We start from the raw sequence: 230686 nt of genomic DNA on the forward strand, positions 1-230686 counted from the left end.
GCACTCCACCCGGTGGTCACGAACCCGTATTGCGCCACAGCCGCCCGCACGACGCGCTTGACCTCAACCAAACTTCAGGTCGCACGGTGGTGCACATGATGACAACGAAGACCACCCCCGCACCCGGATTCGGCGATCTGAACCGGCTCATGGCCCTGATGACCGGCGACGAGAAGCACGACCCCGCCGCGACCTCCACACTCGACGCCCTGTGGGTCCTGTACGACCGCGTGCTCCGGGTCGCGCCCGAGACCGCCGACGACGCCGGCCGCGACCGCTTCCTGCTCTCGAAGGGGCACGGCCCCATGGCGTACTACGCCGTCCTCGCGGCCAAGGGCTTCTTCCCCGAGGAATGGCTGCCGGACTTCGGCTCGTACGACTCCCCGCTCGGGCACCACCCCGACCGCGTGCTCGTCCCGGGCGCCGAGATCGGCAGCGGCTCGCTCGGCCATGGACTCCCGCTCGCCGTCGGCACCGCGCTCGGCCTGCGGGCGCAGGGCCTGACCGACCCGCGGGTGTGGGTGCTGATCGGCGACGCCGAACTCGACGAGGGCAGCAACCACGAGGCGATCGCCTACGCGGGACCTGCCGGCCTGGAGCAGCTGCACACGCTGGTGATCGACAACTCGTCCGCGACCCACGGCTGGCCCGGCGGCATCGCCTCCCGCTTCGAGGCGGCCGGCTGGTCGGCCGAGACGGTCGACGGCCGCGACCACGAGGCGCTGCACGCGGCGTTCACCGCGCCGCACCCCGGACGCCCGCGGGCGGTCGTCGCCCGGGTCGAGTCCAAGCACGCCTGAGTCCCGCGCATCTGCGGCGACCCGCACTTCTTCCACCACTGCCACGAGGGGAACCACGAACGATGGACACCATGCGCGACCGCTTCATCTCCACCACGACGCGGCTGCTGGACGAGGACCCACGGCTCGCGCTCGTCCTCGCGGAGATCAGCCGGGACGGTTTCGACGCCGCCCAGCGCCGCCACCCGGACCGTGTGATCAACGTCGGCATCCGCGAGCAGCTCCTCATCGGCGCCGGCGGGGGCATCGCGCTCACCGGGATGCGGCCGATCATGCACACGTTCGCGAGCTTTCTCGTCGAGCGGCCCTTCGAGCAGGTGAAGCTGGACCTCGGCCACCAGGTGACGGGCGGTGTGCTGGTCAGTGCCGGCGCCTCGTACGACTGGCCGGCCGGCGGCTTCACGCACATGTCGCCCGGCGACGTCGCCCTCCTGGACACCCTGGACGGCTGGACGGTGCATGTCCCCGGTCACCCCGACGAGGCGGAGGGCCTGCTGCGCAAGGCCGTAAAGGGGGACGACCGGGTGTACGTCCGCCTGTCGAACCAGTCGAACGCAACGCCGCATCCGGTGACCGGTGCGGGCTTCCAGACCGTACGGGAGGGCCACGGCGGTGTCGTGATCGCGGTGGGTCCGATGCTCGACAACGTCCTGGCGGCGACCGAGGGCCTCGACGTGACGGTGCTCTACGCCACGACCGTGCGCCCCTTCGACGCGGCGGCACTGCGGGCGGCGACCGACGGGCAGCGGGACGCCTCCGTCGTGATCGTCGAGCCGTATCTCGCGGGCACGTCCACGACGCCGGCGACCGAGGCCCTGGCCGAGGTGCCCCACCGCGTGCTGGGCCTCGGCGTCTCGCGGCGCGAGCTGCGCAGGTACGGAACGATCGAGGAGCACCTGACGGCCCACGGGCTGGACGCCGCGGCACTGCGGAAGCAGATCGCCGCCTTCTTCCGGCAGTGACGCCACTGAGGGCGGTCCCGTACGGCCTCGCGGGAAGCCCTGTGGCGGTTTCCCGCAGGTCAGCGGCTCGGCCCGGCTCGGTGCCAGGGCGCGTCGGGCCGGGTGACGCGCGCGTCGGCGACCAGCCGCAGGGCGTAGACCGGACGGCCGGCGTCGTCGGGGACCGGCCCCAGGTAGGCGTGGCCGGTCATGTGGCACCAGGCGGGCAGGTCGAGCGGGGCGGCCGGGTCGGTGGCGACGACGTGCACCACCGTTCCGGGTGCGGCGCCGGCGATCCGGTCGCGCAGCCGGAGCAGGAGGGTGACGCACAGCAGCCCGGTCCCGTCGATCAGCAGCGGTTCGGCGCCGACTCGGTCGGTCATGCGGCGCCCGCCTCGACGGGGAGGGCGGCCAGGCGCCATTCGAGCATGCCGTCGACCAGCCGCTCGGCGGCGCGGCCGCGGGCGGTGAGCAGGCGGACCGCGTCATGGGCGAGCACGCAGTTGGTGCCGCGGCAGTAGGCCACGACGGCGGCCCCGGCGGGGAGTTCGTCGAGGCGGGCTTCGAGCTCGTCCAGCGGGAGGGAGAGGGCGCCGGGGATGTGACCGGCGGCGTACTCCTCGGCCGGGCGGACGTCGATGACGACAGCGGACCCGTCTTTGACGCGCCGGAGCAGTTCTTCGCGGGTGAGGTGGTCGGTGTCGTCGGGACCGAGGTAGGCGGCGCGGGCGGCGTCGGCTGCGGCCTGGTGGGTGCGGGCGACCTGCTGAAGCAGCGCGTACAGCGCGGCGACGTCGTCCCCGGCGAGACGGTAGTGGATGCGGGTGCCCTCACGGCGGGTGGCGACCAGACCTGCCTGCTTGAGCGTCTGCAGATGGGCCGAGGCGGTCGTGAGCCCCAGCCCGGCGGCCCTGGCGAGCGCGTCGACACTGCGCTCGCCCTGGGCCAGCAGGTCGAGCAGTTCCAGGCGCTTGCCGTTGGACAGCGCCTTGCCGGTGCGGGCGAGCGAGTCGAACAGCGCGGTCTTGCGGACGGGGTCTCCCATCACTGACACTTCTTTCTCTAGTAATCCATGGAATAGTGTAACCGTGAGTGCGGCGTCCCGTCACCACGCCGTCGGATCACGCCTGGAGGACAGCCATGGGTTTCACCGAGGACCATCTGACACCGCTGGTGGACGCCGGTCTGGGCAACAGCTCCTACCTGGTCGACCTCGGCGACGGCCGCGCGCTCGCCGTGGACGCGAGCCGTGACCTGCGCGCCCTGCGGGCCGCCGCGGCCCGGCGCGGACTGCGCGTGGCCTACGCGGCGGACACCCACCTGCATGCCGACTTCCTCACCGGCGCCGTGCAGCTCGCCCACGACGACGGCGCCACGATCCTGGCCTCCGCCGCCGGCCGCCGCGCCTTCGCGCACACCCCGCTCGCCGACGGCGACGAGACGGACCTGGGCGGGCTGACCCTGCGGGCGCTGGCCACGCCCGGACACACCGACGAACACCTGTCGTTCCTGCTGCTGGACGGCTCCCGCGAGCTCGGTGTGTTCACCGGCGGCTCCCTGATCGTCGGATCCGCCGCGCGCACCGACCTGCTCGGGCCCGACCGCGCGGAAGAGCTGGCCCGCGCCCAGTACCGCTCCCTGCACCGCCTGGCCGCGCTGCCGGACGCCACCGCGGTGTGGCCCACGCACGGGGCCGGGTCGTTCTGCTCCGCGCCGTCGGGCGCCGAGCGCACCACCACCATCGGCGCGCAGAAGAAGACCAACGCCCTGCTCGGGGCGGCGGACCAGGACGCGTTCACGGCCGCGCTGCTGGGCGGCCTGGGTTCGTACCCCGCGTACTTCGACCGGCTCGCGGAGGTCAACCGGCGCGGTCCCGCCCTGCTGCCGGGCGCTCCCGGGCTCACCCCGCTGACCACGGCCGCCGTACGGGACCTGATCGGCTCCGGCGCGCAGGTGGTCGACGTCCGGCCCGTGGCCCGGTTCGCCGCCGGGCACATCCCCGGAGCCGTGTCGATCCCGCTGCGCGACCAGTTCGCCACATGGCTGGGCTGGCTGCTGCCCGAGGACGTGCCGCTGGTGTTCCTCCTCGGCCCCGGCCAGGACGCCGCCGAGGTGGCCTGGCAGGCGGCCAAGATCGGCTACGACCGCCTGGCCGGGCAGCTGGCCGGCGGCATGGACGCCTGGCGGGCCGACGCGGGACCCGAACAGGCCGTCCAGCTGGTCACCGCCGACCGCATCGACGACCGCCCCGTCATCGACGTGCGACAGGAGGCCGAGTACGCCTCCGGGCACATCCCTGGGGCCGTCCACGCCGAACTCGGCGGTCTGCGCGAGCAGACGGTCACGGCACCGGAAGGCACGGTCGTGATGTGCGGCCACGGGGAACGGGCCATGACCGCCGCCAGCCTCCTCGCCCGCGCAGGCGCCCGCCGGCTCGCGGTGCTCACCGGCGGGGCCGGCGACTGGGCGAAGGCCACCGGTCGCGCGCTGGAGGAAGGCGCGTGACCGCCGCGCCTGCCGGCGGCACCCACGCGCGGGACAGTGACCTGCGGCTGGGGCTGCGCGCGAACCTCGCCCAGTTCGTCCTCCTGGTCGTGGTCAACGCCCTGGTCGGCGGCATGCTCGGACAGGAACGCACCGTGCTGCCCCTGCTGGCCGACGACGTCTTCCACCTGTCCGCGTACACCTCGGCCCTGACCTACATCGTCGCCTTCGGCGCCACCAAGGCCGTCACCAACTTCTTCGCCGGCACGTTCTCCGACCGCTACGGCCGCAAGCCCGTCCTGGTCGGCGGGTGGCTGATCGCCCTGCCCGTCCCGGCGATGCTGGCCTGGGGGCCCTCGTGGGGCTGGATCATCGCCGCGAACGTCCTGCTCGGTGTCAACCAGGGCCTGACCTGGTCCACCACCGTCATCATGAAGATCGACCTGGTCGGCCCCGAACGCCGCGGGCTGGCCATGGGCTTCAACGAGGCCGCCGGTTACGTCGCGGTGGCCGCCACCGCCATGGCCACCGGCGCCGTCGCCGACCACTACGGGCTGCGGCCCGAGCCCTTCCTGCTCGGTGCGGCGTACGCCGTCCTCGCGCTCGGCCTGTGCACGCTGGCCGTGCGCGAGACCCGCGAGCACGCGCGCCTGGAAGCCGCCCGCCACCCCCTCCCCCACGACGGGCACGACCACAGCACGCTGACCACGGGTCAGGTCGCCCGCCGCGTCAGCCTCGGCGACAAGGCGCTGTCGGCGGCCAGCTGGGCCGGGATGGTCAACAACCTCAACGACGCCCTCGCCTGGGGCGTCTTCCCCCTGCTGTTCGCCGCCCACGGCCTCGGCGTGACCCGGATCGGCATCCTGGCCGCGCTGTACCCGGCCGTGTGGGGAGCCGGGCAGATGCTCACCGGCTGGTGGTCCGACCACGCCGGCCGCAAGCACCTCATCACCGCCGGAATGCTCCTGCAGGCCGTCGCGATCGCGCTGGTCGCCGCCGGCACCACGTTCGGTGTCTGGGCCGCCGCACAGGTACTGCTCGGCCTGGGGACCGCGCTGGTCTATCCCACCCTGCTGGCCTCGATCGGCGACGTCGCCCACCCCGCGTGGCGCGCCCGCGCGGTCGGCGTCTACCGCCTGTGGCGCGACGGCGGCTTCGCCGTCGGCGCCCTCCTCGCCGGAGCCCTCGCCGACGCCTACGGCCTGACCACCGCGATCTGGGCCGTCGCCGCGCTCACGGCGGCGTCGGGCCTGACGGTCGCGGTACGGATGTACGAAACCCACCCTCGACCCGACAGCTCGGTCGCGGCCAGCGCGGCGCGCTAGTTGCTGCGTCCGCCCCGCCGCCACGGTGGCCGCCGAGTGCGCGCCCGAACGCGATGGCGGGGCCGCGCCCCCGTCGCCCGCGGCACGGCTCGCTTCGGCGGCAGGCCACCGGGCCCGAGCGGGCCGCGCCGACGGTAACCGCGAGGGCCGGTCAGCCCGGGCACGCCGGCTGGACGCGTTCGCGGTCGGCACTGCCATCAGCCGCGAGCCGCGCTCCCCGCAGCCCTGCAACGGGGCACGCAGGCCCGGAGGCCATCGCGAGCCGCGCTTCCCTCAACTGCGCGCCACCCCTTGGTGGCAGGCCGCCAGGCATTGCCGCGGCGGCGCCGCGCCCCGTCGTAGTGCCGCGGCACGCGGCTGCGACGCCACCGTGGGGCCCGCGACAGGGACGCGATGGCGGGGCCACGCCCCCTCGGCGGCAGGCCGCCAGGCACCGCAGCCGCGGCGCCGCGCCCCCGTCGTAGTGCGGCGGCACGCGGCCGGGCACCCGGCCCGCACGCCATCCTGGGGCCGCGCCCCCGTGCCGCACGGACCCGGACGCGCCCACGTCCCCATCAGCCGCGCCCCGGCCAGCGCCGGGCACCCGGCCCGCACGCCATCCTGGGGCCGCGCCCCCGCGCCGCACGGACCCGGACGCGTCCGCGCCCCCGCGCGCCGCGCACCCCCGCGTCACCGCGTCGGCGGTGACGCCAAGTCCGGGTGCGCCTCCAGGAGTTTGCGTGGGGCCGCCTGACGCCAGGAGTCCAGGAGGATCGCCCGCAGCTCCTCCTCGTCCTCCAGCGCCCCCAGCCGCACCCGCAGCCACGCGTAGTTGTCGTCGTGGCCCGCGCGCAGGAAGAACTTCTGCGGCTCCGCCGCGATCAGCTCCTCCCGCTCGTCCTTGGGGCACTTGACGCCCATCACCCGGTCGTCGTCGTCCAGTGAGGCGAAGATCCGACCGCCCGCCTCCAGCCGGAAGGTGGGCATGCCCCAGGCAAGCTTCTCCGTCGCGCCCGGCAGCGCCAGCGCGATCCTGCGTACGTCGTCAGCAGTGGCCATGCAGCGACCGTACGACGCACCACTGACATGTGCGTGCAACCGCACGACGCACCACGGGCACGCGCCCCCGACCGCCACGCGCGTACCGCGCACACGGCTCCGGCCGCCCCGCGCGTACCCGCTCGCACAGCCCGAGGCCGCCCAACTGCCCGGGCACAGTGGGCGCTTCCGACCCATTGACCCCCCGTGAGCGCGGAACCTACGCTGTCCGGCGTATTCAGAAAGCGCTTTCTACCCCCGCCGGACACCACACCTGCACCCGGGAGCGCCATGAGTAGTCATCCACCAGGGGTACGCCGCAGAGCGCCCCTCCCCGTCATCACGGCCCTGCTGGCGCTGCTCGCCGGACTCGGGGTGACCCTGTCGCCCCCCGCCGAGGCGGCGCCGTATCGCGTTCTGGTCTTCTCCAAGGTCACGAACTTCCACCACGACTCCATCCCCGCCGGCATCGAGGCCATAAAGAAGCTCGGCAGCGAGAACGGCTTCGAGGTCGAGGCCACCGACGACGCCGCGGCCTTCACCGACGCCAACCTCGCCCGCTTCCGGGCGATCGTCTTCAACAACACCAACTCCACCCCGGAGAGCGGCGATCTGCTCGACGCCGCCCAGCGCGCGGCGCTGCAGAAGTACGTGCGGGGCGGCGGCGGCTGGGTGGGCCTGCACGCCGCCTCGGCCAGCGAACGCGACTGGGCCTGGTACGAGGGACTCGTCGGCGCGATCTTCGACAAGCACCCGGCCGTCCAGACCGGCCGCGTCAAGGTGCTCGACCGGACGCACCCCTCCACGGAGGGCCTTCCCGAACTCTGGGAACGCACCGAGGAGTGGTACAACTGGCGCACCAACCCGACCGGCAAGGTGCACACGCTCGCGCAGATCAAGGTGCGCGACGGCATCACCGGCCTCGACGAGGGCGTCGACCATCCCTGGTCGTGGTGTCAGAACTACGACGGCGGACGCTCCTGGTTCACCGCGGGCGGGCACGCGAAATCGGCCTTCCAGGAGGAGGGTTTCCTGCGGCACCTGCTGGGCGGCATCCAGTGGGCCGCCGGGAACAAGCCCGGCGACTGCACCGCGACGAAGGCCGGCTCCTTCCAGCGCACCCCGCTCGTCACGCACGACCTCGCCGACCCGTTCGAGCTGGCCGTCGCGCCCGACCGCCGGGTCTTCTTCATCCAGCGGACCGGCAAGGTCAAGGTGATCGACCAGCAGACGCTGAAGGTCACGACCGCTCTCGACTTCGCGTACACGCCGGAGATGACGAGTCAGTCCGACGGCCTCCTCGGTCTCGCGCTGGACCCCGACTTCGCCGAGAACCACTGGCTCTATCTGCTGCACTCCGACAAGACCGAGAAGCAGCTCAACCTCTCCCGTTTCACGGTCGGCGGCAACACCATCGATCCTGCGTCCGAGAAGCGGCTGCTGACGATCCCGACGCTGCGCGGCGAGGGGCGGGCCAACTCGCACATGGCCGGTTCGCTGGCGTTCGACAAGGACGGTGACCTGTACGTCGCGACCGGCGACAACACCGACCCGTTCGCCTCCGACGGCTTCACCCCCATCGACGAGCGCGAGGGCCGCCGGGCCTGGGACGCGCAGGGCACCTCCGGCAACACCAACGACCTGCGCGGCAAGATCCTGCGGATCACGCCGAAGGACGACGGCACGTACGCGGTGCCCCAGGGCAACCTCTTCGCGCCCGGCACCGGGAAGACCCGTCCCGAGATCTACGCGATGGGCATGCGCAACCCCTTCCGGATCACCACGGACCCCGTCAGCGGGGCGCTGATGGTGGCCGACTACGGTCCCGACGCGCGCGCCGCCAAGGCCGACCGGGGACCCGAGGGCACGGTCGAGTACACCCGCGTCACCCAGGCGGGCAACTACGGCTGGCCGTACTGCATCGGCAACAACACCCCGTTCAACGACTACGACTTCGCCACCAGGACCTCCGGTGCGAAGTTCGACTGCGCCCGCCTCGTCAACGACTCCCCCAACAACACCGGACTGGCCGAGCTGCCCCCCGCGAAGCCCGCGACCGTCTGGTACGCGTACTCCGCCTCGGCCGAGTTCCCCGAGGTCGGCACCGGTGGCGGCGGTCCGATGAGCGGGCCCGTCTACGACCACGACCCCGCGAACACCTACCAGGGCAGGTTCCCGGCGTACTTCGAGGGGAAGTGGTTCACCTACGAGCTGACCCGCCGGTGGTTCAAGTCCTTCTCGTTCCAGCAGCACGACCAGACGTTCACCGACCCGCGGTTCGCGCCGGCCAAGGCCGGTGATCTGCACTCCATCAACCCGGTGTTCGCGGACATGAGCTGGAACCAGCCGTTCGACGCCGACTTCGGCCCGGACGGCGCGATGTACGTGATCGACTTCGGCCTCGGCAGCGGTACCGGACGCGGCGGCAGCAACGAGGGCTCGGGGATCTACCGCATCGACTACGTCGGTGACGAGCGGCTGCCCGCGGCGAAGGTCACGGCGGCTCCCGACAGCGGCAGCGCGCCGCTGACGGTCGCGTTCTCCAGCGAGGGCTCGGGCCTGCCGGACGGCAAACCCGTCACGTACGCCTGGGACTTCGACGGGAACGGGACGACAGACTCGACCGAGGCGAACCCGACCCATGTCTACCGGGAGAAGGGGCGGTTCACCGCCCGCCTCACGGTCACCGGACCGGGCGGCCTGACCGGTCTGGCCGTCCATGACATCACCGTCGGCAACACCCGGCCGGTGGTGACGATCCAACAGCCGCCGAGCGGAGGGATGTTCGCCTTCGGCGACACCATCCCCTTCACCGTGAAGGTCAAGGACAAGGAGGACGGCACGATCGACTGCTCGCGCGTCGTCGTCCAGTCCCAGCTCGGGCACGACTCCCACCTGCACCCGCTGGACAACTACACCGGCTGCGCCGGTGAGATCGTGACCGACGCCGGTGACAGCCACGGTCCGGGGCAGAACCTCTACTACGGCATCACCGCACAGTACGAGGACAAGGGCGCCCCGGACGCGCCCGCGCTCACCGGTTCCGCCGCGCTGACCCTGCGCACGGCGTTCCGCGAGGCCGAGCACATGACCTCCACGGGCGGGGCGCAGCAGGGCGCGGTGGTGGCCTCGCGCGCGGACGCGTCCGGCGGCAAGCGGCTGACGGAGATCGAGCACGGCGACTGGGTCCGTTTCGACCCGGTCCACCTGAAGGGCATCGACTCGGTGACGGTCGGCGCGGCGTCGGGCGGCATCGGCGGAACGGTCGAGTTCCGCGCCGGTTCGCCGACCGGTCCGCTGCTCGGCGCGGTCGACGTGCCGCCCACCGGTGGCTGGGGCAATGTCGTCTCGCCGACGACACCCCTGGCGGACCCCGGCTCCACGGTCGCGTTGTACGCGGTCTTCACCAACCCCGCGTGGTCGGCGGCCGGGCCCGACCTGTTCGCGGTGGACTGGCTGCACTTCAACGGGGCCGGCGTGGAGAAGCACCAGGGCGCCAGGGTCACGGTGACGGCCGAGCCCGATGCCGGGCGGACCGTGCGGCTCGCGGGCAAGGTCGCGCTGCCGGAGGGCCGGACGGCCGCCTCGTACCACTGGGACTTCGGCGACAACACCAGGCCCGCGGGCGAGGAGGGCGCCACCGCGACCCACACGTACGCCCGCGCGGGCACCTACACGGCACACCTGACGGTCACGGACGACAAGGGCGACACCACCACCGGCCACGTACGCGTCACGGTCGGCTGAGGAAGGAGCACCACATGAACGACAGCAGACGCGCGTTCCTCGGCAGGGCGCTCGGCGCGGCAGCGGCCGCGGTCGCGGCATCCGGCCCGCTCGCCCACGCGGCGGAGCCCTCGGAAGCTGCGACCGACGCGGCCCTCCGCTGGCGGCGCATCCCGCCGTCGGGCATCGGCATGCATCTGTACACGATGCGCACCGCGCTGGCGGCCGACTTCAAGGGGACCCTGGCCCGGCTCGCGGAGATCGGCTACATGACGGTGGGGGTGAGCGGCCGGCACGGCAACAGCGCCGCCGCCATCCGTTCGATGCTCGACGAGGCGGGGCTCCGGGCGGTGCTGGAGCACGTCGGCTACGACACCGTCCGGGGCAGCGGGCTGCCGCGGGCGCTGGAGGACATCCGCACGCTGGGTGCCCGCTGGATCGTGGTGCCGAGCCTGCCGGGGGCGATGCACACGCCGGCCGGATTCCGGGAGGCGGCCCGCGAGTTCAACAGGGCGGGTCTCGCGGCCCGCGAGGCGGGCCTGGGCCCGCTGCTCTTCCACAACCACGGCCTCGACCACCAGACGGTCGAGGGCGAGGTCCTGTACGACATCCTGCTGAACGAGACCGACCCGGAGCTGGTCGGGTTCGAGCTGGACGTCTACTGGGCGGCGAAGGGCGGCGGCAGCGATCCGCAGGACCTGTTCGTGCGGCACCCGCGGCGTTTCCCGGCGCTGCATGTGAAGGACATGGCGCCGGACGGCGGCTTCGCGGACGTCGGTTCCGGGGTCCTGGACTTCGCCGCGATGTTCGACACCGCCCGCAGCGGCGGGGTGAAGCAGTGGCTGGTGGAACACGACGCGCCGGCCGACCCGTTCGCCACCGCGCGCAACAGCTACACGTACCTGGCGAACCTGCGCTACTGACGCGGTGAACCAAGGAGCCCTGTACCACTCCCCCGGTGAGTGGTACAGGGCTCCTGCCATGGTGCGGGCCTTGGGGGTGTCCGGCGGATCAGGGCCGGACAGGACGCGGCGTCTGGCGCCATGGGGTCTCCCCAGGCCCGGCTGGTCAGTCCTGGGCCGAGGCAGCGCCCAGCAGACCGCGGATACGGGTGGTCGCCTCGCGGAACTCGGGGCGGCCCATCGTCTCGGTGTAGTCCCGTTCGGCGGGCAGGCCGACATCGATGATCTCGGTGACGGTACCCGGCCGGGGACTCATGACCACCACCCGGTCGGCGAGGTAGCACGCCTCCGATATGGAGTGCGTGACCAGCAGCACGGTGGTGCCGGTCTCCCGCCAGATGCGGTGGAGCTCGGTGTTCATCTGCTCCCGGGTGAGGGCGTCGAGCGCGCCGAACGGCTCGTCCATCAGCAGCACGGGCGGCTCGTGGAGCAGCGCCCGGCACAGGGCGACGCGCTGCTGCATGCCGCCCGACAACTCGTGCGGCAGGGCGTCCTCGAAGCCGCTCAGGCCGGTCATGGCGATGAGTTCGTCGGCGCGCCGGCGCCCGGCCTGCGCGGGCATCCTGCGCATCTCGGCCTGGAGCAGGATGTTGCGGCGGGCCGAGCGCCACTCCAGGAGGGCGGCGCGCTGGAAGACGTAGCCGATGTCGTGGCGCGGGCCGCGCACGCGTTCGCCGCCCAGCAGCACCTCGCCGGAGGAGGGCGCGAGAAGCCCGGCGACCAGCTTCAGGAGCGTGGACTTGCCGCATCCCGAGGGGCCGACGATGGCGACGAACTGGCCCATCGGGACTTCGAGATCGATGTCCTTCAGCGCGGTGACGTCCCGGTTCTTCGTGCGGAAGCGGACGGCGACGTCCTTGAGCGAGACCGCGGCGCCGCTCTGTCCGCCCTTGTCCGTCACGGCCGGTTCCCGGAGGGTGGTGTCCCTGGCCATCGTCATCCCTTCATCGCACTGGCGCTGTCCCAGTACTCCGCGACGGCCTTGGGGCTGCTCACCAGTCCGGCCTCGGCGAAGACGTCGATGGTCTGCTGCCAGTCGGCCTCGGTGTTCACGCCGGGGGCCTTGCCCCGGGTCGCGTCGGTGTGGAGGAGGGTGAGCGTCGTCGCGAACTGCTCGGACAGGACGTTCTTCGGCGGCAGTTGCTCGCTCGCGCCCGTCATCGACGCGACGGCCGGCTCGGGTGCCTTCTCGGCGGCGGTGAACGACTCGCTGACGGCCCGGGCCATGCGCTGGGCGAGGTCCCCCCGGGTCTGGAGGACCTTGCTGCCGGCGATCAGGCCGTTGGAGTAGAAGTTCAGCCCGTTCTCGGAGAAACGCAGGTACGCGACGGGCTTCTTGGCCTTGTCCTGCATGGTGGGGCCCTGGTCGCTGGCGTAGCCGAGCAGTCCGTCGGTCTTGCCGGAGATGACGGCGGCGATCTTCCCTGCCGGGTCGGTGTTCTGCACCTTGACGTCCGACTCCTGGAGGTTGTTCTTCTTCAGGAAGATCGGGAACGTCTTGGAGAGCGCGTCGCCCGCGGTCCCCGCGATGGTCCGGCCCTTGAGGTCCGCCGGGGACGTGATGCCCTGTGAGGCGAAGAACTGCACCGAGGACGGGGTGGTCTGCAGGAAGACACCGAGGCTCTTGACCTTCACTCCGGCGTCGACCCCGGAGAGCACGGCGGGCGTGTCGGCCCAGCCGAAGTCGGTCTGCGCGGCGCCGGTCGCCTGCACGGTCTTCTGGGAGCCCTGGCCGGCCCGGATGTCGAGGTCGATGCCGTGCTTCTCGAAGATCTTCTGCTGCTTGCCGTAGTAGAACGGCGCGTGTTCGCCGTACGGGTACCAGTTGAGCGTCAGCGTCACCTTGTCCAGCTTCTTGCCCGACGAGCTGGTCGATGTGCCGGAACCGTCCTCGCCGCAGGCCGTGGCGACCAGGAGCAGCGGTACGAGGCCGGTCAGAAGTCGTCTGCGCGCAGTCATGGCTGGTCCTTCTCGTCAGCGGGGTCAGAACGTGGTGGTGGCACCGGTCTCCCGGCGGCTGGCGTGCCACGGCAGGAGGAGCTTCTCGGCGATCTCGACGAGGACGAAGAGGACGACGCCGATGAGGGACATGACGAGGAGCCCGGCGAAGAGCATCGGGGTGTCGAGGTTTCCGTTGGCCTGGAGGATCACGTAGCCGAGGCCCTCGTTGGCGCCGACGAACTCACCGACGACCGCGCCGGTCACGGCGAGGGTGACGGCGACCTTGAGGCCGGAGAAGAGGTGGGGCAGGGAAGCGGGCAGACGGATCTTCACAAAGGTCTGCCAGGGGCTCGCCCCCATGGTCGAGGAGAGCTGCAGCATCTCGGGGTCGACCGCCTTGAGCCCGGTGACCATGGAGATGACGACGGGGAAGAAGGCGATCAGTACGGCGATGAGGATCTTGGGTGCGATGCCGAAGCCGAGCCAGACGACGAACAGCGGCGCGATGGCGATCTTCGGCACGACCTGGGCGAACAGCAGGATGGGGTAGAGGGTCTTCTCGACGGTGCCCGAGTAGACCATGACCACGGCGGAGAGCACGCCGACGGCCACGGCGATGACGAAGCCGAGCAGGGTCTCGTAGGTGGTCACCCAGCTGTGCTGCCAGATGTAGTCGGCCTTCGAGGTCAGCACGTCCAGCGTCGCGCCGGGCGAGGGCACGAGATAGGGCTCGACCAGTTCGGCGGCGGCGACGGCCCACCAGCCGGCGAAGCAGGTCAGGAGCAGCGCCAGCGGCCGCCAGCTCTGCTCGATCAGCCGGCCGGCCCGCTCGCCGGCCGTCGGCGCGTTCCGCCGGTCCACGCCGGCGATCTGGGTGGGCGGTGCCTTGATGGCGGTCTGACTCACGGTCAACTCCTCCGCGCTCCGGCCTCTTGCTCGAGAAAACGCTTTCAGAAAGCGCTTTCTGGTAAGGTGCCGCCACGCTAATGAGCACACGTCCGCACGGTCAATAGGTCGTCCCGAAGTTTCGGGGGGTCACGTGAATGCACGGGAACCGCAGGCTCATGTCACGCTGGACGCCGTCGCCCGCCGGGCGGGCGTCTCTCTCGCCACGGCGTCCAGAGCTCTGAACGGCACCGCCAGGGTCGGCGACGAGCTGCGCAGCCGGGTGCGCGCGGCGGCCGATCAGCTGGGTTACATACCCAACGCCCATGCGCAGGCGCTCGCCAGCGCCTCCAGCAACACCGTCGGCCTGATCTGCCACGACGTCGGCGACCCGTACTTCGCCGCCATCGCCGGCGGGGTCATGCGGGCGGCCGCCGAGCACGACCTGATGGTCATGCTCGCCAGCACCTTCCGCGAACCGGCCCGCGAGATCGCCTACGTCTCCGCCCTGCGCGCCCAGCGGGCCCGCGCCATTCTGCTGATCGGCTCCGGCTTCCAGGACCGGGCCTGGGAGCGTGCGCTCGCCGCCGAACTCGATCCGTACGTACGGGCGGGCGGGCGTGTCGCCGTCGTCAGCCGCCACCGGGGCCTGCGGGCCGATGCCGTGCTGCCCGAGAACCGGGGCGGCGCAGCGGCCCTCGCCCGGGCCCTGCTCGGCCTGGGGCACCGGGAGTTCGCCGTGCTCTGCGGGCCGCCCGCGCTCACCACCGTGTCGGACCGGCTGACCGGCTTCCGCCAGGAACTCGCGCGCGCCGGGGTCGCCCTGCCCCCGGAGCGCGTCGTGCGGGGGCCGTTCACCCGCGAGGGCGGTTATGCGGCCGCCCGTACGCTGCTGGCCCGCGGGTCTCTGCCGACCTGCGTGTTCGCGGTGACCGACGTGATGGCCGTGGGGGCGCTCGCGGCCTTCCGGGAGGAGGGGGTCCGGGTTCCCGAGGACGTCTCCCTCGCGGGCTTCGACGACATCCCGCTCGTGCGGGAGCTGTCGCCGCCGCTCGCCACGGTGGCCCTTCCGCTCACCGAGATGGGGCAGGCGGTGATGGCGCTCGCGCTGCGCGAGACCGGCGGGCCGCGTTCCCGTGTGCTGCGGGTCGGCGGGGAGGTCGTCCTGCGGGCGAGCGTGGCCGCTCCGCCGGCCGCCGCTCCCACTGCGGGGCCGCGTGCATGACGCGCAGGAGTGTCCGGTTCCCGTACGCGCGGGGGGCGTGCGCCTGCGATGGGTCTTCAGGTGCCGTGCGCCGTGTGCCGCCTCCATGCGCCGGCTCGCCTCGTACGATGCCGGTCGCGAACGGTTGTTTTCGGTCCAGTTGGACGCTGTATCGATCCTGCAGATGTTCTCCGATGGCACTCCTGTGCACATCTGAGGCGCCCCCCGACCGCTCTCCGTCCTACACCCCCGCATCTTTTGCCGTTGGCATGTGGCAGGAAAAGATCCACGGGGAATGGTCCCGAGCAGCGAGGGAGAGGAGCTGTACCCACCGGGCTCATATCTCCAATCAAACGTCAATGCTCTTTATTTCGGCCAAAGTTGGCATCGGCCTTGTTACGGTCGGGAAGGGTCAACAGGCTGAAGTGGTCGGCCTGTTCGGGACGCGGCCACTGCCGATGCACCACCTGCTCGCACAACTGCGCGAACAGGCGTTACGCGGAGGGGAGCTCGCGATGGACGGTTACTTCGCCAGTCGACTGCATCACCAGCTGCGCGCTCATGTGAGGGATTTCGCCGAGCGGGAGGTGCGGCCGCGCATTCCGGCCATGGAGGCGACCCGCGCGGTCGACCGGGACCTCTCCCTGCTGATCGCCCGGCAAGGCTGGCTCGGTGTCACGATCGGCGCCGACTTCGGCGGTCTGGCCCTCGGCCACCTCGCCAAGACCATCATCATCGAGGAGCTGTCCCGGGTCAGCGGGGCGATGGGCGCCATGGTCCAGGCGTCGCAGCTCGGTGTCGCCAAGATTGTCCATTTCGGCAGCGACGAGCAGAAGAAGACCTGGCTTCCCGCGATAGCAGCCGGCGTATGCCTGCCGACCATCGCTGTCACCGAGCCCGAGTCCGGCGGGCATGTGCTCGGCATGAGCGCCACTGCCGTGCGCGACGGTGACGACTACCTCCTCAATGGCCGAAAAGTGTATGTGGGCAACAGCCATGTCGGCGATCTGCACGGTGTCGTGGTCCGCACCGGTCCGGGCTCGGGCGGACTGACCGCCTTCCTCGTCGAATCCGGCCGGCCTGGCTTCCGCATCGGCGAGCAGAAGCCGACGATGGGGCTGCACGGCTTCAGCTTCGGCGAGCTGTTCTTCGACAACTGCCGCGTCCCGGCAGCGAACCGCCTCGGCGACGAGGGCGACGGGCTGTCCGTCGCCTACTCCTCCAGCGTCCTGTACGGGCGGGCCAATCTCACCGCCGTCTCCCTGGGGATCCACCAGGCGATCCTGGAGGAGACCACCCGCTTCTGCGAGCAGCGCCACCGCTACGGCAAGCCCCTGCACGAACTGCCCTCGGTCAAATTGAAGTTGGGCACCATGCAGTCGCGGCTGATGACCTCACGGCTCGCCGCCTACCACGCGGTCCATCTGCTCGACGCGGGCATGCCCTGCGACGCGGAGCTGATGAACGCCAAGCTGGTCAATGTGGAGTCGGCGATCGACTCGGCCCGCAGCGCCATGGAGATCCACGCCGCGGCCGGGCTGTTCACGGACCGGCCCATCGAGCGCTACATGAGGGACGCGCTGCACATGTTCGCGCCCGCCGGCACCTCCGACGTACAACTGCTCCGCCTGGCCGAGGTCGCGCTCGGCACGGCGAAGGGCCAGTGGTCGGAGCGGCTCTCGGACGCCGTACGGATGGCGCCCACGGGCTGAGGACGTGCGCGGCGGGCGGGGGGTGTGCCGCACGTGAGCGGCAGCGGAGGAGGGGGCGGGCGCGAGGTGTGCCGCATGTGACCGGCAGCCAGGGGACGGCGGGCGCGAGCGCGTGAAGGGCCGTTCCTCCGGTGGTGCTTCGCCCCGGGGCGCCCGTACGCGCGCCCCGGGGCCCGGCGTCAGACGCCCCCGTCCTCCCGCCGGTGGATCTGCTCGATCAGTTCCGCCGCCAGGGACTTGATCGTCTCGAGCCCCGGCCTCCCCCACGGGCGCGGCTCGGTGTCCACCACGCAGATCGTGCCCAGGGCGATCCCTGTACGGTCGATCAGCGGCGCGCCCAGGTAGGAGCGGATGCCGATCTCGTCGACGACCGGATTGCCTGCGAAGCGCGGGTAGTCGCAGACGTCCTCCAGCACGAGCGCCTTGCGCCGTACGACCACATGGGGGCAGTAGCCGTGGTCGCGCGCCATGAACCGGCTGACCTCGCCGCCGGCCACGGCGGCGCCCGCGGTGCCGCTGTGCATGCCGCCCGGTGTGTGCAGCCCAGCGAAGAACTGCCGGTTCTCGTCGATGAAGTTGACCATCGAGTACGGGGCGCCGGTCACGTCCGCGAGCTTGTGCGCGAAGTCGTCGAAGGCGGGGTCGGGCCGTTCCCCGAAGCCGAGCTGGCGCAGCCGCTGCACCCGGGCGGGTGCCTCGCGGTCGACCGGGGTCAGCAGCAGATGGCCGGTGGGGTCGTACGTCATGTGGGTGCTCCATAGCTCGGTGCCGGGGCGGGCTGGGCGGTGGTGTTGATCAGGTGCTGGACGAGAGTGACCAGGGCCGCGATCCCCGAGCTGGCGATCCGCGCGTCGCACAGCACGACCGGCACCTCCGGCTTGAGGTCGATGGCCGCCCGCACCTCGTCGGGGTCGTAGCGGTAGGCGCCGTCGAACTCGTTCACGGCGACGACGAACCCGATGCCGCGCCGCTCGAAGAAGTCCACCGCGGAGAAGGACTCCTCCAGGCGGCGGGTGTCCGCGAGGACAACCGCTCCGAGCGCGCCCTCGGAGAGCTCGTCCCACATGAACCAGAAGCGCTCCTGGCCCGGTGTGCCGAAGAGGTAGAGCACATGACGGGCGTCCAGCGTGATCCGGCCGAAGTCCATGGCGACCGTGGTCGTCGTCTTGGCCTCGATGCCGTCCAGACTGTCCGTGGCGGCGCTGACCTGAGTGAGCAGCTCCTCCGTGCTGAGCGGGTCGATCTCGCTGACCGCTCCGACGAACGTCGTCTTACCCACGCCGAAGCCGCCCGCGACAAGGATCTTCAGCGCGGTCGGAAACAGGTCAGCGGCTTCAGAGCCGTCGTCGTAGGCCATCGAGCACCGCCTCCAGCAGTGAACGGTCCGTAGGTGTGTCATGGGGGCGCGGCGCCCGCGCGGTGACGGCGCCGCAGTCCACGAGGTCGGACAGGAGCACCTTGGTGACGACGGCCGGGAGTCTCAGGTGCGCGGAGATCTCGGCGACCGAGGTCGGGCCGTGGCACAGTCCGAGCGCCATGGTGTGTTCGGGACCGAGGTGCCCCTGCGGCGCCGATCCGGTGGCCATCACCAGGCTGAGCAGATCCAGCGCCGCCGTCGGACGGGTGCGGCCGCCGCTGACCGTGTACGGGCGGATCAGCCGGCCGGCCGCGTCGTCCAGCAACGGCCCGTCCTTGGGCGCGGGCATGTCACTGCCCCGCGGCGCTCGGCGCCCCCGCGGCCGCTCTGGCCGGAGTGGCCAGGTAGGGCCGTACGCTCTTGACCAGCATCGCCATCTCGTATCCGAGCACGGCGGCGTCGGCCTCGCGTCCGGCGAGCACGGCCAGGCAGGTGCCGGAGCCGGCCGTGGAGACGAACAGCAGGGTGGAGTCGAGCTCCACGACCACCTGGCGGACCTCTCCGCCGTCTCCGAAGCGGGCGCCCGCGCTGCGGCCGAGGGAGTAGAGACCGGAGGCGAGGGCGGCCATGTGGTCGGCGCTGTCGTTGTCCAGGCCGTGCACGGATTTGACCAGTCCGTCGGAGGAGAGCAGTACAGCGTTGCGGGTGTACGGCACTCGCTGTACGAGGCCGCTGAGCAGCCAGTCGAGGTCCGAGACGTGGCCGGACGGCACATCGCTCGCCATGGTGCATCTACTCCTTGGTGGTGGTCGTGTCGTGGGAGTACAGGTCGTGTCGTGCGGGGGTCGGTTCGGCCGGCGGCTGCGACGCGGCGAGTCCGATGCCGCGCTGGAAGGCGGCCATCAGTCCCGGGTCGTGGAGGGCCTGGTCGTCGTCCTTGCGCGGCGCGGGGGCGTCGCGCAGCTGCGGGACCAGGTGCTCCTGGCTGCGGCGCTTGGGGAGTTGGGGCCGGCCCATGGTGTCGCGCACGGCGTGCGGGCGCAGCGGGTCGACGTCGGTCCGGGTGTCCTGGTGGGACGGGACGCGGCCGTGGCCCGGCTGGGGCCGCTCGCCGTGTTCACCGCGTGCGGGCAGGGGTTCGAGCCGGTCCGAGACGCGGACGGGATCGCGTGGCGCGGGCACCGACTGCGGCTGCGCCTCGCGGCGGGGATTCGGCTCGGAGTCCGCCCCGGCCAACCCTGGCCGGGGGGCGGCCGAGGACTGCGGCAGCTGGGGCGGTGCGGTGGCCGCGATTCGTGGCCCGGTGGGTGTCGCCTGTTCGCCGTCGTTCCGGGCGGCTCCGCCAGGCTCGGCGCCGAGCAGGCCCTGCGGCAGGACGAGGACCGCCTGCACCCCGCCGTAGATATTGGACTGGAGCCTTACGGCGATGCCGTGCCGGCGGGCCAGCGCGGAGACCACGAACAGGCCGATCCGCCCGTCCTGCAGCAGGTGCGCGACATTGACCTGGTCGGGGTCGGTGAGCAGGGCGTTCATCTTGTCCTGTTCACCCAGCGGCATGCCGAGGCCGCGGTCCTCCACCTCGACGGCGAGCCCGGCCGTGACGTGCTGGGCGCGCAGCAGGACCTGGGTGTGCGGCGCGGAGAACAGGGTGGCGTTCTCGACGAGTTCGGCGAGGAGGTGGATCACGTCGGCGACCGCGTGCCCGCGCAGTGTGCCGTCGATCGGCGGCACCAGCTTGACCCGCGGGTACTGCTCGACCTCGGCGATCGCGGACCGGAGCACCTCGGTCATGGTGACCGGGTTCGACCACTGGCGGCGGGAGATGGCGCCGCCGAGGACGGCGAGGTTCTCGGCGTGCCGGCGGATGCGGGTCGCGAGGTGGTCGACGTGGAACAGGCCCTTGAGCAGCTCGGGGTCCTCGACCTCGTTCTCCAGCTCGTCGAGGAGTTGGATCTCGCGGTGGACGAGCGACTGGAGCCGTCGGGCGAGGTTGACGAAGACCTCGACCTTCTGCTCGTTGCCGACGCTGCTGGAGAGCCGGGACGCCTGGACGACCGCCGCGACGGCGGCATCGTGCGACCGGTTCAACTCCTGTGCCAGCAGGTCGAATTCGTCGGCACCGGGCGGCGGGGGCGCGGGGTTGCGGCGGGGCGGGGGGCCTTCGCCGCGGCGGAGTCCGTCGACGACGGTGCGCAGCTCCGCCTGTCCGCGCACGGTGGTGCGGCGCAGCACGGCGGCGCGGTCGAGCAGGGACTTGGCCTGGCGGTCGGCCCCCACGGCGGCCGCTGCCACGGCCGTCACGGCGAGTGCGGCCATGCCCAGGAGCACGACCCACAGGGCGAGGGTCGGCTCGGGGGACGCGGCACGCAGGGTGAACAGCACCGCTGCCGCGCCACTGAGCGCGGCGACCACGGTGGGCAGGACTGCGGTGCGCAGGAGTTGGGGTCGTATGCGGGCTTCCGGCGGCGCCGGTGAGGTCTGCGACCGCACCGTTGACGACAGGGTGCGGGCGCCTGGCCGGCCATGACGCCCGCCCTCTCGGCGGTCGGACCGCGCGGCGGGTGCGCGTAGTTGAGACATCAGCGTCCTTGGTACGTGGGGCCCCAGGAATCGGCGTACTGCGGTTGGGCGGCATCGGTGCACGGCGGGCCGAGGGCACATGAAAGTAAGCCCACCGTGGATCACCGGCCACACACGGTAGTCGCCGCGCGGACGCGTACGGCGGGCAGTTGAGAAACTTCCCCACCGTTCGTCCCGCTCTGGTATGAGGGCTCGTACGTCAGCCCGAAATCACGCCCTGTGGGCCCGGACCACACCGCCTCGGCCACGGCAGCCTCACCGGCGCGCGGTCGCGGGCCGCGTTCCGTCGGCCGTGTCGCGGTGTTCGTGGTCACTCGCTGGGAAGGCGCCCTGGACAAGGCGACGGCCGAAGAGGTGCTTTCGGGCGAGGCCGCGGCCGTGACCAGCCAGTCAGAGGGAGCTCCGGAGGACATACAGGCAGATCGAGTCGACAAGAGCGGGCAGGCACAGGGGGCGACCCGGGAGCGCATCTGACCGGACGGGACGCGGCCGTGGCGTCTCAGCCCGTGGAGGCCACCTCCGTGCCCGTGTCCTGGTCGCCCGCCGGCGGCGGCGCCTGCGGGGCCGTGACGACCATGGCCGCGGCCGCGGCCGTCGCCGCCGTCCAGCCGCCGGCCGGCATGGTCGCCACCGCTCGCCACCACAGCGCCGACGGCACCGTCTCGGCGGTCGGCTGGCCTGCCTCGTCCGGCTGTACAGCGCCCACGGCTACGATCAGCGCTGACAGGTGCCGACAGCCAGTTCCTTGCCCTCGACCGCACGATGCACGGTGTCACCGGTAGGCCTGCCGTGCAGGGTGAGCGGCTCGGACAGGGCGTACAGGCGGAGGAAGTAGCGGTGTCGGGTCGTGTCCCGGCGGCGGCAGGCCCACCCCAGCCCACGCGCCCGAAGTCATTGGGCCACGGCAGTCCGCCTGGAGGTCTGGTCACCGGCATCGCCCCAGGGGCCACTCTCCGCGGGGTGCCCCGTCCAGGGGCTCGCAGCACACCGTCGCGCCCTTCGGGCGGGACACTCTCCAGCATCCGGGCGACCTCGGCAAGGTCGTCCCCGATCGACGTCACCGCTCGCCCGCGAGGTCGAGATCGCCGCTGCGCGGCTCGGCAACGACCTCGGCGGACCGGGTACGGCGCCACGGATGCGCGATCGGATGGGACACGGTCCGCCACCACGGCTCCCCCGGCAGCTTGCCCGCAGCCTCGAACGGCTCGCCGGGACGAGGGAACGCCGCCACCTTCCTCGGCCGCGTCCTTCGTCCACTCCCCCGGCTCCGCCCGCGGGGGCCTCCCTCTTACGGAACGTCACGCTCCGTGTCAGCGGGAGGGCGCCACCTCCGTGCCCGAGTCCTGGTCGCCCGCCGGCGGCGGCGTCTGCGGGGCCGTGACGACCGTGGCCGTGGCCGCGGCTGCGTCCGTCGCCGCCGTCCAGCCGCCGGCCGGCATGGTCGCCACCGCGCGCCACCACAGCGCCGACGGCACGGTCTCGGCGGTCGGCTCGAAGGGCTCGCCCGGGCGGGGCAGCGCGACGGCCGCACCGGCACCCGCCGCTGCCGCGACGGTGCCCTCCGCGGGCTCGGCCCACGGGTGCGGCGCCAGGTTGAACGTGCCCCAGTGGATCGGGAGCATCACGCCGGACCGCGTACCGCCCTGGAGGTCCAGGTGGGCCCGCATGCCCTCGGCCGGTGTCATGTGGATGTCGGGCCAGTACTCGGAGTAGGCACCGATCTGGATCATGGTCGCGTCGAACGGCCCGTGCTCCGCCCCGATGTCCTTGAAGCCGGGGAAGTATCCCGTGTCGCCGCTGTGGTAGATCCGGTGCTCGGGGCCCGCCACCGCCCAGGAGGCCCAGAGGGTGTGCTGCTGGTTGCGCAGCCCGCGCCCGCAGAAGTGGCGGGCGGGCGTGGCGGTCAGCCGGATGCCGTGGACCTCGGTCGACTCGTTCCAGTCCAGCTCGCGTAGCCGGTCCGGGGCCACGCCCCAGCGCTCCAGGTGGGCGCCCACACCGAGCGGGACCGCGAAGACGGTTCCGGTGCCGGCGAGGGCCCTGATGGTGGGAAGGTCGAGATGGTCGTAGTGGTCGTGGGAGATCACGACGACGTCCACCGTGCCGAGGGCCGCCAGCGGTGCGGGCACCGGGTGCAGCCGCTTGGGACCGGCGAAGGTGAAGGGGGAGCAGCGCTCGCCCCAGACGGGGTCGAACAGGACGCGGCGGCCGTCGATCTCCGCCAGAACGCTGGAGTGGCCCATCCAGGTCAGCCGCAGCCCGGAGGCGGGCGGTGCGGCCAGGTCCGCGACGGTGGTGGGGTGCACGGGCACGTGACCGACCGGGGTCCGGCGGGCCCGCGCCTCCTTCTGGAAGTAGATCTTGGCGAATTCGACCATGGAACCGCCGGAGGGCCTGGTGCGCGCGTCCGCCGGGTTGCGGAAGACGCCTTCGGCGAAGTTCGGGGAGCGGCGGATTCGCGCCATCCGCTCTCCTGCCGGGTCGGCTCCGAAGGCGGCCGGTCTGAGCGCACGCAGCCGGGATCGCAGCGAGTGGGGGGAACCAGCGCCGGTCACGACACCTCCAGATGATCGGGGCATTTCTCATTATGTGCGGGCGCGCACGGCACGCGGGGTCTCCTGCGCTGCGTCCGATCCGTCACGACCGGGCAACGCGCACCCCGGCGCCGGTGTTCCTGGCCCCTCTCCCCCAAGGGCCCGCCCGGCGTGATGTCACATCCGGCGACGGCCGTCCGTCGTACCGGTGAAAGGACACCGCAGAGGCCCGTACGACATGTGCGACGCCTCGTACGACCCGCCCCAGGAGGCCCGTCATGCCCCGCATCTCCCTCGCACCGCGCCGCTCCCTGTTCCTGCGGGTCACCGAGTGGTACACCCGGCGCACGTACGGCAAGGCCCTCGACCCGGTGCGGGCGCTGGGACACAACCGGCGGGTGCTGTTCACCGACCTCCGGCTGGAGATGTCGGTCGCCAAGTGGAAGGCCCTCGACGCGGACCTCAAGGCACTGGCCACGATGGCGTCGGCGGCGTCGATCGGCTGCAGCTGGTGCCTGGACTTCGGTCACTGGGCGAACCGAACGCGCGGGATGGAGGCGGGCAAGCTGCGCGACGTCCCCGTCTGGCGCGAGAGCGAGCTCTACTCCCCGCTGGAGCGGGACGTCATGGAGTACGCCGAGGCGATGACCGCCAATCCGCCCGAGGTCACCGACGAGCTCGCGGGGCGGCTGCTGACGGCGCTGGGCGAGGAGGCGTTCGTGGAGCTGACGGCGATGGTGGCGGTGGAGAACCTGCGCTCCCGCCTGAACTCGGCGCTCGGCCTGACCAGCCAGGGCTTCAAGGACCACTGCGAGATCCCGGCCGCGGCCGGGTCGGCCGGAGCCGCAGGGTCTGCCGCCGGCACGGTGGCCTGAGCCGCGGGGCCCCCGGCCCCCGGCGCCGCCCCGCGGAGACTCCCTCCGGCGGAGGCGGGGTGCCAGTCAAGATCCGCTGTGTAGGGTGACGCCGTGGCCAGGATTCGGTTGAGCGTGTCGGAGCGGCGTGAGGAACTCCTGAACGCGGCTGTCGAGCAGATCGAGCAACGCGGTGTGGCGGCCGTGCGGATCGCCGATGTCGCCTCGTCCCTCGGAGTCTCCAGCGCCCTGGTGCTCTACCACTTCTCGTCCAAGGAACAGCTCGTCGCGGCGGCGTTCACGCACGCCGCCGACGCCGATCTCGCGCATCTGCGCAAGCTCCTCGGCCGGCGCACCTCCGCGGTGCGCCGGCTGCGGGCGGCCGTGCGCTGGTACGCGCCGACCGGGCAGGCCAAGGGCTGGCGGCTGTGGATCGACGCCTGGGCCGCTTCGCTGCGCGATCCGGCCCTGCGCGAGGTCGCCCGCGCCCTGGACCAGCAGTGGAAGGCGGCGCTGACCGAGGTGATCGCGGAGGGCGCGGCGGCCGGGGAGTTCTCGTGCGAGGACCCGGCGGCGGCGGCCTGGCGTCTGACGGCGTTCCTCGACGGGCTCGCCGTTCAGATGACCTCGTACGCGGGCTCGTTGACGCGCGCGGCGATGCTGCAGTGGACGGACGAGGCGCTGGCCCGCGAGCTGGGCGTGGACCGCGAGGCTCTCACGGCCACCGCCCGCTGAGTCTCGGACAAGGACGAACAAGGACGAACCCTGTGCGCGACACGACGCCCGGGGCTCGGCTCCGGGCGTCGTGTCGCCTCGTGTCACAGCGGCAGCAGGTCCGGCCGCTTGGCCGCCACGTGGTCGCCGGAGCTCTCGCCCCGCAGCCGCCTCCCGATCCACGGCACCAGGTACTCGCGTGCCCAGTGGATGTCGTCGCGCCGCACCTCCAAGGCGCCGCGCGGCGGGAGCGGCGGCCAGGGCTGGTCCGGGTCGGCGGGCACGTCGAGGCCGAGCACCTGGGCGGCGCGCAGGGCGACTCGGGTGTGGCCCTCGGGTGACAGGTGCAGCCGGTCCGCGTCCCAGGCCCGGCGGTCCTGCACGGACTTGAGCGACCACAGGTCGAGGACGGGGCAGTCGTAGCGGTCCGCGATGGCCCGCACATGCGCGGTATACGTGGCGATCTTGCCGCGCAGATGGCGCAGGACCGGCACGTCCCGGGTGTCGAATCCGGTGGTCACCATGACGGTGCCGACCGCGCTCTTGAGGTCGGCGACGGCCCGCTCGAACCGCTCGGCCACGTCGTCCGGGTCGCTGCCCGGCCGGATGATGTCGTTGCCTCCCGCGCAGAACGTCACCAGGTCGGGGGCGAGTTGCCTGGCCCTCGGGACCTGCTCGTCGACGATCTGGTCGAGGAGGCGGCCGCGAACGGCGAGGTTGGCGTACCGGAAGGTGTGTTCCGGCGTCAGGTCGGCGAGCAGCACCGCGAACCGGTCCGCCCAGCCGACGTACGTCCCGTCGGGACCGGGGTCTCCCACGCCCTCGGTGAAGCTGTCACCGATCGCTGCGTACGACCCGAATGCGCCCTTGTTCTCTGTTCTCGAATCGTCTGCCACGGGAGCACATCTTTCCTTTACGGATGTGACCTACGCGACCGTAAGGAGGGGTTGACGGGAGGTGATCTTTGCCACCGGTCAAGTTTCCGCCAAGCCGGAATACGCGGAATCCCCCGCTCCGCCGCCGGACGGAACGAGGGATGCGCGATTGACTGTGCGTCAGAGAGAGACGCCGTGCTGACGCAGGTAGGCCAGCGGGTCGATGTCCGAGCCGTACGAGGGGCTGGTACGGATCTCGAAGTGCAGGTGCGGACCGGTGGAGTTGCCGGTGGAACCGGACAGACCGATCTGCTCGCCGCCGGAGACGCTCTGACCGCTGGAGACGCCGAGCGAGGAGAGGTGGGCGTACTGCGAGTAGGTGCCGTCGGAGTGCTGGATGACGACCTCGTTGCCGTACGAGCCGCTCCAGCCGGCCGAGACGACCGTGCCCGGACCGACGGACTTCACGCTGGTACCGCTTCCGGCGATGAAGTCGACGCCGGTGTGGTAACCGCTGGACCACATCGCACCGGACGCGCGGTACGGCGTGGAGATCCCGCCGTCGACCGGGGCGGACCAGCCGGAGGAGGCCGGGGGGGTGGCGGCCTTCTCGGCGGGGGCCTCCTCGGCGGGCGCCTTGGCGGCGGGGGCCTCGGCGCGCGAGGCGTCGCGCGAGGAGCGGGTCTTGGACTCGGAGCGCGGCTCCGGGTCGTTCTTCGCCGTGGACTTCGCGCCGATCGTCAGCTCGAGACCCGGGTGGATCAGCGCGGGGTCCGCACCGATGGCGCGGCGGTTGTCGTTGTAGAGCTTCTTCCAGCCGCCCCGCACGTTCTGCTCGTCGGCGATCTTGGCGAGGTAGTCGCCGGCGACGACGGTGTACGTCTTCGGGGCCTTCTTGGCGGCCGGAGCGGCGGCGACGGAGACCGGGGCCGAGACGGCCTTCTCGGGAGCGGCGGCGGGAGTCGCGGCGTTGGCGCCGGTCGCGCCGAGCAGCGGCATGGCTATGGCGGCGCTGCCCGTACCGGCGACGACGAAGCCGCGGGTGATGGGGTTGGCCTTGGGACGGCGGTGCTTACCTTTTCCGGGCATGGCGCATTCCTCTCCGGCGCCTGCGAGGTGAGCTGTCGGGTTCGGGCTGGAGATGCCCGTTCGCGCTGGTTGCACGAATTAACCCCGAGCCGTCCGAATTTTCCGGATACGGCGTACTACCTGGGTCCCCCGCTCCTGCCACACGTGGGTGAGTTCGAGCTCCGGTCGGCGGCAGGATTAGGCGGTCCGTCCGGATTGAGCGTGACCGTAGGCGAGTACACCGGACGGGAACAAGCCGCGATTTCCCCCGATCTTTCGCGGCCGCGACATGCGGGACGCTTTCCTCGTCACCCTCCGTGGACCAGAGCGGGTCAATTCCCTTTCCGGCAAGCGAATTGACGCGGGAAAACCGGGCACGTTCCGTCACGGATATGATCCTGCTCACGGGCCGCGACCCATCTCCCCCGTAGTCGGGGCACGTTAGCCGCAAAGGCTCAATTCGGACAGAAGATGCAAATGATCGCCTAAGCGTCTACTTGTGCATCAACCACGGTGCACAACGCCCGATTTCGCCCTCTGTGGCCGTACGGCGAACGGCGAGGCCCTTGGCCGCCCGCTTCCGGTCACCCTGAATTCATCCGGCCGGCTTCGGCGGAATCGCGCTCCGAAAGACCGCATTTCCCTTTCCCGCAAAGGGAATCCGCCCCGGCGGCCATACGCATCGGAACGTGATCGCGGCACCCCGATTTCACCCGGGGCCGACGTGGGCGGCCGGCAGACGAACTCCGGCCCGGGCGCCCAGCCTCGGTCACCACCGCGTGGCCGACCGCTCCGCCGCCTCCCCCGCGGCCCCGCAACCGCACACCGACTGAGATGATTGGCCGATGAACGTGTGCCGTATCGTCGGATCGCGCCCTCGTCGGCGACCGGCGCCGACGGCCGTCACCTGAAGGAGACCACGTGACGCAGCAGCTGCCGCAGGCCCCGTCGACCGAACCCCGGCTGGCCGGAGTGCGAAACTTCCGGGACGTGGGCGGGCTGCCGACCGTGGACGGCGGGCGCGTGCGGCACGGCAGGCTCTATCGCAGCGGACACCTCGCGCACGCGACCGCGAGCGACGCCACCTTTCTCGCGTCCCTCGGGCTGCACACGATCTTCGACTTCCGCAATGCGGCGGACCAGCGGCTGGAGGGCCCGGACGTCGAGCTTCCGGGCGTGCGCAATGTCAACCTGCCGCTGAGCGACCCGGCCGACGGTGCCGAGTTCTGGAAGATGGTCCGGGACGGCAACCTCGACGAGCTGAAGTCGATCCTGGCCGACGGCAAGGGTGCCGCCCGCATGATCGCCTCCTACCGGCTGATCATCAAGGAGCGCACCGCCGAGCACAGCCGCGTCCTGCACGCACTGGCCGAGGACAGCGTCCCGGCGCTGATGCACTGCGCGGCAGGCAAGGACCGCGCCGGTCTGTCGATCGCGGTGACCCTGCTGGCCGTCGGCGTGGAGCGCGAGGCGATCGAGGCGGACTACCTGAAGTCCAACGACCCGCACCGCCGCTACAAGGTCAAGCGCGGCGACGACTCTCCCGAGGCCATGTCCGACGAGGTCATGGAGCTGCTGAGCCCGCTCTTCGACGCGCGCGCCACGTACCTGTCCGCCGCGTTCGAGACGATCGAGGAGACCTGGGGCGGCACCGATCAGTACCTGGTGAAGGGTCTCGGGCTCTCCGACCGGACCCGTGAGCTGCTGCGCGAACGGCTCGTCGAGAACGGCTGAGCCCTTGCCGGCAGGGCGCCTACTGGTTCTGGCCGCCCACCAGGAACAGCAGGTAGAGGAATGCGGCGACGAGGTGCCCCGCCACGAGGTAGGCGAACAGCCGGATGACCAGGCCGCGCGGGAAGCGGTCCTCGCGCCTGTTCTCGGGTGTGTCCGGCAGGGGCTTGTCCAGGGGGTCCCACATGGGCGTGATCACAACCTTCGGGGTCAGGCGTGCGGGTGCGGATCGGGGCTCTGCAGCAGGGTGTGCACGAAGAGCAGCTCCGCGCCCTCGGGCGTGGCGGCCGCGATGCGGTGCGGTGTGAGCGAGTCGAAGTGCGCGCTGTCGCCGGGCGCCAGCTCGTGGACGGCGTCGCCGAGGCCGAGGCGCAGTCGTCCGTCGACGACGTACAGCCATTCCTCGCCCGGGTGCACCCGGACCAGATCGCCCTGGGCCCCGTAAGGGACGACCACCCGCAGGGCCTGCATGGCCCGGCCCGGCGCGCCGACCTGGTGGTACGTCCAGCCGTCGGCGGTCGCGGGCTCGCGGCGGCCGGCCCGGATGACGGGCTCGCGCTCGGGCGGGAGCTCGCCGAGGACCTCGGCGACCGTCGTACCGTAGATCCTGGCGAGGGCGAGGAGCATCGGCAGCGAGGGCTGGCGGTTCCCCGTCTCCAGCCGGGAGAGATGGGCCGGGGAGAGCCCGGCGCGCTGGGCGGCGGCCTCAAGGGTCAGCCCGCGGCGGCGGCGCAGATCGCGCAGCCGGGGCGCGACGTGGTGCAGCCCCTCGCCCGACGGTGCGGCGGAAGTGGTCATGCGTCCATTGCGCCAGGCCCTTGCCCGAGAGGCAAATTTCTTGCCTCACAGGCAAACCGGCGCAGGGCGGTGCGGCGGCTCAGCGGTTGACCATGGCCTGCTTCACCAGCGTCTTGCCGAAGTCCCACATCAATGTGCCGCCGTTGTGGGCGTCGTCCATCACCGCCGTGAACGCCTCCACGAACCGGTCGACCTCGCGCTCGCCGATGATCAGCGGCGGGATCAGCTTGATCACTTCCATGTGGTCGCCGGAGACCTGGGTCAGGATCCGGTGCCTCTGGAGCAGCGGTGCGACGACCATCTGCGCGAACAGACCCTTCCGGGCAGCCTGCAGCATGGCCCACCGGCTGCGCAGCCGCATCGATTCCGGGCGCCCGAATTCGATGCCGATCATCAGGCCCCGGCCGCGGACCTCCCGCAGCATCTCGTAGCGGTCCACGAGCGCGGCGAGCCGCGCCCGCAGCAGCTCGCCCGTCACCCGGGCGTTCGCCACGACCTGCTCGTCCTCCAGCACCGACAGGACGGCGAGGCCGGCGACCATCGCCTGGGCGTTGGCACCGAAGCTGGCGGAGTGCACCAGCACCCGGTCGAGGGACGAGTAGACCTTCTTGAAGATCCAGTCCTTGCCGAGCGTCGCCCCGACCGGGACGTAGCCGCCGGACAGGGCCTTGGCCACGCAGATCATGTCGGGCTCGACGCCCGCCTCGTACTGGAAGGCGTAGAAGTCGCCGGTGCGCCCGAGGCCGGTCTGCACCTCGTCGGCGATCAGGAGCGCCTTGTGCCGGTGCAGAAGCTCCTGGGCGGCCCGCAGGAATCCCGGCGGGCTCGGCAACACCCCCTTGCCCTGGACGGGCTCGACGATCAGAGCCGCGACGTCGCCGCTCTGCAACTCGCGCTCCAGGGCGTCCAGGTCACCGAGTTCGATCGACGTGTCGGGCAGCAGCGGGTCGAAGCCCTGCCGGAACCCGGCCTCGCCGTTGACGGACAGGGAGCCCGTCGTCAGACCGTGGAAGGCGTGCGTGCAGTACAGCATCCTCGACCGGCCGGTGGCGTAGCGGGCGAACTTCAGAGCCGTCTCCACCGCCTCCGTCCCGCTGTTGCCGAAGAACACGCGGTCCAGGTGCGGGGTGTGGGCGAGCAGCTTCTCCGCGAGCAGACCGGGCAGCGGAGGGCAGTCGAAGCGGGTGAGGTCCGGGAGGGAGGCGTCGAGCACGTCGTGCAGCGCCTTGCGGACGACCGGGTGGTGGCGGCCCAGGCCCATGACGCCGAACCCGGCGAGCATGTCCAGGTAGTCGTTGCCGTCGGCGTCCCAGAAGTACGCGCCCTCGGCCCGCTCGTAGATCTTGTCGAAGCCGATGGTGTGCAGCATGCGCGGAAGCTGGTGGTTGAGGTGGCGGCCGTGCAGTTCGTAGCGTTCGGCCCCGCGCCGGGCCAGCAGTGTCGCCAGGTCGAAGCCCTTGGATGCCTCGGTCATCGCTCAGTTCTCCTTGCCTGGGTCCTCGGCGGGCCGGTCCTCGGCTGCCATGGCGGCACTGATCGCTCCCGCGATCTCCACCGGTGTGAGGCCGATGTCGGCCAGTACCTCGCCGCGCTTGCCGTGCGCGAGGAACTGCTCGGGGATGCCGAAGGTCCGCAGCGGCACGTCGGCTCCCGCGTCGCGCAGCGCCTGGCCGATCGCCCAGCCGACGCCGCCGCTGCGGCTGTTGTCCTCCACGACGGCGACCAGCCGGTGGCGGGCGGCGAGGGGCGGCAGCTGTGCGTCGACGGGCTTGACCCAGCGGGGATCGACGACGGTGCAGCGGATTCCGCGATCGCGCAGCAGTTCGGCCGTGCCCAGGCACACTCCCGCGAGCGCTCCCACGGACACCAGGAGCACGTCGGCGTCCTCGTCGCGGTGCAGGACGTCCATCCCGCCGATACGGCCCGTCGCCTCGATCGCCTCGCCCGCCGACTCCTTGGGGAAGCGGACCACGGTCGGGGCGTCGTCGACCTCGACGGCCTCCCGCAGTTCCTCGCGCAGCCGGTCGGCGTCGCGCGGGGCGGCGATCCGCAGGCCGGGCACGACCTGGAGGACCGACATGTCCCACATGCCGTTGTGGGAGGCGCCGTCGGTGCCGGTGACGCCGGCCCGGTCGAGGACGAAGGTCACACCGCACTTGTGCAGAGCCACGTCCATGAGGACCTGGTCGAAGGCGCGGTTCAGGAACGTCGCGTACACCGCGACGACCGGGTGCAGACCACCGGTGGCGAGGCCCGCCGCGGACACCGCGGCGTGCTGCTCGGCGATGCCCACGTCCCACACCCGGTCGGGGAAGCGCTCGGCGAAGGCGGTCAGACCGACGGGGTGGAGCATCGCCGCCGTGACGGCCACGACGTCCGGCCGTTCGGCCCCGATCGCGGCGATCTCCTCCCCGAAGACGGAGGTCCACGACGGCCCCGGGGCGGCCGCGAGGGGCGTGCAGGTCGACGCGTCCATGGTGCCGACGCTGTGGAAGCGGTCGGCCTCGTCGTCGAGTGCCGGCTGGTAGCCGCGGCCCTTCTCGGTGAGGCAGTGCACGATGACGGGGCCGTGGAAGCACTTGGCACGGGCGAGTGCCGACTCGACGGCGGCGCTGTCGTGGCCGTCGATCGGGCCGACGTACTTCAGCCCGAGGTCCTCGAACATGCCCTGCGGGGCGACGAAGTCCTTGAACCCCTTCTTCGCGCCGTGGAGCGATCCGTAGAGGGCCCGGCCGATGACCGGGGTGCTCTGCAGGATGTCCTTGCCGCGGGCGAGGAAGCGTTCGTAGCCGTCGGTGGTGCGCAGGGTTGCCAGGTGGTTGGCGAGGCCGCCGATGGTGGGGGCGTAGGAGCGCTCGTTGTCGTTGACGACGATGACGAGCGGGCGGTCCTTGGCCGCGGCGATGTTGTTGAGCGCCTCCCAGGCCATGCCGCCGGTGAGCGCGCCGTCGCCGATGACGGCCACGACGTGGTCGTCCTTCTTCAGGACCTGGTTGGCCTTGGCGAGACCGTCGGCCCAGCCGAGGACGGTGGAGGCGTGCGAGTTCTCGATGACGTCGTGGTCCGACTCCTCACGGGACGGGTAGCCCGACAGGCCCCCCTTGCCGCGCAGTTTCGAGAAGTCCTGGCGCCCGGTCAGCAGCTTGTGCACGTAGCTCTGGTGGCCGGTGTCCCACAGGATCCGGTCTCTCGGGGAGTCGAAGACACGGTGGAGCGCGATCGTCAGCTCGACCACTCCGAGGTTCGGGCCGAGGTGGCCCCCGGTCCGTGCCACCGCCTGGATCAGGAACTCGCGGATATCGGTGGCCAGTTGGTCGAGTTCGCGCCTGGTCAGGGCCGAAAGGTCCCGCGGCCCTCGGATGTGTTCGAGAATCGTCATGTCTGCCCCCTTCGTATGCTGGACGACTCCGGGCCGCGGCGGCGGCCGGTCCCAGGGACCGGCGCTCGCCGCCGCCGTCGGATCACCGGCTGCCGCTGACCGTCTCGCGGGCCGCGCGCAGGGACTCCTTGAGCGACCCCATGGTGGCGAGCACGGCGGTCGGTTCGTAGCCGCAGTGCGCCATGCAGTTGGCGCAGCGCGGGTCCTTGCCGCGGCCGTACTTGTCCCAGTCGGTGTCCTCGATGAGCTCGCGGTAGGTGGGGACGTAGCCGTCGCTCATCAGGTAGCAGGGGCGCTGCCAGCCGAAGAGCGAGTAGTTGGGGATGGCCCAGGCCGTGCAGGGGAAGTCGGCCTTGCCTTCGAGGAAGTCGAGGAAGAGCGGCGAGTGGTTGAGCCGCCAGCGCCGGCGGTTGCCGCCCGCGAACGCCTTCCTGAACAGCTCGCGCGTCTGCTCCACACCGAGGAAGTGCTCCTGGTCGGGCGCCTTCTCGTAGGCGTACGCGGGCGAGATCATCATCTCGTCGACCTCGAGGTCGTCGTTGAGGTAGTCCAGGACCTCGATGACGGTCTGGGCCGTGTCGGTGTTGAAGAAGGTCGAGTTGGTGGTGACGCGGAAGCCGCGGCGCTTGGCCTCCTTGATCGCCTCCACGGCCTCGTCGAACACTCCTTCCTTGGCAACCGACTCGTCGTGCCGCTCGCGCAGCCCGTCGATGTGCACGGCGAAGGCGAAGTACGGTGACGGGCTGAACTTCTCGATCTTCTTGCGCAGCAGCAGCGCGTTGGTGCACAGGAAGACGTACTTCTTGCGCGCCACCAACTGGCGGACGATCTCGTCGATCTGCGGGTGCATCAGGGGCTCGCCGCCTGCGATGGACACCATCGGAGCCCCGGACTCCAGCACCGCCCCGACCGCCTGGGCCACCGGCATCCGCTGCTTGAGCACACCGGCGGGATGCTGGATCTTTCCGCACCCTTCGCACGCGAGGTTGCAGGCGTACAACGGTTCGAGCTCGACGATGAGCGGGAACTTCTCGCGCCTGCGGAGCTTCTGTTCGAAGAGATAGGTCCCGACCCTGATGGTCTGGCGGAGCGGCATGGCCATCTGGCTCACCTCCTGGGGAGCAGCAAAGAACGGTGCCATTCGTAAAAAGCGGGAAGTACGGCACGAAGAACATGGAAAGCCGATATTCCACCGCGTACCGTGCCAATTCGGACCAGCTCGTGCTCCGGAGCATCCACGACCACCCGGACGGCCGCAACCGGGCGGGGACCGGCGCGCAGCGCGCTGCTCAGCGTGGCGGCGGACTCCATGTCGACGGCGATGGCCCCGGTGGCCTCCAGCCGGGCGCGCTCGGGCCCCCGCACCACGTGGTCGGCACCCGTCAGCAGGCCGCCGTGCACGGTGCGTCCCGGTACGGCCCTGGTCACCGCCTCGCGCAGCAGTCCGGCGGCCGTGCACGCGGTGGTGACCCCGTCGACGCGGGTCTCGTCCGCGACGACGAGGTCACCGGGGTGCATGCCCGGGGCGAGTCCCGCGCAGAAGCCGGAGGCGACGACGGCGGCTTCGCGCAGCGGGTCGCTCGCGCACGCGGCGAGCACGGCCCGTTCCGCGTTGACCGGCCCCATCCCGGTGCGCAGCACCGTGACGTCGCCGGCCCGGCCGTCCGTGTCCAGGGCCCGGACGCCGCTGCGCAGGGCAATCTTCTCGATGCCGAGCGCGCAGGCGATCAGCAGCCGTACGGCGGAACCGGCCGGCTCCGGGGGACGGCCCATCAGCCCCCCTTGCGGCTGTTCGCCCGGGCGGCGAGCGGTTCGCCCTGCACGAAGCGACCGAGCGCGGTGAGCGGGAAGACCTGCCGGTACAGGTGGTAGTTGATGGAGAAGTCCCACGGGAAACCGGTGCCGGTGAACTGCGGCTCGTCCCAGGAGCCGTCCGCGCGCTGAGTGGCGGCGAGCCAGGCGACGCCCCGCTGCGCGGCCTTGCCGTCCTGCTCCCCCGCGGCGAGCAGCGCGAGCAGCGCCCAGGCCGTCTGGGAGGCGGTGGAGGGCCCGTGCCCGATCCACTTCTTCTCCCGGTAGGAGCGCAGGTCCTCGCCCCAGCCGCCGTCCTCGTTCTGCACGGACCCCAGCCAGGAGACCGCGCGTCGGACCGCCGGGTGGGACGCAGGCAGCCCGGCGGCGATGAGCGCGGGGACCACGGACCCTGTGCCGTACAGGTAGTTGACGCCCCAGCGGCCGAACCAGGCCCCGTTCGGCTCCTGTTCGGCGAGCAGCCACTCGATCGCCCGGCGGGTCCGCGGGTGGCCCGCCTTCCCTTCGTACGCCAGCATCTCCACGACGTGCGCGGTGACGTCCGCGGACGGCGGGTCGATCACCTCACCGAAGTCGCAGAACGGCAGCCGGTTGGGGAACGGGCTGGTGTTGTCGGCGTCGAACGCGCCCCAGGCGCCGTTCCTCGACTGCATGCCGAGGCTCCAGCGGGCGCCGCGCTCGATCGCCGCATCCAGACGCTCCGGGTCGGGGTGCCTGACCCTGCGCAGGGCGAGAATGACCTCGGCGGTGTCGTCGATGTCGGGGTAGTTGTCGTTGTGGAACTCGAACGCCCAGCCGCCTGGCGTCAGCCCGGGCCTGCGCACGGACCAGTCCCCCGGCCGAACGATCTGCTCGCTGAGCATCCAGTCGGCGGCCCTGACCAGCGCCGGGTGGTCGGCGGGCAGACCCGCGTCGGCCAGCGCGACGGTGGCGAGGCAGGTGTCCCAGACCGGTGACTGGCACGCCTCGATCATGCGGACGGGCAGACCGTCCTGCTCGTACCAGACGGCGAACCGGTCCAGCGACTCCAGCCCGGCCCGCATCACGGGGTGTTCGAGGTCGTAGCCGAGCAGGTACAGCGCGATCACGGAGTACACGGCGGGGGGCTGGATGCCGCCCCAGCAGCCGTCGTTCTCCTGGCGCTCGATGATCCAGCGGGCTGCGCTGTTCATGGCGGTACGGCGGAGACGGCGGGGAGCGACCTTGTGGTACAGGTGCAGCGCCTTGTCGGCGCGCTGGAAGAATCCGTCCCAACTGGCCGCTGGTGCCAGATCCTTGACCGGGTTCGGGTTGTCCGGGTCGGTGTGCAGTTCGTCCAGCGGGAAGGGCGCCGGGCGCACGGGCCGCTTGGCGGACACGACGGTGAGCGGGACGATCGTCTGCCGCGCCCACTGGCCGAAGTCGTAGATGTTCAGCGGGAACCACTTCGGCAGGAAGATCAGTTCCGGCGGCAGCTCGGGCAGGTCCTCCCACTTCCACCAGCCGAAGAGGGCGAGCCAGATCCGGGTGAAGACGCGGCTCGCGGCAATGCCGCCCCGGCCGCGGATCCATGCCGCCGCGCGCAGCATGTGCGGGTCGTCGGGCCGGTCTCCGGCGAGCCGCAGGGCGACGTACGCCTCGACGGTGGTGGACAGTTCGCCGGGGCCGCCGTAGAACGTCGCCCAGGTGCCGTCCTCGCGCTGCTGTCCGCGCACGAAACGGGCGGACGCCTCGGTGGTCCGCTCGTCCTGGATGCCGAGGAACTGCCGCAGCAGCAGGTCCTCCGCGTCCATCGTCACATTGGTCTCGAGGTCGCCCTTCCACCAGCCCTGGTCGTCCTGGCGTTCGAGCAGATGGCCGACCGCCCGTTCCACCGCTTTCCCGGCGGCTTCGCGGATGTCCGCGGGGGCCTTCGCCCCGGTGGCCGTGGTCGCTGTGCCGTTTGCGGGGGCGGTCGAGTTGCCGGCAGCGGCAGTCGAGGCCCGCACGGGCCCGCTGCCTCCGTCGGTCGTCGCTGTCATGGCTTCCCCTTCGTTGCAGTGGTTCTCTGCTGAGCTGGGGTCTCCGTCGGCCGGTGACGCTCGGTGTCACCGGCCGGCGACGCGATTCATATGGTGCGGCTGAGGCTCCGCCTGGTGCTGCGTGCGATGGTGATCATCTCTTCCGTACGACGACGAAGTCCGCGAGCGCCACGAGCTGCGCCCGGATCCGTTCCGGCATGTCGACACCGTCGAGGGCGTCGATCGCGATCGCGTGCTGGCGGCGGGCCTCCTGAGAGGTCCACTCGCGGCCGCCCGCCTCCTCGATCAGGGCCGCCCTGGTGGCGAACTCCTCCTCGGAGAAGCTGTCGAAGTCGTTGCTTTTGGCATCGGCCGCGAGCAGCTCGCCGAGGCGCTGCGAGGCCGGGCCGCCCGCGGCGAGCGCGGCGACGACCGGCAGGGACTTCTTGCGCTGGCGCAGGTCGCTCCAGGTCTGCTTGCCGGTGGAGACCGGGTCGCCCCAGATGCCGAGCAGGTCGTCGACGGCCTGGAAGGCCAGGCCGAGGTGGTAGCCGTACGCCTCCAGGGTGTCGGCGGTACGGTCGTCGGCGCCGCCGAGGACGGCGCCGATCGAGACGGCGCAGGCCAGCAGCGCGCCGGTCTTGTTGCCCTCCATCTCCAGGCACTCCTCGACGGTGACCCGCTCGCGGTGCTCGTAGGAGATGTCCTGGGCCTGGCCGTCGATGAGCTTGCGCGTCGCGGTGGTCAGGCGGCGGGTGGCGCGGCCCGCCTCCACCGTGCCCATCTCCAGGAGGAGTTCGTTGGCGAGCGCGAAGAGGGCGTCGCCGACGAGGATGGCCTGCGCGGGGCCGTGCACCTTCCACACCGTGTCGCGGTGCCTGCGCTGCTCGTCGCCGTCCATAAGGTCGTCGTGCAGGAGCGAGAAGTTGTGCACGAGCTCGACCGCGACCGCGCCGGGGATGCCGACCTCGGGCGCCGCACCTGCCGCCTCGGCCGACAGCAGAGCGAGCGCGGGCCGCACCGCCTTGCCGCCGTCGCCGTCCGAGGGGCGGCCCGCGGCGTCGATCCAGCCGAAGTGGTAGGCGGCCACTGTGTCCATGGGCGGGGCGAGCCGGTCGACGGCGGCGCGCAGCACCGGGGTGGACAGGGTGCGGCCGCGCTCCAGCAGCGCGGCGATGTCCGTGGCCTTCACGGCCTGGGCGGTCTGTGCGGTGTCTTCAGCCGGGTTCGCCGAGGGCACTGTCGGCACGCTTACTCCTCTGGTTCCAGTACTGGTGCTCACGCCGCCTCCTTGAGCGGATGTTCATGGCGACGGCCGAGCGCGGAGAGCGCAGCGCCGGCGGCACTGAACCCGCTGCGCACGGCACCCTCCATGGTCGCGGGCCAGCCAGTGGCAGTCCACGCGCCAGCAAGGTACAGGCCGGGGGCACGCGTGCGCGCGCCCGGCCGCAGACGACCGACGCCGGGGGCGGGCGCGAACGTCGCCGTACGCTCCCGGGTGACGAAGAAATCACGGACGTGTGCGCCGCGCGCGGCGGGCAACAGCCGTTCCAGTTCGGGCAGATACCGTGCGCGCAGGACGGCGACGGGGTCGTCGATCTCGTCCTCCGCGGCCGACTGCGACAGCGCCAGGTACTGGCCCTCGGTGCACCCGGACGCGTCGGTGCGGTCGAAGACCCACTGCACAGGCGTGCCGAGCGCGGCGAAGAACGGGCGGCGCAGCACCTTGCGGTCGTACAGGACATGGACGTTGAGGATCGGCGCGGTGCCGATGTCCAGCAGCCGGTCGGGGTCCTCCATGGCCCCTTCGGGCAGCAGGACGTGGGCCTCGCGCTGCGCCACGGCGAGGACGACCGCGTCGGCGTAGAGCGTCTCGGCGCCGGCCGCCACCTGCCAGCGGCCGCCGTCGGCGCGGGTGATGCCCCGCACGCGGGTGGAGAGTTCGGTGCGGACACCGGCCGTGTCGAGGGCTTTTCGGGCGAGGGTGTCGTGGAGTTCGCCGAGGGGTACGCGGGCCCAGCCGATGTCGGCGGCGCCGGGCTCGGAGAGCAGCCCGGTCTTGAAGACCATCGCGGCGAGTCCCATGGAGGCGTGCCGCGCGCGGGCGTTGAGGGTCGCCACGCCGACGAGGTCCCACAGGGCGGCGACGGCGCGTGGGGACTGGCCGTGCCGGCCGAGCCAGGTGGCGAAGTCGATGCCGTCGAGCGCGGGGTCGGCGGGGTCGAGCCTGTTCAGTGCCAGCGCGGCGCGTGCGACGCCGGCGCGCTCCGCGAGCGAGAGGTGCGGGTAGGCGGCGAGCCCGCCCGCGAGGTGCAGCGGTACGGGCAGCGCGGTGCGCCGCAGCCGGCCGAGCCGCGGCCCCCGGGGAGCCGCCACGTCCAGCACGGGGACGTCCAGCCGGTCCTGTACGGGTGCGAGCCGGGTGGCGTCGATCCGGTCGAGGAACCAGCGGTAGGCGGTGCAGCAGCGCAGGTACACGTGCTGGCCGTTGTCGACGGTGAGGTCGCCGCGCCGGAAGGAGAAGGCGAGTCCACCGAGGCGGGGCCGCCCCTCCAGGAGGGTGACCTCCAGTCCGGCGTCGGCGAGTTCCAGCGCGGCGGTGACTCCGGCGATGCCGCCGCCGACGACCACGGCGTGCGGGGCCGGGGTTTCGTCGCCCGTCATCGGCTCTCCCTCCTCGGGGCCGTCACGAACATGCTCCTCGCGTCCGCCACTGCGGGGGACGCAAGGGCGGCAGTGCGGGTCGACCGCACACCGGTCCCCCGCACGCCGGGGCGCGACGCGGGAGCTGCCGCCGGACGCAGCCTGCCCGGCACGGTCGCGCGGGGGCACGCGACACGCGGGCGCGGCGCGCGGAGACAGGGGCCGGGCGGGCCCGATGCGAGTCGGGTCACGCGCGGCCCCCCTGGGTGCGGCGGCCGATGTGGCGGGCGTCGAGGCCCGAGAGGCCGCGGACCGCCACGTACGCCTTCTCACGGCCCGGCAGGGAGACCCGGCCGCGCAGCACCGCCTCGGGGTCGCGTTCGATGCGGTCGAGCAGGCGGCGGTAGATGCCGGCCATGGCGGCGACGCAGGCGCCGCTGCGGCGGTCGAGCATGGGCAGCAGCCGGTAGCCCTCGGCGAACAGCGAGCGGGCGCGGCGCACTTCGAAGTGGACCAGGCCCGCGAAGTCGGCCCCGGGCGGCGGAGTCGTGCTGTGGAAGCCCGCGGAGCAGCCGAACTTCGCGAGGTCGTCGGCCGGCAGATAGCTGCGCCCGGTCGCGGCGTCCTCACGAACGTCGCGCAGGATGTTGGTCAGTTGCAGCGCGAGGCCGAGCGTATCGGCGTACTCGACGGCGCGCTCGGTGCCGCGTGCGCCGGGCTGAGTGCCGAACACGCCGAGCGAGAGCCTGCCGATCGCGCCCGCGACGCAGCGGCAGTAGACCTTGAGGTCGTCCCAGGTCTCGTACGTCTCGCCGCGCACGTCCATCAGTACGCCGTCGATGAGCTCGTCGAGCCCGCCGAGCGGCAGGCAGAAGCGCTGCGCCGCGTCGGCGAGCGCGACCGCGACGGGATCGGTGTCGTCGTCGTCGACGCCGCCCTTCCGGATGCGGTCGAGCACCGCCCGGGTGTCCTCCAGCCGGGCGTGCTTGGCCTCCGGGGTCAGCGCACCGTCACCGATGTCGTCGACCCGACGGGAGAACGCGTAGAGCGCGGACATGGCCTGCCGCTTGTCGGCCGGCAGCAGCCGGATCCCGTAGGCGAAGTTGCGGGCCTGCTGCCCGGTCACGGCCTCGCAGTAGCGGTACGCGGCCTGCACCGCGGCGGGCATCTGGGGCGATCCCTCCATCGTCCGGCTCATCCCTTCCTACGCGCTCTTCGCAAGACCAGTCCCGTTTCGCGCAGCACGTGGGCCTTTGCGGCTTTGGGTGGTCCGGGCAGCACATCATGTCCGGCCGCGGCGATCGCGGCGAGGGCGGCGCGCCCACCGCCGACGAAACCCGCGAGGAGCAGCCGCAGCCTGCCGTGGACGCTGCCCACGAGCGCCGTGCCCTCGTCGAGGAGGTCATGGGCCCGCCGGGACTCGTAGGCGATCAGTGCCCGCACCGAGGCGTTCGCCGTGGGGGCGGCGAGGTCCGCCTCGGTGACGCGGAAGAGCTTCAGGTCCTCGGCGGGCAGGTAGACGCGGTCGCGGGCGAGGTCCTCGGCGACGTCCTGGAGGTGCTCGACGATCTGGAGTGCGGTGCACACGGCGTCGGAGCGGCGGATGCGCTCGGGACTCGACGTGCCGGTGATCTGGAGGACCATCCGGCCGACGGTGTCGGCCGACAGCTCGCAGTAGGCGACCAGGTCGTCCCAGGTCTCGTAGCGGCGGACGAGCTGGTCCTGCCGGTTGGCGGCGATGAGGCCGAGGAAGGGCTCGGGGCTGAGCGAGCGGCGGCGGACGGTGGGCCGCAGGGCACGCAGCAGCGGGTGCCGCGGGACGGCGCCGGCCGGGTCGAAGACCCGGTTCAGGTCGGCCTCGAAGGCGTCGAGGAGGACGAGCGGGTCATCGGCGTGCTCGGGGGCGACACCGAGGCTGCGGGCGTCGGCGCCGCCGGGGGCGAGGTCGCCGTCACCGATGTCGTCGACGAGCCGGGCGAATCCGTAGACGGCCATGAGATCGTCGCGCCAGGCGCGCGGGAGGAAGAAGGGGGCGACGGGGAAGTTCTCGCCGGCGGCCTTGTCGAGGGTCGTGCGGGCGGTCTCCCGGGGCGCCTCGGGGGCGGCCGTCACTGCGCGCTGCCCAGTACGACGCCGCCCGGTACGACGGAGACGGCGCAGGACTCGCGGAGCTGGAGAGATTCCGTCATGGCCGTCACATCTCCCGTTCTACACCGCCGACCCAATACATCCTATTTCGGACACGCCGCCGTCTTGCCCTGCCGTCGACGGCCGTCCGGCACCCGGGCCAGGAAGGAGAAATCCCCCCACTTGCCGCGATTCAGCACTGCTACAGCTTACGTTGTACAACGCGCGACGCGGCTCCGGGGTGTTGCCCGCCCATGTGACAACGCCCCGATTCGCCCCGACCTTCCCCGCATACACAGGACTTGACCTCGTTCGACGGTCCGTGCGAATCCGGCGGGTACAGGGCCGGACGCACCGGGGCCCCCGCCGCTCGGCCGAGCGGCGGGGGCCCCGGGCGTGAGAGGCGCGGGCGACGGCTACTTGCCGGTCTCCTTCTCGTACGCCTTGATGACCTCGTCGGTCGGGCCGTCCATCAGCAGCTCGCCCTTCTCCAGCCACAGGACCCGGTCGCAGGTGTCCCTGATCGACTTGTTGCTGTGGCTGACCAGGAAGACCGTGCCGGCCTCCTTGCGGAGCTCGCGGATACGTTCCTCGGAGCGAATCTGGAAGCGGCGGTCACCGGTGGCGAGCGCCTCGTCGATCATCAGGACGTCGTGGTTCTTGGCGGCGGCGATGGAGAAGCGGAGCCTGGCCGCCATACCGGAGGAGTACGTGCGCATGGGCAGGGTGATGAAGTCGCCCTTCTCGTTGATGCCCGAGAAGTCGACGATGCCATGATAGCGCTCGCGGATCTCCTCGCGCGACATGCCCATGGCCAGGCCGCCGAGTATGACGTTGCGTTCACCCGTCAGGTCGTTCATCAGCGCCGCGTTGACGCCGAGCAGCGAGGGCTGACCGTCCGTGTAGACCTTGCCGCTCTCGGCGGGCAGCAGGCCGGCGATGGCCCGCAGCAGGGTCGACTTGCCGGAGCCGTTGGTGCCGATCAGTCCGATGGCCTCGCCGCGGTAGGCGGTGAAGGACACACCGCGGACGGCGTGCACCTTGCGCACCCCGCGGGACTCGCCCTTGTCGCGGCGCAGGATCCGGCTCAGGGCCGCGGTGGCGCTCCCCTTGCCTCCGCTGCCCGCGTTGACGCGGTAGACGATGTGGACGTCGTCGGCGATGACGGTCGGCACGCGTGCGGCGGACCCGTTGTCGTTCTTGTCGTCAGCCACGGCCGTAGCGCTCCTCAGCCTTCCAGAAGTACACGAAGCCCGCGAAGCCGATCACGACGGCCCAGCCGAGGGCCGACGCCCACACGTGCGAGGGCAGGTTCTCGGAGCCGTAGCCGTCGATCAGTGCGAAGCGGACGAGGTCCATATAGACGGCCGCCGGGTTGTACATCAGGACGTCGGCGATCCAGGCGGGCCTGTCCGCGAGCATGACCGGGATGGAGAACATCACACCGGAGGCGTACAGCCAGGTCCGCATGACGAACGGCATCAGCTGGGCGAGGTCGGGGGTCTTCGCGCCGAGCCTCGCCACGATCAGGGCCAGGCCGGTGTTGAACACGAACTGCAGGGCGAGCGCCGGGACCACCAGCAGCCACGACCAGGTCGGGAAGCTGCCGAACGCCACCACGATCGCGACCAGCACGATCATGGAGAACAGCAGCTGCTGGAGCTGCTGGAGCGCGAAGGAGATCGGCAGCGAGGCCCGCGGGAAGTGCAGGGCGCGCACCAGGCCCAGGTTGCCCGCGATCGCCCGGACGCCGGCCATCACCGAGCTCTGGGTGAAGGTGAACACGAACACACCGGTCACCAGGAACGGTACGTAGACCTCGACCGGCATGCCCCGGCTGGCCTTGAGGATCAGGCCGAAGATCAGGAAGTAGATCAGGGCGTTGAGCAGCGGGGTCGCCACCTGCCACAGCTGGCCGAGCTTCGCCTGGCTGTACTGGGCCGTGAGCTTGGCCTGCGAGAAGGCCAGGATGAAGTGGCGCCGCCCCCACAGCTGCCTGACGTACTCGGCCAGGCCGGGTCGGGCGCCGCTGACCGACAGTCCGTACTTGGCGGCGAGCTGTGCCGGCGAGAGGCCGTCGTCGGGTGACGGCGTGGGGCTCATCGCGATGGCACCGTCATGGGTTGTGTCACTCACAAGTTGAAACTTTCGTGTTCAAGATGCGCGGCGGTTCGGGGCTCCGTGTGTCCATCGGGGACCTCGGCCCAGATGCTCTCAGAACCGAGCTTGTCAGACGACAGGAGGTCGGCCCAGCCGTGTGAGCCGCCACACAGTACGCCACTTCATGGGGCGGCGCGGCCCGCAGGGCGTCCGCCATCCCTCCGCGAACCCCGCGAACCACGCCTTCAGCGCGGGCACCGTGGGCCGGCGCAGCAGCGTGAGCAGCACCCAGACGCCCAGGTAGACGGGGATCAGCGGCGCGGGCAGATTGCGGCGGGCCACCCACACGCGGTTGCGGGCCACCATGCGGTGGTAGACCGCGTGCCGCGAGGGCGGCAGGGTCGGGTGGAGCAGGACGATGTCCGCGCGGTAGTCGATGGCCCAGCCCGCGTCGAGGGCGCGCCAGGCGAGGTCGGTCTCCTCGTGGGCGTAGAAGAACTCGTCGGGCAGGCCGCCGACCTCCTCGATGACCTCGGTCCGCACGGCATTGGCGCCGCCCAGGAAGGTCGTCACGCGCGAGGAGCGCATCGGGTCCGAGGCGCGCAGCCGCGGGACGTGGCGGCGCTGGGTGAGCCCGGTGTCCGGGTCGGCGATGCGGAAGCTGATGATGCCGAGCCGGGGGTCGGCGTCGAAGGCCTGGCGGACCAGCTCGCCGGTGTCGGCGCCCGCCAGCATGCCGTCGTCGTCGAGGAAGAGCAGGACGTCGACGTCCCGCCCGGACGGGCCGAACGCTTCGATGCCCACGTTGCGTCCGCCCGGGATGCCCAGGTTCTCGGGCAGCTCCACGGTCCGTACGCCCTCGGGGACGTCGAGCACCGGGGCACCGTTGCCGACGACGACGACCTCGATCCGGTCGCCGTTCTGCTTGGCGACCGAATCGAGGAGTGCGCGCAGTTCGTCGGGGCGGTTGCCCATGGTGATGACGACCGCGCCCAGCTTGAGCGGAGCCGTCATTTCAGCCTGCTCGACGCCAGGATCGAGACCAGGTGCAGCAGGGTCTGCAGCAGGGCGATGCCGGCGAGGACGGCGACACCGAGGCGCGAGAAGAACAGGTCGTCCCTGACCGTGTCCAGGATCGCCAGGACCAGGATCAGGAGCGATGCCTCGATCCCGAGGACGAGCCGGTGGAACTTCAGCGCCCCGGCGGCCCTGCGGGCCAGCGCCATGCCGGCCGAGCGCGGCTCGGACGCCGCCTCCTTGACCGGCGGCAGCCCGCCCTGGTGACGGGCGACGCCTACGAGGTCGGTCTCGGCCTTGATGAGGATGGCGCCGAGGGCGGCCAGGGTGCCGAGGAAGGCCCACAGCCAGTCGACCCGGCCGGGTCCCCACAGGTCGGCGGCGCGCAGGCCGAAGCCGACGAGGACGGCGGCGTCGCACAGATACGCCCCGACGCGGTCCAGGTAGACCCCGCCGAGCGAGAACTGCTTCTTCCAGCGGGCGACCTCGCCGTCGACGCAGTCGAGGAGCAGGTAGAGCTGGACCGCGACCACGCCGAGTACGGCACCCCAGATGCCCGGCACCAGCAGGGCCGGGGCGGCGAGGACGCCGCAGAGGGTCATCACATAGGTCAGCTGGTTCGGCGTGACCTTGGTGGTGACCAGGAGGCGGGTGATGCGCAGGGAGACCTCGCGCATGTACAGGCGGCCGCCCCAGTGCTCTCCGCTGCGCCGGTCCTTCACGCCCGCCGGGTGAACGACCGGACGCAGTTCAGCTACTGATGGTCTTGGCATAGTCGGCGTACGCGTCCCTGATCTGATCGGTGGTGAGGGCGAGGTGCTCGAGGACGGTGAACCGTCCCGGGCGGGTCTGCGGTGCGTACTCCACGGCGCGGACGAACTCCTCCGCGGAGAACCCGATCTCCTCCGGCAGCACCGGCAGCCCGTGCCGGCGCAGGACCTCGGCGAACAGGGCCGCGTCCTCGCGCGCACCGCGCAGGTGCATCGCGAACGCGGCGCCGAGGCCGACCTGCTCGCCGTGGCTGGCGGCCCGCTTGGGGTAGAGGAGGTCGAAGGCGTGGCTGATCTCGTGGCAGGCGCCCGACGAGGGGCGGGAGTCGCCGCTGATAGACATGGCGATGCCGGAGAGCACCAGGGCCTCGGCGAGGACGGTCAGGAACTCGTCGTCGCCGACGCCGCCGGGGTGGCGCAGCACGGACTGGCCCGCGGTGCGGGCCATGGCGGCGGCGAGGCCGTCCACCGGCTCTCCGTTGACGCGGTGGGCGAGCTCCCAGTCGGCGATGGCCGAGATGTTGGAGATCGCGTCGCCGATGCCGGAGCGGACGAAGCGCACGGGGGCGTCGCGCACCACGTCGAGGTCGATGACCATGGCGATGGGCGAGGGGACGCCGTAGGAGCCGCGGCCGTTGTCGTTGTCGAGGATGGAGATCGGCGAGCACAGGCCGTCGTGCGCGAGGTTGGTCGCGACGGCGGCGAGCGGGAGTCCGACCCGGGCCGCGGCGTACTTGGCCACGTCGATGATCTTGCCGCCGCCGAGGCCGACGACCGCGTCGTACCGGCTGCCCTTGATGTCGTCGGCGAGCTTGACCGCGGAGTCGATGGTCCCGTCGCAGACCTCGTACCAGTCGGCGCCCGGCAGTGCGGGTGCAAGGCGCTCGCGCAGGGCCTGGCCGGAGCCGCCGCTGACGGCGAAGGCGAGCTTGCCGGAGGCGGAGATGCGCTGGTCTGCGAGGAGCGAGGCCAGATCGTCCAGGGCTCCCGCGCGGATGTCGACGACGACCGGGGAAGGGATCAGCCGGGTCAGTACAGGCACGCGATTTCACGGCCCTTCGCGAGGTCGTCGTGGTTGTCGATCTCGACCCACCTGACGTCCCCGATCGGGGCCACGTCGATGGTGAAACCGCGGTTGACGAGCTCCTGGTAGCCGTCCTCGTAGTAGAGGTCCGGGTCCCGCTCGAAGGTGGCCTTCAGCGCGTCGGCGAGGTCGGCGGCCGCGTCGGGCTCGATGAGGGTGACGCCGATGTACTCGCCGGTGGCGGTCTCGGGGTCCATCAGCTTGGTGATCCGCTGGACGCCCTTGCCGTCGGCGGTGATGACCTTCATCTCCTCGTCGGCGAGGTGCTTCACCGTGTCGAGGGCGAGGATGATCCGCTGTCCGTTGCCGCGGGCGGCGAGCAGCGTCTGCTCCACCGAGACGGGGTGCACGGTGTCGCCGTTGGCGAGGATGACGCCCTCGGCCAGGACGTCACGGGCGCACCACAGGGAGTAGGCGTTGTTCCACTCCTCGGCCTTGTCGTTGTCGACGAGGGTGAGCTTCAGGCCGTACTTCGCCTCGAGCGCCGCCTTGCGCTCGTAGACGGCCTCCTTGCGGTAGCCGACGACGATCGCGGCCTCGGTGAGGCCGATCTCGGCGAAGTTGCCGAGGGTGAGGTCGAGGACGGTGGTGTCGCCGTCCACAGGCACGAGGGCCTTCGGGAGCGTGTCGGTGTAGGGGCGAAGACGCCGTCCGGCACCGGCTGCCAGAACAAGGCCGATCATGCGGGTTCTCCTTCGTCATGTACTGCGGGTGCGCCTGAGGACACCCAGAAGCGGATGCTCTCGGTCAGCACCACGAGCGCGACCGCCACGGCGATGACCGCCAGCGCGATGGTGAAGTCCGTGCTGTTCAGCAGGAGGGCCGACAGCGCGACCGACAGGACCCGCCCCTCGTGCCCGCCGATCACCCGCACCAGCCAGTGCGGGGGCGCGCCCGTGCCACCGCGGATGCGGTACACCGTGTCGTAGTGATGGTAGGCGACCGCCGCCACCAGCCCGAAAGCTGCCGGTAGCGCACCGTTCACCTCTGCGTGAGCGGCGAGGACGAGGACGGTGCCGTATTCGGCGGCCCGGAACACCGGGGGGACCAGCCAGTCGAGGGCGCCCTTCAGCGGCCGCGCGACCGCGATGCCGGAAGTGACCGCGTATCCGGCAGCCGCGGCGACGGTCCACACGGAGCCGAAGCCGGTGAACGCGGCGGTGGCCACGACGGCGGCCGCGCCGGTGACGGCGGCCGCGAGCGGGACGAGACCGGGAAGCCTCCGTGCCCGCTGCGCGAAGGCGCGCGCCACCGCCTGGGCGAGGGGGCCCGAGTCGGCGAGGTCGGCGAGGGCCCGGGTGGCGCGGTCCGTGCGGTGCGCCTTGCGGGTCAGGGAGCGCAGCACCCGGCCGGCGGTGGTGTAGCAGGCGGCGAGCGAGCAGCCGACGAGCAGGGCCCAGAAGACGATCCGGGGGGTGGTGACGGCCGTGAGCACCGCGATCATGGCCCAGCGCTCGCCGATCGGCAGGACTATCATCCGGCGCACCCACACCGTCCAGCCGACGCTGTCGAGCCTGCTCGACAGGGCGGCCGTGGGACTCGTGTTCGCGGTGGCGTCGTGGTTGGCCTCGTTGAAGGAGAAGTCGACGACGTGCCGGCAGGTCTGCAGGACCATCGCGCCGAGCGCGAGCGCCCATACGTCGTCGCCTCCCCCACTGCCGCTCGCGGCCGATGCACCGAGGGCGAGACCCGCGTAGTACGCGTACTCCTTGGCACGGTCGAACGTCGCGTCCAGCCAGGCGCCCAGCGTCGAGTACTGCAGCGAGTAGCGGGCGAGCTGACCGTCGGTGCAGTCCAGGACGAAGGAGAGGAGCAGCAGCAGACCGGCAGCGACGAAGCCCGCGCGGGTGCCGGTCGCCGCGCATCCGGCGGCGATCAGCGCGGTGAGCAGCGAGGCGGTGGTGACCTGGTTCGGGGTCAGACCTCGGCGCGCGCACCAGCGGGCGATGTAGCGGGAGTAGGGGCTGATGCAGAAGGTCGTGAAGAAGCCGTCGCGCGCCTTGACGGCGGAGCGCAGGCGGACGGCCTCGTCGTCGACGGCCTCGACCGCGGCGCGGACCCGGTGCCTGTCCTGCGCCCCGGTGGGCACGTCGGCGACCAGGGAGCCCAGCTCGGGACGGTGGACGGCGGCGCCGCCCGCTTCGAGGGCGGTGGCGACGCTGTCGACGAGCCCGTCACCGTCCGCGGCGACGGCACCGGCGGGCACGGTCGCCGTGACACCGCGCACGGCCGCGGTCAGCGCGGCGCGGGCGGCCGGCTGCGCGGTCAGCGCTCCGGGGACGGCGGCGGCCGGGAAGCGGGGGTCGGTCAGCGCGAGCCGCAGGGCGTGCACATGTCCCACGAAGCGGGGGTCGACGAGCGCGACGCGCTCGGCGCCCGGCACGGCCGCGACCAGTGCGGCGGTCCGCTCGGGGCCGTCCGCGATCTGCACGTCGAAACCCAGCGACCGCAGATCGCCTTCGAGCGACGATCCGGGTACCGGCGGACCGGTGAGGATGGCGGTCGACAGACGAACTCACTCCTTGGAGCTGGCGGTGCACGGGCAGGGCGGCTCGGCCCGGTACCCGGGCGGCGGCACGTCGGCCGAGGCTATCGGATGAAGGGGAGCGGGAATTCATCGGCCGTTCACGCCCGGGAGGCCCGCCGGGATCATCATGGTCGATCACCGCCTCACCGGACAAACCGCGGACGGCCCCCACCGGGCACGGGCCGCCGGCGGTGAGCACGGGGCGCCTACAGGGAGCGCGCAGGGCGACGCTCACCCCGCCCCGAGGGAGACGAAACTCACCGGCCGGCGGCCCGTACGGATGCCGTCCCACGGGCGTCTCCGGCATCCGATCTTCGCCACAGACTGATCGCACAAGCGTCTGACCTGCAAGCATTTCCGCAGGTCAGAGCACATGACAACGGTGTTCAGTGCCGTGTTGACCATACCCCCCACCCGTAGTTCACTGAGGACCTGGAAGGCAGGTCCGACGTTCACGGGAGGCATTCGCATGGGGGCAGGTCACGACCACGGGCACACGCACGGCGGGCCGCCGCCGACGGGGACCGCGGCCGCGGCCTACAAGGGACGGCTTCGGATCGCGCTCTCCATCACGCTGGGCGTGATGGTGCTGGAGATCGTCGGTGGTGTGCTGTCCGGCTCGCTCGCGCTGATCGCGGACGCCGCCCACATGGCGACGGACGCCGTCGGACTGGCCATGGCCCTGCTCGCCATCCACTTCGCCAACCGGCCGGCCGGACTGAACCGCACCTTCGGCTTCGCGAGGGCGGAGATCCTCGCCGCGCTCGCCAACTGCCTGCTGCTGCTCGGCGTCGGCGGCTACCTTCTGTTCGAGGCGGTCGAGCGGTTCATCACACCGGCCGAGACCCGCGGCGGCCTGACGATCACCTTCGCCCTCGTCGGTCTGGTCGCCAACATGGTCTCGCTCTCCCTCCTGGTACGCGGTCAGAAGGAGAGCCTGAACGTCCGCGGCGCCTACCTTGAGGTGCTCGCCGACGCGCTCGGCTCGGTCACCGTGCTGGTGTCGGCGGGCGTCATCCTGGCCACGGGCTGGCAGTACGCCGACCCGATCGCGTCCCTCGTCATCGGCCTGATGATCGTCCCGCGCACGCTGCGGCTGCTGCGCGAGACCCTGAACGTGCTGCTGGAGGCGGCGCCGAAGGGTGTCGACATGGGCGAGGTCCGCGCGCACATACTGGCGCTGCCGGGTGTGGAGGACGTGCACGACCTGCACGCCTGGACGATCACCTCGGGCATGCCGGTGCTCTCGGCCCATGTGGTGGTGGCCCAGGACGTGCTGGACGCGGTGGGGCACGAGAAGCTCCTCCACGAACTGCAGGGCTGCATCGGCGACCACTTCGACGTCGAGCACTGCACGTTCCAGCTGGAGCCCGTCGGGCACGCGGAGCACGAGGCGAAACTCTGTCACTGAGCGGCGGCATCGTTGTTAGGGTTCGGCCGGGGCGAGCACGCCCCGGCCGAATTCTTTGAGAGGAGCTGAGGTTGATGACTGCGGCGATGGAGGCTGCCGTGAGCAGCGCCCGGTCCGTCATCCGCTTCCGGGCTCCCGGCCAACACTGATCCGATCAGGTCCGGTCCACCGGACCCGGTCGTGCCGTCGGCCGGAGCCCATTCACACACAAGGGTTTCCCCGTTGTCCGACAACGCATTGCACGACGCCTTCTCCCTGCACCACGGTCTTCCGCGGCAGGGCCCCGGTTCCGACGCCACCTCGCTGCGGCTGCTCGCCGCCGCGGGCCCGCTGCCCGCGCGTCCGCGGGTGCTGGACCTCGGCTGCGGCGCGGGCCGTTCCGCGCTGCTGCTGGCCGCCGAGGCCGGCGCGCAGGTGACCGCGGTCGACCTGCACCAGCCGTTCCTCGACGAGCTGCGGCACTCCGCCGACGCCCGCGGGCTCGGGGAGGCGATCCGTACCGTCCGCGCCGACATGGGCGACCTCCCCTTCCCCGACGGGTCGTTCGATCTCGTCTGGGCGGAGAGCTCCGCCTACTCCATCGGCTTCGACACCGCCCTCGCCGCATGGCGGCGGCTGCTCGCCCCGGGCGGCGCTCTCGTGCTGACCGAGTGCGAGTGGACGGCCGAGCCTCCCCCACAGCCTTCGGCGTGGGAGGTACCCCCAGCCGCACGCGCCTTGTGGGACCGCCACTACCGGCTGCGTACGACCGCCGAGAACTGCGCGGCGGCCTCCGCCGCCGGTTACACGATCCTCTCGGTGTACCGGCAGCCCGAGAGCGACTGGGACGAGTACTACGGTCCGCTGGCCGCGCGGGCCGACGCCGCGGCTCCCGCGGCGCCGGGCATGGCCGAGGTTCCCCCACAGCCCGCGGCGTCGGAGGCACCCCCAGCCGGCACCCGCGAGGAGATCGTCATGCGCCGTGAGCACGGCGTGGAGTACGGCTGCACCGGTTATGTGCTGCGTCCCGCGGACCCGCGCTGGCACACCCGCCCGGAGACGGCGGCCGATGCCGCGGTCGTCCGGGAGCTGAACGCCGCCGCCTTCCCCACGCCGGAGGAGGCGGACCTCGTGGACGCGCTTCGCCGGGACGGCGAGGCGTGGCTGCCGGGTCTGTCGTACGTCGCCGAGGCGGCTGGGGGTACCTCCCACGCCGACGGCTGTGGGGGAGGCTCACCCGCGGCGTACGCGCTGCTCACGCGGTGCCGGGTGGGTGACACACCCGCGCTCGCGCTGGCCCCGGTGGCGACCGCGCCCCGGTACCAGCGCCAGGGCGCGGGACAGGCGGTGGTCCGGGCCGTGCTGGACGCGGCGCGGGCGCGCGGCGAGCGCCTGGTGGTGGTCCTCGGGCACCCGGAGTACTACCCGCGGTTCGGTTTCGAACGGGCCTCCGGATACGGAATCAGGCCAGGATTCGAGGCCCCCGACGAGGCCGTGATGGCGCTGGTGCTGGACGGATCGGCCGCCACCGCACACGGTGAGATCCGTTATCCGGCGGCCTTCGGAGTCTGACCGTCCGTCCGCCCCGCCCGCGTGCACCGCGCGGCGGGGCGGACATGCCAGGCCGCCGAAGTGCGGACAAGCATCGTTTTTACGGCAGACTGGGCAGGCTCCCCGAGGGCCGAGGAACGATGCGAAGGATGGTCATGCCGATCACACCAGCCACCGCGGCGAACAGTTCGTCGAACGGCACATCACCAGCGATCCTGCTCGAACTGGTCGACGAACAGGGCCATACCATCGGCACCGCGGAGAAGCTCTCCGCCCATCAGGCGCCCGGCCGGCTGCACCGCGCGTTCTCGGTGTTCCTCTTCGACGAGCAGGGCCGGCTGCTGCTCCAGCGCCGGGCGCTGAGCAAGTACCACTCCCCCGGTGTCTGGTCGAACAGCTGCTGCGGCCACCCCTACCCCGGCGAGGCCCCGTTCGCGGCCGCCGCCCGGCGTACGTACGAGGAGCTGGGGGTCTCGCCGTCGTTGCTCGCGGAGGCGGGCACGGTGCGCTACAACCACCCCGACCCGGCGTCGGGGCTGGTGGAGCAGGAGTACAACCACCTCTTCGTCGGCATGGTGCAGTCCGCGCTGCGGCCCGACCCGGAGGAGGTCGGCGAGACGGCGTTCGTGACGCCCGACGAGCTGACGGAGCTGCACGGCCGGGCCACGTTCTCGGCGTGGTTCATGACGGTGCTGGACGCCGCGCGCCCGGCGGTCAGGGAGCTGACGGGCCCGTCAGGCGGCTGGTGAGCCCGCGGGTGGTGCGGTCCGGTCGCGGGCCGCACCCGCGGGTTCCGGGGCCGGGGGCTGTCCGGCCGATCAGGGCCTAGATCGGGGCCTAGATCGGGGCCGCGTCGCCGTTCAGGACCGGAACCAGTGGCAGCTCGGCCCAGATGATCTTGCCTCCGCTCGCGGTGTGCTCGACGTCGCACAGGCCGCCGGCCTCGCGCGTGATCTCCCGTACGAGCAGCAGGCCGCGGCCACCGGTCTGCGCGGAGTCGGTCTCCAGCGCCTTGGGCCGGTAGGGGTGGTTGTCCTCCACGGACACGCGGACCCACTGGGCGCCGATGGCGACCTCGACGGCGACCTCGGGCGATAGTAGGGCCGCGTGCCGCACGGCGTTGGTGACCAGCTCGGAGACGATCAGCAGGAGTCCCTGCACCACCTCGTCGGCGACCGGCACACCCTGGCGGTCCAGCAGGTCCCGTACGGCACGACGGGCCTGGGGCACGGAGACGTCGACCGCCGGAGCGGTGAAGCGCCAGACCCCCTCGTACGACAGCGGCCGGGCAGGCACGCTCCCGCGGCTCTCCATAGTTTCACCCTCGGCTCGTTTGCCACTGACCTTGAGTAACAAGTGTTGACAGTCAGTTGGTTCGGGCCGAGCAGCTGAACAGAACTGATCGCCTTTGAGCGCCTTTTGAACGATTGCGTATGACAGCGTCAGTTGTGCGACTGGTCGGGATCCCATTCTGTCCGATTCGTCCGGCCGATCGTTTCAGCAGCCTTTCCCGCTGACCTTCATGCTCGACGACCCCGCCCGGACGGATAGCATCCCGCGCATGGAGCCGCCCGAGTCCCCGCAGCCGCAGCTGACGCACACCGTCGAGGACGGTGTCGCCACCGTCGTCATCAGCAACCCCGCCAAGCGCAACGCGATGACCGCCGGGATGTGGCGCGCCCTGCCCGAGCTGCTCGCCGAACTCGCCGGCGACCGTGCCGTGCGCACGCTGGTGCTGACCGGAGAGGGCAAGACCTTCTGCGCGGGCGCGGACATCTCGTCGCTGCGCGAGCCCGGCGAGGATCCGCAGGCGCTCGCGGTCCGCGCGGAGGAAGCGCTCGCCGCCTTCCCCAAGCCGACGCTCGCCGTGGTGCGCGGGTACTGCGTGGGCGGCGGCTGTCAGCTCGCCGCCGCCTGCGACCTGCGGTTCGCCGCCGATGACGCGCTCTTCGGCGTGACGCCCGCGAAGCTCGGCATCGTCTACCCGGCGGCGTCGACCCGGCGGCTGGCCGCCCTGGTGGGTCCGGCGGCGGCCAAGTACCTGCTGTTCTCGGCCGAGTTGATCGACACGGACCGGGCGCTGCGCAGCGGGCTCGTGGACGAGGTGCTGCCGGAGAGCGAACTGGGCCGGCGCGCCGCCGAGTTCACCCGGATCCTCGCCTCCCGTTCGCAGCTCACCCAGTGCGCCGCCAAGGAGTTCGCCGCGGGCCGCACCGACCGGGACGCGTTCTGGGCGGAGCAGGCGCGCGCAAGCGGCGACACCGCCGAGGGTGTCGCCGCCTTCCTGGAGCGCAGGACGCCGCGCTTCGGCTGGACGCCGGGGCCTACCGGAGGATGAAGCGGCTCTTGGCGCGGAACTCCTCCACGAGGTGGGCGGGCGCCTTGGCCGGCGAGCCGGCGTCGTAGGGCGGCTGCGGGTCGTACTCGGTCAGCAGTTGCACGGCCTGGGCGTGCTCGTCCCCGGCGAGCCTGCCGACCAGGGTGAGGCCCATGTCGATGCCCGAGGAGACCCCGGCGGCGGTGAGGTACTTGCCGTCGGTCACGACGCGGCGGCCGGTGGGCTTCGCGCCGAACGTCCCGAGCACGTCGAGCGCGAGCCAGTGCGACGTCGCCTCGCGCCCCTTCAGCAGTCCGGCCGCGGCCAGCAGCAGCGAGCCCGTGCACACGGACGTGGTCCACGTGGAGGTCGCGTCGGCGGTGCGCAGCCAGCCGAGCAGTGCCTCGTTCTCCATCTGGTCGCTCTGCCCCGGCCCGCCGGGTACGACGACGATGTCGGGCGCGGGCACCTCGTCGAAGCTCTTGGTGGCGACGAGGGACAGCTGCCCCTTGTCGTTCGTCACGGGTCCGGGGCGCTCGGCGACGAAGACGACCTCCGCGTCCGGGAGGCGGCAGAGCATCTCGTAGGGGCCGACGGCGTCCAGGGTGGTGAAGCGGTCGAAGAGCAGGACGGCGATCTGCATGACAGGTCCCTTCGGTGGGGTGGTCGGTCCGGGGCGTTCGCGGGCGGGCGCGGTGGTGCGCGGGTAGCGCCGGTGGCTGTTCAGCCGGTGGGCGCGGCCGTGGCGCGGAAGCGGCGTCGGTACTCGGCGGGCGCGACGCCGAGCGCCTTGACGAAGGCCCGGCGCATGGCTTCGGGGGTGCCGTATCCGCAGGCGCGCGAGACGAGCGCGACCCCGTCCCCGGTGTCCTCCAGCAGGCGCCGGGCGTGTTCGAGGCGTACGCGTTCGACGTAGCGGCCCGGCGTCGTGCCGGTCTCGGCATGGAAGGCGCGGGCGAAGTGGCGCGGTGACAGGCGGGCCCGGTCCGCGAGCGCCTCCACGGACAGGTCGGCCGCGGGGTGCTCGGTGACCCAGTGCTGGACCTCGCGCAGCGGGTCGCGCCGGGCGGTCTGCGCGGCGAGCTGGGCGCTGAACTGCGCCTGGTTGCCCGGCCGGCGCAGGAACACGACGAGATGGCGGGCCACGGTGAGCGCCACGTCCCGCCCGAGGTCCTCCTCCACGAGCGCGAGCGCCAGGTCGATGCCCGCCGTGACACCGGCGGAGGTCGACACCCGGCCGTCCCGGACGAAGATCGGGTCGGGGTCGACGTCCACCGCCGGGTGGGCGCGGGCGAAGTGGTCGCAGGCCGCCCAGTGCGTGGTGGCGCGCCGCCCGTCGAGCAGTCCGGCCTCGGCGATGAGCAGGGCGCCGGTGCACACGGAGACCAGGCGTTCGGCGTGCGGGCCGTGTTCGCGGAGCCAGTCGATCACCCGTGCGTCGGGGCGCCGGGTGCCCTGGCCGCCGGGGACGAGGAGAGTGTGCGGGCGCGGGGCGTCGGCGAGAGCGAGGTCGGGGACGAGGGTCAGGCCGCTGGAGGTGCGGACGGGGGCGCCGTCCGGCGACGCGGTACGGATCGGGTACGCCGCCGGGTCGCCCGTCGCCTTGCCCGCGCCGGTGAAGACTTCCACCGGTCCGGTCACATCGAGGCTCTGCACGTCGTCGAAGAGGACGACGAGAACGGATCGCTCTGGCATGGCCCCATCCTTGGTGGCGGCGGGGGTGGCCGCAATGACGAATGTCCCACCTTTCCTGCCATGCGGGGTGAGGGGGGTGCCGCCACCCTGTACCGACGTACCGACCAGTCGGTAACGTATTGCCATGAGCTCTCTTCCCTCGCGTGCGGGACGCCGCTGCCACAACGCGCTGAACCCGCTGCACTCCACGGTCTACTTCTCGCCCGACCTGGGCACGGAAATGGCCGCCGTCGGCGTCGAGGACCCCAACGCGGCCTATTTCGCGGCGCGCTCCGCGGCAATGGGCGCTGTCGGGCCGGGCGCGGTCGCCGCCACGTTCTACAACTTCAACCCCGCGCTGATCGCCCGGCACCTGCCCGCCGTGTGGGACACCGCGACCCCCGAGGCGGTGCTGGCGGCCCGGCTGCGCGCCGCGGACGCGACGCTGCGGCGGCTGCTCGGCGAGGACGTCGTCGCGTCGAAGGAGCTGGCCGAGGCAGCGGAACTCGCCCTGCGGGCCACGGAGGCGTGCACGCGGCACGCCCGGCCTCTGTACGCCGCGCACGCGGATCTGCCGGTACCCGTCGAGCCGCACCTCGCGTACTGGCACGCGGCGACCCTGCTGCGCGAACACCGCGGGGACGCGCATCTGGCCGCGCTGCTGCTCGCGGACCTCGATCCGCTGGAGGCGCTGGTGAGCCACACGGCGACGGGCAAGGGCATGGCACCGCGCTGGATCCTCGCGACGCGCGGCTGGGGCCGCACGGACTGGGAGGCGGCGCAGGACCGCCTGCGCGAACGCGGACTGCTGGACGCGGAGGGCTCGTTGACGGAAGCGGGCACGGCACTGCGCAACGAGGTCGAGGCCCACACGGACCGCATGGACCTCGCACCGTACGAGCACCTGGGCGCGCCGGCGGTCGAGCGCCTGACCGAACTGGGCCGCGGCTTCCTGCTGACGGCGTTCGCGGCGGGCGCGTTCCCGTCCTCGGCGACGGGCCGCCCGGCCTGAGCCGGGTGGGCGGCGGGGACGTGGATTCGCTGCGCCGCGCGGGCCGGGCCGGCCGGGCGGGGGCGCCGCACCCGGGACGCCGGGCACGGGTGCCGGGCACAGGGCGCCTTCGGGGGGCGTGCCGCCACTGGGAGGTGCCCTCGCCGGCAGGGCCGGCCATGCGGGACCCTGAGTGAGGGGCGGCGTCCGGAGCGCACCGCCACTGATCGTGCGATCGCCGCCTGGCCGGCCGCCGCAGGCCGGCCGGCGTGCCACGGCGCGAGCGCCGGGACAAGCCCGGCGGGCCTCCCTCCGACATGCCGTCACGGACCGGCCGGCCGTGCGGCGCGGCCGGGCAGCGGCGCCGCGGGCCGGCCGGGATGCACCGCCGACGAGTCACGCAACCCGCCGCAGCCAGGGCGCGGGCCGCCGGCCAAGACGGGCGGTGTCGTGCGGGGGCGTGCGGCAGCAGCCGCAGCGCACCCCCCATGGGCGTCGCTCAGTCCGTCGGGGACGGCTCCGGGGCCGGGAGGCTGCCCGTGCACGTCGCGCGGCCGAATTCGCCGAAGGCCGTTGCGCGCTGGACGTGTTCGCCGCGGATCGCGAGCGTGCAGCCCGCCTCGCCACCCTTCTCGTCCAGCACGATGCTCACGGACGGGTCCTTGCCGAGCGGCACCCGAACCGTCTTTTTCCAGGGCAGTTCGACACCGCTCTCGACGGTCGCCGTCCCGTCCTCGCTGCGGGCCTGGTACGAGATCTCGACGGTGCCCTTGCCCTGGACCTCGTAGGTGACCTCGGCGGTGGGGACGGGCTTGGCCGCCGGCTTGTCCTCCGAGCCGAGCATGCCGTAGCCGACGAGTCCGCCGCAGACCAGGAGCAGGACCGCGGCGATGACGAGCGCGGTGCGGTCGGGCTTGGCAGCGCTTCCCTCCGTCGCGGAGGCGTTCTCGGCCTCGTCCGCCGCGGAGGCCTCCTTGGGGCCTTCAGCGGTGTGCGTCGATGACATGGCAGTCCGGCTTTCTGGTCGGCGCGCATTTCCTGAGCGAATGCACTCGGTACGGAACTGCTCGGGTATACACCATCCGATTGACGCAGGTCGAGTGCGCGGAAATTTCGGACGAAACGCCACGCAAATCACCGCTCGACTGTCCGAAATATCCTGCGAGTTGACACGTGCAAATGATTCCGCTTATGAATCGCTCCACCATGGTCGACCCCACATGGGTGCGGGGGATGCCTCTCGGTATACCCCCTGACCAGTGGGTCTTCTGAGCACGCGTCCCTCTTTTCGATCATGACACAGGCTGCGCCGCATCGCTGAAAGCCCCCACCTTTCTTCGACTCAACCCGCCTGTGTACATGCGCAATTGAATCCGAAAGGGCGGACGCGTGAAAGTTCCGTACGGGAGACATATCTCCTGTCTCATCGTGTCGGCAGTGGCGGGCACGCTGCTGCCGCAGGTGGCCCATGCGGCCCCCTTGTCGTCGTCGAGGGACGACGACAAGGGCGTGGTGGACACCATCGCCGGATGGTTCTCCGACGACGGGGACGACAACAAGCCGCCTACGGGCGGCTCATTGGAGATACCCAGCCGGGAGAAGCTGCCGAAGGGCAAGCGGCTGCCGGAGGCGAAGCGGGTCGAGGAACTGACCGAGCGGCGTACGCCGCAGGCACGGTTCTGGCGGTTGTCGGACGGGCGGGTGGAGGCCGAACTGTCGGCGGTCCCGCTGTCCTACAAGGCCGGCACGGCATGGAAGCCGATCGACACTTCGGTGGTGGCGACCCGGTCGCAGGGGTTCGACTTCGCGAACACCGCCAATGCCGGGCGCAGTTGGTTCGGATCGGACCCGAAGAAGCTCATGCGCTTCGCGGCACCGGACGGCCGCTCGGTCACCCTGGGGCTGGAGGGCGCGGCCAAGGGGCTCAAGCCCGTGGCCAAGGGCGACACGATCACGTACGAGGACGCGGCGGGCGGCGCCGATCTCCAGTACGTGGTCGGCCGCGGCCACGTCAAGGAGAACATCGTCCTCGACGCGGCGCCGTCCGGGCCGGTGTCGTACACCTTCACCCTCGACACCGAGGGGCTGACGCCGAAGGCGCGCGAGGACGGCTCGATCGCGCTCTTCGGCGAGTTGCCGGGCACACCGGTGATGGTCATCCCCGCTCCGTACATGACGGACGCGAAGAAGGACCCGCTGTCGCCGACCGGAGGCACGTACTCCACCAAGGTCGCGCAGAAGCTCGCCCGCGACGGAAAGAGCTGGAGGCTCACCGTCACGCCGGACGCCGAATGGCTCGCGGCGAAGGAGCGGCAGTACCCGGTCGTCATCGACCCCACGATCACCGTCACACCGGGCCCGTCCCAGTCTCAGGACACCATGGTCCTGTCCGACCAGTCCGCGGTGAACTTCAACACCAGCTGGAAGCTGTCGGCGGGCAAGACCGGCACGGGCATCGCCCGCTCGCTGATCAAGTTCCCGCTGGACGAGATCCCTTCGGGCACCAAGGTCGACACCGCGCGCCTGGAGATGTACTTCGACCAGGCGCACACCACCAACGGCAACGACGTCACCATCGGCGCCTACCGGGCGACCGGTGCGTGGGACGAGTCGACGGCCACCTGGTCCAACACCAGTGCGCTGGTGGGCGAGCTCTCGGGCACGACCGTCCAGCAGGACGACGGGGACCCGGGCACCGCCGCGGTCGGCGAGTGGCCGAAGGGCGCCACGACCGGCGGCGCGGCCACCAACGACGACTACGCGTACAACAAGAACACCGCCACCGGTGAGACGTACACCTGGCAGCCGCAGGTCCCGGAGACTGCCAGCTACCGGGTCGACGTCCACTACCCGGCGGCGTCCGACGCGGCCACGGCCGCGCCGTACACCGTCACGCACCGGGACGGCACAAACAACTACACGGTCAACCAGACCGGTACGGGCGGCGTGTGGAAGACGCTGGACACCACCCAGCGCTACTTCTCCAAGGGCAACACCGGCAAGATCGTCCTCGGCGACACCGGCAGCTCCACCTCCCGTACGCTCGCCGACTCGATCCGCCTCGTGAACCCGGGCTCGATCGTGAAGAACACGGGCGAGTACAACCAGTGGCACAAGTTCGCGGTCACCGACACCGTCCAGAAGTGGGTCTCGGGCACCGCGGCCAACCACGGTTTCGTGCTCAAGGCGACCGACGAGTCGTCCACCGCGCTGACCGGCGGCCCGCGCTACGAGGCGGCCGACGGCAACACGTACGGCGGTGAGACCTCCTCCTACCCGCGGCTGACGGTGACCTACGGCAAGGTGGGCGCGGCTCTCGACTCGCCGACCGTGGTGCACTCGACGGGCCCGGAGCTGTCCTGGTCGAAGTACTCCAACAGCACGGGCGACAGCGATCTCGACATCGTCGAGTACCAGCTGCACCGCTCCACGCAGCAGGTCTTCACCCCGTCGGCCGCGACGCTGATCGCGCCGATCCCGGCCGCGGCGACGACGTACACGGACACCACGGCCGTGCCGACCCCGGACTCCAGCTCCTCGGAGATCGGCAAGTCGTACTTCTACCAGCTGGCGGTCAAGACCAAGGGCGGTGAGCTGCTCGGTTCGCCGACACGTGTGGTGGGCATCCCGAAGGCCGGCCGGACGATGAAGATCATCCAGGGCAGCCAGGGCGGCGTCACCGACACCACGCTCTCCTCCGCCCAGCCGACCACCAACCAGGACACCATCCAGTCCTGGGGCGTCGGGCAGAAGTGGCTGAGCGTCGGCAACAACTCCTCCACCTACGGCAAGACCCGTGCGGTGCTGAAGTTCCCCACCACGTCGATCCCGACCACCGCCACGGTGCTCGACAACAAGATGTACATGTGGGGTGCCGAGACCACCACGGAGACGAACGGTGCGATCTATGAACTCCATGCACTGACGCGGGACTTCACCGAGACCCAGGCCACGTGGAACAACGCGAACTCGACCACCGCGTGGACCACGGCCGGCGGTGACATGTCCGCCACCGTCTCCGACACCGTGGCGAGCATGTCCGAGGTCGGACGCCACTGGTGGGACGCCACGAGCCTGATGAACGGCTGGGTGAAGACGCCCACCAGCAACAAGGGCGTCGCGGTCAAGCTGAAGGACGAGTCCACCACCGGCCCGCAGGAACGCACCCTGTTCCTGAACGCGGAGGCCGCGGACCCGCAGCTGCGCCCGTACATGCAGGTCATCTACGTCGACTCGACCACCGAGGACACGTACTACGCGCCGACCACCCCGTCCCGGATGACCCCGAACACCACGTACACGGTGGAGTTCACGGTCACCAACACCACCGCTTCGGCGTGGGCCGCGGGTGAGCGGGAGCTCTCCTACACCTGGAAGCTGCCCGACGGCACGGACGTGACGACCGGCGGCAACCAGCTGGAGACGGCGATCCCGGCGCTGCTGCCGGGCAAGTCGGCCACGATCCAGGCCAAGGTCGCCACCCCGATCAACTCGGACTCCGGCAACAAGCGGGGCGAGTACGTGCTGGGCTGGGACGTCCGCAAGATCTCGGACGGCACCTGGCTGTCGGGCGGGACCGGCGGCATTCCGTCGCTGAAGCAGAACGTGGCGGTGGAGGACCCCACCTCCAACAGCCTCGGCCTGGAGAAGTTCTACAGCTACACCGGCAAGAACACCGGCGCCGGCTCGACGGTCATGAACAACCTGGGCTCGGGCAACAGCGTCTGGTCGTACAACGCGATCAACAACCCCGGCCGTGGTCTGAACACGTTCGCACGGTTCGCGTACAACTCGCTCGACACCTCGGACACCGTCCTCGGTGCGGGCTGGTCCGCCCAGGTCTCCGGCCCGATCCGGCTCGGCGCCCCGCTGGACTTCCACCCCAACCCGAACCCGACGGAGATCCGTCTCCCGGACGGGGACGGCACCACGCACGTCTTCCGCAAGCAGCCGGACGGCTCGTGGAAGGCACCCGCGGGTGTCCACTACAAGGTCACGATGAAGTCGGGCCTGGACTGCAAGCCGACCAAGGACCCGGTCCCGGACGCCTGGACGCTGACCCGCCCCGACGGCACCCGCTTCCTCTTCGGCTGCGACGGCTACATGACGTCCACGGTCGACAAGAACGGCAACACGCAGACGTTCACCTACGAGGAGCGCAAGTCCAACAACAAGCCGACCAAGTTCCTGACCTACATCACGGACCCGGCCGGCCGTCAGACGCTCACCCTCGACTACTACAAGAAGGGTGACGCGAGCTACGAGTACATCGACGCCACAGGCGCGAAGGTCACCGGCTCGAACCTGACCAACTCCAAGATCTACGACCACGTGAAGTCCATGACGGACATCTCCGGCCGCAAGATCACCTTCTACTACACCGACAAGGGCCTGCTCGGTCAGTTCACCGACGGTGCCGGCTCGTCCCAGCCGAAGGACTTCAAGTTCACCTACGACGCCACGCAGGGGAACAAGAACGTCAAGCTGGTCAAGGCCACCGACCCGCGCGGCAACGCGACAGGCATGGCGTACTACGCCCCGCAGACGGGCGACGACCCGAAGTACCACTGGTGGACCAAGACGGTCACCGACCGGATGAACGGCGCCACCGGCTTCACGTATGCCGTGAACGCCGGGAACACCAAGTTCACCGACACCAAAGTCACCGACGCCGAGAACCACACCACCGACTACGTGACGGACGACTTCCTCCGTCCGGTGCAGACGACCAACGCCAAGGCGCAGACCACGAAGATGTCGTGGGACGCGGACAACAACGTCACCTACATGGAGGAGGCCAACGGCGCGAAGACCGCGTACTGCTACGACCAGAAGTCGGGCTACCCGCTCTGGCAGCGTGACGCCGAGAACAACAAGGCGGGTGTGCCGCCGCAGTCGGACTGCGCACCCGGTGTGTACCCGGCGAACGCCCAGAAGTTCGAGTACCAGACCCGTCTGGACGGTTACTCGGCCGACCTGTTCAAGAAGACGTCTCCCGAGGGCCGCACCTGGCAGTTCGGTTACGACTCCTTCGGCAATCTGAAGACCGTCACCGACCCCAAGGGCGTCGCCACGACCGGCACGGCCGGCGACTACACCACGTCGTACGACTACGACGTCCACGGGCAGCTGACGAAGACGACCGACGCCAACGGCAACGTCAACACCAACAGTGACTTCGACCCGGTCGGTTACCCGAAGCGGCTGACCGACGCGAACAACGACTCGGCCACGTTCGTCTACGACGTGCGCGGTCAGGTCACCGAGGTCACCGACGCCCTGGGGACGAAGACCACGCAGACGTACGACACGTTCGGGCGTCCACTGGTCAACACCGTGCCCAAGGAGCAGTCCGCGGGCGTGTACATCACCAAGCCCGCCCCGCTCTACGACGCCAACGACAACGTGGTGCGCACGACGGCTCCGAACGGCGCCGTCACGACCGCGGTGTACGACCTGGCCGACCAGATCACCGCGAGCACCGCCGCGCCCAACAACAACACGGCGCCGCGGAAGTCGACCTACACGTACGACAAGGTCGGCAACGTCACGAAGACCACGGAGCCCAAGGGCAACGAGGCCAGCGCCACGGCGGGGTCGTACACGACGACCAATGTCTTCGACACGATCTACCAGCTCACGAGCGTGGTGAGCGCGCAGGGCGACAAGCTGTCGTACGAGTACGACAACGTCGGCAACCTGGTGACGGTCGTCGACCCGAAGAAGAACCTCACCGCCGACACCACGGACTTCGTGGCGAAGACCGAGTACGACCTGAACCACCGTGCGGTCAAGAGCATCGACGCGGCGGGGAAGTACACCACCCAGTCCTACGACAAGGACTCGCTGGTCGTCGCCACGACGGACAAGGAGGGCAACACGACGACCGTCACGTACGACGAGCGCGGCAAGGTCGTCGAGCAGAAGGTGCCGTACGAGGGCACCACGGTCCGGTCGACGAAGTTCGAGTACGACCAGGCCGGCAACCGGACCAAGGTGATCTCCCCGCGGGGTACCGCGACGGCCGCCACCGAGGACTTCGCCACCAGGACCGAGTACGACAAGCTGAACCGCCCGGTCAAGGAGTTCAAGCCGTACGACCCGGCGGACTCCCGGTACACCAGCCCGAACGTCTACACGCAGACGTTCTACGACCGCGTCGGCCGCGTCACGAAGGTGTCGGCCCCGCCGTCCGAGGGACAGACGACCCGAAACGACACGTCGTACGCGTACTTCGACAACGGCTGGATCAAGACGGCCACCGACCCGTGGGACATCGTCACGTCCTACCAGTACAACGACCTGGGCCAGCAGACCTCGCGGACGCTGACCTCGGCCGGCGGCTCCTCGTCGCGGACGATGGGCTGGACGTACCACCCGGACGGCAGCCTCAAGGCGCGTACCGACGAGGGCGTTCCGGTCGGTCAGCAGGTGGTGCTGGTCGACGACTCCGACAGCCAGAACACCTCGGCGACGGGCACCTGGACCACCGGTGACACGACCGGTCAGCAGGGCTACGGCCACCGCACCCACGCCGCCGGCGCGGGCACGGACGCCTTCACGTGGACGCTGAACGTGCCGCAGGACGGCACCTACACCGCCTACGCGAAGTTCCCGCAAGTCACCGGCGCAGCCACGACCGCGAAGTACACCGTCACCCACGACGGCACGCCGACCGACACGACCGTGAACCAGAACACGGCGGCCGGCACCTGGGTGAGCCTCGGTTCGTACGCCTTCAAGAAGGGCAACACGGACAAGATCACGCTGGCGCAGAACAGCGGCGGCAAGGCCGTCGCCGACGCCGTCAAGCTGGTACGTGACACGACGCTCGACATCGACACCGAGAAGCTCGACTTCACCTACGGCTACGACCTCAACGGCAACCTGACCTCGATCGGCGACACCTCCACGGGTGCGAAGGTCGACAGCTATGCCGTGACCTACAACGGCCTCAACCAGGTCCAGAAGGTCACCGAGTCGCTGGCCGGCCTGGAGAAGAAGGCGACCTCTCTCACCTACGACCCCAACGGTCAGCCGGAGACGGTCACCCACCCCAGCCAGTTCTCCCGGTACACCTACGACGTGCGCGGTCTCGTCGCCTCGGTGTCGGTGGGCAAGAACGCGAGCGACACCTCGCCCGAGGTCACCTCGTACACCTACACCGCCCGTGGTCAGACGCTGAAGGAGACCAAGGCCAACGGCAACACGGCCGACCACACCTACTACCTGAACAGCCTGCTGAAGAGCCAGACGGAGAAGAAGCCGAACGGCACGCTGGTCTCGTCGCACACCTACGCCTACGACGCCAACGGCAACAAGGCGCAGGACGTGGCGAAGAAGATGAACGCCGACAACCACGCGGCGTACCTCGACTCCACCACGGCCTACACCTACGACCCGGTCGACCGGCTCGCCAAGGCGGTCAAGACGGGCAACGGTGCGGGCACCGAGACCTACGTCCACGACGACAACGCCAATGTGATCAGCCAGACGGTCAAGGGGGTCTCCTCGACCTTCGCCTACGACCGCAACCGGCTGCTCAGCTCCACGGCGAACGGCGTCACGGCCGGCTACTCGTACGACCCGTTCGGCCGTCTGGTGAGCGTCTCCGCCGCGGGCAAGGTCATCGAGAGCAAGAAGTACGACGGCTTCGACCACGTCGTGGAGAACACCAAGCTCGACGACAACGGGACGAGCAGCACGACCACCCGGTACGCGTTCGACCCGCTGGACCGCACCACGTCCAAGACGGCGAACGGCAAGACCACCGACTTCTTCTACCTCGGCCTGTCGACCGAGGTGCTCAGCGAGGAAGTCGCGGGCGCGCTGACCAAGTCGTACCAGTACAACCCGTGGGGTGAGCGGCTGTCGCAGATCACGCACGGCACCGGCGGCACCGAGGAACTGGGCGTCTACGGCTACAACAGCCACACCGACGTCGAGACCCTCACCGGCACCACGGGCGATACCACGTCCACCTACGGCTACACCGCCTACGGCAAGGACGACGACTCCGAGTTCACCGGCATCGACAAGCCCGACGCCGCCGACCCGACGAAGGAGGCGTACAACGCCTACCGCTACAACTCCAAGCGCTGGGACGCCCAGTCGGGCACGTACGACATGGGCTTCCGGGACTACAACCCGGGGCTGAACCGCTTCACCAGCCGCGACATGTACAACGGGGCACTTGCCGACATGAGCCTCGGCAGCGACCCCTACACCGGCAACCGGTACGCGTTCACCGGCGGCAACCCCACCACGAACGTCGAGATCGACGGCCACGACTGGTGCATCCCGTACATGGAGTGCATCGGGCCCAAGATCGTGTTCTCGGCCGTGTACGTGACCGGGGTCAACTACGCGATGCATGACGTCGCGAAGGGCCTGCACCTGGTCGAGCCGCTCGTCCCCGAGTCGGTGAAGGGCACGGAGAGCGATCCGACCGCGATCGGGCTCGGCTTTGAATGGGCGACGGACTCTGGGCCGCGTCACCGGTACCTGAACGGTGACAACCAGTTCACCAAGACGCTCATGGACAGCCGGCACGTCAACGAAACGCGGCAGTACGTCGCGGACCAGCTCACCAGCGGCGGCATCGGTGTGGGCGAGGAGAAGAAATACCCCTACCAGCTCGCCGCCGGCGGGGACGCGGTCGCCAGCGCCAAGATGCTCTTCGACGACTTCACCTCGAACCAGTCCGCCGCGTTCCTGGGGTCGTACACCCTCAACTTCGAGGTCCAGTCCGTGAACAAGAAGAAAGGAACGATGACGGTCAGGTTCAGCATCGACAATTCCAGCACCATCAATTCGGCCACCCGGCCCCCGCCGCCGGTGGGTTACAGCGATGCCTGGGACGACCTCGTCGCCGGACCGCTCAACGACATCTACTTCGCCACCGGCGACATGTCCGAGCGGACGCAATACATCTCCTGGACCGAGGAGATATCCATCAGTGACACCTCGGACCACGAATCGGTGGAGCCGATTCCGGAGACCACGCAATGGGAGCCCGCCCCCGGTGGCGGCGGGTGGATCTGAGGAAAAGACACCGCGGACCGGTGCATCGAGCGGGTGATAGGTTGATGCGATCCCGCAGCCCGCGATGACACCGATGACGCACCGAGACGGACGGCTCCGGGAAACCGGGGCCGTCCGGCTCGCCATATTCCCCCCGGAAAGGCACGACGTGAACTTCCCTTCCCTCAGGGCGCGCGTTGCGGGCGCGGCAGTCCTGGTATCGCTCACGGCCGCATGCGGTCGGATACCCCCCGCCTATCCCGATCCCGCACCCGCGGTCACCGAGGCCGAAGTGATCGGCGTCTGGAAGGGCGACTGCGGCGCGACGTTCACCGTCGAGGAGGGCGGCGCCGCCGAAATCACCGACTTTCCTGTGGAATACGACAGGGACAGCGGTGTGCAAAAGGCATCGGGACCGGCGCAGTGGCGCCTCCTGAAGGCGACGAAGAACATTCCGCAGCAGCTCGATCTCGTGCGCGACCAGAAGGCCCACACCCTGAGCTTCGGGCTGCAGGAGGGCCGGATGTTCCTTCAGCTGCTCCTCGTCGACCCCGCCGACTTCTCCTACGACTGCGATTTCCGCCGCGTCTAGGGGGTCCGCCGCGGCGCATGGGGCGGGCACGCGACACGGCAGGGCGGCACCCGGCACAATGCAGGCTCAAGCACAGCCAGCACGAGAAGGCGAGTCGGGAAACCGTGACCACGTCCATCGAAGGCAGGATCGCCGAGGAGCTCGGCGTACGCGAGCGGCAGGTGAAGGCGGCCGTCGAGCTGCTCGACGGCGGGTCGACCGTGCCGTTCATCGCGCGCTACCGCAAGGAAGCGACCGAGATGCTCGACGACGCGCAGCTGCGCACGCTCGAGGAGCGGCTGCGGTATCTGCGAGAGCTGGAGGAGCGGCGGACCGCGATTCTGGAGTCCGTCCGCGAGCAGGGCAAGCTGACCGACGAGGTCGAGGCGCAGATCCGGGCCGCCGACACGAAGGCGCGGCTGGAGGACATCTACCTGCCCTTCAAGCCCAAGCGGCGCACCAAGGCGCAGATCGCCCGCGAGGCCGGGCTCGAACCGCTGGCGGAGGGGCTGCTCGGCGACCCGTCCGTGGAGCCGCTCGCGGCGGCCGCCGCGTTCGTCGACGCGGAGAAGGGCGTCGCGGACCCGGCCGCGGCACTGGAGGGCGCGCGGGCGATCCTGACCGAACGTTTCTCCGAGGACGCCGACCTGATCGGTGAACTGCGCGAGCGGATGTGGAAGCGGGGCCGGCTCGCGGCGAAGGTCCGCGAGGGCAAGGAGGAGGCGGGCGCGAAGTTCGCCGACTACTTCGACTTCGCCGAGGCGTACACCGAGCTCCCCTCGCACCGCATCCTCGCGATGTTCCGCGGCGAGAAGGAGGAGGTCCTCGACCTCGTCCTGGAGCCCGAGGAGCCGGTGGAGGGTCCCTCGTCGTACGAGGGGATCGTCGCGGCCCGCTTCGGCATCGCGCAGCAGGGTCGGCCCGGTGACAAGTGGCTGGCCGACACCGTGCGCTGGGCCTGGCGGACGCGGATCCTCGTCCACCTCGGCATCGACCTGCGGCTGCGGCTGCGTACGGCCGCCGAGGACGAGGCGGTGCGGGTCTTCGCCGCGAACCTGCGGGACCTGCTGCTGGCGGCGCCCGCCGGCACACGCGCCACGCTCGGACTCGACCCCGGCTTCCGTACCGGCGTGAAGGTCGCGGTCGTGGACGCGACAGGCAAGGTCGTCGCCACCGACACGATCTACCCGCACGTCCCGGCCAACAAGTGGGACGAGTCGCTGGCCAAGCTGGCCCGCCTGGCGAAGCAGCACGCGGTCGAGCTGGTCGCGATCGGCAACGGCACGGCGTCCCGCGAGACCGACAAGCTCGCCGGTGACCTCATCGCCCGGCACCCGGAGCTCGGCCTGACCAAGGTCATGGTGTCGGAGGCCGGGGCCTCGGTGTACTCCGCGTCCGCGTTCGCCTCCCAGGAACTGCCCGGCCTCGACGTGTCGCTGCGCGGGGCCGTGTCGATCGCGCGGCGGCTGCAGGACCCGCTCGCCGAGCTGGTGAAGATCGACCCCAAGTCGATCGGTGTCGGCCAGTACCAGCACGACCTGTCCGAGGTGAAGCTGTCGCGCTCCCTCGACGCGGTGGTCGAGGACTGTGTGAACGGTGTCGGCGTCGACGTCAACACCGCGTCCGCGCCGCTGCTGTCGCGTGTGTCGGGCATCGGCGCGGGCCTCGCCGAGAACATCGTGGCCCACCGGGACTCCCACGGCCCCTTCCGCTCCCGCAAGGCGCTCAAGGACGTGGCGCGGCTCGGCCCGAAGGCGTACGAGCAGTGCGCGGGCTTCCTGCGGATCCGCGGCGGTGACGACCCGCTGGACGCCTCCAGCGTGCACCCGGAGGCGTATCCGGTGGTGCGGCGCATGGTCAAAACGACCGGTGGCGAGGTCGCCTCGCTGATCGGGAACACGTCGGTGCTGCGTTCGCTGAAGCCGTCCGAGTTCGTGGACGACACCTTCGGTCTGCCGACGGTGACGGACATCCTGCGCGAGCTGGAGAAGCCGGGGCGCGACCCGCGTCCCGCCTTCAGGACGGCGACGTTCAAGGAGGGCGTGGAGAAGATCGGCGACCTGGCCTCCGGAATGGTGCTGGAGGGCGTGGTCACGAACGTCGCCGCGTTCGGGGCGTTCGTGGATGTCGGTGTCCACCAGGACGGTCTGGTCCACGTGTCGGCGATGTCGAAGACGTTCGTCAAGGACCCGCGCGACGTGGTGAAGCCCGGCGACGTGGTCAAGGTGAAGGTGCTCGACGTCGACATCCCGCGCAAGCGGATCTCGCTGACCCTGCGGCTGGACGACGAGGCGGCGGCACCGTCGGGCGGGGCCGGCGCGCCGCGGCGTGAGCGCGGCGGGCGTCCGCCTCAGCAGCGCCAGGGCGGCGGGCGCGAGCGCCGCGGCGCGGGCACCGGCGGCGGTGGCGGGGGCGCGCGTCAGGCCCCGGCACCGGCGAACAGCGCGATGGCGGACGCCTTGCGCAAGGCGGGGCTGCTGGACCCGAAGGGCGGCGGCCGGCGCGGCTGAGCGCGGCGCGGGCCCGGGGCGGGGTGGGGGAGGTCTCCCCCACCCCGCTCCGGCTTCCCACTGGGCTCCGAATGGTTGCGGGTCGCAAGCACTTTGCTTCGGGCGGGGTGCGCACGCACTCGGCCGTCCGCAGCCCGTCCGCCACGACAGGAAAACGTGCTGACATACCGTCCGGCCTGAACCACCTACAGGATGCGCGGGGGCCGGGGGCAGGGGAGCCGGCCACGCGGCTGATGGCCGGCCGCCGGTGTCACTGCTCGGTCACCTTCCCGTCGGCCACCTCGACGCGCCGCGTGGTGCGGACGGCGTCCAGCATCCGGCGGTCGTGGGTGACGAGCAGCAGCGTGCCCGTGTACGCCTCGAGCGCCGACTCCAGCTGCTCGATGGCCGGCAGGTCGAGATGGTTGGTCGGCTCGTCGAGGACCAGCAGGTTGACCCCGCGGCCCTGGAGCAGGGCCAGGGCCGCGCGGGTGCGCTCGCCCGGGGAGAGGGAGGTCGCCGGGCGGAGCACGTGTCCGGCCTTGAGCCCGAACTTGGCCAGCAGCGTGCGGACGTCGGCCGGTTCCGTGTCGGGGACGGCCGCGCAGAACGCGTCCAGCAGCGACTGCGTCCCGTGGAACAGCTTCCGCGCCTGGTCGACCTCGCCGACGACGACACCCGAGCCGAGCGAGGCGTGCCCGGCGTCGAGGCCGAGGCGGCCGAGGAGCGCGCCCAGCAGCGTCGACTTGCCCGCGCCGTTCGCGCCCGTGATCGCGACGCGGTCGGCCCAGTCGATCTGCAGCGACGCCGGACCGAAGCGGAAGTCGCCGCGCTGGATCTCGGCCTCGCGCAGGGTCGCCACGACGGAGCCGGAGCGGGGCGCGGCGGCGATCTCCATCCGCAGCTCCCACTCCTTGCGGGGCTCGTCCACCACGTCGAGCCGTTCGATCATGCGCTGGGTCTGGCGTGCCTTCGCCGCCTGCTTCTCGCTCGCCTCGCTGCGCAGCTTGCGGCCGATCTTGTCGTTGTCGGTCGCCTTGCGGCGGGCGTTCTTCACGCCCTTGTCCATCCAGGAGCGCTGCATATTGGCGCGGCTCTCGAGGGCGGCCTTCTTGTCGGCGTACTCCTCGAACTCCTCGCGCGCGTGCCGACGGGCCGTCTCGCGCTCTTCCAGGTAGGCCGCGTAACCGCCCCCGTAGAGGGTGATCTGCTGTTGGGCAAGGTCCAGTTCGAGGACCTTGGTGACCGTGCGGGTCAGGAACTCGCGGTCGTGGCTCACGACGACCGTGCCCGCGCGCAGGCCCTGGACGAAGCTCTCCAGCCGCTCCAGGCCGTCCAGGTCGAGGTCGTTGGTGGGCTCGTCGAGCAGGAAGACGTCGTAGCGGGACAGCAGGAGGGACGCCAGTCCGGCGCGCGCGGCCTGACCGCCGGAGAGCGAGGTCATGGGCTGGTCGAGGCCGACGGCGAGCCCGAGCGAGTCGGCGACCTCCTCGGCGCGCTCGTCGAGGTCGGCGCCGCCGAGGTCAAGCCAGCGCTCCAGGCTCACCGCGTAGGCGTCGTCCGCGCCGGGCGTACCGTCGACGAGCCCCTGGGTGGCCTCGTCCATGGCGGCCTGCGCGGCGGCCACGCCGGTGCGCCGGGCGAGGAAGTCCCGCACGGACTCGCCCTCGCGGCGCTCGGGCTCCTGCGGGAGGTGGCCGACGGTCGCGGTGGGCGGCGATAGCCGCAGCTCGCCGTGCTCGGGGCGGTCGAGTCCGGCGAGCAGGCGCAGGAGGGTGGACTTCCCCGCACCGTTGGCACCGACGAGGCCGATGACGTCGCCGGGCGCGACGACGAGATCGAGGGCCGAGAACAGCGAACGGTCGCCGTGGCCGGCGGCGAGGTCCTTCGCGACGAGAGTGGCAGTCATCAGGACGCCGATCCTAGGCCAGCGCGGAAGGACGGCCGTACCCGTCCTCGACAGGGCCGCGCCGCCTTCCCGGGCCATGGGCTACGGTCCCGGCATGAACGGTGACGTACTGGTGCTGGGCGGCGGCGTCATAGGGCTGACGACGGCCGTGGTGCTCGCGGAGAGCGGCAGGCGCGTGCGGGTCTGGTCCCGGGAGCCGGGCGACGCCACCACCTCCGCGGTGGCCGGCGCGCTGTGGTGGCCGTACCGCATCGAGCCGGAGGCCCTCGCGGGCACGTGGGCGCTCGACTCGCTGCGGGTCTACGAGGAGCTGGCGGCCCGCGCGGAGGAGACCGGGGTACGGATCGTGCCCGGCGTCCACGCGGACCTGCGGCTCGCGGGGCTCGGGGCGTGGGCGGCGAAGGTCGAGGGGCTGCGCGCCGCAGGCCCCGGCGAGCTGCCTGCCGGGTACGCGGCGGGGCTACGGGCCAGTATTCCCTTGATCGACATGCCCGTTCACCTGCGCTGGCTGGAGAAGCGGCTGGTCGAGGCGGGCGGCACGGTCGAACGCCGCCTGGTGACCTCCTTCGGACAGGCACAGGCGGAGAGCGGGGCGCGGGTGCTCGTGAACTGCACGGGTCTGGGCGCCCGTGAGCTGGTGCCCGACCCCTCTCTGCGGCCGGTGCGGGGGCAGCTGGTCCTGGTGGAGAACCCGGGCGTGACGGAGTGGTTCACCGCCGCAGACGCCGCGTCGGCGGAGACCACGTACTTCTTCCCGCAGCCGGGGCGGCTCGTCCTCGGCGGGACGGCCGACGAGGATGTGTGGTCGCTGGAGCCGGACGCCGCGGCGGCCGCGGCGATCGTGGCGCGCTGCGCCCGTGTCCACCCGGCCATCGGGGACGCCCGGGTGCTCGGCCACCGGGTGGGACTGCGACCGGCCCGCAGCGGCGGTGTCCGCCTCACCTCCGAACGCCTGCCGGGCGGCGCCCTGCTGATCCACAACTACGGCCACGGCGGCGCGGGCGTGACGGTGGCCTGGGGCTGCGCCCGCGCGGCGGCGTCGCGGGCGGGCTGAGGCCCGGTCGCGCAATGAGGCCGGCGCCGACGGCTTGAGCGGACCGCGCCACGAGGCCGGCGCCGACGGCTTGAGCGGACGCGCGTCGCCATGAGGCCGGCGCCGGTGGCCTGAGCGCGGTCGCGCCGTGAGGCGCGGGGTCCCCCGGCTCCGGACGCCCCGGTCGCCGGACCAGGCGGGGGGCCGGCGGGGCTCGGGCGGGGCTGGTCGGACGTCGGCGCGGCCGGTGGGCCGGTGGGGTCGGTGGGCCGGTGGGCCGGTCCCGGTGGGGTCGGTGGGCCGGTGGGGTCGGTGGGCCGGTGGGCCGTCGGTGGGCCGGTGGGCCGTCGGTTGGCCGGTCCGGTGGGCCGGTGGGGCCGGTGGGCTGGAGGGGTCGGCGCGCCCGGCAGGGGCAGCGGGCGATGGGGCCCAGCAGGGGGCGTGTGGGCTGGTCGCGCCAGGAGGGCGCGAGGCCCAGGCCGGGCCGGGGCTGCGGCGGGGGTAGGGGTCCAGCGGCGGGGGCTCCGGCAGGGGCAGTGCGGCCGGTCGCGCCGGGGTGCCAGGCCAAGCCGGGCCAGTCCGCGGCGGGCCTGCGGGGCCCAGCAGGGTCGGGTCCGCCCAGCGGAGTCGGCGGAGTCGGCGGAGCCGGTCGCGCCGGGCCGGCGGGACCCAGGCCGCGCGCCCGGTCGTCCCGGGGCCCCGACCGGCTACGCCGACGCCGTGGTGAGGCGGGCGCGGGCGTGGGTTGCGGCTGAGGGGTCCCAGCCCTGGTGGGGGACGGACGCGAGCAGCAGTTGGGTGTACGCGTGCTGGGGCGCGCTCAGCACCTGGGTCGTCGGGCCCTGCTCGACCACCGTGCCGTGGCGCATCACGACCGTCTCGTCCGTGATGTGCTGCACCACCGCCAGGTCGTGGCTGACGAACACCAGCGCCACTCCTGTCCCCTGCCGGATCTCTTCGAGGAGTTCGAGGATCTGGGCCTGGATCGACACGTCGAGTGCCGCGACGGCCTCGTCCAGGACGAGGATCCGCGGATCGACCGCGAGTGCGCGGGCGATCGCGAGGCGCTGGCACTGTCCGCCGGACAGCTCGTGCGGCTTGGCGTCCGCCTCGCGGGTCCCCAGACCGACCTGGTCCAGCAGCGACCGTATGCGGGAGTCCGCCGCGTCGTGGCCGTGCAGGCGCAGGGCGGTGCGCAGGCACTGGCGGGAGGTCAGCCGGGGATCGAGGGAGACGTAGGGGTCCTGGAAGACCATCTGGATCTCCCGGGCGCGGGCCAGGCGGTCGCGGCGTGAGCGCCGGCCACGGGCCGCCGCCGCGCGGTCGCTGCCGTCGACCGTGATCGTGCCGGCATCGGGCCGTACCAGTCCGGCGAGCATGCGGGCCACGGTGCTCTTGCCCGAACCGGACTCGCCCACGATGCCGACGGATCCCCCGGCGGCCACGGTGAAGGAAACCTGGTCCGCGGCGGTCAGCCTGCCGCCTCCGGGCAGTCGGTAGGTCTTGCGGAGTCCGTCTGCCACGAGCAGGGGCGCGGGCTCCGGGGGGCGTGTGCCGTTCACGATGTGCTCCTGAGGGCCGGTGCGGACGGTCGTACGGGATCGGCGGGCTCGCCCGCGGGCAGCTCCGGAAGACGGCGGCAGGCCGCGCTGCCGCCGCCGGGGACGGGGAGGGGCTCCGGCGCCCACGTCTCGCACTCAGGCTCGGCATGAGGGCAGCGAGCGGCGAACGGGCAGCCGGTGAAGCCGTCCGCGAGGGACGGCGGGCGGCCGGGGATGGGGTGCAGGGCGCGCGAGTCGCCCAGCTCCGGTGAACAGTTCAGCAGTCCGCGGGTGTACGGGTGGCGGGCGTCCGTGAAGAGCCGCCGCGCCTCCTGCTGCTCGACGACGCGGCCCGCGTACATCACGTACACGCGGTCGCAGTAGGCGGCGGCCAGGTGCAGGTCGTGGGTGATGAACAGCATGCCGAGGTCCCGTCGGCGGCCGAGCTCCCGCAGCAGGGCGAGGATCTCGGCCTGGGTGGTGACGTCCAGGGCGCTGGTCGCCTCGTCGGCGAGCAGCAGATCGGGCTGCGCGGCGAGCGCTCCGGCGATGACGACGCGTTGGAGCATGCCGCCGGACAGCTCGTGGGGGTGCTGGCGGACGCGCCGCTCGGGGTCGGACAGGCCGACGGTGTCGAGCAGTTCGACGGCGCGGGCGCGGGCGGCCCGCTTGTCCGTGTCGCCCGTGCGCACGAGCCGTTCGACGAGGAAGTCGCCGATCCGGCGCACGGGGTTGAGCGCCGAGCGGGGGTCCTGGTGGACCATGGCCACCGTCCGCGCCCGGTGTTCGCGGAGCCGGGCGTCGGTCATGGTCAGCACGTCCGTGCCGTCGATCACGACCCGTCCCCGGGCCGTCGCGCCGTCGGGCAGGATCCGCAGCACGGCCTTGGCGGTGGTGGACTTGCCGGAGCCGGATTCGCCGACGAGGCCGACGACCTCGCCCGCTCCGACCCGGAGGGACACATCGGCGAGCAAGGGGCGGGCCGTGCCCGGGAGTTGCAGGGCCAGGTTCTCGATGTCGAGCAGCATGGTGCGGCTACCTCCTGGCGCCGAGCCGGTCGGCGGCGCGGACGCCGACGACGTTGAAGGCCACCACGACGGCGGCGATGGCGGTGCCCGGGACGAGCGCGGGGAGCAGGGCGCCCTGGACGATGGCGGCCTGCCCTTCCTGGACCATCAGCCCCCAGTCGGAGCTGGGGGGCTGGGCGCCGAAGCCGAGGTAGCTGAGGGTGGCGAGGCTCATCAGGGCCTCACCGAACAGCACCACGAGATAGCCGGTGATGGAGCGGGCGAGGTTGGGCACGAGGTGGCGTACGCAGATCCGCGCGCCGCCCATGCCCTGGACCCGGTAGGCGTCGATGTACGGCTTCGACCGCTCGCTGAGCGCCACGCTGCGGGTGTACTTGGCGATCGTCGGGGCGAAGGCCAGCCCGAGACCGATGACGGACGTGGTCATCCCGGTGCCGAACACGGCGATGATCAGCACGACGAACAGCAGGCCCGGGAAGGCGTACATGACGTCGGTGGCGCGGGACACCAGGGCGTCCACCCAGCCGCCGCGCCACGCCGCGAGCGTGCCGAGCGTGACGCCGAGGACGGCGGCGAGTGCGAGCAGCAGGACGGGGGCGATCAGGCTCGTCCGCGCTCCGTGGAGCACGCGGGACAACAGGTCCTGACCGGAGGCGTCGGTACCGAGGAGGTGGTCGCCGCTGGTGCCGGCGAGGGACGACGAGAGGTCGACGGCATCGGGGGCGTACGGCGCGAGCAGCGGGGCGAACACCGCGGCCAGGACGACGAGTCCGAGGAATCCCGCTGCGGCGGCCGCGCCGAGGGGGCGTCGGGTGTGCCGGCCCGCGGGGAGCAGGGTGCCGGCGGGTACGGCGGTCATGCGGGGCTCCTCACGTCCTTGAGGCGTGGATCGAGCAGGGGGTGCACGAGGTCCACGAGGGTGGTGACCACGACGTAGCAGGTGACCATGAGCAGCAGGACCGCTTGGGCGACCGGGAAGTCGTGGCTGTTGATGGCGCCGACGAGCAGGGAGCCGATGCCGCTCAGCCCGAAGACGGTCTCGATGGCGACCGTCCCGGCGAGCATGCCGGCGGTGACCAGTCCGCACATGGTGACGATGGGGCCCAGCGCGTTGCGCAGGACGTGCCGGCGGACGATGTCCCGCTCGGGCAGGCCGGAGGCGCGGGCCACGGCCACATGGTCGGCGGCGTCCGCGTCGGCCATGGCCTGGCGGGTGACCCTGCTGATCACGGCGAGCGCTCCGAGCGCCATGGCTGTGGCGGGCAGGGTGAGGTGGTGGATCGTGCCGGCGAATCCTTCGCCGCTGCCGGTGACCGGGAACCAGCCCAGCTGGACTCCGAAGAGCGCGACGAGAGCGATGCCGCCGACGAAGGACGGGACGGACGCGGACAGGGTGGTCGCGCCGACCACAGTGGAGTCGACCCAGGTGCCGCGGCGGACCGCGGCGAGCACTCCGGCGCCGACGCCCAGCACCACGAACAGCACGGTCGCGTATCCGACGAGGGCCAGCGTCGTGGGGAACCGGGTGGCCAGCAGGTCGGAGACCTGATCGCTGTACTGGAAGGAACGGCCGAGGTCGAAGTGGAGGCAGTCCCAGAGCCAGCGGCCGTACTGGACGACGAGCGGTTCGTCGAGGTGGTACTGCTCGCGGACCGCGGCCAGGCGCTCGGGGGTGAGCTTGTCGCGGCCGCCCGCCAGGAAGACGGCGGGGTCGCCGGGGGCTGCGTACACGGCGGCGAAGATCACGAAGGACGCGGCCAGCAGGGTGGCGAGCAGTCCGGCGAACTTGCGGCCGATGCGGACGATCATGACGGCTCAGCCCCTCTTCGCACCGAGCTCTGCGGCCCAGGGGTAGTAGAGGTACGCCATGGAGGCGGGCGGGCCGGTCAGCTTGTCGTCGATGACGAGAGCGGTGGGCATCTGGGCGATGGGGATCCACACGGCGGCGTCGCTGAACTGCCGCTGGACGTCGGTCACCAGCGCGGCGCGCTTCTTGTCGTCCAGCGTGCGCAGCGCCTCCTCGACCTTGCTGTCGTAGGCGGGGCTGCGGAATCCGACCCAGTTGTTGGAGCTGTCGGAGACGCCGTTGTCGTAGAAGCCGATGGGGTCGCTCTTGGAGATGTACCAGTCGGCGACGAGGACGTCGATGTCGGCCCGTGCCTGCTTGTCGCCGTAGAACTCGCCGTACTCCGCGGACGGGACCGTCTTGATCTGGCCCTTGAGCCCTATCTGCTGGAGGGCGGCGCGGACGGCGTTGGCGATGACCAGGCGGCCCTGGCTGCTGTCCGTGCCGATCACGATCGGCCCGTCGGGGGCGGCGTCGGCCTTCGCGACGAGCTCCTTGGCCCGGGCGATGTCGGCGGCGTCCGGGTGGGCGGGGGCGCCGGTGAGCTGCTTCTGCGCGGCGGCGAAGGCGGCCTTCTCGTAGCCCCAGGCGCCGGAGCCGACGGGGGTGGCCCAGGGCTCGACGAGGCCGCCGTAACCGGACTTGGCGATGCCCGCGCGGTCCAGGGCGAGGGAGAGCGCCTTGCGGACGTCCGGGTCGGAGAGGCCGCCGCGCTCGGTGGGGATCAGGGCGAGGGCGGCGGTGCTCGGGCCGTAGTGCTGGTCGAGGCCGGGCTTGCCACGCAGTGCAGCCGCGGTGCCGATGGAGTCGGCATAGGTGCCGTCGGCCGCGCCGGTGCGCAGCGCGTTGACCATGGCGCTGTCGTCGGCCCAGCGGAAGACGACCTTCTGCGTCAGGGGCTTCTTGCCCCAGTAGCCGTCGTGCCGGGTGAGGGTGATCGACTCGCCGGACTTCCAGTCGGTCAGCCGGTACGGTCCGGAGCAGGCGTCGGGCCGGCCCGGGGTGCCGAAGTCCTTTCCGGCCTGCTCCACCTGCTCGCGGTTGTAGACGAGCCCGGCGTCGCCGGCGAGGGCCTTGGTGAACAGGGCGTCGGGCTGCTTGAACGCGATGGTGATCTCACGGTCGCCGGTCTTCGTCATCCGGGCGACGTTCTCGAACTCGTCCGACTGCTCCATCTCCGGGTCCGCGTGGCGCTTCAGGCTGTAGAGGACGTCGTCGGCGGTCATGGCGGAGCCGTCGTGGAAGGTGACGCCGTCGCGCAGGGACAGGACGAGGGTGGTCGGGTCGGGTCTGGCGGCCTTGCCGACCAGGGAGGGCCGGACCGTCATGTCGGGCTGCAGCTGGTAGAGGCGCTCGCACACATTGGTGAGGACGGTGCGGCCGGCACTGCCGCCCTGGGTGTCGAGGTCGAGCGAGTCCGGTTCGTCCTCCAGCAGCCAGTTCACCGTGGGGACGGCGCCGGCGGCATCGGCCGTGGTGGGGGTGAGTTCGAGCCGGGCGGCGTCACCGGGGGTGCCGGTGCCCGCCGGCGTGGTGTCGGCGCCGCTGCACGCGGCGGTGAGGGCCATCGCGCCGGCGAGCGAGACGGCGGCGAAGGATGTCGTGAGCTTCATGGCAGGGCTCCTGGGCGGGGGACGGGAGGGCGGAGACGGCGTCAGTTCGGGCGTGGGGCCGTCAGTTCGGGGCGTGGGGGCCGTCGTAGAGGTTCCACGGGAGATGCTCGTAGTCGTGGTCGCAGGGGGTGCCGGGGGTGACGTGGTAGTCGCCGGCGGTGAGGTCCACGCAGGAGGACACGAGCGTCTTCCACTGCTTGATCCGGGGCTTGCGCGGGTCGCTGTGGGTGCACAGCGACTCCGGGAAGCCGAGGTGGTCCGACATGGCGTGCTTGATGAGCTTGCGGGACTCGTCCGCGCCGGTGGATTCGCGCAGCCGGCGCAGACCCTCTTCGGCGCGGGGAACGCGCACGAGCGAGTCGGCGGCCAGGGGCCGGTAGTGGCCGGCCAGGGCGGCGGGGACACCCGCCTGGTAGTGGTTGCCGTGCACGAGCAGGCCGTCGGACGGATACATCCAGCCGTGGCCCTGCGGGGTGGTCTCGAGGTCGATGGCGAAGCCTTCCCGGCAGGTCAGCAGCGCGTTACTCGCGATGTGGGCGCGGGTGCGGCAGAGCTCGTCGAGCGCGTCGGTGACGGTGGACTGGTCGAGGACGGTGCGGCGGACGACGGTCTGGGGCAGTCCGACGGTGTCGTCGAAGCGTCCGCCGAGGCCGTTCGCATTGAGGGCGATGCCCGCGGAGTTGGCGCCCTGGCGGCCGATCTGTCCGGCCTCGACCTGCATGATCAGGGTGGGCCGTGGCGGCTGGACGATGCGGAGCATGACGACGGTGTCGGCGACGCCCGCGCGCCAGTCCCAGTTCTGCCCGGCCCAGACGTGGCCGTCGCCGCTGGCGGGGCCGTAGGCGGCGAAGGAGGTGCAGCCCTCGGCGGGCTCCTCGTCCTCCCGCATCTGCGCGAACGAGTCGTCGTAGATCACCTCTCCCCTGGCATTGAGCGCCAGGATGTCGAGGAGGTCGAGTCCGGCGCCGTCGGCGATGCCCCGCATCTCGTCGAGCAGGTGCGGTGCGTAGTCCCGGACGGGCTCCTGCCAGCGGGCGGCCCGGGCCGTGACCTGCTGCCAGGTGAGGCCGGCGGACGAGCCGAAGGCCTCGGAGTAGTAACCGACGGCGGTCTCCAGCTGGGCGCGGACTGCTTCGCCGTACTGCCGGCCGCGCTGGAGCGGGGTCCCCGAGACTTCGACGAGGGGGATGCTGTGGGTCATCGGGCGCTCCTGGGGACGGACGGAGAGGGGTGCTGTAATGTTCATTTCGAGAACGCGGATTCCTGGAACGGAATGCTCACGATCGTAACGACGGTGACGTAGGAGTCAAGACCTGTAATGAAGAATCCAGAATCGGGCAGCGCCGCGCCGGGCGGGCTCACCCGCCTGCGTGCCACGGTCCGCGACCTCTGGGACGAGCTGTCCGCCTCCGAGCGGACGGTCGCCCAGTACCTCGCGAGCGCCCCGGCGGAGAAGATGATGTTCGCCAGCGCCCAGGAGCTCGGGACCGCGAGCGGCACCAGCAACGCGACCGTCGTGCGGGCCCTCCAGCGCCTCGGTTACGCCGGCCTGCCCGCGCTCAAGCGCGAGCTCGCGGCCGACTTCACCTCGGCCGTCGCGCCCGAGGTCCGTCTCCAGCAGCGCATCGCGCACGTCGGCCGCGACCTGGAGAACATCTGGAACGACGTCTTCGACGAGACCCAGGACCGCATCGACCAGTGCCGCCGGCTCACCGGCACGGAGGCCCTCCAGCGGGCGGTCGAGGCGCTCGCCGACGCCCGTGAGGTGTTCTGTTACGGCGTCGCGGCCTGCGAGCTGGCGGCGCGCCACCTCGCGCTGGCGCTCGGGCGCATCGGCCGGCGCGCGCGGTTCGTGGGGGCGACGGGGTTCGCGCTCGCCGATCCGCTGCTCTCCCTGGCGCAGGGCGACACCGTCGTCATCTTCCAGCCCGGACGTCCGCTGGCCGAGCTGACCGTCCTGGTGGAACGGGCGCGGTCGGTCGGCGCCAAGGTCGTCTTCGTCACGGACGAGTTGGGCGAGGCCTTCGAGGACCGCGTCGACGCGATCCTGACTGCGCCGCACACCCCGACCGGGATCACGAACGAGGCGCTCACCGGACTCGTCGTGGCCGACGCACTGCTACTGGCGCTCACCACGCTGGACGAGACACGCGCGGTCGAGCACTCGCACCAGCTCACGGCCCTGCGCGAGCAGCTGCTCTCCTCGCCCCGGGACCAGCGCACCCGCCGCGCCTGACGAGCCCGCGGGGCGGGTCCGGGCGCCGGGCCCGGTCGGCTCGGCCCGGCCCGGCCGGGAACGTCCGCAGTTCCACTCCGGCCCCGGCCAGATCGTCAGGCGAACGCGGCGCGGCCCCGTGGAGCAGGGGCCGCGCTCGCCAGAACCCGGCAGCGCCGGGCCGGTGGCGCCCCCGCGGCGTGGCCGCCCGCCCCGTTCCGGCCCGTTCCTCGGCTGGGCCCGTCCAACGGCCGCCCCCGGCCCCTACTCGGCTCCGCCAGTCCGTTCCGGACGGGCCAGGCCCTTCGGCCACGGCCGCCGCGGCCGGTCTCCGCCCGCTCCCGACGTGCCCGGTCAAGTCCGCCACCCGGCCGGTCGTCCCCGCTCCCGGGCCGCCGGGGCCCAGCCGCCCCGACCTGCTCCGGTCAAGTCCGCGGCCGGACGATTGACCCTCCCCCGCCCGGCCCCGCCCTCGGCTCGGCTCGGCCCGCCCAACGGCCGCCGCCGGCCCGGGGCCCGCCACCACCCGCCCCGACCCACCCCCTCAGTCCTCCCCCGGGCGGTCCTTCCCAGGGGACGGAGGCGTGTCCGGGGGCGGCGGGGCGGTGTCGTTCTCCGTCTCCTCCGGGGGGATCCGGCCCGCCTCCGGGCCCGTGCCCGGGCCGATGCGGATCTCGAACGCGCCCGCGTACCTCTCGTGGCCCGCGATCACCGCCGACTCCACCGCCTCCTCGGCGATCTCGCCGCGGACGATCAGCGGGTCCTGGCGCAGGTCTCGCATGAGGGCCACGCACATGCCGATCATCACCAGCACGAACGGGGCCGCGACGAGGATCGTCAGGTGCTGCAGGCCCGCGAGCGCGTCGCCCTTGCCCTCGCCGACGAGCAGCATCACCGCCGCCACCGCTCCGGTCACGACGCCCCAGAAGACGACGACGAGCCGGGCCGGTTCGAAGGTGCCCTTCTGGGACAGCGTGCCCATCACGATCGAGGCGGCGTCCGCGCCCGAGACGAAGAAGATGCCGACGAGGATCATCACCAGCAGGCTCATCGTGCCCGCGATGGGGAACTCCTGGAGCACGCCGAAGAGCTGGCCCTCCGGCGTCGTCTCCTCGCCCAGCCGTCCCGTCTCCTGGAGCTTCATCGCCGTGCCGCCGAAGACGGCGAACCAGACCAGGCTGACCGTGCTCGGCACCAGGATGACGCCGCCGACGAACTGACGGATCGTACGGCCGCGGCTGATGCGCGCGATGAACATGCCGACGAACGGCGTCCACGAGATCCACCAGGCCCAGTAGAAGACCGTCCAGCTGCTGAGCCAGTCCGCGACGTCACCGCCGCCGGTCGCCGCCTCCGTACGGCCCGCCAGTTGCGGCAGGTCGCCGACGTAGGAGGCCAGCGACGTGGGCACGAGGTCGAGGACGAGGATGGTGGGCCCGGCGATGAAGACGAACAGGGCGAGGACCACCGCGAGCACCATGTTCGTGTTGGACAGCCACTGGATACCCCGTTCGACGCCGGAGACGGCCGAGAACACGAAACACACCGTCAGCACCGCGATGATGGAGATGAGCAGTCCGGTCCCGGCCGCCTCCATCCAGCCCAGTTCCCTGAATCCGCTGCCGATCTGCAGCGCACCGAGGCCCAGGGACGTCGCGGAGCCGAAGAGCGTGGCGAAGATCGCGAGGATGTCGATCACGCGGCCCGGCGCGCCGTCGGCGTTCTTCTTGCCCATCAGCGGCTCGAAGACGGCGCTGATGTTCTGCCGCCTGCGCCGCCGGAACGTGCTGTACGCGATGGCGAGGCCGACCACCGCGTAGATCGCCCACGGGTGCAGGGTCCAGTGGAAGAGGGTGGTGGCCAGGGCGGTCTGCATGGCGTCCGCCGAGTCGACGGGATCGGTGCCCGGCGGCGGTGTCGTGTAGTGCGCGAGCGGTTCGCTGACGCCGTAGAACATCAGGCCGATGCCCATGCCCGCGCTGAACATCATCGCCACCCACGACACGGTCCGGAACTCGGGCCCCTCGTGTTCCTGTCCGAGCGGAATCCTGCCGTAGCGGCTGATCGCGAGCCACAGCCCGAAGACGACGAAGCCTGAGGCGGCCAGGACGAAGGCCCAGCCGCCGTTGTGCATCAGGCCGTTCAGCAGGGTGTCGGAGGCGCTCTCCAGCGTTTCGGTGAACGCCGATCCCCAGACCACGAACGCGAGCGTGAGGACGGCCGTCACCCCGAAGACCACCCGGTCCGTGACGGCCGGGCGGTCCTCGTGCGGGTGGCGGCCGGGCAGCGCCGCCCTGACCGGATACCACAGCCGTTTGCGCGGCTTCTGTTCCTCGTGCGACACGGGGGCACCTTTCACGAGTTCACGGAGTCCGATTGCACTCCCCGCTACCCCCTACCACACCAGCCATTCAGCTCCTGGGATCAACAGGCGTCAACAGGTGTCCCCTCGGTCAGGTGATAGGCCGCGCGGGTGTCGAGCAGCAGCGGGACCAGTGCGCGCTGGGACTGCCGCAGGGGCACCACGGCGCCTTGTCCGTCGGGCCTGGCCGCGACGCCGTGCAGGGCCAGTTCGTCCTTCACCTCCGCGTACTGGGCGGCATCGAGGCGGTAGGCGCAGGGCGGGTCCTGGAGGGTCTCCTCGGGTGCGGCCGGGTCGTTGTCGGCGCCCCCCAGGTAGACGGGCCCGCGGTCCGCGAGGCCGGCCAGCCGTGCCGTGGCGGTGGCCGCCTCGATCCGCCCCCGACGCTCGTCGCTGAAGGCGAACAGCCCGTCCAGAGCGGCGAGTTGGCTGTTCACGCGCCGCCGGTTGTTCACCGCCGCGTCCGCCTGCTCCTCGGGCGTCAGCGCGTCGACGCGGCTCTCGATCAGCAGTCCGACCGCGTTCTTGATGCCGGTCGCGTTGCGCAGGATGCGTTCCTGGCCGTCCCCCGCGGTCTGCTTGACCGGTTCGCCGGTGACCGGGTCGGTCCAGATGCCGTACGTGCCGGTCGAGTAGCCCTCGTGTCCGGCGGCCGGGCGGACGTAGTGGGCGGACAGCGTCCGGGCCTCCCGGTGGACGGCGTCGTGGGTGTTGAGGTTGCGGGGCCAGAGGTCGAACAGATCCTTGTCGTAGTAGGGAGGTGTGGCTCCGTACTCGTGCAGGTCGTAGACGACGTCCGGGCTCCGGTCGCGGATCACGGCGGCGATGGCGCGCCCCTCGGCGGTCCTCAGGGCGATGTGGTCGCGGTTGATGTCGACGCCGTCGGAGTTGCCGCGCGTGTCGGCGGCCCGGCCGTCGGGGTTGGCGGTGGGCAGCACGAGGAGGTGGGTGCGGGACAGCAGGTGGCGGGTCGCCTCGTCCCTGGCGTACGCGAGGTCGCGGACGGTGGTCAGACATGCCTCGCGGCCGGAGGGTTCGTCGCCGTGCTGACTGCAGATCAGCAGCACGGTGTGGGGGGCCTCGCGGTTGCCGAGGTGGACAAGCTGGAGCGGACGGCCCTGCTTGGTGGCGCCGATCCGTTCGACGGACACGTCGGGGCTGTGCCGGTCGACGGCGGCGAGCAGCGTCTGCTCCTCGGGCTGGGTGGTCCAGCGGGCTCCGTTGCTCGTCTCGAAGCCGGTGCGGGGAGGGCCGGACGCGGCCTGGGCGGGCGCGGTGACCAGTGGTGCGGCGAACGCCGCGGCCGCGCCGGTCAGCAGGAGGGCGCGCAGGCCGGGGATGCGGAGCACGGTTCGGGTGCGGGGCGTCATCGGGTGCTTCCTCCGGGGATCGGACGGATGGGGCGCGGGCCGGCGACGCCTTCGGAGCTGTGGCCTCGCGCGCCGGGACGGTCGGCGGACGGAGCGGTGGCGCGGGCGAAGGCGGCGGCTCCGCCGACAAGGGGCAGGTCCGCCGTGGTGCGGGCGAGATCGAGGGTGAGCCGCGGGGTGGTGGCGGGCGGGTCGATCAGGTTCCGGTCGGTGCCGGCGACGATCAGGGCGAGCCGGTGCCCGGCCGGGACGACGTGGTCGCTCGCGTGCAGATCGAGGGTGACGGTGTACGGCTTGCCGGGGGTCAGCGGCCGTCCCTCGGCGTCGGAGGCGTGGTTGCCGAGGTCGGCCCAGCCGCGGCTGAAGATCGTGTGGCCGACGTCGGTGGTGTCCGCCTTCGTCTCCTTGAAGCAGGAGCTGTCGCCGGCGGTGCTCGCGCCCCAGCAGGTGCGTGCGGCAAGGGTGGTGATGCCTTCGCCGGATGCCGCGTAGTTCCGGATGGTGGCGGGCCCGAGGTCGACGAGCACGGCGGTCAGGTGTGCGCTCGTGGTCGAGGGCGTGGCGGTGACGGTGACCTTGCCGGAGCCGGACAGGCGCAGGTCGCGGGCGAGCGGGCCGGTGACGAACCCGGCCTTGGCCGAGGTCGTGGTGTCGACGGCCGCGGCCCAGTCGGTCTCGTCCTGCGCGGGGTCGTCGGTGAACGTCTCGGTCGCGCCGGGGCGGGCGGGGTGCAGCGACAGCGTGCCCACGCCGGGAGCGGTGCCGTTGCCCGGGCGCAGCGAGGTCGTTGCGGTGCCTCGCGGGGGCCAGACCCGGTCGGTGGACCACTGGTCGGGTGCGTGCTCGATGTCGGCCATCGGTTCGCGGTCGATGCCGTTGTCGACGCCGAGCAGGTAGTGGTCGAACCAGCGGTGCAGGGTGGAGACCCAGGCGCCGCGCCGGAAGTCGAACGGGTCGACGTGGCCGGTCTGCGAGAGCCAGATCCTGCGCTCGACGCCGTTCGTGGCGAGCGCGTCCCACCACTGGCCGACGTGCTTGGCCCGGACGTTGAGGTCCTGCATCCCGTGGACGGCGAAGACGCTGGCCCGCACCTTCCCCGCGTCCGGGACGTAGTCGCGCTCGGCCCACAGCGGGGTCAGGTCGCCGCTGCGCGGGGCGCCGTCGACGAGGCGCTGCTGGACGGCCTGGCAGCGCGCCCGGGCCTCGGGCGTCTCGACGTATCCGGAGAGCCAGTCCGGGCCGGAGTCGTACAGCGGGGCGCCCTTGGCGAAGTAGTAGTCGTACCAGGAGGAGATGGCGCCGATCGGGACGATGGTCCTCAGCCCCTTGACTCCGGTGGCGGCGACGCCGTTGGCGATGGTGCCGTCGTAGCTCTTGCCGATCATTCCGGTGGCGCCCGTGGTCCAGTCGGCCCGGGCGCGCTCGCCGCCCGTACGGGCGGTCCAGCCGTGGGCGCGGCCGTTCAGCCAGTCGACGACCGCCTTGGCGGACTGGATGTCCGAGCGGCCCCCGACGTCGACGCAGCCGTCCGACCGATTGGTTCCGGCCAGGTCGACGGCGACGAAGGCGTAGCCGCGCGGGACGAAGTAGTTGTCGTAGTACAGCGGGAACTGGACGGGGTCGCCGTTCTCGTCGTAGGTCTTGCGCTGGCTCTCGTTGCCGCGCCCGCAGCAGGAGTAGTACGGGCTGGCATCCATGATCACGGGGATCTTCCGGCCCTGACGGGCCGTCTCGCGGGGGCGGACGATGTCGACGGCGACGCGGTCGGTGCGTCCGTCGCCGTCTCCGTCGAGCCGGGTGTCGACCCAGACCGACTCGCGGATCGCGTTCTCGTAGGAGTAGACGGGTCTGCTCTCGCGCGGTGGCGGCGCGCCCTGCGCGCCCGCGGGGATGCCCACGGCCAGCAGGGCGGCGGAGGCCGCGAGGACCAGCGATCTGTACGTCAGGCGGGTGGCCCGCACAGGTATCGGCATGGGCCGGAAGGTACTCCCGTCAACTGCCGTGCAACAGGGGGCAGTCGGCGGGACGCTCGCCGCCGGCGCAGCGACGCGCCGGGCACGCCCGGCCGTTCGCCCAGGACCGTGCATGCCGGGCGTATGGCCATCACGTGAAAGGCCGAGCTTCGCTCCTGACCGGCGGCACCGGCCGTGCGTAGAGTCCAAGCGATCGTTGGTCCCTACGACTTGGAGCTTTCGTGCACCGCAGACTCATCGTCCCGAGCGCGCTCGCGGCCACCCTTCTGCTGGCGATCCCGGCATCGGCCGCACACACGTCGATCGGGGCCCCGGGCATCGGCGACCCCTACTACCCGGCAGCCGGGAACGGCGGCTACGACGTCTCCCACTACGACCTGAGGCTCAGGTACGAGCCGGGGACCGACCTGCTGGAGGGGACGGCGACGATCCTCGCCACCACCACGCAGCGCCTGAGCCGCTTCAACCTCGACTTCGGACTGTCCGTGGGCGAGGTGCGGGTGAACGGCAGGAAGGCGGCGTTCGCGAAGAGCGGCGACCACGAGCTGGAGATCACTCCGGTGACACCGCTGGAGAAGGGCCGGCCGGTCTCCGTCGTCGTCCGGTACGCGGGCAAGCCGTCCGAGCTCAGCATCGGCGGCTACACCGCCTGGCACCGCACCCCGGACGGCGGGGTCGCCGCGCAGGAGCCCGAATCGGCGGTCTGGTGGTTCCCGAGCAACGACCATCCGCTGGACAAGGCGACGTACGACGTCTCGGTCGCGGTCCCCGACGGCACGCAGGCCATCAGCAACGGCGTTCTCGTCTCGCAGAGTTCGCGGCTGGGCTGGACGCGGTTCAACTGGCGCTCGAACAAGCCGCAGGCGTCGTACCTGGCGACGCTCGCCGTCGGCAAATTCGACATCACGACCGACAAGACCGCGGACGGGCTGCCGGTCCTCAACGCGTACAGCAAGGACCTCGGCGACAACGCGGGCGCGGCACGCGCCAGCATCGAGCGGACCGCCGAGGTCACCGAGTGGCTGACCGAGATCTTCGGCCCATACCCGTTCAACGCGATCGGCGGCTACGTGCCGAATGTGAAGAGCGGCTACGCGCTGGAGACGCAGACCCGCCCGTTCTACAGCCCGCGCCAGTTCGCGAACGGCGCCAACGTCTCCGTGGTCGTGCACGAGATGGCGCACCAGTGGTACGGCGACAGCGTCTCGGTGGACGGCTGGAAGGACATCTGGGTCAACGAGGGCTTCGCCCGCTACAGCCAGTGGCTGTGGTCCGAGAAGGAGGGCGAGGGCACGGCGCAGGAGCTGGCCGACTATGTGTACGCGACCCGTGCGGCCGACGACCCGTTCTGGACGGTGAAGCCGGGCGACCCGGGTCCGGACGACCAGTTCCACATCGCCGTCTACGACCGGGGCGCGCTGGCGTTGCAGGCGCTGCGGAACGAGATCGGTGACGAGGACTTCTTCGCGATCCTCAAGGGCTGGCCGGCGGAGCGCGCGTACGGGAACGCCACGGTGGGCGACTTCGTCGCGTACGCGGAGCGGATCTCGGGCACGCCGCTGGTCGCCCTGTTCGACACGTGGCTGTACGAGCCCGCGAAGCCGGCCGCGCCCGCGGCCGCCGGGGCGCGGATCGCGCAGAGCGACGCGGCCGAGCCGGTGCAGCCGAAGTCCTGGAAGAAGATCGCGGAGACGAACACGATCCACGACCACGGCGACGAGCACGAGCACGAGCACGCTCACTGACGGTGGTGGTACGGAGCCCCGCGGCCGAAGCGGCTGCGGGGCTCCGTTGCGGGATGCCCGCTCCGGCACGGACCGCACCACGAGGCCCGCGGGCGCAGTCCCCGGCGGAGCCTGCCGAGTCCGCCCGGCGCGACCGCACCGCGCCGGGCCGTCCACACTGTGGGAGCGCTCTCAGCACGGCAGGCCAGGAGGTTATCCTGAGCGGCGTCAGGGCTCGCAGCCGACGGAGCAGACACGAGGAGCGCCCGCCTTGCCCGAGCAGACCGCAGGGTCCCGTCCCACGCTCGAAGCCGTCGCCGCGCGCGCCGGGGTCTCACGGGCCACGGCCTCCCGGGTCGTCAACGGCGGTGCCGGAGTGCGGGCTCCCCTGGTCGACAAGGTGCGGCAGGCGGTCGAGGAACTGGGGTACGTGCCCAACCACGCGGCCCGCACCCTGGTGACGCGGCGCAACGGCGCGGTGGCCGTGATCATCGCCGAGCCGGAGTTCCGGATCTTCTCCGACCCGTTCTTCGAGCAGCAGGTGCGCGGGATCAGCCGCGAGCTGACCGCGCACGACGCGCAGCTCGTGCTGCTGTGGGTGGAAGGTCCCGGCGACCACGACCGCATCGCCCGCTACCTCGGCGGCGGCCACGTCGACGGCGCGCTCGCCTTCTCGCTGCACAACGACGACCAGCTGCCCGCCGTGATCGGCCGCGCCAGGATCCCCACCGTCTTCGGCGGCCGTCCCGCCACCGGCTCCGGTTCCCAGGTGCCGTACGTCGACTGCGACAACCGCGGCGGGGCCCGCGAGGCCGTGCGCCATCTGGTCTCGCTCGGGCGCACGCACATCGCCCACATCGCGGGGCCCCGCGACCAGACGTCCGCGATGGACCGCGTGGACGGATACCGCGACGTGCTGGTGGACGCCGATCCCGGGCTGCTGTGCCAGGGCGACTTCACCGAGGAGAGCGGTGCCCGCGCGATGGCCGAGCTGCTGGAGCGGCGCCCGGACGTGGACGGTGTGTTCGTGGCCAACGACCTGATGGCGTCGGGCGCTCTGCGGACGCTGCGTGAGCGGGGCGTGCGGGTGCCCGAGGACGTGGCGGTCGTTGGCTTCGACGACATGGCGTCCGTCGTCGCGACGACCCGGCCGGCGCTGACCACCGTGCGCCAGGACATCGAGGGCATGGGCCGGTTGATGGTCCGGCTCCTGATGCGGCAGTTGAACGAGGGCGGGAGCGACACCCCCGCGTCCGTCATCACCCCGACCACGCTGGTGCGGCGGGCGTCGGCCTGACCTCCGGCACCCGCCGCGTCCCTCCGCCCTGTCAGCCGAAGGGGATCACCAGCACGGACTTGTCCGTTCCGGTCTGGAGCCGGGACGTGCCGTTGCCGATCGCGCTCCACACCTCCAGCCGTACGGTGCCGCCGGCCATGTTGCCGAGAGTGCCGGTCGCCGACTTGAGCCCGCGCGACTGTGCGTACTCCTCCCAGCCCGCCACGGGGTCGGTGGCGAAGTAGTGGTAGGTCTCGGTCCGCTCGAAGGTGCCGTCGCCCGTGAGGTCGTAGCTGACCCGGGCCTGCTGGCCGAGGCCGACCGTGGTGCCCGCGTCCACCGGGAGCCGGAAGGCGGTCGAGGCGCCGGACGTGAGCGTGCCGGTCACGCCGCGGACCTCGTAGACCAGCGGCCGGTACGGGGTGCCGTCGTGGTTGGCGCCGTCGGCGGACGGGATCGTGTCGCTGCCCGCCGTGCCGCCGGTCGCCGTGGTCAGGGTGCCTCCGCTGCGCAGCTGGTACGTGTTGCCCGCCGGCGGCTGGGGGTCCGGGTCGCCCCCGCTGCCGGTGCCGGTCGCGGTCGACCGGGCCGGTACGGTCAGCGTCCTGCCGTCGGAGAATGTCACGGTGCGGGCGGTCGCGCCATGGTTGTGCGCCGCGTACGTCCGTACCGTGCCCTTGGTGAAGACGGCCGAGGTCGGGATGTCCCCGGTCACGGTCGGGTCCGGGGCGCCGAGTGTGTCCAGCGTGGCGATCCAGTGGTACGTGTGGGCCTTGGACTCGCCCTGCTCTGGGGTGTAGCCGGCGTGGCCCGCGTCCCACTTCGACTTGGCGGCCGCCGGGTCGGCGAGCGACTGGAACTCCCAGAGGATGTCGCGCCATTCGACGGCCGGGCCGCCGTTCTCCCGCTCCATCTCGGCGATGTTGCGCCGGATCGCCGCCTTCTCGCCGCCGAGGTGGAGTGAACCGCCGGTCACGGGGAGCACGTTGATGCCGTGGATCTCCTCGGGGTTGGCGGTCCACCAGGTGGCGTACGCGGCGCCGCTGCCCCACACCATGCCGGCCGTGTCATGGCCGAAGGAGCCGGGGAAGACCTGCTCGTCGGCGTCGAACCAGTACTGCGCGATCGACTCCGCCTCCGTGGTCAGCAGGTAGGAGCCGAGGTCGCGCAGCGCGGTGTCGCCGGTCGCCGAGCCCCACAGGACCAGTGCGGCACTGAGATTGGTGGACTCCGACGACGACTCCTGGTTGTTGCCCGCCGCGAAGCCCTGGTGGCCCGACGCCCAGCTGTGGCCCGCGTACACGTCGAAGCCGCGCAGGAAGGGGAAGGCGGTGTCGGTGCGGCTGGGGTTGGCGGTGTCCCTGACCAGGGTCTTCACCATGCCGCCCCACGCGGAGTCGGCGGCCCACGCCTGGTCGTACTGGGCGACGACGGCCGCCGCGTAGACGTAGTAGCCGTAGTGGAAGTGGTGGTCGTTGAGCTCGGTGTCGCTGCCGTAGGAGGCCGGGTAGCCGGTCAGCGTCCGCCAGTTCTTGTCGTACGAGAACTCGGCCGCGCCGCCCGTGGTGAACCACTCCTGGAGCCTGCCCTTGATCAGGCCGATGAGCCGGTCGCGGACGGCGCTCTCGCCGATCTGGTCGGCGACGGGCACGAGCTGGGCGAGGCGGCCGAGCGCCTTGCCGGTCCAGTAGGTGTCGGTGGCGCCGGAAAACGGATCGGAGGCGTTCACCACCTCGTTCAGGTACCCGCGCAGCCGCGCCGTGTCCACGCCGCTCGACCTCGGCAGGGCGGGGAGCACGCCGGACGCCTTCTGCGAGGTGGTGAACGAGGCACCGTCGCGGACCTTCATGGTGCCGCGCGGCGAGACGTACGTGTACGGGGTGAGCGGGTCGGTGGTGTGCAGCCACTGGTGGCGGTACAGGGCCTGGAGCGTGCCGCGCTCGGTGCCCTCCTTGGCCTCGGTGGTGAGCGAGTACGTGGCCTTCACCGTGCCGCCGGTGCTGCTCCAGGCGACTTTGGACCCGGTGACGAAGCTGTAGGCGTACTTCTTGTACGTCGCGAGCGCGTCGGTGGAGGGCAGGACGGCGAGGGAGAAGTAGTCCTTGCCGCCCAGACCCGCGCTGATCGTGGACCCGGAGACGTTCCAGTCGCTGCCGGTGGGGGCGAACAGGGCGTAGTGGTGGCCCGCGACAGTGATGCCGAGGACGTTGCCCTGGTCCGCGAAGACGGTCGGGGCGGCGGCCGTGGTGATCTGCGCGTTGGCGCCGGTGCCCTTGGCGTACACGAAGGGCAGGCCGTGCCCGATGGTGGTGCGCAGCGTGCGGGTGCCGTCGGACCAGTAGGGGGTCACGGTCCAGTCGGACCAGTCGTCGGCCTTGGTGTCACGGGAGTTGAGGCCGGCGAGGCCGATGGTCAGATCCCGCTTGTGGGCGAACTCGTACTGGCGGCCGTCGCCGACGATCGCGGCGCTGGTGGGGTACCCGACGTCGAGGCCGCCGGCGGTGGCCTGGTAGGTGAGCGGGTGGCCGTACATGGGGGTGGAGTACGGGTTGTCGCCGTAGCGCTGGAAGGCGAGGGAGGACCACCAGTCGTTGGTGGGCACCGGCCGGGACGAGGCGGCGGCGGTGACCTTGGGGGTGACCGGTGTGCCGGTGTCGGTGGTGGGGCCGGACGTGCCGGCGGGGCGGGTGTCGGAGTAACTGCCGGAGCCTACGGGGACGGTGGCGGCGGCCGCGGGTGCGGCGGCGGGGCCTAGTCCGACGGCGGCCAGGGTGGTGGCCAGGACCAGCGCGGCAGCTGGTCCGGTGCGGGGGGCTGGCATGGACGGCACCTCACGTCATCATGGATTGGGGGGCCGAGAGCGCTCTCAGATGGGCGCAACGTAAAACTCCTGAAACACACGTGTCAATAGAGGGGACAGGAAAGGGACTTGGGCGTGAGTCCAAGCCGTTATGTCTTCGACTATTGACGGGGCGCGCACGGAGGGGGCACGCTCCAGTCGCCACATCTGAGAGCGCTCTCACGCAGGACCGACCATCCGCGCTCTCGCTCCACCCCGAAGCCAAGGGAGGCTTCCATGCCCATAGCCCGAGCCGCCAGGAGGGCCGCCGTCCGACTGGGAGCGGTCGCACTCGCCGGGGCACTGCTCGCCGCCTGCGGAGGGTCGTCCGACGGCGCCGCCGACAGCGCGGGCGGAAAGGTCACGCTCACCGTCGACCTGTTCGGCTCCTTCGGCTACAAGGAGGCCGGGCTCTACGCGGAGTACGAGAAGCTCCACCCGGACGTCACGATCAAGCAGACGGACACCGAGGACGAGGCCGACTACTGGAAGTCCCTGCAGACCCGGCTCGCCGGCGGCGGCGGTCTCGCCGACGTCCAGGGCATCGAGGTCGGACGGATCGCGTCGGTCACCCAGCAGCAGGCCGACAAGTTCGAGGACCTGAGGACGTACGGCGCCGACAAGCTCCAGAGCCGGTTCGCCGAGGCCAAATGGGCGGCCGCGACCGGCAAGGACGGCCAGGTCCTCGGGCTCGGCACGGACGTCGGCCCGGAGGCCATGTGCTACCGCACGGACCTGCTGAAGCAGGCCGGACTCCCCACGGACCGCGAGGAGCTCGCGAAGAAGTGGTCGACGTGGGAGGGCTACCTGGAGCTGGGCCGGCAGTACAAGGCGAAGGCACCCGCCAAGAGCGCCTGGCTGGACAGTGTCGGCAGCCTGTTCTCCATCATGATCGGCCAGGAGAAGGAGCGTTACTACGACGCCTCCGGAAAGCTGATCTGGGAGACCAACCCCGCCCTGAAGACCGCGTGGAGCACCTCCGTCAAGGCCGCGGAGGACGGACTGAGCGCCGAGCTCGACCAGTGGTCCCCGCAGTGGAACCAGGCCTTCGCCGCCGGTTCCTTCGCCACCATCCCGTGCCCCGCCTGGATGCTCGGTTACATCAAGGGCCAGGCCGGCGACGGCGGCCAGGGCAAGTGGGACATCGCGAAACTGCCCGGCGGCGCCGGCAACTGGGGCGGCTCCTACCTGTCGATCCCGCGCGCCGCGAAGCACAAGAAGGAGGCGTACGAGCTGATCGCGTGGCTCACCGCCCCCGAACAGCAGGCCAAGCTCTTCCAGAAGCAGGGCAACTTCCCCTCGGCGACGGGCGCGATCGACAAGGTCGCCGACGCGAAGGACCCGTACTTCTCGAACGCCCCCATCGGGCAGATCTTCGGTGACGCGGCGAAGGCCGCACCGGTCCAGGTGCTCGGCGTCCACGACCAGAACGTGAACCAGCAGATCACCAACGCGCTGAGCGAGGTCGAGCGCAAGGGCATCTCACCCGACAAGGCGTGGTCGAACGCGAAGAAGGGCGTCGACAACACCGTCGGCTGACACCCAGGTCCTCTCTTTCGGTCAGGCCGGATCAGTGAGCGGGGATCCCCCCACGCCCGCAGGACGCAGGGGGAGGAGGCATGGCGGAGCCATGCCGACCGACGACAACGCGGCGGGCTCGCGTGCCAGGGCACGCGAGCCCGGCGAGATCCGAAAGAGAGGGCCCAAAGCCTCCGGACCCGGTCCCTGACCTCCCCCCGCCCCGGACCGGGCCCTGAGGCCCCCGCCCTGTACCGACTCCCTCCGAAGGGCCGCACCGTGACCCTCACCGCTCCCGCGAAGCCGTACGCGCCGCCGAGGCCGCCGGCCGTACGGCGCACCTGGCGCAAAGTCTCGCCGTACGCCTACATCGCCCCGTTCTTCACGCTCTTCGCCGCCTTCGGCCTCTTCCCGCTCCTCTACACGGCGTTCGTTTCGCTCTACCGGGTGGAGCTCCAGACGCCCGGCGAGATGGAGTGGCGCGGGTTCGGCAACTACACGGCACTGCTGGGTGACGAGTTCTTCTGGACCGCGCTGCGCAATACGTTCACCATCGGGGTGCTGTCGACGGTGCCGCAGCTGGTGATGGCGCTGGGCCTGGCGCACCTGCTCAATTACCGGCTGCGCGGCCGCACGTTCCTGCGCACGGCGATGCTGCTGCCGTACGCCACCTCGGTGGCCGCGGCCACGCTCGTCTTCGCCCAGCTCTTCGGCCGCGACTTCGGGCTCGTCAACTACGTCCTGGGGCTGGTCGGCATCTCCCCGGTCGACTGGCAGACCGGGACGCTCGCCTCGCAGATCGCCGTCTCCACCATCGTCATCTGGCGCTGGACGGGCTACAACGCGCTGATCTACCTGGCGGGCATGCAGTCCATCCCGGCCGAGCTGTACGAGGCGGCCGAGATGGACGGGGCCTCGCGGTGGCGGCAGTTCTTCCATGTGACGCTGCCGGGTCTGCGGCCCACCATCGTCTTCACCGTCGTCGTCTCCACCATCGGCGCCACCCAGCTCTTCGGCGAGCCGCTGCTGTTCGAGGGCTCCGTCTCCGGTGGCATCTCGCACCAGTACCAGACGCTCGGCCTGTACATGTACGAGCAGGGCTGGGGCTTCTTCCACCTGGGCCGGGCCGCCGCCATCGCCTGGGTGATGTTCCTGCTGATCCTGGTGCTGGTCGGGGTCAACGCCCTGGTCGCGCGCCGCCGTTCGCGCAAGGAGGCCGGCCGATGACCGCGCTCGCCGACCCGCCGGTCAAGCAGCCGGCCACCGAGACGCGCAGGGAGCCCGGGCGCCGCCGGGCCCGGTCGGGCGCCGGCCGCACGATGCACGGCGGGAAGCTCGCCTACGCGATCCTGATCCTCGCGGTCCTCGTCTCCGCCTTCCCGTTCTACTGGACGATCGTCGCGGCCAGCCGGTCCAACGCCGACCTGGCCAAGGTGCCGCCGACGCTGCTGCCCGGCTCCCGCCTGATCCACAACTTCGAGGCGGTGATGGAGGAGGCCGACATCGGCAAGGCGCTGCTCAACTCCTTCGTCGTGTCCGCCTCGATCACCGTCGGCACCGTCCTGTGCTGCACGCTCGCCGGGTTCGCCTTCGCCAAGCTGCGCTTCCGGGGCCGGGGCGCGCTGCTCGCCGTCACGGTCGGCACGATGATGATCCCGCCGCAGCTCGGCGTCATCCCGCTGTTCATGCTGATCGCCGAACTGCAGTGGGTGAACCAGCTGCAGGCCGTGATCCTGCCCGGACTCGTCTCCGCCTTCGGCGTGTTCTTCATGCGGCAGTACCTGGTCCAGTCCCTGCCCGACGAGCTGATCGAGGCCGCCCGTGTGGACGGCGCCTCCACGGCCAGGATCTTCTGGTCGATCGTGGTGCCCGTCGCCCGGCCCGGGATGGCCGTGCTCGGCATGCTGACCTTCATGGCCGCCTGGAACGACTTCTTCTGGCCGATCGTCGCCCTCTCCTCGCAGGAGCCGACCGTCCAGGTCGCGCTGCGCCAGCTCGGCGGCGGCTATGTCCACGACCAGTCCGTGATCATGGCGGGCACCCTGCTCGGCACGCTTCCGGTGCTGCTGGTCTTCGGCCTGCTCGGCCGGCAGATCGTCGGCGGCATCATGCAGGGCGCGGTCAAGGGCTGACCCCGGCGCCTTCTCTCCTCGTACGACGTCTCACTCCTGGGAGTTCCATCCTCATGACCGCGCTCGACGCACGCCCCGACACGACGGCGACGCTCCGGTTCCCGGCGGCTTTCCGCTGGGGCACCGCCACAGCGGCGTACCAGATCGAGGGTGCGGCAGCCGAGGACGGGCGCACCCCGTCCATCTGGGACACGTTCAGCCGCATCCCGGGCAAGGTCCGCAACGGCGACACCGGCGACATCGCCGCCGACCACTACCACCGCATGAGCGAGGACATCGCGCTCATGAAACGGCTCGGCGTCACGGACTACCGCTTCTCGGTCGCCTGGCCGCGGGTGCAGCCCACCGGCCGGGGCCCGGCCGTGCAGAAGGGGCTGGACTTCTATCGCAGGCTCGTCGACGAGCTGCTCGACGCCGGCATCCGGCCGGTGGCCACGCTCTACCACTGGGACCTCCCGCAGGAACTGGAGGACGCGGGCGGCTGGCCGCAGCGCGAGACGGCGCAGCGGTTCGGCGAGTACGCGGGGATCACGGCCGGGGCGCTCGGTGACCGGGTGTCGACCTGGACGACGCTCAACGAGCCGTGGTGCGCCGCCTTCCTCGGGTACGGCAACGGGGTGCACGCCCCGGGCCGCACCAGCCCGCTCGCCTCGCTGCGGGCCGCCCACCACTTCAACCTGGCGCACGGCTGGGCGGTGCGGGAGCTGCGCTCCCGGCTGCCCGCGCAGTGCGAGGTGTCGCTCACGCTCAACCTCCATGCGGTGCGGCCCCTTTCGGGCTCCGCCTCCGACGTCGACGCGGCGCGCCGGATCGACGCGGTGGGCAACCGGATCTTCCTCGACCCGGTGTTCCACGGCCGGCTGCCGGAGGACCTGGTCCGCGACACCGTGTCCGTGACGGACTGGTCGTTCGTGCGGGAGGGCGATCTGGAGGCGGCGTCGGAGCCGATCGACTCGCTCGGCATCAACTACTACTCCCCCACCGTCGTCGCCGCCGGTTCGTCGCCGGCGCCGTCGCCCTGGGCGGGCGCCGAGGAGCATGTGCGCTTCCTGCCGGCGCCGGGCCCGCGCACCGCGATGGACTGGCCCGTGGACGCGGAGGGGCTGTACGAGCTGCTGACCCGGCTGCGCGACGACCTGCCGGGTGTGCCGCTGGTGATCACCGAGAACGGGGCCGCGTACGACGACTACGCCGACCCGTCCGGCGCGGTCAAGGACCCGGAGCGGGTGGCCTACCTGCGCGCGCACCTCGCGGCGGTGCACCGGGCGATCGAGGCCGGTGCCGACGTGCGGGGCTACTTCCTGTGGTCGCTGCTGGACAACTTCGAGTGGGCGTACGGGTACAGCAAGCGGTTCGGCATCGTGCACGTGGACTTCGCGACCCAGCGGCGTACGTTCAAGGACAGCGCGCACTGGTACGCGGACGTCATCGCGCGCGGCGGGCTGGACTCCTGAGCCGGCCGGTCCGGCGTGCCTCGCGCCGGGCCCGCCGGGCGAGCGGGAGGTAGCGCAGCCGTTCGGGGAGCAGGGGCACGACGATCCGGACGACGCGGCCGAACCGGCGCAGTGCGCGCTCCTGTTCGTCCGTCCAGTCGAGGCCGATGGCCTCGCGGGCGTCGGGCGGCATCAGCCCGATGGTCATGAAGCGGCGGAAGCGGGCGAGCGGGGGCAGCATCAGGGGCCACAGGATCCGCAGGACGAGACGCAGGGGCAGGGGGCCCCGGTCGGGCGGCGGCACCGGCTGGTGGACGTCGACGAGTTCGCGTACGACGGCGGTCGGTTCGATCTCGTCGGCGAGCATCGCGCGGAAGTAGGGCCAGAATTCCTCGACGGTCTGCGGCATGTCCCGGTCGTGGATGCCGAGGACGCGGCCGACCTGGAGCCACTCGGCGTACAGCTGCCGTTCCTCGGCCTCGGTGAGTTCGCGCACCAGGTAGCGGGCGGCGTGCCGGTAGACGGGGAAGCCGGTGGCGTGGACCCAGGAGTAGTGGGCGGGGTCGAGGGCGTGGTACCGGCGGCCGTGGGCGTCGGTGCCCTGGATGGTGCGGTGCAGCGCGCGCAGCCGCCGGCCCTCGGCGGCCGCTTCCTCGCCGCCGTAGATCCACAGTTGGAGCGAGCGCAGGGAGCGTTCGCCGCGGCCCCAGGGGTCGGTTCGGAAGACGGAGTGCTCGTCGACGCCGGCGCCCACCGCGGGGTGGGCCACCTGCATGGTGAGCGCCGCGGGCAGCATCAGCAGGGCGCGGACGTCACCGGCGAGTCCCCAGAGCACGCCGCCGGGCGGGGGCGGAAGGGGGTCTTCGGCGGCTGCCCTGCTCATCGGCTATCTCCCCTGGGTGCGGCCCGGTCGGTCACCTCCCAGTATGCGACCCGGAGCACATGCGCCCGGCCGGACGAGACCGGGCAGCCGACGTCGCCCATGACCTGTACGGCGCACCATGCTCGTCCTCCCGAGCGGCCCCGGTGGCGCGAGCTGCCGAATCGCTGCTGTCTGTACGAAAGGGGTACAGAAAGCGAGAGGGCATGGGGTCGAAGCACGAGCACCTCGGCACACCACGGGCTGCCGGGATCGCCGGGGTGGTGTTCGCCGTCCTGATGGCCGCGGCGATCGTCCTGATGCGCCTTGCCCTGCCCGGCGGTGCCGAGGGGGACGACATCACCGTCGACGCCGGGCAGCGGGACGCCGTGCAGGCGGCGCTGGCGCTGCTCCCGTTCGCCGGGATCGCGTTCCTGTGGTTCATGGGCGCCCTGCGCGAACAGGCCGGTGAGGCGGAGGACCGGTTCGTCTCCACCGTGTTCCTGGGGAGCGGGCTGGTCTTCGTCGCAACCCTGTTCGGCAGCGCCGCGGCGGCCGGGACCGTACTCGACGAGAGTCAGCAGCACCCGCCTTTCGGCCGCCACTTCGCCTACACCCTGCTGACCACGTACACGATGCGGATGGCGGCGGTGTTCATCTTCACAACCTCGGCCATCGGCCGCCGACTCGGCGTCTTCCCGCGCCCGCTCGTCGTCCTCGGCTATCTGGCGGGCCTGACACTGCTCGTGGTGGGAGCGGACCTGCCGTGGTCCGAACTGGTCTTTCCCGCCTGGGCTCTGGTCGTCGGCCTGCAGATCCTGCGGGGCCGGCGTCACCCAGGGTCACCGCCCGCTGCCCCGGTCTGAGCCGGGGCAGCGCTCACTCCAACGGTCTCCTCCTCGTCGCCACATCTCCTCCGACCCCGGAGGGTTGTCCAGGGGGACCCGAGCCCATAGGAGAGGACCGATCCCTTGGTAAGGCTTGTCGTCGACCTGAACCGCTGTCAGGGGTACGCGCAGTGTGCCTTCCTCGCCCCCGACGTCTTCACCATGCACGGCGAGGAGGGGCTGCTGTACCACCCGGAGGCCGATGAGGCACAGCGCGAGAAGCTGGCACAGGCCTCCGCGGCCTGCCCCGTCCAGGCCATCCTCGTCGATGCGACGGACGCACCGGCCGAGGCGGTGTCCGGTGAACGGTGACGGATCCCTGGAACGGCTCAGACGTGAGGGCCGCATCGTCGTCGTCGGCGCCTCGCTGGCGGGCCTGCGGGCTGCGGAGACCCTGCGCGACAAGGGCTTCGCGGGTTCCCTGACGATGATCGGCGACGAGCCCCACGAGCCGTACGACCGACCCCCGCTGTCCAAGCAGGTGCTGCTGGGCATGGCGCCCGCCGACGGCACCGCGCTGCCCAGGCGCCGGGCCCTCGACGCGACGTGGCGGCTCGGCGTACCGGCCACCGGCCTGGACATGGCCGCCAGGCGGGTGAGGCTGGCCGACGGCGACGAGGTGCCGTACGACCGGCTTCTGATCGCCACCGGGGTGCGGGCCCGCCCGTGGCCGCGTGAGGCCGAGGCGGAACTCGACGGCGTCTTCGTGCTGCGGACCCGTCAGGACGGCGCCGGGCTCGCGCGGCGGCTCGCCGAGGGACCCAAGCGGGTCTTCGTCATCGGGGCCGGATTCACCGGCTCGGAGATCGCCTCCGCCTGCCGCGAACGCGGCCTGCCCGTCACCGTCGCAGAGCGCGCCGCGGCACCCCTGGTCGGGGCGCTCGGCGGGGTGGTCGGCGCCGTCGCCGCCGACCTCCAGCGCGAGCACGGCGTGGATCTGCGGTGCGGGGTCATGGTCACCGCTCTGGAAGGAGACTCCTCGGGACGGGTCCGCGCGGCGCACCTGTCCGACGGCTCCACCGTGGAGACCGACGTGGTGGTCGTCTCGCTCGGCGCCACCCGCAACACCGAATGGCTCGCCGGGTCCGGACTCGGGGCCGGCCCCCGCGGCATCGCCTGCGACGCCGGCTGCCGCGCCTTCGACATCCGCGGAATCGTGACCGACGACATCTTTGTGGCAGGCGACGTCGCCCGCTCCCCGCACGCCTTGTTCGGCTACCAGTTCCTGTCCCTGGAGCACTGGGGCAATGCCGTCGCCCAGGCCGGGATCGCAGCGCACAACATGCTCAGTGAGAGCGCCGACCGTCTCCCCCACATGTGGGTGCCGGCCTTCTGGTCCTCGCAGTTCGGCGTGAACATCAAATCGGTCGGGGTGCCGTCGCTGGGGACGGAGATCATCGTCTCGCAGGGCACGCTCGGCAGTCGCAGGTTCGTCGGCGTCTACGGGTACCAGGGGCGTGTCATCGGCGCGGTCGCCTTCGACCAGGCCCGGTGGCTGCCGTTCTACCAGGAGCTGATCGAGACCACCGCGCCGTTCCCGCCGACGTTCGCCACGGTCGACCGGCACCCGGACGGACAGCGGCCGGTGGACGCGGACTTCCCCGACCCGTCGGTCCCGACCCACGGCCCCACTGTGACCCTCAGCGGATATTCGCCGGCCGACCGCCGGATGACGTTCACTCCCGCGCACTGACCGCACGGCCACGAGGACCCGCCATGACACAATCCCTGCTCCACCAGATCCTGGACTACGCCAACCGCGCCGATCCGTACCCGATTTACGAAGAGCTGCGGAAGACACCGGTCCACCACGAGGAGGACGGGCCGTACGTCGTCAGCACCTACTACGAGATCCGCAGCCTCCTCCACGACCCCCGGATCAGTTCCGACGCGCGCAATCTGGCGTCGACCGCCCGCGACCCGCTGGCTGAGTCGGCCCAGGAGGAGGAGAGCGCCCTGCCACCGGGCTTCCTGCGGCTCGACCCGCCGGAGCACGACCGGCTGCGACGCATGACGAACCGGACCTTCGGCCCGCCGCACTCCCCCCACCGGGTCGACGGGATGCGTGGAGAGCTCCACGAAATCGTCTCCGGTCTCATCGACGGCATCGGCGACACCGGCCGGATCGATCTGGTGGAGCAGTTCTCGTACCCCTTCCCGGTGACCGTGATCTGCCGGCTGCTCGGGGTGCCGCGCGCGGATGAGGCGCGCTTCCACACCTGGGCGGACACCATCGCCGCGAGCCTGGACCCCGACCCGGACGCGGATCCCGCCGAACGGGGCAAGGAGTCGCACGAGGCCCGTATGCAACTGGGCATGTACCTGGCCGGCCTGATCGAGGAACGCCGCAAGAAGCCCGGAGACGACATGCTCTCCGAGCTGGCGACGGCCAAGGGCCCGGACGGCGCGATGACCACAATGGAACTGCTGAGCACCGCGGCGCTGCTGCTGATCGCGGGGCACGAGACCACCGTCAACCTCATCACCAACGGAATGCTGACCCTGCTGCGCAACCCCGGCGTCCTCCAGCGGCTGCGTGCGGATCCGCGGCTGGCCGTGCCCATCGTCGAGGAACTGCTGCGCTTCGAGCCGCCGGTGCAACTGGTGCCGCAGCGCACCACCCTCGCCGACATCGAGATCCGCGGCGTCTCCATCCCCAAGGGCGCCTCCCTCTGGTTGGTTCTGGCGTCCGGCAACCGCGATCCCCAGCGCTTCGACGACCCGGACCGCTTCGACCCGGACCGCAGGGACATCCAGCACCTCGGCCTGGGCAGCGGCATCCACAGTTGTTTCGGCGCACCACTCGCCCGGCTGGAGGCCCAACTCGCCCTGTCGGAACTGGCCCGCAGGCTGGAGAACCCACGTCTACTGGAGGACCCGCCTCCGTACCGGCAGAACGCCGTGCTGCGCGGGCCGCGGCATCTGCCCATCGCCTGCGACGGGATCCGCCCTTGATCTTGGGGCGGCGTAAAGAAGGCGGGCACCTACCCATTACCAGAAGGTAACTAAGACTGCTTTGATGTGCGGCGCCGGTCCACAGGCCGACAGCAACCCCCCACTACGAATGGGAGATTCAGTGCCGCACGCAGAGCTCCGCCGTTTTTCCGGCGTCGCCGTGTCCGTCGCCCTGTCCGCCGCGCTTGCCGCCACCACCTTGGCGGGCACGGCTCCGACGGCGGCCGCGGCCCCGGCCGCTGGTACGCCGAACCTGAAGGTCCTGACCTACAACGCGTTCCTGTTCAGCAAGTCGCTCTACCCCAACTGGGGCCAGGACCACCGGGCGTCCGCCATTCCCGCGGCCCCGTTCTTCCAGGGGCACGACGTGGTCGTGCTCCAGGAGGCGTTCGACAACTCCTCGTCGGACGCGCTCAAGAGCAGGGCGGCGGACCGGTATCCGCACCAGACGCCCGTGATGGGCCGCAGCAGGGACGGCTGGGACGCGACGAGCGGCGCGTACTCGGCGACGACGCCCGAGGACGGCGGTGTCACGGTCCTCAGCAGATGGCCGATCGTGCGCAAGGAGCAGTACGTCTACAAGGACGCCTGCGGTGCGGACTGGTACTCCAACAAGGGGTTCGTCTACGCGGTCCTGGACGTGAACGGCACGAGGGTCCACGTCGTGGGTACGCACGCGCAGTCGACGGATCCCGGGTGCGACGCGGGCGAGGCGGCGGAGATGCGCAGCCGTCAGTTCCGTGCGATGGACGCGTTCCTGGACGCCAAGAACATCCCGGCGGCCGAGCAGGTGATCGTGGCCGGAGACCTCAACGTCGATTCCCGCACGCCCGAGTACAGCCGGATGCTGGCCGACGGCGGCTTCGCGGGGGCCGACGCGCGGACCGGGCACCCGTACTCCTTCGACACCCAGGAGAACCCGATCGCCGCCGAGCGCTACCCCGACGACCCGCGCGAGGATCTGGACTACGTGCTGCACCGGGCGGGACACGCGCGGCCCGCGGGCTGGACCAATGAGGTGATCAAGGAGCAGAGTGCGCCCTGGTCGGTGTCCAGCTGGGGCACCACGTACACGTACACCAACCTGTCCGACCACTATCCGGTGATTGCCTCCGGCCAGTAGGCGCAAGCGCGCGGCGGCACCCTTGTATCGATGTCAGGGTCATGCCACATTGAGTCCGCACTCCGGACTGGTCCAGTCCACATTGCCGTTCCCCACGGCAATCCCCCCACGGACTCGTAGAAGGAGAAGCCCTGATGAGACGCACGCTCCGCGCGCGCATCTGCCTTCCCGCCCTTCTGGCCCTGACCGCCGTCGGACTCGGCTCCACCACGGCCGGGGCCGCTTCCGCCGCCGACGATCCAGCACCGGCAGCCGGCCCGGCCCCGGGCGTCGCGGCGACCGCCGCCCAGTACGCCCAGCACAGCGCGATCGCACGCGACCTCGGCGACCGCACCGCCGGCTCCTACCTCGACCCCGCGAGCGGGGAACTGGTGGTCACGGTGACGGACGCCGAGGCCGCCGAACAGGTACGGGCGACCGGCGCCCGCGCCGAGCTCGTCTCGCGCAGCAGGGCACAGCTGCGGTCCGCGATGGACACACTGCAGGCGAAGGCCCGGATCACCGGCACGTCGTGGGGCATCGACCCCCGGGCGAACCAGGTCGCGGTGGAGGCCGACTCGTCGGTCTCCACCCGGGACATGGCCCGGCTGAAGAGGGTCGCCGCGACACTCGGCGACAGCGTGCGGATCACGCGCGTACCCGGCGTCTTCACCGAGGAGGTGGCGGGCGGGGACGCGATCTACGGCGGCGGCTACCGCTGCTCGGCGGCCTTCAACGTCTCGAAGGGGACGACCCGTTACTTCCTGACCGCCGGGCACTGCACCAACTCGGCGAGCAGCTGGTCGGCCACCTCCGGCGGACCGTCCATCGGCACCCGTGAGGGCACCAGCTTCCCGACCAACGACTACGGCATCGTCCGCTACACGAACGGCTCGGTGCCCGCCGGCAACGTCAACCTGTACAACGGCAGCTACCAGGACATCGGCTCCGCGGCCGACGCGATCGTGGGCCAGTCCCTGCGCAAGTCCGGCTCCACGACGAAGGTGACCAGCGGCACGGTGACCGCCGTGAACGTCACCGTGAACTACAGCGACGGTCCGGTCTACAACCTGGTCCGCACGACGGCCTGTTCGGCGGGCGGCGACAGCGGTGGCGCCCACTTCGCGGGATCGACGGCACTGGGCATCCACTCGGGCAGCTCCGGCTGCACCGGGACCAACGGCTCCGCCCTGCACCAGCCGGTGCGCGAGGCGCTGAGCGCATACGGGGTCGCGGTCTACTGACACTGGTTCCGTCTCAGCGGGGCGGTGCCCACGGCCGTGGGCACCGCCCCGCTTCGCGTCCGGGCCGGTTCGGGCCGTACCGGCCGAGCCCGGCGGTCAGCCTTGGCGTACCAGTCGGTGTCGTCGCTCGCCGGAGGTGTACGTCTGGTGGATGCCCACCAGGGCCGCCACCAGCCGGGGGTCCCAGACGCGGGCCGCCGCCGCCCCGGTACTCGTCGAGCATGCCCCGGTACACCAGCGGCGCCCGCCCCGATCCGCCCCGCAGGGTCAGCCGGCGCGGGCAGGTCACCGGGTCCTCGGTGAGGCCCGTGAAGGCACCGGTGATCACGATCGCCACCCGGAGGCCGCACCCACGGGTCAGTCGTGGTCGTACACCGTGACGTCGATGCCCCGTGCCGTGAGCCGCTCGGCTATCAGCGGCTCGATCCGCGACCACTTGCCGCCCGCCAGTCCGCAGCCGATGCGCGGCAGATGTACCGAGGCACCCAGCTCCAGCGCCTTGCCTGCGACGGCGGCGAGCGCCGAGTCGATGGCCTCGTAGCGCACGGGGACGCCCTTGCTGCCGGTGCGTATGCCCCGCTGGCCCACCATGTTGGCCACCCAGACATACGGGCCGACCTGGACGAACTGGGCCGCGCCCAGATCGAAGTCGTTCTTCGCGCGCTCCCGGTGCCAGCGGCGGTAGGCCGCCTCGGGCTCCGGCCAGCGGCGGGACAGCGCGAGCACGAAGCCCTTGCCCCAGCCCCCGATGTCATTGCACACATGGCCGATCAGCTTGACGCCTTTGCCCTGCGGCGCGGTGGCGTCCCCCCGGACGTATCTGATCTCGGACATGGCACAACCGTACGATGCACCACTGACAATGCCCGGCCCGGCCCCGGCTTTCACAACGATGGTGAGACAGCAATACTGTTGCACCGGTGCGGTTCAGCAGAAGGAGGGTCATGGCGACAGAGACCGAGGAGCCGAGGCTCACCGTCGACGAACTGGCCGCGCGTGCCGGGGTCACCGTGCGCACCATCCGGTTCTACAGCACACGCGGCCTGCTGCCGCCGCCCGTGATCGGACCCCGCCGGGTCGGGCACTACGGCTCCGACCACCTGTCCCGGCTGGCCCTCATCGAGGAGCTGCAGCACCAGGGCATGACGCTGGCGGCGATCGAGCGTTACCTGGAGCAGCTGCCCGCGGACCTGAGTGCCCAGGACCTGGCGATCCACCGGGCCCTGGTCGCCTCGTGGGCGCCCGAGTCGGCCGAGGAGGTGAGCCGGCAGGAGCTGGAGCGCCGGGCCGGCCGGGCGCTGTCGGAGCAGGACGTGGACCGGCTCGCGGCGATGGGCGTGCTGGACCGTACCGCCGGGAAGGCGTACCGGCTGGACGGCTCGCTGCTGCGTCTCGGGGTGGAGCTGCTGGACGTGCCCATCGCGCACGAGACGATCCTCGCGTCCCGCACGGTCCTGCTGGAGCACGCCCGGGCCGCGGCGCAGGACCTGACGCGCCTGTTCCGCGACGAGGTCTGGGGTCCCTACCGCGAGCGCGCGTCGGACGCGGACCATGTGGCGGCGATGAAGTCGCTGTCGGCGCACATGCAGCCGATGGTGATCCAGGCGCTGGTGACGGCGTTCCAGCGCTCGCTGCGCGAGGAACTGCGCGAGGCGTTCGGCACGGGCGGGCCCGCGGACGCGGCCGAGCGCGACGCGTGAACGCCGTGTCCTGGGACAAGGACGGCGGCAGCCACCGGCGGGGCCGGTGGCTGCCGCACAGCCGCGTCACGCGTCACGCGTCGGTGAAGACCTCGCCCCGCTCCGCCTTCTCCAGCAGCAGCGCGGGCGGCTGGAAGCGCTCGCCGTAGCGGTCGGCCAGCTCGCGGGCGCGGGCCACGAAGCCGGTCGGGCCGCCCTCGTAGCCGTTGATGTACTGCAGCACACCGCCCGTCCAGGCCGGGAAGCCGATGCCCATGATGGAGCCGATGTTGGCGTCGGCGACCGAGGTGAGGACGTTCTCCTCCAGGCAGCGGACGGTGTCCAGCGCCTCGGAGAAGAGCATGCGCTCCTGCATGTCGCGGAACGGGATACCGGCGCCCTCGCGGGTGAAGTGCTCGCGCAGGCCCGGCCACAGCGCGGCGCGCTTGCCGTCCTCGTCGTAGTCGTAGAAACCGGCGCCACCGCTGCGGCCGGTGCGGCCGAACTCGTCGACCATCCGGTCGATCACCGCTTCCGCCGGGTGCTCCGCCCAGGTGCCGCCCGCCTCCTCGATCGCGCGCCTGGTCTCGTTGCGGATCTTGCGCGGCAGGGTGAGGGTCAGCTCGTCCATCAGGGAGAGCACCTTGGCGGGGTAGCCGGCCTGGGCCGCGGCCTGCTCGACGGAGACCGGGTCGACGCCCTCTCCGACCATCGCCACGCCCTCGTTGATGAACTGGCCGATGACCCGCGAGGTGAAGAAGCCGCGGGAGTCGTTGACGACGATCGGTGTCTTGTTGATCTGGCGGACCAGGTCGAAGGCGCGGGCCAGCGCCTCGTCGCCGGTGCGCTCGCCCTTGATGATCTCCACGAGCGGCATCTTGTCGACGGGCGAGAAGAAGTGCAGACCGATGAAGTCGGCCGGCCGGGAGACGCCCTCGGCGAGCACGGTGATGGGCAGCGTGGATGTGTTGGAGCACAGCAGGGCATCGGGCTCGATGACGTCCTGGATCTCCTGGAAGACCTTGTGCTTGAGCGCGGTGTCCTCGAACACCGCCTCGATCACGGCGTCGCAGCCCGCGAGGTCGGCCGCCTCCGAGGTCGGCGTGATGCGTGCGAGCAGCGCGTCCGCCTTCTCCTGGGTGGTGCGGCCCCTGCCCACCGCCTTGGCGCACAGCTTCTCGGAGTAGCCCTTGCCCTTCGCGGCGGCCTCGGCGGACACGTCCTTGAGGACGACCTCGATACCGGCGCGTGCGCAGGAGTACGCGATGCCCGCGCCCATCATCCCGGCGCCGAGGACGGCGACCTTGCGGACGGTGCGCGGCTCGATGCCGGAGGGGCGGTTGGCACCGGAGTTGACGGCCTGGAGGTCGAAGAAGAACGCCTGCATCATGTTCTTGGCGATCTGCCCGGTGACCAGCTCGGTGAAGTACCGGGCCTCGATGACCTGCGCCGTCTCGAAGTCGACCTGGGAGCCCTCGACGGCGGCCGCGAGGATGTTGCGCGGCGCCGGATAGGGCGCGCCCGCGGTCTGCTTCTTCAGGTTCGCGGGGAAGGCGGGCAGGTTGGCGGCGAACTTCGGGTTCGACGGGGTGCCGCCGGGGATCTTGTAGCCCTTGACGTCCCACGGCTGCTGGGAGGTGGGGTTCGCGTCGATGAAGGCACGGGCCTTGGCCAGCATCTCGTCGGTGGTCTCGGCCACTTCGTGGACGAGGCCGTTCTCGAGCGCGCGCCGCGGGCTGTACTGGGTGCCCTGGAGCAGCAGCTTGAGCAGGGCGTCGGTGATGCCCATGAGCCGTACGGTGCGGGTGACGCCGCCGCCCGCGGGCAGCAGGCCGAGGGTGACCTCGGGCAGGCCGAGCTTGGAGCCGGGCGCGTCGAGGGCGATCCGGTGGTGGCAGGCGAGGGCGATCTCGTAACCGCCGCCGAGGGCCGCGCCGTTGATGGCGGCGACGACGGGCTTGCCGATGCTCTCGATCCGGCGCAGGGCGCGCTTGATGCCCATGCCGGCCTCGAAGACGAACTGCGCGTCGTCCGGACCCGCCTGGATCATCTCCTTGAGGTCGCCGCCCGCGAAGAACGTCTTCTTGGCGGAGGTGACGATGATGCCGCGGATGGACTCCTGTTCGGCCTCCACGCGGTCGGCGATCGCCGTGATCGATGCCTTGAAGGCCTGGTTCATCGTGTTGGCGGACTGGTTCGGGTCGTCGAGGACGAGCGTGACGATGCCGGTCTCGTCCTGTTCCCAGCGGATGGTGGTGGACTCACTCATGGTGGTGACTACTTTCGCAGGCAAGGGAAGAGGACGGGGGTCAGAGGCGCTCGACGACGGTGGCGATGCCCATGCCGCCGCCCACGCACAGGGTGGCGAGGCCGTACCGCTTGTCCTGGCGCTCCAGTTCGTCGACGAGGGTGCCGAGGATCATCGCGCCGGTCGCGCCGAGCGGGTGGCCCATGGCGATCGCGCCGCCATTGACGTTGACCTTGTCGAGCGAGAGGCCCATGTCCTGGGCGAAGCGCAGGACGACGCCGGCGAACGCCTCGTTGATCTCGACGAGGTCGATGTCCTCGATGGTCAGCCCGGCCCGCTTCAGCGCCTTGCGGGTGGCGGGGGCGGGGCCGGTGAGCATGATGGTCGGCTCGGAGCCGGAGACGGCGGCGGAGACGATCCGGGCGCGCGGGGTGAGGCCGTAGCGCTCGCCGACCTGCTTGCTGCCGATGGCGACGAGGGCGGCGCCGTCGACGATGCCCGAGGAGTTGCCCGCGTGGTGGACGTGGTCGATCTTCTCGACCCAGTGGTACTTCTGGAGGGCGACGGCGTCGAAGCCGCCGAGGTCGCCGATGTCGGCGAAGGACGGCTTGAGCGCGGCGAGGGAGTCGGCGGTGGTGCCGGGGCGCATGTGCTCGTCGTGGTCGAGGACGACGAGGCCGTTGCGGTCGCGGACCGGGACGACCGAGCGCGCGAAGCGGTCGTCCTTCCAGGCGGCGGCGGCCCGCTCCTGCGACAGCGCCGCGTACTCGTCGACGTCGCGGCGCGACCAGCCGCCGAGGGTGGCGATCAGGTCGGCGCCGATGCCCTGGGGGACGAAGCCGGTGTCGTAGTTGGTCATCGGGTCGGCGAACCAGGCGCCGCCGTCGGAGGCCATGGGCACGCGCGACATGGACTCGACGCCGCCGGCGAGGACGAGGTCCTCCCAGCCGGAACGGACCTTCATCGCGGCCATGTTGACGGCCTCCAGGCCGGAGGCGCAGAAGCGGTTCTCCTGGACGCCCGCGACCGTGTCGGGCAGTCCCGCGGCGATCGCGGCGATGCGGGCGATGTCGGAGCCCTGGTCGCCGACCGGGCCGACGACGCCGAGCACGATGTCGTCGATCGCGGCCGGGTCGAGGCCGGGGAAGCGGCGCTCGATCTCGTGGATCAGTCCGACGACGAGGTCGATGGGCTTGGTGCCGTGCAGGGCGCCGTTGGCCTTTCCGCGCCCGCGCGGGGTGCGGATCGCGTCGTACACATACGCTTCGGTGCTCACTGTCGGGAGCCTTTCGATGAGGGTGGGCCGGGTGCGGAGGTGGTGTCAGCTGAGCAGCGAGCGGCCGATGATCTCCTTCATGATCTCGGTCGTCCCGCCGTAGATGGTCTGGATGCGGCCGTCCGTGAACGCCCTCGCGACGGCGTACTCGTTCATGTAGCCGTACCCGCCATGGAGCTGGAGGCACCGGTCCGCGGCGCGCTTCTGCAGCTCGGTCGCCCACCACTTGGCCATGGAGGCGTGGACGGCGTCCAGTTCGCCGGCCGCGTGGTCGGCGATGCAGCGGTCGAGGAAGGCGCGGGTGACAGCGCACTCGGTGGCGAGCTCGGCGATCTCGAAGCGGATGTGCTGGAGCTTGGCGAGCGGCCGTCCGAACGCCTCGCGCTCCTTCACGTACGCCGTCGTGATCTCCAGCAGGCGCTCGGCGGCGGCGATCCCGGCGACGGCTATCGCCATCCGCTCCTGCGCCAGATTGGTCATCAGGTGGACGAAGGCGCCGTTCAGCTCGCCGAGGAGGTTCTCCTTGGGGACGCGTACGTCGTTGAAGAACAGCTCCGCGGTGTCCTGGGACTTCTGGCCGATCTTGTCGAGGTTCCGGCCGCGCTCGAAGCCCTCCGTGCCGCGCTCCACGACGAGCAGCGACAGGCCGTGCGCGCCGCCCTCCGGGGTGGTCTTCGCGACGACGACGACCAGGTCGGCGAGGATGCCGTTGGAGATGAAGGTCTTGGAGCCGTTGAGCACCCAGTGGTCGCCGCGGTCCTCGGCCGTGGTGCGGATGCCCTGGAGGTCGGAGCCCGCGCCCGGTTCGGTCATGGCGATGGCCGTGATGATCTCGCCGGTGCAGAAGCCGGGCAGCCAGCGGCGCTTCTGCTCGTCGGTGGCCAGGGACGTCAGGTAGGGGCCGATGATGTCGTTGTGCAGCCCGATGGCCAGTCCGGGCGCGCCGGCGCGGGTGAACTCCTCGTGCAGCACGGCGGCGTAGCGGAAGTCGTCGTTGCCGCCGCCTCCGTACTCCTGCGGCACGGCGAGGCCGAGGAGGCCCTGCCGGCCCGCCGCGAGCCAGGCGTCCCGGCTGACGATGCCGTCCTTCTCCCACTGCTCGTAGTGCGGCAGCACCTCCTTGGCGAGGAAGGTGCGGACGGTCTCGCGGAAGGCCTCGTGCTCGGCGGTGAAGATCTGGCGCTTCAACGGTCCTCCTGGGGATCGGTCAGGGGCACGTCCCAGTCGCGGGCGACCTCCGCCGTGTGCGCGCCGGGCATCGCCGGCGGCCGGGTCACGGCCCCGGGCGTGGCGGAGAACCGCGGGGCGGGTGCGGGCTGGGTGATGCCTCCGTGGTCGGTGAACGTGGCGCGGGCGGCGATATGGGGGTGCGCGGGTGCCTCGCGCAGCGAGAGGACGGGCGCGACGCAGGCGTCCGAGCCCTCGAAGACCGCGGTCCACTCGGCGCGGGTACGGGTCCTGAAGCGGGCGGCGATCGCCTCGCGCAGGTCGCCCCAGCGGTCGAAGTCCTTGCGGGCCGGGATCTGGTCGCCGATGCCGAGCAGCTCGACGAACTCGTCGTAGAACCGCTGCTCCAGCGCGCCGACCGCCATGTATCCGCCGTCGGCCGTCTCGTAGGTGCCGTAGAAGGGGCATCCGCCGTCGAGCAGGTTCGCGCCGCGGCGGTCCTGCCAGCCGCCGGCCGCCATCATGCCGTGGATCATCGTGGCGAGATGGGCGGCGCCGTCGACGATGGCCGCGTCCACGACCTGGCCCGTGCCGCCCTCGGTGCGCGCATGCTGAAGGGCGGCGAGCACGCCGATGACGAGGTAGAGCGAGCCGCCGGCGTAGTCGCCGACCAGGTTGGCGGGGACGACGGGCGGCTCGCCGTCCTTGCCGATCATGGAGAGCGTGCCAGTCAGGGCGATGTAGCCGATGTCGTGGCCGGCCCGGTCGGCGAGCGGGCCGTCCTGCCCCCAGCCGGTCATCCGCCCGTAGACCAGCCGCGGATTGCGGGCCAGGCACACGTCCGGGCCGACGCCGAGCCGCTCGGCGACGCCGGGGCGGTAGCCCTCGATCAGGATGTCGGCCCGCTCGACCAGGTCGAGGACCCGGCGGGGCCCGTCCTCGGACTTGAGGTCGATCAGCACCGAGCGCTTGTTGCGGTTGGTGAGGTCGTAGGCCGGATCGATACCGAGTCCCGCGCCGCCGGGGCGGTCGATCCGTACGACGTCGGCCCCGAGGTCGGCCAGGAGCATGGCGGCGAACGGGCCGGGCCCGATGCCCGCCAGCTCCACCACACGCACCCCGGCCAGCGGGCCGTTCATTGACGCTGTCATCCAGCCCCCAGCACTGTGACACAACTGATGTAACACCAGTGATGGTAAGAACGTGTTCCACTCCGCACAAGGGTTTCGGGAGAGCAAGCGCTTAGAAGTACGGACAACGCCAGGTTACCGATGGGAAACGGATCTTCTGCGGGGCCGCGCGGCGCGCTAGCCTCAGCCACCGACATCGGCGTTCTGGCCCCCGGCCCTGATCCGCCGGACAGCCCCGACGGCGGAGGAACCCTTGGACAGCCAGAACGGGACCGGTCGCGCGCAGCGCCCGTACGACATCGTGCTCTTCGGGGCAACCGGGTTCGTCGGGCAGCTCACCGCCGAGTATCTGGCGCGGTACGCGCCGGGCGACTGCCGCTGGGCGATAGCGGGCCGCAGCCTGGCGAAGCTGGAGCGGCTGCGGGAACGCCTCGCCGCGATCGATCCCTCGTGCGTGGACCTGCCCCTGATCGAGGCGGACGCGGACGACGCCCGCGCGCTGCGGGAACTCGCGGAGTCGACGCGGGTCGTCGCCACGACGGTCGGTCCCTATGTCCTGTACGGCGAGACCCTGGTCGCCGCGTGCGCCGAGGCCGGGACGGACTACGCGGACCTGACGGGCGAGCCGGAGTTCGTGGACGCGACGTTCGTACGCCACGACGCGCGCGCCCGCGAGACCGGCGCGCGCCTGGTCCACGCGTGCGGCTTCGACTCGGTCCCGCACGATCTGGGTGTCTGGTACACGGTGCGGCAGCTGCCCGAAGGGGTGCCGCTGACGGTCGACGGGTTCGTCAGCTCCAACGCCATGTTCTCCGGCGGCACCATGGCCTCGGCCCTCACCGCGATGGCGCGCGGCCGCGAGACGCTGCGCGCCGCGCACGAACGCCGGCTGCACGAGCCGCGCCTCGTCGGGCGGCGCGCCCGCGCACCGCTGGGCGCGCCGCACTTCAACCGGGAGACGGGAGCGTGGGCGCTGCCGCTGCCGACGATCGACAAGCAGATCGTGGCGCGTTCGGCCCGCGCGCTGGAGCGTTACGGCCCCGACTTCCGCTACCGCCACTACGCGGCGGTCGCCTCCCTGCCGGTGGCGCTCGGCGCCCCGGCGGCGGTCGGCGCGGGTTTCGCCCTCGCCCAGATCCCGGCGGCGCGCCGGTGGCTGATGTCCCGCTACGCACCGGGCGACGGCCCGAGCCCCGGGCGCCGTGCGAAGAGCTGGTTCTCGGTGCGCTTCGTGGGCGAGGGCGGCGGCCGCCGGGTGTTCACGGAGGTGTCGGGCGGGGACCCCGGCTACGACGAGACGGCGAAGATGCTGGCGGAGTCGGCGCTGTGCCTGGCGTTCGACGAAGTGGCGCCGGGCGGGGGTCAGTTGACGACGGCGGTGGCGATGGGCGACGCGCTGCTGGAGCGGCTGCGGGTGCGGGGGGTGCGGTTCCGCGTGGCGGCGGTGCGGTAGGGGGCGCTGCGGGTTGGGCGGCGCGGCGGGGGCCGCGGCGCGGGGCCGTTTCCCACCCCCTCCCCCTACGGCCTGGCGGCCTTAGGGGGAGATTCAGGCACGGGGCAGCGCCGCGCACAGGCAGCCCGCCGGCCGTCGAGTGAAGAAACACGACACAAGGTGTCGGGTTCTGGGTCGGAGATGATGCTCGACGGCTTCGGCGCCACCGAGGACAACTGGCGCGACGCGCTGGCCACGGTGCCGCACTTCAGCATTTCGGAGACCCCGTCGGACGCGCGGTCGCGGCGCCGGCCGACGACGCTGACGTCGCGCGATGGAACGGCCAGTCGCTGTCCAGCGGACAACTCGCACAGGAATACGGCTTCACCGACCTCGACGGCTCGCGCCCGGACTGATGGCGCTACCTGGTCGAGGTCGACGACGCCGGCAGCCCGCGGACGCAACCGGGTACCGGTGACGGGCACCGCTCACGCGCCGGGGCGTCAACAGCGGCAGCCGCACAACTCCTGGCCCGTCAGCGGGTCGTCGTTCGGTCCTAGCGGCCCGGCGCGGTGTCACGACTCGTCGGCGTCCGGGTCGCGCAGCGGACGCAGCCCGCTCGGCACATCAGAGCGGCCCGGTAAGCATCCGCCGCTCGTCTACTTCATGAGGCGGGAACGCCTGATCAAAATCGGTGGTCGACGAACGTGAGGAGCCGGCCGTCGGCGCTCGCGCCGTAGGACGCGGTGGTCCGGGTGTGTTGGGAAGATGCCGCCGGACGGATGAACCGGGCACTTTTGATGAGTTTGAGAATTGACGCTCCATCGCACTGTGAGAATTCTTGGGCGCACTCAAAGAGCCCGCGTTCATCAGGCGAGGAAGAATGCAATCCATTTCGAAGTGGAGCGTGGTGGCAGCAACGGCGTTGTCGCTCGCGACTCTCGCCGGTTCCGCCTCTGCGTCCCGTGAGCCGCACCCCCTGGACTGGGGCATGGACGTCAAGCGCAAAGAAGTCATCAGCCTGACGTCTACGGGCACAGGAACCACGGTGGTCGACAACGGGACACCTGGACGCGGGGTCGGTGATCAGATCATCATCACCGCGAACCTCTTTCGCGGAGGTGTCAGCTATGGCACCGAGGGAGCAGTGTGCACCCGAGTGGCAGCGCAAACCACTCACTGCACAGGCACTTTCAGCCTTCCCCGGGGGCAGGTGACGTGGCAGCACCTGCAGACCACCCCTGGCGGCACCCCGCCCAGCGACTTCGCTGTCGCCATCACCGGCGGCACCGGCGCGTACGCCACTGCCCGTGGCCGTGCTCACGTCGCCAGGATCGCTGAGTCAGGCGGAGCCCTCACCCTCTATCTCGTGCACTGACCTGGGGTGTTGCCCGGGTCAAGGCAGGGACTTGGTACTGCTGACGGTACCGGGACCTGCCTGCCGGGAGCGCGGATTCAGTCACGGTGGCGCCTGGCTGGGCTTCGCAGGCGCCTTGGGACGGTGGCTCCTGCCACAAGCGCCGCCAGCGGGGACGACGACGTTCGTCCAAGGGGCGCGGATCGGCGGCCCGGCGGCCGACACATCGGGCGCCGGGCCGGCTGCGCGGGCGTCAGCGCACCGGGCACTTCTTCCAGGCGAAGTGGTACTTGGTGGTGAAGCTGCCGTCTGTTGAGTCCATCGCCATGAAGCTGGTGGTGTTGGTCGTGTCGGAGCGTCCGCCGTCCACGAGCAGCTCGGTGTTGATGTTGAAGTTCCGCTCCTCACCGCAGGCCTTGTGGACGAGGGCGTGGACGGCAGTTGCGTCGGAGACCTGCCAGTTGTCCTGGAGCGGGCCGTGGAACCGGTGGCTGCGGTACGACGTCTGGGACATGCCCTGGAAGTAGTAGCTGGCCCGCTGCGTGGCGCTCGCACCGTTCTGCAGGCTGGCGAAGCCGCGATAGTCGGCCTTGGCGACGGCATAGGTGAAGCCCTGCGGGGCGTGCACGTTCAAACCGAGCTGGCAGTTCTTGCGGAAGTCGGTCGGCTTGGCGCCCTTGCCGACCTGAGCGAGGTACTCGCTGTAGGTGATGGTGAAGGCCGTGTTGTCCGGCGCGACGGCCACGGTTGCGCTGCCGGGTCGGCAGCCCGAGCCGTTGACGGAGACGAGGTCGATCGTAACCTTGTCGGGCGGGGCGGGGGATTTCATGACCGCCGTGGTCCCCGAGGACGGGGTGAAGGCGGCGACAAGTGCCGCCGTGGCGCCACCGATGAACATTGTTCTCAACATGGGGTCCCTTCTGACCGCTCGGTGCGCCCGCTCGAACCACTTCGATGAGGCCGTCACCCATAGCGTCACAAATTCGACCATGATGTGACTCCGAGCCGCAGGACCCACGCCGAACACCTGCCATGTGGGCTAGGAGTTGCCGTCACAGTGTCACGCCCACATCAGGAGCGATGCGGGGGTGACTGCTCAGCGCTCTCGCCCTGCGCCGGGCCACCCGCCCGCGCCAGGCATGGGCCCCTGCCCCTCAGGCCGCTGGTCACGGCCGGCGGGCGGCGTTGGCCACGCGGCGCAGGGCAGGCACCGTCGCCGAGAGGGGAGGCCAAGCCGTTTGTCCCTGTCGAGTCGGAAGGTGCCGGGACAAGAACGCCCCGCGCATGCGGAGCCGACGGGGTGCAGCGCAGCCCATCGGCTCCCGTCCCGAAGACTTACGTCGTCGCCTCGCGCAGTGCCTCGCGGCACAGCGCGTCCGCGTGGCGGGTCGTTTCCGGGACGCGGAAGCGCGGCGACAGACGCAGCACGTGCGCGCAGGCCACATCCAGCGTCACCCGGTGGCCGACCGAGACGTACACCGGCTTCACACCGGACTGCGTCCGCAGCGCCCGCCCCACCTCCTCGCCGTCCTCGGCGCGCAGCGGCGCGAAGTCCCCGCGGCGGTCGCCCAGTTCGGGGTGCGAGAAGACGAACGGGTTCTTCGCGACCCCGATCACCGGCAGGCCCGTCACCACCCCGAGGTGGCTCGCGAGCCCGAAGCGCCGGGGATGCGCGCGGCCGTAGCCGTCGCAGACGACCAGGCCGGGAGGCACCGGCAGGGACTCCAGCGCGGCCACCACCGTCGGGATCTCGCGGAAGGCGAGCAGCCCCGGGACGTAGGGGAAGGAGACGCGGCCGACCGCCGTGGACCGCGCCACGACGTCCAGGGTCGCGGCGTCGAGCACGACGGCCGCCGCGGCGACGATGTCGCGCTCGTCGTCGTACGCGACGTCCACACCGGTCACCGATCCCGTGCCGGGCGGCGGTCCGGCCTCGTCGAGGACGACGCGCGTGCGCAGCTCGTCCTGGACGGCCAGGGCCGCCTCCTCGGTCTCGGGCCAGCCCGCGGGAATGTCGACGATCTTCATGGTGCGATCAACCCTATGCCGCCCCCGGTAACCTGGCGATCATGTTCGTACTGGAATTGACCTACACCGCTCCTGTCGACCGTGTCGACGAGCTCCTCGCCGCGCACGTCGAATGGCTGGACGCGCTGTACGAGGAGGGCGTGTTCATCGCCTCCGGACGCAAGAACCCGCGCGACGGCGGCGTGATCCTCGCCGTCGGGGACGACCGCGCGCGGATCGAGCAGATCGCGGCGGCCGACCCCTTCGTCGTCGGCGAGGTGTGCACGTACCGGATCACGGAGTTCATCGCGACCAAGACCGCTCCGGAACTCGCCGCCTTCCGGCAGCAGTTGCCCTCGTAGCCCCGCCCGGTCAGAACTCCAGGCGCGCCACCCGGCCCTTCTCTCCCGACGCCCAGCACCCGAAGTCGGGCGTGCAGTCGACCGTGTCGAAGGACCCGGTGTCCACGGTGCGCCAGGTGCGCCCGCCGTCGACCGTCAGGTCCGTACCGGTCGGGCCGACGGCAAGCGCGGCGGATCGCAGATGCGGCAGCCAGGCGACGCCCGAGCGGTACGCGGGCGGCGGTGACGCAGCCTGGCGCCAGGTGCGTCCGCCGTCGCCCGTGACCGCCGCCGCCTTGGGCGATGCCTCGCCGGAGCGGTAGTCGCCGCCGACCGCGATGCCGTGCTCGCGGTCGCGGAAGGCGAGGGCGAAGACTCCGCGTGCCGGGTCCCCGGCCGGCACGGTCGACTCAGCGACGCTCCAGTGCAGTCCGCGGTCGGCGGAGTGCAGCACCCGGGCCGTGGCACCTCCGCCGGTGGCCAGCCAGACGTCCTTCGGGCCGGCGGAGACGAGGCACTGACCGCCGGCGGCGAAGCCCGCCTCGCCCGGAAGGGCGGCCGGCATGCCGTCGCTCGGCAGCACCTTCCAGGACCGGCCCCCGTCACGGGTGGACAGGATCCGGTACTTGCCGTCGACCGGGTCGCTCATGGCGAGGCCGTGCCGGCTGTCGAAGAAGGTGAGGCAGTCGTAGAAGGCTCGCGGGTCGGTGTTGCGGAACGACTCGGTCCAGGTCTCTCCGCCGTCGTCGGTGCGCAAGACGCGGGACGCCTCCCCCTCCCCGATCGCGAGCACGACCGCCCGGCGGGCGTCGAACGCCTCGACGTCCCGGAACTCCAGCTCCCCCGCTCCCGGCGGCGAGACGTTCAGCCAGCTGCGGCCGCCGTCGCCGGTACGCAGCACCGTCCCCTTGGATCCCGCCACCCACGCCACCGTGCGGCTGACCGGCGCTAGGCCGCGGAAGCGCACGGCGGTCCCGGTGTCCTTCAGCTTCCAGGCGGGCATCGCCGCGGCCGCGCGCCCCTCGACCCCCGCGGTGCCCGCCGCCGCGCCCGGGCGGGCAGCCTGTGCCGGTACTGCGAGCGCTGCGGAAACCGCAGCCGCGCACAGTCCCACCGACACCAATCGTCTCGTCTTCCCCTTGGACGTCATGGCGCTGGAAGCTAGCCCACGGGCCCAGTGGCGTCCAGAGTGCGAGACGGCGCCCTCCGCGGCGCACTCCGCGGGCCGGGCGCGGGCCGGGCGCGGGCCGGCGCGGTGACGCAGCTCACTGCGTCGGCGGATGCACGGATTCCGTTGTTCCACCGTCTTCCGTGGTGCCTGGCAGCCCCGGGCCGGACGATCCCACCGAGCCGCACACGAAGGAGCGGGCCTTGTCCACCGTCATCGAGCAGGCCGTTCAGGCCCGCCTCGTCGCCTCCGCGCCCCGTATGGAGTCGGTTCCGGCGACGCTGCACTACGACCGCAGGGACCCCTTCGCGGTGCGGATCGACTTCCCCGGACCGGCGACGCTGGAGGGCACGGACACCTCGTGGGCGTTCTCCCGCGAGCTGCTGACCGAGGGCGTCCACGCGGCGACCGGCGTCGGCGACGTCCGCGTGCGGCCGTACGGCTACGACCGTACGGTGCTGGAGTTCCACGCCCCCGAGGGCATCGCCATGGTGCACATCCGCACCGGTGAGCTGCGCCGCTTCCTCGACCGGGCGCAGACGCTGGTGCCGGCGGGCACCGAGCATCTGCACCTGGACCTCGACCACGATCTCGCCGAACTGCTGGGCGACTGCTGCTGACTGCCTGCGCCGCTCAGCCGTCGCTGCGGCGCTCCCCCATCAGGGCGTTGAGCCGCCCGTAGTCCTCGCCGCCGGCCAAGGCCGTGTACGTGCCCGTCTCCAGCATCTCGGCGGCCGCCCGGCGTACCACGGCATGAGCGGCCTGCGCGATCCCCGACCCGAGGCTGACCCGCGCCGCCCCGAGCCGAACCGGCACAGCAGCATCCGGCGCGCCCGGGCCCGCCATCACGTTCAGCCGGGCGTCGATCATCGAGGGCGGCTACGCGGCCGACGGCGTCTCCGAGACTTCAACGCCGGGCGGGCCGGGTGGCCCGCCGAGCCCGTAATTGCTTTGACAGTCCGCGGCGCCGGTACCTACCGTGCTTGACGGTTCTGTTGTCGTCGATCGGAGTAGGACGTTGCTCGTCTGAGGTCCCCCGACACCGTGCGGTCCGGCTTGCGCCGACCGCGCACGTGTGCGACCTCGACGCCCTGCCGTCCTCCTTTCCGCCCGACCGGGACCTCTTCTCGATCCCGTACGGCTCCGTCGCCGCGTGTCCCGGTGTCTCCGCCCGTTGCCCCGCCCCTTCCACGCGACCGGGAGACCCGTATGCCACTCACCCCGACTTTCGTCACCTGCTCGTCCCTCTGCTTCGCCTGGCCCGACGGCACGGAGGTGTTCGACGACTTCCAGCTCGCCGTCGGCCCCGGCCGTACGGGCCTGATCGGCCTCAACGGCTCCGGGAAGTCCACCCTGTTGAAGCTGATCGCCGGCGACCTCACCCCCGCGTCGGGCACCGTCCGCGTCGCGGGCGAGATCGGGTACCTGCCGCAGAACCTGGTCCTCACCACGGGCCTGCGCGTCGACGAGGTGCTCGGCATCGCCGCCACTCGCGCGGCGCTGCACGCCATCGAGGGCGGCGATCCGAGCGAGGAGCACTTCGCCGCCGTCGGAGACGACTGGGACGTGGAGGAGCGCGCACGCGCCGCACTCGACCAGCTCGGCCTCGGACACATCGGCCTGGACCGCACGATCGGCGAACTCTCCGGCGGCGAGGGCGTCCTGCTGCGGCTGGCGTCCCTGCTGCTGGCCCGGCCGGACGTGCTGCTGCTCGACGAGCCGACCAACAACCTGGATCTGTACGCCCGCCGCAGGCTCTACGACGCGGTCACCGCCTGGTCCGGGGTCATGGTGGTGGTCAGCCACGACCGCGAACTGCTCGAACGCGTCGATCAGATCGCCGATCTGCGCGACGGCGAGGTGAGCTGGTACGGCGGCAACTTCACGGCGTACGAGCAGACGCTCGCCGTGGAACAGGAGGCGGCCGAGCGCATGGTGCGCGTGGCGGAGGCCGACGTACAGCGCCAGAAGCGCGAACTGGCCGAGGCGCAGATGAAGTTGGCGCGCCGCAAGAGGTACGGCCAGAAGATGTGGGACAGCAAGCGTGAGCCCAAGATCGTGATGGGCGCCCGCAAGCGCGCCGCGCAGGAGTCCGCCGGCAAGCACCGCATCATGCACACGGAGCGGCTCGCGGAGGCCAGGGAACGCCTCGACGAGGCCGTGGAGGCGGTACGTGACGACGACGAGATCCGGATCGAGCTGCCGTACACCACCGTCCACCCCGGGCGCGAAGTGCTGCGGCTCAGCGGACTGCGACTGCGTCACGGCGGCGAGATCCCCGGCGAGCTGGAGGTGCGCGGGCCCGAGCGCATCGCCCTGGTCGGGCGCAACGGCGCGGGCAAGACGACGCTGCTGCGCACCATCGCCGGAGAGCTCGCGCCGGTTGCCGGCGAGGCGGTCGCCCAGGTGCCGCTGCGCTTCCTGCCGCAGCGTCTCGATCTGCTCGACGACGACCTGAGCGTGGTCGAGAACGTGGCCCGCTTCGCGCCGGGAGCGACGAACAACGCGATCCGGGCGAAGCTCGCGCGCTTCCTGTTCCGCGGGGCGCTCGCCGACCAGCCGGCGGGCACGCTGTCGGGCGGCGAACGCTTCCGGGCGGCCCTCGCCGCCCTGCTGCTGGCCGAGCCCGCACCGCAGCTCCTCATGCTGGACGAGCCGACGAACAACCTCGACATGGCGAGCGTGCGGCGGCTGACGGCGGCCCTGGAGTCCTACGAGGGCGCACTGATCGTGGCGGGCCACGACGTGTCGTTCCTGGAGTCGATCGGCGCGACGCGCCGGTTGCTGCTCGACCGCGAGGGACTGCGGGACATCTCGGCCGAGGAGCTGCGGGCGGAGGCGTTCCCGGCGGGCTGACCAGGGCGGGGGCTGTGGCGGGGCGGGTGGCCGGGCCCGGGCGGGCCGATCCGGGCGGGGCGGGTGGCCGGGGCCGACGGGAGGTGAGCTGCCTCTCCCTTCGGCTCCGCCACCTGCCCACATAACCGAGCGTAAGAGGACATTGCGGATCCGGGCTTGGCCGAGGCCTTATCGCGCGCTTAACCTACGGTCTCGTAACCTACGAACCCGTAGGTATTACTCCCGTCCCCAGGAGCACTCGTGACGATCACCTCTCCCCACCTCGGCAGTTCGGACGCGTGGTCCGACGCCCGACTGCTGTACGCGCTCGAAGAGGTGGTGGAGAAGGAGCTCAACCGCCATCTCAAGGTCGCCAAGGACTGGATGCCGCACGAGTACGTGCCGTTCGGTGACGGCCGGAACTTCCCCGGCCTCTTCGAGGACGGCGAGGCCTGGGAGCCCAGCCAGTCCAAGGTCACCGACCTCGGCCGGATCGCCCTCGTGGTGAACCTGCTCACCGAGGACAACCTCCCCAGCTACCACCACGAGATCGCCACGCTCTTCGGCCGCGACGGCGCCTGGGGCACCTGGGTGCACCGCTGGACCGCCGAGGAGGGCCGGCACGGCATCGTCATGCGCGACTACCTGCTGACCTCGCGCGCGGTCGACCCGGACAAGCTGGAGCAGTTCCGCATGGCACACATGTCGGAGGGCTTCGAGTCGGACAACCGCCACTCGATGCTGCACTCCGTCGCGTACGTCGCCTTCCAGGAGCTCGCGACCCGCGTCTCGCACCGCAACACCGGACACCACTCGGGCGACCCCGTCTGCGACCGGATGCTGGCGCGCATCGCGACCGACGAGAACCTGCACATGGTCTTCTACCGCAATCTGCTGAGCTCCGCCTTCGAGCTCGCCCCCGACCTGACCATGCAGGCCGTCCGCGACGTCGTGGTCAACTTCCGGATGCCCGGGCACGGCATGCCCGGCTTCGAGCGCGCGGCCGCGCAGATGGCGATCGGCGAGATCTACAACCTGCGCATCCACCACGACGACGTGCTCCAGCCGGTGCTCCGCTTCCTGAAGATCATGGAGATCGACGGCCTGGGCCCCGAGGGCCTCAAGGCCCAGGAGGAGCTCGGCCTGTACATGGGCGGGCTGGACGCGGAGGCGTCGAAGTTCGACGAGAAGCTCGCGGCCCGCAAGGCCCGCATGGCGGCGCGCGCGGCGGGCTGACGCCCGGCGCGGCAGAGGCTGAGGCCCGGCGAGGCGGCGCGGAACGGCGCGCCCGCCGGGCTTCGGCCTGGGCGGATCCTCGCGGCAGCCCGTCAATCGGAGCATCCGGATATCCCACCACTCGTGCGGGGTACGGCAGCTGTCCCGTACGGCGGCAGGTCTGCCAGGGTGATCGGCCATGGATCCCGATCTTGAGGTGAACGGCCGCCAGCTGTCCCGGTTCTGCCGGGCCCTGGACCAGTCCCTGACGTCGCTGGCCGAGGCGCGACGGGCGCTGGAGCACGTACGGGCGGACCAGCTGGGCACCGCCGCGCTCGACGAGGCGTGCGACGGCTTCCAGAAGCGCTGGAAGTACGGCGCCGAGCAGCTGGACGGCCGCATCGGCTCGGTCCGCGACGGCGTGAAGGCCACGCAGGCCGGGTTCGCGGAGGTGGAGCGGGCCATCGAGGCGGCGTTCAAGGCGGTGGCGTCGCGGCATGGCTGAGTACCCGTTCCTGGGCTGGGACCCGGCGCCGGGCAGCCCCTCGGAGATCGCGGCGCTCCAGAAGAAACTCCACGCCTCGGCGACGGCCCTGGGCACGGCACACGCACTGGTGAACCGGCTCCTCGGGGAGAGCGCGCACTGGCGGGGCGAAGCGGCGCAGGCGTTCCGGGGAGCGCTGGACGGTGACCTGCCCCGCTACCTGAGGAACGCGCACCGCTCGGTGTCGAAGGCGTCGGCGCGGCTGCTGTCGTGGCACGAGGACCTGGTGAGCTACCAGGCGACGGCGCGGAAGTACGAGACGAGGGCGCGGCTGGACGCGGCCGAACTGAAGCGCGCGGAGACCCACCACGACGCCCTCCGCGCGACCCCGGACGCACCGCCACCGGACCTCCGCACGGCGGCGTCCGCGGTGACGCACGCACGCGCGGCACTGGAGTCGGTCCGTGCGCTGGCCCGCGAACTGGAGGCGACGCACGAGGCGGAGGCGGCGCGGATCGCCAAGTCCCTGAACGAGGCAACGGACAGGCTGGCACCGCGGGAGCCGGGGGCGTTGGACAAGGTGCTGAAGTGGATCGACGAGGATCTCGGCGACCTGTTGTCGGACATCTCTGCGGTCGCAAGCTTCTTCGCTCTGGCCATCGGGCCGTTCTTCCCGCCCGCCGGTATGGTCCTCATGCTCGTTGCTGCCGGCGCGAGCATCGGAGCCCTGACGTTGCACCTGGCCGATTCCAAGGTTCGCCAATCGCTCAAGGACGGCTTCACCAAGGGCGAATTCGACGCCGACTTCTGGGGTAGCGCCGTAACCGTGACCGGCGATGCGCTGGGAGCCGTACCGGGGGTTGCCGCCATCGCTCACGGAGCCAAGTCGGCGTCGGCGGCCGCCCATGGGGTGTCCGCACTGGCTGATCCCGGAGCCCTGGCCATGGCCCGTGCGGGCTCTCAAGGATTCGGGCGAGGTGCCTGGGAAGCCATGGACGGCATGCGGCAAGTGGAGAACCCGCTCACCTCATGGGCGTTGCGCAGCACACCCCAGCTCGTCCAGGAGGGAACGAAGTACACCTTCGCGGGCGCGGGAGCCGCCACAGCCGTCTCGCATTACACCCCCTACAACAAGAACGAAACCGTCTCGAACACGGCGACAGCCGTGGACGGCACGCGCGCAGCGCTCGACGACGGACCCAGCGCCGCCGCCAAGGCAGCCCATGCCTGGGCCGCGCTGGCAGGCCGGTAACGACGACCCGGAGGCGAACACCATGTCCACCACCGTCCCCCCGCTGTGGTTCCGTCTACCGCCCGGCTACCACGAATATGACGATTCCAGCCTGGCAGACCACGAGGAGATCGCGTCAGCACTCCTGCCGGCAGTCCTGGGCGACGCGGCAGATGTCGACAACGCCCGCCGCCAGTTGGCGGCCGCGAGCAATCTGCTCCACGCCATGCGTCACGAGGCAACCGTCCACCTCTCCCTTGGGGCCCACCCTGACGAGGACCAAGGAGCCACGTTCTCCGTCTTCTGCATCTCGGTGACTGAGATGCAGTGGCGGGCCGCGGCCGTGGCAGTCGCCCAGAGCGCACTCGCGCTCGCCGGCTCTCCCCGGTGGAGCAGCAATTCCGGAAGGATTCTCGACCTGCCCTCCGGGCAGCCCGCAGCACTGGTGTCCGGCACCTTAGCGGCCCCGCATCCGCAACTGCTTCGGAGCGCTGGGATCCTCGCCGAGCCGTGCGAGACGTTTCAGGCGCGGCTCACCGTGCCGTTCCCGACGGGTACGCACGTCGCCGTCGCGGACATCACCAGCGCGGCGATCCGTCACGCGGCCGCGTACACGGACATCCTGGAAGGCATTGCCGGAACCATCTCGTTCACCCCGCCTTCCCCGCCGTCCAGCCCGCCCCAGCGCCCTTCTCGCCTTCTGGAGCTGTTCTGATGGCCCCTCAGCAGCCTGCGGTCCCCCAGCTCAAGGCAGCGTTCGACCATCCCCCGACGGCACGGGGGCACCGCAGACTCGTCGTCAAACGACGCATCTGGCTCGCCCTGATCGTCGCCACCGGGGTGGGGTGGACCTGGATGGGTGTGGCGCATCCTCCCAGGAACGTCATCGGCATGATCGTGATCAGCGTCCTCTTCTATCCGCTGCTGCTCACGGTCACCTACCTCGCCCTGCGCCGCACCCGCCGCAACGCCGCCATTCTGCGGACTTATCCCTGGCGGGCCTTCCCCTGCGAGTACCCCCGCCGCTCGCTGGAGAGTCCCAAGGTGGTCGTCATCAACTTCACCGACGATCACGCCCCCGTCCTGCGCTTCACTCCCTTCTCCGTGAACCTCAGGGAGAAGCAGAACCCTCAGCCGGACATGATCTGGTTCGCCGGTGACATCCGGTACGGCGGCGTCGTCTCGCCCGTCGGTGGGCACTTTCCCGTGCGGGTGGTGCCCGACGCCCCCGCCGCGCCCGTGCCCGCTGGCACCGCCGGCGAGGACGAGCTCGCCCGTGTGGCCGAGCTCGTCAAGGACGGCAAGGTGCGGACCACCTAGCCGCGGCCCACACCCTCGCGGCCCTGCTTCAACCTGTGCCGCTCCTTCTCCGACAGCCCGCCCCACACCCCGAATCTCTCGTCGTGCCTCAGCGCGTACTCCAGGCACGCCACCCGCCCCTCGCACGCTCCGCACAGCTGCTTCGCCTCGCGGGTGGAGGATCCGGGGGCCGGGAAGAAGAACTCCGGGCCCGCCTGGGCGCACAGCGCTGTCTCCTGCCAGGCCAGTTCCGGGTCGGTGATGGTGTTGATCGCCATGCGCACCACCCTGCCCCGTGGCGATAAACAGCCGATCAATGACGCGTCAACGACTCCCGCTAGCGCTGTTCCACTCCCCGCAGGACCGCGAACCGCGCTCCCGCCGGGTCCGCGAGGCGGGCGAAGCGGCCCACGCCCTCCATCGTGGTGGGGGGCATCCTGATCTCACCGCCGAGTTCCTGGGCCGTCGTCACGGCCGCGTCGCAGTCGGTGACCTCGAAGTACGGCAGCCAGAACGGGCCTTGGGCCTTCTCCCCCGGCTCCGCCGTCAGCGGGACGGCTCCGGCGAACGCCGACTCGGCGTCCGTGCCGCCCGGGCGGATCAGTGTGTAGGCGCCGCTGCCGTCCGGGAGCGGCATCGTGGACGTCTCCCAGCCGAGGACGGTGGAGTAGAAGGCGAGCGCGGAGTCCGGCTCGGGGGTGTACAGCTCGAGCCAGCACAGCGTGCCGGGGTCGTTCACGACGTCGAGCCCCTTGTTCCGCCGCGGCTGCCAGGCGGAGAAGCCCGCGCCGGAGGGGTCCAGGAAGACCGCCATGCGGCCCTGGTCGAAGACGTCCATCGGCTCGTACGCCACCGTGCCGCCGTTCCTCTCGACCGCCGCGGCCGTCGCGTCGAGGTCCGGTGTCTGGAAGTAGACGCTCCAGCCGGCCGGCGCCCGGTCCGCGGGGACGGTCATGCCGGCGGCGACGGTCCTTCCGTCGAGGCGGAACATCCCGTAACCGCCCGCGTCCGGCCCGGCGGACTCGAACTCCCAGCCGAACAGCCTGCCGTAGAAGAACCTGGCGGCATCGAGGTCGGGGGTGCCGAGGTCGAGCCAGTTCGGCGAGCCGGTGACGTAGGCGGTGCTGAGCATGTTCCCTCCTCCAATGGCCCCCCGGGCGACGGTCGTGCGACCGCGGTCCGTGCCGAGTCTGCTACCGAACCGCGCCGGACGCACGGAGTACCGGGTCCCCGGCGATTCGCGCCGGAAGCGAGGCAAGTGCGTTGCGCGTGCAGCCGGTGCCGGGGCAGGATCGCCGCCATGACCGCCGATAAGGCCCGTGGCGCGTAGCCGCCCGCCGCCCGCCTCCTCCGGCCGACACCCTTGCGAACGTCCCCTGCCGAGGAGCCCCCGTGGAATCCGTGTCCCTCCGTCCCTACGCCCGGCTGCCGCGCGCCCACGCCGGGCGCGAGATCCTGCACAGCACCGTCGACGCCTTCGGGCGCGCCCACTGGCTGCTCGCGGAGCCGGGGCGTGCGGAGGTGTACGACGCGCTGGTCGTCTCCGTCGACGACGGGCAGGCGCAGGAGACGCACCTGAGTGCCGTGACCGCGCGGTTCCCGTTGCTGGACGCGCTGCCGGAAGGCGGTTTCGTCGTCGCGGACGCCCGCCGTCGCGGGGATGCCGATCACGTTCAGGTCTTCGACGCCCTGGGGCGGGTCTCCTGGTCGTTCGCCGTGGGCGACGCGATCGAGCATCTGCTCGCGGACGAGTCCGGGGATCTGTGGGTCGGCTACTTCGACGAGGGCGTGTTCGGCGACGATCCGCTCAGCGTCCCGGGGCTGCGCAAGTGGTCGGTCACCGGTGAGCCGCTGTGGGAGCTGCCGCTGTCGACGGCCGGCGGGTGCATGGCCGACTGCTACGCCCTCAACGCGGATCGCTCCACGGCCTGGGCGTACTACTACACCGACTTCCCCCTGGTGCGTATCGGCGGGGACGGCACGGCCAGGGTCTGGGAGTCGCCCGTCGGCGGCGCGAAGGCGATCGCCGTGTCGGACGGCGGTGCGGCCTTCTTCGGCGGGTACGGACGGGACGGCGACCGCCTCGTCGTGTGCACCCTGGCCGAGCGGACCGCCGCGCCGTACCTGCACACCACGCTCGTCCGGCCGGACGGGTCCCCCATCGGCCCCCGCCGGGTGGTCGGCCGCGGCCCGCGCATCCACGTGCAGGCCGCGCCGTACACCGCGTGGGAGGTGTGGGACCTGGGCGAGTCCGGCTAGGGGCTGTCCGGCGGATCAGGGTCGGACAGGACGCGGCGTCTGGCGCATGGGGTGTCCCCAGGCCCGCAGGGGCCGAGGGCGTGGGGTCTCCCCAGGCCCGCAGGGCCTAGGGGAAGCATCGCAAGGCGCCGGAGTGCCCTGATGGCGGAGCTGTTCGGGCATTTCGGCAACGCTGGGGGCACCTCCCGTGCCCGAAGGGCTACGGGGGAGAGGTGCCGTCGCCTGGGGGTACCCCCAGGCGACGCCCTGGGGGAGCGTCGTGGCCCCGGCCGAGATCCGCCGGACAGCCCCTAGTGGGCGTGGCCGCCGTCGGAGGCGGCGTGGTGCGGGTCGTGTCCGGGGATCGTGCCGTCCTCCTTCGCGACGAGGAAGAGCCCGGCCATGCCCATGTCCGAGTGGCTCTGGACGTGGCAGTGGTACATCCAGGCGCCCGCGCCCACGTGTTCGCCCGCGATCACCTGGAAGCCGAACGAGTCCGCCGGGCCGGTGATCTTGTTGTCGATGACCTGGCTGACGTCCTCGGGGCCGGACAGCAGGCCCGTCCTGTTGTCCGCCCAGCGGTGACCGTGCATGTGGAACGTGTGGTAGAACTCGCCGTGCGTGATCATGATGATCTCGACGCGGTCGCCCAACGTGGCAAGGAAGTTGGGCGGATCGGCGGCGGGCCGGTTGTTGATCGTCATGTCGTTGAAGACGATCGTGAACTGCTTGTCGGGCAGGATGTCGCCCTTCCTGCGCACCACCAGCGGCCCGTAGAGCCCCTTGCGGATGCCGCCCGTGCCGTGGTCGGTGCCCACGACGTGGTCGTGGTAGTGCCAGTAGCCCGCGCTGCCCGGGCGCCAGGTGCCGTCGGCGCGCCGGCCCGGGGCGTGGGTGCGCCAGGTGTAGGTGCGGGTGGCACCCGGCTCGACATGGCTTCTGCTCATCCTCGTGCCGTCGTTGTTGATGTCGTAGTCGACGCCGTGCGGGTGCAGGCTGACGGGCACGTCCATCAGGTTCTCGAACTCGATGTGGAGCGTGTCGCCCTCGTTCAGTTCGATCAGCGGGCCGGGGATGGTCGCCTTGCCCTTCTCCAAGCCGTATCCCATCTGACCGTCCGCCAGTTTCTCGGCGTACAGCTTGAGGTGGCGTACCACGCCTCCTGCCGGGGCAGTCCTCGGTGACGTCGAGGCGGTGGGGGCCGCGCTGGAGGCCGGGGCGAGGGACAACGATGTCATTCCCGTGGCCGCGACCGCCCCGCCCGCGAGCAGGCGCCGGTTGAAGCTGCGTCTGTCCATGCCGAACTCTCCAGTCGTTGGCGGAGATTGACGGGGCGCGCACCGGCGCTCCCGGGGACGAGCCATACCGTAGCCGGGCAGCCACTGTTTATCCACGGTCAGGACAAAGTTGGTTCTTCTGCGGTCATACCTCTTGGCGAACCGTCAAAAGAGGTCTAGCTTCAACGGCTGTTGTTGTGACCACAGAGGGGTGGGTGACCCATGCAGCGCGCACCACATCACCGGTCGAGATCCCGAAGAGGGCTTTTGACGGCGGCACTTGGCGTCGGAGCCCTGACCGTTTCGCTCCTCGGCGGCAATGCCGCCTCGGCCAGGCCGTACCCGGAGCCGCCGCCGACAACGTTGTCGCTCCCGTCGCCGCCGGGCGGCGCGAACGTACGGGTGCTCGTCTTCCACGCCTCGGCGACCCAGGAGTCGCCCGCCGTGAACGCGGGCATCGCCGCGATCGAGACGATCGGGCAGACCGGCCCCACGGAGGGCCGGTTCAGGACCGAGGCGACCGACGACGCCTCGGTGTTCACCGACGCCAGGCGGCTCGGCCGGTTCAACGCCGTCGTGTTCCTGACCGGCGGCGGCGATGTGCTGGACCCGGAGCAGGAGGCCGGGCTCGAGTCGTACCTGGAGGCGGGCGGCGGGTTCGTCGGGATCCACGACGCCGCGCGCACCGAGCCGTACTCGGACTGGTTCACCGGGCTGATCGGCGCCCGGCCCGCGGGCGCGGCGAGCAGCATCCAGCGGGCGGTCGTCGAGGTCGGCGACCGTCAGCATCCGGCCACCCGGTCGCTTCCCCTCAACTGGAAGCGGCCCGACCGGTGGTTCAACTGGGCGCAGAACCCGTCGGGCACGGTCCACACCGTGGCCCGCCTGAAGGAGAGCTCGTACACCCCGGCCGACAAGCCCAACGGCTGGGACCACCCGATCTCGTGGTGCCGTGACTACGACGGCGGCCGGTCCTTCTACACCGGCATGGGCGGTACGGTCGACAGTTTCGCGGAGACCGACTTCCGCGACCACTTGCGCGGCGCGCTCGCGTGGACGACGCGGCTCTCGCAAGCCGACTGCAAGGCCACCATCGACGCCCACTACACCGCCGAGCGCGTCACCAAGCCCAACCAGCCCGGCCAGAACGACCAGATCGGCGAGCCGCACGGCCTGGTCGTCGCCCCCGACGGCCGGGTGCTCTACATCGGCCGCGGCGGGGCCGATTCGAGCGTGCCGGTGGTCCGGGACTGGAACAACCCCGACATCGGCAAGGGCAACGGCGAGATCCACGTCTACGACCCCGCCACCGGCAACGTCACCAAGGCGGGCGCGCTGACGGTCTTCGGCAACAAGGGCGGCGGCGACGAGCTGATCAAGAACGAGGAAGGGCTGCTCGGCATCGAGCTCGACCCCGACTTCATGACCAACGGCTGGGTGTACCTGCACTACACGCCGCACTCGCGGATCAACCGCGACACGCACATGGGCGAACGGCGCGTCTCCCGCTTCACCCTGGACCTCGCGACCAACAAGCTCGACCTGGGGAGCGAGAAGGTGCTGCTGCACTGGCCGGTGCAGATCCACAGCTGCTGCCACGCGGGCGGCGGGATGTCCTGGGACTCCAAGGGCAACCTCTACATCGCCACTGGTGACACCAACTCCTCGGGCTTCAGCGGCGGTTACTCGGGCAACAACCCCGAGCCGAACTTCAAGGGAGTCTCCTTCGCGGACGCGCGCCGCACCGCCGGCAACACCAACAACCTCAACGGCAAGATCCTGCGGATCCACCCCGAGGACGACGGCACCTACACCCTCCCCGAGGGCAACCTGTTCACGGGCAGGGAGACGGCCGAGGGCGGCGGCAAGACGCGCGGCGAGATCTATGTGATGGGTGTCCGCAACCCGGCGCGGATCTTCGTCGACAAGACGACGGACATCCTCTACGCGGGCTGGGTGGGCCCGGACGCGGGGGCGCCGTCGACGACGTGGGGGCCGGCCAAGTACGACACGTTCGCCGCCATCACCAAGGCGGGCAACCACGGCTGGCCGTACTGCATGGGCAACAAGCAGCCCTACCGCGACCGGAACCTGCCGGACCCGAGCGTGCCGCTCGGCTGGTACGACTGCGACGCCCCGAAGAACGAGTCGCCGAACAACGACGGACTGGTGAACCTGCCGCCCGTCACGGCCAACACCATCTGGTACTCGCCGCAGGGCGGCGGCGTGGACTACCCGCGCGACGCGAACGGCGTCCCGAGCTACAAGCAGGAGGAGCAGAAGCTCCTCATGCCCTGGCTCAAGGGCGGCGGCCAGGCGACGATGAACGGCCCGGTCTATCGCTACGACGCGGCGAGCGATTCGGGCGTCAAGTGGCCCTCGTACTGGGACGGCAAGTGGTTCGTCGGCGACTTCTACGACGGCGACCAGCCGCGGCACGCGGTACTGACCGATCCGCGGACCGTGGGCCAGGGCGGCATCCCGGTGCACGCCGAGTCACTGAAGAAGATCGTCCCGGTCGGCCCGGGCGGCATCCGCAACCTCATGGACTGGAAGTTCGCCCCGGACGGGTCCCTGTACGTGCTCGACTACGGGCGCGGCTTCTTCACCTCCGACTCCAACTCCGCGCTGTGGCGCGTGACCTACAAGGGCGGCGGGGCGACCCCGGCCGCGGACCAGCTGGCGAGGAAGGCGGCGCAGTGAGAACACGGCGCAGAACGGCGAGCCTGTGGACGGCCCTGCTGGCCGCGGTGGCCATGGTGCTGGGCCTGACGTCGGCGGTGGCCTACGGCAGGACCGACGACGACAGGGTGACCGCGGCGGCCCAGGTGCTGACCTGGACGGCCGGCGACCCCATCGACCGTTATCTCTCCTTCCCCACCACGGCGGTGGCGGGGGCGGCCACGATCGTCTTCGAGAACAGCACGGCTACCGGCAACACGTCCGGCATGCCGCACACTCTGACGTTCGACGTATCCGACCCCGAGTACAACAACGACGTGCCGCTGAACATCCTGGCGAACCCGAACGACGACATGGGCGGCAGGCACACGGCCGAGGTGACGCTGACGCCGGGCCGCTACCTCTACAAGTGCACGATCCCCGGCCACGGCCAGATGCAGGGCATCCTCACCGTGACCGAGGGCAGCGGTGAGGACACCACCGCTCCCGAGACCACGGTGAAGGTCGACGGCGACAGGAACGCCGACGGCGCCTACATCGGCCAGGCCACGGTGACGGTGGGCGCGACCGACGCCGGCTCCGGCGTGGAGCGGATCGAGTACGCCATGGGCGCCGACGGCCCCTGGCAGCCGTACACGGCCCCGGTGGTCGTCGACCAGGTCGGCACCCACAAGGTGCGCTACCGGGCGACCGACAAGGCCGGGAACACGGCCGCCGAGAAGGCGGTCGACTTCACGGTCGCCGCGCCGCCGACCGACGACACCACCGCGCCGGAGACCTCGGCCACCGTCAGCGGCGACAAGGACGACCAGGGCCGCTACCTGGGCATGGCCACGGTCACCGTGACCGCGTCCGACGCCGGCTCCGGCGTCAACACGATCGAGTACGCGCTCGGTGCCGACGGCGCCTGGCAGCCGTACACCGCCCCCGTGATGGTCCACGAGACGGGCACCCACACGGTCCGCTACCGGGCGACCGACAAGGCGGGCAACGCGGCCGCCGAGAAGAAGGTCGAGTTCACGGTCGTCGCCCCGCCGACCGACGACAAGGCACCGCCGGAGACGTCGGCGACCGTCAGCGGCGACAAGAACTCCGACGGGGCGTACATCGGCCGCGCCGAGGTGGCGCTGTCGGCGACGGACTCCGGTTCGGGGGTGGAGCGGATCGAGTACTCGCTCGACAGCGGCCCCTACCTCGCGTACTCCACCCCCGTGATCGTCGACCGGGTCGGCTACCACACGGTGCTGTACCGGGCGACGGACCGGGCGGGCAACACCTCCGAGGCGAAGAGCGTCGCGTTCTCGGTGGCCGAGGGCGGCGGTGTGCCGGCGCCCAACTGCCCCGAGCACGACGAGCGGCTGACGGTGATCGTCGGCACGGTGGACACCGGCATCCCCAACCGGATGACGGGCAGCCGCTGCACGATCAACGAGCTGATCGAGGACGAGAAGGACTGGTCCTCGCACGCCCTGTTCCTCAAGCACGTGGACGGCGTGATCGACCGGCTGCTCGCCGACGGCGTCATCGACGAGCGCGAGCACCGGACGATCTACCGGGCGGCCAAGGAGTCGGGCATCGGCAAGCCGGGCCAGACGGCCGGCTACCGCGACCTCTTCGACGGCACCGAGGAGACGTTCTCGAAGTGGGAGCACGTCGGCGGCGGCAGGTTCGGCCTGAGCGGCGACGGCGCCATGACCAGCAGCACCACCGTCCCGGGCATGGGCATGCTGTGGTTCCCGCAGCGGCAGTACGGCGACTTCTCGCTGAAGCTCCAGTGGCGGGACGACGCCCCGGGCTCGGGCAACGCCAACGCCGGTGTCTTCGTCCGCTTCCCGTACGTCCACGACAACCCGGAGGAGTCGCGTCCGGAGTGGGTCGCCATCAAGTACGGCCATGAGGTGCAGATCCTGGACCGGCCGGACGGCGACATGTACAAGTCGGGGTCGATCTACGGATTCGACCGCGTGGGCCTCGGCGGCGCCGGGGTCACTCCGAAGGGCACCTGGAACGACTACGAGATCAGGGTCGAGGGCCAGCACTACTCGGTCTTCCGCAACGGCAGGCTGATCAACGAGTTCGACAACACCGGCGGCCAGGTCTTCGAGCCGCCGCGCTCCGACGACCCGGGCACCGACGGCCGGCGCTACGCCTCCGGGTACGTCGGCCTCCAGGTCCACGGCACGACGGACGTCATCTCCTACCGCAACATCCGCATCAGGGAGCTGTGACCTCCTGACCCGGTCGTCGTACGGGCCCCTCCCCCGCCGTGGAGGGGCCCGTACCGTCACCGGCCGGCGTCAGCCGGAGTCCCTCTTCGCCCTGCTGGGCTGCACCCGCTTGGGCTCGCCCGGCATCTTCGGGTACTCCGGCGGGTAGGGCAGATCGCCGAGTCCGTGGTCGGCCTCGTCCTTGCGGGCGACTTCGAGGAGGGTCTCCAGGCTGAACCGGTGGTCGTCCATGTCCGCGTGGACGTCGCCGACCTCGGCGTAGCGGCCGGGCATCGTCTTGATGTCGAAGTCCTCGGGGCGCGCGATGTCGAGCTCGTCCCAGCGCAGCGGGGCGGAGACGGGGGCGTTCGGGCGGGGCCGCACCGAGTAGGCGGAGGCGATGGTGCGGTCGCGGGCCGTCTGGTTGTAGTCGACGAAGATGCGCCGGCCGCGTTCCTCCTTCCACCACTTGATCGTGACCCGGTCCGGCATGCGGCGTTCCAGCTGCCGGCCGCAGGCGATCGCGGCGCGGCGGACCTGGGTGAAGGTCCAGCGGGGCTCGATCGGCACGAAGACGTGCACGCCGCGTCCGCCGGAGGTCTTGGGCCAGCCCCGCAGGCCGGCCTCGTCGAGCACGGCGCGCAGCTCGTGCGCGGCCCGTACGGCGTCGTCGTAGTCGGTACCGGGCTGCGGATCGAGGTCGATGCGCAGCTCGTCGGGGTGATCGGTGTCGTCGCGGCGCACGGGCCAGGGATGGAAGGTGACGGCGCCGAGGTTGGCGGCCCAGATGACGGCGGCCGGTTCGTCGGGGCACATCTCGTCCGCCGAGCGGCCGGACGGGAAGGTGATGTGGGCGGTGGGGATCCAGTCGGGCAGGTACTTGGGGACACGCTTCTGGAAGAACGACTCGCCGGTCACTCCGTCGGGGTAGCGCTCCAGCGTCGTGGGACGGCCACGCAGGGCCCGGGTGATGCCCTCGCCGACGGCGAGGTAGTAGGTGACCATGTCCAGCTTGGTCCAGCCGCGCTCGGGGAAGTACACCTTGTCGGGGTTGGAGACCCGGACGGTGCGCTCCCCCACTTCGAGTTCCACCGCTCCAGCCATGCCCGCCAGCGTAGGCCGTGCCGAGTGGGGCTGCATGCCGGAGAATCGGGCCATGGACCTGCCCGTGATGCCGCCCGTGAAGCCGATGCTGGCCAAGTCCGTGAAGAAGATCCCGCCCGGGATGCAGTACGAGGCCAAGTGGGACGGCTTCCGGGCGATCGTCCACCGTGACGGCGACGAGATCGTCATCGGCTCGCGCACCGGCAAACCGCTGACGCGGTACTTCCCCGAGCTGGCCGCCCGGTTCCTCGACCAGCTCCCGGAGCGCTGCGTCGTCGACGGGGAGATCGTCATCGCGCACGAGGGGCGGCTCGACTTCGACCGGCTCACCGAGCGCATCCATCCGGCCGACTCCCGGGTCCGCATGCTCGCCGAGCGCACGCCGGCGAGCTTCGTCGTCTTCGACGTGCTCGCCCTCGGCGACGAGTCGCTGCTCGACGCACCGCTCAAGGCGCGGCGCGAGAAGCTGGAGGAGGCTCTCGCGGGGGCCCGGCCTCCGGTGTACATGGCGCCGTCCACGACCGACGTGACGGTGGCGCAGGAGTGGTTCGAGCAGTACGAGGGCGCGGGGCTCGACGGGGTCGTCGCCAAGCCGCTGGATCTGCCGTACCGGCCCGACACCCGGCTGATGTACAAGATCAAGCACGAGCGGACGGCGGACGTGGTGGTGGCCGGTTACCGCTTCCACAAGAGCGGCCCGGTCGTGGGCTCGCTCCTGCTCGGTCTGTACGACGGCTCAGGGTCGCTCCAGCACGTCGGGGTGTGCGCCGCGTTCTCCATGAAGAAGCGCGAGGAGCTGGTCGAGGAGCTGGAGCCGCTGCGGATGGCGGACGTCTCGGAGCACCCGTGGGCGCGCTGGGCGGAGGAGGAGGCGCACGAGAGCGCGCGGCTGCCCGGCGCGCCGAGCCGCTGGTCGGGCAAGAAGGACCTGTCCTGGGTGGCGCTGCGGCCCGAGCGGGTGGTGGAGGTGGCGTACGACCACATGGAGGGCGACCGCTTCCGGCACACGGCGCAGTTCCGGCGGTGGCGGCCCGACCGGGAGCCCTCCAGCTGCACGTACGAACAGCTGGAGGAGCCGGTGCGGTACGACCTGGACGAGGTGCTGTCGGCTCCCGGACGGTGAGCCGGGCACGCCGTCCACGGCTGGTCGTCAGGTGTAGAGCGACGCGATCTCCGTCGCGTACGCCGCCGTGATCGCGTGGCGTTTGATCTTCAGGGACGGCGTCAGCAGGCCGTTCTCCTCCGTGAACTCGGCCGCGATCAGGCGGAAGCGGCGGATCGACTCCGCTCGGGACACCGCCGCGTTGGCGTGATCCACGGCCCGCTGGACGTCCGTGATCAGTTCCGGGTCCTCGCACAGGCGCGCGAGCGGCGTGTCCTTCGGGCGTCTGCGTACGGCGAGCCAGTGCTCCATCGCCTCGGGATCCAGGGTGATCAGGGCCGCGACGTAGGGCCGGTTGTCGCCGACGACGATGCACTGGCCGACCGGCGGGCGGCTGCGCAGGCGGTCCTCGAGGACGGCGGGCGAGACGTTCTTGCCGCCGGAGGTGACGAGGATGTCCTTCTTCCGGCCGGTGATCGTCAGGTAACCGTCGTCGTCGAGCGATCCGAGGTCGCCCGTGGCGAACCAGCCGTCGTCGAGGGCCTCGCCGGTCGCCGCCGTGTTGTTCCAGTAGGCGCCGAAGACGATGCCGCCCTTGATCAGCACCTCGCCGTCGTCGGCGATACGGATCGCCGTGCCGGGCACGGGCTGCCCGACCGTGCCCGGGCGCGGGCTGAGCGGCGGGATGATCGTGGCGGCGGCTGTGGTCTCGGTCAGGCCGTATCCCTCGTAGATCACGATGCCGGCCGCGCAGAAGAAGAGGTTGAGCTCGCGGTCGAGCGGGGAGCCGCCGCTGATCGCGTAGCGCAGTCTTCCGCCGAGTTCCTTGCGGATGCGCCGGTAGACCAGCACGTCGTACAGGGCCCAGGCCAGGGTGAGGCCGATGCCGGGCCCTTGGCCGGCGCCGAGGAATTTCGCGAGATACGCCTCGGCGAACCGTACGCCGATGCGGTGGGCGCGGTCGAAGGAGGCGCCGCGGCCGATCTTCTCGGCCGTGGCCCGGCCGGTGTCGTGGATCTTCTCGAAGAGATAGGGGACGCCCACGAGGAACGTGGGCCGAAAGCTCCGCAGCTCCGGCCTGAGCTCGTCGGGTGTGATGCTCGGGCAGTGACCGAGCTCGATACGGGCCATCATGCAGGCGATCTGGATGGTGCGGCCGAGGATGTGGGCGAGCGGCAGGAAGAGGAGCGTGGAGGCCGTCTGCCCCGTGACCGCCTGGAAGACGGGGTGCAGCAGCTCGACGGTGTTGGCGGCCTCGGCATGCAGGTTCGCATGGGTCAGGACGCAGCCCTTGGGCTTTCCGGTGGTGCCGGAGGTGTAGCAGAGGGTGGCGATGGTGTCGGGCGTCAGAGCGGCCCGCCTCTTGGTGATCTCCTCGTCGGGGACGTCCCGGCCGAGTGTGGCGAGTATCTCCATGGCGCCGTCGTCGATGGTCCACACCCGGGGGTCCGCGCCGAGCGCGAGGGCCGCGGTGGCCACGGTCCGGGCGTGTTCGGCGGACTCGGTGACGACGTGGCGTGCGCCACTGTCCTGCAGGATCCAGGCGACCTGTTCGGCGGAAGACGTGGCATATACAGGCACGCTCTGGCCGCCGGCCGCCCAGATCGCGAAGTCGATCACGGTCCACTCGTAGCGGGTGCGGGACATCACGGCCACCCGTCCTCCCGCTTCGAGCCCGGCGGCGATCAATCCTTTGGCCGTCTCCGTGACTTGGCGGGCGAAGCCGGCGGCGGTCACGGGACGCCACCGGCCGTCGTCGTCCTTGCGCCGCAGGACCACCGATGCGGGTGACTCCGCCGCGTTCGCGTAAGGTATGTCGGCGGTGCTGCCGGAGACGGACGGCCGGGCGAGAGGTGCGGTACGGGCTTCTCGTACGACGCCGTCCTCCCTGACCAGTTCGACCGGGACGCGATCGGCGAGATCGCTGCGCTTTTTCGCCCTCTTCAGATCCTTGTGTACGCCCATGGTCGGCTCCTGTTCGCGGTTCGCGCGTTTCGCGGGCGGGGAGTTGACGGGACCTCGGCACTTACTCGGGGGTCAACTTACTCCCGCGTATCCAGAAAGCAACGGGGCGATCAACCATCGTTGCCGCACAAAGACACCCCCGCCACGGAACCCCGAAGGCACTCCGGTAGTCATGGAGGGGTGGGAGGCCGACCGACCGACGGCCTTCCGACGGAAAAAGCAGACAAGGACTTGACGTGACCGCCTCCAACCTCGTGCCGGTACCGATTCCCGACCGCGTGGCCGTGATGATCGGCTCCTGCATGCCGACCCATGTCCTGCACGCCGAGATCGAGGCCGAGTGCGCCGCGCGCGAGGTGTACCGGTTCCGCGGCCCGCTGTGCGCCGACGACCGGGCGGACCGCGAGCACGCCCTGTCCGTGCTGGCACGGGCGAACAAGATCCTCGCCGCGTACGACCCCCGGCTCACCGTCATGCCGCGCCGCGCCCACTGACGCGCCCCGCTCCGCGCCGAGGCCGTCCCCCTTGCCGGGGGGACGGCCTCGGTGCGGAGAGCGACGAGATCGTCGAGCACCTGCCGGCGGAGGAACCGGCGCACGGGAGCCCCCGGCTCGGCGGCTGCGTCGCCCGCCCGACGGCCGTGCCGCGACTCACTCGATGAAGGTGCCGTCCACGTACACCCACGCGCCGTTCTGCCGGGTGAAGTTGCTGCGCTCGTGCAGTTCGCCACGCTTGCCGTGGTGGCGGAAGCGGGCCCGGAAGGTGACCGTCCCCTCGGTGTGGAAGGCGCTGCCGTCGGTGACGTCGGTGATCTCCAGACTGGACCACTGCGTGCCGGGGTCGAGTTCCAGGTGCCGGGGCCTGGTCGAGGAGTGCCAGGTACGCAGCAGGTACTTCGCGTCGTGTGCGGCGAAGGCGCTGTAGCGCGAGCGCATCAGCAGCTCGGCGGTGGGCGGGATGTCCTCGCCGCTGTGGAAGCGGCCGCAGCACTCCGCGTAGGTGGCGGGCAGACCGCAGGGACAGGGCGATGCGGCGGTGAGGGCGGGCTGTGCGGTACGCCCGGGGCGTTTGATGCGTCGTGCCATGGCTCCATTTTCCAGCCATTGAAGGAATGGGCCCACGCGTGGCTTCCGGGTCACGTGTGCTGTCCGTATGCTCCTGCGCCGGACGCGGTAGTTACCGTCGGTAAGGGGTATCGGATGGATCGTTCGGGCACCTCACGAGGCACCTCACGAGGCACGTTACGCGGCACGTTACGCGGCACCTCACGACGCACTTTCATGGCAGGGGCCGCCGCGGTCGGCGGCACCGCGGCACTCGCCTCGGCCGTCGGCGTCACCGCGGCGGCCGCGGCACCGGCGGCGCCCGGGTCGGTCGCCGTGCTCGGCGGCGGCGTCGCGGGGCTGACCGCCGCGCACGAACTCGCCGAGCGCGGCTTCCGCGTCACCGTCTACGAGCGCCGGGCGCTCGGCGGCAAGGCCCGCAGCATGGACGTGCCCGGCAGCGCCCGGGGCGGACGCAGACCGTTACCCGCGGAGCACGGCTTCCGCTTCATTCCCGGCATCTACCACAACCTTCCCGACACCATGCGCCGCATTCCCTTCCCCGGGAACGCGAACGGCGTGTGGGACAACCTGGTCGCACCGCCGGAGATGTCCTTCGCCCGCACCGGCCGCGAGGACCTGCGCATCCCGCTCCCCTGGCCGGGCCACCGGCCCGCCGAGCTGACGCTCGACGAGATCCGCCGCGCGCTCACGGCGATGCTGGACACGGCGCTCGGCATCCCCGCCCACGAGACGGCCTACTTCGTGAACCGCGGGCTCGTCTTCCTCACCAGCTGCGACGAGCGGCGCGACGAGGTCTGGGAGCGCACGCCCTGGTGGGAGTTCATCAGGGCCGAGCGGATGAGCTACGACTACCAGCGCATCCTCGCGATCGGGCTGACCCGCAACATCGTGGCCACCAAGGCCGAGGAGGCGAGCACCCGCACCGTCGCCACACTGCTGGAGGCGTTCGTCTTCAACGCGCTGGGCCGCGGCGCCGACGGCCCCCTCGACCGCATCCTCGACGCGCCCACCAACGAGGCGTGGATCGACCCCTGGGTGGCGCACCTGACCGCGCTCGGCGTCCGGTTCCAGGTGGGCTGGACCGTACGGGAGATGGCGTACGGCGATGGAAGGATCACGGCCGCGGTCGTCGAGGACCCGCAGGGGACGCGCCGTTCGGTGACCGCCGACCACTACGTCTCCGCGATGCCCGTCGAGCACGCCCGGCGCACCTGGGGCCCCGCCCTGCGGGCCGCCGACCCGCAGCTCGCCCGCTGCGACAAGCTGCACACCGACTGGATGACCGGCATCCAGTTCTATCTGACCGAGCGGGCACCCCTGCTCCACGGCCATCTCAACTGCATCGACTCGCCCTGGTCGCTGACGGCCATTCAGCAGGCCGGGCACTGGCCGGACCGCGACTTCCCCGCCGACTACGGCGACGGGACGGTGGTGGACTGCCTGTCCGTCGACATCTCCGAATGGGACCGGCCCGGCATCCTGTACGGCAGGACCGCCAAGCAGTGCACCCGGGCCGAGGTCGCCAAGGAGGTGTGGGCGCAGCTGAAGGCCGCGCTCAACGACACGGGAAGGACGGTCCTCAAGGACAGCGCCCTGCACTCGTGGTTCCTCGATCCCGGCGTCGACGGCCTCGGCACCCCACACCCGACCAACGAGGACGAACTCCTCATCCACCCCGTCGGCACCTTCCACCACCGCCCCACGGCCGCCACCGCGGTCCCCAACTTCTACCTCGCCGGCGACTACGTCAGCGTCGACATCGACCTGGCCACGATGGAGGGCGCCAACGCCTCGGCCCGCCAGGCCGTCAACGCCCTGCTGGACCGCACCGGTTCGGACGCCCCCCGGTGCACCGTGACCCCGCTGTTCCGCGCGCCCGAGTTCGAGGCGCTCAAACGGCACGACGGGGCACGCTACCGGTGGGGGCTGCCGAACGCCTTCGACCTCGGGTAACACCGATCCGAGGCCGGGTGCGACGTACCGTACGGGCATGAAGCTCACGATTCTCGGCGGCGGCGGATTCCGGGTGCCTCTCGTCCACGGAGCGCTCCTCGGCGATCACGCCGAGGGGCGGGTCACCGACGTCACCCTGTACGACGTGGACGGCGACCGGCTGGACGCCGTCGCCCGCGTGCTCGCGGAGCAGGCCGCGGGGCAGCCGGACGCCCCGCGCGTCGCGGTGACCCGGGACCTCGACGAGGCCGTGCGCGGCGCGGACTTCGTGTTCTCCGCGATCCGCGTCGGCGGCCTCGAAGGGCGCGCGGCCGACGAGCGGATCGCCCTGGCCGAGGGGGTGCTCGGCCAGGAGACGGTGGGCGCTGGCGGCATCGCGTACGGGCTGCGTACGGTTCCGGTGGCGACGGACATCGCACGCCGGATCGCAGAACGGGCACCCGACGCCTGGGTCATCAACTTCACCAATCCGGCCGGCCTGGTCACCGAGGCCATGAGCCGGATCCTCGGCGACCGGGTCATCGGCATCTGCGACTCCCCCGTCGGACTCGGCCGCCGGGTCGCCAAGGTCCTCGGCGCCGACCCGGCGACCGCGTGGACCGACTACGTCGGGCTCAACCACCTCGGCTGGCTGCGCGGGCTGCGCGTCGGGGGACGCGACCGGCTGCCGGAGCTGCTCGCCGACGGCGAGGCGCTGGGCTCCTTCGAGGAGGGCAGGCTCTTCGGCCCCGACTGGCTCCGCTCACTGGGCGCGATCCCGAACGAGTACCTGCACTACTACTACTTCAACCGGGAGACCGTCCGCGCCTACCAGGAGGCGAAGCAGACGCGCGGCGCCTTCCTGCGAGCCCAACAGGCCGGTTTCTACGAGGAGATGAAGCGGCCCGGTACGCCGGCGCTGACCACCTGGCGGCGCACCCTCGCCGAGCGCGAGGCCACCTACATGGCGGCCAACCGGGAAGCCGCCGGGGCCGGTGAGCGGGACGCAAAGGACGCTGAGGACGCGGAACCCGGCGGCTACGAGCAGGTGGCCCTCGCGCTGATGCGGGCGGTCGCGCGCGACGAGCGGACCACGCTGATCCTCAACGTGCGCAACCGCGGCACCCTCTCCGTCCTCGACGCGGACGCCGTGATCGAGGTGCCCTGTTTCGTGGACGCCAACGGGGCGCATCCGGTCGCCGTCGACCCGCTGCCCGGGCACGCCACCGGCCTGGTGACCGCCGTGAAGGCGGTCGAGCGCGAGGTGCTGGCCACGGCGGCGAGCGGATCGCGGGCGGACGCGGTCAGGGCGTTCGCCCTGCATCCGCTCGTCGACTCGGTGAGCGTCGCCCGCCGCCTCGTCGACGGCTACCGCGCCGCACACGCCGGGCTCGCGTACCTGCGCCTCCCCTGAGGCCCCCGCCCGAGGGGCACCACTCCTTACGGACCTGTGACGCACCGGCGCGGACCGGCGCTCTCGGCGGGCCCGGACCGTAGCGTCGAGCGTATGCGTGTACTCGTCACAGGAGGCGCGGGCTTCATCGGCTCGCAGATCGTCGCGGCCCTGGCGGCGCGCGGCCACGATCCGGTCGTGCTCGACGCCCTGCTGCCCGCCGCCCACCCGGTGCCCGCCCCGCCCCCGGCCGCCGAGTGGGTCCACGGGGACGTGCGCGACCGGGACGTGGTGGACCGCGCACTGCGCGGCGTGCACGCCGTGTGCCACCAGGCGGCGATGGTCGGCCTCGGCACGGACTTCGCCGACGCCCCCGACTACGTCGGCTGCAACGACCTCGGGACCGCCGTCCTGCTGACCGCGATGGCACAGGCGGGCGTCGGGGACCTCGTCCTCGCGGGCTCGATGGTCGTCTACGGCGAGGGCCGCTACGACTGCGCCCGGCACGGGACGGTCCGGCCGGGGCCGCGGGCCGCCGCGGACCTCGCCGCCGGGCGGTTCGAACCGAGGTGTCCCGCGTGCGGCGCGGAACTGACGCCGGGCCTGGTCGGCGAGGACGCGCCCTGCGACCCGCGCAACGTGTACGCCACGACGAAGCTCGCGCAGGAGCACCTGGCCGCGGCCTGGGCCCGCGCCACGGGCGGCCGGGCGGTGTCCCTGCGCTACCACAACGTGTACGGGCCGGGGATGCCGCGCGACACCCCGTACGCGGGCGTCGCCTCCTTCTTCCGGTCGGCCCTGGAGCGCGGCGAGGCGCCGCGGGTGTTCGAGGACGGGCGCCAGCGGCGGGACTTCGTGCACGTACGGGACGTGGCGGAGGCGAACGCGATCGCGCTCGAGGCCGTGCACGGGCGGGAGCCGGGGGTCCTGCGCGCGTTCAACACCGGCAGCGGCACCCCGCACACGGTCGGGGAGATGGCGGCCGCGCTGGCCGCGGCACGCGGCGGGCCGGCCCCGGTCGTGACGGGCGGGTACCGGCTCGGCGACGTCCGGCACATCACCGCCGACTCGGGGCGCCTGATGCGCGAGTTCGGCTGGAAGCCGAGGATCCCGTTCACCGAGGGGATGGCCTCCTTCGCGTCGTGCGGGATGCGGGGTGCGCGGTCGTGACCGTCGATGTCGTACTCCCCTGCCTCGACGAGGCCGAGGCGCTGCCGTGGGTGCTCGCGAGAATTCCGGCGGGATGGCGGGCGATCGTCGTGGACAACGGTTCGACGGACGGATCGGACCGGATCGCCCGCGAACTCGGTGCGCACGTGGTCCATGAAGCGCGGCGCGGGTTCGGTGCCGCGTGCCATGCCGGGCTGCTGGCCGCCGATGCGGAGTACGTGTGCTTCTGCGACTGCGACGCGTCTCTCGACCCCGGCCTGCTGACCGGCCTCGTGCGCCGGGTGGCCGACGGGGAGTGCGACCTGGCACTGGGGCGGCGCAGGCCCCACACGCGCGGTGCCTGGCCGCTGCACGCCCGTGCGGGGAACGCGGCGCTGTCGCGGATGCTGCGGGGCCGCACCGGACTGCGACTGCGCGACCTCGGCCCGATGCGGGCGGCCCGGCGGGCGGACCTTCTGGCCCTGGACCTGACCGACCGGCGCAGCGGCTACCCGCTGCAGATGGTCGTCCGCGCCGCCGACGCGGGCCTGCGCGTGGGCGAGGTGGACGTCCCGTATCTCCCCCGAACGGGGAAGTCGAAGGTCACCGGCACCTGGCGGGGCACCTGGCACGCGGTGCGGGACATGCGGGCGGTCCTCGCGGAGAAGCCCCGCGCGACGGCCGGTGGTCACCGGTGAACGGGACGCTGCTGGTCGTGGCCAAGGCACCCGTGCCGGGCCGGGTCAAGACCCGCCTCACACCCGCCTTCTCGCCGCGTCAGGCCGCGCTGCTGGCCGAGGCCGCGCTGCGGGACACGCTCGACGCCGTACGGGCGGCCCCGGCGCGGCGCCGGGTGCTCGTCCTGGAGGGGACGCCCGGCGCGTGGCTCCCGCCCGGATTCGAGGTCGAACCGCAGTGCGGGGGCGGCCTCGACGAACGGCTGGCCTACGCGTTCGGGCTGTGCGAGGGCCCCGCGCTGCTCGTGGGCATGGACACCCCGCAGATCACGCCCGCGCTGCTGGCGGCGGGACTGGACATGGCGGCGGACGAGGCCTCGTTCGGAGCGGCGGAGGACGGCGGGTTCTGGGCGCTCGGCCTCGGCGCACCGCGGCCCGCGCTGGTGCGCGGCGTGCCGATGTCCACGCCGTCGACCGGGGCGGTGCAGCGGGCGCGGCTGGTGGACGCGGGGCTGACGGTCCGTGAACTGCCGCCGCTGCGGGACGTGGACACCCCGGACGACGCCCGCGCGGTGGCGGCGCTCGCGCCCTGGTCCCGGTTCGCCGCGGTCCTGTCCGCGCTCGCCGGGGCCGGGGCGCGATGACGGCCCCGGCCTGGCAGGCGGACCCGTACACCGACGCGCTGCGCACCGAGCGCGGACCGCTCTTCCTGCGCCGCCCCGACGGCTGGCTGCTGCCGCTGGACGTCGAACGCTGGTGCGCGGAACCGGACGAGGCGGATCTGACCGTGCTGGACCGCTGCCGGGGCGCGGTGCTCGACATCGGCTGCGGGCCGGGACGGCTCGTCGCCGCGCTCGCCGCGCGCGGTCGGCCGGCGCTGGGCATCGACGTCAGCCCGGCGGCCGTGGCGCGCACGATACGCATCGGGGGCAGCGCGCTGCGGCGCTCGGTCTTCGACCGCCTGCCGCGGGAGGGGGCCTGGGACACGGCCCTGCTGATCGACGGCAACGTCGGGATCGGCGGCGATCCGGCCGCCCTGCTGGCGCGGGCCGCCGAACTGGTCGCGCGGGAGGGTGTGCTGATCGTGGAGACGGCACCGGTGGAGGTGGACGAACGGTCGGATGTCCGCGTGTTCGCGGGCGGGGGCGGGGGCGTGTTCGCGGGCGCGGAGGGTTCGCTGTTCCCGTGGGCGCGGGTGGGGGCGGGGGCGCTGCGGCGGTATGCGGGGGCGGTGGGATGGGGGGTGCGGGAGTCGTGGGCGGGGGGCGGACGCCGCTTTGTGACGCTGCGCCGGGCTTCTCCCCCACCCCGCCCCATCCCGTAACCGGGGGCTCCGCCCCCGGGACCCCGTACCGCGCTCCGCGCGGTGTCCTCAATCGCCGGACGGGCTTCTTTGGAGCCCCGCCGGCGATTGAGGCGCGGGGTTCGGGGCAGCGCCCCGACAACAGCGTTACGCGCCTGTCGGGAGCGCTCGGAGGGCGCCCGGGTGGCGGCCGGTCAGGGTGTCGAGGGCGCGCGTCGTCGCCTCGTCCGCCGGCAGGTGGACCAGCAGGCGCTGGTCGTCGTCCGCGGGCAGTTCCAGCGTCTCGTAGGACAGCCGCAGCGCACCCGCCTCGGGGTGGGCCAGGCGCGCGATGCCGTTCGCGCGCGGCAGGCCCGGCACGGATCCGAGCCGGTCCGCGAACACCGGCCCCGCCGTCACCGTCAACTCGTCGACGAGGCCCGCCACATGGGGGTCCGCCCGGAACGGCCCCTGCTTCAGCGCCGCCACCTGCTCGTCGGCCACGTGGTCCCAGTCCGGGTACGCCTCCTTCGCGCGCGGGTCGGTGAACACCCACTGCGCCAGGTTCGGCGGGTCGCCGTCCAGCAGACCGAGCGGGCGGGCCAGCCGCTCGTAGCCCTCGGTCCAGGCGAGCAGTTCGCTCAGGCGGTTGAGCACGACGGCCGGTGCCGGTTCGAGGCGGTCGAGGAGCGCGCGGACCGGTGGGCGCACCACCCGGTTGGGCAGGGCGCCGCCCATGCAGGTGAAGTTCCCGTCCGCGCCCTTGGAGAGCCGGTGGAGATGGATCCGTTCGGCGGGGGCGAGGCGCAGCGCGTCGGCCAGCGCGGACAGCACCGCCGGGGACGGCCTGCGGTCGCGGCCCTGCTCCAGTCGGGTCACGTACTCGACGCTGACCCCGGCGAGGGTCGCCAGCTCCGAGCGGCGCAGACCCGGGGTGCGGCGGCGGGGGCCCGCGGGGAGGCCGGCGTCGGCCGGCGCCAGGGCCTCGCGGCGGTTGCGCAGGAACAGTCCCAGCTCGTTGTCGCTCACCCCCCGAACGTAACAGCAGCGCGCCCGCGGATCGTGGCCCTGTCACTACCAGCCTCGGCCCGGCCTTCCTGCTCCCCCGTCGGCCCGGCAGCGTGGTGTCCGCGCCGCTTCCGGCGCCGATACCGATCCGTACGAGGAGCTCCCCATGTCCGAGAACAACCTCCGTCTCGCCGTGCTCATCGGCAGCGTCCGCGAGGGCCGCTTCGGCCCGGTCGTCGCCCGGTGGTTCGCCGAACAGGCCGCCCAGCACGGCAGGTTCACCGTCGATGTGGTGGACCTGGCGGACATCACCCCACTGCCGTTGGAGCTGCCGGCCGTGCCGCCCGCCCTCCAGCCCGCGATGGACCGGCCCGCCGGAATGGCGGAGCTGACGCAGCGGCTCGAGGCGGCCGACGCGATCGTCGTCGTGACGCCGGACTACAACCGGAGCTTCCCCGCTTCCCTGAAGGCGGCCATCGACTGGCACTACACCGAGTGGCAGGCCAAGGCGATCGGCTTCGTCGGGTACAGCGGCGCGAGCGGCGGGCTGCTGGCCATCGAGCAGCTGCGGCAGGTGTTCAACGAGCTGCACGCGCACACGGTCCGCGACTACGTCAGCTTCCCGCGCTACTACGAGCTCTTCGCCCCCGACGGCACGCTGCGGGACCCCGAGGGCCCGAGCGGTGCGGCGAAGGTGCTGCTGGACCAGCTGGAGTGGTGGGCGACGGCCCTCGGCGAGGCGCGGCGGGCGCGGCCCCTGCTCACCGCCTGAGCCGGCGCCGGTGCCACCGGGGGCGGAGCCGGGCACGGCGGCGCCACAGCCACCGGCCGCCTCCGACAGCGGCCGTGAGCACGGCGACGGCCGCCAGGGTGAGCAGCCAGTTGCGCGGATAGTCCAGCGGCAGCGCCGACGGGTTGGTCGGCGCGCCGGGCCGCAGCAGCACCGGGAGGGCGACGAAGGTGAGGCACCCCGCCGTGATCAGCGCCCCGCGCAGCATCCCCCGTGCGGGCAGGCCCGCCAGGAGGAGGCCGATGCCGAGCACCACGGGGGCGATGATCCCGTCGTGGAGGACGATCGCTCCGGCCAGCCACAGGGCGACGTCGCGGAGTTGTCCGCCGCTCACCAGGAGCGACGCGCCGACGCCCATCAGGGTGAGGCCCACCGCTCCCGTCACCAGGCGCGCGCGCATCACAGCACCTCGATCCGGGTGACCCATTTGGTCTGGAGCACGCCGGGACGGTTGGGGGCGATGATGCGGGCGGGGTGGCCGTGGTCGAGGGAGAGGACCTGGCCGTTCAGGCGCAGGGCGAGCAGGGTGAGCGGGTCGTCGGCGTAGGACGCGCCCATCTCCATCACGCGCCAGGCGCCGCGGCGTTCCAGCGAGGTGACGCGCAGCGCCGCGCCGGGCGGGGCGCCGGCCCGCTCCAGCAGGTCCCGGACGCACACGCCGGTCCAGCGGGCGTCCTTGCTCCAGCCCTCGACACAGGCGATGGGCAGGGTGACGGTGTGCTGCGGCAGGGCGGCCAGCTCGTCGAGGGTCAGGGCGTAGGGGCGGGGGCCGGTCACGGTGAGCCGCCACTGCGCCACGGCGGGCCCCGTCACTCCGGCAGCGGCGGCGGTGCGGTTGACCGGCAGGCCCTGGGGCCCGTGGTCCGGGTGGCGCGGCGCGAGCAGGTCGAGGCGGCGCAGCGGCGTGAGCGACTGGCCGACAGTCGTCACGGTCACCGCGCCGACGGCCGCGGCCAGGCCGAGCATGAGCGAGCGCCGGTCGGGCCCCTCGGCCGGTGGCAGTTGGAGCGTGCCGGGTGAGCGCCGGGACCAGTGCGCCTTGATCTCGGGGTGTTTCACGGCGATGTGCAGGACGAGCGCGCCGGTCAGCAGCCAGGCGACGGCGAAGTGCACGGGCACGAAGGAGAACGGCCACGGATACCACTGGACGGTGTTGAGGAGCCCGGTCGTGAGCTGGAAGACGGACGCGGCGACCAGTACGGCCACCGACAGGCGCTCCAGTCCGTGACGTACGGACTTCAGGGGCGGCCACACGAACAGCCTCGGGTACACGGCCCACAGCTTCGCCAGCAGCAGCGGGATCGCGGCGGTCCCGCTCGCCACGTGCAGTCCCTGGGTGAGGCGGTAGCCCCAGGTGGGTCTGGTGGGCAGCACGTCGGCGAGCCATCCGGGCGGGTGCTGGAGGTAGTGGCTGATCAGGCCGGTCACGAAGCACACGGCGAAGGCGGCGCCCAGCCACCGGCCGATCGCGGTCGCCGTGCGGGCGTCGTGCAGGCGGCCGGAGAACGTCGGCAGCGGGGGCCGGGGCAGGCCCGGCCGGGGCAGTCGTCGGGGCAGGCCCCGGAGCCGTCCGGCGGCTGCTGCGACCGTGCGGATTCTCATGTCTCCATGAGACCGCCGCGAGGCCCTCGGCGGTGTGGTCCGACACCTTACGGAATGCGGACGTCGCGCCCCGCGTCCCGCTGTGGGCGCGCTCCGGCTGCCACGCTGAGCGGGTGATCACCAAGCGTGCCCTCCTCGCCGCCGCCCTGCTGGCGGCCCTGACCACGGCACTGGCCGTGACCGTGCTCCGGGGTGGTTTCGTGACCGATCCGGCCGGTCTGGCGTGGTGGTACGCCGGATGCTGGGTGCTGTTCGCCGCGGCGGTGGCCGCGGTGCGGCGGGCACCCGTGCGGCACGCGGTCGTGCTGGTCATGGTGGGCGGTGCCGCCGTCGCCGCGACCGGGCTGCTCGCCGAGCCGCGTACCAGCACCGACGCGTACCGCTACGCCTGGGACGGCAGGGTGCAGGCGGCCGGCGTCGCGCCGTACGACCACCCGCCGGCCGATCCGGCGCTCGCGCACCTGCGGGACGACTGGCTGTTCCCGTCGGGCGAGGCGTGCGGACTGCCCGAGCGGCGTCGTGTTCCGGGCCCCGAGGGCGAGAGGCACTGCACGCGGATCAACCGGCCGCAGGTGCACACGATCTATCCGCCGGTCGCGGAGGGCTGGTTCCTGCTGGTGCACGCGGTGTCGCCGGACGGGGCGCGGCACAAGGCGCTGCAGACCGGGGGCGCGCTCCTCGCGGTCGGCACGACGGCGGTGCTGGTGGCCGTCCTGCGCAGACGCGGTGGCGACCCGCGTCGGGCCGCGTACTGGGCGTGGTGTCCCGCGGTGCCGATGGAGGCGGTGAACAACGCCCATGTCGATGTCCTCGGTGTGCTGCTCGCGGTCGCCGGGCTCGGGGCCGTGGTCCGCCACCGGGTGGGCGGCGGTGTGCTGCTCGGCGCGGCGGTGGCCGTGAAGCTGCTGCCCGCGGTGGTGCTGCCGGGTGCGCTGTCGGGGGTGCGGCGGGTGCGGGACGCGGCGGCCGTGCTGCTGCCGGCCGCCGCGGTGGTGGCGGTGGCCTACCTGCCGTACGTCCTGTGGTCGCAAGGGTCGGTGCTGGGCTACCTGGGCGGCTACGCCGAGGAGGAGGGGTACGACGATCCCGGCTCCAACGGCCGGTACGCGCTGCTGCGGCTGGTGCTGCCGGACGCGTGGGCGCAGCCCGCCGTGGCGGTGGTCATGGCCGCGGTGGTCGCGTACGTGCTGTGGCGCGGTGATCCCGGACGTCCCTGGAGCGGGGCGCTGTTGGTGACGGGGACGGCGTTCCTGCTGACGACGCCGGGCTATTCGTGGTACGCCCTGCTACTGGTCGCGCTGGTGGCATTGGACGGGCGGTGGGAGTGGCTGGCGGTGGCGGCCGCGGGCGGGGCGCGCTATGTCGCGGGGCCGGCGGTGGGGGACGGGGACCTGGTGGGCAGCATCGCGTACGGGGCGGCGGCGCTGGTGGTGCTCGGCGGTGCGGCAATCCGCCGTGCGACGCACCGTCCCGGCTCTCCCGGATCGGACCGGGGCGGCGACGCGTTCGGGCGGGTCGCGGCGGGAAAAAAAAGGGAATGACGACCTCCGCCGAGCAGACCGTCCCGCCCGTCCGTTCCCGCCGCGCGCTGCTGGCCGGTTCGGTCGGCAACTTCGTGGAGTGGTACGAGTTCGGGGTCTACGGCTACTTCGCCACGATCATCGCCGCGAACTTCTTCACGCCCGAGGGTGGCAGCGACATCGAGGCCCTGGTGAAGACCTACGCGTCGTTCGCCCTGGCGTTCTTCTTCCGGCCGGTCGGCGCCGCGCTGTTCGGGCGGGTCGGCGACCGGATCGGACGCCGTCCGACCCTGATCCTGGTCATCGCGCTGATGACGCTGGCGACAACGGCGATCGGCCTGCTGCCCACGTATGCGACGGCCGGAGCCCTGGCTCCCTGGCTGCTGACGCTGCTGCGGGTCCTGCAAGGGCTGTCCGCGGGCGGCGAGTTCGGGGGCGCGGTGTCGCTGATGACCGAGTTCGCACCCGCGGGCAGGCGCGGCCTGTACGGGTCGTGGCAGTCGTTCACGGTGGCGCTGGGGCTGCTGGGCGGCGCGGGGGCCGCGGCGGTCCTGGCGACGGTGTTGTCCGAAGGTCAGTTGAACGACTGGGGCTGGCGGCTTCCGTTCCTGCTGACGCTGCCGCTCGGGGCGGTCGCGCTGTGGCTGCGGCTGCGCCTGGAGGAGACGCCGGTCTTCCGGCGGGTGGACGCGGAGCCGGTGCCGGCGCCGCCCGCCGCCGAGGTGGTCCGGGCGATCCTGCTGGGTGCCGGGCGGATCATGGGCTGGGCCGCCGCGGGCTACACGTTCCTGGTGGTGCTGCCCGCGTATCTGCAGTCCTCGCTGAACGCCTCGTTCCAGGAGGCGCTGGTCGCGACCGTTCTCGCCAATCTCGGCTTCGCCGCCTCGATCGTCCCGGCGGGCGCGCTCAGCGACCGGATCGGGCGCAGGGCGGTGATGCTGACCGGCGCGGTGCTCGTCGTGGTGCTGGCGCTGCCGCTGATCAACCTCCTGCAGGACGCGGGCACTTCGACGCCGCTGAAGGGCCTCGCGGTGTTCGCGGCGGGCGCGGTCGTCGGGCTGCTGGCCGGGCCGGGGCCCGCCATGCTCGCCGAGATGTTCCCGACGCAGGTCCGCTACACGGGTCTGGGTCTCGCCTACGCGCTGTCCAACGCCGTGTTCTCGGGCTGCGCCGGGCTCGTCATCACCGAATTGATCAAGAGGACGGACAACGTGGACATCCCCGCCTACTACGCTGCCGCGACGTGTGCGGTCAGTGTGTTCGCGCTGCTGAGCCTGCGCGGCGACGACCACCGCGGGCCGCTGCGGTGAGGGTCGTGGGCCTGATGTCGGGGACCTCGTACGACGCCGTCGACGCCGCCGCGGCCGACATCGGCCTCGACGGGGACACCCTGACCGTGACACCGCTCGGCATGGTCAGCGGTCACTACGACGACGAACTGCGGACGGCACTGGCGGGTGCCCTGCCGCCGGCGGCGACGACGCTCGGAGACGTCTGCCGCCTCGACACCCGTATCGGCCAGGCCCTCGCGGCGGTCGCCGTGCGGGCCGACCGTGAACTGTGCGACGGAACAGCGGAGTTGATCGCCTCGCACGGTCAGACCGTGCACCACTGGGTGGACGGCGGCACGGCCCTGGGCACACTGCAGCTGGGGCAGCCCGCGTGGATCGCGGAGGCGACGGGCCGCCCGGTCGTCTCCGACTTCCGGCCCCGGGACATCGCGGCAGGAGGGCAGGGCGCGCCGCTGGTGAGCCTGGTGGACGTGCTGTGGCTGCGGGGGCGGCCCGGCGTCCCGGTCGCGCTCAACCTGGGCGGGATCGCCAACGCCACCGCCGTTCCCCGCTCGGGTGATCCGGTCGCCTTCGACACGGGTCCGGCGAACGCCCTGCTGGACGCGGCCGTCACCGAACTGACCAGCGGCCGCCGGGCGTACGACGCGGACGGTGCGCTCGCCGCGGCCGGCCGGATCCACCGTCCGCTGCTGGAACGGCTGCTGGCGGAGCCGTACTACCGGCTGCCCGCGCCGAAGACCACCGGGAAGGAGCTGTTCCACGCCGGTCATCTGCGGGCCGCGCTTGCCGGGTTCGGCTCTCTCGCGCCCGAGGACGTGCTCGCAACGCTCACGCTCCTCACCGCCCGCACGGTCGCGGACGCGGTCCGTCCGCTGGGTGCGACCGAGGTGATCGCCTCCGGCGGCGGCACCCGCAATCCGGTCCTGATGGCGATGCTGCGCGCGGAACTGGCCGGGATCCGGCTGTGCACCTCGGACGAGCTGGGGCTGCCTTCGGTGGCGAAGGAGGCGTACGCGTTCGCCGTGCTGGGGTTCCTGACGGTGCACGGGCTGCCGGGGAGCCTGCCGTCGTGCACGGGGGCCCGGGCCGCGCGCGTGCTCGGTTCGGTCACACCGGGGAGCGGGCCGCTGCGTCTCCCGCCGCCCGAGAAGGATGTGGTCAACTCCCTCCTCTTTACCGTCCGTTGATCCCACGCGTACGCTGCATCACCATGACCACATCCGTCACACGGGTGCGCGCGGCGGGTCTCTTCGCGACCGCGGGCGCCGTTCTCGCCGCGTTGTTCCTCGGTACGGGCGCGCCCTCGGCAGCGGCGGACGCCGCGGCGACGACGGACGCGGTGACGGACGCGGCGACGGTCGTGCCGGTGCAGACGACGGGCCCCGCCGACAAGCGCTTCAATCTGGTGGTGCTCGGCGACGGCTACACGGCGGCGGAGCTGCCGGAGTTCCGCGCGGACGTCGAGACGCACCTCAACGTGCTGTGGTCGACGGAGCCGTTCGCCTCCTACCGCTCGTACATCAACGTGTGGGCCGTGGAGACCGCCTCCGCCGAGTCCGGTGTCGACTGCGACCCGAGCCTCGACGCCCCGCGCCGGGACACCGCGCTCGGCATGGGATTCTGGGGCGGCTGCAACGCGGACAGCGTGCAGCGGCTGCTGACCGTGGACAGCGGCGCGGCCACCGCCCTGGCCGATCTCGTACCGGGCACGGCGAGCGCCAACCGGCAGATCGTGGCCCTGGCCAACAGCGACACCTACGGCGGCGCGGGCGGCACCTACGCCACCGCGTCGGGCGGCAACGCCCTGTCCTCGCTGATCACGCCGCACGAGATCGGCCACTCGCTGGGCAAGCTCCAGGACGAGTACGACTACTACGCGCGCGGCGTGCCCGGCGGCACCTACAGCGGCGGCGAGCCGGAGTCGGCGCACCACACGCTGCTCACCGAGGACCAGATGCACGAGCAGCGCGCGAAGTGGTGGCGCTGGCTCGGCGAGGAGAGCGAGTCGGGCGGGGTCATCGGGCGCCACGAGGGCGGGATGTACAGCACGAAGGGCGTGTGGCGGCCCAGCAAGCACTCGATCATGAAGACCCTCGGGTACGCCTTCGACCAGGTCGAGCGCGAGGTGATGGTGCAGAAGATCTCGGCCAAGGTGAACCTCGTGCAGGGGCACACACCCGACGCCGCCCCGATCGGCGACGACCGGACGGTGTGGGTGGACACGCTGCACCCGGTCGGCGGTGAACTCCGCGTCGTATGGCGCCTGGACGGCGAGCGGCTGCGCGCGGTGGGTGACGCACGCACGGTGGACCTGCGGCGTCTGGACCTCGCGCCCGGCACGCATACGCTCACGGCGACGGTCACCGATCCCACGCCGTTCGTACGGGACCCGGCCGTCCGCGCGTCCGCCGCGCTGACGCGCACGGTGAGCTGGACGGTGGACACGTCGGTGGTGACCGCGCCGGACCAGGTGGCGGCGGCGTTCACGGACCACACCGCGACCGGGGCGCCCGTCGGCGCCGCTTCGGTGGTGTACGCCGAGACCACGCATCCCGCCGGCCGCCCGCTCGCGGTCCGCTGGGCGCTCGACGGCCGCCCCGTGGCCAATCCGGGCAACGACCGGGACCTGGACCTGGGCACCCTGCGCCTCGGGCCGGGCACCCATGAGCTGACGGCCCGTATCGCGGGCACGGACATCGCGGGCACGGACCAGGAACTCACCTGGACCGTGGACGCGTCGGCGGCCACGGCCGCGTACGAACTGTCCGAACCGCTGCGGACGGTCCACCGGCCGGGCCGGCCGGTGGAGTACGTCTACGACGGTCCCTTCACGATGGGGCTGACCGCCCGGGACGACCAGGACGGTTATGTGGTCCGGCAGTTCAGGGTCGACGGCGACGGATGGCAGACGTACTACGGCTGGCCCACCGACGCCGGCGCCCCTTACCGCTTCACCCCGCAGGGCACCGTGATCGACGATCTGGTGTACGGAAAGCTGGGCACGCCCCGGGTGGTGCCCTGGGACGACGCCACACCCGACTACGGCACCCACACCATCGAGTACCGCACGGTCGACGCGGCCGGGAACATCTCGTCCCCGAAGCGGTTCCTGGTGACGCTGCTGCCCCCGCGGCAGCAGGTCAGCTGACCAGGAAGTCGGCCTTGCCGGACTTCGCCCCCTGGATGAAGGCGGCGATCTCGTTGGTGGTGTAGATGAGCGCGGGACCGTCGGGGTCGGCGGACTGGCGGACCGCGACCCGGCCGTCGGCGAGCTTCATGGTCTCGACGCAGTTGCCGCCGTTCCCGCCGCTCCAGGGTTTGTGCCAGCCGTCCTCACCCAGCTCGGCGGCGGGCATGCCGTTGTATATGCGTTTCATTCACAGCTCCTTGCGGAGAGCATTCAGGATCTCCTTCGTGCGGTGTGCCGTCGCGGCCTGCGCCGCCATGCGGTCCATGACCTCCAGGTGCGTGGCGACCTCGGGGCGCGCGTCCAGATAGACGGCACCGGTCAGGTATTCGCTGTAGACCATGTCCGGGAGCTCGGGCATGGCGAACCGGAAGAGGACGAAGGGCCCGTAGGTGCCCGGGTGGTGCCCGCTCGCGAACTCGGCGATCTGCAGCGTCACATGGGGCAGCCGGGTGCTGTCGAGCAGCTTGTCGATCTGCTCCTTCATCACGCCGGGGCCGCCGACGGGCCTGCGCAGCACCGTCTCGTCCATGATCACCCACAGCCGGGGCGCGTCGGGCCGCGTGAGCAGCGCCTGACGCTCCATCCGCAGGGCGACGTGCCGCTCGATCTCCTCCGGATCGGTGTGGCCGATGGCTCCGCCGAGCATGATCGCCCGTGCGTAGTCCTCCGTTTGCAGCAGCCCGGGGACGAACTGCGGTTCATACGCACGGATGAGGCTTGCGGCGCCCTCCAGGCTGACGTACATGCTGAACCAGCCCGGCAGGACGTCGTGGAAACGCTGCCACCAGCCCGGCTTGTTGGCCTCCTCGGCCAGCTCCACGAATCCGCGGGCCTCCTCGTCGCCTATCCCGTACGCGCCGAGGAGCAGTTGGACATACGGAATCTTCAGCGCGACCTCGGCGGTCTCCATCCTGCGGATGGTGCCGGGGGCGACGCGGAGAATCTTCGCCGCTTCCTCGCGCTTGAGACCGGCGCGCTCCCGCAGATCCTGCAGGCGCTTGCCGAGGACGACCTGGCCCACCGTGGGGGCGGACCGCGGTTCACTCACTTCGTGACCTCCCCACGTGCGATGTTTGCGAGCAGTGTGCCACGGCGGTTCAACGATGAATATGCCCACTCTGCAATTTTCAGAGTGTCTATTGCCAACGTGACTGTTGCAGCGGGAGACTGGTCGTGTGAACCGTGACGCGCTCACCACCCCTCTCCTGGACGCGAGTCCGGACACCGCCACTTCCCGCTACGGCTTCGAGGTGCCGGCGCGCGTCGCATCCGTCTCCCGGGCGAGACGACTGGTGAGCGAGCGGCTCGGCCGCTGGGGCATCGACGGGGACACCCTCGACACGGCCCTCCTGATCGTCTCCGAACTGGTCACCAACGCGGTGGTGCACACCGACGGACATCTGGTCTCCTGTCAACTGCTGCTCGCCGACGGGAGGTTGCGCGTCACGGTGCAGGACCAGGGCTCTGCGCCGACCGGACCACGGGTCTGCCACGGTCTGGAGGAGGAGCGCGGGCGCGGCCTGCTGCTCGTCGAATCGCTCAGCACGGCCTGGGGGACGTACGACCGCGAGCACAGCGCAGGCCGTGCCGTATGGGCCGAACTTACCTGTTCCGACGGGCCGTTCACTGCCGAGTGGCCGTGCTGAAGAGCCTGGCGACGCTCCTGTCCCTGGGCGTGCGCCACGAACCGCCGCTTCCCGGGCCGCATCGGGGCCGGCAGCCGCAGCTCGTCCACCGGTGCCACCACCCGGAGGCCGGGCTCACCCGCCTCCGCCTGCCGGACACCGTCCCCGCCGCACTCGGCTGCGACGCCGTGGGCGTGCCGGCCCGCTTCGGGTTCCGCCTCCTCGGCCGCATGCCGCGCAACGGCTGCGTCTTCGCCGACAGCCAGTGGTGGTGGTGGATCGTTCCGGCCGGATCCGATCTCGACCTGCTGTGGCCGCTGCCCGCGCACTACGCCCGGGGCGCCCGGGTACCCGGCACCAGCCACCGGCTGATCCGCGGTCCGGACGGCGCGAGCCCCTACACACCGCCCATCCCCCTGTACCTGATGGCCTGCCAGCTGACCGGTACCGCACCGACCTGGCCCGCCGAGGTCGGCAGCGCACGGGGCGCATGATCCGGCGGACAGCGCGCGTCTCCCTGCGGATAGGCTTTCCGGCATGTCAGAAGCCAATACGAGCCCGGAGCGGCAGGGGCTCACACCACGCCAGGCCCGCCACGTACGCATAGCCCTCTCCGCGGGCATCATGATCGCGGTCGGTGCCGTCCTGGTCCTGCGTCTCGGCAGTACGCACTCGGTGCTCACCCTGGGCTTCTACGGCATGGCGCTGATCCTGTCCGGCAGCGCGCTCGTCCTCAGCCGAGCGGGCCGCACCCGCTGGGCCACGCTGGTGCTGGGCACCGGTGTCGCCGTGGCGATCGTCGCGGAGTGGGCCGTGGCCGCGATGCGCTGACACAAGCGCGAGCAGAGCCCCGATCAGGGCCCGAGCCGCCTCCCCAGCAGGGGCCCGCCCGGGAGTCGCGGGAGCCGCTCAGCCGCCGGAGACCGCGCGCAGGTGCGACCTGCCGCGGGGCACACCCGGCGCCGCCGAGCGGCTCTCGCGGAGCACCAGGGTGAGGCGGGTGTACCCCTTGTCCTGCAACGAGGCAGGGGTCTCGTCCACGACCCGGCAGTCGGTGCGGCCCCACCGCGGGTCGGGATGGTTCACCGGCCGCACGGCTCCGTCGTGGTGGATCGCCGCCGCGCCCACCGCCCGCATCCAGTGCGGCAGTCCGCACCGGTAGGCCGCGTCCATGATCGGGTCCATCGCGATGTCGTCACGAATGGCCGAAAGGCAGTCGTCCTCGCCGTCGCCCTCCAGAGCACCGGCGAGCTGCGCCATCAGCGGCAGGCACCAGCTGGTCTCGTGCTCGGCGAGCACAGTGGGCGCATCGGGGTGGAAGAGCGCGAAGCGCAGGAAGTTCTGGTGGGGCATCGCCGTGGGGTGCGGGCCCATGTTGCGGAACAGGGCGTCGAAGGCGGGGTTGGTGTGCACCACGTCCCAGCGCCGGTCGAACAGCAGGGAGGGCAGCGGCACGGCGTCCATCAGGGACGCGTAGTCGCGCAGGTACGCCTGGGTCGCCGGGTCGACGGGCTCCGCGGGACGCGTGGGCGACGAGGGCACCGGAGGGCGCACGGGAACGGGCGGGTGGAGCGGCCCGGAGGGGCGGGCGGGGGCGGGACTGCGGACCGGCCACGAGGGCGGAACGGGTCCAGAAGGCCGCAGCAGGGCACCCGGCTCGCGAGCGCTGTCGCGGTCGCCGTTGATCCAGCGCAGCCGGCCGCGCTGCGCGCTGTCCGTCTCCAGGGCGTCACCGAGTCTCTTCGTACGGGCGCTGCCGCGGGTGGTCGTGGCGCGGCCGGATCGTCCTTGCGCTCCGGGGCGCTCGACGCCCGCGTCGTACGTCATCGAGAACGCCACCTTTCCGAAGCTTCTCGAAGTCCTGCCAAGTCCCGCCGTGGCAGCCCCCTTTGGATCTTCATACTGCTTGGCGATCCTCTTACCGCCGAGCAACTATGTCAACTATCGTGGCATTCGGCGGCGTTGAACGCACGATTCCCGCCACAGCTGTGGCAAGACCTGGTTGCATTCACTCGAAGCGGTTAATCTCCCGGCAGCCCCTTGAGTGCGGGGCTGCCTCGCGTGATCTAGGAGACCTACTGGTGACGGACGGCTTCTCGGTTCCGGGTCCGGCCGCGGGCGACGCTCTGGCGGCATCGGTCGCCCGGGTGGCCGACCTCGCGGACAAGCTCGGAATCAGCCACGACGACGTCTTCGACGTCGACACGCTGTCCGAGGCCTCGGGCGTGCCGGCCGACGTGGTCCGCGCCCTGCTCGACGGGCGCCCGGCCGGCGAGACGGACCTCCAGGCGCGTTTCCTCCAGCGCTTCGACCTGCTGCGCAGGACCCGGCTCAAGCCCAACGGCCGCCGGTACACCCAGCAGGAGATCGCCGACGGCGCGGGCATGTCGCGCCAGCAGGCCGGGGCGCTGATCAACGGCGACCGCCGGCCCACCATGGAGCACTGCGACGCCATCCAGCGGTTCTTCAAGGTCCACGCGGGCTTCCTGACCGCCGACGACTCCGACGCGCTCGCCGGCGCGCTGCACGGCACCGAGCAGAGTCTGCTTCAGGACTTCGTCGGCGAAAGCGATCCGCTGGAGCGGCTGTTGCAGGACCATGGTGTGCGGGGCATTGCCTGGCGGGCGGCCCAGCTGCCCACCGACAAGCACCGGGACAAGGTCACGGAGTGGCTCGACATGCTCCTCGAGAGCGTCAAGCCGACGGACCCCTGATTTCCGGACAGGCTGGGGGTCAGGACGTGTCCCGACGGGTGCGCGCGGGGAGAGGAAAGCGGTGAGCATAGGCAAGGACATGCGTCGGCTGTGCGGCGAGCTGGTCGCCGGAATCGACCTGCCGGCGCCCGCCGCCCCCGCCGATCTCTACCGCGCGCTGTGCGACGGCATGAGCAGACACCGCGGCAGGCCGGTCCGTTACCGCATGGCCTCGTTCCCGCCCGGCACCGCGAGCGGTCTCTGGCTCGACATGGCGGAGCAGGACCTGATCGTCATCGAGGAGCGCACCGCCCCCGACCACCAACTCGTCATTCTCGGCCACGAGTTGTGGCACATGAAGGCCGGGCACTGCAGCCACCACGTCGAGGGCGCCGCCGTCGCGGCGCGCCTGCTCACCGACGAGGCCGATCTCCAGGCGACCGTGCTGAAGGTCGCCGCACGGTCCCGGTCCGACCAGGCGGAGGAGCGCGAGGCGGAGAGCTTCGGCCTGCTCCTCGGCAGCAAATGCCGTGCCTGGCTCGCCGGTCAGACCGGGCGCGGCCCGGTGCGCCGGGAATGTGTCGCCGGACGTATCGAGGCATCGCTGGGATACCGCGGGCCACAGGGCTGATGCGTGGACGGACCGGACTACTACATACCCGCCGCCGCCCTGGGCGTCGCACTGGCGTTCAAGCTGCCGGGGATGCTCCGCGACTGGCGTGACCCGCTGCTGCGCTCGGTGTGCGCGCTGCTCGTCCTCGCGGCCTGCACGTTCTTCTTCGCCGCGCCGCCCACCATCGCCGCGGTCAACCGCATCACCGGTGTCCCCAACTTCTCGGCCCCGCTGGTCTACTGCATCCTGACCGCGTTCAGCGCCTCCTGCCTGGTCCTGCTGGTCAACTGGCGCGGCGGTCCGCCGCAGGAGACGCGGCGGGTCTCGGCCCGCTGGGTCGTCGGCTACGGCGTCGCGGTCGTGCTCCTGATCGTCCTGTTCCTCCTCGGGGACGCACCCGAGGAGCGGCTGCGGGACCTCGACACGTACTACGCCACCACCCCGTACATCCGCGAGATGATCGTGCTGTACCTGATCGCGCACAGCGTGGCGGCCGTCGGCATGACGGCGCTGTGCTGGCGCTGGTCGCTCCAGGTGCGCGGCTGGCTGCGCGGCGGACTGGTGATCATCGTGTGCGGGTCGCTGTTCAACCTCGCGTACGGGGTGAGCAAGTTCTCCGCCGTCTTCGCCCGCTGGGCGGGTCACGACTGGGACGCGCTGAGCACCCTGGCCGCGCCGCCCCTCGCCTCCGTCGGTGCCCTGCTCAGCGCGATCGGCTTCATCCTGCCGCTCGTCGGTCAGCGGCTGTCCGACACCTGGCACGACTGGGCGGCCTACCGGCGGCTCGGCACACTGTGGCGGGAGCTGCGGGCCACCTCCGCCCCCGGCACGCCCACGGTACGGATCTCCTTCTTCTCGCCCGTCGAACTGCGGGTCACCCAGCGCGAGTCCGACATCCACGACGGTCTGCTGCAGCTCGACCCGTACTTCGACCGCGGGCTGCGGGCGAGCGCGTACGAGGAGGCTGTCGCGGCCGGCGCCGCGCCGCGCGAGGCACAGGCCGTCGCCGACGCCGCGATGGTCGCCGCCGCGCTCCGGGCTCGTGCGGCCGACCCGGAAGGCGAGATCATCAGCTCGGCCCAGGCCTACACGTCCGAGGCCGCGCAGGGACCGCGTGATCTGGTGCGCATGTCCCTGGCGCTGCGTCATTCACCCGTCGTCGCGGCAGTGCGCGTGCGCGCGGCCCGGTCAGAGAGCGGCACCCGATGAGCGATCCATTGAGAACCAGCCGGAGCGCGCCGCGCAGAGCGGTCGTGATCGGCGGCGGCCTGGCCGGCATGCTGGCGGCCGGCGTCCTGCGTCCCCACGTCGACGAGGTCACCGTCGTCGACCGCGACGCCCTGCCGGACGGGCCGCACGCCCGCAGGAGCCTGCCGCAGGCGCACCACGCGCACCTGCTGTGGTCGGGCGGGGCCCGGGCCGTCGAGAGCCTGCTGCCGGGGACCACGGAGCGCTGGCTCGCGGCGGGTGCCCGGCGCATCCCGCTGCCGACGGGGCTGGTGTCGATGTCGGCGCTGGGCTGGTTCCGCCGCTGGCCGGAGATGCAGTTCCTCATCGCCTGCAGCCGTGATCTGCTCGACTGGGTCATCCGCGAACAGGTCACCGCCCGGCCGGGGGTCACCGTGCTCCAGCGCACCGAACTGCTGGGCCTGGAGGGCGACGCGGCACGGGTCACGGGCGTACGGGTGCGCGGCACGGCAGGCGACGAACGGGTGCTCCGGGCCGACCTGGTCGTGGACGCCGGCGGACGCGGCTCGCGTGCGCCCGACTGGCTGCGGGCGCTCGGTGCCGACGAGGTGCGGGAGGAGAAGGTCGACTCGGGCCTCGCGTACGCCAGCCGTCTCTTCCGGGCACCCACGGGGTCCGCGGACTTCCCCGTCGTCAACGTGCAGGCGGACGCGCGCGAGGCCCGGCCGGGGCAGACCGCGACCATCGTGCCCATCGAGGGCGGGCGCTGGCTGGTGACCCTGTCCGGCACGCGCGGTGGCCAGCCCACCAGCGCGGCGGACGAGTTCGAGGACTTCGCCCGCTCGGTGCGCCACCCCGTCGTCGGCGAGCTGATCGCCCACGCCGAGCCGCTCACCGATGTCGTCGTCAACCGCAGCACGGTCAACCGGCGCCGCTACTACGAGAAGGCCGCCGCTCTCCCGGAGGGCTTCGTCGCGATCGGCGACGCGGTCGCCACCTACAACCCCGTCTACGGGCACGGCATGTCCGTGGCCGCGCAGGGCGTGCTGGCGCTGCGCAAGGCGCTCGCGGCCGGGGGCGTCGCCGCTCCGGGGCTCGCCCGCATCGTGCAGCGCGCGGTCGCCGGCCCGGTCTCCACGGCCTGGGACCTGGCCACCGGACAGGACATCCTCTATCCGGGCGCGATCGGGAGGGAGCCGGGCGCGAGCGCGCGGGTGCTGCGGCACTACGTGGACCGCCTGATGCTGACCGCGACCGGGCGGCCCCTCGTCACCAAGGCGCTGTTCGACGTGATGACCCTGTCCGCGCCGATCGCCTCGCTGCTGAGACCGGAGATCGCGCTGGCCGTGCTGCGCGGCCCGAAGCTGCCCCGGCTGCCGGGCCCGCCGCTGACGGCCGAGGAACTGCGCATCGCGAAGGAGCCGCGCGGGGAACGGGAGCCGGACGCGGCGGACGCGTGACGCCCGCGCGCGGGCGTTCAGGAGACCGGCTACGCCTTCGGGGCGCGGGCACCGGTCGGCGGAAGGAACGCGGGACGGCGACGGTGCTACACGCGTCTGCGGCTCGGGGCTTCGACTCCGGGTCCGCGCTCGGGGCGGCGGCTCGGGGCGTCGTCGGCGCGTGTGCCGCATGGGGAGGTCGACCGGACAGGCCCTAGCCGGTGGGGCCCGGCAGCAGGCTGTCCACGGAGCGTTCCACTGCGGCGATGCGGTCGGCGAGCCCGGCCGATTCCGCTCCCGGCCTGTTGCGCAGCAGCAGCTCGATCTGGGCGAGCCGTTCGGTGATCTCCGCGAGCCGGTCCGTGTCCCCCGCCGTCCCGCGCATCGCCAACTGGCGGGTCTTGCGGTGCAGATCGAGAAAGACATTGACCTTGGTGCGCAGTACCCAGGGGTCGATGGGTTTGGTGATGAAGTCGGCGGCGCCGATCGCGTATCCGCGATAGGCGTAGTCGGCGCCCGCCTCGGCCCCGGTCACGAGGATGACGGGTACGTCCTTGGTCTGGTCGAGGCGTTTGATGTTCGCGGCGGTCTCGAAGCCGTCCATGCCGGGCATACGGACGTCGAGGAGGACGACCGCGAACTCCTGGCGCAGCATGGCCTTCAGCGCTTCCTCGCCCGAGCGCGCGCGGACCAGGTGCTCGTGGAGGGGGCCGAGGACTGCTTCGAAGGCGATGAGGTTCTCCTCCATGTCGTCGACGATGAGGATGCTGCACTGGTCGGCCGGGCTGCTGCTCATGGCACGTCCCCTGACGGAGCGGCGGCGCCGTCGTCCGCGTCCGGTCGCACATCGGCGGCATCCGGGCCCTGTGCGCCCTGCGGGTCGAGCAGGTCGCAGATGACCGACAGGAGTCGATCGACGTTCACGGGCTTGGGAACGTAGTCGGAGGCACCGCTGTCGATCGCCTTCTCGCGGTCCCCGGGCATCGCCTTGGCGGTGAGCGCGATGATCGGCAGGTGGGCGAGACGGGGGGTGCCGCGGATCGTGCGGATGGTCTCGTATCCGTCCAGCTCGGGCATCATGATGTCCATCAGGACCAGGGACACGTCCGGGGACCGCTGCAGGACCTCCAGGCCCTCCCGGCCGTTCTCGGCGTACTTCACGGTGATACCGACGCGGCCCAGTACGTGGGTGAGGGCGAAGACGTTGCGGATGTCGTCGTCGACGATGAGGATGCGACGGCCTGCCAGTACGCGTCCGGGACGCCCGCTGAGCCATTCCTTGAGCCGTGTCGTCTCCGGCCAGGTGTCCTCGCGGCCTTCGGCGGTCCCCGTGATTCCGGTGCCCGCGAGATCGTGCTCGCTCAGGCGGTCCGGGACCAGGGCGCCCGGACTCGGGCTCGCCGTTGCGTCGAACACGTCCCCGGGCGACGCGTCCTGGGCAGCGACCGCCGGCGCCCGTGCCTCCAGGGGCAGCGTGGGGGGCAGAGCCGTGGTCCGCAGGTCCACCGGGCCCTGCGGAGTGAGGGCGCCGGGGTAGTGCGAGGGGATGTAGAGGGTGAACCGGGAGCCCACGCCGGGCTCGCTCTCGGCGACGATCTTGCCGCCGAGCATCCCGGCGATCTCCCGGCTGATGGACAGGCCGAGGCCGGTGCCGCCGTACTTGCGGTTGGTGGTGCCCTCGGACTGCCGGAACGCCTCGAAGATCACCGGCAGTTTGTCGGGTGCGATGCCGATCCCGGTGTCCTTGACGGCGAAGGCCATGACGGCTTCCGCGTTCCTCAGCGTCTCCTCCTCGAACTGCTCCCCCGGCACCCGGTCGACACGCAGCTCCACGCTGCCTGAGTGGGTGAACTTCACCGCGTTGGAGAGCAGATTGCGCAGCACCTGCTGGAGACGCTGCTCGTCGGAGTACAGCTCGGACGGTACGTTCTCGGCGACCGCGATCTCGAAGCCCAGACCACGGTCGATGGTGAGCGGCCGGAACGTGGCATGGACGTAGTCGAGCAGCTTGATCAGCGGCAGCGTCCTCGGACGCACGTCCATCCGGCCCGCCTCGATCTTCGACAGGTCGAGGATGTCGCTGATCAGTTGGAGCAGGTCCGAGCCCGAGCGGTGGATGGTGGTCGCGAACTGCACCTCCTGCTCGGAAAGGTGTCCGTCGGGGTTGTCGGCGAGCAGCTGGGCCAGGATCAGCAGCGAGTTGAGCGGAGTGCGCAGCTCGTGCGACATGTTCGCGAGGAACTCGGACTTGTACTGCGATGCTGTGGCGAGCAAGGCCGCCTTCTCCTCCAACTGGGCGTTGGAGCGCTGCAGTTCGTCCGACCGCTCACGCAGTTCGGAGGTGAGCCGCTGGGACTCCGACAGCAGGGACTCCGTGCGGGAGTTGGCGATGATCGTGTTGATCGAGACGCCTATCGTGTTGGCGAACTGGTCGATGAAGGCGAGGTGCACATCACTGAACTTGCTGAGCGAGGCCAGCTCGATCACACCGAGCACCTCGTCCTCGAAGAGGATCGGCAGAATGACGATACTGGCCGGGCTTGCCGTGCCGAGCCCGGAGTTGATGGTGATGTAGTCGGGCGGGGCGTCCGTGATGAGGATGCGCTGCTTCTCCTGCGCGGCCTGTGCGATCAGGCCGCGGCCCGGTGTGCCGGTGCCCGGCAGCGGTGTGCCGCCGCCGGCCTGGTCAGTGCCGTACCCGGCGATGTACTGGAGGCCCTCTCCGCGAGGCGCGCCCGCCTGGGCCAGGAAGAACGCCCCGAATTGCGCGTTCACCAGCGGTGTCAGTTCGCGCAGGATCAGGTCGGCGACCTCCACCAGGTCGCGGTGGCCCTGCATGAGGGCGGCCATGCGCGTGAGGTTGGACTCCAGCCAGTCCTTGGCCCGGGTGGTCTCGCGGAGGTTGGAGACCATGAGGTTGATGTTGTTCTTCAGCTCGGCGACCTCGCCCTGGGCCTCGACGGTGATGGCGCGGGACATGTCGCCCTGGGTGACCGCGCTGGCCACCTCCGCGATCGCGCGGACCTGGGTGGTGAGGTTCAGGGCGAGCTCGTTGACGTTGGTGGTCAGCCGCTTCCAGGTGCCGTAGACACCCTCGACACGGGCCTGACCGCCCAGTTGCCCCTCGCTGCCGACCTCGCGGGCGACGCGGGTGACCTCGGACGAGAACGAGGAGAGCGTGTCGACCATCGTGTTGATGGTCGTCTTCAGCCCCAGGATCTCGCCGCGGGCGTCCACGTCGATCTTCTTCGACAGGTCGCCCTGGGCGACAGCCGTGGCGACCTGGGCGATGTTGCGGACCTGCGAGGTCAGGTTGTCCGCCATGAAGTTGACGTTGTCCGTGAGGTCCTTCCACACCCCGGACACACCGCGGACCTGGGCCCGGCCGCCCAGCCGGCCCTCGGTGCCGACCTCGCGGGCCACCCTGGTGACCTCGTCCGCGAACGCGCGCAGCTGGTCGACCATCGTGTTCACGGTCTCCTTCAACTGAAGGATCTCGCCGCGCGCACCGACAGTGATCTTCTTCGACAGGTCGCCGTTGGCGACCGCCGTGGTCACCTGGGCGATGTTGCGGACCTGCGAGGTCAGGTTCAACGCCATGAAATTGACGTTGTCGGTCAGCTCCTTCCATACGCCCGAGACGCCGCGGACCTGGGCCTGTCCGCCCAGGTTGCCCTCGGTGCCGACCTCGCGCGCGACACGGGTGACCTCGTCCGCGAACGCCGACAGCTGGTCGACCATCGTGTTGATGGTCGACTTCAGCTCCAGGATCTCGCCCTTCGCCTCCACGGTGATCGTCTTGCCGAGGTCGCCCTGGGCGACGGCCGTGGCGACCTGGGCGATGTTGCGGACCTGCGAGGTCAGGTTGTCCGCCATGAAGTTGACGTTCTCGGTGAGGTCCTTCCACACCCCGGACACACCGCGGACCTGGGCCCGGCCACCGAGCCGGCCCTCGGTGCCGACCTCCCGGGCCACCCTGGTGACCTCGTCCGCGAACGCCGACAGCTGGTCGACCATCGTGTTCACGGTGTTCTTCAGCTGCAGGATCTCGCCCCGGGCGTCCACCGTGATCTTCTGGCTCAGGTCGCCGTTGGCGACGGCGGTGGTCACCTGGGCGATGTTGCGGACCTGGGCGGTCAGGTTCGACGCCATGAAGTTGACGTTGTCGGTGAGGTCCTTCCACACACCCGAGACGCCCGGCACCTGCGCCCGGCCGCCCAGCTGCCCCTCCGTGCCGACCTCCCGAGCCACCCTGGTGACCTCGTCCGCGAACGCGCGCAACTGGTCGACCATCGTGTTCACGGTGAGCTTCAGCTCCAGCAGCTCGCCGGTCGCCTCGACGGTGACCTGCCGGGTCAGGTCGCCGCGTGCGACCGCCGTGGTCACCACCGCGATGTCGCGCACCTGCGCGGTCAGCCGCGACGCCATCGTGTTGACGGCCTCGGTCACGTAGCGCCAGTCGCCGGTCAGGCCGTGCACCGTGGCCCGCCCGCCGAGACGGCCCTCGGTACCGACCTCCCGGGCGACGCGGGTCAATTCGCCGGTGAACAGCGACAGCTGCTCCACCATGCGGTTCACACCGCGTCCCAGACGCCGCAGATCGCCGCGGAGCTGGCGTTTGCCGTCGTGCAGCTCGACGCGCTGGGTCAGGTCGCCGTCCGCGACGGCATTGAGGACGCGCGTGGCGTTCACGACCGGGACGGCCAGTGCTTCCAGCAGCGTGTTGGCCGCATCCACGCTCGTGGTCCACGCCCCCTGCCCGGGACTCGCCGCGAGCCGCTCGTCCAGCCGCCCCTGGCGCACCACCTCGCGGCGCACCCGGTCCAGCTCCGAGGCCAGGTGCGCGTTCCGCGTGACGATCTGGTTGAACACCCCCGCCGTCTCGGCGAGCACTCCCTCGGGCAGATTGTCTACGCGTACGGTGAAGTCGCCGTCACACATCGAAGTCATGGCCGCGAGCAGTGGGCGCAATTCGGCCACGCGTACCCACTCGCCGTCCCGCGCGGAACCGGGCGGGCCAGGGGCTCCGGGGCCGGTTTCAGCGGGCCCGCGCTCCCCGAGCCGGGGCTCCCGAGCAGCGAGGTCGGACTGGGCGGCAGATTCCATGGGCCGTCCCCCCTACGACAGACCGGCGAGAATGCTTACGTCCCATCTAGGCTACATTCGTCGTATATGCGCCGAAAGCGAGTCGGGTGGGAGGCGCCAGTGGGGCCATCCGTTGATCCACGAGAAGCCGTGTCGCGGATGCGCGTGCCTGCCAACGAGCTCGCGGCATCGGCGGCACGCAAGTTCCTGCGCGCCGTGCTCGCCGACCGGACCGCCCTGCACGTCTCCGGCATGCCGACGCTCAGCGATCGCCTCGTCGCCGACTCGGTGCTCCTCACCAGCGAACTGGTCACCAGTGCCGCCGCGCACGGCGGATTCGAGATCGAAGTCGCCTGCCGCCTCGAGCCCGCGGGCGACTCCCCGCCGGATTCCGCAGCAGGTGGGACCGCGTGTGCGGGGGTCGTGGTCGAAGTGATGGACCGCGGCCCTTCCGGCGCCCACCGCGGCGGCGAGGGCACACAGCGCGACGTACCCGGCTACGGTCGGCAGTTGCTGCAGACGCTGGCCGAGTCGTGGGGCGTGACCCACCGGCACACCGGGAAAGTGGTCTGGTTCCGGCTGGAGTGCGTGAGGGAGACCCCGCCCGAGAGCACGGAGCACGGCCTCGTCGGACCGGCCACCGAAGCGCTCCCCCACCCCGTGCCGGCCCCCGAACCGCCCCCGGCCGCCCTGCCGCGCGACAGCCGGGGCCGCGGCGCCGAGTGGGCCGAGCGCGAAGGACAGTCGTTCCTCGCCGAGGCGGGCGAACTCCTCGCCGGACAGCTGGACGAGAACATGGTCGCGGCGCTCGCCGGACAGCTCCTGGTCCCCAGGCTCGCCGACTGGTGCGGTGTGTGGCTGACCACGGACAGCGGCGACATGCGGCTCTCCCACGTCTGGCACATGGACGAGCGGCGGATCCGCGCCCTCCGCCTGGCGCTGGAGAAGGACCGTCCGCGCGTCAGGCTGAGCACGACGGGCATCCCCTGGCCCTGGCCGTCGAGCGCCGACGCCAAGGACGCGGTCGGCTCGGCGCTGGCGTTCCCCCTCGTCGCGGGCGGCCGGTGCCACGGGACCCTCCTGATCGGCCAAGGCGGACTCCCTCATATGACCCGCGCCGTCGTGCGACTCGCGGAGGACGTGGCGCGCAGGGTGGCCCAGGCCGTGGTCACGGCCCGCCACTACACCCGGCAGGCCGCCATCAGCAGCACACTCCAGCGCAGGCAGCTCCCCATGACCCTCGCCACCATCCCGGGCGTCGACACGGCGCTCGTCTACGAGCCCTGGGGAGAGGGGCAGACCGTCGGCGGGGACTTCTACGACCTGTTCCCCATGGGAGAACAGCGCTGGTGCTTCCTGCTCGGCGACGTGTGCGGGCACGATCTGGAGGCGATGTCCGTCACCGGCCTGGCCCGGCACCTCGTACGGCTGCTGGCGCGTGAGGGCCACGGCGTCGAGTCCCTGCTCCACCGGCTCAACATCGCGATGGCGGAGGAGAGTGCCGAGGCCACGGCCTTTCGCGGCGAGCAGGAAGGCTCCCGCTTCCTGAGCCTGCTGTACGGGGAGTTGGAGCCCGACCCGGTCGCCGGCGGCGCACGGTGCACGATCGCCAGTGCCGGGCACCCGCCGCCGCTGCGGCTGGCGGCGGACGGCTCGGTGACACCGGCCACGGAGCCGCAGATGCTGCTCGGGATCGACGAACACGCGGAGTTCCACGCCAGCTCCTTCACCTTCGCGCCGGGTGAGACCCTGCTGTGCGTGACCGACGGGGTGACCGAACGCCGCAGAGGCGCACGGCAGTTGGACGACGACGACGGCCTGGTGGAGATACTGCGGGGATGCGTCGGGCTCGGCGCGAAGGCCGTGGCGGAACGGGTCCGGCGGGCGGCCCACGACTTCAGCCCCGAACCGATCGACGACGACCTCGCCGTACTGGTCCTGGAGGCGGTGCCGGTGCCCGCGGGCACGACGGACACGGCCACGGTGGCGACGGTGCTCCCGGACATCCGCCTCGCATGACGCCCGGGAAGGCGTCACGTCACGACCCCCTCCCGCGCTGGGCCGTGTGCCCGCGGCCGGCCCACCCGCCCACGCGCCGGTCCCACGACGCCGATACGTGTACGTCCTTCGAGGGATCCAGCACTAGGCTCAGCCGCACGATGAACGCCAATCACACAGGCGCGGCACCGGCGCCGGGCGGAGGCACGCGGGGCCGGGCGGTACGTCACGTCCCGACGCCGCTGGAGCCGAAGGCCGACCGGGAGACGGTCCGGCGGCACAACCTGAGCCTCGTCCTGCGCGCGGTGCGCGACGAGGGCGAGACGACCCGCGCAGGTGTCGCGGCACGGGTCGGGCTCACGCGTGCCGCGGTGTCGTCGCTGGTCGAACAGCTGCTGGAGAGCGGCTTCCTGTCCGAGTCCGGCAAGACGTTCAGCGGGCAGGCAGGCCGGCCGGGCACCGTGCTGAAGATCGCCCGCACGGGGGTAGCGGGCCTCGGCGTCGAGATCAACGTCGACTACGTGTCCGTGTGCGTGGTCGACCTCGCGGGCACCGACCGCGTACGGCTCGTGGAGCACCTCGACAACCGCAGTGCCCCGCCCGACCGCGTCCTCGGCCGGGCCGCCGGGATCGCGGCGCGCGCGCTCGCCTCCGCCGCCGAACAGGACCTCAGGCCCGTGGGCGCGGCGCTGGCCCTGCCGGGACTCGTCGCCGGCGGGTCCGTCCGCCAGGCCCCGAACCTGGGCTGGACGTCGGTCGCGGCCGAGGCACCCTTCGCCGAGGCCCTCGCCGCCCTGCGGCCGGGACTGCCCGCGCTGCCGGTTCGCTCCGAGAACGAGGCGAACCTCGCGGCGCTCGCCGAGCTGTGGTTCGGCGGCCTCGGCGACGTGCGCAGCTTCCTCTATCTGACGGGCGAGATCGGCGTGGGCGGCGCGCTCGTCCTGAACGGCGAACTGCTGCGGGGCGCGCACGGATTCGCGGGCGAGATCGGGCACGTGTCCGTCGCGGACGACGGCCCCTTGTGCCGCTGCGGCTCACGCGGCTGCCTGGAGCAGTACGCGGGCCAGTCCGCCCTGCTGAGGGCGGCGGGCGTCACGGGCGTGGCCGAACTGGAACGCCGCGCCCGCGCGGAGGAGCCACGCGCGGTGGCTGCGCTGACGCAGGCGGGCGTGATGCTGGGGCGTGTGCTGGCCGGGGCGGTGAATCTCTTCGATCCCGACGCGGTGGTCCTGGGCGGGATCTACCGCCCGCTGCTGCGGTGGCTCGGGCCGCCGGCGGGCACGGAGCTGTCGACGCGGGTGGTGTCGGGCCTCTGGCCGCCGGGCAGCACGCGCCTGCGCGGTTCGTCCCCGGCGGCGGACGCGGCGCGGGGCGCGGCGGCCCTGACGGTGGAGGACACGCTGGCGGACCCGATGGGGTACGGGGTGCGGTTGCGCTGACGGGGGCTTTTCCCCTCCCCGCCCCTTCCCGTAACCGGGGCAGGCCCCGGACCCCGTACCGCGCTCCGCGCGGTGTCCTCAATCTCCCCCTACGGCCTGGTGGCCGTGGATGGGGGTACCTCCCACGGCCGCCAGGCCGTAGGGGGAGTGCCCCCAGACGGGCTGATTTCGCGCAGTGAAATCCAGCCCCGCCGGCGTTCGAGGGGCGGGGACCAAACCAAGCCCCGCCGGCGATTGAGGCGCGGAGTCCGGGGCAGAGCCCCGCAAGCGCGCCGCGCAAAAGGCCCCGGCCGGAACGGGCAACTCCAGCCACGCCCGCACCTGAGACATGGGGGGCCAAACCCAGCCCCGCCGGCGATGAGGCGCGGAGTCCGGGGCAGAGCCCCGACGAGCGGGCTGCGCCCCCCTCACGCGTCGCGGCGCAGCAGGTCCTCGTACGTCTCGCGGCGTACCACCTCCCGCGACGTGCCCGACGCGCAGAAGACCACCGGCGGGCGGCGCGCGCCGTTGTAGTTGTTCGCGAGCGAGAGGCAGTACGCGCCTGTGACCGGCACCGCGATGACGTCGCCGACGCGCGGCTCGCGCAGGGGTACGTCGCGGATCAGGGTGTCCCCCGACTCGCAGTGGCGCCCCACCAGGTCGCAGCTCTCGCCCCCGCCGACCCGGTTCCCCACCGTCGCCTCGAACCGCTGCCCGTACAGCATCGGTTCCAGGTTGTCGCCCATTCCCCCGTCCACGGCCACGAGCGTGCGCGGTCCGCGTTTGACGGTGACCGCGCGGTAGAGCGTGGTGGCCGCGCCGGCGACCAGGGAGCGGCCGGGTTCGATGAGCAGGCGGGCCGTCGCCGGGAGGTGCTTGCGGGCGGCGTCGGTGAGGGTGCGGACGTACTCCTCGATCGTGGGCGGGCGGTCGGTGTACGTGTAGCGGACGCCGAGGCCGCCGCCGAGGTCGTACACCGCGTGCTCGCCGAGTTCGCCGATGGCGGCGATCGCCTCGACGGCCCGGGCGAACGGCGCCGTGTCCAGCAGTTGGGAGCCGATGTGCACGTGGAGTCCCTCCAGCAGCAGCCGCCCGTTGCTCCGCAGCCGGGCCGCCGCGCGGACCGCGTCGGGCACGGCGAGGCCGAACTTGGAGTGGCGGTGCCCGGTGGCCATCGCCTCGTGCGTGTCGGCGTCGACGTCGGGGATGACCCGTATCAGCACGCGCTGCGGGGCGCGCGCACGGGCCTCGCGGTCGTGCTCCATGAGATGTTCGAGGCGGTCGATGTCGTCGAAGTTGTCCACGACGACGATCCCCGCGCCCGCGCGGACGGCCATCGCGAGTTCCTCGTCGGTCTTGGCGTTGCCGTGCACGACAATGCGACGCGGGTCGGCGCCCGCGGCCAGCGCCACGGCCAGCTCACCGCCGCCCGCGACGTCGACTCCGAGGCCCTCCTCGGCCATCGTGCGGACGACGGCCGTGCAGGGGAAGGACTTGGAGGCGAAGACCACTTGTCCGTTCGGCCAATGCTCGGCGAGGGCCCGCACGTAGCGCCGGGCCGTGGCCCGCAGGGCGCTCTCGTCGACGACGACAGCGGGGGTGCCGTGCCGCTCGGCCAGCTCCCCGACGCGACATCCGCCGACGACGAGTTCGCCGTCTTCGGCCAGGTGGGAGCCGGGTGGGAACAGTCCGACGAGGTCGGCTGCGGTGGAGGCCTGGGCGGGGGCCACGTTCATGGGGGGACTCCTGTTCTCGGTGGGCCGGGCCTATCCTGGCGGGCGGCCCGGGGCGCCGCCCCGGCCGATTCCCTCAGGAATGGAGCGCTCTGTTGTCCGATGCGACAAGCCCGTCGGCCCTGTTCCCCGACGAGCGGGTCGCGGGCACGCTGCGGGTGCTGCTGGAGACGCCGGGCAACATGCCGGTACGGGTGCTCACGGCACCGGCCGGCCTCGACGTCCCGGTGCGCGGCACCGTGGTCCACGACCCGAACGAGCCGCTGCCCGCCGCCCCTGCCGCGCTCCTGCTGCTCGTGGGTGGCGAGGTGGGCGACCCCCGGGCGTGCGAGGCCGTGCGCCGGGCGGCCGGGCGGCGGTTCGCCGCGGTGGTCGTCAAGTGCCGCGGCCAGGACCCGGCCGGGCTCGTCGAGGAGGCCGAACGGCGCGGGATCGCCGTGCTCCGGGCGGACGACGGCGTGCCCTGGCAGCAGCTCGACGCTGCGCTGAGCTGCGCGCTCGCCGCGTACGGGGTGGGCGGGACGGCGGTGTCGGCACCGGTCGGCAACGAGCCGCTGTTCGCTCTGGCGGACAACCTGGCGGCCGTGGTGGGCGGGTCGGTGGCGGTCGAGGACCTGGACCAGCATGTCGTCGCGTACTCGAAGGTCCCCGGGCAGCGCATCGACACCCTGCGCGAACAGGGCATTCTCCAGCGGCGGGTGCCCGACCAGCCCGAGCAGCGGCGACAGTACCGCGAGGTGCTGGCGGCCTCCGGTGTGGTGCGGTTCCCCGGGCAGGGCGAGGAGCTGGCCCGCGCCGCGGTGGCGGTGCGGGCCGGGGCCGTTCCACTGGGCACCGTGTGGGCGATCGAGCCGGAGGACGGGCTGTCGGCGCGGGCCTGCGTCTCGATGGCCGACGCCGCCCGGCTGGCGGCCCCTCACCTGCTGCGCGCCCTGAACGCGCAGGAGGCGGAACAGCGCCTGCGCCAGGACACGTTGCGAGCGCTGCTGGAGGGCCGCGGTCCCGGGGCCGAGGAGGCCGGGGCGCTGCTGGGGCCGGCGCCGGGGACGGCGGTGTGCCTGGCCGGTTTCGAGCCGGGACCGGGGACCGGAGCCGCGGACGCGCTCGTCGCGTACCTCGAGTGGGCCCTGGTGCGCCATTGCGCGGCGCACCGGCCCGAGGCGACGGTCGCGGCGACCTCAGGGGCCGTCTACGCGTTGGTCCCGGGCGACACCGCGGCCGTGCGGCGGTTCGCGGACGGCGCCCTGACCGCGTTGCGGTCGTCGGTCGGCGGCCCTCTGCGGGCCGCTGTCACCCGCCCGTACACCGATCTGCTGCGGCCGGCGGCGTTGCGCAACGAGGCGGACGACGTGCTGCGGGCCGCGTCTCACAGCGGCGGGGACGCCGGTGGCGCCGTGACGGCCGAGGACGTGCGCCATCTGGTGCTGCTGGACCGGTTGGGCGGCGAGTTGCGGCGTGAGCCGTGGCTGCGGCTGCCTGCGGTGGCGCGTCTGCTGGCGCACGACGCCGAGCACGGGACGGACTATGCGGCGACGCTCAGGGCGTGGCTGGCGGCGGTCGGCGATGTCGGGAGGGCGGCGGCCGCCTTGACGGTGCACCCCAACACGCTGCGTTATCGGCTGCGTCGGGCCCGGGAGTTGTTCAATCTGGACCTCGACGATCCGGATGTGGCGCTGGCCGCCTGGCTCGAACTGACGCTGGCGGCCCGGGAAGCGGACCCGCCGGAGCGACTCGACCGGACGCCGCGGGCGCCCCGCCGACGGTGACCGGAACGCCGTACGCGTGCCGGCGCGGCGGGAGGGGTCAGCCCTTCTCTCGTTCGACCACGACGCCTCTGGCGCACACGCGTTGCACGACCTCGGTTCCCATCGTGGCCAGTCCCGTCGGGAGGGGCGGCGGTATGACGGGCGGCCGGGCCCCGGGCACCGGCGACAGCGAGAGCGAGTCGTCGTACGGCTCGCATTCACCGTCGACCAGGGTGCATTTGACGGGGTTGTCCTCCGGCACCGTGCAGTCCGGCGGTCGGGCCGCGGGCGCGTACGGGCTGGGGGGTGTGGCCGTGGGGGTGGTGCTGGTGAGGTATTCGGTGGCCGCGTATCCGGCGGCGCCCACCAGCAGGGTCGCGGTGAGGAGGACCCGGGTCGTGCGCGAGAGGCGTGCGGGTACGGGACCGGTGTCCGTCATGGGCGGTGGTCTCTCCCTGAGCCGGTGTGTCATGCCGGACACCAGTGTTCCGTACGGGAGTTCCGGCGGCGCAGGGCGGGTGGCTCCCGGCACCCCATGACGGCGGCGGTCCTCAAAGCCGGCCTTGAGGAACGCCGTCGTCGCACGGGACGGTTCAGACGCGCGGCCGTTCGACGGCCTCCGCCTCGGGAGCATCATGCTGCGCCGCCGGCATCGCCGCGAGCCCCTCGTCGGCCCGCAGCGCCGAGTTCCGACGCCCGAAGCCGAGGTAGAGCGCGGCGGCGAGGAGCAGCCAGGCGCCGAACAGGGTCCAGGTGATGCCGGGCAGCAGATACGCCAGGTACAGGCAGGACCCCGCGGCGAGCACCGGGACGACGGGGTACAGCGGCACGCGGTAGGGGCGCGGGGCGTCCGGGGCGATGCGTCGCAGGACGACGACCGCGGCCGCCACGGCGACGAAAGCGACGAGGGTGCCCATGGAGGTGAGGTCCGCCAGGTACTGCAGCGGCACCAGGGCGGCGAGCGCGCCGACCAGCACACCCACGATCCAGGTGTTGTGCGCGGGGGTGTGCCGCTTGCGGTCGACGCGGCGGAAGATCTGCGGCACCAGTCCGTCGCGGGCCATGGAGAACAGGATGCGGGTCTGTCCGAACAGGGTGACCAGCACGACGCTGAAAATCGACACGACCGCACCGGCGGACAGCAGCACGGCGGGCCAGCCGGCCCCGGTGACGTCCCGCAGGATCTGCGCGAGGACGGCCTCGCCCGCGTCGGCCTGCTCGCCGAACCTGCCGGCGGGCTGGGCACCGACGGCGGCGACGGAGACGAGGATGTAGAGCAGGGTGACCGCGCCGAGGGTCAGCAGCAGGGCGAGGGGGATCGTACGGCGCGGGTTGCGGACCTCTTCGCCGGCGGTGGCGACGGTGTCGAATCCGACGTAGGAGAAGAACACTCCGGAGGCGGCGACGCCGATGCCGGCGATGCCGTGCGGTGCGAAGTCGTGGAAGTTCTCGGCGCGGAAGGCGGTGAGGGCGACGGCGACGAAGACGACGAGCACACCGATCTTGACGGCGACCATGACCGCGTTGACGGCGGCGGACTCGCGGGTGCCGCGGGCGAGGAGCAGGGAGCAGAGCAGGACGACGACGAGCGCGGGGACGTTCACGTAACCGCCCGCTCCGGGCGGCTGGCTGATCGCGTCGGGGAGGGTGAACCCGAAGAGGGCGTCGGTGAGTTCGTTGAGGTACTGGGCCCAGCTGACGGCGACGGTCGACACCGCGACGCCGTACTCGAGGATCAGGCACCAGGCGACGAGATAGGCGGCGCCCTCGCCGAGGGACGCGTACGCGTACGAATAGGTGCTGCCCGCCACCGGCAGCACGCCGGCCAGCTCCACGTAGCAGAGGGCGGCGAGGCCGGCGACGACGGCGGCGACGACGAAGGACAGGACGACCGCGGGGCCGGCCTTGGGGACCGTGGTGCCGAGGACGAAGAAGATGCCGGTGCCCACGACCGAGCTGATGCCGATCAGAGTCAGCTGCCCGAGCCCGATGGTGCGGCGCAGCGCGGTGCCGTCCGCCGCGGTGTCGCTCTCGGCCATCAAACGGTCCAGCGATTTGCGGCGGCACAGCTGACTCATCACGCGGCTCATGACTCCTCCTGGAGATCCGTGACCCCACCTGCGGCGTTGCCGCGGGGCTGCCGGTGATCGTGCGCCGCCGCAAAAAATCTTCGCAAGACGTGGGTGTGTACAAAATCCTTCCGTCGGTTGTCCAGTTCGCACCTGGACTGTCCGGTTCTCAACCCCTAGGGGTCCCTGGCGTGTTGGCCGGTGGTGTCAGCGGGCCCCCAGCAGGTGGTCCATCGCCAGCTGGTCCAGATGCTCGAAGGCCATGCCGCGCTCGGCCGCCGCGTCGACGTCGAACTCCTCGTACGCGCCCGGGTCCGCCAGCAGCCCGGCGAGGCCGTCGGCCGCGGTGGGGCGGGCCAGTTCGTCGAGGCGCGCGGCGCGCAGCGCCTGTGCGACCTCGGGATCGGCGCGGAAGGCCGCGGCCCGCTCCTTGAGGATCAGGTAGTTGCGCATGCAGCCTGCCGCCGACGCCCACACCCCGTCGCCGTCCTCGGTCCGCGGCGGCTTGAAGTCGAAGTGGCGCGGGCCTTCGTACCCCGCCGTCTCCAGCAGGTCGACCAGCCAGAACGCGGCCCGCAGGTCCCCGGCGCCGAAGCGCAGGTCCTGGTCGTACTTGATGCCGTTCTGGCCGTTCAGGTCGATGTGGAACAGCTTGCCCGCCCACAGGGCCTGCGCGATCGAGTGCGGGAAGTTCAGCCCGGCCATCTGCTCGTGGCCGACCTCCGGGTTCACGCCGTACAGCTCGGGCCGCTCCAGGCGTTCGATGAACGCGAGGGCGTGGCCGACCGTGGGCAGCAGGATGTCGCCGCGGGGCTCGTTGGGCTTGGGCTCGATGGCGAAACGCAGGTCGTAGCCCTGGTCGGTGACGTACTGGCCGAGGAGGTCGAAGGCCTCCTTCATCCGGTCCAGGGCGACCCGCACGTCCTTGGCCGCACCCGACTCCGCGCCTTCGCGCCCGCCCCACGCCACGTAGGTCTGCGCGCCGAGCTCGGCCGCGAGGTCGATGTTGCGGATGGTCTTGCGCAGCGCGTAGCGGCGCACGTCACGGTCGTTCGCCGTGAAGGCGCCGTCCTTGAAGACGGGGTGTGTGAACAGGTTGGTCGTGGCCATCGGCACGACCATGCCCGTCTCGTCCAGGGCCTGCCGGAAGCGCTTGATGTGCGAGGCGCGTTCGCTGTCGCTCGCACCGAAGGGGATCAGGTCGTCGTCGTGGAAGGTCACTCCGTACGCGCCGAGCCCGGCGAGCGTGCGGACCGACTCGGCGGGGTCGAGAGGGGGTCGCGTCGCGTCGCCGAAGGGGTCCCGGCCCTGCCAGCCGACGGTCCACAGACCGAAGCTGAACTTGTCGCCGGGCGTGGGGGTGAAGCGTTCAGTCATGACCGTTCCCGCCTTCGGATCTCTGATTGCACCTGAGTTTTGTTTTCTTACCTTACTAATAATGCACACCCTGCCCCTGTCATAGAACCCCCCGGGCATCTGTTGCTCCCGGGCGGCGGTGGCGTAATTTGTTCGCAGCTCGGCAAAATACCGGCCGGAACGGAACGAGTCACGGAACAAGAGGTGGAGACATGCCGGCGCATGCGGTCGTCATCGGGGTGGACAGCTCGACCCAGTCCACGAAGGCGGCGTTCACCGACGCCGTCACGGGCCGGCTGCTCGCCGTGGGCCGCGCACCCCATCGCGTCGACGGCGAGGGCGGCGCCCGCGAGAGCGACCCCGAGGTCTGGTGGCGGGCGCTGCGCGAGGCGGTCGCGGGCGGCCTCAAGGAGCTCGCGGCCGCGGACGTCGACGCGTCCGCCGTCACCGGCATCGCGGTCGCCGGCCAGCAGCACGGCCTCGTCGTCCTCGACCGGGCCGGGACCCCCCTGCGCCCCGCGCTGCTGTGGAACGACACCCGCTCGGCACCCCAGGCCGCCGCCCTGACCGAGGCGCTGGGCGGCCCGGACCCCTGGACGGCACGCACCGGATCGGTACCGGTCGCGTCCATGACGGCGACGAAGTGGCAGTGGCTGCGGGAGAACGAGCCCGCGCACGCCAAAGCCGCGGCGGCCGTACGGCTCCCCCACGACTTCCTGACCGAGCGCCTGGCGGGCGTCGCGGCCACCGACCCGGGCGACGCGTCGGGCACCTGCTGGTACTCCACCGCGACCGGCGCCTACGACCCCGAACTGCTCGACCTGATCGGCCTCGACGCCGCCCTGCTGCCCCCGGTGGCCGAGACCGGCGGCACCCGCGTCGGCGGGCTCACGGCCGCGTCCGCGTCCGCACTCGGTCTGCCGGTGGGCATCGCCGTCGCCGCGGGCACCGGCGACAACATGGCTGCCGCGGTCGGTCTCGGCCTGGGCGGGGAGGGGCTGCTGAACCATCCGGCGCTGAGCCTCGGAACGTCGGGCACGGTGTTCGCCGCGACCCGCACCCGCCCCGCCTCTCCCCTGCTCGCCGGGTTCGCGGCGGCGGACGGCACGTATCTTCCGCTCGCCTGCACACTCAACTGCACGCTGGCCGTGGACAAGGTCGCGGCCCTGCTCGGCCTGGACCGCGACGCGGCCGAGGCGGGCGGCGAACTGGTGGTCCTGCCCTACCTCGACGGGGAACGCACCCCCGACCTGCCCGCGGCCGCCGGGCTGCTCACGGGCCTGCGGCACACCACCACCCGTCAGCAGATCCTCGGCGCGGCCTACGAGGGCGCGGTGGTCACGGTGCTGCGCGCCCTCGACGAGGTGGTGCGCGCCTGCGGCGACGACCCGGCCGCGCCGGAGGCGGCGTCCCGCCCCCTGCGCCTGGTGGGCGGCGGCGCGCAGGGCCGCCACTGGGTCGAGACGGTCCGCCGCCTGTCGGGGCGGCCCCTGCTCATCCCGGACAGCACCGAACTGGTGGCGCTGGGGGCCGCGGCGCTCGCGGCGTCGGCGGCGACGGGCGAGGACGCGGTGTCGGTCGCCGCGGACTGGGGAACGGGCGGCGGCCGGCAACTGCCTCCGGTGGACCGGGACATGGAGACCTGGGACCGGGTGTCCTCGGTCCTGGACCGCGCGACGCCGGCCCTGCTGACCTGACACCGGCGCCCCCCGCTGACCTGACACCGCGGGCGGTCCCGGCCCGCAGCGCCCGCCCCGTCGACCTGACACCGCGGCCTGTCCCGGCCGTCCGGCGTCACGTCCGCATATCGAGGTCCAGGTCCAGCTCTTCCAGTTCCAGCTCCGCGTCCACGTCGAGGTCCAGGTCCTCGTCCCCCAGTCCGAGGTCCTCGTCGAGCCCCAGGCCCTCGTCCAGGTCCAGTTCGTCGACCGGGTCGAGGTCCAGGGCGGGGGCGCCGTCGGCCGGAGTGCGGGGGCCGCCGTGTAGGGCGATCTCGGCCTGGACCACGCTGCCCGTCTCCGTGCGGTGCGCGACGGTGCGGGTCGCGTACGCGTCGACGAGGCGCAGGCCGCGCCCGCAGGGCACATCCGCGTCCAGCGGCTCCTGGCGGGGATTGGGGCGGTGCTTCCAGCAGCCCGCGTCCGTCACCTCGACCAGCAGCGCCTCGCCGCGGACACTGATCGTCGCGGACACCCATGGACTTCCGCTGTGCATCACCACATTCGTGACGAGCTCGGTGACGATCAGCGACAGGGCCTCGTCGAAGTGCTCGGCCAGCCGCCATCGACGTGCGACCGCCCGGGCGAAGCGCCGTAGTGCGCGCGCGGCCTCTGGCGAGGTCGGCATCGCGCAGTGGGCCAGGCTTCGCAGAGCAGAGGTGGGTCCGGCCCCTTGCGGAACCGGGTCCGGTGCACGTTCTATGGCAATCACTTGGGCTCCTGTTCGGTCGGGCTTGCGTCGCCCTGACCAAGGTCCAGCGGCCGGGAGGTCGGATCGCGCCTCACCGGGCCGTCGACAGCCATGCAGATCTTCTGCGGCAGCTCAAACATTGGTAGCCGTGCACGGGTGGAGCAATCAGGGACACTGAAACCCGTATACGTAAAGAATCGAATTGCCCCGGAACCTCCCAGGAGAGTGATTCGGTGGACACATGGAGTGACGACGCGGCGAACCGCTGGCTGGCGCGTGTACTTGCGCGCGGCGACGACGAAGCGGACGGCGCGCGTGAACCGGCCCTGCTGCTGGTCGAGGGCGCGGCGGGTACCGGCAAGTCGCGGCTGGCGCGGCGGCTCTCGGAAGCGTCGCGGGCACACACCGTGACCGTGACGTTCTCGTCGTTCGGGGTGCGCGTGACGGAGCACTCGGGCCGCTCCGCCCCCTCCGCGTCCCACGCACCCGCCACGGCGGCGCGGCCCGCCCGCCCGCCGGCCCAGCAGCGGACCGCCGACCTGTCGGCCGCCCTGGCTCCGCTGCTCGACGCCGACAGCCGCGCACCGGACGCCCACCGCACCACCCCGGCCGCGTCCGGCGGAGGTCGAGCGGCCCCGTCCGGCGGAGCACCCGCCCCCGCCCTCGTCGTCGCCGAGGACGTCCATCTCGCCGACCGCGACTCCCTCGACCTGCTGCGCCGCCTCGTCGCACAGCCACCCCGCGGCCTGGCCCTCGCCGTGACCTATCGGCCCGAGGAGCTGCGCGAGCCCGGCCTTCCCCTGGGTCGCGGCGCCTCCTACCCCGCGGCGCTGGCCGTGCAGCACATACGCCTGACGCCGCTCGACGTGGAGCAGGTGCGCGACCTCGTGGAGGAGGGGCTCGGCGCGGACTGCGGGCCGGCCGAGCTGTTCGCCCGGATCCGGCAGCGGTCCGGCGGCAACCCCCAGGTCGTCGCCGATCTGGTGCGCCTGCTGCGCGAGACGGGCGAGCCGCGCGAACGGTACTCGCCCAAGGACCTCGACACCGCCGGTGTGCCGCCCCGCCTCGCGGCGCTCGCCCACACGCGGACCGCCTCACTCGACCCCCTGATACGCCCCGTCGCCTGGGCCGCCGCCGTGCTCGGCGAGCCCGCCGAGGCCGAGGAGGTCGTGGCGGTGGCCGGGCTGGCGGGCGAGGAGGGCACCCGGGCGCTGGTGGGCGCGCTGCGAGCGGCCGTACTGACCGAGGACGAGCTCGGCCGGTACGGCTTCTTCGTTCCGTTGGCCGGGAGCGCCGTGTACGACGAGGTGCCGGGCCCGGTACGCCGCCGGATGCACCGCAGGGCCGCCGCGGTCCTGGCCCGCCGCCAACCGGTCCCCTGGGTGCCGCTGGCCCGGCACCGCCGCCACGGCGGCGAGATCGGCGGCTGGCTGCGCGCGGTGGAACGGGCGGCGCACGAGCGGGCGGCGGCGGGCGACCACCAGGCGGCGGTCGACCTGCTGGAGGAGGCGTTGTCGCTGCCGATGGTGCCGCCGCAGGCCCGGGCCCGGCTGGCACCGCTGCTGGCCCACAGTGCCGTGCTGGGGCTGCGTTCCGAGCAGACGGTGACCGTGCTGCGGCAGATCCTCGACGAGCAGACGCTGCCGCCCGCGGTCCGCGGCCAGATCCGCCTCGACCTCGGGCTGCTGCTGTGCAATCAGGCCGTGGCCGGGGTCCAGGGCTGGCTGGAGCTCCAGCAGGCGGTGGAGGAGTTGCAGGAACGGCCGGTGATGGCGGCCAGGGCGATGGCCGCGCTGGCCATGCCCCTGCTGTCGACGGTGCCGCTGGAGCGGAACCTTTACTGGCTGGAACGGGCCGAGAAGGCGGGCGCGGACAGCGGCGACGAGGAGGCGCGCACGGCGGTGACCGCCAACCGCGTGGGCACGCTGATGTACGTGGGCGACCCGTCGGCGTGGCAGGCGCTGGAGCTGCTGCCGCGGGACACCGACGACGCGGCGTACCAGCAGCACGTGGCCCGCGGACTGTGCAATGCGGCGGACGGCGCCCTGTGGCTCGGCCAGCTCTCCCCGGCCCGCGAACTGCTCGCCGAGGGCGTCGAACTCGCCGCCCGCAGCGGCGCGGCGTATGTCGAACAAGGGGCGCGCGGCACCTTGCTGCTGATCGACTGGGCGTCGGGCGACTGGTCGGATCTCACGGCCCGCGCCCGGGCGTTCGTGGCCGAGGCCGACACCATGCCCGGCATGGCCGTCGACGGCCGCACGGTGCTCGGGCTGCTCGCGCTGTCGAAGGGCGAGTGGCAGCAGGCGACCGCGTGGCTGGCCGACGAGGGGCCGCGGGCGGCCGACGGGACGGCGGTGCCGCACCTGGCGACCGCCTCCGGGGCCCTGATCCGCATGGCGCTGGTACGCGACGACGTCGACACCGCCGTGGAGGAGGCGTCGATGGCGTGGGACCGGCTGAGGGACAAGGGTGTCTGGGTGTGGGGCGCGGAACTGGCGCCGTGGGCCGTGGAGGCGACACTGCGCGCGGGCCGGCGCACGACGGCCCAGGGCATGGTCGCCGAGTACGCCACGGGTCTCGAAGAACGCCAGGCGCCCGCGTCCGACGCGGCGTTGCAGTGGTGCCGTGCGCTGCTCGCCGAGGCGGACGGCGACCAGGAGGCGGCGGCGGAGCTGTTCCGGCGGGCGGCGCTCGTGTACGCGGGGCTGCCGCGTCCGTACTCCGCAATCCTGGCCACCGAGGGTGCCGCCCGCTGCCTGCTCGCCTCCGGCCGGGACACGAAGACAGCTGTCGCCGAACTCTCCTCGTGCGTCCAGCAGTTGACGGAGCTGGGCGCGGTGTGGGACGCCGCCCGCATGCGGGCGATGCTGCGCGCCCACCAGCCGGCGGACGGCCAGCGTCCCCGGGGGCGCCCCAGCTACGGGGACCAGCTGTCACCACGCGAGCAGGAGGTCGCCGATCTGGCGGCGACCGGGCTGACGAACCGGGAGATCGCGGCGACCCTGCACCTGTCGCCGCGCACGGTCGAACAGCATGTGGCCCGCGCACGCCGCAAGCTGGAGTCGCAGTCCCGCCAGACGCTGTCGCGGGCGCGTTCCCAGCGGGCGGAATGACGCGGGGGCGGCGCGCCGCTTTTCTTTGCGTATCCGTAAATCGGCGGTACGGATAGGCAGGCCGCGTCACCCGCCCGTAGCGTCCTGCCGGTGCCCGGGACAGCCGGGTGTCGAACGACTGTGCCGCGCCACCGAACCTACCGCCCGAGATTGACGTACTGGAACGTGGTGGCGCGCCCGTTGCAGACGTCCGCCTTGGCAAGGCCCAGCACATGGTGGTGGGTCAGGACGGGCCTGCGCCGTGCGCCCGGCGCGCGGGTTCGCGCAGCAGGTGCACGTCGTTGCGCAGGACCGCCAACCACTCCTCGAGATCGGCCAGTTCGGGTACGTCAGCGGCCGGTGGGCCGACGGGGGGCAGCGGTTCGGCGGGGTCGTACGACGGGCCGCCGTCAGCGGCGGCCGCCGTGGCGGTCAGCGCGCGTGACAGCGTGCCGGCCTGTCGCCGTGCCTCGTGCCCTTCCCACTCGGAGAGGACGGCGCGGTCCGGCCGGTCGTAGAGGGGGATCCAGTAGCTGCCGGCCAGGGCGTGCTGGCCGACCATGAGGGCCACGTGCCAGTCCTCCGCGTTCCCGCCCTGTTCCGGTGAGCCCGGCTCACTCAGGTACTGCGCGTAGGCGGTCTGTGCGAGGACCAGGGCGTGGGAGGCCGGCTCGCCGTCGACGGGGGTGCGCCGGTCCGGGCCGGTGAGGATCGCCGCCGTCACGGACGTGACCAGGGCGGCGCACTCCCGCAGCAGCCGGGCCATCGCGCTGAGCAATTCGCGCCGCGCGCCCCTGGGCCACGCGAGCAGTCCGCACAAAAGGCCCACCGTACTGCCGATGAGGACGTCCAGGAGTCTGACCTCGTCCAGTTCCCATGTCGCGGGCGCCAGTTGGGCGAAGACGATGGATACCAGGACGGTGAACATCGCCTGTGCCAAGGCGATGCCGCACAACGGCCCCAGTGTGAACGTCGCGACCATGACGGGCGCGAGGAGGGTCGCGTACACCATGCTGTCGGGGCCGAACACCGTTAGCAGTGCCCCTGCGCACAGAGCGCCGGCGAGCGTGCCCACGAGGGCACGCGCCACCGCCTGACGGGTCTGCACCACGGTCGTGCGAACGAGGGTGAGGACGGCCAGGAGGACCCAGAAGCCGTGGGAAAGGTCCAGCAGTCCCGCCACCAGGCGTGCGGCGCCGAGCCCGAGGGCGACCCGGACGGCGTTCTGGAAGAGGACCGACCGGGGGGTCAGGTGGGCGCGTACGCGCCGGGCCCACAGCCACCAGGTGGGTGCGTCGGCGTACCAGAACAGGGACCGCGGTTCCACGCGGCCGATGCCTCGGCCGCGCAGGGCCACCCGCACGGCGAGCTCGACATTGCGGGCCGACTCGGCCGTGGCGAGGACAGCCGCCCGGAAGCGCGGGTCGGGCTCGGGCCGCTCGTGGACGGCTCGGCGTCGTGCCGTCTGGAACCGGACGATGGCCGAGTGCACGGCACCCGGTCGCGGCGGTGCCGCGTCGCCCAGGGCTTCGGCACTGTGCCGGCACGTGTCGGCGACCGCCTCCAGCAGGTCCGCGGCGAGCGCGTCGGGGCAGTCGGGCCGGGTGTGGGTGAGTCCCCGCAGCTGGTGCAGCAAGGTCCGGGCGGACGCCCCGGCCTGGGCATAGGCACGGCTGGTCCGGGACGGCGCCGCCGGCCGCTCGCCCTGCGGCAGCCTCGCGGGACTGAGGTCGTCGGCGATTGCGTCCACCGTGCGGTCGTCGGTGTCGCCGTCCCCGGTCCGGCCGTCGGCGGCGAGACGGCTGGCGAGCTGCGCGGCCGTGGCGGAGGCGAGGGCCAGCCGGGTCCGGTATCCGCGGGTGGGCTTCTCGGGCAGGAGCCAGCGTTCCGCCGCGGCGAGCAGGCCCATGCCGAGGGCCAGTCCGGCGAGTCGGTCGCCGATCTGCTGCGGGGCGTAGGGAGGGAAGCAGGCCAGTATGTAGCACAGTTGGAGACCACTGGACGGCCCGGCGACGCGCGGTCCCGCGACGGCGCTGAACGTGAAGGTGAAACCGACGACGACCATGCCCAGCACCGCCGTCAAGGTGTGTACCGCGAGGAAGGTGCCGACGGCGGTGAGCGTGAACGCCACCGGCAGTGCCCTCACCACACCTGCCGACCGGGCGCGGCCCGACCCCGTCATCCGGGACAGCACCCCGAAGGCGATGACGCCGAAGAGTGCGTAGACCGACATGACCGGGCGTTGCAGGCCGTACCGGCAGGTGTAGAAGCCGGCGCAGACGGCGACGGTCACCCTGACCGCCGAACGCAAGGCGTCACGGCGTCGCGGTGCGTTCAGTGGCCGGTCGTCAGGCACGGTGCAGAGGCGTTCGCGTACCGGAAGCTGCGCGTGTGCGGTACAAGGCCAACACCACCTCCGACGAGCCGGCGATCGGCGGGCCACGCCGTCGGCGGAGGCCCGTCTTCCAGCGTAGGCCCCTGCGGCGCCTCCGGCGGAGGGCGACTGTGTGGAGGCGATGCGGGGGCCGCCGGGGCGACGGATCCGGGCGGGAGTCGGATAATGACACTGACGGACCACCTGGAGTGTCTCGTGCAGCGATACCCCCCATCGCGGACCACGGACTGGTGGGCGATCTGCAGACGGCGGCCGTGATTTCGGCGGAGGGCGTCGTCGACTGGTACGCCGCCCCGCGGTTCGACTCGCCCGGCATCTTCTCCGCCCTCCTCGACCATGACGTCGGAGGGCACTTCAGTCTGGGGCCCGACGCTCCGGACGTGACAAGCAAGCAGTTGTACTACCCCGGCACGGCGGTCCTGGTGACGCGGTTCATGTCGCCGGACGGGGTCGGAGAACTCATGGACTGGATGCCTCCCCTGCTCTCCCCCACGCCCTCGGACCGGCACGCCCTGATCCGTGTCCTGCGGTGCATGCGCGGCACCATACGGTTCCGTCTGGAGTGCGCGCCCCGTTTCGACTTCGGGCGCGACCGCCACATACTCTCCACGGACGGGGGGCGGGACTCGACGGACGAGGGGCCGGGCTCGACAGGCGAGTGGCGAGCCGTGTTCCGCGGTGCGCGGCTCGATGCCCATCTGCAGGCCACGTTCCCTCTGCGCCGGCAGGGCGACGATGTCGACGGCACGGTCGTACTGAACGCCGGTGAGACGGCGGGCGTCGCCCTCACCGTCTGCGACGCGGGCGGCGAAGCGCCCGAGCCCATCGCTGTCGGCGGGCTCACCGACCGGCTCTGGCAGGCGATCCGATTCTGGCAGGGCTGGGTGCAGACCACTCACTACACCGGCCGCTGGCCGGACATGGTGCACCGCGCGGCGATCACGCTCAAACTGCTGACGTACCTGCCCACGGGGGCGCCGATCGCCGCCGCCACCATGGGCCTGCCGGAGCAGGTCGGCGGGGAGCGCAACTGGGACTACCGCTACACCTGGATACGGGATGGTTCCCTGTCCGTCCGGGCCCTGCTCGACCTGGGCTTCGTGGAGGAGGCGACCGCGTTCACCGACTGGCTGATGCGGCGGCTCTCGGAGAGAGCGGACCTGCCGCACGGGCCCGGCGGAACGCCCTTGCAGATCATGTACCGCGTCGACGGCGACCCCAACCTGCCGGAGGAGATGCTCGGGCACCTGGAGGGCTACCGACGCTCGGCTCCCGTTCGGGTGGGCAACGCGGCCAAGGACCAGTTGCAGCTGGACATATACGGCGAAGCCCTCTACGCCCTCGCACAAGGGCGGGGCGCGCACGGCCCGGACGACGGTCCCGGCCTCTCCTCCCGCGAATGGAAGGCCGTCGCACGCGTCCTGGACCAGCTCACCACGCTGTGGGACCAGCCGGACGACGGCATCTGGGAGACCCGGGGCGGCCGGAAGGACTTCACGTTCAGCCGGGTGATGTCCTGGCTCGCCTTCGACCGAGGTCTGCGGCTCGCGGACCGATTGTCCTGGCCGGCCGACGTGGCGCGGTGGAGAACGGCGCGCGACACCGTCTTCGCCCAGGTCATGGAGAAGGGATGGCACAGCGGCCGCCGAGCCTTCGTCCAGCACTACGAGGACGACGTCCTCGACTCCTCGCTGCTGCTGATTCCGCGCGTCGGTTTCGCCTCCCCCACCGACCCCGACTGGCTGAGCACGCTGGACGCCATGGAGGGCTCCTTGGTCTCAGACAGCCTGGTCTACCGCTACGACCCCCACGCCTCGCCCGACGGACTGCGTGGCAGCGAGGGCACCTTCAGCCTCTGCAGCTTCCTCTGGGTCGACGCCGTCGCGCGCGCCGGGCGCCTGGAGCAGGCCCGGTTCGCCTTCGAGAAGATGCTCACCTACGCCAACCACGTCGGGCTCTTCGCCGAGGAAATCGGCCCGTCCGGCGAGCAATTGGGCAATTTTCCGCAGGCCTTCACCCACCTGGCGCTCATCATGGCCGCGACGACGCTCGACGACGCCATCGACCGGCTGGTGCTGTACCAGGCGCCGAAACGCCCTCGCAGCACGCCGCCCCACCTGTGGTGACGCGGATGCGGTTCGAGCGGCACGGAACTAGCCTGAAAGAGTCCGTCCTGTGTCCGGGGCTCACGCCACGGAGGGTCCAGTGGACGATCAGCACTACGACGTCGTCATCGTCGGCAGCGGTGCCGGTGGCGGCACGCTCGCCCACCGCCTCGCCCCTTCGGGCAAGCGGGTCCTCATCATCGAACGGGGCGGCTACCTGCCGAGGGAGCGTGAGAACTGGCAGTCCCGTGCCGTGTTCGTCGAGTCGCGCTACCGCGCCGACGACATCTGGTACGACCACGAGGGCCGGCCCTTCCCGCCCGAGGTCAACTACTACGTCGGAGGCAACACCAAGTTCTACGGCGCGGCCCTGTTCCGGCTTCGCCCCGAGGACTTCCACGAGATACGGCACCACGGCGGGCTGTCGCCGGGCTGGCCGCTGGACTACACGGACCTGGAGCCCTACTACTCCCAGGCCGAACAGCTCTACCGGGTGCACGGTCGGCACGGCACGGACCCCACCGAAGGTCCGGCGAGCCTTCCGTACCCGCATCCACCGGTGACGCACGAGCCCCGGATCCAGCAACTCGCCGACCGGCTCGGCGGGCTGGGACTCCGCCCTTTCCCCCTGCCGATCGGCGTCGACCTCACCGAGGGCCCCGACGGGCTCCCCACCCGTGACAGCGCGTGCGTCCGGTGTGACCGGGTCGACGGCTTCCCCTGCCTCCTGCTCGCCAAGTCGGACGCCGAGGTCGTCTGCGTCACCCCGGCCCTGCGACACGAGAACGTCTCGCTGCTCACGCACGCCAGGGTCGACCGACTGGAGACGGACCCCACAGGCCGGACCGTCACCGAGGCGGTGACCACCCTGGAGGACGGCACGACCGCCCGTTTCCGGGCGGACGTCTTCGCCGTTGCCTGCGGCGCGGTGAATTCCGCCGTCCTGCTCCTGAAGTCGGCCTCCGCGCTCCACCCCCGCGGCCTCGCCAACAGCTCGGACGTGGTGGGCAGGCACTACCTCCGGCACAACAACGAGGCACTCATGGCGGTGTCGCGGGAACCCAATCCCACTCGCTTCCAAAAGACGCTGGCCGTCAACGACTGGTACCTCGGCGCGGACGACTGGGACTACCCACTGGGCGGTATCCAGATGCTCGGCAAGTCCGACGCGGAGCAGATCCGCGCCGACGCCCCGCACTGGGCAGGCGTCTCACCCCCGGACATGCCCCTGGAGGTCCTGGCCCACCACTCGGTGGACTTCTGGCTCTGCGGAGAGGACCTGCCCGACCCCGACAACCGGGTCACCGTGGGCCCGGACGGCAACGTGCGTCTCGCGCTCAGGGATACCAACACGGAGGGCCTGCGGCGCCTTCGCCGCAAGTTGGCGGGCATGCTGGAGGACCTGGGCATGCACCCCCACCACCTGCTGCCCCACATGGTCTACCTGCACAAGGACATGCCGATCGGCGCCACGGCCCATCAGGCGGGCACCGTCCGCTTCGGGGACGATCCCGACTCATCCGCCCTGGACGTCAACTGCCGTGCCCACGACCTGGACAACCTGTACGTCGTCGACGCCGGATTCCTCCCGAGCATCGGCGCGGTGAACCCGTCCCTGACGGTGATGGCCAACGCCCTGCGTGTCGGCGACCACCTCGTCCAACGGCTCGGATGACCCCGAACCCCCAAGCGCCACCGCACGGGAGAGACCATGGCAACAACGGAAAGCGTCGACGCCGTCGTCGTCTTCGGCGCCACTGGAGACCTTGCCAAACTGGAGACCTTCCCGGCGCTCGCCGGACTCGCGGGGCGGGGGCTGCTCGACGTGCCCGTGATCGGTGTGGCGAAGAGCGGCTGGGGACTGGACCAGTTCCGGGACTATGCGACCGCCTCCTTCCGCAATAACGGCATCGACTCGGCCGGTGCCCCGGCCGGCCGGGTGCTCAACGCGCTGCGCTACATCGACGGCGACCTCACCGACCCGGCGACGTACGGCACCCTGGCCCGCGAACTCCGGGACTCCCGACGCGCACTCTTCTACCTGGAGGTCCCTCCGGCACTGTTCGGCCGCATCACCCAGGGCATCGCGACCACGGGGCATGCCGAAGGGGCCCGCGTGATGATCGAGAAGCCCTTCGGGACGGACCTGCGCAGCGCCCGCGAGCTCAACGCGACCGTCCACGAGGTGTTCCCCGAGGACGCGGTCTTCCGCGTGGACCACTGGCTCGGGCTGGAGCAGATCGAAAACCTCATGTTCGTCCGCTTCGCGAACTCCGTTCTCGAGCCACTGCTCAACCGCACATATGTTGAGAGCATCCAGATCACGATGGCCGAGGCGTTCGGCGTGGACGACCGGGGCCGCTTCTACGACCGTACCGGTGCTGTGCGGGACGTACTGCAGAACCATCTGCTGCAGGTGCTCGCCACCGTGGCAGCGGACCCGCCGGAGGGGCCGGGCCTCGCCGACTGGCAGGACTCCCGGGCACGTGTCATCAAGGCCCTCCGGCCGCTCGACCCGCACGACATCGTGTTCGGCCAGTACGACGGGTACGACGACGTCGAGGGCGTGGCAGCTGGCTCCCGCACCGAGACGTTCGTGGCGGCGCGGTTCGCGGTGGACTCGTGGCGCTGGTCCGGGGTCCCCGTGTGCATTCGGGCGGGGAAGAAGCTGCCGATGACGGCCACGGAGATCCTGGTGACGTTCCGGCGCCCGCCGTGCGACACGTTCGGTCTGGGCCCCGCCCTCGACTCCAACCACCTGCGCATCCGGTTGCGGCCCGATACGGCCATGGGATGGGCCATGATGGGCAAGAAGCCGGGCCCGGGCGCCCGGCCGCAGATCGACGCGCTCACCTTCCACGAAAGCGCCGGCCAGGACATGCGCCCGTACGACCGGCTCATCGGCGCGGCGCTGCAGGGGCAACGCTGGTTGTTCGCCCGGCAGGACACCGTCGAGGCCGCGTGGAGCGTCGTCGACCCGGTGCTCGGCGACATGGAACGTCTCCCGCATCCGTACGAACAGGCCACCTGGGGGCCGAAGGAGGCCGAGACGGTGCTGCGGCCCGGTGAGCGCTGGCACGACCCCCTGCCACCCGCGGCCGGCCCGTCCCGGGCGGCGTGAGCGCGCGCTGGGTGTCGCGCGGCCTGGGTCACTGCCGTCGCTGGGGCGGCCCTGGCACGTCCGCGCGTGAGCTGCATGGGCTTGGCCCAGGGCCCCTGGACACGGGTGCACCCCGTACCACGGCATCAGCCGCCCCAACGAGAACCTCTATTACATCGCCAACTGCATCCCGGCGGCTCGATGTTGTCGTCTTCCTCGCCCTTGAGCAGCCGAAGCGGGGCCGGCGCCCGGCGCTGCTGCAGACCGACCGTGCTTCCGGAGCACGCTGCACGGCGCAATCGGGCAGTCAGGAGACGAGGGGGGCGGCGTCCACTTCGGTCAGGTTGACGGTGCACAGGCCGCCGCGTTCGGTCGTCACGTCCATCAACCCGCTGCACGCGCAGCTGGATGCCCGCTCCGAGGTGCCGCTTGATGACGGCGTCGACCCCGCCGTCCATCCGGCCCCGGGAGTTGGTCGGGGTGACCCAGGCGTTCGACATCCTCGTCGAGGATCGAGCACTCCTGTCGGGAAACGGCCCTTCCAACACCCCCGACGCTATCGGCCACCACTGACAACACCGCTGGGACACGGGAGGGTGACCTGCCGTCAGGGCACTCGGCACGGGCAGCAGGCCCCGCGAGGACCGCCGCCTGCACAAGGCCGGGCCGTCCAGCCGCTCGCAGCGGTGCACCGGCGCGAGTAGGGCCCGCAGATCCAGCGCTTCCCTCCCCGAGCGGACAGGACGCAGCGCTGCGCGGTGGTCAGCGGTCGGTCGGGAGGTCGTAGACGCGGCGGACGCTCGTGCCGAGGCGGGAGATGTCGGCGCCGTAGACGTGGAGGGATATCGCGGTCGCCGTCCCCGCATTGCGTACGCGGTGGATGTCCCCGGGCGGCGCGAACCCGCAGAACTCGCCCTGCCGGGCCACCACATCGGCGGTGGCGACGAGCCGCGCCGCCGAGCCGGCGCCGTCGGCGGGCACGAGCCGGTAGCGCCGCTCGTGCTCCTCGCCCTCGTGCACGCCGGTCGTGCACCAGGCCACATGGTCGTGCACGGGAGTGCCCTGACCGGGCAGCCAGACGAGGGCGACGAGGGAGAAGCTGCCGTCGTGTTCGGCATGCAGCAGGTGCCGACGGTAGCGCTCCGGATCGCTCTCGCGCTGCTCGGGGGTGAGCAGGTCGTCCGCTCCGAGGTGCGGGGCGAGGCGTTCGCCGACGAGATGCGCCGTCAGGTCGGGCGGCAGCCCGCGCCCGACCGCCTCGCGCACGCCCTCGATGAGCGTGTCGAGGCGGGCGGTGGTCCGGGCCGCGGTGAAGGCGGGGGGTGAGGTCGTCATACGGGCAGCGTCCGGCCGCGCCGGCCCGCACGTCCAACGACGATTTCCTGGGTGGCGCCAAGCAGTGCTTATAAGTTGAGTGCCGACGCTCAGCAGCCGACCTTGTTGGCCGCCACGGTCCGCAGCTCCTCCAGCACGAGCGCGGTGGCCGGGACGCGCAGGTGCTCCCGCAGCACGTACGCGAAGATCTTGCGGCGCGAGAAGGGCTGCAGGGGACGCCCCGTGACCTTCTCGTGGCGCATGAAGTTCAGGACGAGCGAGGGGATCATCGCCACGCCGAGTCCTTCCGCGACCAGGCTCTGCACGGCGAGGTTGTCGTCGGTCATGAAGGCGATGTCGGGCACGAAGCCGACCTCGGCGCACTCGTGGAGCAGGTTGGCGCGGCAGCGCGGGCAGCCGGCGATCCACCGCTCCCCCGCGAGGTCCGCGAGCCGCACCATGCGCCGCCGCGCGAGGGGATGGAGGCGCGGCAGCAGAACGGTCAACTGGTCCTCCAGGAGCGGGATCTCGACCAGTTCGCCGGGCACCTGCTCGCGCAGTCCGGGATAGGTGAAGGCGAGGGAGACGTCGCACTCGCCGCGCGCCAGCCGCCGCAGTGACGCGGGCGGCTCGTCCTCCAGCAGGTCGACGCGGATGCCGGGGTGGGCGGCGGTCAGCCGGGCGAGCGTCTCGGGCACGAGGGTGGAGTTGGCGCTGGGGAAGGCGCAGAGGCGGACGCGGCCGGAGCGCAGCCTGGTCAGGGCGTTCACCTGCTCCCGCGCGGCGGACATGGAGTCCAGGATGCTGTCCGCGTGCCGTGACAGCGCCTGGCCTGCCTCGGTGAGCCGCATGCCGCGCCCGACCCGCACGAACAGCGCGGAGCCGACGTCCCGTTCGAGGGCCTTCATCTGCTGGGTGACGGCGGGCTGGGTGTAGCCGAGGGCGCGGGCGGCGGCCGAGTAGGAGCCGGTCCTGACGACTTCGTGGAAGGTCTTGATGTGCCGGGAATCGAACACCAGCGCATCATAGGCAGGAGCGCACCATAAGCGGTATTTGGGGTGGCCGAACCGGTCGGATCGCGGCCGGTCCGCCCGTACACCCCCGCCCGTCTTACGGCTTGCGGGCCACCGCGCCGTACAGGGAGATCACCGCGTTGTCGTCGACGACCTCGTCCACCGCGAGTTCCGGGTGCCACTGCGTCAGCTGGACGACACCGGGCTCGACGAGCTCCAGTCCGTCGAAGAAGCGGGACACCTCCGCGTGCGTCCGCGGGGCGAGGGTGACGCCGCTCGCGGAGTACATCTGCACACCGCGCAGCACGGCCGCCGGGTCGAGGTCGGCCGTCAGCTGGGACAGGACGAGGTAGCTCCCGGAGGACAGGGCGCCCACGAGCCGGCCCACCAGGTCGTACGGGCGGTCGTCCTCGCCGAGGAAGTGGGTCAGCGCGACCAGCGACAGGGCGACGGGCCGCGTGAAGTCGAGGGTCTTGCACGCCTGTTCGAGGATGCGCGCCGGGTCGCGCACATCGGCCTGAATGTAGTCGGTGACCCCTTCGGGGGTGCTGCGCAGCAGGGCCTCGGCGTGGGTGAGGACGATGGGGTCGTTGTCGGTGTAGACGACGCGACACTCGGGCGCGGCGGCCTGGGCTATCTGGTGCAGGTTGGGCTCCGTCGGGATGCCGGTGCCGACGTCGAGGTACTGGCGCACACCGGCCTCGCGCGCCATCCAGCGCGTGACGCGCTGCATGAACCAGCGGTTCGTCCGGGCGACGTGCCGGGCCGTGCCGTCCACGCCCATGATCTGGCGGCCGAGCTCCTCGTCGACCGGATAGTTGTCCTTGCCGCCGAGGTACCAGTCGTACACCCGGGCCGGGTGCGGCCTGCTGGTGTCGATCCCGTCGATCCCGTCGGTCCCGTCGGTCCGTGCGCCGGCAGGCTCGGTCCCGGTCATACGAAGCCCCCCATCGTTGCGGCTCCTGCGAGCCGATCGATCAGCGATCCTCGCAGGCGGTACGGGCGGCGGCAAGTAACTGCCCTGCCCCGGACGGGAGTTCGGCGGCGCAGGCGGTATGGACAGGAAGCGTCCGACGCGGGTCAATGCAACGACCACATGCGCCACGAACGCATCGGAGGTCACGCGGAACATGAACAGATCCTGGTCACGTTCGCCCCGGTCCCTTCTGCGCACCACGGTCGTCGCCTCGCTGGCGACGGCGCTCACGGCAACGGCGTTCACCGTCGCCCACGCCGCACCTTCTCCCCGGTCCACGACCCAGGTGGTCACCTGGGCGGCGAGCGCCGACCGGCTCGGCGTCGCGGCGCAGGACCTCACGTACCGCCTCGTCGTCCGCACCAGCGCGGGCGGCAGCGCCCTGCGCGTCCGCCTCTCCAACGCCTTCGGCGAGCAGCCGGTGACCTTCGGCACGGTGCGGGCCGGGCTGCGGGCATCGGGCGCGGCCGTCGTCCCCGGCTCCGACCGCGCGCTGACATTCGGTGGCGCCGGTTCCGTGACCGTCCCGCCCGGCGGGGCGGTCTACAGCGATCCGCTGCCGGGCAGCGTACGGCCGGGGTCCGACCTCGCCGTCAGCCTGTACGTGCGGCAGGCCGCCGGCACGGCGACCGGGCACCGGATGGGTCTGCAGACCTCGTACGTCGCGCCGGTGGGCGACCACGCGGCCGACGAGTCGGCGACGCCGTACACCCGTACCGTACGTTCGTGGTTCTACCTCGACGCCGTCGTGGTCGACGCCCGGCGGGGCATCGGCGCGGTCGCCGCGCTCGGCGACTCGATCACCGACGGCGCCTCGTCCACGCCGGACACCAACCGCCGCTGGCCGGACTTCCTCGCCGCCCGTCTCCAGAACGACCCCACGACGCGTATCAAGGGCGTGGCCAACGAGGGCATCTCCGGCAACAAGGTGCTGAGCGACGGCTCGGGCGAGAGCGCCCTCAAGCGGCTGGACCGCGACGTGCTGTCCCAGCGGGGCGTGCGGACGATGGTCCTGTTCGAGGGCGTCAACGACATCAAGGCGACTCCCGCCCCCACGGCCGGTGAACTGATCGCCGGCTACCGGCGGATCGTCGAGTGGGCGCAGGCTGCGGGCGTCTGCGTGGTCGGGGCGACGGTCATGCCGTACGAGGGCTGGCGCGAGTGGACGGCGGGCGGCGAGGCCGTACGGCAGCAGGTGAACGCGTTCATCAGGAACGGCGGCCTGTTCGACGAGGTGGTCGACTTCGACGCGGCGATCAGGGACCCCGCACGCCCGTCCCGGATGCTTCCGGCGTACGACGGCGGCGACCATCTGCACCCCAACGACGCGGGGATGCGCGTGACGGCCGAGGCGGTGGACACGGACCAACTGCGCTGTACGAGGAGGTGAGGCTCCTTCGGGGCCGCCCCGGCCCACGCGCGAGAGTCGTTCCCTCGCCTTCGCGTGGTGCGCGACCTCTCATCCGGAGTTGTAGCCCCATCGAGCCTGGCCGTCCTTGCCCATGAAGCATTTCGCGGGCCGCCCGTCGGCTGTCGTCGCGGTGGCGCCCACGGGAGAGCAGTACTGCCCGAACTGGATGCCGGACTGGCCTCCAGTGCTGCCGGTGCTCCCGCCCGAGGTGCCGGAGGAACCGCCGGAGGTTGAGCCACCGCTGGTGCTGCTGCCACCAGTACTGCCTCCGGTGGTGCCACCGCCCGAGGTGGTTCCGTAGGAGGGCTGGGGACGCGGCTTCGGTTTGGGCTCAGGCTTCGGCTTCGGCTTCGGCTTGGGCTTGGGCTTCGGACTGGGTTCGGTACAGGGATCGCCGGGGCCGATCAGCCACAGATCGACCTGGGTGCTGACCGAGACCTCGGTGTCAGGGTCCGGCTGCTGCCTGCACACCGGCCAGTCGGACAGGTCACGCGACTGTTCGTCCAGACGCTGGCCGGTGTGCGCGTGGAAGAGGAACGTGCGATCGAGCCCGAGGTCCTCCAGGGTCCGCGAGGCATCGACGAACCGCTCACCGACGAGGTCCGGCATCACGACCCGGCGGGCACCGTGCAGTCGCGTCGGGCACTCTTCCCGCTCAGGGACCGCGTACAGCGTCAATGCTGTGACGGACGGGCGGACCGTCTCGTCACGGGAGGGACTCTGGAAGCAGACCCGCCAGCCCTGCTCGGTCGTCGTCACCGGCCGGAGGGCGGAGGAAGCGTCACCTGCCGACACTCTCAGCCATGGCTGGGCGCCGGCCTCCGCGACGGCGGTGGAGAGCGGAGTCCCGCTGAAATCGCCGACCACAACGCGGTCCGCGCGAACCTGCGCCGCGCTCTCCTCGCCGCCGGGGCCTGTCCCCAGGCCGGTGAAGAACATCACGGCCGCGCCCGTGGACACAAGGACGGGATGCCGGCGCACCCAGGTGAGGACCCGCTTCCCACGAGCGGGGCGCAGAGGGGATTCCGGGGGCAGGAACGATCCCCTGGCCTGGAGGAGTTCTCCCTTGGGGTCGAGTTTCGAGCCGTGCAGCTTGTGCGGCGTCCCTTCGACGAGTATCTCGACGGAGCGGAACATGCCGTAGGTGCGACGGAGGATCCGCAGGGGCTCGGGCACGCGGGTCGCCTTGGGCGACACGAGATTCCGGAACAGGATGAGGCCGCTCTGCGTGAGGACGGCATTGCCCCAACCGTTGTGATAGATGGCCTGGACGACCTCCTCGGGCTCCAGGACTTCCAAGAGCGCCGTGGCGTAGACGTCGGGGAGGACACCCAGGTCGGCAACGACCGCGGCGGTGCGCGGGTCGTCTCGCAGGCGGCTTTGTACGGCGCTCTCGGACATGCGGGGATATTAACGACTGATGATCGACAGCCGGACACCAGTACCTGCACGAAGCCCGTCGGGCCGCGATCGGGAGGCGGTGTGGGCCCGGGGCCAAGCCCCGGCGCCCACCCCCTGGCGGCCCGTCAGCAGCAGCGGCTCTGCGGGTTCTCCTCCCGGTGACGGGCCCGCAGCCGCTCGTACGTCCGCCGGGACGGGACCGCTTCGTCCGGGTGGTGTTCCCGGTGCCGTCGGCAGAAGCGGTCGTAGTCCGCCGCGCCCGAGATCTCCCGCAGGTACCACCGGACGCCCCGCAGCAGCCGTGCGGCCGCGCCGCCGAACCGACGGGCGGGCCTCATGCTCGCTCCCGCGCCCCGGTCAGTGCCTCGGCCCGCGGCGAGGGGACGTCGATCGCGGACTCCACGTAGGGCACCTCGGTGGTCGGCAGCGGTTCGGGGGACCGTACGGCTCGGACACAGACGACGGCCGCGTGGGCGATCACCAGCGTGACCAGGACGAGGAAGACGGCCATGATGACGCCGTCGACGGTGGAGTTGAGGACCACGGTGTGCATGTCGTCGACGGACTTCGCCGGGGCCAGGATCTTTCCGGCGTCGAGGGCGTCGGCGTACAGGTCGCGCTGGGCGAAGAAGCCGATCTTCGGGTTGCTGTCGAAGATCTTCTGCCAGCCGGCCGCGTAGGTGACGGCCACGTCCCAGACCAGCGGGACGCCCGTGACCCAAGCCCAGCGGAGCTTCCCCGCCTTGACGAGCAGGGTCGTGGCGACAGTGAGGGCGATCGCCGCGAGGAGCTGGTTGGCGATGCCGAAGAGCGGGAAGAGCTGGTTGATCCCGCCGAGCGGGTCGGTGGCGCCGACGTAGAGGAAGTAGCCCCACAGGCCCACGATGACGGCGCTGGTGATCCAGATGCCCGGCTTCCAGGTGACGCGGCCGATCGGCTTCCAGACGTTGCCGAGCATGTCCTGGAGCATGAAGCGGCCGACCCGGGTGCCCGCGTCCACGGTGGTGAGGATGAACAGCGCCTCGAACATGATCGCGAAGTGGTACCAGAACGCCTTCATGCCCTGGCCGCCGAACACACCGGAGAAGATCTCCGCCATGCCGAAGGCGAGGGTGGGCGCACCGCCCGTGCGGGAGATCAGCGTCTGTTCCTCGACGGACTTCGCGGCCGCCGCCAGGTCGTCCGGGCTGATGGTGAAGCCGAGGCCGGCCACTGCCTGGGACGCGCTGTCCACCGTGGTGCCGAGCAGTCCGGCGGGGGCGTTCATCGCGTAGTACAGGCCGGGGTCGAGCACGGAGGCCGCGATCAGCGCCATGACGGCGACGAAGGACTCCATGAGCATCGCGCCGTAGCCGATGAGACGGACCTGCGACTCCTTCTGGATCAGCTTGGGCGTGGTGCCGGAGGACACGAGGGCATGGAAGCCCGACAGGGCACCGCAGGCGATGGTGATGAACAGGAACGGGAACAGCGCCCCGGCGAAGACCGGACCGGTGCCGGAGGAGGCGAAGGGGCTGACCGCGTCGTTCCTGAGCACGGGCGCGGTGACCACGACGCCGACGGCCAGCAGCACGATCGTGCCGATCTTCATGAAGGTGGAGAGGTAGTCGCGGGGCGCCAGCAGCATCCACACGGGCAGCACGGAGGCGACGAAGCCGTAGCCGACCAGGCAGAAGACGAGCGTCGTCGGCGCCCAGGTGAACGTGTCGGCCAGGGAGGAGTTCTCGACCCAGCCGCCGCCGACGATGGCGAGCAGCAGCAGGGCCACACCGATGACGCTGGTCTCGATGACCCGGCCGGGCCGCAGGTAGCGCAGGTAGAACCCCATGAACAGGGCGATGGGGATCGTCATCGCCACCGAGAAGGTGCCCCAGGGCGATGCGGCAAGGGCGTTGACGACGACGAGGGCCAGCACCGCGAGCAGGATGATCATGATGGCGAGGACGGCGATCAGCGCCGCGGCGCCGCCCACCCTGCCGAGTTCGTCGCGCGCCATCTGGCCGAGGCTCTTGCCGTCGCGGCGCATGGAGAGGAAGAGGACCACCATGTCCTGGACCGCGCCGGCGAAGATGACGCCGACGACGATCCAGATCGTGCCGGGAAGGTAGCCCATCTGCGCGGCCATGACGGGACCGACGAGCGGTCCGGCGCCCGCGATGGCGGCGAAGTGGTGGCCGAACAGGACTCGGCGGTCGGTGGGTTGGTAGTCGATGCCGTCGTCGAGGCGCTCGGCCGGGGTGGCGCGGCGGTCGTCGAGTTCGAGGACGCGGCGTGCGATGAAGCGCGAGTAGAAGCGGTAGGCGATCGCGTACGAGCCGACCGCGGCCACGACCAGCCAGACGGCCGAGATCTCCTCGCCCCTGGCCAGGGCGACCACGCCCCAGGCGACGGCGCCGACGACGGCGACGCACGTCCAGATCAGGATCGACTTCGGAGTGGGTCTCGCGCTGCGGGCGCCGTTACGTAGCACAGTTGCTCCAGTGGCCGGGGTCTCCTGCACGGAGACCACGCGAAGCGGACCGGTGGCGCGCGAGGCGGAGGCGACGCGCGGCGGATCCGCGGAACGGATTCACGGAGGAGTTGCGGCGGACCGGGGGCGGGTTGACAGCAGGTTTCCGGAAGTTTTCTCCGCCGCCCTCAACGGCGTCCTCCCCGCGATGAATTCGGCAGCCGGACACCGGCCGAAACTGCCCTCTCGGCCTGCGTCCTCTCCTCCGTCCGGAACCCTCCGATCGCCCTCCTCGGGCGCTTTCGGGCAGGTGGGAACGTCGCCCCGCAGGCGGTGCCTCTCGGCGTCACGGGGTCTATCGCTTGGCTGGAATGAGTGGTTCACTCCTCGACTGTCCGGGCTTCCTTCCTTCGTGTCGGTGACCCGTTCGGCCTCGCGACGGCCTCCCGGCATGGGTTCTGCGTCCGTGTAGTTGCGTTCGGCCCCGCCGGGGTTTACCGCGACGTGGCCGGATTTCCACCGCCGGCGGCCGGTGTGCCGTCCACCGCGCCGGTGGTGGTCCGCCGGCCTCGCCGGTGGTGGTCCTCGGGCCTCGCCGGTGGTGTCCCGGGGCCGTGAACGGACACGTCAGGCCACAACGAGCGTGGAGGAGCCATGAGTAACCTCGCCCCCGTGATCACCTGTGCGGCGGTCGTCCTGGTGGCATCGGCGATCGCGCTGAGGGGTGCCCGCCTCGCCGCGGGCGGCACCGGGATCAGGGCGGACCTCGAGGACTGGGCACTCGCCGACCGCCGCCAGGGCAGCGGTCTCATCTGGTGCCTGCTCGGCGGCACCATCTACACCGCGTACACGTTCACCGCCGTGCCCGGCGCCGTCTTCACGTCCGGCGGCATCGGGTTCTACGCCCTGCCCTACACCGTCATCATCTGCGCGATCGCCTTCGTCCTGCTGCCGCGTCTGACATCGGTCGCCCGGGCCCACGGTCACGTCACCGTCGCCGACTTCGTGCGCGAGCGGTACGGCTCACCACTGCTCGCGCTTGCGGTCGCGCTCACCGGCATCTTCGCGACGATGCCGTACATCGCACTCCAACTGCTGGGGCTGCGGGCCGTCCTCACCGTGCTCGGGCTGCGGCCGGACGGACCGGCCGGTGATGCCGCGCTGACCGCCGTCTTCGCCGTCCTGGCCGTCTCCACGTACCGGTACGGGCTCCGGGCACCCACCCTCGTCTCGGTGGTGAAGGCCGTGCTCGTCGTGGGCTCCACGATCGCCGTCTGCGCCCTCGTGCTGACCGACGTGGGCTCCCCGGCGACCCTGTTCGCCCGGGCCGACGCGGCGCTGTCGGAGCGCGACGGCGCCTCGGCGCTCGTCCCCGACCCGTCCCTGGCCCCGGCCTACGTGTCCCTGGCGCTGGGTTCGGCCCTGGCCCTGTTCGCCTTCCCCCATGTGCTCCTGGTCGCATTCTCCGCCCGCACCGCGGACGTTCTGCGCCGCACGTCGGTCACCCTGATGGGCTGGACGGCCATGCTGGGCCTGTTCGCCCTGTTCGGGATCGCGGCACTGGCCTCGGGTGTCCGGCCACCACCGGGCCGCTCCGAACTGACCGTCCCCCTGCTCGTACTCGACCTGGCCCCCGGCTGGGCGGCCGGCCTGCTGCTGGGCGCCGTCGTCGTGGCGGCGCTCGTCCCGGCCGCGGTGATGTCCATCGGCGCGGCGACGCTCTTCGCCCGCAACGTCTACCTGGAGTTCGTCAACCCCACGGCCACAGCGGCACAGGTGACCCGGATGGCCCGGCTGATGTCGCTGGTCGTCAAGGTGGGCGCACTCGCCTTCGCGCTCGGGTTGCGCGACCAGGCCGCCATCAACCTCCACCTGCTCGGCGCGGTGTGGGTGCTCCAGATCCTGCCGACGATCGTGCTCGGACTGCTGCACCGCACCCCGCACCGGATCTCGCTGCTCGCCGGCTGGCTCCTCGGCATGGTCGTCGGCACGGCGCTGGTGAAATCGGGAGGCTTCTCCTCCCTGGTGACGCTCGCCATCGGCCCCGTACAGGTCCAGGTGTACGCCGGTGTGGTCGGCCTCGCCGTCAATCTGGCCGTCGTCGCGCTCACCAGCCCTCCGCTGGACCGGCTGGGCGTGCCGCGCGGCCTGGCCGGACTGCTCCGGCCAGGGCGCCCGACGCGCGAGGGCGGGGTGAGGTCATGAGAGCCACGGACAAGCCCTGGCGCCGCGGCCGCAGCGGCACGGCCCCCGAGCCCGAGCCCGCCGGCGCGGTCGCTCCCCCGCGGCATGCGAGGGCCCTGGAGCCGATGACGGCCGGCACCGAGCCCGGTGTGGACCTGCGGGACGTCGAGCGGGAGACGGCGATGATCCGGCTCTTCGACGGCCACCACGCCCAACTGGTACGGCTGGCCGTACTGTTGGGGGCGGAGCAGGACGCCGAGGACGTGGTCGCCGAGGCGTTCTGCGTGCTGCACCACCGCTGGTACCGGCTCCGTGCGCCGGAGGCGGCACCCGCGTACCTTCGTTCTGTGGTGTGCAACCTCGTGCGGATGCGGATACGACGCCTTCAGGTGTCCCGGCGCCATGCCGACATGGAGGTCGCGGAGATCGCCTCCGCCGAGTCCACGGCGATGCTGCACGAGGACCAGCGCCAGGTGGTGGACGCGTTGAAGAACCTGCCCACCCGGCAGCGGGAGGCGCTGGTGCTGCGCTACTGGATGGACCTCAAGGAGAGGGAGATCGCCGAGGCGATGGGGATCAGCAAGGGTGCCGTGAAGTCGCACATCTCCCGCGGAATGCAGGCACTGTCGCGGGCCATGGAGACCCATCGATGAGTGTGGACGACCCCGAGGCCCGGCTCCGCGACACCCTCGACTCACTGGCTTCGACGGTGGTGCCGTCCCCCGACGCCTACGCCAGGGCGCGTTCGGAGTGGCAGCGCCGGGACCGGCGGCGCCGGCTGGTCATGCTGGTGCTCGCGGTGCTGATCGTGGCGGTGGCCGACCTGGTCGGCCTGTGGGCGCTCCACTCGTTCGCCGAACCCGAGCGGCCGCCGCGCCAGGAGCGGATCGATGTGATCGTCCAACCGTGAGGCCGCACAGAGGGAACGGGGCCTCGGAGCGCACTCCGCGGCCCCGTTCCCAGGTACTCAGCCCATGTCGCCCGACAGCTCCCACACCGCGTCGACGACGCGTTCCACGTCCTCCCGCTGGTGGAACAGGTGCGTGGAGACCCGCACGGCCTGGTGGGGCCTGGCCGAGCCGATGACCGGGAAGTCGCTGGTGCGGATCACGATGCCGTACTCGTCCTTGAGCCGGGCCACCAGTGTCGCCGTCTTCTGCGCGTCATGGACGTCGCGCGGATCCCGGAAGGGGGCGAATGAGGTCAGAGCGCACACCAGCCGCGGGTCGTCCTTGGGCGAGTACAGCGCTCCCGTCCCCCACCGTTCGACGACGAGCTCCTTCAGATACGCCGACAGCCCGAGGACGTGGTCCTGGATGCGCTGCCGTCCGATGCTGTCCCACACCTCGCAGACGTTGCGTACGCCGGCCATGACCGCGAGGCTGCTGTTCCCGACGGTCTGGAGGTCGGAGGCGATGTCGTAGGTCTCCGTCGGACCGGTGGAACGCGGCGGCAGACCGCCCTCGGCCGGGTAACCGCTGGAGACCACCGGCCAGAACTCGGGCAGCGGGTTGGGGTTGTGGCGCGGCAGGACCTTGTTGCGTATGTACAGGACGCCGGTACCGCCGGGCCCGCACTGCCACTTGGCGGCCGACCCGGCGAGGAAGTCGACGCCCAGCTCATGGAAGTCGTACGCCATCATGCCGGGTATGTGCGCCCCGTCCACAACGCTGATCAGGCCGTGGTCCTGGGCGAGCTTCGCCAGCATGCGGATGGGCAGCATGGTGCCCGTCTTGTAGGTGGGCGCGGAGAACACCATCGCCTTGGTGCGCGAGGTGATGGCCCGCCGGAACAACTCGACGTAGTCCTCGGCCCGTTGGCCGTTGCCGACCGGCAGGGCGACCCGCTTGATCACCACACCGTGGCGGTCGCGCGCGAGGGCCATCGGCACGTTGCCGCCGGAGTGCTCGTGGTTGGTGGTGAGGATCTCGTCGCCTTCCTTGAGGACGAGACCGGCGAGGATCTTCGACATGCCGTCGCTGGTGTTGTGGGAGATCACCAGCTCGTCCGGATCGCACCCGTACCCGCGGGCCGCAACGGCGCGCACCTCGGGGAAGTCGCTGTACGCGGATATCGCCCCCACGGCGACTTCGCGGTGCACCCGGTCGACGGTGTCGAGGACCTCGCGGGGCGGCGACCCGACGGTGCCGACGTTCATGAACAGCACGTCCTTGTCCAGCATGAACAGGCGCTCCACCTCGCGCCAGTAGCCGGGGGACGAGGGCGGAGGAAGCGCGGCGGCGGTCGCACCGGACGCGGCGGACGCGTGCGCGGCCGGGGCGGATGCGACGGTCCCGATACCGACGCTCGCGGCCCCGGCCCCCAGGAACCCGACGAAACCGCGCCGGGAGACTCCGGAGCGTGTGCGCGTGTGTCTCGACATGATCATGTCCCTTCAGCTGTGACTCAACGGACGGCGATGGCGGAGATCTCGACCTTGGCGTCGCGCGGCACGCGGGCGACCTCGACGGTGGCGCGGGCGGGCGGTGCGGCGGACCCGAAGAACTCGGCGTAGGCGGCATTGAAGCGGGCGAAGTCGTCGAGATCGGCGAGGTAGACGGTGGTGCTGACCACGTGCGACAACGCCATGCCGTCGGCCTTGAGCACGGCCTCGACATTGCGTAGCACCTGCCGCGTCTGCTCCTCGACGGAGGCTCCGGCAGGTATGGCCCCGGTCTTGGGATCGATGGGCAACTGCCCGGAGACAAAGGTGAGGTTCCCGGCGGAGATCCCCTGCGAATAGGGCCCGATGGCGGCGGGCGCGTCGGGGGTGGCCACGACGCGGTGCCGGGGAGTCTGCTCGTCGGCGGCGGGCTGGCCGCTGGTGGGCTCGGCGAGGGCGCGCTGCCCGTCGGTGGGCTCGGCGACGGCGGAGGCGCCGCCGAGGGCGAGGACCAGGGCGGCGGCGGCAACGAGGGCGGTCCCGCCCCGTCGGCGCCGCCCACGGCCCCACCGGTTCTGCTTCGAGGTCTGCATTCGCACGTCCTCCCGCACACATCAGCACATGGACACGCCCGTCAGTGGGCGTTGGGTGCTGGTTGGTTGCGGGAGGGCGGGGGGAGGTTTACGGGCGGGGGCAACGATTTGGCGGAGGGGCGGGCACGGATCCGCCGATCCCAAGGCCACGGCGTATGCCAGTTCGCGTCCAACGCCGCCTGGACTGCCTGGAGTGCGTCCGCGCGATGCCTCACCGCTGCCGCGCCCAGGTCGGCCGCGCTGCCGGCCGACAGGGACGATCAGCGCCCTGACCTGCGAGATCGTGATCCTTCTGTGCTGGCGCCGTCCGGCCCTGAACAAGAAGCATGTCCGCACAGAACACACACAAAGGGTGGGGATCGTGAAGACCGCAGGACACTGGAGAGTCGCACTCGCACTGCTGCCGGCGCTCATCGGCACCGCCGCGTGCGGGACGGGCGGCACCCCAGAGGCCGGGGAGGCGGTCTACGGGCGGCCGCTCGCCGAGCAGTTCCGCGCGGCGACCGAGGTCACGCAGCAGGCCGGCACCGCACGCTTCGTCTCCACACTGACGTACTCCACCCCCGACGCGGAGGCCGTGCACCGGACCACCGGCAGCCAGGACTACGCCGGGAGGACCTCGGACGTCACCCTCACACTCCGCGTCCCCACGGACTTCCCCGAGGGCGCCGCGAAGTTCCTCGGTGAGCCGGGCAAGTCCATCCAGCAGATTCTGGCCACCACCGCCGACGACGTCTACTTCCGGCGGGACGCCTCCTCCTGGCTGCGCTACACGCCTGGCGCGTTCAACAAGCTGGGTGATCCGACCAGTGAACTGGCCGCGCACGCCGCCGGTGAGGCGGCGCCCTACAGCGGAACCCTCGCCGATCTCGTTCCCCGCACGATTCCCCGGGAGCAACCGAAGCGGGAAGCGGACGGCAGCCGTGTCTACCAGGTGACCGCGCTCCAGGAGATGGCAGCCGAGTTGCTGCCGCCGGCCCTCAGGGTCGCCGGAAACGACTGGGGCTCGGCTCCTGTCGAGATGACGGTCCGGTTGAACGCCGAGGTTCGGCTGACCGCGGTGCGCGCCGACCTCGGTCCGGTCCTGGAAAGTCTGCACAAGCACAAGATCCTCGTCGGCGTCACGCGCCTGCACGCGTCGTACAGTCTCAGCGACTTCGGCGCACCGCTTCAGCACGAGACACCCAGTCGGGGTGTCGAGGACGCCGAGAAGGTGCTGGCCCCGCTCGGCACACTGAAGGGCGGCCAGTGCGCCGCCTTCGACACGGGGCTCGCCGCCCGCACCGTGGTGCGCCCCGTCGACTGCGCGCACCGGCCCGACATCCGGGTGTACGCCCAGGTCTCGGTCGACCGCGCCTTCCCGGGGCAGAAGGCACTCACCGACGGGAGGGAGTACGCGAGGGAGCAGTGCGACGAGGCGTACACCGACGCGCCGAAGCACTGGGTGCGCGACACCCGCCGCCCGGGCAGGTACGCGTTCGCCGGGTCGTCCTCTGTGTCCGTCCACCACGGTGCGGAAGGAACGAAGACATTGCTGACCGGCGACTACACGTGCTACGTGATCACTCCTGGGAGTGGCAAATGACCGTACTGCCGAAGATCGTCGGGCGTGACGAATTCGCTGCCCTGATCGTCAGGACCGCCTACGACGACGAGGCCGCGTGGCAGGCAGTGGTGGCGGATCTCGTTCAGCCGTGGGGAATCGGAGGCGAGTACGACGCCGATGTCCACCTCGTCGACGATCCCGCCTGGGACGGTGCCACGCCCGGTGACGTCCTCGCCGTGGCGAGAGCCGACGAGGACCTGAGCGTGGTGTTCCTCGCCGACAGCGTCACGATGCAGTGCGCGCACCGGGGGCTGTTGGCCCTCGACATCCATGACGAGGACGAAGACCTCGACCCCATGGACGGCGGCCCGCCGCCTCGGGAGTTTCGGACCGTTCCGGCAGGCGTCCACACAGTGCACGCGAACCTGTCGATCGCCAACATGGACTTCGAGGACTTCGCCGAGGCGGCGTTCACCGATCCGGACGGTGTGTTCCGATCCTTCTCGTAGGCCCGGGGGCCGATGCGAATCAGTGGTGACTCAACGGACGGCGATGGCGGAGATCTCGACCTGATCGCATCCGGCAGGGCCGCCGTCGTACAGCCCCGGGGAGCCGGCACGGTACGACGCCGCCGCGCCGAGCGTCCGACCGGGTCAGAGGAGCAGGTCAGTCGAGCAGGGCTGACGTGAATGCCGCGCTGGCCCGCCAGCCAGGCCTGGGACCCAGGAGCGGGCGGCCATGGCGACGTCCCACAACGGGCGGCCCGGAGCGGCCAGGTCGAAATGGATCAGGGCGACGGCCCGGCCCTCTCGAAACACGACGTTGCCAGGGCACACGTCGTTGTGGCACAGCATCATGCCGCGAGGGCACTGCGTGCTGCCTCCCATGACGACGGCTCCTTCCGAGCGATCCCCATAGGACCAGCTTCCGCGCGGCGTTCGCGGCCCGCATGCCGGTCTCGCCCCTCATGGCAGCGAACCGGCCGGTCTCCGGCGCCACGGCGGTGGCGAACAGCGGAAACCACCGGCCCGCCTCACCCCCTGCCCGGTCCGGAGCCCCGGATCATCTGCGCCGATGCCAGTTCCCGGTAGGCCGGGCTCGTCGACAGGAGTTCCTGATGATGTCCGCAGGCGACGGCTCGGCCGTCCTCCACCACGACGATCTTGTCGGCGTGCTGCACTGTGGAGAGCCGGTGGGCGATCACCAGCACGGAGCACTCCTGGGTGATGCCTTTCATCACCGTGGTGAGGGCCCTCTCGTTGACCGCGTCCAGGTGCGAGGTCGGTTCGTCGAGCAGGAGCAGCGACGGGCGGGCGAGCAGGGCGCGGGCCAGGGCCACGCGTTGCCGCTCGCCGGCCGACAGGGTTCCGCCGCGTTCGCCGAGCGGGCAGGCCAGTCCTCCCGGAAGTCGCGCCACCAGCTCTCCCAGCTGGGCGAGCTCGACGACCCGCCGGACGTCCGTCTCCGTCGCGTCGGGCACCGCGTAGGTGATGTTGTCCCACAGCGAGCCCTGTACGACGTAGCTGTTCTGGTCGACGACGGCGATACGCGCCCGGCACTCCGCGCGGCTCAGCTCCGTCGCCGGCCGGCCGTCGAAGAGCAGGCGGCCGCAGTCCGGTTCGTAGAACCTGGCCACCAGGGCGAAGACGGTGCTCTTGCCGGCGCCGGACCTGCCGACCAGGGCGACCTGCTGCCGGTGGGGAACCGTGAGGGATACGCCCCGCAGCACCGGTCGGTCCGGGGCGTAGGCGAAGTGGACGTCCTGGAGGACGAGAGCCGGAGCCGCGGTGCTCACCGGGTGCCGAGCCGCAACCCCGGTCGCGGTGGGCCCGGCGGCCTCCGCCGGCCCGGGTCGGGGCTCGACGGGCATCTCCAGCACCTCTTCGATGCGCTGGTACGCACCCATGCCGCGTTGGATCAGCCCCACAGCGCGGAAGACGGAGGACAGCGGCAGCACCAGGGAGGAGGCGTACAGCAGGAAGGCGACCAGGTCTCCGAGGGAGTTGGTGCTCCCGTTCACCCGCAGGCCGCCGATGACCAGGACGAGCAGGAACGAGCCCTGGACGGCGAGTTCGACGGCTGGACTCATCACGGAGGCGAGTTTCGCGGTCCGTACGCCCGCGTCGTACGCCGCGTCGACCCGTTCGCCGATACGGGCCGCTTCGCGGTCTTCCGCGCGGTGCACGCGGACCATCGGCAGGGCGCCGATGGCGCGCTCCAGATCCGCCGCGATCGCGCCGACGGAGTTCTGCATGTGTTCGGAGGCCGCCCGGATACCCCTCAGGAGCGAGGCGACGACGACGGCGGCGGTCGCCACCGTCAGCGCGACCAGGACCAGCAGCAGTGGATCGATCCACAGCATGAGAACGATCGCACCGGCGGCGACGAGGGCGCCGGTGACCAGGTCGACCAGTGCCTGGGCCACCACCTCCCTCAAGAGGGTGGTGTCGGCCGTCGTACGGGAGATGAGGTCACCGCTGCGGTGCCGCTGGTACTCCTTCATCTCCAGGCGGAGCAGCCGCGACACGAGACTGTGGCGAAGCCCTCGCACCACGCCTTCCCCCATGCGCTCCAGGACGAAGCGCCCGACCGCGCCGGTGGCGGCCTCGAAGACGAACAGGCCGCCCAGCAGCATCAGCAGCGGCCAGATCGCCCGGCCGTTCGCGCCGGCGTCCACGACCTGTTTGGCGACGAGCGGCTGGGCCAGCCCCAGGGCGGAGCCGACGAGGGTGAGGACGGTGGCGACGACGATGGACGCCCGGTGTGCGGCGGTGAGCCGGTACATGGTGGCGACGGCGGCACGGGTGGATCGGTCACGGCCCTGCGGCCGCCGCGCGTGGCGGCCGGTACGGGGCCCCGGCCCGGCCCGGCCGTCCACTGTGTGCGGCGGACCGTCCGCGTCGGGGGTCTTCCCGGACGCGTGCGGTCCGCCGCTCGTATCCGCTTCGGTGTCGGAGTGGGAGTTCGTGTCGGTGACGATCGCTTTCATCGGCTCCGGCTCCGCGGCGGGGCGACAGCGATGAGGCGGGTGAAGTAGCCGTCGGGCACTCCTTCGTCCACGGGCCGGCCGTCCGCCTCGATCCAGGCGTGCGCAGTGAAGGGGGGCACCACTCGTACCCCCGTGCACCACGTCGGCCAGTGTCCACCCAGCCGGCACAGCAGCGCCGCGCCGAGGGACCGGGGCAGGCAGCCGCGTGGTCCCGCGCAGCGGAGGCTCACAGCACACATGGCGTCTCGTGCGTTCTTCGCCTGGTCGACGGTGGCGGGCCGCGCTCCCCGGCATACGACGCCGAGCACGGCGCGGACCCGCCGCGGTGGCAGCAGGGACAGCACGATGGCAGGGAGGAGGACGGCCCTGGCGGCGGCCCTGCGGGCGAAGGGGACGCCGACCGGCCGCACCAGCGCGCTCGGCGTCGTCATGCGGCCAGCCCGGTCGCCCGCAGGTCCCTCACCAGGGTCGCGACGTCCTGAGCCGCCTGTTCCTGGTCGATGTCGAACTCGTCGACGAGGGCGGCGACCGCGGCGGCTTCGTCACCGCCCTCGAGCAGCGTTTTGATCACCACGGTGCCGGTGGGGTTCAACTCCCAGTACATACCGCTGCGTTCGTCCAGAAGTACCGTGCCGTAGTCGGTCTCCGCCGTGGAGACGTCGGTACCGAACCGCAGTGCCATGGGGTGTGCCTTTCTGTACGAGGTGGGCAGGGATCGGGGACAGCGGGATGGGACGGTGTGCGGGGCAGCTATGTGTGGGGGGTGCCGGGACGGGGGGCTCCCGCGTCACCGTCCGGGGCACGTGGCCCGCCGACCCGTTCGGTGCGTCGCGCCCCACCGTCCGGCACACGGCGCGCCCCACCGACCGGTTCATGGCGCCTCACCGTCCGGTTCGTATCGCGCTCGCCTGTCCGGCGGGGCGGGAGACCCCGCGCAGCCATACTTCGCAGGCGATCGTCGAGTAGAGGATCGCGTCCCGCAGTCCGGGGGTCGACGGCCTTCGGGCGAGCCGCCGCAGGGCTTCGCCGTCGACCAGGCCGAGATCTTCCAGCCGTGAGTCCTTCCACAGGGCCAGCAGGTCGCCGCGGTGTTCGCGCAGCCCGTTGGAGGCGTCCATGGACGCGGCGGCCTTGTCCGTACGCCGCAGGCATTCCTCGGGCACGATGCCGCGCACGGCCTCGGTCAGGAGTGGTTTGTAGTGCCACGGCGTCACCCGGTCGCTCGGCCGGACCGCCAGGCACGTCTCGATCACCCGGTCGTCGAGGAAGGGCGAGGCCATCGGCACTCCGGCGCGGGCGGCCATCCGGTCCCATTGCCGGATGATGCGTGTGCAGGAGCGGATCTGTTCCAGGTCGGCGTGCAGACCACGGTCCGGGTGGAGCGGCGACGCCGTCGCCGCGGCCTCTTGGAGCGCATGCCGGGCCAGCCGCTCGGCGTCCGGCGTCACCCAGTCGAACAGGCGCGGCGGCATCCCCCAGCCGAGGCCGCTGCTGACCGACGCCGGCAGCGGTTCACGCAGCCGTCGCGCGCCGTCCGCGAGCCATGCCCCGTACGTCCTGTTGTCGGCCAGGGCGCGCAGGGTGCCGCCGAGCGGCCACTGCCACAGGGCGCGGAAGCCGCGGAGCTGCCGCAGGGCGAACAACGGCCGCGTGCGGGCGAGGCGGTGGTAGTACGCCTCTGAGCACCAGGCCACGTGGTCGCCGCCGATGCCGGTCATGTGCAGCCGGCTGCCGCGTGCCGCCAAGGCGGGAAGATGGTGCAGGACCCGCGACCGGTCCATGACGCCGATGGTCGGTTCGTCCAGCAGGTCGTCGATGCCGAGGAGGTCCTCGTAGACGAGCGGCGAAGCGTCGGCGTCCCACACGACGTGTTCGACGCCGGGGAGGAACCGGGCGGCCTTCCGGGCCCATTGGAGGTCGGTGTCCGCCGGATCACGTCCTGGCCAGGTGCTGGCCACCAGCTCGGCCTTCGACTGAGCGGCCAGGAAGAGCAGGGAGGTGGAGTCGAGCCCTCCGGACAAGTCGCAGCTGACGACTCCGCCTTGTGCCGTGCGGGCGCCGACCGCTTCGACGAGGGCGTCCCTGACGTCGGTGGTCGAGTCGTGGAGCGGTCGGACCGGGTCCGGCGGTGTCCACCAGCGTGATGCGCGTGCGGTCCGTCCGTCCGCGGCAACTACCAGGGCGTCCTCGGGGGCGACAGCGGTGACGCCGCCCCAGACCGAGGTGTCCGCGAGCGGATGCGGGACCGGCCAGAGCAGTCGCACGGCGAGCTGCTGCGTGTCCGGTTCGGCTCCGATGACAGCGGCGAGCGTGTCGGCGCTAGTGGCCGCCACGCGCACACCGTCGATCTCGGAGTGGAAGACGAGTCGGAGACCGGACGCCGTGCCCTGGACCCTGAGCCGTCCGTCGAGCGCGGCGACCAGGTGGAAGCTGCCGGGCAGTGAGCGCGCCAGTGCGTCGAGCTCCGCGAGATCACGTAAGCGGCCGACGCGGCGCTCCAGTTCGGCCGCGTCGACGGGACAGCACCCGACGACCGCGATGGTGGCCCGGCCTGCCGCGGCGGTGACGATCTCGGAGTCGTGCCAGTCCCCCACGAGCCATGGGCGGCCCGACGAATGGCTCAGGGTCCGGCTGCCCGGACGCAGGAAGGAGCGGGCCACGGCGACCGCGTCCTCGCGGTCGGGAAAGACCGCGAAATGCGCATCGCCGGGGCCCGGACCCGCACTCTCGTGCAGTTCAGTCATGGCGTCGATTCAGCCGGCCGCGGACCGTCAGTTCTTGCTGAGGATGAGGCGGTCGTTGCCGGACCGCTGGAGAAGTCCGGTCTTCTTGCGGAATGATCCGAGCCGGACGAGTGTCGGGGCCTCGTAAGCCTTCTTCACAGCCACTCCTTCATACGGTTTCCGCTCGTGCTCCCTGGTGGCGGGTGGCCGGCATACCGACCGCCTACCGACCGCGTCCGAGTCATCGGGAATCGGAACGGAGGCTGAGCGACATGCAGACGTTAACCAGAAGCCCTTGGAGCGCCACAAGACCGTAAAGAGAAGACGGATTTTCCGACTAATACGGAAGTTACGGATCGGACGGCTTTCCTTGTGAGCGAAACCTGGAATCAGGACCGAAGAGAAGCATTCGGCGCCATTATCGAAGAAACGTTACAACGTGCATTGGCCATCGCATCTGTCGTCGAGCCGGTCCGGGGGCGCTCACTCACCCGCCAAGTCGCGCCCCGGCGCACCTCTCGCTCCATGCGCGCTCCTCGCGCTCCTCATCGGATGGAGGGCCCAGCGCGCATCGGCGGCCGTACGCGTGGTCCGGTGGCCGAACGTCAGCGCGCCGCCGTACGACGTCTGAGCCACTGCACCGTCGTGGGCCGAGGCCATCTCTTCCGGCACGTCGGCGAACTCGCTCTCGCTGCTGCTCCGTGAGGTTGGCCGGGTCGTAGCCCAGGACCTCGGCGCCGCGGCGTAGTTCAGTGCTCGCAGAGGGAGAATTCTCGTTCGTAGAGTTGCTCGTTGTGTTCGTCCACGAAGAACTTGCGTTCCTGCATGAGTTGTTCGCGGTAGCTCTTGGCCTGTTCAAGCGTCATGGTCGAGGTGTCGGACCATGGCTGTTGCGGTGGCACATCGGATGTCGAGACGATCTTTTCCGACGGGTCGACCAGGAAGAACGCGAGAATCTTGCGATATCCCGGGCGGGTAGGGTCCGCGAGGCGGAATGAGCCGACGCGGTGTTGCAGGATGTTCGGAAACGCCAGGCAGCGGCCCGCTGGGGTCGATGCCGATCCCAGCATCTGGTTCAGTGCGTCTTCGTCCTCCAGGCCGTATACCTCACGCACACCGTTGTCGTCGTTCTGTTCGTAGTCCGGCTCGTCGAGTGCCGCCCGGAAACTCAGCCGGCTTTCGGTGATGTTCTCGCTGTCCCAGTAGTAGATGCCGGTCGAGACGATCCGCTCGTTCAACATCCCCTCGACATGCCAGGAACCGCCTGGGTACTCGGGCTTGTCCGGGGTGAGACGAATGCTGGCGAGCTTGACGATGACCTGGAGACGGCGGCCGCGCAGGTCGACTCGGTCGGATTCATCGGGCAACTCGGGCGGAGTGAACGCCGGGGCGTCCGGGATGACCGGGCGGCGGTTCTCCCACCAGTCGTCCTGGGCCTCTTGCCATGCACGGAGGGCTTCTGCGTAGGCCTCATCATCACTGCAGGAGGACTTGTCCGGATACTCCGGCTCCGAGTCGTACCAACCGAAAGGATCGGCCTCGATCCGCGGGGGCCTCGGACGGCGCAGATCGGTGAGCACGTTCTCCAGCAGCGGGCGGAAGCGCGCGAACAAGTCTGGCAGGACGGAGGCCAGTTCGCGATGAGTCTCGGGGTGGACGTTGTTGACGTACGAACGGAAGGCGACATCGCCGTCGTCACTGACGTCGACGTCCGTGGGCAGCCACTGGAATTTCTCCGAGAACTCGTACCTCGAGTAGCGGTTCGTCGGGTTCTGCCAAGCCCGCTCGGGCGCACCGCTCACCTCTCTCACCAGGCAGAACAGTGAGGGATGAACCAGATCCAGTACTTGGCCGTCGGATCCGGGATGCCAGTCCTGCTCTGCTTCGGGGACCTGTTCCAGAACCCGGACCGCCTCGCGCAACCGGGATCCGAGCTTGTCGTCGACCAGTGTGTCCGACTGCCACACCCCGTCGACCGCGGACACCTCGACGCCGGTTCGTCCGTCCCGCAGCGCGGCGTAATGCCGGAGTTCGGCAAGCACGTAACGAACCTGCGCTTCGGTGAGGCCCTGGGCGACCGCTTCTTGCGTCCACCTGGCGACGATGTCGGCATCGTTCATCTTGTCGAACCACCCCGGCTTCGCCCGAATGTGTGAGCTGCACTGCATCATCTGAAGTTCCCGCAGGGTTCGGGGTGTCGCGAACGATATGGAACGGGAAGCGTGGAAGGGCAGCGGGAAAGCAGACAGGCCAGTCAATTCTCTTGGTCCTCAAAGTCGGTGTGCGGTGGCCGGGAGGATACTTCAGCAGACTGACACCGCAGTCGTGGTCCCTGTCATGGGGTCCGGGAGCCAGGGCTTCGACGTCGTCGCGTGATGTCCGGTTCGCGCGCATCCGAGGCCGAGGAGAGCGAGGGGGAGGCTGGGGTTGCAGGCGTCGCGGCGTAGGCCGGCCCTGATGTTCTTCACTCCGACCGTACGCAGGGCCCGGATGGCGAGTCTTGGAGCTTGAGTGGGTCTCGCCGTAGTCGGCCTGTCACGCCGTCACAAGTTGTGACATCAGAGCGGGTCGGGCGGACATCGGATCCTGCGGACTCAGGCGCCAACGGTCCCGTCGACGCCCCTCTCGCAAGAGATCCGCGTGCCCGTTGTGTCGGCCGTACTCCAGTAGGACGTGCATTATCACCATCCGCAGCGACACCTCCTCGCTCCATCGTGGAGATACCCGGCCTGGTCCAGGGACTCAGCCTCCCGCTCGATACGCGCGCGAGTTCTCCACCTCGGCCGACCAGGCCGCGAACGCCTCCTGTTTGGTCGACGCGCTCACGTCGTACACCGCCTTAAAGTCGATCTTGTGTGGTGGTCGAGGAAGGCCCGCAGCATGTCGCGCTCGCTCCCGAAACTGGGCGGTCCTATCCGGTGGTCGACGGCCACTGGCAGTACTCCTCATCTCTCCGTTCGCCATCGCGAAACTGCTGGAGAAACGGACGAGGTGCGGCGCGGGTGCGAAGGAGTCACGGAGCCACCTGGCAGAAGACGGCGGCCTCGTCGGCGGTCACGTCGGTGAGGGTGATGTAGGCGTAGTCCGGCGCGACTTCGACCTCGAAGTCGAGCACCTGGATGTGGTGGACGCCCGATGTCCCGTACTCCACGGCCGGCTCAGGGAACGCCTGCCGCAGGGCGGGCTGAGGGACAGCAGCGTGGACTGCCAGGCGTCTTTGGCCTCCGCAGGCGGGTAGAAGGCGAAGTTGGTGCGGATGTTTCGAGTGCAGCGCGTCCAACGGGGATGCCGCCGACGGCACTCGTGCTGGAAGCGGTGGGACTGGTTCGGGCGAATTGAGGGTTGAGGGGCGGGAGGCTGTGTGGAGGGTGCCGTACGGCGGGCAGGTGGTGTGCAGAGTTGCCTCGCGCCTCGCTCGGTAAGACGCCCGGTCGGCGAGTGGAACGTGCGCAAGGAACAGCTCGCGGAACTCGTGGTGATGAGCCGACTGCGCCACGTAGAGCTTCAGGCTATGGCGCGCCGCGACTGAAGCCCCGGATGTACGCCGCGCAAGCCACGCAAGGGCGTTACCGCAATCTCGACCTCGCCCGGCCTGGTGTCGTGATCACCAACCGGGCGAGCGCCAAGGGCCTCGGCTTCGACACCGTGGTGGTCCCGGACACTCACACCGACTCGGGTACCGACCAGACATCGGCGTCACTGGGCATGACGTACTACGTGCTGGCAATACGAGCTCGGTAGGAACTGCACTTGGGCTATGGCGGGGAGGCCGAGCCATCGCCTCGTCGCGCACATTCCGCGCAACGTACTCATCCGCGGCTGACGGCGTGGTGCTCAGTGCCCAGAGCCACGCCGTTCCTTTCAACTGCCGTACAGCCAGCTGTCGTAGGGCGCGTTGTCCACCACGCCGTAGAGGCCGAAGGCGCCGGGGAAGAGCACAAGCGCGAGCACGCCGAGTCGGAAGAGCGCCGGGCCCATGACCGTCACGGCCTCCGTCTGGCCGGTGATGGTCCGCCAGTCGCGCCACCGTCTGACGTCGCCCCTGCAGACGGCCCAGAAGAAGCCGCCGAACACGATGCAGACACCCGCACCGACCATGGCGGAGCCCGCCACAACGGCTAGGAACGTCTCGCGGTCGTGGTGGTCGGCGACGAACAGCGAGACGAGGGCCAGCAGGGCCACGGCGGCGATCCCTTGCAAGGCTCCGCGGACGACCACGTCCTTGAAGCGCAGTCGCGGCAGTCGTACGCCGCCCTCGTCGGTCATCGGTGCGGGGGCCGGCTCCGGTCCGGGTCGTTGGGTGCGCGTCATGCCGGCACGTTACCCGGCGCGTTCACAGGGCGATGAGGTGGGACCCAGGCCGGGCCCGGTGTCGGGCGTTCCCGTTAGAGTCGTTTCCAGGTCGCCCCACCACGCGGGCAGGCCCGAAACCCATGGTGGGGAGGCGCGCTTGCCTCCCCGAGCGCGATCCACATCACCGGCAAGGAACTACGCGTGCACGACACCCCGGCGTCCTTCCAACTCCTCCCCGGCGCACCCGCCTCACCTGTTCTCCTCCACGTCCCCCACTCCTCCCGTGCCATCCCCGCCGACGTCCGGCGCGGGATTGTGCTCGACGACTGCGCGCTCGAGCGGGAGCTGGACCACATCACCGACTCGCACACCGCGGAGATCGCCGCCGCCGCGGGCGCGGCCGTCGCGCCCTGGCGGTTCGTCAACCGGCTCTCTCGTCTCGTCGTCGACCCGGAGCGTTTTCCCGACGAGCGGGAGGAGATGCTGGCGGTCGGCATGGGTGCGGTCTACACACGGACCACGCACCGGGAGGTGCTGCGGCCCGACGGGTTCGACGGGCAGCCGCTCGACGAGCGGTACTTCCACCCCTACGCACAGGCCATGACGGACGCCGTCGACGAACGACTGGAGGCCATGGGGCGCGCCGTCGTCATCGATGTGCACTCGTATCCGACCGAGCCACTGCCGTACGAGCTGCACGGTGACGGGCCGTGGCCGCCGATCTGCCTCGGGACGGACGCCTTCACGCCGGCCGGCTGCTGGACGCGGCGCGCAAGGAGTTCGCCGGGTTCGGTGGGACCGGGACGGACAGCCCGTTCGCGGGGACGTATGTGCCGTTGAAGCACTACGGCCGCGACCGGCGGGTCAGTGCGCTGATGATCGAGATCCGCCATGATGTCTACATGCGGGAGCCCGGCGGGCCCGCCGGGCCTGGGCTGGACGCGATCGGTGCGGCGGACGTTTCGGGGGGTGAGGGGCAGCAGAGCCGGCAGCAACCAAGGAGCGGTGCGCTGCCAGCTCCACTGCCGGACGAGCAGCCGGATGCCGTTGAATGCCAGAACTGCTGCCAAGCCGTAGACGATGACCCGTGAGCCGCAGCCCCAGCCCGAGCCCGGCTCGGTGAACATGTGGGCCCCGAACCCGGCGGCCAGAGCCCCGAGGACGACGCCGACAACGAGGGCGGCCGCCCTCGACGTGGCAGGAAACGCACGGCGGAATGCCGAAGCCATGACGGGGACGCTCCGACCCCGATCGGAGCGAAAAGCCACCAGGAGCCGAAACCCTGCGAGTGATGGTTGACGATGCCCGCCCCAGCCCACAGCGTGAAGGCCATGAGCAACATTCGCAGGGCGATGCGGGGGGCCTGGTCGCGCACGTCTTCACCGTCGCCCCAGGTCGGGGCCCTGTGTCGGACCCTCCCGTTAGAGTCGTCCCCAGGTCGCCCGCGCCTCGCGGGCAGGCCCGACCACTGGCGGGGAGGCGCCCCCGTCCTGTTGCCTCGGCCACCGCAGTGCTCCCCCTGACCACGGCCGCCTGCGGTGGTGTGATATGGCCGTGGTGAAGTTCGACTCCGGCGGCGATGCCAATACGGCAGTGATCGCCATCGGGTCGTGATCGATCACGGAACTGAATTCCGCCCGGACCTTGTCATGGCCGCAAACGGCGCAGAACTCCCTGGCTTTGAAGTGCCATGATGTGCTCGGCCGCCCGCAGTGGTGCATCTCCCCCACGTATCAGCACCCCCGCCTCCATATTTCTCTTCGCAGCCGACTCAGTGAGATTGGCGCTGCTGAGGAACAACACACGGCGGTCGGCGACCGCGAGCTTTGCATGCTGGCGTGACCGCTCACGCGAAGCCGGATCGCGCGCCCAGTGCCACAGGCGCACCCCTCCGACGGATGCGAACGCCTTGGCTGGTTCGTCTCCGGCGAGCAACCCGGCCGCTCCCGCCAAGGTCTCTACGACCATGTGCACGACGACACCGCGGGCAGTCGCCTCTGTCAGCGCGCGGGTCAGCGTTGGATAGGGACGGGCCGCATAGGTCATGGCGAGTAGCTCGTGACGTGATTCGTGTATCACCTCGGCCAGTACCTGCGCTGTTGCCCGAACGGGCACCGCAGGTGTGGCCGGCCCACTCCACACAGTACGTACCTGCACCGCGTCCCGTGTATGCAGCGTCGCTGCGACGTAGCCGCGCAAATAGGCGGCGGCTTCCTCATGACGAACGCCGTCGGCCGCCACAGCCTTGTAGAGCTGCTCAACTGCCTCATGGACGCCAGGGGTCGACAGTTCGGTCAGTGCCCGTTCTCGGCTGTGCCCGATCGCCAGCAGGCCGGCGAGGTCCTTCGCGCGGGAGGGGCCGAGGACCGCGACCACCGTTTCGGCCGCGGCCTCGAACCGTTGCCTGCTCATGGCAGCAGACCTACTGGAGTGAGCACTTGTTCCTTGGTACCAGTGAGAGGCACCAGAAACCGACGGTCGAGGAAGCGATTGCCCCGTTCGCAGGTCGTCTCTGAGACGAACAGGCAGATGTGACAAGCAGCTCCGTGCAGATAGTCGGCCGGGTCGTGCGGCAGTCGCTCGGAGCACAGCGGGTCTGCCGAGCAGTGGGAGGCGTCGCCGAGGGCGCGGCGGACGATCCGGCCGAGATCCCGCTCCTCCGCCAGTGAGACGAGGCCGCCCAGGGTTCCTTCGGAGTCGGGCACCGCGGTGTAGATAAGAATGCCGCCCTTCGGGCTCTCGTCGCTGCCCGCGTAGATCCGTTCGGCGAGTGAGGCGGAGCTGTAGCCGCATTCGAGGGCGATGGTCCGGATCAGCAGGTGGGACAACGTGTGCAGGGCAATGTAGCGTGCGCCTGGCCACCCGTGCAGGGGATCGAAGTCGCTCGTCTTCCGGTCCGACTTGCGGTTGGTGCGGAATCGGGCGAACGCCTCCTGATGGGCCGCCATCTCCGGCGACTTCTCCATCCTCATGGTCCAGTCGGCCATCAGGTCGTCGCGTACGCGTAGGAAGATGCCCTCGCCCCGTACCTCGCTGGCCGGCACCCAATTCTGAGTGCCTCGGGAGAGGTCGACTCGGGTCGCGATCTCCGGCGACTCCGGGTCGGGGGCGTCGAGGCGGGTGAAACCGATCAGCGCCCGCGCCTCACGAAGTCGTTCGACCTGCCTGACGTCGGAGAAGAGCTCGCCGAGCGGCGCCGGCACCGTGACCGGACGGAGCGTGAAGTCGTCACTGGGCGGCGGGACCGGTCCCGAGAGCGCGTCCCATTCGGGCCCGAACAGCCAGTCCTGGACGTCGGGCGCGGACGGGGCGGGGCTGTCGGCCCCGGCCTTGCGGGCGGCGACAGCGGCGACCACGGCGTCCGCGTCGAAGTCCTTGAGGTAGCCGAACGCGGGAATGGCGGCAAGGAACGCGAGGTTGTCGCGGGATTCGATGCCCTTCAGCTCCGGCCAGTGGTCGTCGAGCAGTTTGTCGATGTCCCCGCCCTGCCCCTTGGGCAGCGCGAGTGCGCTGAGGGTCAGGGGGAACCACTGGTTGGACGCACCGGCGACCATCAGAACCGCGTCCTTGTCGCAGCCGGACTCGAAAGTTCCGAGGTGGGGGTGTCGTCCACGGCAATGCGGCAGATGGCGCCGGCCCCGGTCGCCCATCGCCTCACGGATGTTGCGCTTCGTGCCGCAGGCGACGCATTCGATGGTGACGTTGGCGGCCTGGTTTCCGCCGTGGTCCTTCATCCGGAGCTTGGGCCGCGGCGTCTTGCCGCAGGTCTGGCCGTGATGGACGTAGGCGGTGTACGGGAATTCGTCGAGGTGTCCGTCGGTGCAGACGAGAGTGAAGCGGGCCGCGACCGCGAGGGGCTTGCCGCGCTTGCAGTCGTGGACGAACTTGGCCTCGTGGGGGGTGCGGGGGTTGGGGTTGACGTAGGCGAACTCGCCCGAGTCCACGGCGGCGAGAACGTTGCACGCCGTGCACCGCAGCCACTGGGGGAACGGCGTCACGGGCACGCCGATCCCCTGCGCCGCCCAGCCCTTGGGGTCGGAGTCCGCGCCTTCCAGCCATGGGGCTGCTCGAAGCTGCTCGATCTCGCCTCGGCCGTACCTCTGGAGGGTCCGGTTGACCGCGGCCCTCAACCGCGGTTCGTCGATGTCGTAGTCCGTGACACCGGAGTAGCTCCAGGAGTCGATCCCCCGGACGAGCACCGAGAAGTTGGGCAGGTCGACGAGTGAGCCGATGCCGGCGGTGTACATGAGGTGGCTGGGGCGGACGGCGCCGACCCTGCGGTTGGTGTGGGCGCTCATCGCTGTCCCTTCCCGGCTCCGCCGGCGGTCGTTCCGTACTCGTCGCTGTCGACGGTGGCTGCGGCGTCCGGATCGGTGTCCGTGTCCGAGGCGCCGAAGTTCCAGTCGGGGCCGGTGCCCGCGGGCTCGTCGAGGAAGGCGCCACCACCCGGCAGGAGCAGGTTGATCTCGTTCTCGGTCTCGCGCATGGACATGCCGACGGTGAGATCGGTCCACCGTGAGCCGTCCGCACGGCGCAGCAGACCGCTGACGACGGTGTTCTTGCGCTTCTCCTTGCGGTACCCGAGGGCGGCGCTGCTTTCGTCGCGCTTGCGGCGCCACTCGTCCTTGAGCCGGTCCAGGCGTTCGGCGAGGTACTGGCGGGCGCGCTCCCGGCCCACCCGCTCCGCCCGGTCGAGGAGTCGCCGTTCCACCTCCGCGGCGAGCGGGCCATCCAGATCCACGTCATGGGCGTCGAGGTTCCGCGAGGTGTCGTACGCAGCGTGGCGCAGCGCGGCGACATAGGTGGCGGCGACACCGCGATCGAGGGCCCGGCGGGTGAAAGGGGTGACCGAGAGGGCCTCTACCTGCCGGTAGAAGGTGGCGTGGTAGTGCTCGAAGTCCTCGTAATGAGCGAGGTCGCGCGGCCGCGACCAGTTGTAAAGGGTGACGACCAGACCGGGGCGCTTCGCGTCACGGCCGACGCGGGACGACGCCTGGATGTACTCGGCGGTGTTCTTGGGCTGCCCGACGACGAGCATGAGCCCGAAGCGGGAGACGTCGACGCCGACCTGGAGCATGGAGGTGGCGAGGACGACGTCGACGGCCTGGCGCCTCAAGGGGGTCATCGTGGCGCGGGGCTCGCGCTTCTCCTTGATGGCGACGGCGTATTCCCGCAGAAGGGCCTGCCGCCGTGCCGATGTGTCGCGCTCGGGGTCGAAGCCGGTCTCCAGCCGCTTGAGTGCCGCGCCGATGTCCGAGGAGGAGATGCGGGACGTCAGTTCCTGGATGCCGAGCATGCCCGCCTTGCTGACGATGCGGTCGGACAGCGTGTCCTGTCCTTTGCGGCTGCCGTTGGAGCGGACGCGGGTGGTGATGTCGTCGTCCATGTACCGGCGCATGCCCGCGAGTTCGCGGGTCGCGTTGAAGTAGCCGACGAGCGTCATGTAGGGGTCGGCAGGCGTGCCGTAGTCGTCGAAGAGCTGCTGGCCGGCGAGCAGGAGAATCTCCGCCACACGGATTTCGGCGGCCTTGAGGCGGGTGCCGTGGGCGCAGACGCCGAGGTAGCGGCGGCCCGGGTTCTCCCGGCTGAGTTCGACCTGCCGGGAGAAGAACGTGTCGCCGACGTCGAGCACCTGCGGCGGGAAGACGGCGACCTTGCGGCCGAAGACTCCGAGGACCTGGTCCGCCGCGCGCTTGGTGGTGGCCGTGGAGGCGACGATCTTCGGGCCCACTTCGTGGCGAACCCCGTCGGCGTCGCGCACGCTCCAAGTGCACAACTGGTCGATGGCGGACTCGAAGAGACCGACCGTGGTGCCCAGCGCGCCTGAGATCAGGTGCAGTTCGTCCTGGATGATCAGGTCCGGCGGGCGCAGCCGGGTGACGGGCTGCGCGGTGACACCGGGCAGGGGGCCCTTGGCGTGATGGCGGCTGCCGCAGCCGGTCTTGGCGTCGAGGTCGTCGTGGCGGTAGCCGTGCCGGGGGCAGAGTTCGGTGACGCGGCCGAAGAGCAGGCCCGCGTGCCCGTTCCAGGGGAGCTGGGCGAACTTGTCGACGGTGGCGATCAGCAGTGAGGGGGCGAGACGGTAGATCTCCTCGTCGACGGTGAGGACGGGAATGCCTTCGCCCGGGGCGTCGAGCCGCGAGAAGGGACACCGGTCCTCCCCCTCGCCCCGTGGGCAGTAGAGCACGATGCGGCGGCGGCCTTCGTCGTACTCCATGTGGTTGCGGGCGGTCAGGCCGCTGCCGCACCAGGGGCAGGTGAGGACCTGGAGCACGCGGGCGTGCTTGTCGCTAGCGTTCTCCTTGGCGTCCGCGATCTGTTCCTTCGCCTCGTCGAACCAGTTGGGTGATACGGAGGTTCCCACCCACAGTCCGATCCGGAACGGCGTGGCACCCCAGCGCGCGTTCCGCGCGAACTCCTCGCGGCGCAGCACCTCGCAGGCGCTGACCAGGGCGGCGGCGCGCTGGAACTGCTGGGCGGTCAGCAGGCGCAGGGTGTAGCGCATGAGGACGCCGACACCCGCCTCGCCGCTGCGCACGTCGGTGCCCGAGCCGATGGTGCCCTGAAGCCGGCGCAGCGCGAAGGTGTAAGCCGCGAGGCCGAGGTACGCCTCCGTCTTGCCACCACCTGTCGGGAAGAACAGCAGGTCGACGAGTGCCTCGCGACCGGTGCCGCGGTGCGGGTGGCCCGGGTGGGTGAGGGAGGCGAGGTTCAGGAGTACGAAGGCCAGCTGGAAGGGGCGCCAGCTGGCGGCTTCCTTGCCCTTGGCGTGGACCGCGTCGTACGCCTCCCGGTACGACTCCGGCTCGTCGTCCCGGCCGGCGCGGGCGGCGGCGATGGCGGTGTTGCGGCGCTGGAGGGCCATGGCCCGGTTGGCGAACCGGAAGGCGTCGAGGGCGTTGTCGTCGGCGACGAGCGTATCGATGCCGAGGGTGATCCGGTCGCAGATCTCGACAGCCTGGTCGATGGCGACGAGTGCCGATTCCCTCAGGTCGTCCGGGAGCGACTGCGCGCTGCGACGCTGCCGCTCGAGCCAGATCCCGTAGCCGTCGGCAAGGGGGGCGAGGGCGCTGCTGAGTTCGTCGCGGCGGGTGGGGACCGCGAGGGCGGCGAGCTCGTCCATGCCCAGCTCGAGGCCGTTCAGGAGGTCCTGCTCGGCGACGGTGGGCGCGGTCGTGGCGCGGACGTCGTACTCGGGGAGCCATGTGGTGATGAGCCGGTGGGCGTTGCGCTCCCCCTCGCGCACCTCGGCGTGCACGGCGACGTTGCGGCCCTTGCCGTGGCTGAGGTTGTCCCGGTACAGAAGTCGCAGACGACGGTCCTCCGCGTCTTCCGGAGCGTTGCCCCGGTTCGCGGGGTCGAGGGGGTCGTCGACGGGGAAGAAGACGGCGGCCTGGTCGTCGGGGAAGGCGGTGACCTCGAGCCGGGTCTGGAAGAGCCAGTGGGCGTCCCGCGCCTCGCGGCTGTCGTCCTGCCGGTTCACCAGGGTGAGCTCGACGATACGCAGGTCCTCGCCCGCGCGGCCGGCGTGACGCCGCACCTGCACGTCGAGAACGACGGCATCGCCATCGAGCGGGACGGTCCGGCCCGCGGCGTCGGTGACGTCGATGTCCTTCAGGTGCTCGACCGGCTCACGCGACCAGACCCGACGGGCCGTTCCCCGGTCGGTGGCCTCCTCGGACTGCGTGTAGCGGCCCCACCCCGCGGTGACGCTGAGGGTGCCGACGGACGCCGGAACGGTGAACGACATGCCCATGGACGAGGCCCAGATGTGGCCGGCCGCCTGCGGTGTGAGCCGGTCCTGCTGCTCGTTGTCGTCGCGTTCCGTCTCGTCGCCCGAGTCGCCGTCCGCGCTCTGTGCGGCGGCCATGGCGATCCTGTCCGACGTCACCGCGCCGGGCCGTGGACCGAGCATGCCGACGAGGTACCGGTCCCGGGGGCCGGAAGAGGCGGTGGAGAGCGTCTCGCTCTCACCGTCCCATGGTCCGAGAAGGTCCCGCCGGATGTACGTGACGAGTCCGTCGCGCACTGCGTACGAGTCTCCGGCCCTGAACGTCTGCGGGACTTCGTCGAGCGGGTGAGGGACGGCGGCCTGGGCGGGCTGGGCCGGCATGCGGGGGGTCCTTTCGGACGGCGGAACCGGGCGCGGAAGCGGGTCGGTCTACAACAACACGAGAAATATAGAACGTTGACTCAGTTCACACAAGGAGAGAGGGGGCTCTCGTCGTCCGCCGGCGGACTCTCTACTCTGGTCCCGACCGCCGTCCCCCGCGCGACCCGAGGACGCCCATGCCCCGACTCGCCCTCTCCGACGACTTCGTCGCGGAGATGATCTCCCTGCAGAAGCCCGTGCAGAAGGAGGTCAACGACGCGATCCAAATGTTCCTGAGCATGACCGTCCCCCAGCTCCACGCCAGCAAGGGCATGCACCTGGAGAAGCTCGAGCGGGCGCGCGATCCTCGCATCCGCACCATACGCGTCACCAAGTTCTACCGGGGCGTGCTTCTGGCACCTGACGACGGCAGCGACCTGTTCACGCTGCTGCGGGTCGCACCGCACGACGACGCGATCAACTGGGCCGTGAAGCGTGCGTACTCGGTCAACGGCGCCACCGGTGCGCTGGAGGTGCGCAACGTCGAGGCGCTCGAGCAGATGGAGACCTACTTCGAGACGAAGGCGGACAGCACCCCTGCCCGCCTCTTCGAGAAGCATTCCGACACCGTGCTGCGCGATCTCGGCATCGACGACCATGTGATGCGCCTTGCCCGGGTCTGCGTCACCGCCGACGACCTGACGGTGATGGCGCCGCCGATGATGCCGGCCGACCAGTACGAGGTGCTGGAGTACCTGGCCGATGGCTGGTCGGCGGACGAGGTGTGGGAGCAGGTGATCGCGCCCCGCGGCCAGACCGTGCGCGAAGCCGAGGAGCGGCCCGTCGTCACCCTGTCCGAGGCGATCCTCAACACCCCGAACCGGATGGTGGAGGTCACCGGACCCGGCGAACTGGAGCGCATCCTCGCCGAGGACCTCGCACGCTGGCGGATCTTCCTGCACCCGGCACAGCGCAGGTACGCCTATCACCCCGGCTTCAACGGATCCGCCCAGGTCACCGGCGGGCCCGGTACCGGGAAGACGGTCGTGGCGCTGCACCGTGTCCGCCATCTCCTGCGCACCGGCCGCGAGGACGAGCGCATCCTGCTCACCACGTTCACCAACGCCATGGCAGCCTCCCTGCGTGACAGTCTGACGCTGCTTCTTGGGGACGCCGACGCGCATCTGCTGGAGCGCGTGGACGTGACGACGGTGGACTCCCTGGCGTCCCGTGTTCTCAAGGAGCTCCGGGGCCGGGCGCCCAAGCCTCTGTCCGCGGCGGCCGAGCGCAGCGCGTGGACACGCGCGACGGCCCGCGAGGACCTGCCGTGGACGGAGCAGTTCCTCGCCCAGGAGTACCGCAACGTGGTCCTTGCCCAGGGGCTGCGGACGCCCGAGGAGTATCTGCGCTGTGTGCGGCGCGGACGCGGCACACAGGTGGGCCGGGTGCAGCGGGCACGGCTGTGGCGGGTGATGGAGCGGTTCACGACGGACCTGGCGTCGCGCGACTCGGCGACGTACACGCAGTTGTGCGACCAGGCCGCGCGGCTGCTCGAGGAGGCCGGGCCCCGTTACCGACATGTGATCGTCGACGAGGCACAGGATCTGCACCCCGCCCAGTGGCGGGTTCTGCGGGCCTGTGCGGCGCCCCAGGCGGACGACATCTTCCTCGTGGGCGATCCTCATCAGCGCATCTACGACTCACGGGTGTCGCTGCGGTCGCTCGGAATCCACGTCCGGGGCCGCACCTCACGGCTTCGTATCAACTACCGAAGCACGGACGAGATCCTGCGCTGGTCGGCCTCGCTCCTCGACGGCCGTGCCGTCGGACGGCTCGGCGAGGACGACGAGGACGACGGCGGCCGGGACTCACTGTACGGTTACCGCTCGGAACTGCACGGCCGGGTCCCCTCGGCGCGCGGATACGCCGGCCAGGACGAGGAACTGCGCGCGTTGGTGGAGCAGATCCGGGTCTGGATCGACCAGGACGGGGTGAAGCCCTCCGAGGTCGCGGTGTGTGCCCGCTTCAACACCCTCGTCGACGCCGTGATCACCCGCCTGCGCCGGGAGGGCATAGCGGCCGTCGCCGTCAAGGACGACCCGGGACCGGGTGTCTCCGGGGTGCGGGTGGCCACGATGCACGCCATGAAGGGGCTCGAGTTCCGCTGTGTGGCCGTCGTCGGGGTCACGGCCGCGGTGCTGCCGTTCGCCGCGCAGGTGACGCCCGCGGAGGTCGACGCCGTGCAGCACGAGCAGGATCTGCTGGCCGAGCACTGCCTGCTGTTCGTGGCGTGCACGCGGGCCCGCGACGCCTTGGCCGTCTCATGGAGCGGAAAGCGCAGCCCCATGCTCGACCCGGTGACCGGCTGAGACCGCGTATCGGCCGCCGCTCACCTCTCCGGGTGAGCGGCGGCCGGTACACACGCGGGTGGCGAGCCGTCCGTCAGGCGCGGATCTCCCGAACGGTGACGCGGTGTGTCCTGTCCTGTGAGGCGCTGTACGTCACCTCGCGGCCGGCCCGCTGCCACATGAGCGCGTGCCCCAGAGGGGAGGACGGGGACACGAGGTCCGCTCCGTCTGTGGGCAGTTCGGCTACGGTGTAGAGGGTGTCCCTGTCGACGTCCCCGTCGAACTCAAGGACCAGCAGCGCGCCGGGAACAACGACCTGAGGCGTCTGCTCTCCCCCGTCGACTGCGACGGCGTCCAGGAACGCGCGGAGGAACGCGAGGCGCTTGGTCCGGCGGTCACGCCGGTCCGCCTGGGTCTTGCGCAGGAACACCAGATTCGCGGCGTCGATGCCGTCCGGTGTCTCGTCCGGCGCGTCGACGGCGAGCTGCAACTGCTGCATCTCCCCCACCAGACGCCGGAACGCCGGTGCGGGAATGGACTGCACGGGGAACTTCCCCGGAGCCTTGCTCAGCGCCGCCGCGAGTTCCGTCTCCTTGGCCCGGCGTGACGGTGCGTCGGCCCGGAGCGGAGCGGAGTCGGCGGCCCGTGCGGGCGCCGGTTCCGCCGCCGGCCGGGGAGCGGGCAGCTGCGAGGCAGGAGCCCGGTCGGGCGCACCTGCCGCCAATACGGGGTCCGAACTGCTGGACACGCCCGACCCGCTGGACGGCCGCTCAGGTCGGTTCCGCCCGGCCGCAGGGCCGGTGGCCGCCGCCTGCGCCACGGCAGTTCGCGAACGCTCCGCGTCACACTGCCGCCCCAGGGGCCCTGTTCCGTCTTCGCCTGCCGTGCCGGGCCGCTCAGTGATCCCTCCGTCCGGCAAAACCTCGGCCGCAGTGTACGGCGAGTCGCTTTCGCCGTCCTCGGACGACGAGGCCGACGCATCCCGCCCCTGCGGTACGCCGCCGGGCTCCTCCGGAGTGTCCGCCACCGGCTCGATGCCGAGCCGCTCCAGCTCCGCCCACAGCGGCGCCAGCGCCTGCTCGCGGTCCAGGTGGAAGCGGCTGCCGCGGATGCGGACGAAGGTCCAGTCGACACGCTCCAGGTCCCGCTGGCGTGCGGCTGCCGTGGACGCGTCGTCGCCTTCGGCGAACACATCGCCGTCACAGGCCACGGCGAGGCGCCGCGTCCCGCCCTCGACGACCAGGTCGATGGCGTGACGGCCGACCCGGTAGCCGGGCCGGACACGGTAGTCGCGTGCGGTCAGCTCCAGGTAGACCTTCTGCTGGAAGAGACTGTCGAACGCCGGGTGCCGCACGTCCGGAAGCACCTCGCCGTCCACGGCGGCGGTCTCCTCCTCGGCGGGCCGGGTGAGGTGGTCGAGCCACTGGCGGCGAAGGTCGTTCTCGTGGAACTGCTCGGTGCGGGCACTGTGGAACACCCACAGCTGGTCCTGGGCACGCGAGGCGGCGACGTTCAGACGCTGCTCGTACGTCTTGCCGTTGAATCCGCCCGGCACGGTACCGGCGGCGGTGGTCGCCGAGTTGACGCATGAGACGAACATGACGTGGCGTTCGTCGCCCTGGAAGTCCTCGGCGTCACCGACCCTGATACGGCGGGCCTCGCGCTGCTCGTAGTCGAGCCGTTCCGCGAGCAGGTTCTCGAGCTCCGCGAGGTGCCCCTTGCTGCCGCGCAGGCTGATGACGCCCATGGTCCTGCCCTCGTACGCGGGGTCGGCGCAGCAGCGCACGATCGTGTCGACGAGCGCCTCGGCCTCGGCGGTGTTCGCGAGACGGGTGTTGGCGCCGACGGCCTCGCCCCCCTCCACGTACACGGTGCGCATGGGCGGCAGCCGGTCGGCACCGTACTGGCGCAGGGGTTGGAGCCGGCCGTTGTAGCAGAGCTCGTTGGAGAAGGAGATGATCTCCGGCATGCACCGGAAGTGCTCCTTGAGCATCAGCGTGCCGCGACCGGCCGACAGGGCCTCGGTGAGGTCGAAGAAGCTGGAATCGGGTCCGAAGAGGCTGCGGACGTCCGCTTCCAGGCCGGTGAGGAGACGGCCGCGCAGGTGGAAGTACTCGTCCTGCTTGAGGCCGACGTTGGAAGGGCTGACCTGCTTGCTGTCTCCGACGACGACCATGCGGTCGGCGAGCCAGCTCAGCAGCATGGCTTCCAGGCCGGACTGGCTGGCCTCGTCGACGATGACGACGTCGAACATGCCCGGTTGGTCCATCGGCACGGTCTCGGCGACCTGGTGCAGCGGCATGATCCAGGCCGGTACGGCGGTCTGGGCCTTGCGCAGGGCGTCCTGCGCGTCTCGCCGGTAGCGGTTCTGGTACTTGCCCTTGATGCGGCGCGCCGCATGCTGATAGGCGCTCAGCGCGCGCGACTGGTCGCCGGTCAGCAGCCCCAGGCACCGGTGCCAAGCGCGCGCGGCGGCCAGCCGGGCGAGCATGATCCGGGCCTCGTCGTCGGCCTCGGTCAGCTTGCGGCGCAGGGTGCGCTCGGCCTCCGGGTCGGTGAGCCGCTCCATGCGCTCCCGCCATGCGGACCACGCCCAGGCGGCGGCCAGATCGGGCAGGCGCTCGTCCCACTGCCGGTCGTCGGCGCTCTCGGTGATCCTTTCGGCGAGGGCAGGGAAGGCGTCCCGCACCCGCGCCGATGCCTCGCGGTGTTCGGCCCGCAACCGGGCCGCCTCGCGGACCTCGGCGATCTCCTCGCTGAACTCGCGGTAGCCGTCGCCGTCCTGCGCCCGGACGGCGTCGAGTGCGCGCGACATCGCCGGCGAGACTCCGGGCCGGTCGCTCCAGGTGCGCAGCAGCTCCTCGGCTCCGGCGATGACACGGCGCGACTGTTCGGCGGCGCGCAGGGTGGTCGCGGCGCGCAGCAGAGCGCGCACGGCGGTCTCGACGTCCTGGTCGTGCCAGGTCGCGCCCGTCAGCTGCGTAGAAGTCGCGGCGGCCGTCAGGACCCGGGTGCGGGCGGCGGTGACGCCGAGGAGCGCTTCGAGGGTTTCCGCTTCCTGCCGCAGTCGGGCGAGACGCGGACCGTGGCCCTGCCAGAGGGCCACGGGAGTGCCCCACTCCGACTCGACCTGAGAGAGCCGCAGTTCGAGCTGGATCCGGGCGAGGACGACGGCCGCGGTGTCCGTGTCCTCGGGCGCCCGTCCGTCGACGCGCACGGCGTCGACGAACGCCCCTACTGACTTGGCCAGCTTCGACCGCATGCCCAGGGGACCACGCAGCTTGTGGCCCTGTCGGAGCCCGTCGTGCAGGACTGTCGCCTGACTGAGCGCGGTGGCCGGGTCGTACTGCTCGATGCCGCTGACCATGGCGCCTCGCAGCGTCGCGAGAGAGTCGTCGACGGCTGCGAGGGCCTCGGTCACAGCGGCCTGCCTGCTGCGGGCCTGCCAATCCTGCCCCGCGGCGACCTCGCGCAGCAGGGCGACGGCCCACTCGCCGGACGCGGCGGCGAGGGAGGCGGCACGTCCGCGGGCGGCTGCGAAGGCGTCGAGCGCCGTCGACAGCCGCTGCTGCTCGTCCTCGGAGAGCGCTTGTACGGAGGCGTCGTACTCCTGGCTCAGCGGATCCCGCCGCACTGCGGTGTGCGCCTCCTCGGCGGAGCGCACGACCTCGACGGCCTCCTCGAAGACGGCCGGACCGGGCAGCTCCGAGGGCCCGGGCACGTCAGCGGCAAGAGCCTGGTGGTGCGGAGT

General features: G+C 71.5%; 183 protein-coding genes, 4 pseudogenes and 1 riboswitch (1 of these 188 only partly in view). Of the genes and pseudogenes, 86 read left to right on the forward strand and 101 right to left on the reverse strand.

The genetic code is table 11. The annotated features are described in order from the left end of the window. The first annotated feature begins 95 nt into the window (after positions 1 to 95). Positions 96 to 800 (forward strand): transketolase, encoded by a 705-nt coding sequence (locus ACF08N_RS00520; RefSeq protein ID WP_392322324.1) that lies wholly within the window; start codon positions 96 to 98, stop codon positions 798 to 800. Between the two features lie 62 nt (positions 801 to 862). After that, positions 863 to 1762 (forward strand): transketolase family protein, encoded by a 900-nt coding sequence (locus tag ACF08N_RS00525; protein WP_392322325.1) that lies wholly within the window; start codon positions 863 to 865, stop codon positions 1760 to 1762. A 59-nt stretch (positions 1763 to 1821) separates the two neighbouring features. Here the strand turns inward: ACF08N_RS00525 and ACF08N_RS00530 are convergent, their stop codons facing one another. Continuing rightward, a complete protein-coding gene (locus ACF08N_RS00530) occupies positions 1822 to 2124 on the reverse strand; it encodes a sulfurtransferase TusA family protein (RefSeq protein WP_392322326.1) in 303 nt (100 codons plus the stop codon). After that, complete coding sequence (locus tag ACF08N_RS00535) at positions 2121 to 2786, reverse strand: ArsR/SmtB family transcription factor (RefSeq protein ID WP_392322327.1); 666 nt, start codon at positions 2784 to 2786, stop codon at positions 2121 to 2123. Before ACF08N_RS00535 ends, ACF08N_RS00530 begins: the two co-directional genes overlap by 4 nt. A gap of 95 nt (positions 2787 to 2881) precedes the next feature. Between ACF08N_RS00535 and ACF08N_RS00540 the strand changes: the two genes are divergently transcribed. After that, the gene (locus ACF08N_RS00540; protein WP_392322328.1) at positions 2882 to 4246 is read left to right on the forward strand and encodes a rhodanese-like domain-containing protein; all 1365 of its coding nucleotides are present in this window, start codon (positions 2882 to 2884) and stop codon (positions 4244 to 4246) included. Continuing rightward, positions 4243 to 5550, forward strand: coding sequence for an MFS transporter (locus ACF08N_RS00545; protein WP_392322329.1), 1308 nt, complete (start codon positions 4243 to 4245; stop codon positions 5548 to 5550). The genes ACF08N_RS00540 and ACF08N_RS00545 overlap by 4 nt, the downstream gene beginning before the upstream one ends. Positions 5551 to 6219: 669 nt before the next feature. Here ACF08N_RS00545 and ACF08N_RS00550 read toward each other — a convergent pair. Beyond that, a complete protein-coding gene (locus tag ACF08N_RS00550) occupies positions 6220 to 6588 on the reverse strand; it encodes an MmcQ/YjbR family DNA-binding protein (protein ID WP_392322330.1) in 369 nt (122 codons plus the stop codon). A 270-nt stretch (positions 6589 to 6858) separates the two neighbouring features. Between ACF08N_RS00550 and ACF08N_RS00555 the strand changes: the two genes are divergently transcribed. Continuing rightward, complete coding sequence (locus tag ACF08N_RS00555; protein WP_392322331.1) at positions 6859 to 10314, forward strand: ThuA domain-containing protein; 3456 nt, start codon at positions 6859 to 6861, stop codon at positions 10312 to 10314. 14 nt (positions 10315 to 10328) lie between these two features. Continuing rightward, positions 10329 to 11216: a sugar phosphate isomerase/epimerase family protein gene (locus ACF08N_RS00560; RefSeq protein ID WP_392322332.1), complete on the forward strand. Its 888-nt coding sequence runs from the start codon at positions 10329 to 10331 to the stop codon at positions 11214 to 11216. A 145-nt stretch (positions 11217 to 11361) separates the two neighbouring features. Here the strand turns inward: ACF08N_RS00560 and ACF08N_RS00565 are convergent, their stop codons facing one another. From ACF08N_RS00565 to ACF08N_RS00575, 3 genes are read right to left on the reverse strand one after another with little or no spacing between them, the layout of a single operon-like run. After that, a complete protein-coding gene (locus tag ACF08N_RS00565) occupies positions 11362 to 12195 on the reverse strand; it encodes an ABC transporter ATP-binding protein (protein ID WP_392322333.1) in 834 nt (277 codons plus the stop codon). Then, positions 12192 to 13214, reverse strand: a complete 1023-nt coding sequence (locus ACF08N_RS00570) for an ABC transporter substrate-binding protein (protein WP_392322334.1) — start codon at positions 13212 to 13214, stop codon at positions 12192 to 12194. The genes ACF08N_RS00565 and ACF08N_RS00570 overlap by 4 nt, the downstream gene beginning before the upstream one ends. A 24-nt stretch (positions 13215 to 13238) precedes the next feature. Beyond that, entirely contained in the window at positions 13239 to 14108 is an 870-nt protein-coding gene (locus tag ACF08N_RS00575) for an ABC transporter permease (protein ID WP_392322335.1), read from the reverse strand. 127 nt (positions 14109 to 14235) lie between these two features. On the opposite strand from ACF08N_RS00575, the gene ACF08N_RS00580 reads away from it, so the two are divergent. Then, positions 14236 to 15306 (forward strand): LacI family DNA-binding transcriptional regulator, encoded by a 1071-nt coding sequence (locus ACF08N_RS00580; protein ID WP_392322336.1) that lies wholly within the window; start codon positions 14236 to 14238, stop codon positions 15304 to 15306. A 494-nt stretch (positions 15307 to 15800) separates the two neighbouring features. After that, positions 15801 to 16997 carry an acyl-CoA dehydrogenase family protein gene (locus ACF08N_RS00585; RefSeq protein WP_392322337.1) on the forward strand — a complete coding sequence of 399 codons (1197 nt, stop codon included), beginning with the start codon at positions 15801 to 15803 and terminating at the stop codon, positions 16995 to 16997. A 179-nt stretch (positions 16998 to 17176) separates the two neighbouring features. Here ACF08N_RS00585 and ACF08N_RS00590 read toward each other — a convergent pair whose 3' ends face one another. The 8 genes from ACF08N_RS00590 to ACF08N_RS00625 form a co-directional block, all read right to left on the reverse strand. Beyond that, the gene (locus ACF08N_RS00590) at positions 17177 to 17743 is read right to left on the reverse strand and encodes a GAF domain-containing protein (RefSeq protein ID WP_392322338.1); all 567 of its coding nucleotides are present in this window, start codon (positions 17741 to 17743) and stop codon (positions 17177 to 17179) included. Then, positions 17740 to 18354, reverse strand: a complete 615-nt coding sequence (locus ACF08N_RS00595) for an ATP/GTP-binding protein (RefSeq protein WP_392322339.1) — start codon at positions 18352 to 18354, stop codon at positions 17740 to 17742. The genes ACF08N_RS00590 and ACF08N_RS00595 overlap by 4 nt, the downstream gene beginning before the upstream one ends. Further along, the gene (locus ACF08N_RS00600; RefSeq protein ID WP_392322340.1) at positions 18332 to 18703 is read right to left on the reverse strand and encodes a DUF742 domain-containing protein; all 372 of its coding nucleotides are present in this window, start codon (positions 18701 to 18703) and stop codon (positions 18332 to 18334) included. The genes ACF08N_RS00595 and ACF08N_RS00600 overlap by 23 nt, the downstream gene beginning before the upstream one ends. Before the next feature lies 1 nt (position 18704). After that, a complete protein-coding gene (locus ACF08N_RS00605) occupies positions 18705 to 19139 on the reverse strand; it encodes a roadblock/LC7 domain-containing protein (RefSeq protein ID WP_392322341.1) in 435 nt (144 codons plus the stop codon). A 7-nt stretch (positions 19140 to 19146) separates the two neighbouring features. Beyond that, a complete protein-coding gene (locus ACF08N_RS00610) occupies positions 19147 to 20934 on the reverse strand; it encodes an ATP-binding protein (RefSeq protein WP_392322342.1) in 1788 nt (595 codons plus the stop codon). 499 nt (positions 20935 to 21433) lie between these two features. Further along, positions 21434 to 21640 carry a hypothetical protein gene (locus ACF08N_RS00615; RefSeq protein WP_392322343.1) on the reverse strand — a complete coding sequence of 69 codons (207 nt, stop codon included), beginning with the start codon at positions 21638 to 21640 and terminating at the stop codon, positions 21434 to 21436. Between the two features lie 351 nt (positions 21641 to 21991). Further along, the gene (locus ACF08N_RS00620) at positions 21992 to 22165 is read right to left on the reverse strand and encodes a hypothetical protein (RefSeq protein WP_392322344.1); all 174 of its coding nucleotides are present in this window, start codon (positions 22163 to 22165) and stop codon (positions 21992 to 21994) included. Between the two features lie 79 nt (positions 22166 to 22244). Beyond that, entirely contained in the window at positions 22245 to 23399 is a 1155-nt protein-coding gene (locus ACF08N_RS00625; RefSeq protein WP_392322345.1) for an MBL fold metallo-hydrolase, read from the reverse strand. Between the two features lie 347 nt (positions 23400 to 23746). Between ACF08N_RS00625 and ACF08N_RS00630 the strand changes: the two genes are divergently transcribed. Together ACF08N_RS00630 and ACF08N_RS00635 are read left to right on the forward strand one after the other, a co-directional pair. Continuing rightward, positions 23747 to 24343 carry a carboxymuconolactone decarboxylase family protein gene (locus tag ACF08N_RS00630; RefSeq protein ID WP_392322346.1) on the forward strand — a complete coding sequence of 199 codons (597 nt, stop codon included), beginning with the start codon at positions 23747 to 23749 and terminating at the stop codon, positions 24341 to 24343. Between the two features lie 93 nt (positions 24344 to 24436). Further along, the gene (locus tag ACF08N_RS00635; protein ID WP_392322347.1) at positions 24437 to 25057 is read left to right on the forward strand and encodes a TetR/AcrR family transcriptional regulator; all 621 of its coding nucleotides are present in this window, start codon (positions 24437 to 24439) and stop codon (positions 25055 to 25057) included. Between the two features lie 83 nt (positions 25058 to 25140). On the opposite strand, the gene ACF08N_RS00640 is transcribed toward ACF08N_RS00635, so the two are convergent. Both ACF08N_RS00640 and ACF08N_RS00645 read right to left on the reverse strand, forming a co-directional pair. Then, positions 25141 to 25932, reverse strand: a complete 792-nt coding sequence (locus ACF08N_RS00640; protein ID WP_392322348.1) for an SGNH/GDSL hydrolase family protein — start codon at positions 25930 to 25932, stop codon at positions 25141 to 25143. A 159-nt stretch (positions 25933 to 26091) separates the two neighbouring features. Beyond that, positions 26092 to 27000 carry a peptidoglycan DD-metalloendopeptidase family protein gene (locus tag ACF08N_RS00645; protein WP_392322349.1) on the reverse strand — a complete coding sequence of 303 codons (909 nt, stop codon included), beginning with the start codon at positions 26998 to 27000 and terminating at the stop codon, positions 26092 to 26094. Between the two features lie 4 nt (positions 27001 to 27004). After that, a riboswitch (cyclic di-AMP (ydaO/yuaA leader) is annotated at positions 27005 to 27161 on the reverse strand. 739 nt (positions 27162 to 27900) lie between these two features. Here ACF08N_RS00645 and ACF08N_RS00650 point away from each other — a divergent pair. Then, on the forward strand, positions 27901 to 28713 hold the full coding sequence (locus ACF08N_RS00650) for a tyrosine-protein phosphatase (protein ID WP_392322350.1): 813 nt from the start codon (positions 27901 to 27903) through the stop codon (positions 28711 to 28713). A gap of 19 nt (positions 28714 to 28732) precedes the next feature. On the opposite strand, the gene ACF08N_RS00655 is transcribed toward ACF08N_RS00650, so the two are convergent. The 18 genes from ACF08N_RS00655 to ACF08N_RS00740 form a co-directional block, all read right to left on the reverse strand. Next, on the reverse strand, positions 28733 to 28897 hold the full coding sequence (locus ACF08N_RS00655; protein ID WP_392322351.1) for a DUF6126 family protein: 165 nt from the start codon (positions 28895 to 28897) through the stop codon (positions 28733 to 28735). 23 nt (positions 28898 to 28920) lie between these two features. Then, entirely contained in the window at positions 28921 to 29508 is a 588-nt protein-coding gene (locus ACF08N_RS00660) for a helix-turn-helix domain-containing protein (RefSeq protein WP_392322352.1), read from the reverse strand. Between the two features lie 79 nt (positions 29509 to 29587). Beyond that, the gene (locus ACF08N_RS00665; protein ID WP_392322353.1) at positions 29588 to 30982 is read right to left on the reverse strand and encodes an aspartate aminotransferase family protein; all 1395 of its coding nucleotides are present in this window, start codon (positions 30980 to 30982) and stop codon (positions 29588 to 29590) included. 3 nt (positions 30983 to 30985) lie between these two features. Continuing rightward, positions 30986 to 32887, reverse strand: coding sequence for a 1-deoxy-D-xylulose-5-phosphate synthase (gene dxs, locus ACF08N_RS00670; RefSeq protein WP_392322354.1), 1902 nt, complete (start codon positions 32885 to 32887; stop codon positions 30986 to 30988). An 82-nt stretch (positions 32888 to 32969) separates the two neighbouring features. Next, positions 32970 to 33989: an adenosyl-hopene transferase HpnH gene (gene hpnH / locus ACF08N_RS00675; RefSeq protein WP_392322355.1), complete on the reverse strand. Its 1020-nt coding sequence runs from the start codon at positions 33987 to 33989 to the stop codon at positions 32970 to 32972. A gap of 5 nt (positions 33990 to 33994) precedes the next feature. Continuing rightward, entirely contained in the window at positions 33995 to 34660 is a 666-nt protein-coding gene (locus ACF08N_RS00680; protein WP_392322356.1) for a 1-hydroxy-2-methyl-2-butenyl 4-diphosphate reductase, read from the reverse strand. Beyond that, the gene (gene shc / locus ACF08N_RS00685) at positions 34660 to 36699 is read right to left on the reverse strand and encodes a squalene--hopene cyclase (RefSeq protein ID WP_392322357.1); all 2040 of its coding nucleotides are present in this window, start codon (positions 36697 to 36699) and stop codon (positions 34660 to 34662) included. The genes ACF08N_RS00680 and shc overlap by 1 nt, the downstream gene beginning before the upstream one ends. A gap of 133 nt (positions 36700 to 36832) precedes the next feature. Beyond that, complete coding sequence (locus ACF08N_RS00690; RefSeq protein ID WP_392322858.1) at positions 36833 to 37918, reverse strand: polyprenyl synthetase family protein; 1086 nt, start codon at positions 37916 to 37918, stop codon at positions 36833 to 36835. A gap of 38 nt (positions 37919 to 37956) precedes the next feature. After that, on the reverse strand, positions 37957 to 39342 hold the full coding sequence (hpnE, locus tag ACF08N_RS00695) for a hydroxysqualene dehydroxylase HpnE (protein ID WP_392322358.1): 1386 nt from the start codon (positions 39340 to 39342) through the stop codon (positions 37957 to 37959). A gap of 226 nt (positions 39343 to 39568) precedes the next feature. Beyond that, on the reverse strand, positions 39569 to 40519 hold the full coding sequence (hpnD, locus tag ACF08N_RS00700) for a presqualene diphosphate synthase HpnD (RefSeq protein WP_392322359.1): 951 nt from the start codon (positions 40517 to 40519) through the stop codon (positions 39569 to 39571). Next, positions 40516 to 41433, reverse strand: a complete 918-nt coding sequence (hpnC, locus tag ACF08N_RS00705) for a squalene synthase HpnC (protein WP_392322360.1) — start codon at positions 41431 to 41433, stop codon at positions 40516 to 40518. The genes hpnD and hpnC overlap by 4 nt, the downstream gene beginning before the upstream one ends. Before the next feature lie 431 nt (positions 41434 to 41864). Continuing rightward, positions 41865 to 42662, reverse strand: a complete 798-nt coding sequence (locus ACF08N_RS00710; protein WP_392322361.1) for an ABC transporter ATP-binding protein — start codon at positions 42660 to 42662, stop codon at positions 41865 to 41867. Then, positions 42655 to 43584, reverse strand: coding sequence for an ABC transporter permease (locus tag ACF08N_RS00715; protein WP_392322362.1), 930 nt, complete (start codon positions 43582 to 43584; stop codon positions 42655 to 42657). Before ACF08N_RS00715 ends, ACF08N_RS00710 begins: the two co-directional genes overlap by 8 nt. 93 nt (positions 43585 to 43677) lie before the next feature. After that, positions 43678 to 44562 (reverse strand): glycosyltransferase family 2 protein, encoded by an 885-nt coding sequence (locus ACF08N_RS00720; protein WP_392322363.1) that lies wholly within the window; start codon positions 44560 to 44562, stop codon positions 43678 to 43680. Next, positions 44559 to 45338 carry a CDP-alcohol phosphatidyltransferase family protein gene (locus ACF08N_RS00725; protein ID WP_392322364.1) on the reverse strand — a complete coding sequence of 260 codons (780 nt, stop codon included), beginning with the start codon at positions 45336 to 45338 and terminating at the stop codon, positions 44559 to 44561. The genes ACF08N_RS00720 and ACF08N_RS00725 overlap by 4 nt, the downstream gene beginning before the upstream one ends. Next, positions 45316 to 46377 (reverse strand): iron-containing alcohol dehydrogenase family protein, encoded by a 1062-nt coding sequence (locus tag ACF08N_RS00730; protein WP_392322365.1) that lies wholly within the window; start codon positions 46375 to 46377, stop codon positions 45316 to 45318. Before ACF08N_RS00730 ends, ACF08N_RS00725 begins: the two co-directional genes overlap by 23 nt. Then, positions 46365 to 47102, reverse strand: coding sequence for a sugar phosphate nucleotidyltransferase (locus ACF08N_RS00735; RefSeq protein WP_392322366.1), 738 nt, complete (start codon positions 47100 to 47102; stop codon positions 46365 to 46367). Before ACF08N_RS00735 ends, ACF08N_RS00730 begins: the two co-directional genes overlap by 13 nt. Beyond that, positions 47099 to 48928, reverse strand: a complete 1830-nt coding sequence (locus ACF08N_RS00740) for a DUF5941 domain-containing protein (protein ID WP_392322859.1) — start codon at positions 48926 to 48928, stop codon at positions 47099 to 47101. The genes ACF08N_RS00735 and ACF08N_RS00740 overlap by 4 nt, the downstream gene beginning before the upstream one ends. Positions 48929 to 49415: 487 nt before the next feature. Here ACF08N_RS00740 and ACF08N_RS00745 point away from each other — a divergent pair, with 487 nt between their 5' ends. The 3 genes from ACF08N_RS00745 (at position 49416) to idi (ending at position 52636) form a co-directional block, all read left to right on the forward strand. After that, the gene (locus tag ACF08N_RS00745; RefSeq protein ID WP_392322367.1) at positions 49416 to 50357 is read left to right on the forward strand and encodes a cation diffusion facilitator family transporter; all 942 of its coding nucleotides are present in this window, start codon (positions 49416 to 49418) and stop codon (positions 50355 to 50357) included. Between the two features lie 222 nt (positions 50358 to 50579). Then, entirely contained in the window at positions 50580 to 51908 is a 1329-nt protein-coding gene (locus ACF08N_RS00750; RefSeq protein WP_392322368.1) for a GNAT family N-acetyltransferase, read from the forward strand. Positions 51909 to 52042: 134 nt separating this feature from the next. Further along, positions 52043 to 52636, forward strand: a complete 594-nt coding sequence (idi, locus tag ACF08N_RS00755) for an isopentenyl-diphosphate Delta-isomerase (protein ID WP_392322369.1) — start codon at positions 52043 to 52045, stop codon at positions 52634 to 52636. Between the two features lie 88 nt (positions 52637 to 52724). Here idi and ACF08N_RS00760 read toward each other — a convergent pair whose 3' ends face one another. Next, positions 52725 to 53201: an ATP-binding protein gene (locus ACF08N_RS00760; protein WP_392322370.1), complete on the reverse strand. Its 477-nt coding sequence runs from the start codon at positions 53199 to 53201 to the stop codon at positions 52725 to 52727. A gap of 247 nt (positions 53202 to 53448) precedes the next feature. On the opposite strand from ACF08N_RS00760, the gene ACF08N_RS00765 reads away from it, so the two are divergent. Continuing rightward, complete coding sequence (locus ACF08N_RS00765) at positions 53449 to 54225, forward strand: enoyl-CoA hydratase/isomerase family protein (protein WP_392322371.1); 777 nt, start codon at positions 53449 to 53451, stop codon at positions 54223 to 54225. On the opposite strand, the gene ACF08N_RS00770 is transcribed toward ACF08N_RS00765, so the two are convergent. Both ACF08N_RS00770 and ACF08N_RS00775 read right to left on the reverse strand, forming a co-directional pair. After that, on the reverse strand, positions 54212 to 54847 hold the full coding sequence (locus ACF08N_RS00770) for a DJ-1/PfpI family protein (protein ID WP_392322372.1): 636 nt from the start codon (positions 54845 to 54847) through the stop codon (positions 54212 to 54214). The genes ACF08N_RS00765 and ACF08N_RS00770 overlap by 14 nt on opposite strands. 80 nt (positions 54848 to 54927) lie before the next feature. Continuing rightward, positions 54928 to 55899, reverse strand: a complete 972-nt coding sequence (locus ACF08N_RS00775) for a GlxA family transcriptional regulator (RefSeq protein ID WP_392322373.1) — start codon at positions 55897 to 55899, stop codon at positions 54928 to 54930. A 124-nt stretch (positions 55900 to 56023) separates the two neighbouring features. Here ACF08N_RS00775 and ACF08N_RS00780 point away from each other — a divergent pair, with 124 nt between their 5' ends. Continuing rightward, complete coding sequence (locus tag ACF08N_RS00780; protein ID WP_392322374.1) at positions 56024 to 56890, forward strand: hypothetical protein; 867 nt, start codon at positions 56024 to 56026, stop codon at positions 56888 to 56890. 478 nt (positions 56891 to 57368) lie between these two features. Here ACF08N_RS00780 and ACF08N_RS00785 read toward each other — a convergent pair whose 3' ends face one another. After that, positions 57369 to 57875 carry a hypothetical protein gene (locus tag ACF08N_RS00785; protein ID WP_392322375.1) on the reverse strand — a complete coding sequence of 169 codons (507 nt, stop codon included), beginning with the start codon at positions 57873 to 57875 and terminating at the stop codon, positions 57369 to 57371. Between the two features lie 1373 nt (positions 57876 to 59248). On the opposite strand from ACF08N_RS00785, the gene ACF08N_RS00790 reads away from it, so the two are divergent. The 3 genes from ACF08N_RS00790 to ACF08N_RS00800 all read left to right on the forward strand — a co-directional run bounded on the left by ACF08N_RS00790 (position 59249) and on the right by ACF08N_RS00800 (position 69973). After that, positions 59249 to 66913: a DNRLRE domain-containing protein gene (locus ACF08N_RS00790; protein WP_392322860.1), complete on the forward strand. Its 7665-nt coding sequence runs from the start codon at positions 59249 to 59251 to the stop codon at positions 66911 to 66913. Between the two features lie 73 nt (positions 66914 to 66986). Continuing rightward, positions 66987 to 67484, forward strand: coding sequence for a hypothetical protein (locus ACF08N_RS00795; RefSeq protein WP_392322376.1), 498 nt, complete (start codon positions 66987 to 66989; stop codon positions 67482 to 67484). A 104-nt stretch (positions 67485 to 67588) separates the two neighbouring features. Beyond that, positions 67589 to 69973, forward strand: coding sequence for a Tex family protein (locus ACF08N_RS00800; RefSeq protein ID WP_392322377.1), 2385 nt, complete (start codon positions 67589 to 67591; stop codon positions 69971 to 69973). 250 nt (positions 69974 to 70223) lie between these two features. On the opposite strand, the gene ACF08N_RS00805 is transcribed toward ACF08N_RS00800, so the two are convergent. After that, on the reverse strand, positions 70224 to 71861 hold the full coding sequence (locus tag ACF08N_RS00805; RefSeq protein WP_392322378.1) for an ABC-F family ATP-binding cassette domain-containing protein: 1638 nt from the start codon (positions 71859 to 71861) through the stop codon (positions 70224 to 70226). A gap of 94 nt (positions 71862 to 71955) precedes the next feature. On the opposite strand from ACF08N_RS00805, the gene ACF08N_RS00810 reads away from it, so the two are divergent. Continuing rightward, positions 71956 to 72915 (forward strand): FAD-dependent oxidoreductase, encoded by a 960-nt coding sequence (locus tag ACF08N_RS00810; protein WP_392322379.1) that lies wholly within the window; start codon positions 71956 to 71958, stop codon positions 72913 to 72915. 686 nt (positions 72916 to 73601) lie between these two features. Here ACF08N_RS00810 and ACF08N_RS00815 read toward each other — a convergent pair. From ACF08N_RS00815 to ACF08N_RS00840, 6 genes are all read right to left on the reverse strand, one after another. Continuing rightward, on the reverse strand, positions 73602 to 74456 hold the full coding sequence (locus ACF08N_RS00815) for an ABC transporter ATP-binding protein (RefSeq protein WP_392322380.1): 855 nt from the start codon (positions 74454 to 74456) through the stop codon (positions 73602 to 73604). After that, positions 74453 to 75463 (reverse strand): ABC transporter ATP-binding protein, encoded by a 1011-nt coding sequence (locus tag ACF08N_RS00820; RefSeq protein WP_392322381.1) that lies wholly within the window; start codon positions 75461 to 75463, stop codon positions 74453 to 74455. The genes ACF08N_RS00815 and ACF08N_RS00820 overlap by 4 nt, the downstream gene beginning before the upstream one ends. A gap of 7 nt (positions 75464 to 75470) precedes the next feature. Further along, entirely contained in the window at positions 75471 to 76322 is an 852-nt protein-coding gene (locus ACF08N_RS00825) for an ABC transporter permease (protein WP_392322382.1), read from the reverse strand. Continuing rightward, positions 76319 to 77272 carry an ABC transporter permease gene (locus tag ACF08N_RS00830; RefSeq protein WP_392322383.1) on the reverse strand — a complete coding sequence of 318 codons (954 nt, stop codon included), beginning with the start codon at positions 77270 to 77272 and terminating at the stop codon, positions 76319 to 76321. The genes ACF08N_RS00825 and ACF08N_RS00830 overlap by 4 nt, the downstream gene beginning before the upstream one ends. A gap of 6 nt (positions 77273 to 77278) precedes the next feature. After that, the gene (locus tag ACF08N_RS00835) at positions 77279 to 78922 is read right to left on the reverse strand and encodes an ABC transporter substrate-binding protein (RefSeq protein ID WP_392322384.1); all 1644 of its coding nucleotides are present in this window, start codon (positions 78920 to 78922) and stop codon (positions 77279 to 77281) included. Positions 78923 to 78983: 61 nt separating this feature from the next. Beyond that, positions 78984 to 80123, reverse strand: a complete 1140-nt coding sequence (locus ACF08N_RS00840; RefSeq protein ID WP_392322385.1) for a C45 family autoproteolytic acyltransferase/hydolase — start codon at positions 80121 to 80123, stop codon at positions 78984 to 78986. Positions 80124 to 80240: 117 nt separating this feature from the next. Here ACF08N_RS00840 and ACF08N_RS00845 point away from each other — a divergent pair, with 117 nt between their 5' ends. Then, on the forward strand, positions 80241 to 81158 hold the full coding sequence (locus ACF08N_RS00845) for a MurR/RpiR family transcriptional regulator (RefSeq protein WP_392322386.1): 918 nt from the start codon (positions 80241 to 80243) through the stop codon (positions 81156 to 81158). A 523-nt stretch (positions 81159 to 81681) separates the two neighbouring features. Here the strand turns inward: ACF08N_RS00845 and ACF08N_RS00850 are convergent. The 3 genes from ACF08N_RS00850 to ACF08N_RS00860 all read right to left on the reverse strand — a co-directional run bounded on the left by ACF08N_RS00850 (position 81682) and on the right by ACF08N_RS00860 (position 86842). Further along, complete coding sequence (locus ACF08N_RS00850) at positions 81682 to 83448, reverse strand: BCCT family transporter (RefSeq protein WP_392322861.1); 1767 nt, start codon at positions 83446 to 83448, stop codon at positions 81682 to 81684. A gap of 113 nt (positions 83449 to 83561) precedes the next feature. Beyond that, positions 83562 to 84869, reverse strand: coding sequence for a M14 family metallocarboxypeptidase (locus tag ACF08N_RS00855; RefSeq protein ID WP_392322387.1), 1308 nt, complete (start codon positions 84867 to 84869; stop codon positions 83562 to 83564). Beyond that, a complete protein-coding gene (locus tag ACF08N_RS00860; RefSeq protein ID WP_392322388.1) occupies positions 84866 to 86842 on the reverse strand; it encodes a Xaa-Pro dipeptidyl-peptidase in 1977 nt (658 codons plus the stop codon). Before ACF08N_RS00860 ends, ACF08N_RS00855 begins: the two co-directional genes overlap by 4 nt. A gap of 221 nt (positions 86843 to 87063) precedes the next feature. On the opposite strand from ACF08N_RS00860, the gene ACF08N_RS00865 reads away from it, so the two are divergent. Then, the gene (locus tag ACF08N_RS00865) at positions 87064 to 88587 is read left to right on the forward strand and encodes a M1 family metallopeptidase (protein WP_392322389.1); all 1524 of its coding nucleotides are present in this window, start codon (positions 87064 to 87066) and stop codon (positions 88585 to 88587) included. Between the two features lie 250 nt (positions 88588 to 88837). Next, the gene (locus tag ACF08N_RS00870) at positions 88838 to 89863 is read left to right on the forward strand and encodes a LacI family DNA-binding transcriptional regulator (protein WP_392322390.1); all 1026 of its coding nucleotides are present in this window, start codon (positions 88838 to 88840) and stop codon (positions 89861 to 89863) included. A gap of 31 nt (positions 89864 to 89894) precedes the next feature. Here ACF08N_RS00870 and ACF08N_RS00875 read toward each other — a convergent pair whose 3' ends face one another. After that, positions 89895 to 92663 (reverse strand): glycosyl hydrolase, encoded by a 2769-nt coding sequence (locus ACF08N_RS00875; RefSeq protein WP_392322391.1) that lies wholly within the window; start codon positions 92661 to 92663, stop codon positions 89895 to 89897. 255 nt (positions 92664 to 92918) lie between these two features. On the opposite strand from ACF08N_RS00875, the gene ACF08N_RS00880 reads away from it, so the two are divergent. The 4 genes from ACF08N_RS00880 (at position 92919) to ACF08N_RS00895 (ending at position 97785) form a co-directional block, all read left to right on the forward strand. After that, positions 92919 to 94220 carry an extracellular solute-binding protein gene (locus tag ACF08N_RS00880; protein ID WP_392322392.1) on the forward strand — a complete coding sequence of 434 codons (1302 nt, stop codon included), beginning with the start codon at positions 92919 to 92921 and terminating at the stop codon, positions 94218 to 94220. Between the two features lie 258 nt (positions 94221 to 94478). After that, a complete protein-coding gene (locus ACF08N_RS00885) occupies positions 94479 to 95426 on the forward strand; it encodes a carbohydrate ABC transporter permease (protein WP_392322393.1) in 948 nt (315 codons plus the stop codon). Continuing rightward, positions 95423 to 96331 carry a carbohydrate ABC transporter permease gene (locus ACF08N_RS00890; protein WP_392322394.1) on the forward strand — a complete coding sequence of 303 codons (909 nt, stop codon included), beginning with the start codon at positions 95423 to 95425 and terminating at the stop codon, positions 96329 to 96331. The genes ACF08N_RS00885 and ACF08N_RS00890 overlap by 4 nt, the downstream gene beginning before the upstream one ends. Positions 96332 to 96384: 53 nt before the next feature. Next, the gene (locus tag ACF08N_RS00895; RefSeq protein WP_392322395.1) at positions 96385 to 97785 is read left to right on the forward strand and encodes a GH1 family beta-glucosidase; all 1401 of its coding nucleotides are present in this window, start codon (positions 96385 to 96387) and stop codon (positions 97783 to 97785) included. On the opposite strand, the gene ACF08N_RS00900 is transcribed toward ACF08N_RS00895, so the two are convergent. Continuing rightward, positions 97757 to 98647 carry an oxygenase MpaB family protein gene (locus tag ACF08N_RS00900; protein ID WP_392322396.1) on the reverse strand — a complete coding sequence of 297 codons (891 nt, stop codon included), beginning with the start codon at positions 98645 to 98647 and terminating at the stop codon, positions 97757 to 97759. The genes ACF08N_RS00895 and ACF08N_RS00900 overlap by 29 nt on opposite strands. Positions 98648 to 98850: 203 nt before the next feature. Here ACF08N_RS00900 and ACF08N_RS00905 point away from each other — a divergent pair, with 203 nt between their 5' ends. From ACF08N_RS00905 to ACF08N_RS00930, 6 genes are all read left to right on the forward strand, one after another. Next, the gene (locus ACF08N_RS00905; RefSeq protein ID WP_392322397.1) at positions 98851 to 99489 is read left to right on the forward strand and encodes a hypothetical protein; all 639 of its coding nucleotides are present in this window, start codon (positions 98851 to 98853) and stop codon (positions 99487 to 99489) included. 105 nt (positions 99490 to 99594) lie between these two features. Then, positions 99595 to 99822 carry a ferredoxin gene (locus tag ACF08N_RS00910; RefSeq protein ID WP_392322398.1) on the forward strand — a complete coding sequence of 76 codons (228 nt, stop codon included), beginning with the start codon at positions 99595 to 99597 and terminating at the stop codon, positions 99820 to 99822. Then, on the forward strand, positions 99779 to 101203 hold the full coding sequence (locus ACF08N_RS00915) for an NAD(P)/FAD-dependent oxidoreductase (protein ID WP_392322399.1): 1425 nt from the start codon (positions 99779 to 99781) through the stop codon (positions 101201 to 101203). Before ACF08N_RS00910 ends, ACF08N_RS00915 begins: the two co-directional genes overlap by 44 nt. A gap of 23 nt (positions 101204 to 101226) precedes the next feature. Next, positions 101227 to 102465, forward strand: coding sequence for a cytochrome P450 (locus ACF08N_RS00920; protein ID WP_392322400.1), 1239 nt, complete (start codon positions 101227 to 101229; stop codon positions 102463 to 102465). A 109-nt stretch (positions 102466 to 102574) separates the two neighbouring features. After that, a complete protein-coding gene (sph, locus tag ACF08N_RS00925; RefSeq protein ID WP_392322401.1) occupies positions 102575 to 103588 on the forward strand; it encodes a sphingomyelin phosphodiesterase in 1014 nt (337 codons plus the stop codon). A 134-nt stretch (positions 103589 to 103722) separates the two neighbouring features. After that, positions 103723 to 104811 (forward strand): S1 family peptidase, encoded by a 1089-nt coding sequence (locus tag ACF08N_RS00930; RefSeq protein ID WP_392322402.1) that lies wholly within the window; start codon positions 103723 to 103725, stop codon positions 104809 to 104811. A 357-nt stretch (positions 104812 to 105168) separates the two neighbouring features. Here ACF08N_RS00930 and ACF08N_RS00935 read toward each other — a convergent pair whose 3' ends face one another. Beyond that, positions 105169 to 105645: a macro domain-containing protein gene (locus ACF08N_RS00935; protein ID WP_392322403.1), complete on the reverse strand. Its 477-nt coding sequence runs from the start codon at positions 105643 to 105645 to the stop codon at positions 105169 to 105171. A 110-nt stretch (positions 105646 to 105755) separates the two neighbouring features. Here ACF08N_RS00935 and ACF08N_RS00940 point away from each other — a divergent pair, with 110 nt between their 5' ends. After that, positions 105756 to 106511, forward strand: coding sequence for a MerR family transcriptional regulator (locus ACF08N_RS00940; RefSeq protein WP_392322404.1), 756 nt, complete (start codon positions 105756 to 105758; stop codon positions 106509 to 106511). A gap of 73 nt (positions 106512 to 106584) precedes the next feature. Here ACF08N_RS00940 and ACF08N_RS00945 read toward each other — a convergent pair whose 3' ends face one another. Genes ACF08N_RS00945 through ACF08N_RS00960 form a run of 4 tightly spaced genes read right to left on the reverse strand, consistent with a single transcriptional unit; the run spans position 106585 to position 112332 of the window. After that, a complete protein-coding gene (locus ACF08N_RS00945) occupies positions 106585 to 108759 on the reverse strand; it encodes a 3-hydroxyacyl-CoA dehydrogenase NAD-binding domain-containing protein (RefSeq protein ID WP_392322405.1) in 2175 nt (724 codons plus the stop codon). Positions 108760 to 108799: 40 nt separating this feature from the next. Continuing rightward, entirely contained in the window at positions 108800 to 110014 is a 1215-nt protein-coding gene (locus ACF08N_RS00950) for an acetyl-CoA C-acetyltransferase (protein ID WP_392322406.1), read from the reverse strand. A 45-nt stretch (positions 110015 to 110059) separates the two neighbouring features. Next, the gene (locus tag ACF08N_RS00955) at positions 110060 to 111202 is read right to left on the reverse strand and encodes an acyl-CoA dehydrogenase family protein (protein ID WP_392322407.1); all 1143 of its coding nucleotides are present in this window, start codon (positions 111200 to 111202) and stop codon (positions 110060 to 110062) included. After that, a complete protein-coding gene (locus ACF08N_RS00960) occupies positions 111199 to 112332 on the reverse strand; it encodes a CaiB/BaiF CoA transferase family protein (RefSeq protein WP_392322408.1) in 1134 nt (377 codons plus the stop codon). The genes ACF08N_RS00955 and ACF08N_RS00960 overlap by 4 nt, the downstream gene beginning before the upstream one ends. 232 nt (positions 112333 to 112564) lie before the next feature. Here ACF08N_RS00960 and ACF08N_RS00965 point away from each other — a divergent pair, with 232 nt between their 5' ends. From ACF08N_RS00965 to ACF08N_RS00975, 3 genes and pseudogenes are all read left to right on the forward strand, one after another. Continuing rightward, a complete protein-coding gene (locus tag ACF08N_RS00965; protein ID WP_392322409.1) occupies positions 112565 to 113764 on the forward strand; it encodes a saccharopine dehydrogenase family protein in 1200 nt (399 codons plus the stop codon). Between the two features lie 174 nt (positions 113765 to 113938). Beyond that, positions 113939 to 114221 (forward strand): annotated as a pseudogene (locus ACF08N_RS00970) (short-chain dehydrogenase); the annotation flags it as partial. A gap of 405 nt (positions 114222 to 114626) precedes the next feature. Next, a complete protein-coding gene (locus ACF08N_RS00975; protein ID WP_392322410.1) occupies positions 114627 to 115121 on the forward strand; it encodes a hypothetical protein in 495 nt (164 codons plus the stop codon). Between the two features lie 232 nt (positions 115122 to 115353). Here ACF08N_RS00975 and ACF08N_RS00980 read toward each other — a convergent pair whose 3' ends face one another. Together ACF08N_RS00980 and ACF08N_RS00985 are read right to left on the reverse strand one after the other, a co-directional pair. Then, positions 115354 to 116010, reverse strand: coding sequence for a DUF4360 domain-containing protein (locus ACF08N_RS00980; protein WP_392322411.1), 657 nt, complete (start codon positions 116008 to 116010; stop codon positions 115354 to 115356). A 425-nt stretch (positions 116011 to 116435) separates the two neighbouring features. Further along, a complete protein-coding gene (locus ACF08N_RS00985; protein WP_392322412.1) occupies positions 116436 to 117128 on the reverse strand; it encodes an endonuclease V in 693 nt (230 codons plus the stop codon). A gap of 41 nt (positions 117129 to 117169) precedes the next feature. Here ACF08N_RS00985 and ACF08N_RS00990 point away from each other — a divergent pair, with 41 nt between their 5' ends. After that, a complete protein-coding gene (locus ACF08N_RS00990) occupies positions 117170 to 117469 on the forward strand; it encodes a YciI family protein (RefSeq protein ID WP_392322413.1) in 300 nt (99 codons plus the stop codon). 10 nt (positions 117470 to 117479) lie between these two features. Here the strand turns inward: ACF08N_RS00990 and ACF08N_RS00995 are convergent, their stop codons facing one another. Then, positions 117480 to 118598, reverse strand: coding sequence for a WD40/YVTN/BNR-like repeat-containing protein (locus tag ACF08N_RS00995; RefSeq protein WP_392322414.1), 1119 nt, complete (start codon positions 118596 to 118598; stop codon positions 117480 to 117482). 221 nt (positions 118599 to 118819) lie between these two features. Here ACF08N_RS00995 and ACF08N_RS01000 point away from each other — a divergent pair, with 221 nt between their 5' ends. Next, positions 118820 to 119236 carry an SsgA family sporulation/cell division regulator gene (locus ACF08N_RS01000; RefSeq protein WP_392322415.1) on the forward strand — a complete coding sequence of 139 codons (417 nt, stop codon included), beginning with the start codon at positions 118820 to 118822 and terminating at the stop codon, positions 119234 to 119236. 13 nt (positions 119237 to 119249) lie between these two features. Here the strand turns inward: ACF08N_RS01000 and ACF08N_RS01005 are convergent, their stop codons facing one another. After that, complete coding sequence (locus ACF08N_RS01005; protein ID WP_392322416.1) at positions 119250 to 119486, reverse strand: hypothetical protein; 237 nt, start codon at positions 119484 to 119486, stop codon at positions 119250 to 119252. Positions 119487 to 119825: 339 nt separating this feature from the next. Here ACF08N_RS01005 and ACF08N_RS01010 point away from each other — a divergent pair, with 339 nt between their 5' ends. From ACF08N_RS01010 to ACF08N_RS01035, 6 genes are all read left to right on the forward strand, one after another. After that, positions 119826 to 121472 carry an ABC-F family ATP-binding cassette domain-containing protein gene (locus ACF08N_RS01010; RefSeq protein WP_392322417.1) on the forward strand — a complete coding sequence of 549 codons (1647 nt, stop codon included), beginning with the start codon at positions 119826 to 119828 and terminating at the stop codon, positions 121470 to 121472. A 240-nt stretch (positions 121473 to 121712) separates the two neighbouring features. Next, positions 121713 to 122687 (forward strand): acyl-ACP desaturase, encoded by a 975-nt coding sequence (locus ACF08N_RS01015; RefSeq protein WP_392322418.1) that lies wholly within the window; start codon positions 121713 to 121715, stop codon positions 122685 to 122687. Positions 122688 to 122865: 178 nt separating this feature from the next. After that, the gene (locus ACF08N_RS01020; RefSeq protein WP_392322419.1) at positions 122866 to 123171 is read left to right on the forward strand and encodes a hypothetical protein; all 306 of its coding nucleotides are present in this window, start codon (positions 122866 to 122868) and stop codon (positions 123169 to 123171) included. Further along, positions 123164 to 124402 carry a hypothetical protein gene (locus tag ACF08N_RS01025; RefSeq protein ID WP_392322420.1) on the forward strand — a complete coding sequence of 413 codons (1239 nt, stop codon included), beginning with the start codon at positions 123164 to 123166 and terminating at the stop codon, positions 124400 to 124402. The genes ACF08N_RS01020 and ACF08N_RS01025 overlap by 8 nt, the downstream gene beginning before the upstream one ends. 22 nt (positions 124403 to 124424) lie before the next feature. Continuing rightward, complete coding sequence (locus ACF08N_RS01030; protein ID WP_392322421.1) at positions 124425 to 125096, forward strand: hypothetical protein; 672 nt, start codon at positions 124425 to 124427, stop codon at positions 125094 to 125096. After that, on the forward strand, positions 125096 to 125701 hold the full coding sequence (locus ACF08N_RS01035; RefSeq protein ID WP_392322422.1) for a hypothetical protein: 606 nt from the start codon (positions 125096 to 125098) through the stop codon (positions 125699 to 125701). Before ACF08N_RS01030 ends, ACF08N_RS01035 begins: the two co-directional genes overlap by 1 nt. Here ACF08N_RS01035 and ACF08N_RS01040 read toward each other — a convergent pair. Further along, a complete protein-coding gene (locus ACF08N_RS01040; RefSeq protein WP_392322423.1) occupies positions 125698 to 125958 on the reverse strand; it encodes a WhiB family transcriptional regulator in 261 nt (86 codons plus the stop codon). The two genes, ACF08N_RS01035 and ACF08N_RS01040, sit on opposite strands and share 4 nt — an antisense overlap. Before the next feature lie 59 nt (positions 125959 to 126017). Continuing rightward, complete coding sequence (locus tag ACF08N_RS01045) at positions 126018 to 126812, reverse strand: VOC family protein (RefSeq protein WP_392322424.1); 795 nt, start codon at positions 126810 to 126812, stop codon at positions 126018 to 126020. 260 nt (positions 126813 to 127072) lie between these two features. On the opposite strand from ACF08N_RS01045, the gene ACF08N_RS01050 reads away from it, so the two are divergent. Next, positions 127073 to 127939, forward strand: coding sequence for a hypothetical protein (locus ACF08N_RS01050; protein WP_392322425.1), 867 nt, complete (start codon positions 127073 to 127075; stop codon positions 127937 to 127939). A gap of 290 nt (positions 127940 to 128229) precedes the next feature. Here the strand turns inward: ACF08N_RS01050 and ACF08N_RS01055 are convergent, their stop codons facing one another. Beyond that, positions 128230 to 129216 carry a multicopper oxidase domain-containing protein gene (locus tag ACF08N_RS01055; RefSeq protein ID WP_392322426.1) on the reverse strand — a complete coding sequence of 329 codons (987 nt, stop codon included), beginning with the start codon at positions 129214 to 129216 and terminating at the stop codon, positions 128230 to 128232. Between the two features lie 201 nt (positions 129217 to 129417). Between ACF08N_RS01055 and ACF08N_RS01060 the strand changes: the two genes are divergently transcribed. Both ACF08N_RS01060 and ACF08N_RS01065 read left to right on the forward strand, forming a co-directional pair. Beyond that, on the forward strand, positions 129418 to 131898 hold the full coding sequence (locus tag ACF08N_RS01060) for a ThuA domain-containing protein (protein ID WP_392322427.1): 2481 nt from the start codon (positions 129418 to 129420) through the stop codon (positions 131896 to 131898). A gap of 53 nt (positions 131899 to 131951) precedes the next feature. Then, positions 131952 to 134105: an OmpL47-type beta-barrel domain-containing protein gene (locus ACF08N_RS01065; protein ID WP_392322862.1), complete on the forward strand. Its 2154-nt coding sequence runs from the start codon at positions 131952 to 131954 to the stop codon at positions 134103 to 134105. Positions 134106 to 134174: 69 nt separating this feature from the next. Here the strand turns inward: ACF08N_RS01065 and ligD are convergent, their stop codons facing one another. Beyond that, a complete protein-coding gene (gene ligD, locus ACF08N_RS01070; protein ID WP_392322428.1) occupies positions 134175 to 135188 on the reverse strand; it encodes a non-homologous end-joining DNA ligase in 1014 nt (337 codons plus the stop codon). Between the two features lie 52 nt (positions 135189 to 135240). Here ligD and ACF08N_RS01075 point away from each other — a divergent pair, with 52 nt between their 5' ends. Then, positions 135241 to 136311, forward strand: a complete 1071-nt coding sequence (locus ACF08N_RS01075) for an ATP-dependent DNA ligase (RefSeq protein ID WP_392322429.1) — start codon at positions 135241 to 135243, stop codon at positions 136309 to 136311. 27 nt (positions 136312 to 136338) lie between these two features. On the opposite strand, the gene ACF08N_RS01080 is transcribed toward ACF08N_RS01075, so the two are convergent. Continuing rightward, positions 136339 to 138255, reverse strand: coding sequence for an AMP-dependent synthetase/ligase (locus tag ACF08N_RS01080; protein ID WP_392322430.1), 1917 nt, complete (start codon positions 138253 to 138255; stop codon positions 136339 to 136341). Positions 138256 to 138491: 236 nt separating this feature from the next. On the opposite strand from ACF08N_RS01080, the gene ACF08N_RS01085 reads away from it, so the two are divergent. Beyond that, positions 138492 to 138749, forward strand: a complete 258-nt coding sequence (locus tag ACF08N_RS01085; RefSeq protein ID WP_392322431.1) for a hypothetical protein — start codon at positions 138492 to 138494, stop codon at positions 138747 to 138749. A gap of 156 nt (positions 138750 to 138905) precedes the next feature. Here the strand turns inward: ACF08N_RS01085 and ACF08N_RS01090 are convergent, their stop codons facing one another. Further along, a complete protein-coding gene (locus ACF08N_RS01090; protein WP_392322432.1) occupies positions 138906 to 139340 on the reverse strand; it encodes a YchJ family protein in 435 nt (144 codons plus the stop codon). Positions 139341 to 139535: 195 nt separating this feature from the next. Between ACF08N_RS01090 and ACF08N_RS01095 the strand changes: the two genes are divergently transcribed. The 6 genes from ACF08N_RS01095 (at position 139536) to ACF08N_RS01120 (ending at position 145797) form a co-directional block, all read left to right on the forward strand. After that, positions 139536 to 141275: an FAD-dependent oxidoreductase gene (locus tag ACF08N_RS01095; protein ID WP_392322433.1), complete on the forward strand. Its 1740-nt coding sequence runs from the start codon at positions 139536 to 139538 to the stop codon at positions 141273 to 141275. Between the two features lie 37 nt (positions 141276 to 141312). Beyond that, on the forward strand, positions 141313 to 142668 hold the full coding sequence (locus ACF08N_RS01100; RefSeq protein WP_392322434.1) for a 6-phospho-beta-glucosidase: 1356 nt from the start codon (positions 141313 to 141315) through the stop codon (positions 142666 to 142668). A 93-nt stretch (positions 142669 to 142761) separates the two neighbouring features. Beyond that, complete coding sequence (locus ACF08N_RS01105) at positions 142762 to 143817, forward strand: NAD-dependent epimerase/dehydratase family protein (RefSeq protein ID WP_392322435.1); 1056 nt, start codon at positions 142762 to 142764, stop codon at positions 143815 to 143817. After that, on the forward strand, positions 143814 to 144494 hold the full coding sequence (locus ACF08N_RS01110) for a glycosyltransferase family 2 protein (RefSeq protein WP_392322436.1): 681 nt from the start codon (positions 143814 to 143816) through the stop codon (positions 144492 to 144494). The genes ACF08N_RS01105 and ACF08N_RS01110 overlap by 4 nt, the downstream gene beginning before the upstream one ends. Positions 144495 to 144502: 8 nt before the next feature. Further along, entirely contained in the window at positions 144503 to 145117 is a 615-nt protein-coding gene (locus ACF08N_RS01115; protein WP_392322863.1) for a DUF2064 domain-containing protein, read from the forward strand. Beyond that, positions 145114 to 145797 (forward strand): class I SAM-dependent methyltransferase, encoded by a 684-nt coding sequence (locus tag ACF08N_RS01120; RefSeq protein ID WP_392322437.1) that lies wholly within the window; start codon positions 145114 to 145116, stop codon positions 145795 to 145797. The genes ACF08N_RS01115 and ACF08N_RS01120 overlap by 4 nt, the downstream gene beginning before the upstream one ends. A 126-nt stretch (positions 145798 to 145923) precedes the next feature. On the opposite strand, the gene ACF08N_RS01125 is transcribed toward ACF08N_RS01120, so the two are convergent. Continuing rightward, entirely contained in the window at positions 145924 to 146784 is an 861-nt protein-coding gene (locus ACF08N_RS01125; protein ID WP_392322438.1) for a helix-turn-helix domain-containing protein, read from the reverse strand. A 145-nt stretch (positions 146785 to 146929) separates the two neighbouring features. Between ACF08N_RS01125 and ACF08N_RS01130 the strand changes: the two genes are divergently transcribed. Continuing rightward, positions 146930 to 147535: an NADPH-dependent FMN reductase gene (locus ACF08N_RS01130; protein ID WP_392322439.1), complete on the forward strand. Its 606-nt coding sequence runs from the start codon at positions 146930 to 146932 to the stop codon at positions 147533 to 147535. On the opposite strand, the gene ACF08N_RS01135 is transcribed toward ACF08N_RS01130, so the two are convergent. Next, positions 147525 to 147953 carry a hypothetical protein gene (locus tag ACF08N_RS01135; protein ID WP_392322440.1) on the reverse strand — a complete coding sequence of 143 codons (429 nt, stop codon included), beginning with the start codon at positions 147951 to 147953 and terminating at the stop codon, positions 147525 to 147527. The two genes, ACF08N_RS01130 and ACF08N_RS01135, sit on opposite strands and share 11 nt — an antisense overlap. Continuing rightward, the gene (locus ACF08N_RS01140) at positions 147953 to 149155 is read right to left on the reverse strand and encodes a molybdopterin-dependent oxidoreductase (RefSeq protein WP_392322441.1); all 1203 of its coding nucleotides are present in this window, start codon (positions 149153 to 149155) and stop codon (positions 147953 to 147955) included. The genes ACF08N_RS01135 and ACF08N_RS01140 overlap by 1 nt, the downstream gene beginning before the upstream one ends. A gap of 113 nt (positions 149156 to 149268) precedes the next feature. Between ACF08N_RS01140 and ACF08N_RS01145 the strand changes: the two genes are divergently transcribed. The 4 genes from ACF08N_RS01145 to ACF08N_RS01160 are packed head-to-tail and all read left to right on the forward strand — an operon-like array spanning position 149269 to position 155115. Continuing rightward, positions 149269 to 150696: a glycosyltransferase 87 family protein gene (locus tag ACF08N_RS01145; RefSeq protein WP_392322442.1), complete on the forward strand. Its 1428-nt coding sequence runs from the start codon at positions 149269 to 149271 to the stop codon at positions 150694 to 150696. Then, complete coding sequence (locus tag ACF08N_RS01150) at positions 150693 to 151985, forward strand: MFS transporter (RefSeq protein ID WP_392322443.1); 1293 nt, start codon at positions 150693 to 150695, stop codon at positions 151983 to 151985. The genes ACF08N_RS01145 and ACF08N_RS01150 overlap by 4 nt, the downstream gene beginning before the upstream one ends. Beyond that, positions 151982 to 153154: an anhydro-N-acetylmuramic acid kinase gene (locus tag ACF08N_RS01155; RefSeq protein ID WP_392322444.1), complete on the forward strand. Its 1173-nt coding sequence runs from the start codon at positions 151982 to 151984 to the stop codon at positions 153152 to 153154. Before ACF08N_RS01150 ends, ACF08N_RS01155 begins: the two co-directional genes overlap by 4 nt. 23 nt (positions 153155 to 153177) lie before the next feature. Next, positions 153178 to 155115, forward strand: a complete 1938-nt coding sequence (locus ACF08N_RS01160; protein ID WP_392322445.1) for a M64 family metallopeptidase — start codon at positions 153178 to 153180, stop codon at positions 155113 to 155115. Here ACF08N_RS01160 and ACF08N_RS01165 read toward each other — a convergent pair. Next, positions 155108 to 155344 (reverse strand): DUF397 domain-containing protein, encoded by a 237-nt coding sequence (locus tag ACF08N_RS01165; protein WP_392322446.1) that lies wholly within the window; start codon positions 155342 to 155344, stop codon positions 155108 to 155110. The two genes, ACF08N_RS01160 and ACF08N_RS01165, sit on opposite strands and share 8 nt — an antisense overlap. After that, a complete protein-coding gene (locus ACF08N_RS01170; protein WP_392322447.1) occupies positions 155345 to 156205 on the reverse strand; it encodes a helix-turn-helix domain-containing protein in 861 nt (286 codons plus the stop codon). It lies immediately after the preceding gene. A gap of 127 nt (positions 156206 to 156332) precedes the next feature. On the opposite strand from ACF08N_RS01170, the gene ACF08N_RS01175 reads away from it, so the two are divergent. From ACF08N_RS01175 to ACF08N_RS01185, 3 genes are read left to right on the forward strand one after another with little or no spacing between them, the layout of a single operon-like run. Next, positions 156333 to 156803, forward strand: coding sequence for an ATP-binding protein (locus tag ACF08N_RS01175; RefSeq protein WP_392322448.1), 471 nt, complete (start codon positions 156333 to 156335; stop codon positions 156801 to 156803). Then, the gene (locus ACF08N_RS01180) at positions 156797 to 157276 is read left to right on the forward strand and encodes a hypothetical protein (protein WP_392322449.1); all 480 of its coding nucleotides are present in this window, start codon (positions 156797 to 156799) and stop codon (positions 157274 to 157276) included. The genes ACF08N_RS01175 and ACF08N_RS01180 overlap by 7 nt, the downstream gene beginning before the upstream one ends. Positions 157277 to 157319: 43 nt before the next feature. Next, entirely contained in the window at positions 157320 to 157613 is a 294-nt protein-coding gene (locus ACF08N_RS01185; protein ID WP_392322450.1) for a hypothetical protein, read from the forward strand. Positions 157614 to 157691: 78 nt separating this feature from the next. Here the strand turns inward: ACF08N_RS01185 and ACF08N_RS01190 are convergent, their stop codons facing one another. Continuing rightward, positions 157692 to 158609 carry a transcriptional regulator gene (locus ACF08N_RS01190; protein WP_392322451.1) on the reverse strand — a complete coding sequence of 306 codons (918 nt, stop codon included), beginning with the start codon at positions 158607 to 158609 and terminating at the stop codon, positions 157692 to 157694. Between the two features lie 254 nt (positions 158610 to 158863). Here ACF08N_RS01190 and ACF08N_RS01195 point away from each other — a divergent pair, with 254 nt between their 5' ends. The 4 genes from ACF08N_RS01195 (at position 158864) to ACF08N_RS01210 (ending at position 162736) form a co-directional block, all read left to right on the forward strand. Next, on the forward strand, positions 158864 to 159496 hold the full coding sequence (locus ACF08N_RS01195) for a helix-turn-helix domain-containing protein (RefSeq protein ID WP_392322452.1): 633 nt from the start codon (positions 158864 to 158866) through the stop codon (positions 159494 to 159496). A 79-nt stretch (positions 159497 to 159575) separates the two neighbouring features. Further along, positions 159576 to 160106 carry a toxin-antitoxin system, toxin component gene (locus ACF08N_RS01200; RefSeq protein WP_392322864.1) on the forward strand — a complete coding sequence of 177 codons (531 nt, stop codon included), beginning with the start codon at positions 159576 to 159578 and terminating at the stop codon, positions 160104 to 160106. A 3-nt stretch (positions 160107 to 160109) separates the two neighbouring features. Continuing rightward, positions 160110 to 161297 carry an MAB_1171c family putative transporter gene (locus tag ACF08N_RS01205; protein ID WP_392322453.1) on the forward strand — a complete coding sequence of 396 codons (1188 nt, stop codon included), beginning with the start codon at positions 160110 to 160112 and terminating at the stop codon, positions 161295 to 161297. After that, positions 161294 to 162736 carry an NAD(P)/FAD-dependent oxidoreductase gene (locus tag ACF08N_RS01210; protein WP_392322454.1) on the forward strand — a complete coding sequence of 481 codons (1443 nt, stop codon included), beginning with the start codon at positions 161294 to 161296 and terminating at the stop codon, positions 162734 to 162736. The genes ACF08N_RS01205 and ACF08N_RS01210 overlap by 4 nt, the downstream gene beginning before the upstream one ends. Positions 162737 to 162929: 193 nt before the next feature. Here ACF08N_RS01210 and ACF08N_RS01215 read toward each other — a convergent pair whose 3' ends face one another. Both ACF08N_RS01215 and ACF08N_RS01220 read right to left on the reverse strand, forming a co-directional pair. After that, on the reverse strand, positions 162930 to 163511 hold the full coding sequence (locus ACF08N_RS01215) for a two-component system response regulator (protein WP_392322455.1): 582 nt from the start codon (positions 163509 to 163511) through the stop codon (positions 162930 to 162932). Beyond that, on the reverse strand, positions 163508 to 167665 hold the full coding sequence (locus ACF08N_RS01220) for a HAMP domain-containing protein (protein ID WP_392322456.1): 4158 nt from the start codon (positions 167663 to 167665) through the stop codon (positions 163508 to 163510). Before ACF08N_RS01220 ends, ACF08N_RS01215 begins: the two co-directional genes overlap by 4 nt. Before the next feature lie 294 nt (positions 167666 to 167959). Between ACF08N_RS01220 and ACF08N_RS01225 the strand changes: the two genes are divergently transcribed. Together ACF08N_RS01225 and ACF08N_RS01230 are read left to right on the forward strand one after the other, a co-directional pair. Next, the gene (locus tag ACF08N_RS01225; RefSeq protein WP_392322457.1) at positions 167960 to 169819 is read left to right on the forward strand and encodes a SpoIIE family protein phosphatase; all 1860 of its coding nucleotides are present in this window, start codon (positions 167960 to 167962) and stop codon (positions 169817 to 169819) included. 140 nt (positions 169820 to 169959) lie between these two features. Further along, positions 169960 to 171237 (forward strand): ROK family protein, encoded by a 1278-nt coding sequence (locus ACF08N_RS01230; protein ID WP_392322458.1) that lies wholly within the window; start codon positions 169960 to 169962, stop codon positions 171235 to 171237. A 407-nt stretch (positions 171238 to 171644) separates the two neighbouring features. On the opposite strand, the gene lysA is transcribed toward ACF08N_RS01230, so the two are convergent. Further along, the gene (gene lysA, locus ACF08N_RS01235) at positions 171645 to 172952 is read right to left on the reverse strand and encodes a diaminopimelate decarboxylase (RefSeq protein WP_392322459.1); all 1308 of its coding nucleotides are present in this window, start codon (positions 172950 to 172952) and stop codon (positions 171645 to 171647) included. Between the two features lie 92 nt (positions 172953 to 173044). Here lysA and ACF08N_RS01240 point away from each other — a divergent pair, with 92 nt between their 5' ends. Then, positions 173045 to 174715 (forward strand): PucR family transcriptional regulator, encoded by a 1671-nt coding sequence (locus ACF08N_RS01240; protein ID WP_392322460.1) that lies wholly within the window; start codon positions 173045 to 173047, stop codon positions 174713 to 174715. A gap of 37 nt (positions 174716 to 174752) precedes the next feature. Here ACF08N_RS01240 and ACF08N_RS01245 read toward each other — a convergent pair whose 3' ends face one another. The 3 genes from ACF08N_RS01245 to xylA all read right to left on the reverse strand — a co-directional run bounded on the left by ACF08N_RS01245 (position 174753) and on the right by xylA (position 178140). Beyond that, the gene (locus ACF08N_RS01245) at positions 174753 to 175133 is read right to left on the reverse strand and encodes a hypothetical protein (RefSeq protein WP_392322461.1); all 381 of its coding nucleotides are present in this window, start codon (positions 175131 to 175133) and stop codon (positions 174753 to 174755) included. A gap of 154 nt (positions 175134 to 175287) precedes the next feature. Next, positions 175288 to 176784 (reverse strand): APC family permease, encoded by a 1497-nt coding sequence (locus ACF08N_RS01250; protein WP_392322462.1) that lies wholly within the window; start codon positions 176782 to 176784, stop codon positions 175288 to 175290. 186 nt (positions 176785 to 176970) lie between these two features. Continuing rightward, positions 176971 to 178140, reverse strand: coding sequence for a xylose isomerase (gene xylA / locus ACF08N_RS01255; RefSeq protein ID WP_392322463.1), 1170 nt, complete (start codon positions 178138 to 178140; stop codon positions 176971 to 176973). A gap of 191 nt (positions 178141 to 178331) precedes the next feature. On the opposite strand from xylA, the gene xylB reads away from it, so the two are divergent. Further along, the gene (xylB, locus tag ACF08N_RS01260; RefSeq protein WP_392322464.1) at positions 178332 to 179816 is read left to right on the forward strand and encodes a xylulokinase; all 1485 of its coding nucleotides are present in this window, start codon (positions 178332 to 178334) and stop codon (positions 179814 to 179816) included. Between the two features lie 97 nt (positions 179817 to 179913). On the opposite strand, the gene ACF08N_RS01265 is transcribed toward xylB, so the two are convergent. Continuing rightward, positions 179914 to 180465 carry an ATP-binding protein gene (locus ACF08N_RS01265; protein ID WP_392322465.1) on the reverse strand — a complete coding sequence of 184 codons (552 nt, stop codon included), beginning with the start codon at positions 180463 to 180465 and terminating at the stop codon, positions 179914 to 179916. Between the two features lie 296 nt (positions 180466 to 180761). Between ACF08N_RS01265 and ACF08N_RS01270 the strand changes: the two genes are divergently transcribed. Continuing rightward, positions 180762 to 183641 carry a LuxR C-terminal-related transcriptional regulator gene (locus ACF08N_RS01270; RefSeq protein WP_392322466.1) on the forward strand — a complete coding sequence of 960 codons (2880 nt, stop codon included), beginning with the start codon at positions 180762 to 180764 and terminating at the stop codon, positions 183639 to 183641. 223 nt (positions 183642 to 183864) lie between these two features. Here ACF08N_RS01270 and ACF08N_RS01275 read toward each other — a convergent pair whose 3' ends face one another. Beyond that, entirely contained in the window at positions 183865 to 185913 is a 2049-nt protein-coding gene (locus ACF08N_RS01275) for an FUSC family protein (protein ID WP_392322467.1), read from the reverse strand. Positions 185914 to 186203: 290 nt separating this feature from the next. Here ACF08N_RS01275 and ACF08N_RS01280 point away from each other — a divergent pair, with 290 nt between their 5' ends. From ACF08N_RS01280 to ACF08N_RS01295, 4 genes are all read left to right on the forward strand, one after another. Then, positions 186204 to 188141 (forward strand): glycoside hydrolase family 15 protein, encoded by a 1938-nt coding sequence (locus ACF08N_RS01280; protein ID WP_392322468.1) that lies wholly within the window; start codon positions 186204 to 186206, stop codon positions 188139 to 188141. Positions 188142 to 188220: 79 nt separating this feature from the next. Next, positions 188221 to 189795 carry a GMC oxidoreductase gene (locus tag ACF08N_RS01285; RefSeq protein ID WP_392322469.1) on the forward strand — a complete coding sequence of 525 codons (1575 nt, stop codon included), beginning with the start codon at positions 188221 to 188223 and terminating at the stop codon, positions 189793 to 189795. 36 nt (positions 189796 to 189831) lie between these two features. Then, positions 189832 to 191241 carry a glucose-6-phosphate dehydrogenase gene (zwf, locus tag ACF08N_RS01290; RefSeq protein WP_392322470.1) on the forward strand — a complete coding sequence of 470 codons (1410 nt, stop codon included), beginning with the start codon at positions 189832 to 189834 and terminating at the stop codon, positions 191239 to 191241. Between the two features lie 411 nt (positions 191242 to 191652). Next, positions 191653 to 191793, forward strand: a complete 141-nt coding sequence (locus tag ACF08N_RS01295) for a hypothetical protein (protein ID WP_392322471.1) — start codon at positions 191653 to 191655, stop codon at positions 191791 to 191793. 189 nt (positions 191794 to 191982) lie between these two features. On the opposite strand, the gene ACF08N_RS01300 is transcribed toward ACF08N_RS01295, so the two are convergent. The 3 genes from ACF08N_RS01300 to ACF08N_RS01310 form a co-directional block, all read right to left on the reverse strand. Beyond that, on the reverse strand, positions 191983 to 192555 hold the full coding sequence (locus tag ACF08N_RS01300; protein ID WP_392322472.1) for a cysteine dioxygenase: 573 nt from the start codon (positions 192553 to 192555) through the stop codon (positions 191983 to 191985). Positions 192556 to 192644: 89 nt separating this feature from the next. After that, positions 192645 to 193550 carry a LysR substrate-binding domain-containing protein gene (locus tag ACF08N_RS01305; RefSeq protein WP_392322473.1) on the reverse strand — a complete coding sequence of 302 codons (906 nt, stop codon included), beginning with the start codon at positions 193548 to 193550 and terminating at the stop codon, positions 192645 to 192647. Positions 193551 to 193644: 94 nt separating this feature from the next. Then, positions 193645 to 194484: an SAM-dependent methyltransferase gene (locus ACF08N_RS01310; RefSeq protein ID WP_392322474.1), complete on the reverse strand. Its 840-nt coding sequence runs from the start codon at positions 194482 to 194484 to the stop codon at positions 193645 to 193647. A 193-nt stretch (positions 194485 to 194677) separates the two neighbouring features. On the opposite strand from ACF08N_RS01310, the gene ACF08N_RS01315 reads away from it, so the two are divergent. Then, positions 194678 to 195913 (forward strand): SGNH/GDSL hydrolase family protein, encoded by a 1236-nt coding sequence (locus ACF08N_RS01315; RefSeq protein WP_392322475.1) that lies wholly within the window; start codon positions 194678 to 194680, stop codon positions 195911 to 195913. A 69-nt stretch (positions 195914 to 195982) separates the two neighbouring features. On the opposite strand, the gene ACF08N_RS01320 is transcribed toward ACF08N_RS01315, so the two are convergent. The 3 genes from ACF08N_RS01320 to ACF08N_RS01330 form a co-directional block, all read right to left on the reverse strand. Next, positions 195983 to 197335 carry a PASTA domain-containing protein gene (locus tag ACF08N_RS01320; protein ID WP_392322476.1) on the reverse strand — a complete coding sequence of 451 codons (1353 nt, stop codon included), beginning with the start codon at positions 197333 to 197335 and terminating at the stop codon, positions 195983 to 195985. Between the two features lie 125 nt (positions 197336 to 197460). After that, positions 197461 to 197673 (reverse strand): YbdD/YjiX family protein, encoded by a 213-nt coding sequence (locus ACF08N_RS01325; RefSeq protein WP_392322477.1) that lies wholly within the window; start codon positions 197671 to 197673, stop codon positions 197461 to 197463. Next, complete coding sequence (locus tag ACF08N_RS01330) at positions 197670 to 199805, reverse strand: carbon starvation CstA family protein (protein ID WP_392322478.1); 2136 nt, start codon at positions 199803 to 199805, stop codon at positions 197670 to 197672. Before ACF08N_RS01330 ends, ACF08N_RS01325 begins: the two co-directional genes overlap by 4 nt. Positions 199806 to 200438: 633 nt before the next feature. Here ACF08N_RS01330 and ACF08N_RS01335 point away from each other — a divergent pair. From ACF08N_RS01335 to ACF08N_RS01345, 3 genes are read left to right on the forward strand one after another with little or no spacing between them, the layout of a single operon-like run. Beyond that, positions 200439 to 201989 (forward strand): sodium:solute symporter, encoded by a 1551-nt coding sequence (locus ACF08N_RS01335; RefSeq protein ID WP_392322479.1) that lies wholly within the window; start codon positions 200439 to 200441, stop codon positions 201987 to 201989. Next, complete coding sequence (locus ACF08N_RS01340) at positions 201986 to 202621, forward strand: RNA polymerase sigma factor (protein WP_392322480.1); 636 nt, start codon at positions 201986 to 201988, stop codon at positions 202619 to 202621. The genes ACF08N_RS01335 and ACF08N_RS01340 overlap by 4 nt, the downstream gene beginning before the upstream one ends. After that, complete coding sequence (locus ACF08N_RS01345; RefSeq protein WP_392322481.1) at positions 202618 to 202878, forward strand: hypothetical protein; 261 nt, start codon at positions 202618 to 202620, stop codon at positions 202876 to 202878. The genes ACF08N_RS01340 and ACF08N_RS01345 overlap by 4 nt, the downstream gene beginning before the upstream one ends. A 57-nt stretch (positions 202879 to 202935) precedes the next feature. Here ACF08N_RS01345 and ACF08N_RS01350 read toward each other — a convergent pair whose 3' ends face one another. Together ACF08N_RS01350 and ACF08N_RS01355 are read right to left on the reverse strand one after the other, a co-directional pair. After that, positions 202936 to 204351, reverse strand: a complete 1416-nt coding sequence (locus ACF08N_RS01350) for an aminotransferase class V-fold PLP-dependent enzyme (protein ID WP_392322482.1) — start codon at positions 204349 to 204351, stop codon at positions 202936 to 202938. A gap of 23 nt (positions 204352 to 204374) precedes the next feature. Beyond that, the gene (locus ACF08N_RS01355; protein WP_392322483.1) at positions 204375 to 204944 is read right to left on the reverse strand and encodes a RidA family protein; all 570 of its coding nucleotides are present in this window, start codon (positions 204942 to 204944) and stop codon (positions 204375 to 204377) included. Positions 204945 to 205305: 361 nt separating this feature from the next. Between ACF08N_RS01355 and ACF08N_RS01360 the strand changes: the two genes are divergently transcribed. Together ACF08N_RS01360 and ACF08N_RS01365 are read left to right on the forward strand one after the other, a co-directional pair. Then, positions 205306 to 206529 (forward strand): hypothetical protein, encoded by a 1224-nt coding sequence (locus ACF08N_RS01360; RefSeq protein WP_392322484.1) that lies wholly within the window; start codon positions 205306 to 205308, stop codon positions 206527 to 206529. Then, a complete protein-coding gene (locus tag ACF08N_RS01365) occupies positions 206526 to 206999 on the forward strand; it encodes a DUF6924 domain-containing protein (RefSeq protein ID WP_392322485.1) in 474 nt (157 codons plus the stop codon). Before ACF08N_RS01360 ends, ACF08N_RS01365 begins: the two co-directional genes overlap by 4 nt. Positions 207000 to 207200: 201 nt before the next feature. On the opposite strand, the pseudogene ACF08N_RS01370 reads toward ACF08N_RS01365, so the two are convergent. The 9 genes and pseudogenes from ACF08N_RS01370 to ACF08N_RS01410 form a co-directional block, all read right to left on the reverse strand. Beyond that, a pseudogene (locus tag ACF08N_RS01370) lies at positions 207201 to 207350 on the reverse strand (phosphotransferase); the annotation flags it as partial. A gap of 173 nt (positions 207351 to 207523) precedes the next feature. Further along, the gene (locus ACF08N_RS01375) at positions 207524 to 209479 is read right to left on the reverse strand and encodes an ABC transporter ATP-binding protein (protein ID WP_392322486.1); all 1956 of its coding nucleotides are present in this window, start codon (positions 209477 to 209479) and stop codon (positions 207524 to 207526) included. Further along, positions 209476 to 209910 carry a lasso peptide biosynthesis B2 protein gene (locus ACF08N_RS01380; RefSeq protein WP_392322487.1) on the reverse strand — a complete coding sequence of 145 codons (435 nt, stop codon included), beginning with the start codon at positions 209908 to 209910 and terminating at the stop codon, positions 209476 to 209478. The genes ACF08N_RS01375 and ACF08N_RS01380 overlap by 4 nt, the downstream gene beginning before the upstream one ends. After that, the gene (locus tag ACF08N_RS01385) at positions 209907 to 210161 is read right to left on the reverse strand and encodes a lasso peptide biosynthesis PqqD family chaperone (protein ID WP_392322488.1); all 255 of its coding nucleotides are present in this window, start codon (positions 210159 to 210161) and stop codon (positions 209907 to 209909) included. Before ACF08N_RS01385 ends, ACF08N_RS01380 begins: the two co-directional genes overlap by 4 nt. 199 nt (positions 210162 to 210360) lie before the next feature. After that, a complete protein-coding gene (locus tag ACF08N_RS01390; protein WP_392322489.1) occupies positions 210361 to 212223 on the reverse strand; it encodes a lasso peptide isopeptide bond-forming cyclase in 1863 nt (620 codons plus the stop codon). Positions 212224 to 212250: 27 nt separating this feature from the next. Next, positions 212251 to 212361: a keywimysin-related RiPP gene (locus ACF08N_RS01395; RefSeq protein WP_311688311.1), complete on the reverse strand. Its 111-nt coding sequence runs from the start codon at positions 212359 to 212361 to the stop codon at positions 212251 to 212253. Positions 212362 to 212951: 590 nt separating this feature from the next. After that, entirely contained in the window at positions 212952 to 214460 is a 1509-nt protein-coding gene (locus ACF08N_RS01400) for a DUF4246 domain-containing protein (protein WP_392322490.1), read from the reverse strand. Positions 214461 to 214796: 336 nt separating this feature from the next. Beyond that, positions 214797 to 215052 (reverse strand): annotated as a pseudogene (locus ACF08N_RS01405) (DUF664 domain-containing protein); the annotation flags it as partial. Positions 215053 to 215215: 163 nt separating this feature from the next. Then, positions 215216 to 215353, reverse strand: a complete 138-nt coding sequence (locus ACF08N_RS01410; protein ID WP_392322491.1) for a hypothetical protein — start codon at positions 215351 to 215353, stop codon at positions 215216 to 215218. Between the two features lie 386 nt (positions 215354 to 215739). Here ACF08N_RS01410 and ACF08N_RS01415 point away from each other — a divergent pair, with 386 nt between their 5' ends. After that, positions 215740 to 215943 carry a hypothetical protein gene (locus tag ACF08N_RS01415; protein WP_392322492.1) on the forward strand — a complete coding sequence of 68 codons (204 nt, stop codon included), beginning with the start codon at positions 215740 to 215742 and terminating at the stop codon, positions 215941 to 215943. A gap of 120 nt (positions 215944 to 216063) precedes the next feature. Here ACF08N_RS01415 and ACF08N_RS01420 read toward each other — a convergent pair whose 3' ends face one another. Then, positions 216064 to 216513, reverse strand: a complete 450-nt coding sequence (locus ACF08N_RS01420; protein WP_392322493.1) for a DUF6336 family protein — start codon at positions 216511 to 216513, stop codon at positions 216064 to 216066. Between the two features lie 183 nt (positions 216514 to 216696). Between ACF08N_RS01420 and ACF08N_RS01425 the strand changes: the two are divergent. After that, positions 216697 to 217586 (forward strand): annotated as a pseudogene (locus ACF08N_RS01425) (N-formylglutamate amidohydrolase). Positions 217587 to 218142: 556 nt separating this feature from the next. On the opposite strand, the gene drmC reads toward ACF08N_RS01425, so the two are convergent. From drmC to drmA, 3 genes are read right to left on the reverse strand one after another with little or no spacing between them, the layout of a single operon-like run. Beyond that, positions 218143 to 218907 carry a DISARM system phospholipase D-like protein DrmC gene (drmC, locus tag ACF08N_RS01430; protein ID WP_392322494.1) on the reverse strand — a complete coding sequence of 255 codons (765 nt, stop codon included), beginning with the start codon at positions 218905 to 218907 and terminating at the stop codon, positions 218143 to 218145. Continuing rightward, a complete protein-coding gene (gene drmB, locus ACF08N_RS01435) occupies positions 218904 to 220793 on the reverse strand; it encodes a DrmB family protein (RefSeq protein ID WP_392322495.1) in 1890 nt (629 codons plus the stop codon). The genes drmC and drmB overlap by 4 nt, the downstream gene beginning before the upstream one ends. After that, entirely contained in the window at positions 220790 to 224608 is a 3819-nt protein-coding gene (drmA, locus tag ACF08N_RS01440) for a DISARM system helicase DrmA (RefSeq protein WP_392322496.1), read from the reverse strand. Before drmA ends, drmB begins: the two co-directional genes overlap by 4 nt. A gap of 176 nt (positions 224609 to 224784) precedes the next feature. Between drmA and ACF08N_RS01445 the strand changes: the two genes are divergently transcribed. Then, a complete protein-coding gene (locus ACF08N_RS01445) occupies positions 224785 to 226956 on the forward strand; it encodes a UvrD-helicase domain-containing protein (protein WP_392322497.1) in 2172 nt (723 codons plus the stop codon). 73 nt (positions 226957 to 227029) lie between these two features. Here the strand turns inward: ACF08N_RS01445 and ACF08N_RS01450 are convergent, their stop codons facing one another. Continuing rightward, positions 227030 to 230686, reverse strand: the 3' portion of a protein-coding gene (locus ACF08N_RS01450) for an AAA domain-containing protein (protein WP_392322498.1). 2331 nt of this gene lie beyond the right edge of the window; the window shows 3657 of its 5988 coding nt (coding positions 2332–5988); the start codon falls outside the window, past its right edge; the stop codon is at positions 227030 to 227032.

The organism is Streptomyces sp. NPDC015127 (genome assembly GCF_043080095.1).
Classification (GTDB): domain Bacteria; phylum Actinomycetota; class Actinomycetes; order Streptomycetales; family Streptomycetaceae; genus Streptomyces.

Excerpts from the sequence above, each read along its gene's own strand:
- ACF08N_RS00935 (WP_392322403.1), bottom strand. The coding sequence starts at position 105,645 with ATGTCCGAGATCAGATACGTCCGGGGGGACGCCACCGCGCCGCAGGGC.
- ACF08N_RS00720 (WP_392322363.1), bottom strand. The coding sequence starts at position 44,562 with ATGACGGCTCCGCTCAAGCTGGGCGCGGTCGTCATCACCATGGGCAAC.
- ACF08N_RS01025 (WP_392322420.1), top strand. The coding sequence starts at position 123,164 with ATGGCTGAGTACCCGTTCCTGGGCTGGGACCCGGCGCCGGGCAGCCCC.
- ACF08N_RS00975 (WP_392322410.1), top strand. The coding sequence starts at position 114,627 with ATGCAATCCATTTCGAAGTGGAGCGTGGTGGCAGCAACGGCGTTGTCG.
- ACF08N_RS01005 (WP_392322416.1), bottom strand. The coding sequence starts at position 119,486 with ATGATCGACGCCCGGCTGAACGTGATGGCGGGCCCGGGCGCGCCGGAT.
- ACF08N_RS01245 (WP_392322461.1), bottom strand. The coding sequence starts at position 175,133 with ATGACGGACACCGGTCCCGTACCCGCACGCCTCTCGCGCACGACCCGG.
- ACF08N_RS00880 (WP_392322392.1), top strand. The coding sequence starts at position 92,919 with ATGCCCATAGCCCGAGCCGCCAGGAGGGCCGCCGTCCGACTGGGAGCG.
- ACF08N_RS01165 (WP_392322446.1), bottom strand. The coding sequence starts at position 155,344 with ATGAAACGCATATACAACGGCATGCCCGCCGCCGAGCTGGGTGAGGAC.
- ACF08N_RS00905 (WP_392322397.1), top strand. The coding sequence starts at position 98,851 with ATGGGGTCGAAGCACGAGCACCTCGGCACACCACGGGCTGCCGGGATC.
- ACF08N_RS00565 (WP_392322333.1), bottom strand. The coding sequence starts at position 12,195 with ATGACGATGGCCAGGGACACCACCCTCCGGGAACCGGCCGTGACGGAC.
- ACF08N_RS00790 (WP_392322860.1), top strand. The coding sequence starts at position 59,249 with ATGGTCCTGTCCGACCAGTCCGCGGTGAACTTCAACACCAGCTGGAAG.
- ACF08N_RS00990 (WP_392322413.1), top strand. The coding sequence starts at position 117,170 with ATGTTCGTACTGGAATTGACCTACACCGCTCCTGTCGACCGTGTCGAC.
- ACF08N_RS00920 (WP_392322400.1), top strand. The coding sequence starts at position 101,227 with ATGACACAATCCCTGCTCCACCAGATCCTGGACTACGCCAACCGCGCC.
- ACF08N_RS00525 (WP_392322325.1), top strand. The coding sequence starts at position 863 with ATGGACACCATGCGCGACCGCTTCATCTCCACCACGACGCGGCTGCTG.
- ACF08N_RS01390 (WP_392322489.1), bottom strand. The coding sequence starts at position 212,223 with ATGACTGAACTGCACGAGAGTGCGGGTCCGGGCCCCGGCGATGCGCAT.
- ACF08N_RS01210 (WP_392322454.1), top strand. The coding sequence starts at position 161,294 with ATGAGCGATCCATTGAGAACCAGCCGGAGCGCGCCGCGCAGAGCGGTC.
- ACF08N_RS01185 (WP_392322450.1), top strand. The coding sequence starts at position 157,320 with ATGTCAGAAGCCAATACGAGCCCGGAGCGGCAGGGGCTCACACCACGC.
- ACF08N_RS00600 (WP_392322340.1), bottom strand. The coding sequence starts at position 18,703 with ATGCCCGCGCCCAAGGACGGGCCGTTGCTGGACGACGCGGCCGGCCGG.
- ACF08N_RS01060 (WP_392322427.1), top strand. The coding sequence starts at position 129,418 with ATGCAGCGCGCACCACATCACCGGTCGAGATCCCGAAGAGGGCTTTTG.
- ACF08N_RS00860 (WP_392322388.1), bottom strand. The coding sequence starts at position 86,842 with ATGCCGATACCTGTGCGGGCCACCCGCCTGACGTACAGATCGCTGGTC.
- shc (WP_392322357.1), bottom strand. The coding sequence starts at position 36,699 with ATGACAGCGACGACCGACGGAGGCAGCGGGCCCGTGCGGGCCTCGACT.
- ACF08N_RS01130 (WP_392322439.1), top strand. The coding sequence starts at position 146,930 with ATGTCCGAGAACAACCTCCGTCTCGCCGTGCTCATCGGCAGCGTCCGC.
- xylB (WP_392322464.1), top strand. The coding sequence starts at position 178,332 with ATGCCGGCGCATGCGGTCGTCATCGGGGTGGACAGCTCGACCCAGTCC.
- dxs (WP_392322354.1), bottom strand. The coding sequence starts at position 32,887 with ATGACGATTCTCGAACACATCCGAGGGCCGCGGGACCTTTCGGCCCTG.
- lysA (WP_392322459.1), bottom strand. The coding sequence starts at position 172,952 with ATGAACGTGGCCCCCGCCCAGGCCTCCACCGCAGCCGACCTCGTCGGA.
- ACF08N_RS00765 (WP_392322371.1), top strand. The coding sequence starts at position 53,449 with ATGGAGCCGCCCGAGTCCCCGCAGCCGCAGCTGACGCACACCGTCGAG.
- ACF08N_RS01445 (WP_392322497.1), top strand. The coding sequence starts at position 224,785 with ATGCCCCGACTCGCCCTCTCCGACGACTTCGTCGCGGAGATGATCTCC.
- ACF08N_RS00645 (WP_392322349.1), bottom strand. The coding sequence starts at position 27,000 with ATGCCCGGAAAAGGTAAGCACCGCCGTCCCAAGGCCAACCCCATCACC.
- ACF08N_RS01265 (WP_392322465.1), bottom strand. The coding sequence starts at position 180,465 with ATGCCGACCTCGCCAGAGGCCGCGCGCGCACTACGGCGCTTCGCCCGG.
- ACF08N_RS00890 (WP_392322394.1), top strand. The coding sequence starts at position 95,423 with ATGACCGCGCTCGCCGACCCGCCGGTCAAGCAGCCGGCCACCGAGACG.
- ACF08N_RS00940 (WP_392322404.1), top strand. The coding sequence starts at position 105,756 with ATGGCGACAGAGACCGAGGAGCCGAGGCTCACCGTCGACGAACTGGCC.
- ACF08N_RS00610 (WP_392322342.1), bottom strand. The coding sequence starts at position 20,934 with ATGTCTCAACTACGCGCACCCGCCGCGCGGTCCGACCGCCGAGAGGGC.
- ACF08N_RS00655 (WP_392322351.1), bottom strand. The coding sequence starts at position 28,897 with ATGTGGGACCCCCTGGACAAGCCCCTGCCGGACACACCCGAGAACAGG.
- ligD (WP_392322428.1), bottom strand. The coding sequence starts at position 135,188 with ATGGCTGGAGCGGTGGAACTCGAAGTGGGGGAGCGCACCGTCCGGGTC.
- ACF08N_RS00810 (WP_392322379.1), top strand. The coding sequence starts at position 71,956 with ATGAACGGTGACGTACTGGTGCTGGGCGGCGGCGTCATAGGGCTGACG.
- ACF08N_RS00845 (WP_392322386.1), top strand. The coding sequence starts at position 80,241 with ATGAAGAATCCAGAATCGGGCAGCGCCGCGCCGGGCGGGCTCACCCGC.
- ACF08N_RS00875 (WP_392322391.1), bottom strand. The coding sequence starts at position 92,663 with ATGCCAGCCCCCCGCACCGGACCAGCTGCCGCGCTGGTCCTGGCCACC.
- ACF08N_RS00980 (WP_392322411.1), bottom strand. The coding sequence starts at position 116,010 with ATGTTGAGAACAATGTTCATCGGTGGCGCCACGGCGGCACTTGTCGCC.
- ACF08N_RS01035 (WP_392322422.1), top strand. The coding sequence starts at position 125,096 with ATGGCCCCTCAGCAGCCTGCGGTCCCCCAGCTCAAGGCAGCGTTCGAC.
- ACF08N_RS00830 (WP_392322383.1), bottom strand. The coding sequence starts at position 77,272 with ATGATCGTCCGCATCGGCCGCAAGTTCGCCGGACTGCTCGCCACCCTG.
- ACF08N_RS01065 (WP_392322862.1), top strand. The coding sequence starts at position 131,952 with ATGGTGCTGGGCCTGACGTCGGCGGTGGCCTACGGCAGGACCGACGAC.
- ACF08N_RS01295 (WP_392322471.1), top strand. The coding sequence starts at position 191,653 with ATGACGGCGTCGACCCCGCCGTCCATCCGGCCCCGGGAGTTGGTCGGG.
- idi (WP_392322369.1), top strand. The coding sequence starts at position 52,043 with ATGCCGATCACACCAGCCACCGCGGCGAACAGTTCGTCGAACGGCACA.
- ACF08N_RS01040 (WP_392322423.1), bottom strand. The coding sequence starts at position 125,958 with ATGGCGATCAACACCATCACCGACCCGGAACTGGCCTGGCAGGAGACA.
- ACF08N_RS00780 (WP_392322374.1), top strand. The coding sequence starts at position 56,024 with ATGAGCTCTCTTCCCTCGCGTGCGGGACGCCGCTGCCACAACGCGCTG.
- ACF08N_RS01315 (WP_392322475.1), top strand. The coding sequence starts at position 194,678 with ATGAACAGATCCTGGTCACGTTCGCCCCGGTCCCTTCTGCGCACCACG.
- ACF08N_RS00660 (WP_392322352.1), bottom strand. The coding sequence starts at position 29,508 with ATGACCACTTCCGCCGCACCGTCGGGCGAGGGGCTGCACCACGTCGCG.
- ACF08N_RS01365 (WP_392322485.1), top strand. The coding sequence starts at position 206,526 with ATGACCGTACTGCCGAAGATCGTCGGGCGTGACGAATTCGCTGCCCTG.
- ACF08N_RS00725 (WP_392322364.1), bottom strand. The coding sequence starts at position 45,338 with ATGCCAAGACCATCAGTAGCTGAACTGCGTCCGGTCGTTCACCCGGCG.
- ACF08N_RS00985 (WP_392322412.1), bottom strand. The coding sequence starts at position 117,128 with ATGAAGATCGTCGACATTCCCGCGGGCTGGCCCGAGACCGAGGAGGCG.
- ACF08N_RS01375 (WP_392322486.1), bottom strand. The coding sequence starts at position 209,479 with ATGAAAGCGATCGTCACCGACACGAACTCCCACTCCGACACCGAAGCG.
- ACF08N_RS01105 (WP_392322435.1), top strand. The coding sequence starts at position 142,762 with ATGCGTGTACTCGTCACAGGAGGCGCGGGCTTCATCGGCTCGCAGATC.
- ACF08N_RS00785 (WP_392322375.1), bottom strand. The coding sequence starts at position 57,875 with ATGTCATCGACGCACACCGCTGAAGGCCCCAAGGAGGCCTCCGCGGCG.
- ACF08N_RS01095 (WP_392322433.1), top strand. The coding sequence starts at position 139,536 with ATGGCAGGGGCCGCCGCGGTCGGCGGCACCGCGGCACTCGCCTCGGCC.
- ACF08N_RS01200 (WP_392322864.1), top strand. The coding sequence starts at position 159,576 with ATGCGTCGGCTGTGCGGCGAGCTGGTCGCCGGAATCGACCTGCCGGCG.
- ACF08N_RS00555 (WP_392322331.1), top strand. The coding sequence starts at position 6,859 with ATGAGTAGTCATCCACCAGGGGTACGCCGCAGAGCGCCCCTCCCCGTC.
- ACF08N_RS00595 (WP_392322339.1), bottom strand. The coding sequence starts at position 18,354 with ATGGCCTACGACGACGGCTCTGAAGCCGCTGACCTGTTTCCGACCGCG.
- ACF08N_RS01030 (WP_392322421.1), top strand. The coding sequence starts at position 124,425 with ATGTCCACCACCGTCCCCCCGCTGTGGTTCCGTCTACCGCCCGGCTAC.
- ACF08N_RS00605 (WP_392322341.1), bottom strand. The coding sequence starts at position 19,139 with ATGGCGAGCGATGTGCCGTCCGGCCACGTCTCGGACCTCGACTGGCTG.
- ACF08N_RS01355 (WP_392322483.1), bottom strand. The coding sequence starts at position 204,944 with ATGCAGACCTCGAAGCAGAACCGGTGGGGCCGTGGGCGGCGCCGACGG.
- ACF08N_RS01045 (WP_392322424.1), bottom strand. The coding sequence starts at position 126,812 with ATGCTCAGCACCGCCTACGTCACCGGCTCGCCGAACTGGCTCGACCTC.
- ACF08N_RS01150 (WP_392322443.1), top strand. The coding sequence starts at position 150,693 with ATGACGACCTCCGCCGAGCAGACCGTCCCGCCCGTCCGTTCCCGCCGC.
- ACF08N_RS00995 (WP_392322414.1), bottom strand. The coding sequence starts at position 118,598 with ATGACGTCCAAGGGGAAGACGAGACGATTGGTGTCGGTGGGACTGTGC.
- ACF08N_RS00855 (WP_392322387.1), bottom strand. The coding sequence starts at position 84,869 with ATGACGCCCCGCACCCGAACCGTGCTCCGCATCCCCGGCCTGCGCGCC.
- ACF08N_RS01010 (WP_392322417.1), top strand. The coding sequence starts at position 119,826 with ATGCCACTCACCCCGACTTTCGTCACCTGCTCGTCCCTCTGCTTCGCC.
- ACF08N_RS01100 (WP_392322434.1), top strand. The coding sequence starts at position 141,313 with ATGAAGCTCACGATTCTCGGCGGCGGCGGATTCCGGGTGCCTCTCGTC.
- zwf (WP_392322470.1), top strand. The coding sequence starts at position 189,832 with ATGGCAACAACGGAAAGCGTCGACGCCGTCGTCGTCTTCGGCGCCACT.
- ACF08N_RS00945 (WP_392322405.1), bottom strand. The coding sequence starts at position 108,759 with ATGAGTGAGTCCACCACCATCCGCTGGGAACAGGACGAGACCGGCATC.
- ACF08N_RS01250 (WP_392322462.1), bottom strand. The coding sequence starts at position 176,784 with ATGAGCCGCGTGATGAGTCAGCTGTGCCGCCGCAAATCGCTGGACCGT.
- ACF08N_RS01300 (WP_392322472.1), bottom strand. The coding sequence starts at position 192,555 with ATGACGACCTCACCCCCCGCCTTCACCGCGGCCCGGACCACCGCCCGC.
- ACF08N_RS00585 (WP_392322337.1), top strand. The coding sequence starts at position 15,801 with ATGGACGGTTACTTCGCCAGTCGACTGCATCACCAGCTGCGCGCTCAT.
- ACF08N_RS00680 (WP_392322356.1), bottom strand. The coding sequence starts at position 34,660 with ATGGGCCGTCCCCCGGAGCCGGCCGGTTCCGCCGTACGGCTGCTGATC.
- ACF08N_RS00840 (WP_392322385.1), bottom strand. The coding sequence starts at position 80,123 with ATGACCCACAGCATCCCCCTCGTCGAAGTCTCGGGGACCCCGCTCCAG.
- ACF08N_RS00835 (WP_392322384.1), bottom strand. The coding sequence starts at position 78,922 with ATGAAGCTCACGACATCCTTCGCCGCCGTCTCGCTCGCCGGCGCGATG.
- ACF08N_RS01345 (WP_392322481.1), top strand. The coding sequence starts at position 202,618 with ATGAGTGTGGACGACCCCGAGGCCCGGCTCCGCGACACCCTCGACTCA.
- ACF08N_RS01220 (WP_392322456.1), bottom strand. The coding sequence starts at position 167,665 with ATGACTTCGATGTGTGACGGCGACTTCACCGTACGCGTAGACAATCTG.
- ACF08N_RS01230 (WP_392322458.1), top strand. The coding sequence starts at position 169,960 with ATGAACGCCAATCACACAGGCGCGGCACCGGCGCCGGGCGGAGGCACG.
- ACF08N_RS01225 (WP_392322457.1), top strand. The coding sequence starts at position 167,960 with ATGCGCGTGCCTGCCAACGAGCTCGCGGCATCGGCGGCACGCAAGTTC.
- ACF08N_RS01350 (WP_392322482.1), bottom strand. The coding sequence starts at position 204,351 with ATGTCGAGACACACGCGCACACGCTCCGGAGTCTCCCGGCGCGGTTTC.
- ACF08N_RS00630 (WP_392322346.1), top strand. The coding sequence starts at position 23,747 with ATGCCCCGCATCTCCCTCGCACCGCGCCGCTCCCTGTTCCTGCGGGTC.
- ACF08N_RS00665 (WP_392322353.1), bottom strand. The coding sequence starts at position 30,982 with ATGACCGAGGCATCCAAGGGCTTCGACCTGGCGACACTGCTGGCCCGG.
- ACF08N_RS01020 (WP_392322419.1), top strand. The coding sequence starts at position 122,866 with ATGGATCCCGATCTTGAGGTGAACGGCCGCCAGCTGTCCCGGTTCTGC.
- ACF08N_RS00535 (WP_392322327.1), bottom strand. The coding sequence starts at position 2,786 with ATGGGAGACCCCGTCCGCAAGACCGCGCTGTTCGACTCGCTCGCCCGC.
- ACF08N_RS01190 (WP_392322451.1), bottom strand. The coding sequence starts at position 158,609 with ATGACGTACGACGCGGGCGTCGAGCGCCCCGGAGCGCAAGGACGATCC.
- ACF08N_RS01090 (WP_392322432.1), bottom strand. The coding sequence starts at position 139,340 with ATGGCACGACGCATCAAACGCCCCGGGCGTACCGCACAGCCCGCCCTC.
- ACF08N_RS01140 (WP_392322441.1), bottom strand. The coding sequence starts at position 149,155 with ATGAGAATCCGCACGGTCGCAGCAGCCGCCGGACGGCTCCGGGGCCTG.
- ACF08N_RS00915 (WP_392322399.1), top strand. The coding sequence starts at position 99,779 with ATGCGACGGACGCACCGGCCGAGGCGGTGTCCGGTGAACGGTGACGGA.
- ACF08N_RS01055 (WP_392322426.1), bottom strand. The coding sequence starts at position 129,216 with ATGGACAGACGCAGCTTCAACCGGCGCCTGCTCGCGGGCGGGGCGGTC.
- ACF08N_RS00760 (WP_392322370.1), bottom strand. The coding sequence starts at position 53,201 with ATGGAGAGCCGCGGGAGCGTGCCTGCCCGGCCGCTGTCGTACGAGGGG.
- ACF08N_RS00795 (WP_392322376.1), top strand. The coding sequence starts at position 66,987 with ATGACGCACCGAGACGGACGGCTCCGGGAAACCGGGGCCGTCCGGCTC.
- ACF08N_RS01380 (WP_392322487.1), bottom strand. The coding sequence starts at position 209,910 with ATGACGACGCCGAGCGCGCTGGTGCGGCCGGTCGGCGTCCCCTTCGCC.
- ACF08N_RS01310 (WP_392322474.1), bottom strand. The coding sequence starts at position 194,484 with ATGACCGGGACCGAGCCTGCCGGCGCACGGACCGACGGGACCGACGGG.
- ACF08N_RS00805 (WP_392322378.1), bottom strand. The coding sequence starts at position 71,861 with ATGACTGCCACTCTCGTCGCGAAGGACCTCGCCGCCGGCCACGGCGAC.
- ACF08N_RS00825 (WP_392322382.1), bottom strand. The coding sequence starts at position 76,322 with ATGACCGCCGTACCCGCCGGCACCCTGCTCCCCGCGGGCCGGCACACC.
- ACF08N_RS01340 (WP_392322480.1), top strand. The coding sequence starts at position 201,986 with ATGAGAGCCACGGACAAGCCCTGGCGCCGCGGCCGCAGCGGCACGGCC.
- ACF08N_RS01080 (WP_392322430.1), bottom strand. The coding sequence starts at position 138,255 with ATGGGCGTACACAAGGATCTGAAGAGGGCGAAAAAGCGCAGCGATCTC.
- ACF08N_RS00520 (WP_392322324.1), top strand. The coding sequence starts at position 96 with ATGATGACAACGAAGACCACCCCCGCACCCGGATTCGGCGATCTGAAC.
- ACF08N_RS00930 (WP_392322402.1), top strand. The coding sequence starts at position 103,723 with ATGAGACGCACGCTCCGCGCGCGCATCTGCCTTCCCGCCCTTCTGGCC.
- ACF08N_RS00895 (WP_392322395.1), top strand. The coding sequence starts at position 96,385 with ATGACCGCGCTCGACGCACGCCCCGACACGACGGCGACGCTCCGGTTC.
- ACF08N_RS00745 (WP_392322367.1), top strand. The coding sequence starts at position 49,416 with ATGGGGGCAGGTCACGACCACGGGCACACGCACGGCGGGCCGCCGCCG.
- hpnE (WP_392322358.1), bottom strand. The coding sequence starts at position 39,342 with ATGACGGGCGACGAAACCCCGGCCCCGCACGCCGTGGTCGTCGGCGGC.
- ACF08N_RS01385 (WP_392322488.1), bottom strand. The coding sequence starts at position 210,161 with ATGGCACTGCGGTTCGGTACCGACGTCTCCACGGCGGAGACCGACTAC.
- ACF08N_RS01420 (WP_392322493.1), bottom strand. The coding sequence starts at position 216,513 with ATGACGCGCACCCAACGACCCGGACCGGAGCCGGCCCCCGCACCGATG.
- ACF08N_RS00625 (WP_392322345.1), bottom strand. The coding sequence starts at position 23,399 with ATGGCGCGAATCCGCCGCTCCCCGAACTTCGCCGAAGGCGTCTTCCGC.
- ACF08N_RS00560 (WP_392322332.1), top strand. The coding sequence starts at position 10,329 with ATGAACGACAGCAGACGCGCGTTCCTCGGCAGGGCGCTCGGCGCGGCA.
- ACF08N_RS00775 (WP_392322373.1), bottom strand. The coding sequence starts at position 55,899 with ATGCCAGAGCGATCCGTTCTCGTCGTCCTCTTCGACGACGTGCAGAGC.
- drmB (WP_392322495.1), bottom strand. The coding sequence starts at position 220,793 with ATGAGCGCCCACACCAACCGCAGGGTCGGCGCCGTCCGCCCCAGCCAC.
- ACF08N_RS01325 (WP_392322477.1), bottom strand. The coding sequence starts at position 197,673 with ATGAGGCCCGCCCGTCGGTTCGGCGGCGCGGCCGCACGGCTGCTGCGG.
- hpnD (WP_392322359.1), bottom strand. The coding sequence starts at position 40,519 with ATGAGCCGGACGATGGAGGGATCGCCCCAGATGCCCGCCGCGGTGCAG.
- ACF08N_RS01320 (WP_392322476.1), bottom strand. The coding sequence starts at position 197,335 with ATGTCCGAGAGCGCCGTACAAAGCCGCCTGCGAGACGACCCGCGCACC.
- xylA (WP_392322463.1), bottom strand. The coding sequence starts at position 178,140 with ATGACTGAACGCTTCACCCCCACGCCCGGCGACAAGTTCAGCTTCGGT.
- ACF08N_RS00820 (WP_392322381.1), bottom strand. The coding sequence starts at position 75,463 with ATGCTGCTCGACATCGAGAACCTGGCCCTGCAACTCCCGGGCACGGCC.
- ACF08N_RS01120 (WP_392322437.1), top strand. The coding sequence starts at position 145,114 with ATGACGGCCCCGGCCTGGCAGGCGGACCCGTACACCGACGCGCTGCGC.
- sph (WP_392322401.1), top strand. The coding sequence starts at position 102,575 with ATGGGAGATTCAGTGCCGCACGCAGAGCTCCGCCGTTTTTCCGGCGTC.
- ACF08N_RS01415 (WP_392322492.1), top strand. The coding sequence starts at position 215,740 with ATGTACGCCGCGCAAGCCACGCAAGGGCGTTACCGCAATCTCGACCTC.
- ACF08N_RS00530 (WP_392322326.1), bottom strand. The coding sequence starts at position 2,124 with ATGACCGACCGAGTCGGCGCCGAACCGCTGCTGATCGACGGGACCGGG.
- ACF08N_RS00540 (WP_392322328.1), top strand. The coding sequence starts at position 2,882 with ATGGGTTTCACCGAGGACCATCTGACACCGCTGGTGGACGCCGGTCTG.
- ACF08N_RS00960 (WP_392322408.1), bottom strand. The coding sequence starts at position 112,332 with ATGACAGCGTCAATGAACGGCCCGCTGGCCGGGGTGCGTGTGGTGGAG.
- ACF08N_RS00900 (WP_392322396.1), bottom strand. The coding sequence starts at position 98,647 with ATGAGCAGGGCAGCCGCCGAAGACCCCCTTCCGCCCCCGCCCGGCGGC.
- ACF08N_RS01135 (WP_392322440.1), bottom strand. The coding sequence starts at position 147,953 with ATGCGCGCGCGCCTGGTGACGGGAGCGGTGGGCCTCACCCTGATGGGC.
- ACF08N_RS01215 (WP_392322455.1), bottom strand. The coding sequence starts at position 163,511 with ATGAGCAGCAGCCCGGCCGACCAGTGCAGCATCCTCATCGTCGACGAC.
- drmC (WP_392322494.1), bottom strand. The coding sequence starts at position 218,907 with ATGAGCAGGCAACGGTTCGAGGCCGCGGCCGAAACGGTGGTCGCGGTC.
- ACF08N_RS00570 (WP_392322334.1), bottom strand. The coding sequence starts at position 13,214 with ATGACTGCGCGCAGACGACTTCTGACCGGCCTCGTACCGCTGCTCCTG.
- hpnH (WP_392322355.1), bottom strand. The coding sequence starts at position 33,989 with ATGGCCATGCCGCTCCGCCAGACCATCAGGGTCGGGACCTATCTCTTC.
- ACF08N_RS00735 (WP_392322366.1), bottom strand. The coding sequence starts at position 47,102 with ATGATCGGCCTTGTTCTGGCAGCCGGTGCCGGACGGCGTCTTCGCCCC.
- ACF08N_RS01335 (WP_392322479.1), top strand. The coding sequence starts at position 200,439 with ATGAGTAACCTCGCCCCCGTGATCACCTGTGCGGCGGTCGTCCTGGTG.
- ACF08N_RS00550 (WP_392322330.1), bottom strand. The coding sequence starts at position 6,588 with ATGGCCACTGCTGACGACGTACGCAGGATCGCGCTGGCGCTGCCGGGC.
- ACF08N_RS01075 (WP_392322429.1), top strand. The coding sequence starts at position 135,241 with ATGGACCTGCCCGTGATGCCGCCCGTGAAGCCGATGCTGGCCAAGTCC.
- drmA (WP_392322496.1), bottom strand. The coding sequence starts at position 224,608 with ATGCCGGCCCAGCCCGCCCAGGCCGCCGTCCCTCACCCGCTCGACGAA.
- ACF08N_RS00770 (WP_392322372.1), bottom strand. The coding sequence starts at position 54,847 with ATGCAGATCGCCGTCCTGCTCTTCGACCGCTTCACCACCCTGGACGCC.
- ACF08N_RS01160 (WP_392322445.1), top strand. The coding sequence starts at position 153,178 with ATGACCACATCCGTCACACGGGTGCGCGCGGCGGGTCTCTTCGCGACC.
- ACF08N_RS00590 (WP_392322338.1), bottom strand. The coding sequence starts at position 17,743 with ATGACGTACGACCCCACCGGCCATCTGCTGCTGACCCCGGTCGACCGC.